We start from the raw sequence: 176,681 nt of genomic DNA, 5'->3' as shown, positions 1-176,681 counted from the left end.
GGTTGTCGCTTTTTCGAGCAGGTTCGGATCATGCGCCATCAAGTCTAACACCTTCGGATTGGCGGGATAATTGACCGCCGCCGCTTCCTGCAAGCCCGGTTCGATGTAGGGCAGGGCATACAGCCGCGCGCCTTGCAAGTACGCGTCGATAATCGCGCTTGAAGTCCGTAATATATCCAGTTCATTCATTTCCAGCCAGATGACAGTGCCGGACAACTCCCGCGCTTTCTTTTTCGCCAGCAGGACAAAATCCTCGCCGGTCGGAAAGTTGATTCGCACGTCAATATACTGTCCCTTTTGCAAATTGGTGGGAAGCTGAATGACATGAAACTCCTGCACCCGCACATCCTTCGGGATCGGCGCGCTCTCATACAGCATGGACGGCATCAGCGGCGTGCCTGGCTGCAATTCGATTTTGGCGCTTTTGCCGATGACCGCATTCTGATCGGTAATCACCCCCGATGGCACCAGACTCGCGGGCATCGGGACAGACTTGAGGTCTTCCGCCGTCACGGTGTCACCGGCCGGAATGGTTCGCGCCACGGTCCAAACGCTTCTGCGCGATTGTTCCTCTATCGTTTTCAGTTCCTCGATTTGCTTTTCATATTGTTCCTTCATTTGCTGCTGTTTCTGCTCTTGCTCTGATTGCTTGATCAGAGAAAAAATAGCCGCAGCCACAAGCAAACACATGCTTACGGCAATCGCGGCGATCATAAGCGTCTTGCGGTGCCGATACGTCCACGACATCGCTCACGTCTCCTTTCTACTCTCTATTGAATTGCATCTTACCGGGCCTCGTCACGGCGCTCAGGCTTTTGCTGGGTTACAGCCTGATGCTGCTCCAGTTTTTCTTGCGCCCATGCTGGCATATGCACCGGTTTTATTAGACCCATAAAATCCTCCCGATTCCAGCGAGCCTCCTCACCGGTATACAGATTGATCACGTAGACAGCGCGACCTCGGGAATAGGCAGAGGTGCCAAAACCGCTTAGCGCCAGCACAAGCTGGTTAACTGCGGTGCGATATTCAGGTCGCAACCGTTCCGGCCGGATGACAACAACCTGGTTGTCAATGCGCATGTCTTCGCGAATCGGCTGGCATTGGGCTTGGGTAAGGGGAGATAGGGGGACCTTGACGCTGGCCCTTTCTGCTTTGAGATCCTCCAGTTCCCATTGCACGCGGGAAATAAAGTCATGCATGGCCTCAAGATAATCCGCGCCGGCCGCATTCGCGTAAAATTGCTCGACACCCAACGAATTGTTTCGGGTGCAGGTACAAACCATGTACGGACGTTCGGCATTGGTTTCGTCTATGCCAAGCAGCACTTCCACCTTCCCGATGGAGATGGCCTGAACGACTTCGTAGTTGTCCACCATTCGCTTCATTTCTTCCATCGTCCGTCCTCACTTCCTGGATAGTTGCGGTCTTCCTTCGTTCTCCGGTTTCGTTTTGATTGACCGGTTTCACGAGATTCCTTTTTTGGCATGTGCGGCTCCACGGTCTCATCCTCCAAAACTTCAACGCGGTTGAAACCCGGCTTTTCTTGCATCAGGCGCTCATACTGACGACGCCTCCCTTTCGTGAAATACACCATGTATCGCCTCCCCAAAAATGGGCATAAAAAAGCTCTCCGTCTTAGGGGAGAGTGCTGCCGAACAGGATCGATATGTTTCAGATACGGGTTAACGTTCCTGTTCCCGTTGCCGTTTTTTATACCAGCTTTCCAGTAGTTGTACGATCAGGTCTTCCTTTTGCTTTTCGGTAAAGTCCCTCGGGAAGAAACGGTCGATCCGCTCGCGCCGAATGGTCATCTTTTCTTTCTGGTTCGGCTTCTCCTCCGTGAGAATCGAGAAGATGACATCCACGTTAAGCCGCCCGTCCTGGCTCAGTCTTTTCATGCGCTGCGCCTGCGCCAGCGAAGGCGTGCAGTCCTCGGACTGCATCGTTTCGTACAGGGCTTTCTGTTCTTCTTCGGCCAAGTAAGAAAGCTCCACGGCCGGATTGAAGGCGATTCGCTTATCGTCCACCATTTCGAGAATGGAGGGGGTCAATTCGGTAAGGCGGATATAGCGCTGGATTTGATTGCGGCTTTCGCCTGTCTGATCTGCCAAAATTTCAACTGAATATTTGCCTCGTAAATCCTGCCCAACTTGGGTAGAATTTTCTTTACTCGGTCTGCCCGCCTGTCTTTTCATCGCCTCCAACTTCATCTTATAGGCGAATGCTTTCTCGCTTGGCGCAATATTTTCCCGTTGCAGGTTGCTGTCCACCATAATGATCGTCGCCTGATCGTCGTCCAGTTCGCGGACGATGCAGGGCATCGTTTCTCTGCCTGCCAATTCGCTCGCTTTTTTACGACGATGTCCGGCTACCATTTCATAGCCGCCGTCCGCCTTCGGACGAACCAGGCCGGGAACAAGAACGCCGTATTGCTTTACGCTGTCCGCCATTTCCAGCATCGCTTCATCCGCCTTCACCTTGAACGGGTGGCCGGGAAAATCGCTGACTTCAGATAAAGGGATGTCCAACACTTTTTCCCGCTTTTCATCGGCGCGGCTCTCCTCGGTGGAGAATAAATCAGCGACTGTGGTCAGTTTGATGCTGGCGCGCATGTCGTCTTTCGCTGCCAATGCTCTGCACCTCCTTCGTAAAGGCGGCATACGCTTTTGCCGTTTGACCATTGGGGTCATGAGCATAAATGCTTTTTCCCTTGGCGCTCGTTTCCGCCGCTCGAACGGATAAGGGAATTTCGGTGTTGAACACGCGCAGCTTGTCGCCGTAGTCGCGCCGAAGAACAAAGGAAATGTCTTTGGCAAATTTCGTCCGGCTGTCTACCATCGTGAGCAGCACGCCGTCCAAAACCAACTTCGGATTAATCTGCCTGCGCACACGGGCAATGGTTTGCAACAGTTGGGTCATTCCCTTGGCCGGCAAATAATGCGCCTGTACGGGAATAATGACGCTGTCCGCTGCCGCCAACGCGTTGATGGTCAACATGCCCAAACTCGGCATGCAATCGATCAGCACGTAATCGTAATCGGTTTTAACGGAGTCGATGTACGAACGTAAAATCGTTTCTCTGCTCATCGTGTTGACGAGCGATACCTCAACAGCGGACAATTCAATATTGCCTGGCATCAGGTCAACGCCTTCATGGTGATGCAAAATACCTTCCCGCGCTTCATAGGATTCTTCCAGCATCGTTTTCGCCAGCAATGTGGCCAAAGATACCGACAGATTATCCGGTTCGTGGAACCCTAACGAATCCGTCAGGTTGCCTTGCGCGTCCGCATCGACCAGTAAAACCTTTTTCCCATCGGCTGCCAATCCGATCCCCAGGTTGACCGCCGTTGTGGTCTTGCCCACGCCGCCTTTCTGATTGGCGAGGGCGATCACCTTGGTCATCTTACACTTCTCCTTTCAAGCAAAAAGCCGATTGTGCTGAACATTCAAGTTCAGACAATCGGCTTTCTCGAAAAATATCTATATGAAAAGAGAACGCCGCTCTCAAGATGGAGGGACGTTCTCTTGAATAATCATATATTTTCAATCTAGGGTTCCTTGTTATATCTTGTATCCTTAGTGTAATTATCCCTAATAATCTTCCTTGGGTAGGAAGAATAGCTGATTGAGATCATCAAGTTTTTCAACTCATCCGACTTTATTACTTTGGCAGTGCTCAACTTACCTATTCTAATGAAGTGGTCTTCTGGCATTTCTATTCCCACAGCTAGCCGGTATTCCCTCTGGTAGTCTAAATATGAGTTCTTGTACAGAAAGCGTTCTTTTGCGCTTTTATTGAAAGCTTGCATTCTATCGATTCTATTTTGATTGCAATATTCAACTTTATCAAAGATATAATCGCATCCAAAGTGATTACAATATGCGGCAATCCTCGCTTCTACTTCTCTGGCTCCAAGTATAACACAATATTCGCCAAAACGTTCTGTCATTGTTTTATATTCGTCATCCGTGAATGGAAATTTGAAATCAGCATGTGTTTCATCGGCATCAATAATCTCCATGTCGCCAAGAGGTATCCCAACAAATGAGACAATCGGTATCAGATCATCTTCCTTAAACTGTGTCTTAAGTACGCCCTTGGGAGCAGTAAAAACCACATTCCCTGTTTCGCTGTCAATAACCGTAATATTTTCAGTTTGTATGGATAACAGCAGCTCGAATTGGTCACCCTGTCCACGTTCGCCAGTTTCAATTTCTCTTCGCCTAAAATACTCTGCTGTGTTTCCATACAAATCCCCGTTACACACATCTTGCGCAAACTTTTCGCAACTACAGAACTTTAGGTAAAAAAGAGGGCGTGGGCTTGTTAGGTTCTCTATTTGCTCAACCAAATACTTTTTTTCTTCTGGTGTAATGCTCATGTCACAACTCCTCCAAGTTACAAATACCCTTGTAAACTTATTGTTTCAACATATCTACGCACCCGACGTCCAAATCCATGTCCAAGACGACGGAAACACCAATTTTGTCTTTCAACACCTTATTTTTGAAGTCACTACCGTCCGCCGTAAAAGTCATAAATCGCGCAAAGTGTTGAAAACAAAGGATTTCTACGTATCGATTCGTTGCATTCCTATTACGCACTCCACATGCACCGTATGCGGAAACATATCCACCGGTTGCACCTCTACTGTCCTGTACCCCCCATCCTCAAGCACCCGCAGATCCCGGGCCAACGTCGAGGGGTTGCATGAGACGTACACCACACGCCGCGGCTTCAGCTCCAGCAGCGTCTCCAGAAGCGATGCGTCGCACCCTTTGCGCGGCGGGTCCACCACGACCACGTCAGGGACTACTCCCGCCTGCTGCCACTCGGGCAGGACGTCCTCGGCCTTGCCAACAGCAAATTCGACATTCACAATCCCGTTCAACTCAGCGTTTAAGCGGGCATCATCAATCGCCTCGGGCACAATCTCCACGCCATACACTTTCCGCGCCCGCTGCGCCAAAAACAGCGAAATTGTCCCGATCCCGCAGTACGCATCGATAACCGTCTCGCGCCCCGTTAGCGCCGCATACTCGAGCGCCTTGCCGTAAAGCGCTCGGTCTGCACCGGATTGACCTGAAAAAACGACCTCGGCGAGATGGCGAAACGGATATCCCCGATATAATCGTAAATGACCTCACGGCCCCACAACACGATCGTCCGATCCCCGAAAATTACGTTCGTCCGCGCCGTGTTCACGTTCTGGCATATGCTTGCCACGCCAGGCACGGCCTCCCGGATGCGTGCGACCCACTCGTCTTCGCGCGGAATCTCCTCGCCGTTGGTCACGAGCACGACCATCACTTCGCCAGTGCGGAAGCCGACCTTGACCACAACGTGGCGCAGTAGCCCGGTGTGCGTGTTCTCTCGGTACGCACTGACGCCCAGTTCCCGGCCGATCCGCTTCACAACCTCAACAACGCGGTCGCCCTCGTTGTGCTGAATCAAACACTCGTCCATATTTACAATCCGATGAGTGCCTTGCGCATAAAAGCCGCCGACGAGGCCGCCCTCCTCCTCGCCGATCGGCACCTGTACCTTGTTTCGGTAACGCCATGGCTCCACCATGCCGATGGTCGGGTGCACAACGACACGGCCAGCATTAACAGTACCAGCTTCACCTTCAGTGGAAGAAGCCAGATCGACAGAAGCAGACTCTATGACCTTCCCGTCCTCATTGGATTCCTCCTCGGCGGCGCTGCCGGCCTTAATTCCCGCAACAGCCTCAACTCTGCTCGCAACGGCATCGCCATCCGCGGCGCCTTCCACCACGACTGCCTCATCCGAAACGCCCCGTACCTCTCCTTCTCCAACAACCCTTCCATCCGCTCCACCCGGCGCAGCATCCGTCCCCTCCCCTGCCACGCGCAGCTTGCCGATGCGCTCCAGATTGTCGAGGACAATCTGGCGTTTCACGCGCAGTTGGGCGGCGTAGTCGAGATGCTGGAGCTGGCAGCCGCCGCAAGCGTCGTAGATGCCGCACGGCGGCAAGACGCGGTCGGGGCTGGGGGCCAGCACTTGCAGCAGCTTGGCGAAGCGTACTGCTTCTTCAGGTGTTCGACGCGGACGAGTGAACGTTCCCCCGGCAGCACCGGGGACGAACAGGGTGAAGCCGTTCACGCGGCCGACCCCTTCCCCATTGTGCCCGATGCCGATAATCTCGGCTTCATAATCATGGCCGACGGCGACGGGGAGCGCAGCGGGAGCCGAAGAAGCCGACTCAGAGCCACGGGCGGCACCATCAAAAGAACGGTGGCCGCGCCGGTCCCGCACGACGAGAGGATTGCGAGTGGCTGCGACTTTAGCCGGGCGGCGGCCGGCATCAGCACGTCGGTTTTGGGATCGTGAGGACTTGCCTTCGCCGGTAGTCCGGACATTTTCATTACGCTGAGACACACTCTCACCTGTCCGTCTGCTTTTGTCCCACGAAGTCACGACGCCGTTGCCAGCACGGTTACTTGCTCCACGCGGAAACTCACCAATGCCCGATGCACGGTTGCTTTCGCCATTCGAAATAACGTTATTGTCGACAGCACGCCCTCTACCACGTCGCAGAGGCGTGCCACCGCCTCCGGAAGCGCCGCCACCACCTGCGGGCGCACCGCCCCTGGCGGAATCGCCTCCGCCGGCGGAAACCGATTGCCCCGTTGCGCGCGGGCGAGCGGCTGCGGGGCGCGGAGCATTTTCGCCATGATGCTTGGAATTGCGTTTGTTGCGTTTGGTCGGTTTTGCCATAAGTTGTTCAATCTCCGTACGTCAAGGTAAGTTCTGTTCCCCATGCTATCGAAACGAAAACCGAAAGTCAATGAACGCCAAAAAAGCCTGCCTCGCCAAGATGGCGAGAACGGGCCTGACACGCCGTACGTTCATTTGCCGCAGCATTTCTTATACTTCAAGCCGCTGCCGCATGGGCATGGATCGTTACGGCCTACTGTTTTTCTCGTTGCGAAATCGATCACGTTCCCCTCGGCAGGAGACGGCGGCGCTGCAGTTCTGTTACGTTCAGCCGAAATCTCGTAAGGAGCGTATCCCTTAAGAATCCATTGTTTAGTGTTGTTATGAAGCGCGACGATATGTTCCATGAAGGCCTCGACCGTCTTTAGATCGTCCATTTCCAATTGTTCTTGCAGCAAAGTCAGCACATCGCCCGGCATGTCTCCGCATTGAATCGCGTACTCGCACTCTTCCACCAGGTCGTCTGCCTCGTTCCGCGAAATATCGTAAGTGCGCGCGATGAAATCGACAAAAGCCCGGTAGCTCGGGTTCCGATCCGCAAAACCCGACTCGCCCGCGCGGAGCAATTGCCCCTTGGTGAACGGATAAAAGGGCAGGCTGGATCTCATCGCCTGCTCCCTCTTCAATCGGGCGATATCGAAAACATCGGCATGCGAGTATCTTTCGTTATCGTGATGGATGAGTTGATAGAACTTTTCGGCTTCTTCCATAACGACCATATAAGCGTATAGATCCGGCTTCTCACCGGTATGCTGTGCGAGCATGCTTTCCAAATGTTCCAGATCGAGCGTGCCATAGTAATACAACATCCCGTGCGTCAGCTTGATCCATTCCGTATTTCTGCGTATCTTTTCGCGCATAGACGCGGGATCGATCCGGCCGAAGCTGGCGAGCACTTCCTGCGACATGACCAAGGTACGTTTACCTTTGAAAGTTCCCGTGAATAATAATCCCCGTTTGCGAAAATAACTCAGCTGATACGGCTCCAACTGCACGAATGCATGTCCGCCGCGATCGGCGATCTGCTTCAAGATTTTGTACCGGGTCTCGTCCATTCGGCTCAGCAAATAAGGGAGCGCCTCCGGGATATGCTTCTCCAACGCGCCGATCAACTCTTGCTTCTTCAGCGTGCTTGCGCCCCGAATACCCAGGTTCGACCTGATCGCCGACAATTCATCCTTTGTCAGCCTCTCCAATCCTGCACCCAAGGCGAGCGACAAGTCGATATCCGCCCACCGTTTCTCCTCTTCCTTCATTTCCATTCGGCGGTGCATCTCTTCGGCTTTGTCCAGTGATTCGATCAGCCTTTTCTCGTCTTTCCCGCTAATCGGCTTGTCCATCGTTTCACTCTTCCTTTCCGGAGACGTAATCGAACGTCAAAAGCCCGCTGGCGCCATCCCAGGCGCGAACGGGCTGCATTTTACAAATCCAGCTTATCCAGCTTAAACGCATTGCTGAGCACTCCCGCCCGCCTGCGGTACTTCGATTGGCCCGACTCGTCGACGATAATGTTCAGGTGCGACTTCAGGCTGCTGAACACGCACGGGAGCGTGCCGCCGAACTCGCCGTCGAGGTTGAGCTGCACGTAGTCGGGCGAGCTGACCTCGAGGCGATTCGTTTGGAAATAGATCACGTTCGAGTCGTTCAGATGCTCGCCGCGCAGGGCGAGGGTAACGAGGCGGATGAACTCCGCCAGATTGCACCGCTTCAGCACGAGGACGTCGAGCAGGCCGTCGTTCAAGCTCGCTTCCGGCGCGAGCCGCTCGAAGCCGCCGACGGAGTTGCTGTTGGTGACGAGGAACATCATCACTTCTTCGTGCAGCTCGATTTCTGGCGATTTCATGAGCAGCTCGATCGGGCGCAGGCGGGGCAGTTTTTCGAGGCCTTTCATATAATATGCGAGCTGGCCGATCATCGTCTTCAGCTTGCTCGGCACCTCGTACGTCAGCTCGGTAAGCGACCCGCCGCCGCCGATATTAATGAAGTAGCGCGAGTTCACTTTGCCAACGTCGATGTCGCGGGTGAAGCCTTTGACGATCAGGTCGCACGCCGCATCCAGGTTGCGGGGAATCGCCAGGGCCCGGGCAAAATCGTTCGTCGTACCAAGCGGCAAAATGCCGAGCGTCGGCCGGTTTTCCTTCTCCGCGAGACCGTTGATGACCTCGTACAGCGTCCCGTCCCCGCCCGCCGCAATGACGACGTCGAAGCCGCGCTCGACGGCTTCCGCCGCTGCCAGCGTAGCATCGCTTTCGCCGATCGTGGCGTGCGTCGACGTCTCCAGGCCGCCCCGTTCGAGGCGGGCCAGGACGTCGTGCAGCCTTTTGCGCATTTCTTCACGGCCCGATGTCGGATTGTAGATGAGTCTCGCTCGTTTGACTTTGGTAGCCACGTGCTGCATTCCTCCTCTCTTCCGGCTTCGGTGCGGCAGCTTGCTCCTGCGCCAGCCGCTGCGTCCGTTCGATCTGACGTTCCATCCAACGCGACACGAGCGGACTTGGCAGGAGCGCCCTGCCGTTATACCGCACATTATGATGTCGGCCTTCCAGCCTTTGCGGAACGACCGTTTGGGTGAAATAGCCTTCGCTTAGAAAAAGCGGTGCCGCGACGATCGCATAGTCCTGTCGCCGCTCCTGCCACCGGCGCAGCTTTCGCGCCGTCTGATCCGGCAGCAGCATCGCCGTGTCGGCCGCAGCGAAGCCGCCGATCAGCCTGACGCGCTCCGCCAGCCGCTTAAGTCCGCGCTGCCAACGCTGGTGGAAGCCGCGCTCGGCGCTGCCGTGGCCGACGAGCAGCAGCACTTCGCGCTGCGGCTCGCGGCTCAGCTCGCGCACTTTGTCGTAGACGAGCTCGGCGACGACCGGGTCGTCGTCGATCGGAGCCGCCATATGGACGCGGGCGGTGCGTTCGAACGGCGTCATTTCGGTTGGCAGCAGCGGTTGCGGGATGACGCCGAGCGCAAAGCCGATCTCGTCCAAATGCGTGCTTCCGGAGGAAACGAAGAGCGGCACGACGAGCAGATCGGTGACGCCTTCGTTTTCGAGCGCGGCGATGCCGTCTTGTATGAGCCGTCCCTCCACGATCTCGAGAAACGACGAAACGATGGGAATGCCACCGGGCGCACGCACCTCGGCCACCGCTTCGTCGACGAGCCGCACCCATTCTTCGCTGCGCGATCCGTGACTGATGACGAGCACGCCGTATTTCCGCTCCGGCACGTGCACTCCCTCCTCTCAATCAAGCTTATGCTAGCGGATGCGCTGCGGAAAGTCAACCGGATCGTCTTGATTCGTTGCCAATTTGCTGCGAAGCGGGAGCGCTTCGGTTGTCAGACGTTCTTTTTGTCCGTGACATCGAACGTATCGTTCCCGCAGCGGCGGCAGCCCCGGTTTTTCAGCTCCTCGATGGTAACGTGATCGCCTTGCTGTCCGACCGATATCGATACGCCGCACCGCTTGCAACGATACGTGCGCAAGGTCCGTTTGACCTCGCCGGTATAAAGCGGATCTTCGAACGTGCCGGTAATGGAGGGAGTAGTTCGTTCCGTCGTTTTCAAAACGATCATCTGGCTGCGGTTGCCGATCGTTTCCGCGCCTTCGTATTCGTTAAATTGAGGGATCACTTCGCCCGCCATAAGTCCCATGCGCACCAACTCGCGCTGCAGGGCTACTGTAAAATCAGGCGATTTATGGGCGAACGACAGAAATATCGGCAGCCCCTTTTTGTTCTTCAAGGCGGTAAGTCCCCGCGATACAAAAAGACTCATCCCCTGCAGCGTATAAGGCGGATCGGTATAGAAAACATCGTACTTGCCGCGCAGCTCGACGGGCATAGGTTCCCGTAAATCGCAGCGGCGGCATGCGATCGGCAGCTTTTCCCGCTCGGCAATGTCGCGAATGCCTGCAAGAAACCGGTCGTCGATATCGACAACGTCGATTTGAGTCCGGCGGATAGCCGCGTTCGGATATAGACGCCGGAGCAGGAGTCCGAGGGAGACGCTGACCAGGTCGTCGTCGCCGACGCACAGGGTGCGCTTGCCGATCAGCGCGTGACGGCGCAAACCTAGAACCGCCCGCTTCAGACTCGTTTCCGCCGTACATTTGGCTTGGTCGATTTGCACATTCGCCTGCGGCCGCGTCCGGAACATTTCGCTCAGCCGCAGCAAAACGTCCGCCAGTTCGGTTCTCCAGCTGTCGCCGTTCGCCAGCAGCTTCAAATACAGTTCCTTGTCCAAGCCTTCGTAACCCCATCCTTGTTCGACGTAGGCGATGCCTTCGGGCGTGCAGCTGACGCCGATGTCTTGCCGCAGTGCGCCTGCCCGGACGAGCTCTTTTTTGATCGCGGCGGCGACGGGAACGGGCAAAATGGTTTTCCGCGCCAGTTCCTTGGTCGAAATACCCGGCTGGAAATAACATGCCAACAGCAGCTGCTCTCTGGCCTCGAGGCCTTCTTCAAGGCGCACATTGGCGCCGACTTGCTCGATATAGTTCATCATTATGGTTGCGTACGCTCCAAACTTCATCAATTTTTTGGGAAACAAAAAAGGGCAGAACATGGACATAACAGTCCATCTTCTGCCCTTTTCGGGGAGATTGACCTCGTGAGCCGAGCCCATTTTGCCCGTGCCGGTTGTTGTCTCGCCGCAGGAAAAGAGCGAGGAGCCCCTTACTTGCGGAGAAAACAACAAAAAGCCGCGCATAAGAGCACGGCTGCACAAAGTCAATGCGATGCGGTTGATGGCCGATGTTCTTAACTAATCGGTCCTTCCGATTGCATGTACAGAAATAAGCCGCATGAAACGCGGGTTATCGCCGTGCAGACGGAACGAACCTTATGAAATTCAATTAGTTAAGAACCAATCCGGACATCAAAACATCCCCCGTTTGATGAAGTTATTTTTGATTATAACGCAGTGCCTGTGGAAAATCAATCCAGATTGAGGTAAGCTTGCTTGTACGCCGCAGCCTGGCAATCGGAACCCGGCCGGGCGTTCAGGCGAGTCTCGCCGTCAGCGGCCGAGTCGGTCCAGCGTCATGACGTAGCCGTCGTTGCCGTAGTTCAGGCAGCGCTTCACTCGCGAGATCGTCGCCGTCGAAGCGCCGGTCTCCGCTTCAATCTGATTGTATGTGTAGCCTTTGCGCAGCATGCGGGCAACTTCCAGCCGCTGCGACAACGATTGAATCTCGTTCACCGTGCACAAGTCGTCGAAAAACACGTAGCACTCTTCCAAATCCTTAAGCGTCAAAATGGCCTCGAACAGCTGATCGATCGCTTTATCGTTCAATTTTTTCAACTGCACTTTGCTTCACTCCTTGCGGACGTTACGTAGGATAGATTTGTGAATCGTACTATGGTTTCGACACCTTTTGCGCAAAATCCTTCCTTTACCTTTGCGTAACGGTAAAATTTTTATGCGTTAGCGAGGTAAACCGCTGGCGGGCAGCAGTAAGTTATGTACAGCGAGGACTCCCGCGCATGCTCGCCTTCGTTACAATGAGGGCGCCGGGTGTCGGTGGAGATACTTTCTAGTACTGTATATTTTCGGTTTGCAGGAAGACATCCCGCTAATTCGGCGAGACGCGGTCTATTTAGACGGAAAACCTTAGGCTGCCCGAGAAAGTAGGGCTGCACTGCGGATTGGGAATGTGAGTCTCCGGCTTCGCCCGCACTCGTGTTCCAGTCGAAAAGCGAGGTTGGAACACGAGTTCAAAGGCTGATGCTTACGAAGCGAGTAAAACTTGTAGCTCCAAAGCCCACATTCCCATCCTCCGCCTTCTCGGGTAGCAGGAAAACCTCCCGTTAATTTTGCCCATCCAGCCATACGCGGTCTATTTAGACGGAAAACCTCCAGCAAATATCAGCATTATACCGGATTTCAGGGAGCAGACGGAACATTAAGGGCAGAGTTTCCAGTTAATTCTCTGCGCGTGCTCATAATCTTCTCATTAACGGTGCCTTTTCCAGTTAGCAGAGGCTGGCATGCTGACGAAAGTGTGCCAATCACTCTGCCAGAGGGCAAGCCTGGCTTGTCGGAGCACCTTCGCTAGGCCAGGCCAGATATACGATTATCGGCTACCCTCTCCCCACCGCCGCCGGCGATGGTGACACTCCACTCCTCTTTTGCCCGCTCCACCGGGCATTCGTCCATACCAACCATTTGCCTACCACATAGGATGTAGGAAAAAAAGGAAATGGGTGAATTCCCTGTGACTGAAAATAGCAACAGCAGTTATCCTTACGACATCCAGCCGCGCAGCTTCGGCGGCGGGCCCGGCGGAGCCCCGCAGGGCGGCTTTTTCGGCGACGAGTACCCCGGGCTCGGCGGCAATCCGTACGGCGAGCTGATCCGGCCGGGCGGCAGCGCCAATTTGCCGGCTGTGTCCGGCGGCGGGGCTGGCGGCGCAGGCGGGGCTGGCGGGGCTGGAGGAGTCGGCAGCTTGCTCGGCAACTTCAACTTGGGCCAGATCAAATCGTTTGTCGACAGAATGGGCGGTATCGACGGCATCATCGGAACGATGGGCAAGTGCAGAAAATGGTGTCCAGCTTCCAGCAAATGGCCCCTATGCTGAAGCTGCTGTTCGGCTCCTTCGCCGGCAAAGCCGCGACGAAAAATGCAGGCAGCGCCCGCGCTCCGGCGGCGTACCCCAGACGCGGCAAAAAGAACGCGGGCCGGAAGCGCTACAACAGCAGCAAGCGGCGCGGCTACGGGCGCCCGCGGCGCTAGGCCGGCGATGACGCCGGGCGCCGCAGGCTCACTGCCGGAACCGCGGCTGCGGTTCATGGCGCGCCGTGGCGGCGGCAAGCCGGCCCCAAGCGCAAAAGGCATCCCCTAACCGATTGCCGGTTAGGGGATGCTCCATGCAAAGTTTCCCTTGCCTTTGCCAATTCAAGTAGAAGATATCCATCATTATGAATTAATTGTGACAAGGAGGGATTTGCCCCGCGCACGTCGAAATCGTAAAATACGAACATGGATTCGAGGTGATCGGAGTGTCCTCCTCCAAAACCTTATCGTCGGACATGGAGCTTTTCGCCGCCGCTCTGCTGCAGCGCAAAGTGTCGGTCTGGGGCCGCACCGCCGACGACAGCTACGTGCTGCTCGATGCAGGCGGCATTATCGAGAAATATTCGCCGGACTCGGTCAAAATCCGCTTCGGTCCGGGCGAGCGGCGGGAATACTACTTGCGCGGAGAGTGCGAGTTCCGCATCGAATAGCCGAAGGGGGCGATCCCCATGACGAACACCGTCAACGAGCAGGATAACGGGCCTGTCCGCGCGCCAGCGGATGGGCCCGTGCCGACTGCGCGGCAGCCGGGGGGCGAAGCGATCGTTTTGTTCGACGGCGTATGCCCGATGTGCAGCTTTATCGTGCGCTTCGTCTATGCGCGCGATCCGCATGCCCGGCTCCTCTTCGCGCCGCTGCAGTCGGCGGCCGGACAAGCGCTGCTGCGCCGGTTCGGGCTGCCGGCAGACAGCATGGACACATTCGTGCTCGTCGAAAGCAGCTGCGCATATACCCGCTCGACTGCTGCGCTCCGCCTCGTGCGCAAGCTGCGCGGGCCGTGGCCGCTGCTGTACGCCGGCATCGCTGTGCCGCGGCCGCTTCGTGACGCCGTCTATTCGTTCGTCGCGAAGCGCCGCTACCGCTGGTTCGGGCGCAGCGACGCGTGCATGGTGCCGGCGCCCGGGCTGAGACAGCGTTTTCTGGAATAGCGGCATCCGGCTCTTCCGGGCTGCCGAGGCCTCCGGAGCTACCGAATCAGCTCCCTTAACTCTTCCGTCATTTGTTCGACTAACTCAGGCCTTCCGTGAAACTGAGCCGGGGTATTCTGAAACAGCTCAATACGCCATGTGCCCTCGTTATTCGTCGCAACAAGAGTGTGATGCGTGTTGACTTGCGGGTTGATGTCCGATTTTCCGGGCGGCACCATTCCTGCAACAGCCCGCAAAACCGCAATCTCGGCGCTTAGAACGCGCACCTGCTTCACTTTGCTGACAAAGGCAGCGGTAGGATGGTGCTCAAAAATGGGATGGAGATGCGAGTAGATTTCATCTGGGCCAAAAGCTTGACTCCCGTCATAGCCGATCATCTCACCCTCCTCTGCGAACAAGTCGGCCATGCCGCGCGCGCTGCGGTTGTTCCACGCCTCCAATAGCTGCCGATAGAGCGCCTGAACTTCATCCGATATTGCCATAATCCCTCTCCTTCCAGATTGAATTGATGCGCGTGGACGCAGCCGCCAATGACATGGAGAACGGCGCCGCCATTTCGCTTGCCGCGAGCTCATACCGGCAAGCCGCCGGACCGTCTCTCGCCGACACCGGTGCGTCCAGAGCACGGAATATGTTGCCGAGCCGTTCGTCTTGTTGTTCAACTATAATTTAGTATAGACAAGCGCATGACCGCTATCAACCTTCCCTGCTGAATAAATGTGGCGGTCCACCCGCAAAACTGCGCCTGTAATTGCTCTTCGCGCAACTGCAAGCACCCCTTTCCGCAAAACACCCGCTGCAAGTGCTCCAACAGCAACTGCAGATGCCGCAGAGGCGCTCCACCCACAAATCTGCATCTGTTATTGCTTTTCACACCCCTGCAAGCGCCCCCCTCCCGCGAAACACTTCCAATAAACGCTCCCTTCTCGCGCCTGCCATTCCAGACAAGCCGCGTTTATCGAAGCGGAGACGTCCCAGCATTGGCAGCACTCACGCAACAAGCAAAACGGCGGCCCAGAACGAAAAATAACGTTCTTGACCGCCACCTTGATTCCTATCTCGCTAACCCAATCATGCCCGCCGGAAACGCTTCACGCGCGGGGCGGCGTTCCGCGAATCGCATCGTTGTAATGAAAGCCGTCGTTGCCATGGACGAGGAACGTTTTGATTCTCTCTTTATCCCCTTCCCATTCGCCGATCTTGAATTTGACTTCCGGCGTCGTGTAGCGAACGGAGAAAGCGACGCGCGGAATATGGGATCTATTGCTCTCAGAACCGTGAAAAATCGCTTCGTTGAAGAAGACGGCCTGCCCCGGCGACATCTCCATCAAACCGCTTTCGACTCATCCACCTGTTCCTCCGACAGCCCTTCAGCAAAAGCGCTTTTGGCATCCCCTACCGAGACGTGCTCCACCTTCTCCCGGTGCGTCCCCGGAATGAGCTTAAGACAGCCGTTCTCCTGGATGGAGAAGCCGAGCGTTACCCAAGCCGTCGCGTTGATCGCCGGTTCCATCGGCCAATAGTTGATATCTTGATGCCACGGTATAAACTTCGAATTGCCCGGCTCCTTGTACCAGAAATGCATCGCCCACAGCACGAGGTCATCGCCCAATATTTGCTTCATCGCTTCGACGATGCTCGGATGAGTGGCAAGATCGTACGCCCAGCGGTGCCGGTGATGCCATGCGGACAAATTGGCGCCGGTCGCCTTCGGCTCGTACTTGGACTGTCCCAATGTCTCGAAAATCGGCCGTAAGCCTCATCCGCCTCGGCCAGGCTTAAGCCCTGCACAGGCCCGCAAAATCCTTGGTCCTCGTACTCCGCCTTCGAGAACGTCCGTCCCACAGTTATCATAGAAGGTCCCTCCCTTCCACAATGCAATCGCTGATCATCCCTGCCCCAAGCCGCGCTTACGACCGGTACGGATTGTCGCCTTCCTGCGCGGAGAGCCGCATCGCCTTCAGCGGCACCATGTCGTCGTCGGGCACGTAATATTTGAAGCGATTCGGGCTAATGTCCCCGAGCAGCTGCCGCCGGACAGGGTCCGCCCCGGCCAACAGCGCCGGCGAAGCCTGATGGTAGTCGATCGGCCGCATCCAAATCGGGCTATACCCGATGAACAGCTGCCGCCTCGTGAACTGCGAGCGGTTCGGCGCCCCGGCGTGCCACAAGTTTTGGCCGAAAATGAACACGTCGCCGGGTTTGCCGCAAATTTGCACTTCTCCCTCCAAGGGGACGTCCACATCGGTCTGAACCGGCTTGAAATCCGGGATCAAATGGCTGCCGGGAATGACTTTGGTGTTGCCCCGGTTCGGCTCGGACATATCGCTCAGGATGTAGCAGATTTTGATGTAGTACGTAGCCGTCAATCCGCCGATCGCGGGGAATTCCGGATGAGGGCCGTCCTGATGCCAATTGATGAAGCTGCTGGTGGCCGTCTTCGCATTGTCCGGATTCGGCTTGCGCACGGTCAAATGCGAGATGTGCAGCTGAATGTTGTGGCCGAGCAAATTGACCATCAGCGGCAGCAGCTCGGGATGATCGATCAGGGACAGGATGGCGGGGTCCCGCTCCACACTGTTGTAAATATTGTATGAGAGCGACTCCGGCTCCTCCTCCAAAATGCGATCGACCGCTTGATTGACTTCCGCTACCTTCTCTGCCGAAAGCATGTTTCTCACGATTAGATAACCTTGCTCATGGAATTGCTGCGTCAGCGAACGAATATCGAGAGCTGCAGAGCTCATGCAGACCGGCTCCTTTCTGCGGCGCTTCCCGCCGCTATTATTTGCCGTAACCCAGCGCCTGGAGCTGCTTAACGGCGGAATCCAAAAATACTTTGTAGTTCATCGACGATTCCAGCCTTTTGAGGAACGCGTCGTATTCGCCGAGCGGCCGCTTGTTATAGACGAATTTGGTCATCTCTTCTTCGATGAAGCGGTTCGCATCCGCGGCGTTGAAGCCTTCCGGATAAGTGAGGAAGCCGTTCAGCGCCTGAATGCGCGGCTGCTTGTTAGCGAACTCGATATATTTGCTTTGCGGCGCGAATTTGACGGACAGATAAGCTTGCTCGGGGCGGCCGGTGAACTGGTACAGCCACGTGTAGCCGGCTTCCTTGCCCATCAGGTCCGTCGGAACGACTTTGTCGCCCTCGAGGTTGTAATGCCGCCCTTTGACGCCGAATTGGACGAGACGGGACCCTTCCGTGGCAGAGACGTAATTCAGCAGATCAAACACTTTTTGCAGCTTCGCTTTATCTTTCTCCAAAGATTTCGGAATGACGAACAGACCGGGCGCGGTGCCGATATCCCACGAACCGTCGTTTTGGGCGACAGGTCCTTTAGGCGGGGCCAATTGCAGCCAATTCGCATTCGGATTCACTTTCTTGATCTGCTCCACGAATTGGTCCTTCGTCAAATTCGGCCAATCGATCCATATAATTCCTGCTTGCCCTTTGATCGCCTTTTCCTGATGCTGCAGCCCGTTGTTGGCCATAAGCTCGGGATCGACCGAACCGCTGGCGATAAACTTGGCGATGTACGCCAAGGCATCCTTCATTCCCGGATCGTAGAGGGAATTGACGATTTTGCCGTCCTTGATGTAAAACTCGCCCGGATTGCCGACGCCGAAGCCGCCGAAGATCGGGGCGAACGCCGCCAGCTTGCCGCCGGTGAGGCCGAACGTATCCTTTTTGCCGTTGCCGTCGGGGTCCTGCTCGGCAAAAGCCTTGGATACGTTCAGCAATTCGTCGAACGTCGTTGGCGGCTGCAGGTTCAGCTTATCGAGCCAGTCTTTGCGCACCCAGTACGTGTTGTAAGGGATTTGCGGCGCCTTGGCGATAGCGTAAATTTTCCCGTTGACCGTCCCCTTCTTCAAGCTGTCGGCCCCTATAAATTCCTTCACCTGCTTTAATTCCTTATCCAAATACGGTGTCAGATCCAGCAGCAAGCCTTGCTCCCCGAACTGCTTCAGCTGCGCCTTGTCGACGCCGAACAGATCGGGGAAATTGCCGGAGGCGACGCGGACGTTCAATTGATTTTTGTAGTCGTCGGCGGCGGCATAGGCGGTCAGATTAATATCGGTATTCAGCGCTTTATCGAGCTCTTGCTTGATGAAGTCTTTGTCCGGCGAAGGCAGGCCGTTGGCGTTCTCGATAATGTCGAGCTTGACCGGCTTGGCGGGTGCGCTCGCTGCGCCCGGCGCCGTTTTGGCGTCAGTGCCTGCTGCGGCGCCAGAGCTCCCGCTGCTGCCGTTGCTGGCGCACCCTGCGGCCGCGAGTATCGTGCCGGCAACAAGAAGCGAGACGGCAGATGCGGACCAGGTGTGGGACTCGCTTCATCGGCTTAACCCCTTCTTTCTTGGCGTAATGTGGTGATGTATTGATACGGACCAAGTCTTCGTCCCTGCAGGTCAACGAAGCTTTGGCCGCTTCAACCTTTGATGGAACCGAGCAGCATGCCCTTCGTAAAATGTTTCTGGATAAACGGATACACGGCAATGATCGGCAAGCTCGCCATGACGACCGACGCCATTTGCAGCGTCTCGGTCGGCGTCAAATTGTCGGCGTTTTCCAAAGGCTGCTGGGACTGAATCAATATTTCCCGGACAATGACCTGAAGCGGGAAGAGCGTCCTGTCCGTCACGTACATGATCGCCTGGAAAAATTCGTTCCAATGCCCGACGGCGTAAAACAGCGAAACGGTCAGCATCACCGGCACCGAGAGCGGCAGCGCGATTTGCCACAGCACCCGGAATTCGCGGGCGCCGTCGATGCGGGCCGATTCGAACAGCTCCTCCGGCAGCTGCTCGAAAAAGCTTTTGACGATGAGGACGTTGAAGCTCCATACCAGGTTCGGAAAAATGAGCGCCCATAGCGAATTCAGCAAGCCGACGGATTTGACGACAAGATAGGTCGGAATGATGCCGCCGCTAAACAGCAGCGTGAACACGACCATCAGCAGGAAAGCGCTGCGGCCGGGCAGCTTTTTGCGGCTTAGCGGGTATGCCATCAACGCCGTAACGGCGATATTCAGCAAAGTCCCGACAATCGTAATATAGACGGTAACGGCGAGCGCCCGCGGGATGCCGGAATCGCCTAGCAGCTTCGCATAAGCGGCAAACGTAATTTCCCTCGGCAGCAAAATGAAGCCGCCGTTCTTCAGCACTTCGCCGATCGGCGTAACGGAGACGGAGACGACGTACAGCAGCGGAAAGACGACAGCCGCGCCGCACAGAGCCAAAATCACGACCGTAACCGCGCCCACAATGCGATCTTCGGCGCTTCTCACCATATTCCGTCCCCCCACCTTTTGGCGATTCGATTGGAGATCAGCACCAGCACCAGGCCGATCGCCGCCTTGAACAGCCCCACCGCCGCAGCCAGGCTGAAATTGAGCTGCTGCAGTCCGGTGCGGAAAACCCAAGTGTCGAGAATATCCGCCACCGGATACACCTGGATGTTGTACATGATGTAGATTTGCTCGAAGCCCGCATCCAAAATGTGCCCGAGCCGCAAAATGAGCAGCATGACGATCACGCTCCGTATGCCGGGCAGCGTAATGTGCCAAATCATGCGCAGCCGCCCCGCTCCATCTACTTTGGCCGCTTCGTACAGCGTCGGGTCGATGCCTGCCATCGCCGCCAAATAAATGATCGCGCCCCAGCCGAGATTTTGCCACACTTCCGAGCCGACGAGCAGCGAGCGGAAGTAGTCGGTCGACGTCAGGAAAGGAATCGCCTTCCCCCCGGCTTCCGTTATCCAATGATTGACGAGACCGGAGCTTTGCGACAAAAGCGCCAGCAAAATGCCGTAAATGATAACCCACGACAGAAAATGCGGCATGTACGTCAGCGTCTGAATGAGCGATTTGAACCAGCGCACGCGGCATTCGTTCAGCACGATGGCGAACAGGATCGGCGGCAGCGCGCCGAATACGAGCTTGTACAAGCTGATCAGGAACGTATTCGTCAGCAGCTGGGCAAAGTACGGCGACTGAAAGAACTGGGCAAAATGTTTGTCCCAAGGCTGCGCCCACGGGCTGCCCATAATGCCGCTGGCCATGTTGAAGTCTTTGAAGGCGATAATGATCCCGTACATGGGAACGTACCTGAACAAAAGATAGAACGCCACGCCCGGCAGGAGCATCATGTACATCGCCCTGAACTGCCATACGTACTTCCAGCCGCGCGGCGGCCTCGCCGTTCGTCGGGACGCGCGGGCGACGGCGGTGTCCGCTATGCCGATCGGTTGCTCCATTATGTGTCACCTCGTTCGCCGGCAGCCGGCGTGTAATGGTTGCGCTTTCATGTGATTGCATTATACCGGTATGGCAAGCGCTGCACTATGCAGCGTTTTTGTCAAAATAGGACCTCAGCTTGCAACTGGGAATGGGTTTGGAGGATACATGCGGAGTGAAGGCTGGAAATGAACCAGGAGATGCAGGCTGTCTGAGAAAGTAGGGCTGCGCTGCGGACCTAAGAATGTGAGTCTCCGGCTTCGCCCACACTCGTGTTCCCTCGAATTGGAAAACATAGTGGGAACACGAGTTCAAAGGCGCACGTTCCGCTCCAAGGCCTACATTCCCATCCTCCGCTCCGCCTGAGAGACGACTTTTAAAGCCGCGTTCCATCCGCTCGGGATGATAGGCCGGTGGTTCATTTTCGGGCCCGCAGCGCAGCCCTTGCCGTCCGGCACATCTCCTAAGCATGAGAATGCATCCGTTCCTCTCCCCGGTCTGCGCCGGAGCGGTCGTGGGCAATGGCCGGCAGCTCGATGACGACGACGGTGCCGGCATTTTTGACGCTCCGCACTTTGACGCCGTACTCCTCTCCGAAGTGCAGCCGAATGCGCTCATGCACGTTATGCAGCCCGATGCCGGTAAAACGCTCCTTCGGCATTGCGGAGGCGCCGCCCTGCAGCACTTGGCTCAGCCGCTCACGGTCCATGCCGACGCCGTTGTCGCGGATGACGAACCGGAGCAAGCCGCGCCGCACTTCACCCCGCAACGTAATGCGCCCGCGCCGGCCGGACGGCGCAATGCCGTGGAAAATCGCGTTTTCCACGATCGGCTGCAGCGTCAGCTTGAGGATCGCGCAGCTATTCACCGCAGGCTCGATGCGCGAGGAGAAGGCGAACGTATCGCCGTAACGCGTTTGCTGGATTTTCAAATATTGCTGCAATCCTTCCAGCTCTTCCTCGGCGCTGACGAATTCCGTCGTTTTGTCAAAGCTGAATTTCAGCACTCCCACCAGCGCTCGTATCGTTTCCTTCACTTCGTCGCTACGGTGCTGCCGGGCCAAGCTTCCGATGCACGCCAGCGTATTGTACAAGAAATGGGGCGCGATCTGGCTTTGTAGCATTTTCAGCTCCAGCTCCTTTTTGCGCGCTTCCATCGTTTTCGTTTCCACCAGCAGATCGCGAATTCGCTCCATCATGGCGTTAAAGCTGCGGGTCAGCCGTCCGATCTCGTCGTCCCGGCGCACCGGCAAGCTCGGCACGACCGCCATATCGCGGACGCGGTCCATGCGCGTCGCCAGCATCCGGATCGGGTGCGTCATCAGCCTCGACATTGCGAACGCCGCAAGCAGCAGCACGGCCAGCATGACGACGGCGACGTTCTGATAATTGCTGTACAAGGTGGCGATATTTTGATAAAAATAGCTTTCTTTAATGAAAAAAATGAGCGACCAGCCGAGCCGGTTTTGCCCCGATTTCATGACGGCCAGCCGCCCCTTCGGTCCGTCCGCCTGGCCTTTGCCGATCGGAAGCTCGCCGAGGTAGCTCACGAACTGCTCCGGGAGCTCCGTCAGATACGAGTGCTTTTTGCTCGGCAGCAGCTCCGTGTTTTTGTCGTACAGCACCAGCTCGTTTTTGTCGGACAGCAGCACGAACGTTTGATTTTGCTGCGTCAGCTCGGCCAGCTTGGCGGTCAGCTTCTCCAAATTCAGCTCCACGACGCGACGCCGACCCGTTGTCTTTGCTTATCAAAAATGGGGCTGGCGATCGCCACCGTATCGCCGGATTGCGGGGACCGGTAAGGCTGGCTCACGATCGAGTACATATTGTTTTGGGCCATGGCGTACAGCTGCGTCAGCATCGGATTGCCCAGCACCTCGTAGAACACCTGCGAATTGCTGAACACTCGGCCGTCGGAGCGCATGATATATACCGTCTTGACCGTCGTGCTGTTATTCTCGGCGACAGACCGCAGAAAGTCCTCCACCGTCTTGTTGTCGCTCGATTTCAGCAAATCGATGTTGGAAGAAAGCAGGAGCAGGATGTTTTGCCCGTTGTCCAGATAAGTGTCCAGGAATTGATTCGTGCGGGCGATAAGCAGCTGCGCGTCGTCGACGATTTGCCGCTTGAACAGGTCTGCGGCGCGGCTGTAGTTGTTGGCGGCCAGAAAGGCGAATAGAGTGAACGTGACGAGAAAGAGGAGCAGGAACTGCTTGGTGGCCATGCTCCAGCGATTGACCCAGCGCAGCATGGCGGTTACCCCCTTTTGTATTCCGTCGGCGACGCACCGGTGTGCTCGCGGAACGTTGCGCTGAAGTACCGGTAGCTCGGCATGCCGACCGCATTTGCCACCTCGTACACGCGCATCGAAGTCGTTCGCAGCAAATGGACGGCGCGCTTGATTCTTGTTTGCGTGACGTAGTCGTGAAAGGAACAGCCAGTCTCCTCCCGGAACAGCCGGCTCAAATAATGCGCGCTCAGTCCAACCTCTTCGGCGACAAGCGACAGGCTGAGCGATTTGTGCAAGTTGGCTTCGATGAACGCTTTGGACTGTACGATTTCCCTTCGTTCCAACACCTTAGGGCCGTTTCCGCTTTCCACTTCGCGGATGACCGCCGCCGTCATTTCGCTCAGCGTCCGCGCCCGGAGGATGGAATGAGCCGTTTCCGCCCGTTTCTCCACCCGACTTCTCGGCACCCGCGCCCGCGCCTGTCCAGAGGCGTCTCCAATCCAAAACAAGGCTTTTCAAAATATCCGGCGGCAGCCGATGCTTGAGCGCCCATCTCGGGAGCTCGCCGCGCAAACAGTCGATCAGCCTGGCCCGGTCCCCCTTGGTCTGCCTCAGCTTCTCGCTCATCTCGGACACCGCTTCTTCGGAGACCGGTTCCGCTGCTGTCCGGCCGCCGATAAATACTTTCCCGCCCAGATCGTAGAAGCGGTGAGGGTGCTCCTCCGTTACGAATCGATACGCGTCGGCCAAATCCGCCGGCTCCCGGACAGGCTCGCTGACGACGGTGTAAACGCGGACGGCGTCAGACCAGGAAGCGCTCCTCTCGAGCTTCCCGCTAACGGCTGCCGCGACCGACTCCAAGCGGGTGCGCAGCGTTGCCGGGTGCTGCCCCTCCGGTCCGAACAGCAGCAGATACACCCCGTCTTTGGAAGGCAGCCACACAAAAGGCTGATGCGGTTGCTCCAGCGAGGTGAGCACGTCTTCGACCATTCGTCTTACAGGGGGGCGGTCCGATTTTCCGGCTTCGACGTGCAGTGCGGTCATTCTGTAAGGAGCCTTCAAGCCAAAACGGGACGCGAAAAAATCGGCGAGCCGGCCTTCTTGTCCCTCCGCCGGCTCCGACTGCAGCAGCTCCTCGAACATCCGCCACCGGCATTCTTCGGCTTCTTTCCGGCGCAGCGATTTGGCGCGATAGTGCGCTTCCTTCGCTTTGGCCAGAGCCGCCTCCAAATCCCGCTCCTCCATCATAACCTTCACCAAATATTCGACGGCGCCGAGCTGGAGCGCTTCCCGCGCATAAGCAAAGTCGGAATGGCAAGTCAATAGCACGACTTGCGTCAGAGGCGATTCTTCTTTAAGTTGGCGATATAAACTGAGCCCGTCCATAACCGGCATCGTTATATCGGTAATGACGATGTCCGGAGGGAAATTGCGGCAAAATGCGAGCGCCTCTTCCCCGTTCGCCGCTTCGCCTACCAGCTCGAATCCTTTCTCCTCCCACGGAAACAGACGCAGCTCCTGCCGGAGCGGGAGCTCGTCGTCGACAACGAGTACGGTCAACGTTTCGCCATTCACTTAAGACCCTCCTCCGCATCATCGCGCTTCGCCCACCGGTAATGTACGCGCTTTCAAAATATTATTGTATCATGTTCTCCGCTGGCGAAATATGCAGTGAATTTGCTTTTTTATCCCTACAATCGTGCTTGCGTTTTATATATAAGTTGTTGCCCGAAACGAGCAGTCCATGGAAGAAGTCCCGATATTAGGTTATCTGGAATGAATTCCTCCCGCTAATCATTCTGTTTCTAGAGTTTCAATTCAATTGCATGGAAAATGTACTGCTAATTCAAACGAGGTCCTCGGAACTCAGGAGAAACGGGCGATTTAACATGAGGTTTTCCAGCTAACGCGCCTCAATTCAAGAATGTAGGCCATATTAAAGGGACGTTTTCCAGCAACAGCAGCCGGTCAGGAGACTAGACCGTATCAGTTAAGCAACGATGGTTTTAAGCTGCACCTCTTGCTTATGCCGCACCAGCGCTGCTTGCCAAGTTTACAGCCTATGCAGGCTGCGGTACTGAGACGGGCTCACGCGCAGCTTTTTCATGAACATGCGGCTCAAGTAGAAGCCGTTCTCGTACCCGCATTCGGCGGCGATGTCGTCGAGCGTCAGGCGCGTTTCCAGCAAAAGCGTCTTCGCCTTCTCCAGCCGCAGCGAAGTGACGTATTCCATCGGCGTTTGCCCCCATGCGCTGCGAAAACGTCTCGTCAGCTGCACCGGGCTTAGCTTCGCCGACGCCGCGTATTCCTTCAGCCGCAGCGCCTCGAAAGCGTGCTTGCGAATCCACCGGGCCGCCTCGGCCATCGCTTCGTCCGGCACGCGCTTTGTTTCCGGCCGGCGCGCCAGCGCCCCTTCGAGGCAAAGCTGGTGCCATAAATCGCAGAACAGCGCCTCAACCGAAGCGATGCGCTGTCCCACTTCGAAATGCTGGGCTTGCTGCAAGTAGGCGTATGTCGATGACAACCGCTCATGGTCGGCGAAAGCGACGCCTCCGCACGGGCGCGGTTCCTGCGCGTCGGTGCCCCGGTGTAGTAGTTCGTCTGCAGCGCGCCACCGAAACGTATAGAAATGAAACGAAACCGGATCGACGACCTGGCGTTCGAACGGAACGTGCGGGGGGCAGAAGACGGCGTCGCCGAACCCTGCCTCCCCTTCTGCTTCGCCGATCTTGTAGCGGAACCGACCCGCTGTCACCGCAAACAGCACCCAATCGGCATACGTGTCGGACGGCAGCTGAAACTCCCGCTTTTGCCGCCAATACACATGCGATACGGCCGCAGGACGGTATTCGAAGCCTCTGCCTTGCATCGCAACGCCCCCAAATTTGTTTGAAATTATGTATATGTCTATGATAATTCCGTGCATTACATATTGCCATAACTTCTTTTAGAATGAAGGTGTTTCGAAATAACGGATATGCCAGGAAGGTGTGATGGCGATGAGGAACGAAACGGTACGGACGGACATCACCGTCGTCGGCGGCGGGCTGGCCGGCGTCTGCGCGGCGATCGCCGCGGCCAGGTTAGGCTGTACCGTCGCGCTCGTCAACAACCGGCCGGTGCTCGGCGGCAACTCAAGCAGCGAGGTGCGGGTGTGGGTATGCGGCGCGACGGCGCACGGCACGAACCGCTACGCGCGGGAAACGGGCATTATGGGCGAGCTGTTCGTGGAAAATCAGTACCGGAACCCGGAGGGGAATCCGTACTTATGGGATTTGACGGTGCTCGAGGCGGTCAAGGCGGAGCCAAACATCCGGCTGTTTCTGAACACCGACGTGCATGAAGTGGAAGCCGGCGGCGACGCCGGGCGGCGCACGATTACCGCCGTCACCGGCTGGATGATGGGCTCGGAGCGGCGCATCCGGTTCGAGAGCGCGGTGTTTCTCGACTGCACCGGAGACGGGCTCGTCGGCTTTCTGGCCGGAGCCAAATACAGGCTGGGCCGTGAAGCGCGCAGCGAATACGGCGAGAGCTGGGCCCCGGAGGTTGCCGACGACATCACTCTCGGCAGCACACTGCTGTTCTACACGAAGGATACCGGACAGCCGGTCAAGTACGTCCCGCCTTGCTTCGCCAAGGACATCGCCAAGACGTCGATCCCGATGAAGCGCGTCATCCGCAGCGGCGACAACGGGTGCCACTACTGGTGGATCGAGTGGGGCGGGGAGCTGGATACGGTGCACGACAACGAGCGCATCCGCGACGAGCTGTGGTCGGTCATATACGGCATCTGGGACTATATTAAAAACTCCGGAGCGTTCCCGGATGCGGCGAACATGACGCTGGAATGGGTCGGCTCGATGCCGGGCAAGCGGGAATACCGCCGCTTTGTCGGCGACTACGTGCTGAATCAGAACGACATTATCGCCCAGCGCGAATTCGAGGACCGCATTGCCTTCGGCGGCTGGTCGATCGATCTCCATCCGCCGCAAGGGATGTACTCGACCGAGAGCGGCTCCAAGCACTTGCACGCCGACGGCATTTACCACATTCCGTTCCGCTCGCTCTATTCGGTCAATGTCGACAACCTGATGTTCGCAGGCCGCGACATTAGCGCTTCTCACGTCGCCTTCGGCACGACTCGGGTCATGGCTACGTGCGCCGTCATTGGCGAAGCTGCGGGTACAGGAGCGGCTCTCGCCGTACAGCATAGCGCCACGCCACGCGAAATTGCCGAGCGCCGGCTGGAGGAGCTGCAGCAGACGCTGCTGCGCCAGGACGCCTCGATCATCGGACTGCGCAACCGGGACTCTTCCGACCTGGCGCGAACGGCGACCGCCTCGGCGTCCGGCACCTTGTGCTGGCTTGCCGTCGAGCAGGCCGCCAATCCGTTCCCGTTGAATGTCGACGTCGGTCTGCTGCTGCCTGCGGTACCGGAGCTGCAAAGACTGGAGCTGCTGGTCGACGCTGCATCCGATACGACGCTGGAAGTCGAAGTGTGGAGCACCGGCCGCGCCGAGAACTATGTGCCTCATCGGCTCGAGGTGCGCGGCAGTGCGCCGGTTGCGGCCGGCGAGCGGCAATGGATCGGCGTGGACGTCCCGTGGCGGCCGGCTGCGGATTCGGCTGCCCGCAACGCCTTCGTCGTCGTCAAAGCGAACGAATCGGTAACGCTGCACGTCTCGGGCCGGCCGCAAACCGGCGTGCTCAGCTTCGTGAAAGGAAAGCGGCCGCTCGTGTCGCAGTCGCTGGAGGACCACGACATCGAGCAGCCGGTCGTGCAATGGAGCATGCGCCAGCTCGTCCGACGGCCATTCTGCTTCCGGGCGCACCCGGAAACGGAGGCGTTCGCGCCCGGCAAAGCCGTGGACGGCTACGCCCGCCCGTACGGCGAGCCGCATCTGTGGGCATCGGAGCCGCTGGCGTCCGGCCAGGAGGCGTACCTCGAACTGTCGTGGGCGGACGGCCCCGTGCTTATTAGGGAAGTTCAGCTGATTTTCAACGACGACGTCAATGAAGATTTGATCAACCTGCATCATCACCGGACGCCGTTCGACATCATCCCCGAGCTCGTTCGCGATTATCGCATCGAGGCGGAAAGCGGCGGCGTCTGGCATACGCTATTGCGCGAGACGGACAACCGCAAGCGCAGGCGGGTGCACCGGCTGGAGCAGCAAGTACATGCCTCGAAGCTGCGTATCGTCGTGGAACGCACCAACGGCGGGGACTGCGCCGAGATCGTGCAAGTGCGGGTATATTGACCGGAAGCGGCGGCGGCCCAGAACGAAAATAACGTCCTGGGCCGCCTTACATTTTCTTCGGCATCGTCAATGAAAACAATATCTTGTCTGTAACGGCAAGTATTAAGGCCATGCTGTTTATATGGCCTCAAGCACTAGACAATACTCCATGATCCAGTTGTTTGATACTGCACATTCCTTACTTCGTCGGCATGTTCTTTGGTTTTTTTTTAAGCAACTCGTATTTCGATTAGTATTAGGGAGTATATTTACAAGGAAATGGGATATTTCGCATAGGGTAACTTCCCACACCTGGTAAGCAGTTTATACCAGAAAGTTCAGCTTAACGGGCCTATCGGCGAAAAATGCGCCTAAGTGTACCGCACGGCGGCCTTGTGGCCTCTCAAAGTATCGTTTAAACAACAAAAACACGGAGTTCGTACGCTAAGGAGAAAAGTCCAGTAAAATCGTTGAAGCCTCTTCCGATTGGGTTTTGGTGGAAGAGGCTTACATTCGCCGTTCATCCTGCGAGAAACTTAAACCAGAGTAGAACCGCCATCCACGATAACGATCTGACCGGTGGAATATTTCTCGCGCATGAAGTAGAGAAACGCCTCGGCACCGTCCTCCGGTTCGCCGACTCGCCCAACCGGCAACGCTTTCCCGGCATTTTCATACATCGCGTTCCGGTGTTCCTCAGGAATACCGTCCCACAGCTCGGTACGCATAAGGCCGAAGCAAACGGCGTTGACGCGAAGCGGACTCAGCTCGACGGCCAACGCCCTGGTGAGCGACTCGACAGCGCCGCATATGCTTGCTGCGACAGTAAACCCCTTCTGCGGACGAACTCCGGCAACGCCGGAAGTCAACGTGATTGAACCACCCGGTCTGATGTTTCGGCTACCGTATTTGGCGGCCATAAACGCTCCCCAGTATCGCACGTTAAACAATCGGCGCGCTGTATAGACGTCGGTGGCGTCGAGACTTTCGACCATCAATGGATCGCCGGCAGTAAAGACCAAGTGATCGAATTCCCCGATTTCGCTGAAAAAAATTGACGAACCTGTTCCTCATTCGTCAGATCAACTGCATACCCCTCGGTACCTTCGGGCAAACGCGAAACGGCACGGTCAGCTCTTTCTTTTTGACTGGACACGACGACCAGGGATGCCCCTTCCAGTTATTTGGGGTTAATTCCCCCTGGATTCAGCAGGCTATCCACATAGGCGCTCAGGATAGGAGAAGGCAGGAATTCCAAAAACATGGAGACAGATTTCCCTTTGCGGATATTTATTGGCCAAGCGTGTATTTTGTTAAAGTGTCGGCACTTCCCCTTAACCGCTCTTCCAAAATCAAGCGCAGCTCATCAGGAATCCGTTCAAACTCGACCCCTTTCCCCAAAAACAAAAGCCAATCCGCATAATACGCTAGCGCCTCAACATCGGTCACATCCAGTTGAACATTGAAAATCCCACTCGACTGGAACATCCCTGTAAAGGACAAAATAATCCCCGGCGGGTGCAAGCGCTTAAAGCGCTGAATCCCAGTCGTATCCAGCTTTACAACCAAATTGGACTCACGTGCACCAAGCCGTTTTTTGCTTAAAATCTCTTGCTCAGACCGCCTCATCTTCTGCTCAGAAATTGCCGAATCCCGCAGCATCTCAACCGGCAAATAACGAAACTCATCGGTATCAAGATCATAAACCTCGACCAGCCAACGAGCGTTTGAGTTTAAAATATGAATCAAAAAAACGTCCATCAACTGCGGCCAGCCAGGACTCGGCTCATACGTCAAGCGCAAGTGCTTATCCCGCGCGGCTAGCGAAATCAACTGGTTCAACTCCGCAGGCGCCGCATCATCGAGTTCCAAAAGATTCGGATTAGCAGGATTTGTATTTTCAAAAAGCAAAATATTATTCAGCTCGATCAGCTCGTCGTGCTGGGTTTGCGACGCGATGCCGATGAGTTTTTCAGTGATGGAGCGGCGATTTTGCAAATATGGCAGCTGCGAATTTTTCGAGGCAATAAAGCTGATAAATATCGCTTTAAGTTCTTCTGGCGTGAAACGGACGGCGGACAGATACTGATTTTGCAGGACATTGTAGCCACCCCCGCGCCCAAGCTCGGTCGTCAGCGGAAAACCCATCGCCTGAATCTCGTTAATGTCGCGGATCGCTGTCGCGCGAGAAATCTTGAACTCCCGCTGAATCTCTGCAATCGTAAAATGCGCGCGGTTATTGATGAAGCGCATGATCAGGTTCACTCGTTCTGTCTTTTTCATGATTTTATTGTATCAGAAATGTAGCATCAGTACTGATTTTGATTCTGTTTTTGCATTACTTTTTGATATCCGGGAAAAGGTATCGTTTTTTGATACATTTAGCGAATAGTATCAATCTTGTAAAAATAAATCCACTAAGGAGAGATCAAAATGTCTAACTACTCCATCCAAACAATCGCAGAAAACTACAAAATGACTGCTTTCGGTGTTTCACTTGAAGACTACAACGACTGGGCAGGTAATGCAGCAAAAACTGCAGCGAAAAAAGCTGAAATCACTGAAAACGGCAAGCTTGCCGAACTTCTCGCGCTCGCTGACGGGCAAGAATATCAAATTAACTACGTCCTCGACGGCAAGGCTTGGCGCGGCTTCGGCGTGATGGGTGCATACGACGTGGAAGGCGCGGTCGTCCTCGACTTCCTCGCTGGGGACTACCTCGTGGTGCCTGGCACAGGCACTGACAAAGACCGCCTTTCTGACGAAATAACAGGCAAAGTTTTCGGGGGCCTGCTACAAGAAATCACAGACTACAAATACGTTGGTCCTGGTAACTCAACCTTCGTCAAAGCAGCTGAAGACGGTACATTCTACGGCGAAATGTGGCTTCGTGCAAAAAAAGTAGCAGGCTAATCTCAGTCAAAGGAGCAACCCATGGCAAATTACACCGTTGAACACAAAAAATCATTTACATTGACCGCTTATGGTTTTTCAATTCAATCCAATTTCCAAGACGCGCCAGCTTTGCAAAAGGAAAAGGCAGAGTTTTGGAGAGGACTCAAAGCTGACGGGCGTTTTGATAAGCTCAAAGCGGCCGCAAAAGATGATCGCGAATGGTCAGTCAACGAGGTTTATCAAGGCAGACCGTGGAATTATTTCGCGGTAGAAGCTAGCAAATCGGTGGCTGACGCAACACGCATCATCGAGTTTCCAGAGAGCGAGTACATAGTGCTCGCAGGAACCGGCGACAAGGAAACTTTGTTTGATCAGTTGACTTACCGTGCTTTTGGCGAAGTCTTGTCACAAATCACGGACTATGCTTACATCGGCGGTCCAAATGCGACTTATCGCAAAGAAAACGGTGACGGCACTTTCTACGGCGAATTTTGGGTTCCTGTGGTTAAAAAATAGTAGGGTAAGACGGGGGATTACTCCCCCGGACTCGCCGTCGAACCTGATGTACGGATTTCCCGTGGATGTCGCCCGCAAACTACTTTTCGCCTTCACTTGTGGTAGGGTTCCCCGCGCTGTAACGGCAAATCTTAAGGCCATCCTTTGCGGGATGGCCTTTCCCTTACTAGCTATAACCGCAACACCCGCGCCTACACTTTCCCTTCCGCTGCCGCAACCTCGTGGGCTTTGCGCACCTCGCCCCAGAAATGATCCAGCTCGTGCTTCGCCACTTCGCGGATGTAGCCCAAATCTTCACCGAACAGCTCCGGCGTCCATGTGCGGCCGAAAGCGGCGTGCGTCACTTCGTCCGCCCAATCGTAATCCTGGAATTGAGCCATGAGCGGATGCTTCGCCTCGTCGCGGCAAAACTCGAACTCGCCGACCTTGCCCGGACGCTTCATCGCTCCTTCTTCGATGCCGATGGACAGCCATGCATACTGGGTGCCGGGCATTTTTTCGATGTTGACGTCGTAATCGGACGTGTATTGCGGCCGCGAATGCCAGTCGTACCCTTCCGCCTCGAGCGCAGCTTGACCGAACAGCGCATGGCGGATTTCGTCCCACAGATGCCGTGCCAAATCGCGGTAAAACGTCCACGGCATCCCTTTCTGCAGCCAGATGACCGCCGCCAGCAGCTCCGCCGCCGTCATCTCCTCCTGCCGCACCCGCATCATGCTTACGAGCCGTTCCCGCACCGGATCGTCAAACTTTATCCCCATGCTGGAGCGGTACAGCGTCGTGCCCCCCATAGCGGGGTCGCGCTGCGACTGTTTGGGCAGTTGGTAAGTCGTGAACGAACGGACGCGCACGGGCAATTTTGCCGTCTTGGCGGCTTCTCCGCCAATGCCGCCGGCCGCATCGATACAGGACCGAAGCAGCGCGCAGAAAGAGGCTGCCCCTGTCTCATCCCATTTCCCCTCGCTGCGCAGCCGCTCGATAGCTTCTTTCCCCCATGCCAGCTGATCCTCAATATCGAGCAGCAGCTGCCGCATGAGCGGACCGTCGGCTGGTCGACGACTTGCTGCGTCCGGCTCATATGGCTCAGGTAAGCTTTGGCCAGCCCCGGTTTGATGACGGTATACACGCCCGCTAGCCATTCCGAATCGGAAGCGGCGTGCAGCAGCTCATCCATCAGCAGCGCGAGCGCGGGGTCGGGCTCCTGCCCGACGCTGGGCAGCGGCGACCGCAGCTGATGAATTCGCGTGCGCAGCTGATCGGCCGCTTCCGCATCTTCGTACAGATGCCGGCCGATCGCGACTTTGACGTCCCAATTGTGGCGGGAAGGAAGCTGGGCCGCGCCGGCGAACAGCAGCCGCTCGTGAATGTACCGGAAGCGCTGCAGCCGCTTGGCGTTCTCCTCCACCCCGAATGCGCCGATCCGGTGCGGATCCGAAATTCCTGCGTACGATATTGCCATCGTCATTCCTCCTAAGCTCGTCGATACTCCTATTTTCACGCAAGCTTAAATCGCTTACAATACAGACAGGAAGGAAAAGGGTGTAATTTTTTGATGTGGGGAGCGACGGTCATGGAGGGTGGGCTGCCTTGCTTGCACTTTTGCGGAGATTTCGTAGTTCGCCGGAACTGGAAGCTGAACGAGCGCATTTTGGAAGAGCATGAGCTCGTTTATTTTCCGATCGGAACGGGTACGGTGTACCGGTGTGAAGATCAAATTTATACATTGAACGAGCCATGCTGGATCGTGACCAGAGCGGGTACGAGGCATAGCTACGTGTTCAGGGTACGGTGTACCGGTGTGAAGATCAAATTTATACATTGAACGAGCCATGCTGGATCGTGACCAGAGCGGGTACGAGGCATAGCTACGTGTTCAGCGACAGCGCCGCCACCCGCCATCAATTTCTCCATTTCAGCGGCGGCGAAGCGTACGCGCCCACTTTGCTGCAGTCGCCCGGGGTGAACCGGATTCCGGTCCGCGACGGTGGATTTCATGCGGCCCTGATCAGGCATTTGCTGGAAACCGCCAATACCGGCAAAAACGACCGCCACTGCAGCGTCCTGCTATCCGCGCTGCTGAGCGAGCTAGAGCACGAGTGCAACCGGGGCCTGGGAGCCGCAGAGTCTTCGGCAAACGGCGGAGAACATACAACGGGCCGCCGGCGGCCCCGTTTACCCACTTATTGTCAGCAAAGCGTTATCGTATATCCGCACCCGTCTGGCCGAACCTCTTACCGTAGCGGAGGTGGCGATGCACTGCAAAATCTCGCACGAGCACTTGACGCGAATGTTCGTGCGCTCCGTCGGCGTCCCGCTGCGCCAAATCATCATTCAGCTGCGGCTGGAACGGGCCGCCTATTTGCTGCGCCACAGCACCCTTACCGTCAAGGAGATCGCCGCCCAATGCGGCTACACGGAAAACCATTATTTTTCCAAAGCGTTCGCCGCCAGCTTCGGCATGACCGCCATCGCCTACCGGAAAAAGTTCGCCGATCCGCTCGTGCAGCACGTCGTATACGACGGCACGGCCAACGAAAACTACCCGATCAACACCTACATCCACCTCAACCCTTTATACCGGTCGTAGAGATGCTATCCTTTAATACCCGTTAGCGTAACGCCTTCGATAATGTATCGCTGGCCGATAATATATACAATCAGTACGGGTACGATGGCGATGCTCGACGCCGCCATCAGCAGCGCCCAATCCGTCGTGTACTGGCCGCGGAACTGGTTCAGCATCATCGGCACCGTAAATTTGTCGATGGAATTCAAGAAAATGAGCGGCTTGAAAAAAGAGTTCCACATACCCAAAAAGGTAAATATCCCGAGCGCGGACAATGCCGGTTTGATGAGCGGCAAAATAATCCGGCTATAGATCGTCCAGCGGTTCGCTCCATCTACAATCGCCGCTTCTTCAAGCTCGTTAGGAATGCTTTTAATGAATTGTCTAAGCAGGAACACGCCAAACGCATTAATTAGCGATGACGGTACGATCAGCGGCAGATGGGTATCGTTCCATCCGAACCACTTCATCATCAAATAGAGCGGAATAATGGTTACTTGTTCCGGGACCATCATCGTCGCCAAAAACATGACGAAAATCGGTTCCCGCAAAGGAAACCTCACTTTTGCGAACGCATAAGCGGCCATGGAACATGTAATAAGCTGCGCTGCCACAACGATCACATTAATGTAAAAACTATTAAAGTACGCTCTGGAGAAAGGGAGAAAATTCCACGAATTTTTGTAGTTTGTCCATACGAACGGATGAGGGATCCATTTAGGCGGTATCAGGAAAATTTGGCTGATGTCCTTCAAGGAGCTTAAGAGCATCCAAATGAACGGCATCGTCATAATTAATGCGCCGCAAACGAGTATAGCGTGAAGCAATAAAGACTGAGGTCCGAACTTCGGCGATTTCTTTGCTGTCGTGCTCTCCATCCCGTTTCCTCCTTCACTCGATAATCATCCTTCGTAATGTACCCAGCGCCGGCCTACCCCCAATTGAATCACGGTCAGCAGTAAAATGATCAGGAACAGGAGTACCGCAGCTGCCGCGCTTCGGCCAAACGTAAAATCGACAAAGGCCCGCTGATAAATATGATAGACGATGGAATAGCTCGCCTTGGCCGGGCCTCCTCCGGTCAACACGAAGGATTGGTCGAACACTTGGAAGGAACCGATAATCGAAACAATCGTGGCAAAGAAAGTGGTCGGCGTCAGCAAAGGCAGCGTTACGTTGCGGAACTGCTGCCACTTGCTCGCTCCGTCAATCTGCGCGCTCGTAGTACGAAGCGGAAATCCCCTGCAAGCCGGCCAGGAACAAAATCATGTTCCCGCCGACTCCCCACCAAATGCTGAGGACCGCAATGGAAGGCATGACGATTCGGGTGTCCGTGAGCCATTTCGGTCCGTCAATCCCGAACCATTGCTTCAGATAAACGTTGATTAAGCCGAAATCGGAGTTAAAGATCCACAAAAACACGACTGAAACGGCGACGGAACTTGTGATGGAAGGCATGTAGTAGAATATCCGGTATATGAGCTTGCCCCGTACTTTATTTAAGCCAACGGCGACCAGGATCCCCAGTATGATCGATCCCGGCACGACAATGAGGTATATAGCGACGTATTTTTCAGAGCCATCAAAAAGTCAGGATCAGTGAACGTATAAGCAAAATTTTGAATACCGATGAACGTTTTCTTTCCGAATCCGTCCCACTTCATCGTAGAAAGCGCGAGCGACATGACGAGCGGAAAGAGCGCAAATACGAGCAAACCGGCCAGTTGGGGAAAAATGAACAAGTAGCCCCAAAACACATCCAACCGTCTTCTGTTCAACGTCATCACCTTCCTTCGCAAACATGAGATTTAAGAGGAAGGAAGGGTACCGTCTCCGGCATCCTTCCCCCTTTTGCAAATCGTTATTTTTGCGACTTGACGTCTTGAATTTTCTTGTTGGCCTGAGTGCCGAGATCCTTCAAGCCGTCCTCAAGCGTCCCGCCCTTCAGCCAGAGAGCTTCCAGCGAATCGGTAATGACTTTGCTCAGTCCCGGTACGCCCGCTTCTTTCGGCGTCAGCGCATAGCCGATGGCGCGAGCGTCAAGGAATGTTTTGGCGTGAGCCGGAAGGTTGCCTTCCAGTACGACCTGGTCTGCGCCTTTCGTTGACGGAACCGCGTTGCCGCCGCCCTGGAGACGGAAGATTTGGCCTTCTTTGCTGACGAACGCCTGGATGAACTCCCAAGCCGCCGCCTTGTTTTTCGTAGCCTTGTTCATCGAGATGTAAGCGGTCGGAATGCCGGCCGGCTCCATCTTCTTACCGGTGTTGGTCGGCCACGGGGCGATATCGAACTCAAGACTGGCGTTGGCTTTGAACACCGGCAAGTACCAGCGGCCCGCGCCTACGAAGCGACCTGGTTCGACATGAACATCGCGTCCGCGCCCTGGCCTTTCGGCAGCGTGCCTGCGAACGTGAAGTTCCCCGCCTTGACGTTGTCGTACACATATTTCCAAGCTTCTTTCGCTTTCGTGTCCGTATCGGCAATGAATTTGCCGGAATCGTCATAAATGTTCCCGGCATTGGAAGTAATCCAGCTATAATAATGGCCCCACCAGTTGTCAAGGACGTACCCGTATTTTTTTGCGCTGCGCAGTTTGGTCGTCATATCCTGGAATTTTTGCCAATTCCATTGGCCGTTCTCGGCCAGCGTCGCCGGATCTTCGGTGATGCCCGCCTCTTTCAGAACCTTCTTGTTATACCAGAGAACCATCGGGTTGCAATCTACGGTAATGCCGTAAATTTTACCGTCTTTCTTCGCTGCCCCCATAACCCCTCGAAGTAATCGTCCGCCGTAATTCCGTTGCCGGCTTTGAAGTAAGGAGTGAGCTCTTCGATGCTGCCGTTCTCGATGAACTTCACGATCGAACCGTCGCCGGCATAGAACACATCCGGCGCCGTTCCGCCGCTCAGTTGGGTGAGAATTTTCTGCTCGTACTCGCCGGGGATCGGAATGAGCTCGGCCTCAATATTCGGATGCTTCTGGTTGAAATCCTTGGTGAATTCCTGGAAGCGGGTGAGCTCGCCGGGATTTCCCCAAGTGGCCCATTTGATCTTCACTTTCTCGCCGCCGCTTTTATTGTTCGAAATATTCGCATTGGCCTGATCCTTCTTGTCGTTCGCAGCGGTACCCGAGGCGCTGGAGCTGTCGCCGCTGCCGCAAGCCGAAAGCAGCGGGACGATCATGAGCGAAGTCGTCAGTATTGCCGAAGCCAACTTCTTAACCTTCATCTTTCGATTCCCCCTAAACGGAGTTTTGGAAACGCTTTTATTTTACAAATAGCGGGGGGAATCTTAGAACCCACTTAATTCCAAAATAGTGGACTATGTTAAGAAACTTTGCTGGTGAAAATAACCGGTCTCAGTTTCGGAAAAATCTATCCATTTTTCCGAAAATACTCCTCCCTGTAGTCTGTGGGAGATATCTGCATGACCTTCTTGAACAGCTTGCTGAAGTATTTGACGTCGCTGAAACCGGACATTTCCGCCACTTCATAAACTTTGAGCGCAGAATCCTGAAGCAAGTCCTTCGAACGGTTGAGCCGCAGTTGTATCAAGTAATCGACAAAGTTTTGTCCCGTTACTTTTTTGAACACTTCGCTGAAATAATTTTTGCTCATGTTCACCGTTTTGGCGACATCGCGCAAAGATATGGCTTCAGCGTAATGCGCCTGGATATACTCAATCGCTTTGGCCACCACGCGCTGGTGGATCCGGTTTTCCCCGAAGCACGCTTCTGCTTGCTGGGCGTTCTTCTTCTCACACCACAATTCGGCGAATATGCCGAAGATCCACTCCTTCACTTCCTCGGCGGTTTCCAGCATATTGAGGGTGCATAACCTGTCTACCGGCTGAAAGGTGTCCGGACTCAGAACATGAAACAGATACAGGAGTTCTTGCGCCTGCCGCATCACCTCGCGGACCGTACTTTGCCCGTACATCCATTGACCCGTGATTTCTTGCAGGCAATCGTACGCCTTATGTCTAAAGCCGTCGCTCACGTATCTTTTGAGCGTGTCCTTCAACGTTTTGAAGTAGACGGCCGATTGCATCGTGCGAAGCTCCAGTACCGGAGAATAGTAGTAGATGGCTCCGAGTTCCTGAAAAAATCCCCGTTCGACAGCTTGAACCGCTTGCGTATAAGCTTCCGGCACATGAACGGGCTGCGACAGCGGCATACTGACCCCCAAAGTAAAGGAAACGCCGAGCTCCTGCAAGCCGTGCTTGAATTTCTCCAACAAAGAAATAAACTTGTTATTCTCGTCCAGCGGCAGCAGCAAAACGATCTGATCGAAAGCTCCGCGTACCGCCACTCCTTGCTTGAACATACGGTAAAAAATGTTCTGGGCTTCTTCCATGATGATTTCCATGTAAATCCCGTCTTTTTTCATCTGCTGTTTCGAATCCAGCGAGCAGACGACCACACGGCATACTTCCGAGAGCGTTACGATATTTTCGTCCGCTGCACTTTCGCCCGCCAGCCATTTCAGCAGCGTTCTTTCTTCGGACAAACGTTTGCTGCGGAACTCGAGTATCCCGTTTTTCTCCCGTTCCTCGATAACCTGGCGCGTAACCTTCTCCAGCGCCTGGCTCAGATTTTCATTTTCCAAAGTAGGCTTGAGCAAGTAATCGGACGCCCCGAGGCGGATTCCTTCCCGCGCGAATTCAAAATCGTTATAGCTGCTCAGCAGTATGATTTTCGTTTGGGGAGAAACTTTTCTGGTCCAGCGGGTAAGCTCAAGACCGTCCATAACCGGCATGGAAATGTCCGTAATCAGGATGTCAACCTCCTGATCCTCAATCCAGCGCAGTGCCTTTTGGCCGTTAGACGCCTCCCCCACGATCTTGAAGCCGCTCGAGTCCCAATCGAAAAAATGGCGGAGTCCCGTACGGGCCATCGCCTCGTCATCAACTAACAACACTTTGAACATGGCTGAATTCCTCCCCATTCTGTTGTTTGCCGAAAACGAGCCTGACGGTCGTTCCTTTCCCGGAAGTACATTGGACCGTGACGCCGGCGTCCTTTCCATAGTACAATTTCAACGTTTGGTCTACGTGGGATAATCCGATTCTCGTCATCCCTCGCGTTCGGGATTCGTTCTCCTTCATCTTCATCAGCTCGGGCAGCTTCTCCTTCGGGATGCCGATGCCGTCGTCATGGATGTAAACGACGATATTGAAGCCATCCTCCATAATGCTGATATCGATATTCCCCGGCTCCTCTTTGGGCGCGATTCCGTGAAAGATGGAATTTTCCACGATGGGCTGCAGAAGCATTCTGGGAATCATAATCTGCTTCAAGTGCTCGGGACAATGGATTTTCATCGACAGCTGGTTGCTGTAACGATATTGCTGAATGACCATGTACTTTTCCAGCAGTTCGATCTCTTCCCCAAGGGGGACGAATAAGCCTTTCCTTTCGATGCTGGATTCGAGCAAATAAACAAGGTTGGTTACCGCGTTGGCGACATCGTGCGTCTTTCCGAGCTTCGCCATCCAGCGTATGGAATTCAGCGTATTGTAAAGAAAATGCGGATTGATTTGATAGCGCAAAGCGCGTATTTCCGCCTTCTTCTTCTCGGCTTCCTTCTCAGCTACACGATTGATCAACGCCTGAATCTTTTCGTTCATCTTGTTGAAGCTTAGTCCCAGCTGACCCAGTTCGTTTTTCCCGGTCATCCGGCTGCGCGCGCTAAGATCGCCGCTTTCGCTGCGTTTCATCAGCTTGCACAAGTGAATCAACGGCAGGCTGATTTTCCTCGAAATAAAAAAACCTACGATAAGCGCCCAAAATATCGATACGATCGCGATGGTGATCGTCATACTTCGAATTTGCTGCGACTCGCCGATGAGTTCCTGAACCGGAACTATGCCGTTCACGCGCCAACCGTTTTCCAGGACGGAAGGGATCTCGAGATAGCTGTTTTCCCGGTAAGTGAATTTATCTATTTGATCGTATAACGGAAAATCGGAAGCAACGCCGTTAAAAATATTATTCGGATGGTACACGTACTTATGGCTCGCGTCTGCGATATATGCAAACCCCTTTTGGGCAAATCTGACCGCATTGACCTCTTTCGCTAATATGCTGCCGCGGATTTCGATAAAGATGACGCCGATCACACGGCCGGTTTCCACATTGCGCAATGTGCGTCCCATAGCGAACACAGGGATCCCCATATCGGTCTCGCTGATATAAGATTTATTGGACACCCCGAACCAAACCGGGCGCCCGTCACCCTCCAGGATGGATTTGTACCAACCGGTTTGCCAATGGTCGATACGATCAATGGTCGAATCGAATACGGAATATTTCTTTTTATCGTCAAAAACGTAAATATGCAGCAGCTCGGGAGAGTTGGTCATCATGGATGAAATGAGCCTGAGCGCTTCGGTTCGCTGCTTCTCCTTGTCATATTCCGTATCGAGGGAGTCGGGCTCGATCGCTTTTTGAATCGCTTGGCTGTACATCAGGATCATGGAAATATCCTCGTACTTTTTGGTAATGAAATGGATCTTATCGCTCAATTGGTTAATCGTCTGCTGTGCGACGGCGCTCACTTGTTTTTCAACGATGGAGGTTGATTTTTTATACGATAAATATCCCCCTACCGCTATAGGGACGAGCATGCTGACGAAAAAAATGAGAAACAGCTGAGTGGAGATCGAATGTAAGCGCTTTAAAAAAAGTTTGGCCACATGCATCTTTTCTCCCTCCCAAGCAATATCAAGTGGAAAGAAGCGTAAACCCTATCGTTCGACCTTCGACCAGGCTTTCATTTGATGCCCGAGGCATAGTTAAATCCCGACCGCAACGGAACTATTACCGTTACGTAGTATGTGATTGAATTTTAAGTGATTTTGGTAACGTTTTCAATGGATATAATTGATACTATTGGTGTACTTTTTTGATATTTGTGATGATCGTCATTTGGACTCAACAGTTCGGAACGAAAACGGCAAAATGCCGACATCTTTCGCGGCGGAAAGACATCGGCATTTTGTTTGTCTTCGGCTGACGCCGCAACGTTAAACCTACTGTTATAGCGCGACCGGCACGTAGATGCCGGTTTCGGAGCCGGAGTCCTCTGCGCCGGTGTAACTTTCGAAATCGCAGCTGGCGAGGGGAGGCATACGATTGCCAGCCTGTTTTCGCCTCCTTGCTGTCCGTGCCTCATCCTGCTGCCGGTTCCATGCCGAGGAACGCATCCAGCCGCGCCTTCTGCAGCAAATGGTGGCGGTAATGCATCTCGACGAGCAGGAACCATTCCACCGCGTTCAGCCCGCCGAGGCGAGGATGCGGCCGCGTGCGTTCCGGCGGAATGTGCGCCAGCGCAGGCTCCAGCTCGCGCATCCGCGCCAGCACCTGCCGCAGTCCTTGTGCCAGCTCGTCCTTGCTCTCCGGCTGCGGCGGCGTATATTGCGGCGATGGCGGGACGCGAACCGGCTCCGGCGGAAAGCTGCCCATAGCGAACAGAGCAGCTCCTTGCTCCGTCTTTCCCGCGGCGGTTGCAGCAGTCGCGCCCGGCGCGCTGCTTGCCGCAACTGCGGCTTCCCGGGTGCCGGGTACGCCGGATACGGGCGCTCCGCTGTCCAGTCCCTCCTTACGGCAAGCGTCCACGTTCGCCAGTTGCATAAACAAGCTCGACCGGATCAAGTGCATGTACATTTGGCCAAGCGACCATTCCTCTTCTCCCGGCTTGCGTGTCAACTGCTCCAGATCGTACCGCTCCAGCTCGCGCTCGTAATGCGCCACCGTTTGCTCAAATTTGCTCAGCACCGTTTTCGTATCCGTCATGTCGGATTCAGCTCCTTTTGGCTCTTCGTTATCGGAATCTGAACCCAGTATAACGAACCGCTCCTGACAGCAGTATGTCAGTAGCTTTTCAGACCTTTCAGCCATTCTTGCCGCACCCGCTCGCGCAGCTCCTCCGGTTCCAGCACGACAGCGCCGGCTCCCCAGCCGAGCACCCAGCCGAGCACCTCGAACGGATGCCGCACCTTGAGCGTCAGCAGCAGCCCTTCGGGCGTCCGCTCCGACGCTTCCGTGTAGTAATAGTTTTTCTCCAGCGCCCGATCGGCGAGCTCCGGCGCTATACGCACGCGCACCGTGACAGTCCGGTCGTTCGCCGGTTTGTATGCGTGCAAGTCAAAATGCTCCGGACGCCGAAACCGCTCGTCCAGCACCTCGACATCGCTCATCCGGCTCAGGCGGAAGTGGCGCATGCCTTGGCGCAAATGGCAGAAGGCGACGAGCATCCAGACGCCTTCTGTGAGCACGAGACCGTACGGGTCAGCCTCGCGCACGCTGCGCCGGTTGCCGTCCGGCTCCGGCACCTTTTTGTCGTAGCGGAAGCGTACCTTCCGTTCGTCAAGTATGGCGCGGCGCAGCGCCACAAGCACCTCCTCCTCGCCGGCGCCGGGCCTACCCGCGGCGAGCAGCTTCACGCCGGAGCGCACCCGCGCCACGTTCAGGCGCACCGGCCCCGGCAAAATCGCCTCCAGCTTCCCACGCGCCCTTTGCGCCTCGGCACGGTAGCCGGCATCGAACTGCCGTTCGATAAAGTCAAGACCGAGCAGCAGCGCCGTCGCCTCCTCCGCCGTGAAGCTGACGGGCGGCAAAAAATAGCCCTCCATCAGCGAATACCCTTGGCCCGGCGCGCCCACCACCGGCACCCCCGCTTCGCTGAGCGCCTGCATATCGCGGTAAATCGTCCGCACGCTCGTCTCGAACGTCGCCGCCAAATCCTCGGCGCGCCGCTCGCCGAAGCGCTGCAGCTCCAATATGATCGCCATCTGGCGGTCGGTTTTGTTCATGGCAGGCTCCCCTCTAAGTGCCGCTATTTATTGTAGATTATACAAGGGCCTTATTGGGGAGCAAAACTGCAACTTGCGGCCCGGCCTTCCCCAAAGCATGTGGATTTGCTCAACCTTCAGCGCCGTCTGAACAAATGCTCTGTTCCCGTACTCCGATTTCCACCTCTGCCTCCTCTCGGCGTTGCTACTTCGGGAACAACGAACAGGAGGTTCTAGGCCGAGGCGTCCATCCATAACGGAACGCTGTTCCGCTATTCGCGAAAAGAAACGGGAATCCGGCATCATAGCGGATTCCCGTTCCGTTATTTTGAAGCAATCGTTGGTTATGACAGGCGTTCCGGTGCTTTTTCTGGAAAATAACGGAACGAAATTCCGTTATTTTGGGGAAATAACGGGAAATACCGGGCATAGCGGAACGGCGTTCCGTTATGTCGATGTTGCGGGTGTAGCGGCGGTGAATGTTGCGCGGTCCCCTGCACCAAACTTCCATTCCACCGCGACGCGGAAGCTCCGATCTGGCCTCACAAGCAGGCCCGCATATCCGCATACCCTTCCGCCATCCGTTACAGAACTCGATGCGGCGCACCGTCCTGTCCCTTGACACCGACGCACCGTTCCGTTACAGCTCCCGACTCCGGTACAACCAACCCCTCTTACCCCTTAATCCCGGTAAAGCTCAGCCCGCGCACAATCTGCTTCTCGAAAACAGAAACACAATAATAACGGGCAGCGACGAAATCGAATTGATCGCCATCGGCCTCACGTAATCTTTTGTATATTGCGACAGCAAGGTCGGTATGCCCATCGGCAGCGTGAACAACTCTTCCGAGGTGATGGAAATGAACGGCCACAGGAAGTTGTTCCACTGCCCGATGAACGTCAGGATCGCAATCGAGGCGATCGCCGGTTTGGCCAGCGGCAGCACGATGCTGTAGTAAATTTTGAACAGCCCGCCGCCGTCCATCTCGGCGCTTTCGATCAGTTCGTTCGGCACTGAATCGAAGAAGCTTTTCAGCACGACGACGGCGAACGGCGACGCGATGGCCGGCAAAATAAGCCCCTGATACGAGTCAAGCATCCCAAGCTCTTTCACGACCTGGTACAGCGGAATAATCATCGCTTCGCCCGGAATCATGAGCCCCGCCAAAATGAACACGAACACGAAGCCCCGCAGCCGGAAGCGGATTTTGGACAGCGCGAACGCGCTCATCGACGTGAACAGAACGACCAGCACCGTAACGGCGCATGCGACGACGAAGCTGTTGAACATCCAGCGCAGCAGCGACGTTTCCCGGAACACGTAAAAATACGTATCCAGCGTGTAAGGAGGTTTATACCAGTCGAGCACGCCTTTAATTTTCATCGCCTCGTCCTTGACGGAAACGACCAGCATCCAGGACAGCGGCAGCAGGAAGAACAACGCCAGCAGCAGCGAAACGACGGTTCGCACGATCCGCATGTTACATCACCGCTCCTTTTCGGGAATTGACGCGCAGCTGCAACAGGGAGATGAGCATCAGGATGACGAACAGCGAATAGGAAAGCGCGGCCGCGTACCCCATATGGTTGTTCTTGATGCCTTCTTCGTAAATATATTGAATGATCGGCCTGGTGTCCGTACCCGGACCGCCACGGGTGATGATGTAAATTTGCAGAAACACTTTGTACGAAGCGATGATTTGCAGCAGCAAAATCGTCTTTGTGATCGGCCCGAGCAGGGGCAGCGTAATCCGGAAAAACATCTGTCCGTCCGTTGCCCCGTCCAGCCGCGCCGCTTCGTAAATGTCCTCGGGAATGTCCTGCATCGCCGACAAGTAGAGAATCATGTTCACGCCGACGGTCCACCAGAGCGTAATGCCGGCAATGGCGATCCAGGCGAGCGGCGCCTCGGTTAGCCAGAACAGTTCCTTGTCGGGATTCAAAAGACCGAGCATCTTCAGAAAATTATTCGTAAACCCGGTATACGGCTGGATCATGTACATCCCGACATAAGCGACGACGGACACGGACAGCACGCTCGGGAGAAAGAAGACGCTGCGGTAAAACCGCTGCAATCTCGACTTCCGGTTGCAGATGACCGCGAGAACGAGGGCCAGAACGAGCATCGTCGGCGTCGTCAAAATGACGAAGTAGGTGGAGTTCCATAACGATTTCCAGAACCCCGGGTCTTGCGCCATATGTTTGTAGTTGTCCAGGCCGACGAACTTCATTTTGCGGATGAGCGTCCAATCGTACAGGCTCATCTGCAGCCCTTTGAACATCGGGAATATCGTAAACACGACATATAAGAGCAAGAACGGCAGCAGGAACAGGAACGCCTTCACATCGAGCCGCAATTGCTTCGCCTTCATCTTGCAAGCACCTCTTCCCTTAAACGTAACAAGCTTGAAGCGGCGATATCTTCAAGCTTGTTAAGCGTTGATAATGAAGCTCAGTTGGCAATCCGGACTAACTACGCTGGCCGGCCAATTATTTGGCGAGCAGCGATTTCACTTCGTTGTCGATTTTCTTCAGCGCGTCTTCGGCAGGCGTTTTGTTCAGCCAAATTTCGTCCAGGTATTTTTTGAGGATATCGTTTTTCGGCCACGTTTTGTCCGACTGCTTCGGGAAGACGACGTCCTTCGCCACGCTTACATAGTCGCTGCGGTATTTCATGTTTTTAAATTCGGCAGAATCGACCACCTTGGTGCTGGCCGGAATATGGCCCGCCTTCGCCCAAATTTGCCCGTTCTCGGTGGCGAATTTGGCGAACGCCAGCGCCGCTTGCCGCTTCTTCGCATCGTTGTCCTTCGTTACCGGCAGGATGATCGTGTGCGAGTCGCCCCACGTTTTCGTATTGCCGAACAGGTTCGGAATCGGCATTGCGCCGAAGTCGAAGTCTTTCGTCGCTTCCCAAGTGCCCGTCGCCCATACGCCGGTCATCATGACGGCAGCCTGGCCGCTTTGGAACGACTTATAGAAATCGGGATCGTTCGGCTTGATCACTTTGCTGTCGTAATACAAGCTTTTCACGAAGTTGGCGGCTTTCACGGCTTTGTCCATGTCCATCGCGGTAGACTTGCCGTCGTCGGAAATGATATCGTTGCCGCCCAGTTGGGAATACGCCGCCCACCACAGCCGGTACGGGTCGTCGCCGTTATTGGACAACGCCATCGGCGAGACGCCTTTCGGCAGCTTATCTTTAATGCCGCTAAGGAACTTCACGAAGCCGTCCGCTCCCGGTTCGATCTTCGGCTTGCCGTCGGCGCCGAGAGCGCCTGCGTCCTGCAGCAGCTTTTTGTTGTAGTACATAATGAACGGGTGCGTATCGAGCGGAACCGCATAGTGCTTGCCGCCGCTAATCGTCGCATTCAAAATGTTTTGGTTATAGTCGCCCCAATTGAGATTGGCCGCTTTCGCCACGTCGTCGATTTCGCTGACGACCCCTTGTTTGATCAGCTCCGGCAGTTTCGACACGTGCGAAATGCCGATATCGGGGCCTTTGCCAGCGGACACGCCGGTTACGAGCTTGGTGTAATATTCGCCCCATTCCAATTTGACGTTCTTGACGGTGATGTCGGACTGCGATTTGTTAAAGGCGTCGATAATCGCGTCCATATTGTCGCCGTCCCCGCCGCTGAACAAAGTCCAATACGTTAATTCGACCTTCTTGCCGCCGGTATTCGCAGCCGGTTTCGCGGCGTCGCCCGAGGACGGAGACGGAGACGGAGAACCGCCGCATCCGGACTTTTGCCGCCGGAACAGCCGGCCAACACCGACAGAAGCAATGAAGCGCTTACAAGTGATACACCCAGTTTTTTCACGACGAACACTCCCTTTTCGATGTGTGCTGTTGCGATAACAAGCAACACTATACTAAGGGCAGCCCGTTTCAGCCATGGCGTATCTTTTGGTCGGCATGGACCATTTTTCAGCTTTTGCGGCTATGCATCGCCCAGGTCGCGGAATTGCTTCGGCGTCAGCCCGGTCGCGGCTTTAAACACCCGGTTGAAGTGGCGAATATTTTCGAAGCCGCACGAATCGGCGATCGAGACGATTTTCTCGTCCGTGTAGATGAGCCGCTTTTTGGCTTCCTCGATGCGTTTCTCGGTAACGTAACCGATGAACGATTTGCCGGTGCGCGCCTTAAACAGCGTGCTTAAATAAGTTGGGGACAAGTACACCTTCTCCGCTGCTTTGCTGAGCGTTATTGGCTCCGCATAGTGCTCGTTAACGTATTGCAGCACGGCTTCGATCGGGCCGGGTGCGGCAGCGGTCTTTTTCAAACCGATCGTCCGGTTAAGAGCTTCGACAAGGTGCTGGAAATATGCAATCAGCTCGTTTCTGGACGTGATGGAGCATACTTCGTTCACCAAATCCTTGATCTCTTTTCCTCGCAGCAATTCGTGCGCAGCGTCCCGCTCCACGGCCAGCTCATAGATGTGCAGCAGCAGCTTGCAAGCCTGCTCCCGAACGTATTCCGGGTCGCGGGCACGATCGCACAAACGCCCCACCATCATGCCGACAACTTGCCGCAATCGTTCCGCTTTGCCTTCGCGCAGCGTATCTTCGAGAAGCCCCCAATCAGCCGAGTCGGACTCTTGGTCGGCGTGCGCTTGCTTGGCGGCGCCCCGGTACAAATACGCTTTGTCTCCGCCGGAAATGAGGCGCGTGAACAAGGCCGTCTCCGCCTCTTTGTACGACTCGGGCACGGATTCGAGACCGGAAGCCTCACCGCCGACGCCGATCGTCACCGTCATGCGGGAAAAAGCCCGTATTCGCGCGCACATCGCCTGGGCGAGCCGCAATATCCGGTCCCGTACATGGTGCTCGTGCTCATGATTGATAAGGGCTACGACTTTCGCATCCGCAACGGCGAAGACGAATCCGTGCATCTCCTCGTCGATCGTTTCCTGCATGAATTGGCACATATGAAGACCGAAGAGCGAAGGATCGGAGCGCGCATAGCGCTCGTCGTCGACGGAATCGCGATCAAGCTGGGCGACGCAGCACGTGAAGCTGGAATGCGGGAACAGCACCCCGACATGATGGAGAAGCTCGAGCTCCTCCGGCTTGACGGTTCCAAGCACGAGCCCGGTCAAAATATGCTGCCGCAGCTGCGCCCGCGTCTGCCGGTCTTCCTCTTTCTCCCGGTTCGCGATAAGCTGTTTTCCTTGGTCGGCAAGCCATTCCTCCTTCAGCTTCCACAGCGTTCGGTACAGCTCTTCGCGTTCCAGCGGCTTCATCAAATAGTCTTTGGCGCCCAATTTGAGCGACTGGCGGGCGTACTCGAAATCGCTGAAGCCGCTCATCACGATGCAGCGGACGAGCGGGTACCTCTCCTTCAGCACATATTGAAACTGGATGCCGTCCATCCGCGGCATGCGAATATCCGTAATGATAAAATCCGGGCGGTGAAATTCCACTTTCTCGATCGCTTCCAGGCCGTCTCTCGCCTCATCCACGACGATCCAGTCGGAATTCATCTCCGCAATCATATGCCTGACCCCTTTGCGGAAAATCGTCTCGTCGTCTACGATCAGAAGCTTCGGCATCGGCAAAACCTCCCAGATAGGGTTATCCTCACATCGAAGTTGCCAAAGGCAGTGTCAGCACGACCTTCGTACCGGCGAACGGCTTGCTGTCAACGGCAACGCCATATTGATGTCCGTACCGCAAAGCGATGCGCCGGTGCACATTGACGAGGCCGTGACCGCCAATGTCGTCCGAGAGCGGAGCCAGCCGAAGATTGCTGCGCAGCTCCTGCAAATCGGCCTCCGGCACTCCCCTCCCGTCGTCCTCAACGGTAATGACAAGCCTGCCCTCTTCCCGGGCTGCCGACAAAATGACGGTACCCCGCCCCCGACCTTTCTCGATGCCGTGAATAATGCTGTTCTCCACAATCGGCTGCAGCATGAGACGAATCACCGGCTGCTCCAGCAAGCTCTCCTCCTGCACGCGAACGTCGAAGCCAAGCCGCTCCTCGAAACGGATTTGCTGGATGACCATATAGCCGCGCACATGCTGCAGCTCCTCCGCGAGAGTCACTTCGCTACGGCTGTTCGTAATACTGTAGCGAAGCAGGCGGCTGAGGTTATTCGTCATGCGCACCACTTCGCGGTTGCCCTGGAGCTCGGCATACATGCTGATCGTCCCTAACGTGTTATACAGAAAATGCGGATTGATCTGGCTTTGCAAAGCGGCCATTTGCGCGTGTTTTTCGCGGATTTCGGTTTCGTACAGCCGGTAGCCGAGGTCGCTCAGCTTGGACACCATTACGTTGAAGGATTGGCTTAATTGCCCCACTTCGTCTCTGCTCGAAATCGGAATCGAAACGTCAAGATCGCCGCGCTCCACCTTCTTCATCATGTTGCGCAGCTGGCTGATCGGACGCGTGATGCGCACGGACAGCAGCGTCATCAGAAGCCCGGCGAGTCCGCAGCTGGCAACGGCGATGGCCACAAAATAATTGCGGACGGCGACCGTATCGCGCGTCAGCACGGACACCGGCACCGTCTCGATCGTCGTCCAGCCGGTCAGCGGCGATGTGTGATAGGTGAGCAGCTCTTTCTGCCCGTTCCGGTCGACGATAACGGTGCCCGTTCCCCGGTACGACGATTCGTCCAGCTCGAACGTATCGTGGTTTTTATATACCAACTGGTTGTCGCTGTCGAATATCGCCACATTCTCGTTGTTGTTCATCGACAGCTGGTTGATTTTATTGCGTATCGCGCGCACTTCGACATCCAGCTGGAAATAGCCGAGGTCTTCGCCGGTGTCGATGCTGCGGATCTTTCTCACGATCGAGAACACCTGATAGCCGGACGCCCGGCTTGACTTCACCTCGTGGGAACCGAGAAATATGCCTTTCCCCGTCGCGGACGCCTTGCCGTACCAAGGCTCCTCCTTATAGCTCGTGCCGGCGGTGTCGGGCACGCCGTCTGGACGATGCACGTAGGAAACTCCGGATATGCCGTACAAATACATGCCGATCACATCGACCCGGCCGTTCGTGAACACCCGCTTCGACAAGTCCTCGAGCGCCACTCTTTCGTCCCAGGTCCAAGGAGTGCCGGGCTTTTTTCCCGAGGCGAGATAGTCCATGATGTCGGGAGACTGATAGGGCAGCAGCGACAGCAAATTCAGCTCGTTCATGAACGTATCGATGTTCGTGGTCAGCTCGCGGACGAAATCCGCCTGATACTTCCCTACGTTGCGCTGTATGGACGACGAATAGCTGGCATACGTTAAATAGCCCGTTATGGCGAGCGGCAAAGCGATCAGGACGAAGCTGACCATCGTAAACTTGAACACCAGCGGCCGATTCCGGAACCATTGCCAAGTGCGGCCTATCCGTTGCGCCATCATTTGCCTACCTTCTCGTTAATCATGTTGTCCGCGCGCTGCAGCAGCTCCTGCGGCGTAATTTGGCCAAGCAGCATCCGTTCGAACTCCTTGACCATCCAATCGTTGATTTCCCCCTGCTTCGGCTGGCTCGGAAAATATTTCACATGCTCCGCAGCGGCGGCATACTCGGAGCGAAAGTTTAAAGCGCGGTACGCCTCGGAAGATAATGCCGTATACGACGCCGGGACGTGGCCGGCCTTCGCCCACATATCCCCGTGCTGTGCGGCCCAATATGCGAATTTTACGGAGGCGACCCGCTTCTTCATGTCGACCTGCTCTTGCTTCGGAAAAGCGAACGTGTGCGAATCGCCCCAGGATGCAGGCCTGTCGTAAATTTGCGGTAGCTCGGTGACGCCGAAATCGAGGCCGGGCGTATGCTCGATGCCCCCGGTCCCCATACCCCCTGGATCAACGTCGCCGCCTGGCCTTCGACGAACAATTTCTGCGCATCGGAAATATTCGGCGGGATCAGCTGGCTGCTATATAGCGAATAGACGAAATTCATCGCCTTCAAAGCGGTGTCATTATTGATCGCCGACGCATGCCCGTCGTCCGTGTACATGACGCCTCCCTTGTCCGCAATCTGGTTGTAGAGCGACCACCATAGCCAATAAGGATCAAGGCGCATGCTTGGCATGGAGAGCGGGGCGATGCCGGATGGTAAGCGCTTACGAATCGTCTCCAGGAAACGAATAAAGCCGTCAGGCCCCGGCTCGATGGCAGGACGGTCGGCCGCGTCCAGCAGCCCTGCTTGACGCAGCAGCGTTTTGTTATAGAAGAATACGATCAAATGGGTGTCGAGCGGAATCGAATAATGCTTGCCGCCCGCCACCGTGCTGCTCAACACGTGCGGGTTCACATCTTCCCAGCGGACCCCTGCGGCCTGCGCCACATCGTCAATCGGGTCGATAAAGCCGTTGCGGACGTATTGGGCATACCTCGAGGCGTGAATGATCGCGACATCCGGCGCCTCCTCGGTGACGATGGCCGTCGGCAGCTTCGTGTAATATTCTTCGGACTTGTTGTTGACGAGATCGACCGTAATGCCGTCCGTGTTCTCCTTGTTGTAAGCGGCAACCAGATCGTGCATGAAAATGCCGTCGCCGCCGCTTAGCGGCGTCCACAGCGTGAGCCTGACCCCGTCGCCATTCCCCTCAGGCTTCGGCAGCTGCAGGCTCGGATTGTAAAAATCGCAGCCGGGGACGATGACGAGAACGGCCCCCAGCAAAATACGGATGCATGCCCGCCTTACGCTTGTCGGCAATGGGATCTCCCTCGCAGTCAGTAAACTCTTTGTTGTCACCAACATATACCACAATGCAGGCGCATGGAACATGACGATTCCTTCGCTGTTATGGACATTTTTTTGGCATGCGGCGCGTCCATGCAGGGCATGGGCTTGGCCCGCTTTCCTATATTGTAGCACACAATTTATGCATGGAAATAAGCGCCATGGCGAATCCTAATCGCAATGCAGCACTCCCCACGCAGAAGGAGCGATGGCCATGAACAGCACGATGCAATTTCTGGCGCAACACTGGCGGTCCGTTATTCTCGTCGTCGGCGCGGTCGGCGCTATTTATATCGTTTATAAGAACCGGAAGAAGTACATTCCCGAGGAAGACCGGCAGCCTTGACCGCGAGCGGCAAAATGGCTCTCCGAGCGCGCACGGCGCCTATCGGAGAGCCATTTTTCCCGTTATTGCAAATCTTTGCTCAGCTTGACGACTTCTTCCCAGCCTTGCTGCGGCGTCATTTTGTCGAACATGATTTGCTGCGTAATGTTGTCGTACTCCTTGTTCGTCGCGAACTTCGCCCAGCCGCCCTTGATGCCCGGACCCGGGTCGAACGCTTTGCCGCCGCCTTGGGCGGTCTGATTGATCAGATCGATCCCGGCTTTGTCGATGGCGCTGAACTTCGGCTGCAAGTAGTCGACGATTTTCTTCGACACCGGAACGCCGCGCGACGTGCCGAGAATGTCGGCCGCTTCCTGGTCGTTGATGAACCAGTCGACGAATTTCATCGCTTCTTCTTTCGCTTTGCTGTCCGGATTGACGCTCCAGTACATCGACGCCTTCAGCCAGCCGCCCGCTTCGACGCCTCTCATCAGCGGCGCCAGCGCGAAGCTGCCGGGCTTGAGCGAGTCGAAGCCGGCGAATTCCGCGGCATGCGACGGCTTGATCATGACCTTCTCCTGGCCGAGCAAATCGAGCTTCGCATCGAACCCTTTGTCCGACATCGTCACGTCCGGCGGGGCCACGAAGCCGCCCTTGCGCAGCTCCTGCATTCTCGTCATGAACTCGATCCACGTATCTTTGTCGTAATTGAACTTGCCGTCCTGCGTGCGCGGGTACCCTTTGCCCTTGCTGAGCTGGTACGACGTATACATGCCGTAGTCCGGCGTCAAGTCCTTGATCAAATATTGATCTTTCGCCAGCTTCGGCTTGATGTCTTTCGCGAGCTGGAACAGTTCGTCCCACGTTTTCGGCGGCTGCACGCCGAGCTTGTCGAACACGACCTTGTTGTAGACGATGCCGAGCGCGTTGTTGCCGAGCGGCACCGCGTATATTTTGCCTTTGTAGGTGCCGGTATCGAGCAGCGCTTTATCGACATCCTTCGTATTCACGGAGGACAGGTCGGCCAGACGGTTCGAGCTGGCCCAGTCGTTGAACCAGGCCGCGTCCATCTGGAAAATGTCCGGCGTATTTTTGGCCGCGGCTTGTGTCGACAGCTTGTCGAGGTAGCCGTCGAAGCCTTGGAATTCCGGTTCGAACGTCACGTTCGGATGTTTTTTCGTATACAGGTCAAGCGCTTTGAGCGTGGCGTCGTGGCGGCTTTGCGGGCCCACCACAAGATGCGCAGCTTGACCGGCGTCTGGCCGCTCGCCGCCGCTGCCGGCGCATCTTTCCCGGCCGGCGCCGCCGGAGCGCTCTGCTCCTCTTTCTTGACGCCGCAAGCGGTCAGTGCCCCCGTCAGCATCATTCCCGCAAGCAGCATCGCGATAGGCTTCTTGTTCATGCTGTTCAAGTCCCCTTTCGTTTCCTGTCGTTTGGCATCTTCATCGTACCCGTTTCGGTTCGGAGCGCCTAGGAGACGGATGTACAAATTGTTTCAATTTTTTACGAATTCGGTCGGACTGCGGCCGGTATGCTTTTTGAACAGCGTCGTGAAGTACGGAACGTTTTTGTAGCCGACTTTTTCGGCGATTTCGTACACCATGAGCTTGCCTTCGGCAAGCATGCTTCTCGCTTTCTCCATGCGCACCTTCGTGACGTAGTCGTTGAACGTCTCGCCCGCCAAGTCGCGGAAAATGTTGCTCAAATAGCTGCGGGAAATGTACACTTGCTCCGCCAGATCGGCGAGTCGCAGGTCCTCGGCGTAATGCTCGTGAACGTAGCGCACCATGTAATCGACGGCCTGCCTGTGCCGCAGATTGTCGCCGCGGCTGAATTTGGCGCAGACGGCTTCGATTTTGGCCAGCGCCCACTCCCGGAACTGCGCGGGCAGCAGCAGCTCCGCCAGCTCCCGTTCGACGCTTTCGGCCGGGAACGCCTCCTCCAGCCCGCGGCCGGTTTCGTGCAGCGTATATTTGCATATCGTCCACACTTCCCGGGCAACCCGCTGCAGCTCGGCCGCGGTCAGCTCCGGCCAGTCGCGAAGCAGCGCCGCGAGCCGCTCTACGGCTTCGGCTGCCAAATGCTGCTGCAGGCCGGCGAGCGCCTGGGCAATTTCGTGATAATGGCGGATCGGGCGCAGCTCGGCGACCTTGTTCCCTGCCGCGTCCTGTTTCCGTTTGTAGATGAAGATCGGAAACGCCTCGTCCGGCACGCACAGCTTCGTATGCAAGGCCTGGAACGCCTCTTCCGTGGAATCGGCGATAACCTTCGTCTCCTCCTTCATGCCGCCGATGCCGACCTGAATCCGGATGTGCAAGTAGGCGTCGGCCGCCTGGATGAGCCTGCGCGCGAACTGCACCGCTTGCCGCCGGCTCTCGTCCACCGTCATGCCGGCGGGGAAGCGGAGCAGCATAACCGTCTGCCGGCCGTACAGCTCTACCGGCTGCACGTCAAGCCGCAGCTCCGCCGCCAGCTCGGCGGCGATGTTGGCGACGGCGAACCGGAACAAGTGCCAGTCCGCCGGCTTCATGCCGTCCAGCCGCCCGCTCTGCGAAATTTCCACCGCCGCAACGCGATATTGCCGCCCGGCACCGTCGCCCTCGCCGTCGTCGTAAGTCCAGCTCGCTCCGCCGAAGCCGGGCGCGCCGGTAACAAGCGCCTTTAGCCGCTCCTGCTTTGCGATCGGCTCGTATAGCGTCAGCTTGCGCTGCCGCTCGCCTTCCTGCAGCGCCTTCTTCCGCTCCTCTTCCAGTTTGCCGATCGCTTTGCCGAGCACGTCTTTCAGCGTCTGCACCGTCACAGGCTTGCTGAGATAGTCGTCGACGTTCAGCCGCATCGCCTGACGGGCGTATTCGAAGTCGGCGTAGCCGCTCAAAATGATGATTTTGCCGTCGTACTGTTCCCTGCGCAGCTCCTCGATCATGTCCAGGCCGTTCTTCACCGGCATGTAAATATCGGTGATCACAATATCGGGCTGCTGCTCAAGGATTAGCTTGAGCCCCTCTTCGCCGTCGGACGCTTCCCCCGCCGGCTTCGCGTTCAGCTCCCGCCACGGGATAATGCGGCGCATCCCTTGCAGCACTTGCCGTTCGTCATCGACGACCGCGATCGTCCACATCGGAATCGCTCCTTTCCTCTGCTCCATGTGCCGCTCCCGCATCGGGCATTTCGGCCAGCAGCGGGATGCGGATTTCCACCTCGGTGCCCGCCCCGTCCGGTAGCGTCCGCAATCTGACACCGTACGGCGCGCCGAAATACGCTTCAATTCGCTCCATGACGTTGCGGATGCCGTAGCCGCCCTTTTTGCGCCGCTTGTGGACGTTCCAGTCCGGGGCCAGCCCTTTGCCGTCGTCGGCGATCCGGATGCACAGCCCCTCTTCCGCCGCCTCCACCTTGATCGCAATGCGCCCCCCGCTGCGCCCGTGAAAGCCGTGCAGCACGGCGTTCTCGACGAACGGCTGAAGCGTCAGCTTCGGAATGTAGCAATCCGCGAACGGCGCGGCGCCCTCGATCGCATATTGCAGGCCGTGGCCCCATTTGAGCTGCTGGATGCGGAGGTAGCATTCGGTATGCAGCAGCTCGTCCTGCAGCGTAATGAAGCTGGCGCCGCCCGACAGGCCGATGCGGAACATGCGGCCCATCAGCTCCAGCACCTCGCTGATTCGCTCCTGCCCGGCTTCGATCGCCATCCAGTTGAGCTGGTCGAGCGTATTGTACAAAAAATGGGGGTTGATCATCGCCTGCAGCGCGCGGATTTCCGCTTCTCGCTGCGCCTTATACTGCCGTTCGAGCGAGACGTAAAGCTCCTCCACGCGTTCGATCAGCCGCCGGTAGCCGATGAACAGGCTGCCGAACTCGTTGCGGTAGCGCGACGGAAATTCGCGCATCGTGCGATTGAGCGAATAAGCGTTCATGAGCGCCAGCAGCTCCCGCACCGGCGCCGTGAAGAGGCGCGACAAGTAGAGCGTGACGAACGAGGCGACGACGAGCGCGGCTGCGCCGACGGCCGCCAGCGTACCGGCGAGCTTGACGCTGCTGCGCATAATGTCGCGGTACGGTGTCAGCTCGACGAGCAGCCAGCCTTCGCGAAAATCGCGCGTCCACACCATCAGCATGTCGCTGCCTCCGGGCGCATCTTCTTTGCCGAGCCGCACCCGGCGGTACCCGGAATCGGCATCGATTTGCTCCAGCAGCCCGCTGATCGCGGGCAGGCGCGGGGCGCTCGCGGTGCTGAACAGGAGGCGCCCGCCCGAATCGACCAGCAGCCGGCTGGCGCCTTGCTGGTCCTCGTTCAGCGTAGCCTGCAGCGCTTTCAGCTTCACGTTCAGCACGAGCATGCCGAGCTGCTGGGCGCCGCCCTGCGTCGTCAGCCGCCGCACGAAGCTGACGACCGGCACCGTGCCTTGGCCCGAGCCGACGCTATGCTCGCCGACCCAGAGCGCATCGCTCTTCTCGGCTGCAGCATACCAAGGCTCCTTGCTCAGCATGCTGCGCGGCAAAAACTGCACGTCCGCGTTGACGTCCGTCAGCGTCGGATCGTTCATGTACACTTGAATGGACTGCAGCAGCGTCGAGCTGTTCACGACCGGCGTCAAATAGTTTTGGTTCACTTCGATTCGCGTCCAGTTGCGCGTATAGTAGTCGCCGGTCAGCGCCAAATAATTGAGGAACGGCTGGTTCAAAGACAGCGCCAGCGACGCCTGCTCGACCGATCTCAGCTGGGCGTTCAGCTCTTTGCTGACCTTGTTCAGCATGCCTTGCTGGTAATGGAACGTGCTGCTTGTCTGCGACCCGGCGGACAGCGTGTAGCTGATAACCATGACGAGGGTAATCAGCACCGTGACGAAGCCGGCGAACACGAAGAAAAGCACGTAATCGATCCGAAACCGGTGAAACGGGTTGAACATTCGGTTCATCATTCGCTTCGCCTGCCATGTCTTAGATGTGCATAAAGGCCGAGCGACAGCCTCGGCCTTTTTCCTTTAGTTTAGCCCTTCAATCCCGTAGTCGCAATGCCTTCCACAAAATGCTTCTGGGCGAGGAAGAAAATCGCCACCGGCGGCAGCACCGACACGAGCGACATCGCCAGCAGCTGCCCCCACGCTACCGCCGACTGCGTATCAATGAACATGCGCAGCGCGAGCGGGACCGTATACTTGTCCACGGAATTGAGGTAGATGAGCGGCCCGAAGTAGTCGTCCCAGCCCCAGATGAACGAGAAAATCGTCACCGTAACAAGCGCCGGCCTCGTCAAGGGCAGCACGATGCGCCAGTAAATGCCCAGCCACGAGCAGCCGTCGATTTTGGCCGATTCGTCGAGCTCGCGCGGGATGCCGCGAATGAACTGGACGAGCAGGAAAATGAAGAACGCCCCGCCCATCGCCGCCGGCACGATGAACGGCAAGTACGTATTGATCCAGTTCAGCGAGTGAAACATGGCGTACTGCGGAATGAGCGTCACTTGCGACGGCAGCATGATCGTCAGCAGCAGCAGCGAGAACAGCGCATTCTTAAGCGGGAACGTCAGCCGGGCGAAGCCGAACGCCACGAGGCTGGCGGATAAGACGTGCAATACGGTCGTGGCGATGTTCAGCTTGAAGCTGTTCAGGTAAAAGAACGTGAACGTATATTTCGGCAGCGCGTTCCAGCCGTCGGGATAGTTGCGCCACAGCCACTCTTTCGGCCACAGCGTCGGCAGCGCCAGCTCGGGCGTCGATTTGAAGGAGGCGAAAATCCACCACAGCACCGGGTAAAACATGAGCAGGCTGAACGCGATGAGCACGGCGTGAGTCACGATCGGCGAGGCGCCGAAGCGGAGACGGCTTCTTTTCGTCATTTCGCGGCCCCTCCTTCCGATTCGTAGAACACCCAGTACTTGGAGACGATGAAATTGATCGACGTGGCGATCGCCACAATGACGAGCAAAATCCAAGCCAGCGCCGAGGCGTAGCCCATCTCGAACGTGCCGAACGCTTTTTTGTACAGGAACAGGGCGTATACTTCCGTCGAATTGACCGGTCCGCCGTTCGTGATGATGAACGCCGAGGTGAACGTCTGGAACGCGTTGATGACGCCCATAACGACGTTGAACAAAATAACCGGCGACAGCATCGGCAACGTGATCGTGACAAACTGCCGCAGCTTGGACGCCCCGTCAACCGAGGACGCCTCGTACAGCTCGGCCGGAATTTGCTTCAGCCCCGCCAGGAAAATGATCATCGCCGAGCCGAACTGCCACGCCGTCAAAATGACGAGCGTAGCGAGCGCCGTCGTCGGCGTGCCGATCCAGTTTTTGGGCGCGATGCCCAGCAGCGGCACGATTTTGTTGATGAACCCGTCCAGCCCGAAAATGTTGCGCCACAGCACGGCTACCGCGATGCTGCCCCCGATCAGCGACGGGAGATAAATGAGCGTGCGATATATGGAGATGCCGCGCACCGCCCGGTTCAGCAGCATCGCTACGAGCAGCGCCACGGCCAGCTTGAGCGGCACGGACGTGAGCACATAGGTGAACGTCACCTTGAGCGAGTTGAAGAACAGCCGGTCGTGGGCGATTTGGCGGAAGTTTTTCGTGCCGATCCAATGTGCCTGGTCGAGCAGGTTGTAATCGGTGAACGACAAGTAGAACGATTGGATAATGGGCCACAGCTGCAGCAGCAAGAACCCGATCAGCCACGGGGATATGAACAGGAAGCCGGCGAATGGCGCATTGTAGCGGGACAGCGCCCGACGAAAGGCCGTTTGCGGCTTCGGGCGGGGCCCCGGGCGGAGCTGCTGCCCGGCTGGCGCGCGGCCGGTCACCTCGGCAGCTTCGGACGGCGCGAGCGGGACGGCTTGTTGCTGTGAATGATTCGTCGTTGTCACAAGAACACCTCGCGTTCGGAAATACGGTATACCGTTAAGTATAAAAGTCCGAACGGGGCGCTTGTAGCAGAGAGATTTCCGATTTCTTTCACTATTTTACGAAAGGTGGCGGGACGGGGCGCGAAGGCGCCCGGCAGGAGAGGGGAATGCGGCAAGGCGGCTACCGCAGGCGAGGGTGACGATGGGCAGTCGGTCGACTGCCCGATCGCCTGCATTTACCGGGCTATCGTGCGAATTTGGTCCTTCACATTTCCAGTGGATAATCCACCGTGGTAACAAATGACGGATTCGATGTCGAGAGCCGTATACTTGTGCAAAGAACGTCTCGCTTCCTCCATATCCGGTGTCGTCGGTTCGTGAATGCCTCCGAGTCTCCCGTTTACGCTGTACATCGAATCGCCGGCAACGAGAGTTTTGCTTCGTTTCACATACAGGCTAATATGGCCGGGAGTGTGCCCGGGAGTATGGATGACGCGAATTCCGTCGCAATACGGCAGCTCCTGGCCGTCTGCCAACGTAACGTCCACTCTGCCTTTGGGCGGATTCTCGATGTGACTGTCTTTCAATAGCGGCAGTTCTCCTTGGATATATGGCCTATCCAGCTCGTGCGCGTATACTTGAATGTTAGCCCCGCACTCCCGCAAAATTTCGGGCAAATTGCCGATATGATCCAGATCCTGGTGCGTCAAAATGACTGCTTTCAGTTTGCCGAACGGCACACCGGCCCTTTGCATAGCTGCACGCAAGTCGTCCATTTGCCCCGGAAACCCGGTGTCGATCAGCACTGCCGCTTCCTGATCCCATATAAGGGTAGGGTGAACGATATTCCCGTAAAAATCCAGCTCAAGCATATGAACTCCATTCCATATCTCCATGCGAACGGGCTCCTTTGCAATAGTAATGTTAATCGTCTCGGTAATGACTTCATGATATTTATTTTATACGTAAAAATATATTATTATGTTGATGTTGTGTTGTCAACTTTGCGGGAGTTATTTATACAAAGCTCTAAACCGGGCCGGCGAAACGTCGTTCCATGACCGGAACATTTTACTGAAATGAAATTCATCGGCAAAGCCGCAGGCGGCCGCGATCGCTTTCATCGGCTCTTCCGTCAGCAGCAGCAATGATTTGGCCTTCTCGCTCGCGAATCCGGTTGGTCCTTGTTTTGTTTGGGTTTGGGAGTTTCGTCCGAACGTCGAATTGCTCGAATCGGTGTGTAAGGCATCCGTTGCGGGGTACTTTTTAAGAGGAATTATTAGATATATATCTAATTTAATGATTATAAAATTTATTTTTGCTAAGGAGCGCTAATCATGACGACTTTTTATTTGGTCAGGCACGGTGTGAAAGAAAAAGTGGCCGGAGACGCGCCGCTTTCCCCCGCAGGCGTGCTGCAGGCGCAAGCAACGGCATCGTATTTCCGGAGGATGCCGATTCGGGCGATCTATACGAGCCCGCTTCGGAGAGCCCGGGAGACCGCAGAGCGGATCGCGCTGGAATGCGGTCTGACCCTTGCTGTAGAGCGGCGCTTGCGGGAACGCGCCAATTGGGGCGACTTGCCCGGACAAAGCTTCGACGAATTCGTGGCGATGTGGGACCGGTGTACGCGCGAGCGGGATTATGTGCCGCCGGTCGGCGATTCGGCAAGGCAAGCCGGCAAGCGGCTCTGTTCGCTCATGAAACAACTATCGGCGGCACACCCGGGCAGCGAAGCCGTACTCGTGACGCATGGCGGGCTCATTACCGACTTTTTGCTGAATGAAATCCCGGAGGAGCGGCTGGAGGCGTGGCATCCGCATTTTGCCGCCGCACAGAGCGAGCTCGTGCCCGAATGCTCGATCACCAAGCTGCTCTATGTTGGGGAGCAATTTCAATTGGACCGGTTTGCTTCGACATGCCACTTAACTCATGAATCGCCATAACTTCGGCGTAATAGGCAGGGGCGGCCCCTCCGTGCCGGACTAAGACCGTGCCCTTCTACTTCCGGCATGACGAAGCGGTTTGGCGGCATTCAGCGCAGCTTTCGTGTTCCGCTTCCGCGCTGCGGCCGGTGCCGGCGGAGTCGCGCCTCCATAAGCGACGTTGAAGCCGTCTCCCCGGCTATTCGGCGCGGACGGGGTCGATTTCCGCACGCTGCCCCGGTTCATGACGCCTCCGTTTGACCGCTGCAAGTCCGGGCTTTTGCCGTTCACTCTGCACTGGCGAAAGGCGATTCGCCCGTAATTCGCCAGTACCGCGGTGCGCCCGTTAATGCTGGGAGCCTCGACGATCCATTCGGCCGACGTCCGCGGACCGGCATACGATCGAATCGTCCGGAACGTCCATTTGCGCGTTTCGTTCGTCAAACGGATCGACCATTTGCCGCTCCCCAGACTGCGGATCGCGGCGCTCATCCGATCGCCGGGCGATACCGGCAGACGAATGCGCGTTTCCGCCGCCGGAAGTATTTCCCACCATGCATAGTAACGGGCGGTGCCGTTAACGAAATCATGCTCGGTGCCGGTTTGAACGAGCGAATGGTTGGTAAAGCCGTCGATCCCGATCCATGCCGAGGAATAGCTCGTTCTCCCCGCCGCCCCGACTCGCGGCACGATCCAACGCCCGGCGACGCTGCTGATGGCCCCTTTCCTTTTCGTTATCGCATATCCCGACCAGTTGCTCGAGGACCAGCCGAAACCGGCGCTGTGCGCTTTTTTCAAATTGAACTTATCCGCAATGCGAGGAGCTCTTCGGATTCGTCCGGCGCTCTGCGATCGTGCTTGAGCCATATGTTTTCCCCCTCAGGAGATTTTTGTTCTATATACAATGACGTGATGCGATGAAAGGCCATACCGTTAGCGAAAATGGGCCGTTCCGCCGGCACAGTCCGGGCACGGCCCCATTTTGTTGCAGGAAACGGCGATCCGGCTGTCGAAGTACATGGAGTCTTCAGACCAACTTATATAACGGAGTGACATATGGAACCGAGAGAAGCGAACGAAATCCCGCAATGCCCGATATGCGGCTTCCGCATGAAATGGTGGTTCGCCAAATGGAAATGCTTTAACTGCGGGCAGTGGAACGGCTGCTGCGGGGACAGCACCAGCGATCCCGGAGGACTATGGTGCGAACCGCGGGATACGGAGAAATGAACACGTTTTAGATCAAAAACGCCATGTGCAAAGCTCAATCGGTCTGCTCCGGTTGAGCTTTTTTGCTACGCTACGCGCATTGACAAACGGAACCATAGTTCCGTATAATATTAAACGGAACCATTGTTCCGATTATCGGAGGTTACCATCCATTGCGAGGAGAGATCCGATCCATGTCAGAACAGACAGCCCCCCAAATGTTAAATCCGCGTCAGGTCGTCGAACGATTTTTGAGCATGTCGGTAAACAGCCCGCTGGTAGAGCTCGCCGATCTTTACGCGCCGGATGCCGTCATCGAGATGCCTTTTGCACCGCCCGGCGTGCCGCGCCGATTCGCGGGAAGGGACAATCACCGGCCGGTCGAAGCTTGCCGGGGAATTGATACAGCTGTACAAAACGGATTCGGTCGCGATTCACGAGACAGCAGATCCGGAGGTGATCATTGTCGAATACGAGCTGCACGGAAAAGTGCTTGCGACGGAGCGCCATTTCACGCACTCGTATATTATGGTGATGAGGATCACAGACGGGCTTATCGCATTGTCCCGCGATTACAGCAATCCGCTCGCCGTTGCCGAGTCTTTAGGCAACGCGCCGGAGCTTCTTGAACGGATCCGTGCCGACTAATTTTCCGTAAGCGGCAGCTCCGCTTGTCAATGCGCAGCCTTTTCCCGTACAATCATGGGAAAAGGGGCGTGTTGCATCATGACCAAGCTGCGGGCGGATGCCCGGCGGAACAGGGAACGGCTGCTCGAAGTCGCGCAAGCGGCGTTCGCGAGCGAAGGGCTTTCGGTTCAGATCGACGAGATCGCCAGCCGTGCCGGGGTCGGTGTCGGTACGGTATATCGCCATTTTCCGACGAAAGAAGCGCTGTTTGAGGCTGTCGTCTCCAGCCACAAGCAGCGCCTTATCGAGAAATCCGCTTCGCTGCTGGATCATGAGAACCCGGGCGAAGCGTTATTCGGCTTCATTCATCATATGGTCGAGGCCTCCGTCATGAACAAGGCGCTGGCGGACGATTTGGCAAGCAGCGGCGTCAAGTTCGATTGCACCGACCCGGATGCCAAGCAGGAGCTTTACGATGCGATTAACAAGCTTCTTTCCCGCGCCCAGCAAGCCGGTGCGGTGCGCAGCGACATCGGCGTCGCCGAGCTTCTGGCGCTTTTGTCCGGCATCCTGCTGGCGAAAACTCAGTATGCCGGGGAAAGCGGCGTGTTGCGCCGAATGACGGAGATCGTCTGCGACGGCTTGCGCGGCGGCGGTTCGCGAAAGTAAGATAAGCTTTTATGCAGAGCTTCATTCCTCACCATCCGAAACTCGGAGCTAGCCGGGATCGGCGCGCTTGCAGCATTTGCGGCAGCGATTCGACGGCCGGCTCTTTATCGTGCGGTTCGTCGTCGTTTTGAATCCGGCTATTGCATGCGCATTGTGCGTTTACGCGAAAGGCTGGCAATTCCACCGGCATGCCGTCAACGGAATTCACTTGAAAATCATAGGTCGGCATCGATTCGCCCCTCCTTCGATCCTCACACAGTTCCACCTCCTCAAAAGCAAGACGAACATATGAATTTATTGCTATCAGCTATTTTTTACCGAATCGGTTAAATAGCCCTGGATTATAATGCAATTATCGAGCCGTTTGGCAGTTTTGGCCGCCAAGGTGCTCAACTTCTAAATGTCGAAGGAGAGATGGCGTGTATTTTTCCAAGAAGGATGTGTTGCTCGATCAGCTTGCCGCTTGCCACAACGATCCGAGCTGGTTTCCCCCGTTTGCCGAAGCGGTCCAGGGGTTGACGGCGGAGCAGGCGGCCTGGCGCAAAGACGATTCCAGCCATTCGATCTGGCAGCTAGTCGTTCATTTGACTTACTGGAACAAAAAATGGCTGAATTACTTTGTCGGCAAAGAAACGTTCGTAACCGTCGGCGATAATAACGACAGCACGTTCCAATTTGAAGCAGCTGTCAATAAAGAGAACTGGATATCGACCGTGCATGCTCTCGATGCCGCGTACCTGGCTTGCCGCGAAGTAATCGCCGGCTACCCGGAGTCAAAGCTCGATGAAATGGTGCAGGGCTATCCGGGCGAGTGCCCATGGTGGGGCGCGGTCTCGAATCTTTGTACTCATAACGCGTATCATATCGGCCAAATCGTATATATACGCAAACAGCAAGGCTGGGTCTAAGCCGGCAGACAGAGATTTTCCGCGGCTGCGGCGTATTTCCGCTAACAGGTGGCGGATGTGTCGGGCGGTTCGATGGAATGCCGGAACAACGAATTCCGACGAATCCCGTCCCCGGCCCCTGATCTCAAACAGCTAGCTCTGACAGGTGAAATAAAGCCCATGTTCGCTGAATAGCGACTTCGCGGACGCTGATCTTGCGCCAAAATGGAGAAATCGTCCTGTAACGCCTCGCGGGTCGCTCCGTCGGAATTTTCGTCGCTAAATAAGGAACAATCGGTCCTTGCACCTTCATTCCGTCAAATCGGCGCTTAACAGCGTCCCGAAAGACGCTGCATAGCGAATCGGTTCGTTAATCAAATGTTTCCCTGCCCGAACGATGCCGGCCTGTCTCCTCCAGCTCCAGACATGCAACCGCTGCAGCTCTGCCACGACAAAAAAAGTCCAACCGGCCTATGCGCCGGTTGGACTTTTTTCGCAACACTTTACGCGGGCTGCTGCTCCGCCGCTCTTTTTTGCGATGGCAAGAGCGTCAAAATGATCAGGTTGAGCACCGCGATGCCGAACACGACGAGGAAAACGAGATGGATGCCGTGCGCCAGCATGTTCGGCGACTTGTCGGTCACCGCGCTGTTGAACAGCGTGCCGAACACGGCGACGCCGACCGTCTGGCCGAACGCGTTCATGAACGAACCGGCCGCCGTTGCAACGCCGCGCTGCTCCCAGCCGACGGACGTCTGAATGAGCACCATCGTCGCGTCGTCATGCAGCCCATGCCGAAGCCGATGATGATCAGGATGAACACAAAGTACCAATACGGCGAGCCGAGCTGCATCGCAGCCAGCCACACGGTTCCCAACGTGACGATGACGGCGCCGGTGAGAATGAATGCTTTCGCTCCCAGGCGGAACATGAACCGACCCGCCAAGTTGGCGGCGACCGGCCAGGCGATCGACATCGGCATCAAGGTCAGCCCCGACCCTGTAGCGCTATGGCCGAGCAGCGTTTGAATCCACATCGGGCTGTAGATGGACACCCCTGCCGTTACGCAAAAGCCAAGGAAGCTCATCGCATAGAGCAAGGCCATCGTCCGGTTGCGGAACAGCGACAGCGGCAGCATCGGCTCCTTCACCCGGCTCTCCACCCACAGGAACACGCCGAGGAAAACGATCGCGACCGCAAACAAAAGGACGATAATCCCCGAGCTCCAAGCGAACGTTACCCCGCCGTTAAGCAGCGCATAGAGCAGCGACGAGACTGCGATCGTGAACGAGAGCGCGCCGAAATAATCGATGCTTTTCGCCTTTTTCTCGAACGTTTCATGCAGGAAGCCGAACACGAGCGCGAAAGCGATAATGCCGACCGGCACGTTCATGTAGAAAATGCCCCGCCACGACAGCGCATCGACGAAATAGCCGCCGACGAGCGGGCCGAGGAGGCCGGCCACCGACCAGACGGAGGCGAAAATCCCTTGCACCTTGGCCCGCTGCTCGCCAGGGTACAGATCGCCGATGATGGTGAACGTCACCGGAGTGAGCGCCCCCGCCCCGATGCCTTGCAAAGCTCTGAACCAGATGAGCTGCGGCATCGTGGCCGCCGCCCCGCAGCATATCGAACCGAGCACAAACAAGGTAAGGCCCGTAACGAAAATCGTCCTTCTGCCGAACAAGTCGGCCAGCTTGCCGAAAATCGGTGTCGTTACGCAAGTCGTAAGCGTGTAAATCGAAAAAATCCAGCTGATCAGCTTCAGCCCGTTCAAATCCGTAATGATGCGCGGCATCGCCGTGCTAACGACCGTGGCGTCCAGCGCCCCGACGAAAAGGGCTGCGAGCAGCCCGATGGTGACTACTTTTCGGTTGGTTTTCTTTGTCATATTCCAGCTCCTCCCTCCATGGTATTATCCTTTGAATTACCGGGATAGTCAATTCGCGCCGATGCGGTTTTGCGGTACGCCGCCATACAGACGGCGCTGACCGCGAACGCTGCGGCGATAAGCAGGAACGGGATGCGCGGGTCGAGCTGGTACGCCCAGCCCCCGATGACGCCGCTCGGCGAAATGAACGCCAGAATGAGGACGGAGAGGATGGCGAACATTTTGGCCCGATGCTCGTCATCGATGATGTTCGCTACGGCCGTTTCCAGAATCGGCATAATGACCACCGTGCCTGCAGCCGAAAGGACGGTGCTGACGGCGAGTCCGGCCACTTGCCCGGGCGGCACGAAAATCAGCAGCACGTTAGCCGCGGCCGAGACGACGAGCCCGCCTATCAGCGCTGCGGTCGTTTGGCGCTCCCGGATGCGCGGCAGCACGAACCACATGAACAGCAGCATAACGACTGCCGACACAGCCAGGAAGACGGAGACGATCCAGTCGCCGATCTGCAAATAATTGACCATGTAGAGCGACAAATAGGTCGTTTTCAACGTCATTTGGAAATTGTACAAAATGTATACGCCGAACATGAGCAGCAGCGCCGGATTGCGCACGATGGCCTGCGCGACGGCTTTGTACTCGCGCGCGCTCTCGGCGAGGCCGATGCGCTTCGCTTCCTGGCGCTTGCGCAGCCCGATTTCCGTCTCCCGCGTGGCGTAATTGCGGCCGATAAACTGCGTCGTCATGCAGACAAAAGCGATGATATACATGATCCGGACCGCCGGAATAAGCGTAAAATGGCTGACGAGCAGTCCGCCGAGCGGAGCGAACATGCCGCCGATTACGCCGATGAATTGCAGCGCCGTAAACACGTACGTCCGCTGCTGCGGCGTCGAATCTTCCACCAGCAAGCAGTACCACGCCGTATTCGGGATTTTCTGAAACCCGTTGACGATAGCGGCGATGACGAAAAACCAGACGTTCTGGGCGGCGGCCCACAGCAGCGTCGCTGCGGTCCAGCTGACCAGGTCGAACGTGAGCAGCGCTGCCTTACGGCCCATCCGGTCGGTGAGATAGCCGCTCAGCAGCGAAGAGAAAAACTGCATGACGAGGCCGAGCGAAGCGATCCAGCCGATAGCCGTGGCGCCGACGCCAAGCTCGTACATATACACCGTTGCGTAAGTGCCGTACATGCTGTACGGAATGAGAAACAGCGGCTCAAATACGAGACATCCTTTGCTGTTGCCGCGGATATGCTGCACAAACGAGCCGAACACAAGAACGCCTCCCCTATCCGAAAGATCGCTTTCCCCATTGTACCTCCCTCCGTCCGTTCTGTGAACTACCCTATTTATCAGCTCTAGCAAGAAGCCCCCTGCCTCTCAAGGCAGGAGATGAATCGCTTGTTTTGTGGATGCAGCAGAACATACGTGCTATAATTGGGTATAGTTTCCTTTGGATAACGTTCAATTCCGGCAATATTGGAGATACTGTTAATAGAAACTAGCAAAAGGACTATTTTCCTGCAGATGGGAGGCTGTCCCGCGAATGTCTCTATCCTTCATTCCTATCAAAGACTGCTTTGCTAATGAAGAAGAGGGAAGGCGCGTCGTTCCCGCGTTTCATTTTCTCGATATCGAAAGCGACTCTTTCATTCGCCTTATGCGCCTGCAGTGCAAAGAGGCGCTCGTGGCGAGCCCGGAAACCGCGTCCGGCACACCTCCCCGTCTCATCTCGATAAATGCCGGGAAGCGCTGCGTCTGGCGCGGGCCGAAAGAGCCCACCTGCTCGTCACGCCGGAATATTCGATTCCGCTCGCTCTTATCGGCGAAATGCTGGACCGGCCGGAGCTGCAGCCGCGCCCGCACACGCTATGGTGCCTCGGCTGCGAGGGCGTGTCATGGGACGATTTCCAGAACCATATAATGCAATGGGGAGACAAGGCAATCGTCGGCAAAAAAACGCTCGAAGGCGTTATCGAAAACCGCTTCGCCGGCTTTTTGCTGTACGTGTTCGTCTCCGCCCCAGGAGACAAGCTGTGCCTCGTTCCGCAGCTGAAGCTGCAGCGCATGCGAGAGCCTGTCCTCGTTTGCGAGAGCAGCGGCCTCAGTCTCGGCAAAGCCGTCGTCCGCTTCGGCGAGGGCGGCGGTAACGAGCTGCTCGCGATTTTGTGCGCCGACGCCTTCCACCCGGACATTCGCAGCGGCAGTCTGCTGTTCCCGGACCGGGAGCAAAAACATTACATCGTCCTGCACCCGCAGCTGAACCCTGCCCCCCGCTCTGACGATATCGCCGCTTTGCGCCAGGCGATTTTCAGCGGCAAGCCCGGCGTCAGCACCGTCTACGTTACGGCCAACTGGGCCGCCGGCACGACCGTGCGCCTGGAACACGACCCGGCCCCGGCCCTTTCAATCCGCAGCCCGTGGTCGTGCATATACCGCCGATTTACGAGTCTGGACGGGGCGCAGCCATGGTTCGAACGCCTGCGTGAAGTGCGCAGCCGCAACTTGAGGCACGGTCTTGGGCTCGCCTTCCACCCTGAGAAAAAATATAAAGTGTGGTTCGCCGACAAGTCCGAGCACATCCAGCAAATCCAGCTTGCCAAGCCGTACGACGGCGGCCCCGAAATCGCCCGGCCGGTCGGCACGGTGCAGGCGGAACGGGCGTATCGGCCAAGCGAAACTGGTGGCGGCTGGCAAGCGGCGGAGCTGGCGTTCGCGGCCGATTTGCCGCAGCCGCTAGCCGCTGAAGCCGCCGGCGATTACGCGTACCCGCTCACGGCCGGAATCGGCGACCGGGACAAGTTTTTCGGCTATTGTCTCGGCCACTTGGAGGAAGGCGAGCTGCACGTGTCCGACAAGGAGCGGAACGCCAGAATCAGCGTTCATATCGACGATCAATGCGAGCCCGAGCGGGTGCGCAGCGCCGAAATGGTCGTCCGGCTCATCCGCTGCCTGAAACGGGACGGGCCGGTTCCGTCGCAACTCAGAAGGCTGCACGGGGGTTACCGGTTTCAGCTAGCCGCCGAAGCCCCCTTAAACTTGCTGCCCCGCTCCGGCAGCGAAGACAGCGGCGCGCTCGTCGCCTACGTAGAGCGGGCAAGCGCCATGAAGGGGACGGTGGACGCCATCTATAACAGAATGCCGCACGCCAAATGGGCGCTGAAAGAGCGCATTTGCGTGTTTTCCCATAACGCTGCAGGCGAAGTTGTCTACTATCCTCAGCTGCAGGAGCATTTTACCGCTGCCGAGCGGTCCGCCCATTCTACCGACTTTACCGACGGAGGTGCTACTATCGATGCCGAACTGGATTGAAGCGATTCGCCGCTGCGGGCTCACTTATATCCGCACGCATCTGTTCGATGACCGGCTGGAAATTTACGAATCGCTGCATAAGCGAGGCGATATGACGCTCGGCAAATATTTGGTCGTTCCGATCGGGCTTGACCTGTTCATGGACATTTCGGCCAGCGGCGACAGCTTTCGCCGGTTTGAAGACGAGGTTGTGGCCCCGTTTTATTTCAAGCTCAAAGGCGACTGGGGCTGGAACTTGTACGTCGCCTTTGTTCTGGAGGCGCCCGACTATGCGCGCATCCCGGGCGAACGGTTGTCCCGCGTGGAACGGGGCAAACGGTACGGCAAAAAAACGGTCATCTGCGCGGACGAGCTGCCGGAAAAGCTTCCTCTTGCCAAAATTCCCGGCCGCCTCGGCGGCTCCGCAGCGGCCGACCCGCTGCACGACTGGCGGCAAACGCTGGCGCCGGAAGGGCTTTTGTTCTGCTTGAACAATTTCAGCAAGCAGCCGCTTCAGTCCTTTGTGGAAAACGGTGCCGCTCCGGAACCGGAGCTCCCCGCACCGGCAGCGGGAACGGGGGAGCGTCTTCCCGCCCGGCCGATCGGGCCGATCGCCGCTCTCCATTTCGGCGACCGGTTTCGCCGCCATTTTTTGGCGGGCGCCCCCGCTTTGGAGTTTGCCCAAGTCAATTTGCTCGCGGGACCGAACGGCATGGGGAAGACGTCGGTGCTGGAATGCATCGAGCTGGCGTTTACCGGGGCGATCCAGCGCAACTTGCTCGTCGACCGGACGTTGTCCGAGGAATGGAACGGACGCATCGTATTTGCAGGAGACGGGGAAAGTTTCGACGGCATTCCGGAGGAGCCCGAGAAAAAGCAGCGGGAGACCGTTTACTACAAGCATAAAGTCGCGCCAAGAGGGCAAAGCCAATTAAACCGCGCCTTCCACCAATACAACTATTTTTCTTCCGAAGCCGTATACCAATTTTGTTTTGGCGGCGGGGACGAAATCGATTACCGCGCCGCCTTCGCCCGCGTCATTTACGGCGAGCAGCTGGAGCGTTTCGAGCAGTGCTGGACGCAGCATTTGGAGGAGTTTTCCAAATGGCGCAAACGCCTCTCCGACGAGCGGGACGAATGCTTGGAAGCTTTGTATGAAGCGGAACGGGAAGGCTCGCAGCAGACCGGGCTCATGCTCGACAGAGCGAGGGCGGATTTGCGCCAAATCGCCAGATGGATGAGCCGGTGCCGCATCGCCTATCCGACTCCGGACGAATCCGACGGACTGGAACAAATCGAACAGTGGCTGCATCAAGTCAAGCCCCTGCTCCACGAGTGGGATGTCATAAGCAAGCCGTTCGCCCTGCTCCAGCCGCAGGACCCGCAAAACGGGGCGCAGCTGAAAGAGCAAGAAGCGGCCAACCGGAACGCCATAACCGAGATGCGGAAGCAGATTGGGCAGCTGCAGGAGCGGCTGGAGGCTCTCCCCCCTGCGTCCGGGTTGGAAGAGGCGTTGAGCCAAGACCAAGCCGAATTTGACAGGCGCAGGAGCGAACTGGACCGCCTCGAGCGCATCGTCAAGCAGCTGGACAACGCTGGAGCTCTATTCGACCAGCGGGATTCCCGGCAGCGGCGAACGCAGGTTGCCCGCCAGCTCGTTCAGGCAGAGGCGGCAATCCGCTCGCTGACCGACATTGTCAACTTGTACGGCCATTTGGCGGACGCCCCGTTACCGGATATCGGTACGTCGGAGCTGCAAGAGCGCATCCAGGCTCTTGCAGCGCAGCGGCTCGAAGCCGGGCGTTTGTCCGAGCAGACGGCGCAACGAATAGGCGAGCAGCGGGAACGGGCGGGCAAGCTGCAGCGCATCGTGGCGGAGCTAAAATCTTACGGCCGCCGGTACACTCACCTCCATCCTCACGATTCCCGCTGCCCGCTCTGCGGACACGATCATGAGACGGCGCAATATTTGGCCAAAGCCATCGACTCCAGCCTGGAAGCGGACGAAAACGCGCTGGGCGAGTTAATGGCGGAAGCCGACAGTCTGGGCACAGAGCTGCAGTCGCTGGACGGCGAGTTAGCGCAGCTTCGCGAGCAGCTGCGAACGGCGGAAGGGCTGGCGGAAGCGCGGACGTATTTGCGGGGCCGCGAAGATGTCGCGGAAGCGAGCTCGCTTGGCGATAACTCCGGTCCGGATGCCGTCCAGGCCGTGTTAGCGGAAGTGCGGCGGCAGCTGGATAGCCTGAAGCTTCAGCTGCACGAGCTGCAGCAGGAAGCCGCAGCCTGGGATCGGCGAGGGTTTACGCCGGAAGCGATGCGGCAGCTCGATTCGCTGCTGCGGGAGCCGGTCGTCGCCGCCTGCATGGAGCGGCCAGGGACGGCGATTTCGCACGCCAATCTGATGGAACGGTTGAGAGAACGCTTGGCCGGGTTAAGCGATACGGTAGAGACGGCACGGTTCCGCCTCGCTGTCTCGCAGGAAAAGCTCAGCCAAGCGAATCAGGCTCGTTCGGATATCGTACAGCAGATTGCCGGGCTTACCGCCAAAGAGCAGCAGCTGGTCCTTCAGGCTGGCCGATTACACGAGCTTCGCCAAGCTTGGCAGCGGCTGTCGGAGCATAACGTCAGGCTGCAGGAGCAGCAAGCCTGGAGCGAGTGGCGGCAGTATTTACAGAAGCTGATGCTCGCTGCCGAGCAGCTAGGCGAGGCGCTAAAGCCGCGGCTGCTTACGGAGCAGCAAGCAAGGGAAGCGGAAAGGCTCGCGGCCAGACTGGATCAGCTGGCCGGCATGCTCGCCCGCTGCAGCCGCGCTGTCGACGTCTTGTCCGGGCTCCGAAGCTTGGCCGAATACGGCGACGACTTCGTCCGCAGCAATTTTGCCGCGATCAGCAGCCTGTTCGCTCAGCTGCATGCGCCGAACGAATTCGAGCGCCTGGAATGGTCGGCAGAGGGCAAAATCGTCGCCGTCCGCAAAGCCGGCCGCGAGCCGTGCGCCATTCACCGGATGAGCACGGGACAGCGGACGTCGGTGATTTTGGCGATATTTTTCATCATGCACCTGGTTATGGAGTCGGCGCCGCAACTTTTGCTGCTTGATGAGCCTGTGGCCAATATGGATGAGCTGAACGTGCTCGGCTTGCTCGACTTCTTGCGGCAGCTGACGGTCACGCGGGGCACGCAGCTGTTTTTCACGACGGCCAACCCGCAAATTGCGACGCTGTTCCGGCGCAAATTCAGCTTTCTGGGGCAAAGCTTCCGCGCGTTCAACTTGCGGCGCGACGCGGACGGGCCGATTCGCGTCTCCGTGCAGCAATTTGCGCCGCATCAGGAAAAACCGGTTCCGCTGTCCACAGCGTGACCAAGGAGGGAGAGCCGACGTGAACGAGCGAATGAAAGCTTTTTTCGCCGCCCATTCGTGGCGCTATTCTTGCACGGTGCGGCGCTTTTTGCGATACTGGCTGACGGCCTTTTCCATACTGTGGACGTTTACGGGGTTCGCCGGCTACTTTTTCACGAGAAACAACCAGCCCTTCAAGCCGAACGTATGGCTCGTGCTGGCGATAGGCGTCCTTGCCGCCGTGTGGATGGCTCGCCCCCGTTTGACGCGAAGCGTCCGTATCGGTGACAAAGATATCGTGCTGCGAATCGACGTGAACGATATGTTCGATGCCAAAGACAGCTCGTTCATCGTTCCGGCGAACTGCTGTTTCGCTCACGAGCATATCGACGGGGATTCGGTTATCGTCCAGCTTCGCAACCGCTTTTTCCCGGGCCCCGGCCGCTTTGACCGTGCGCTCGCCGATGCGCTGCGGGATGAACCTTACGAGGAAACAACCGTCGGCGGAAAGCCTGCAAAAAAATACGCGATCGGCACGGTGGCCCAGCTCCCGCTGCCGGGCGAAAGCGCACGGATGGCGTATATAGTGGCGACTACGGAGTTGAACGAGCACGGCCGAGGAACGCCGGACTTCGTCCATTTGCAGACCGCGCTGGAGAAGCTGTGGGCGCAGATCGCCCAGAAAGGCAACACGAAGCCGCTGGTCATCCCTGTTATGGGCAGCGGCCGGCAGCGCTTGGCGCAAAACCGCTTCGAGCTGATCGGCCATATCGCCAAGACGTTCATCGCGAGCATCCGGCACCGCAAATTTACGGAGCGGCTCACGATCGTCATCCACCCCAGATCGTACCGGGCACACCGTTACAATTTGGACGATATCGAGACGTATGTCGCCTGTGCGGGCAAGTATGGGCTGTAAGGCGCCTCGTCCCGCATTCAGGAAATTCGCTTCTTCGGAAATTTGATCGAAAATACGTCTCCTTCTTCGGAGTTAAAAGCTTCAATGGTTCCGTCATGCTTCTGCACTGTTAAAAAGCAGTAGGTGAGCCCCAGTCCGAAGTTGCCCTCCGTTTGCTTTGTCGTGTAGAACGGCGAAAAAACTTTCTCCAGATCGTCCTTGCTAAGCCCTTTGCCGGTATCTGCGAATTCGATGCGTACGCCTCCACGAAACCGATACATTCCGATGCGAAGGATTTTGGGCCGCGCTTCCCCGTTCATCGCTTCGACGGCGTTGCGGATCAGGTTGACAAACACTTCTCGCAGATGGACCGGATCGCAGATCAGCTGCACATCGGTGCCGTAATCTTCCTTGATCTCGACCTGTTTTTTTCGCAGCAGGCTTTCTTGCGAGCGCAGCGCTTCGTCAAGGATGCGGCGCAGCGAAACCGCGCTTTCGATCAGGTGGAAATCTTCTACGTGCGATTGCACGCGGCGCACCATTTGCAGCAGCTGCTGCGATTCGGACTGGATCAGCTCCAGCTCCGCTTCGGCATCGCCGGCTGCGGATATTGCGGTGCGCGCTTTGCCCGCCAACATATCGATATTGACGGCGCGGTTTTTGATATAGTGGCTCAGCATCGCCGTTCCCGACGCATGATGCGAATGGTGCGGTCGAGCCTCCTCGTCTCGATGACGATTTTCATGCCGAGCGCCCCGATGCGCAGCGCATTGCCGATAAATGTGAGAATCGCGACGATCGAAACCAGAAACATGATCGGCTCGAAACGTTCCGGATTGGGCAGCAACGCTTTGGCACCGTAACCGAATATCGCGCCAGCAACGAGAGGCGGCGCGAAAATAAAGAACGTAATCCACCGGTCTTTGCGCTGCAGCGGATCCCGCTCGTGGGTGGCCGCCAGCAAAAGCAGGACGCAAGTGAACAAAAAATACGGTATGGCCCACAAGGCGATCCACAAAAAATTAAGACGATAATGGCTGCCAAGCGGAGTAAGCAAAAACGTTGCGGCCGCAGGAAGAGCGAGCAGCACCGCCGTTTGCAGCTTGCGGCGCGGGTGCAGCCAGCCGTAGTAATCAAGCGCGAACATGATCAAAAGATACGGCGGCGCGATTTGCAAGTTTTCTGCGAGAAACTGTGCGAGTACGTCGAGAAACAGGCGCACCTGCGGGCCCAAAACGACCTCCGGGTCCGATAACACATTCGACTTGATGATGGCCTCAATGTCTCCCCCACAAACAGTGAGCACCAGCAACACAGTCCACCGCATCGGGCTGCCTCTCGGCATTCTCAAATAGATCAGAGCGGCAGTCACGGAGAAGCAAAGGAGTTGGATCCAGACCATAGGAATAAGTGCCCCTTCAAAAAGAGTATGGAGCGTGCGGCAGTCATTGGATAATATTTAATTTCCGCGCCAGCTCGACGACTTCCGCCGTGTTGTGCCGCTTCAGCCGCAGCCATTCGAGATACGGAAACTTCCCCTTGAGCAGCTTCGTCAGCTTGAAAATTTCGTTGTTCACCGACTGCTCCGTGTAGAACAGCTGCGCGGCAATTTGCTTGCGGTCCAGGCCTTGGCTTAACAAGGTCAGAATGCGCAGCTGCTGGCTCGTGATTTTGCTGCGGATATCCCCGTTGTTCCACTCCGTAAGCGCGGCGAGCACTTTCGGGGCGGCGGAATGGTGAATGGAAGTTTCATTGCGGAATGCTTGCCGTATCGCTTCGGGAATATCCCGGTAATACTCTTTCATAATGTAATTGACCGCTTTGCCGATGGTGAAAGCATGCAGCACGAGCTGCTCGTCATCCAACGACGTGAGCACGATGATTTTCATATGTGTCGGTTCATTGCGCAAATCGATAGCCGCTTCCAGCCCTTCCGCGCTCCCCCCGCCCGACAAATTCAAATCGAGCAGCAGCACGTCGAACGTTTGGCGGCGCAAGAGGCTCGCCAGCTCCTCCCGGCTTGACGCCGTGCCCGTGACCTTCATGTCCGGCTCGCTATCGATTGTTTCCCCCAGCAGCTCCCGAAACAACAGATCATCTTCGCATAATCCGACCCGTATCGTCATACGACAACCTCTCACCGCATTTTATCAATTCTGGAATCATTATCGACCAGAAATAGGAAGAAATAAAGCGTGCATTTTACCATATTCGAATCCGCGCGAAAATACTCAATTATTCGAGGATATCGGGGCAGCCGAATGGAGCCGTAAAATAAATCAGGTCGTTAATTAAGGTGAGAGGAAGGTAGTTATGAGGTTTGCGCGCTTTTTCCTGCTCTTTGCGCTCGTCTTCAGCTTGACCGCAGCGACTGTCATTGTCCCGGTCAGCGCCGACAGCACGTCTACAACCATTTCGGAGGTGACCATCATCCCCAAATCGGTCACGCTCACCGTCGGGACCCCTGTCCAGCTGAAAATTTCGCTTAGCCCTTCTACGGCAACCTACACTACGGCAGTCTGGTCTTCAGACAATCCGGCGATAGTATCCGTAGACGCTGCTACAGGCTTAGCCAAGGCGCTTTCCCCAGGCACGGCCGTCATCACCTGTACAGTCGACGGTGTCGCCAAGGGCAGCCGAATCATTACGGTGACGGGTGGTACGACCTCATCCGGAGGTTCTACTTCAACCGGAGGCTCGACTTCGTCCGGAGGCAGCACCACTACGACTACTTCGTCGGGCATTACTTGGGTGAGCGTATCCCCGAGCGCGAGCACCGTTTTTGCCGGGTCCGTGGTGTCGCTTACCTACTCGGTGACGCCCTCGACGGCAACGAATTATACGGTGTCGTGGACGAGCAATAACCCGGCCGTGGCAACAGTTAACACCTCAGGCGTAGTGAAGGGCGTATCCCCGGGTACAGCCGTCATCACCGCCTCGGCCGGAGGCAAGAACGGGTCCAGCACGATCACGGTTACGGCTTCCACTTACGGAACCCAGGGAGCCGGATCCGTGGTGGCGTCCCACCCCCGCCTGTGGGTCACTTCCAACGATTTAGCGCGCTTGCGCGGTTGGGCCACCCCCAGCAATCTAATGTATAAAAATGCAACCTTGCCAGCTTTACAGCAAGCGATCAGCACCTACAATACGAAGTTTTTCCCTAACGGAGCGCCGAATCCGGTTTGGCCGGACCCGGGCAACCCGTTCGTGAACGGCTATGTGACCGAGGCTTACGCCGAATTTTTCGCTTATATGTCCTTGGTCGATCCCGACCCGACGCCCGCGCCACTTACGCCGGCTACGCCCGCAACTTGCTTATGCATGCGATCCACGCCGTCCAGGCAGGCATGAACGATCCGAACGATCAGAATTGGGGTTCTTACAATTTTGCCGTACGGGATCGGGCGCGGTGGCACGGCGAAGGCTTCGCCCTGACGGTAGACTGGATCTATTCTTACCTGACCGCCCAAGACAAGGCCGACATTCAGAAAGTATTCTTGTACTGGGCGAATGCGATCAACACGCAGTATCAGTCGCCCATCGACCACGGGTTGAACGGGGTGCCGGACACCGGCCCGAAAGCCCGCAACGCGACCAACAACTATTATACCGGACTGTTCCGAAACCTGGTGATGATGGTGTTAAGCCTCGATCCCGCGGACGATCCGCCGGTAGATCCGACGAAAGACGCGCTGGCCTGGGGCAATTCGCTCAGAAGCTACATGCCGTATATCCAAAACCGCTGGATGAAGCAATTGTACGCGCAGTACGGGCCGGGAGGCGCGGCTGAGGGCGGAGCCCATCCCGAAGGATCGTACTACGGGCTGGAGAACATGGGCTTTTTCCGGCAAGCGATACTTGCACTCGAGACGGCCGGCTACAACGATCCGTCTGTTTCCGGCCCGTACATCGACATCACCGACATGCCGTTCTGGGACGGTCTGATCGACGCTACGATCAAATCGACGCCCAACAATCCGGTGATCGTGCCGCCAAGCTCCTATATGGGCAAAGTGTTCCAGATCGACAATTACGGGGACAATCAGCACTTCTGGCTGCCGGACGCTTCTCTCACTCAAAGCTTTGCACCGATGGGAATTTACGACGGCCTCAAAGGCAATACGGCCCGCCTCAATACGGATAAGTGGCTGGTTCGGGACTTCGCTCCGGGCGGGGCTCCGTATTTGTATGCCCACGCGGCGAACATTTGGCCGAATAACTATGCTTCGCTGGCGATTTTCTACTTCATGCTGTTCGATCCGAACGCTCCGGCGCCGGCCGATCCGCGTCCCGGCATGAGCACAAGCTTCTTCGCCAAAGGAATGGGCCGAATGGCCGACCGGACGTCGTGGTCTGCGGGCGCTTCTCTGTTTACATTTTTGAGCAGCCACCAGAGCGTAGGCCATCAGCACGGCTATAGCGGCATGTTCGGCTTCAACCGCAAAAACGAATGGCTCACGAAGGAGCTGACCCAGTATGCATCCGACAACAAGGGGCTCGCTTCGGAATTCCATAACACGCTCTCGCTCAAAAACGACGATCTCCCCGCTTCCGCGCTGAGCAGCGAATGGTGGGCGGCGGAGATCAACAAGCGCGGCGGGCAATGGGTCTATGCGGGCTATAACAACGGCGACCCAACTTTGACTACAAGCATGCAGAACGACTACGATTATGCCCAGACCGATCTGACGAATTTGTACAACAACCCTTACGGGGCGAAGGACATTCTCCACGCCAGCCGCTCGATCGTTTGGCTCAAGCCCGATATGATCGTGATCTATGACCGGGCCGCCTCCGGTACGGACGGACGCTTCAAACGGTTCAACCTGTGGCTGCCGTCGCAGCCAACGATCACCGGCAATACGGCGAGCGCGCTTTCGCTGAGCGGAACGCAGAAGCTGAATGTGACTTCGCTGCAGCCGGCCGGCGGAGCCTTGACGGTCACCTCGTCCACTTATGAGCCGATTAATGCGATCGCCTCGGATGAGCCGATGCATGCCAAGCTGGTGATCGAGGACCCGACTAATCCGAAGAACGTGCGCTTCCTGACCGTGCTGGAAGGCCTCGATGCGGGCGCCAGTCCGTCGCAAGCCGTCGGCATTCAGAGCAGCGGCGGTACGGCCTTCGCGGGAGCTGCGGTCAATCAGACAGCCGTCCTGTTCCCGGTCGACATCGCCAAGCCGTTCAGCGGCGTAACGTACACGGTACAGTCCGGCGTATCGAAACAGCTCGTCACAGGCCTGACGCCGAACGCCAAATACGACGTTGCCGTTCAAAACGCGGCGGACGGCGTACAAATTACCGTAACGCAAGGCTCCACCTATCAGCCGATAGCGGCGGCGTGCTGGAGTTCGGCAATTAATCGCGATTGAAAAAAATCCGTGCACGCGGCTGAATCTAGCCGAAGTGCACGGACTTTTACTTGATCGGGGTCGTGTTGCCCCCTCGGTCCCCGGCAGCGAAACGCTGATGCATTACCGCGGCGCTAAGCGGGGAATAAGCAGCACGGTCCTTGAAAACGAAGAAGGAAAGCTTTCTTCATTTTGCAAGGCGGTGTCAGCTCTCGAGGGAAATATCCTTCTCCTCTTGCTGCCGATAAAGGTCCGCCGGAATGATGCGAAATACTTGCACGTATAGGATGGAGCTGAGAACGGTAACCAGAAAAATGAACCCGAACACTACGAGCGGCGAGAACCATGACGAAAGAAAAATCGTGACCGGAGCGATAAACCTGCCGACAAAAAACTGAAGATTGGCTGCGCCCATATACTGGCCTCTGGCATGGACAGGCGCGTATTTGCTAACGAAGCTGTCGGTAACAGGGCTGCGAGAAAGCTCGCCGATCGTAAATATAACCGTGAAAACAAACAGCAGCCATACATGCGTCGTGAGACCGATCATCAACATCCCCGCTCCGAACAGCAGCGAAGACATGATGAGAACGTTGCGCTCGGGCCACTTTTCGAACAGTTTCGTCACCGGCATAACGCACAGCACGAACAATAAGCCGTTGAGCCCAAGCATCCATCCGAACACCTGCTCGCTGCTGAGGTTGAACGTCCAGCCGCGGAAAGCGAGCAGCGTCTGGGCAGGGACATACTCTTTGACATAAAACGCCAGATACATATCCAGCTGCATAAAGGCGATGGTGACCAGAATCCCTGCACAAATATAAAGTGCAAACACCTTGTCCCTAAAGATAACGCCGTAGCTTTGCACTTGTTCCTTCAGAATAGCGGGCAGCTTGCTGCCCGACCGGTTCATCTTGGCCGATGGCGGAAGCGTCTCCCGAATCCATGCCAGGATGGCTACGAAATATAACAAAGTTACGATCGTGCAGGTCCACAGAAGCTCATTCCGGTATTGGAAGAAGAAGACGGAACCAAGCGCCGGTCCAAACACCGCCCCGATGTTCCTGCCTGTTACAAAAGTGGCAAACACCATCCGCCTGTCCTTTTCGGGAGTCACGTCCGCCACCATGGCCGAGCTTCCCGGCGTATAAATCGCTCCCCCCAAGCCAAGGCCGATATAGGCAATATATTCCAGCCAGTGCGAAGAGGAGAGCGCAAATGCCGCGAACATGAAAGTTTGCAAAAAAGCGCCCAGCAGCATGGCCGGCCTCCGCCCCCACCGGTCGGACAAATACCCGCCAAACAAGCTTCCCAGCAAACTGATCAGAGGAGGCACAGCCATCAGCATGCTCGCTATGGATTTGCCGAAGGCGTCGCTAAAAAACAGCGTAATAAAGGGGAAATACATCCAGAACAGCATGTTGAAGAGCGAATCGCCGATTAATCTGATTTTTAAATTAAGGTCCCATTTGAACCAGTTCATGCAAGGGGGTCCCTCTCTTTTGCAAAAAGTGGTGGAAAAAGGAAGAGCTTCAAAGGTATCATAATCAATGCGGATTGACAAGGTCTTTTTCGGGTTGTTCGAGAAAGTATGCTGCGCTGCGGCTTGGGAATGGGTCCCCAGCTTTGCCCGCGCTCGTGTTGCCTCGAAATTGAACATATCGTGGAACCACGAGTTCAAAAGTTGATGCTTGCGATGCCAGTTTTGCTGCGCAACACTTGCAGCTCACCTACCCACTTTTCTATCATCCGCTCCGCGTTTTCGGGCAGCCTGTATTTTTCGGGAAATGGGCGATATTTGAAGCATTTCCTTGCCGATACGGTAATTTATTGGTTCAAGTTTCACTCCGATTCCTGGCCGTGTACCCGAACAGGCGTTGCAGATGGCGCAATAAAGCCCATTTTTCGTTAAACAAAGACTGTACGGACGCTGATCTGGTGCCAAAAAGGGAAAGGCAAGTCCTGGCTCTGATTCGGAACAGTCGTTGCTGATAACATATAAAGTCCATAGTCGCTAATCAAAGACTGTACGGACACTGATTTGGTGCCAAAATGGAAAAATCCGACTCCAGCGACTCGAAGGTCGCTCCATGCGAATTTTTGTCGCTAATTATGGAATAAGTGGTCCTTGCGCGTTCATTCCGTCAAATCGGCGCCTAATAGCGCCCCGCGGGACGCTGCATAGCGAACCGGTTCTTTAACAGAACAGCCCTTAATAGAACAGCCTCCCTGGCTTCCGAAACAAAGTCGCCCGGCTTGTCTGCTTCAATGCCAACCACTCAACAAGTGGTCCTTGCACCTTCATTCCGTCAAATCAGCGCCTAGTAGCGCCCCGCAATACACTGCATAGCGAAGCGATTCTTTAGCCTTCCTGCCTAGCGAAACAAAGTCGTCCGGCTTGTCTGCTTCAATGCCAGCCTGCAACGCCTTATTATCGATGAGCCAGACCCACCCGGGAGCATTTTTAAGGATGAGCGGGCGTCCAAGCTTTACATGGCCAAGCCCGCTTCGTAAGCCACGCCACGATATTTACGCCAATCGAACAAACTTGCCGGCGAAAATAAAAATCTCCTGAAAGGAGTTATCTTCAGGAGAGCGATTGTACGTTAGATTCAAGCTGTTGTCCACTACACGCGCGAAAAGGTCCTGTTATATGCGGCTCACCACCGCATTGTAACAGGACCTTTTTCCTTACCGCAGCGCCTTCATCGCGATGTCGGTGCGATAGTGCTTGCCTTCGAAGCGGATTTTGTCCGCTTCGGCGTAAGCCTGCTGCCGCGCCTCCGCGATATCGCGGCCGAGACCGGTGACGCCGAGCACGCGGCCGCCGTTGGTGACGAGCGTGCCGTCTTCGCCCACGGCCGTTCCGGCGTGGAACACGAGCGCGTCCTGCACGTCGGCGAGACCTTCGATAGGCAGGCCTTTCTTATACGAGCCCGGATAGCCGCCGGAGGCGAGGATGACGCATACGGCTGCCTGCTCGCTCCAGCGGATGTCGAGCTCGGCCAGCGTCCCGTCCAGCGTGGCGATCACGATGTCGAGCAGCGGCGTCTCCAGCCGCGGCAGCAGCACTTGCGTCTCCGGATCGCCGAAGCGGGCGTGAACTCGATCGTCTTCGGCCCCTGCTCCGTTATCATGAGCCCGGCGTACAGCACGCCGCGGAACGGCCGGCCTTCGGCGACCATCGCCCGCGCCGCCGGCTTCACGATCGTCTCGATCGCTTCGTCGACGATTGCCTGCGGGATATGAGGCACCGGCGAGTACGTGCCCATCCCGCCCGTGTTCGGCCCTTTGTCGCCGTCGAACACCGGCTTATGGTCTTGCGAAGGAACCATCGGCCGCACCGTTTCGCCGTCCACGAAGGCGAGCAGCGACATTTCCTGCCCCTCAAGAAACTCTTCGATGACAACGGCGTTGCCGGACTCGCCGAACACTTTGTCGACCATAATGTCGCGCAAAGCTTTCTCCGCCTCTTCGTAGGAACGGGCGACGATAACGCCCTTGCCTGCGGCGAGGCCGTCCGCTTTTATGACGATCGGGATGCGCTGCCGCTTGAGGTAAGCGAGCGCCGGCTCGAACGCTTCGAACGACTCGTACTCTGCCGTCGGGATGCGGTACTTGCGCAGCAGCTCCTTCGTGAATACTTTGCTGCCTTCGATGATAGCCGCGTTTTTGCGCGGTCCGTAAGCGCGGATGCCGCGTTCCTCGAGGTAGTCGACAAGCCCCGCGGACAGCGGATCGTCCGGTGCCACGAACACGAGGTCGATGCCGGTTTGCTTGGCGAAAGAAGCGATGGCGCCGAACTCCAGCTCGCCGATCGGCACGCACTCCGCCAGCGCAGCGATGCCGCCGTTGCCGGGGGCGCAGTAAAGCTTCGTAATCTGCGGGCTTTTGCGCAGTGCCCATACGATTGCGTGCTCGCGGCCTCCGCGGCCGATAACCATTACTTGCACGGGCCTCCCCCTCCTGGCTTACTTGTTGATGACCGTCAGCGCGGCTTGGCCGTTATCGCGGCGGATCGTTTTGACGAGCAGCGAGATTTTGTTATCGTCGTTGAGCAGTTCCCAGTAAAAGCGCGCCGTCTTGTCCGCGTCGTCAAACAGCGGCGCCAGCTTCGGCTCGCCCGCAAACGACGGCAGCGGATTGCCGTCCCCTTCGTACGTGGAGATGAAATGGCCGTAGCCGGGAATCGCATTCTCGTAGTGAAAATATTGCCGCTTCGTCTGCGTCTCGTCGTTCTCGTTCGATTTGAGGATCGACAGCTTGTAGGCGTTCTGCTTGTCGTTCAAATCGACGATCCCGGAAATGCGCGGCGTGAAATTCGGGCCGTCCGGCTCGTACGTACGCGTCGCGAGCGCCTGCTCGAACGTGCCGCCCGCTTGCAGCGCGTCAAAAATCGTATCGGTCTGGTCGCCGTTCGTCACGATATGCGCGCCGTTCGTATGGCGAACCGGGTAGTAAATGATGAGCGACGGATCGGACAGCTTCGCCGGGTCGCGCGCTTCCGTCCGCAGGAAGCCGTTGTCTTCGGCGACGAAAATCCGGTTGCGGCTGTTTTCGCTGCGCCCCATGATCCAGTACACTTGCACGTATTTCGAGCCGTCCGGCGTGAGGCCGATAATGATGCCCCGCCCCGGGTACGGATTATGCTTCAAATCGCTGATCGTGCGTTCCGCCAACGCTTGCCATGCTGCCGCCATAACGCCAAGCTCCCTTCTCTTTCGCATAGGCTCGTAAGCCGGATTAGTGGTGGAACAGCCGGACGCCGGAGTACACCATGACCATGCCGTATTCGTTGGCCGCCTGCACCACTTCCTCGTCGCGCATCGAGCTGCCGGCCTGCACGACGTACTTGACGCCGCTGCGGCTGGCGCGGTCGATGTTGTCGCGGAACGGCAGGAATGCATCCGAGCCGTAGGCGACGCCGGTCAGGCCGCTGAGCCATTCGCGCTTTTCCTCGCGCGTCAGGCGGCGCGGCACTTCCTCGAAGCATTGTTCCCAGCTTTTCTGCTCGATCGGCGTCAGCTCTTCTTCGAGCCACAGGTCGATCGCGTTGTTTTGCTCGGCGCGCGGCAGTCCAGGTTTGAACTTCATGCTCAGCGCGATCGGATGCTGGCGGAGATACCAGCGGTCGGCCTTGTCGCCGGCGAGCCGGGTGCAGTGGATGCGCGACTGCTGGCCCGCGCCGATGCCGATCGTTTGCCCGTCCAGCGCGTAGCAGATCGAGTTCGATTGCGTATATTTGAGCGTGATGAGAGCTACGAGCAGATCGCGCTTGGCGCTGTCCGGCAGCTCCTTGTTTTCGGTTACGATGCGCTCGAACGACGATTCGTCCAGCTCCGCGTTGTTGCGCTGCTGCTGCAGTGTAAGACCGAACAACGTGCGCGTTTCGATCGGGTCCGGAACGTAGTCGGGATCGATTTGCAAAATGAGGTACTTGCCGGACTTCTTTTGCTTCAAAATGTCCAGCGCTTCCGGCGTATAGCCCGGCGCCACGACCAGGTCGGACACTTCGCGCTTCAGCAGCTGCGCCGCCTGCGCGTCAACGGTGTCGCTAAGCGCTGCGGCGTCGCCGAACGACGACATGCGATCGGCGCCGCGCGCCCGGGCGTAGGCGGTCGCCAGCGGCGACAGCTCCGCGCCTTCGACGAAGTACGCTTTGGCCAGCGCAGGCGAGAGCGGCGCATAGACTGCCGCCCCGGCCGGGCTGACGTGTTTGAAAGAAGCGGCGGCAGGCAGCCCTGTCGCTTTGCGCAGCTCGCGCACGAGCTGGAACGCGTTGAGCGCGTCGAGCAAATTGATGAAGCCAGGATCGCCATTCAGCACATGAATCGGCAGCGGCTTGCCGCCTGCGGTCAGCTTTGCGTCTTTCTGGTGGGGGTTCATGCCGTATCGCAAGGAAAGCTCTCTCACTTCAGACATTCGTTTTCTCCCGTCCTTATCTCGTTTATTGAATGCGTACCGTACGTCCGTCTTCCAGCAGCGTTGCGCGGTTTTGTTTGATGAGGCCTATGACAAGCGGATACAGCTCGTGTTCGATGGCATGGATGCGCGCGGCAAGCGTATCGGCGGTATCGTCCTCGCGAATTTCGATCGCGCGCTGGGCGATAATCGGGCCCGTGTCCATGCCGCCGTCGACAAAATGAACGGTGACACCCGTCACTTTGACGCCGTGCGTCAAAGCTTGCCCGATCGCATCGACGCCGGGGAACGACGGCAGCAGCGACGGGTGAATGTTGACGATGCGTCCGTCAAAAGGCTCGAGAAGCGTTGCCGATATGATTCGCATGTAGCCGGCCAGCACGATCAGATCGATGCCGCGCCGCTGCAGCTCGCCTACGATCATTCGCTCGTATTCCTCGCGGGAGCCGTAGTCTTTCGGCCGAAACGCCAGCACGTCGATGCCGGCGTGTTGCGCCCGCTCTACGGCTTTGGCCTTTGGCCGGTCGCAGACGAGCAGCTCGACGCTGACGTCAAGCCGTCCGGCGCGTACCGCATCGACGATCGCCTGAAAGTTCGATCCGCTGCCGGAGGCGAACACCGCGATCCGGTAAGGGGATGCGGGTGCCTTGGGAGCGCTCCCTTGCAGTTTCATCAGACCGTCGCCCCTCGGAACGTCACCGTTCGATCTCCGGCGATGACGCGGCCGATCCGGTATACGTCTTCCCCCTGCTCGCGCAGCAGCCGGACCGCCGCCTCCGCATCGTCCTCCGCAACGACGACGATCATGCCGCAGCCCATGTTGAACGTGCGGAACATATCGTTGTTGGAAACGTCGCCGGCTTGTTGCAGCAGTTGGAATATCGGCTGGATCGGCCATGAGCCGTAATCGATCTCGACACCGGTGCCGTCCGGCAGGACGCGCGGAATATTTTCCAGAAAGCCGCCGCCGGTAATGTGCGCCATCCCTTTGACCCGTACCGTCTCCATGAGACGGAGCAGCGGCTTCACGTAAATGCGCGTAGGCTCGAGCAGCACATCGCCCAAAACGGCTCCGCCAAGCTGATCGAGCCGGTCGGTCAGTTTATAGCCCTTGCGCTCCAGCAGCAGCCGGCGCACGAGCGAGAAACCGTTGCTGTGCACGCCGCTCGAAGCGAGGCCGAGGACGGTATCGCCGGGCCGGATCGCACGGCCGTCGACGATGTTTTTCTTGTCGGCGATGCCGACGGTGAAGCCTGCGATGTCGTACTCGCCTTCCGCGTACATGCCGGGCATCTCCGCCGTCTCGCCGCCGATCAGAGCACAGCCTGCCTGGCGGCAGCCGTCCGCGATACCGCTGACGATCGCCTCGATCTTCTCCGGAATCACTTTGTCGCACGCCAAATAGTCAAGGAAAAAAAGCGGCTCCGCGCCTTGCACAACGACGTCGTTGACGCACATCGCCACCGCGTCGATGCCGATCGTATCGTGCTTATCCATCGCGAACGCCAGCTTCAGCTTCGTGCCGACGCCATCCGTACCGGAGACGAGCACCGGCTCATCATATTTGTCTTTGTTCAGCCCGAAGAGCGCGCCGAAGCCGCCAAGCTCCGTCAGCACCTCCGGCCGGAACGTCGTCTTGACGTGCTTTTTCATCCGTTCGACCGCCTCGTTGCCTGCGGCGATGTCCACTCCGGCTTGTTTGTACGCGTCCGACACGTGCTACCACTCCTTGAATTTATGAAATATCCTAACTCGGCATGGCGTTGTCCGAAGCCAATAAAGGAACTCGGTTCCGTTAATCAGGGCAAAATGCGGCTTCCCCGCAAAATAACGGCAGCTAGTTCCGCTATCGCCTGCAAAATCGAGCCAACAGCATGTGTAGAGCGGATATAACGGAACACAATTCCGCTATATCCGGGAAATAAGCGGGAAATGAAGGGATAACGGAACATGGTTCCGCTATGGCCGAACGTAAAGCCGCCGTACCAAGAGTGCAGTGGCCTTTCGCCAAATGCAAGTCCGGTCCTGCAGCACGGTCCGCCGAGCTACGCATGCCAACCGCAGATCCGTTCCGCCGCGCGGGCCGCGCAACGGCGATACTCGCCGCAGCGCAGCTTCTGCAAGCAAAGCAACCGCAAGCACAGCGACCGCCGCACAGTCCGCCGTCAATCGCAGCCGCAGCCGCAACCGAGCTTGGCGTCCTCCGCCAGCTCAGTCGGGTAGCGGTTGTCGAAGCACGCCGTGCAGTGGCCGCGGTTTTCCTCCGCCGCCGTCCGCCCGATCGCCTCCAGCAGCCCTTCCTGACTGAGAAAATGAAGCGAATCCGCGTTAATGGCCTTCCGTATTTCCTCCACCGATTTCTGCGCCGCGATCAGCTCCTTGCGATCCGGCGTATCGATGCCGTAAAAGCACGGGTTTTTGAACGGCGGCGACGAAATTCGCACATGCACCTCGGTCGCTCCCGCCTCACGCAGCAAGTTCACGATGCGCAGCGACGTCGTGCCGCGCACGATGGAGTCGTCGATCATGACGACGCGTTTGCCTTCTACCACTTTGCGCACGGCGCTCAGCTTCATTTTGACGCCTTGCTCGCGCAGCTCCTGGCTCGGCTGAATGAACGTGCGGCCGGTGTAGCGATTCTTGATCAGCCCAAGCTCGTACGGGATGCCGGTCTGCTCGGCGTACCCGATCGCCGCCGAGATGGAGCTGTCCGGCACGCCGGTGACGACATCGGCGTCGACGAACGACTCGATGGCCAGCCTTTTGCCCATCCGTTTGCGCGCCGAGTGAATGTTAATGGCGTCAATATCGCTGTCCGGCCGCGCAAAATAAATGTACTCCATAGCGCAAATGGCCCGCTTCTGCCCCTCGGCAAACCGGCCCTCGTGCAAGCCGTCTTGATCCAGCACAAGCAGCTCGCCGGGCTGCACATCGCGCACGACCTGGCCGCCGACCGCATCGAACGCGCACGTCTCGGAGGCGAACAAATACGCGTCGCCGAGACGGCCCATGACGAACGGCCGCAGACCGTTCGGGTCGAGCGCGGCAATCAGCTTATTCTTCGTCAATACGAGGAACGCGTAAGCCCCGACGATTTGGCCGAGCGCATCTTTAACGGCATCAACAATATCGTCGTACTGAGAGCGCGCGATAAGGTGTGCCAAAACCTCGGTATCGCTCGTCGTCTGAAAAATCGAGCCTTGCCGCTCCAGCTTCCGGCGCAGCTCGCCAGCGTTGACGAGGTTCCCGTTCGTGGCGATAGCCAGGTCCCCTTCGCGGTATTTGAACACTAGCGGCTGGGCGTTTTGCAGCTTGCTCTCGCCCGCCGTCGAATAGCGGACGTGAGCGATAGCGCCCGTCCCCTTAAGGCCCGACATGATATCGTTGCTGAATACTTCCTTGACCAGGCCCATGCCTCGGTGATATTCAAAATGATCTTTGTCCGCCGTACAGATGCCGGCGCTTTCCTGGCCGCGGTGCTGCAGCGCATGCAGCCCGTAATAGCACAGCTGGGCGGCATCCGGGTGGCCGAACACGCCGAACACGCCGCACTCCTCGCGCAGCTTGTCGGTCCAGCCGTCGCGCGGCGACGCGCCTTCGTTGTAATACGCGCCGCTCCAGAGCGCAGCACCGTCGGACGCGGCGCCCTCGTTTGCCGCACCCCCGAACGCTGTGCCACCGAACGTCGTTCCGCTTGCCACCGTAGCTGCGGACGCTGGGCTACCTTCTGCTGTTCTGCCCGCCATTGCACCCGCGGACGCGGCGCCAGCGGATACATCACCGGCCGCATCACCGGCCGCAACGCCAGCCGCATTGCCTCGCGCGGGCATAGCGGCGCTGCCGCCTTTACTGCCCTCTTCATCCGCTGCTTTTACTTCATATAGCATGGGATCGCTTCCTTCCAAGCTTTTTCCAACTGAGCGACGTCCGAGCGAACCCCTTCCTTGCCGTTAACCGTAATGCGCAGCTCGCTGCCGCCGACCGTGCCGATCGCCCGGCACGGTACGCCGCGCGCCGCGAGCAGCTCCTGCAGCGCGTCCGCCTTGTCCGGGCGGGCGCTGAGCAGAATGCGCGACTGGCTCTCGCTGAACAGCGCCACGTCCGGGCGCAGCTCCGTCTCGAGCGCTACCGACGCGCCGATGCCCCCGCCGCTGATGCACGATTCCGCAAGCGCGACCGCGAGGCCGCCCTCCGACAAATCGTGCGCCGAAGCGACGAGACCGCCGCGAATCGCTTCCAGCACCGCCTGCTGCAAAGCCCTCTCAACCGCCAAATCCAGCTCCGGCGGGCGGCCTTCCGTCACGCCGTGCAGCACGTACTGCAGCTCGCTGCCGCCAAGCTCCGCTTTCGTATCGCCGAGCAGCAGCACGATATCTCCTTCGGCTTTGAAGCCTTGTGTCGTAATGTGATCGACGTCTTCGACGAGGCCGACCATGCCGACGACCGGCGTCGGATAAATCGCGCCTTTGGCGTTCTCGTTGTAGAGCGATACGTTGCCGCCGATGACCGGCGTCTCGAGCGCGCGGCACGCCTCAGCCATCCCTTCGGTCGCTTGCTCCAGCTGCCAGAAAATATCCGGCTTCTCCGGAGAGCCGAAGTTCAGATTGTCCGTCACCGCGAGCGGCAATGCGCCCGAGCAGACGATGTTGCGCGCCGCTTCGCTTACGGCGATGCGGCCGCCGACCGCCGGGTCGAGGTACACATAGCGGCCGTTGCAGTCCGTCGTCATCGCCAAGGCTTTGCGCGTGCCGGGCACGCCGACGACCGCCGCGTCCGAGCCCGGACGGACGAACGTCTCAGTGCGCACCATCGAATCGTACTGGTTGTATACCCACTCCTTGCTCGCTACCGTCGGCGACGCCAGAATGCGGCGCAGCGTCTCGGTCAAATTTGCCGCCTCGGGATAGCGCAGCGTGTCGATGGCGGCATTTTCGCGGTAGTAGGCCGGCTCCTGCGACGCAGGGTTGTATACCGGGCACTCGTCGACGAGCGCGCCGACAGGCATGTCGCCAACAAGCTCGCCGTGGTGGAACAGCTTCAGGCGGCCGTCGTCGGTCACTTTGCCGACCTTCGCGCAGATGACGCCCCATCTGTCGAAAATCGCCCGCGCCTGCGCTTCATGCTCCGGCCGGATGACGTACAGCATGCGCTCCTGCGATTCGGACAGCATCATTTCGTAAGGGGTCATGCCTTCCTCGCGCTGCGGCACCCGATCGAGATATAGCTCGATGCCGTTACCTGCCTTGGATGCCATCTCGGCGCTGGAGCAGGTGAGTCCTGCCGCGCCCATATCTTGAATGCCGAGGACGATGCCGGAGTCGATCAGTTCCAGGCACGCCTCCATGACGAGCTTCTCCATGAACGGGTCGCCGACTTGCACCGCCGGGCGCTTCGCCTCGGATTCGGCGGTCAGCTCCTCGGACGCGAACGTCGCGCCGTGAATGCCGTCGCGGCCCGTCGCCGGACCGACGTAAAACACCGGGTTGCCGACGCCTTTGGCGACGCCCTTCTGAATTTTATCGTGATCGATGAGGCCGACGCACATCGCGTTGACGAGCGGGTTGCCTTCGTAGCTTTCGTCGAACATCACTTCGCCGGCGACCGTCGGGATGCCGATGCAGTTGCCGTAGCCGGCGATGCCGGACACGACATGCTCGAACAAATACCGCACGCGGTCGTTCTCCAGCCGTCCGAAACGAAGCGAGTTCAGCAGCGCAACCGGCCGCGCCCCCATCGAGAAAATGTCGCGGATAATGCCGCCCACGCCCGTCGCGGCGCCTTGGTACGGCTCGATCGCGGACGGGTGGTTGTGCGACTCGATTTTGAATACGACTGCCTGGTTGTCGCCGATGTCAACGACGCCTGCGCCTTCGCCCGGTCCCATCAGGACGCGCGGACCGGTCGTCGGGAAACGGCGCAGCACCGGCTTGGAATTTTTGTACGAGCAATGCTCCGACCACATGACGCTGAACACGCCGATCTCGACATAGTTTGGCTTCCGCCCGAGGAAGCCGCAAATGCGCGCATACTCGTCGTCGGTGACGCCCATCTGCTTGTAAAGCTTCTGCTCCGCGATTTGCTCCGCGTTCGGCTCTTTAGCCGCCGATAACTGCTGCGCCACTGCGTTCCCTCCATGCGTTCAGTATCGATGTAAACATGCGCTTGCCGTCCGCCGAGCCGAGCAGCTCGTGCACCGCCCGCTCCGGGTGCGGCATCATGCCGACGACATTGCCCGCGCGGTTGCAGATGCCGGCGATATCGTCGACGGAACCGTTCGGGTTGTTGCCCGCCTCGTAGCGGAACACGATTTGGCGATTCGCCTGCAATTCCTTCAGCGTCGCCTCGTCGCAATAATAGTTGCCTTCGCCGTGCGCGATCGGAATGTCGATCAGCTCGTTCTCGGCGTAATCGCGCGTAAACGGCGTTTCGTTGTTCACGACGCGCAGCTTGGCGCTGTGGCAGCGGAATTTCAAAGCTTTGTTGCGCAGCAGCGCACCCGGCAGCAGCCGCGCTTCGGTCAGGATCTGGAACCCGTTGCAAATGCCGAGAATATATTTGCCGTCCTCGGCCGCTTGCTTCAGCGCCCCCATCACCGGAGCGAATTGGGCGATCGCCCCGCATCTGAGATAATCCCCGTAAGAGAAGCCGCCCGGCACCAAAATGGCGTCGTAAGCGGATAGATCCGTCGATGTTTGCCAGACGTAGTCGACCGGTTGACCGATTGTCGATTCAACAGCCTTGTAGCAGTCGATATCGCAGTTCGATCCCGGAAATACCAGCACCGCAAATTTCATGACTCGGTCCCCTTTCAAGTTGGCGATCGCCTGCTACTCCAGCTCGTAGCGATAGTCTTCGATGACAGTATTGGCGAGCAGTTTCTCGCACATCGCTTTCACGCGCGCTTCCGCCTCGCCCCGGTCTGCGGTTTGCAGTTCCAGCTCGACGAACTTGCCGACGCGCACCTTGCCGACTTCCTCGAAGCCGAGCGAGTGCAGCGCGCCCTCAACGGCGCTCCCCTGCGGGTCGAGCACGTTTTGCTTGATGGTGACGTACACCTTCGCTTTCATATGGATCTCCTTCTCCTCTATACGGGTATATGGTCTGATGAAGCGGCGATTCGTTACTTCGTTTGCGTCAGACGGCGGTAAATTTCTTTATAGCGGCGGGCCGTTTCTGCCACGACTTCCGCCGGCAGCGGCGCAGGCTCGCTGTTTTTGTCCCAGCCGGAGTTCGCCAAATACGTGCGCACCGGCTCTTTGTCCATGCTGTCGATCTCGACGCCGAGTTCATACTTGTCGGCCGACCAGTAACGTGACGAATCCGGCGTCAGCATCTCGTCGATAATGAGCAGCTGATCGCCGATGAAGCCGAATTCGAATTTCGTATCGGCCAAAATGATGCCCTTCGACTCGCTGAAATCGCGGCCGATCGCATACATTTGCAAGCTGCGGTCGCGCAGGCGGCGGGCCATTCGCTCGCCGAAACGCTCTTCCAGCTGCTCGAACGTAATGTCTTCGTCGTGGCCGACGTCTGTTTTGAGCGGCGGGTGAAATCGGGCTTTCCAGCTTCGCGTTTTTTTGCAGCCCGGACGGCAGCTCGATGCCGCCCACCTTACCGGTTTCCTGATACTGGCGCCAGCCGTTGCCGGTCAAGTAGCCGCGGACGACGCACTCCACCGGGATGCGGATCGCCTTCTCTACTACCATGAACCGGTGGGCGATATTGGCCGCGTGCTCGACAGGCACGATGCCGTCGTTCAGCAGTACGTTCAGATCCGTGTGCACGACATGGTTCGGGAACAGGATGCGGGTGCGATCGAACCAAAATTCGCTCAGCTTGTTGAGCATGATCCCTTTTTCCGGCACGCCCGGCTTCAGCACGTAGTCGAAAGCGGAGATGCGGTCCGTGACGACGATCAAATAATGTTCGCCGAGATCGTACAGCTCGCGGACCTTTCCTTTGTAAGCCAGCGGTGCGTTAACCAGGCCTTCGGCCGTGATGAGCGCACCGCCTGCGTCAAGATTTGCGCCCGCGTTTACGGGGTTCGTATTCGTATCGGTCATGGGCTGTCGTCTACTCCAATCCTAATCGAGTGAAAATCGTATCGACATGCTTCAGGTGCCAGCTCGGATCGAAACAATCGGCGATCTCCGCAGGGCCGAGCACTTCCGTTATGGCCGGCGTGCTCTCGATAATGTCGCGGAACGAGCGCTGCTCTTCCCAAGCTTGCATCGCCCGCGGCTGCACGGTATCGTACGCCTGCTCGCGGGAGAAGCCTTTGTCGATCAGCTTCGTCATAACCCGTCCGGAGAACGGTACGCCGTACGTGGACTGCATGTTGCGCAGCATGTTTTGCGGGAACACGGTCAAGTTTTTGACGATGTTGCCGAACCGGTTCAGCATGTAGTCCAGAAGCGTAGTGGCATCGGGCAAAATGATCCGCTCCACCGACGAGTGGCTGATATCGCGCTCATGCCAGAGCGGCACGTTCTCGTAGGCGGACAGCATATGGCCGCGGATGACGCGCGACAGGCCGCTGATGTTCTCGCAGCCGATCGGGTTGCGCTTGTGCGGCATCGCCGACGAGCCTTTTTGGCCTTTGGCGAACGGCTCTTCGACTTCGCGGAACTCGCTCTTCTGGAGCGCCCGGATCTCGGTTGCGAACTTGTCGAGCGACGTCGCGATGAGCGCCAGCGTGGCCATATACTCGGCGTGCCGGTCGCGCTGCAGCGTCTGCGTCGAGATCGGCGCCGGCTTCGTGCCGAGCTTCTCGCACACGTACTGCTCGAGGAACGGATCGGCGTTGGCGTACGTGCCGACGGCACCGGAAATTTTGCCGTACTGGACGCGGTCGGCGGCTGCGCGGAAGCGCTCCAGATTGCGCTTCATCTCTTCGTGCCAGAGCGCCATCTTCAGGCCGAACGTCGTCGGCTCGGCGTGGACGCCGTGCGTGCGGCCCATCATCGGCGTATGCTTATATTCGATAGCTTTATCGCGCAAAATGGCGATGAAGCGTATAATGTCCTGTTCGAGAATGTCGTTGGCTTGCTTGAGCAAATAGCCGAGCGCCGTATCCACAACGTCCGTGGAAGTGAGCCCGTAGTGCACCCACTTGCGCTCCGGCCCGACCGTCTCCGACACGGCGCGGGTGAAGGCGATGACATCGTGCCGCGTCTCTTGCTCGATCTCGTAAATGCGCTCGATGTTAAAGGAGGCGCTCCGGCGAAGCGCCGCCGCGTCCTCCTTGGGGATGACGCCGAGCTCAGCCCAAGCTTCGCACGAGAGCAGCTCCACCTCGAGCCAAGCTTTGAACTTGTTCTCTTCCGTCCATATGCGCGCCATCTCCGGTCTGCTGTACCGTTCTAACATGGTTGGTCCTCCACTCCGTTAAGTCCGATAATAGTCTCTATTTATTTATTGATTTGTCCGTACTGCTTGACGGAACGCGACTACCGTTCCCTCCGCTTGCTCTCCTGCTCGCGCCATACTCCTGTCCGCTCTACCCAATTCAGCGCTTTCTCTACATCGTCCGAAAGCAAGTTCAGGTGCCCCATTTTGCGCTTCGGCTTCGCTTCGTGCTTGCCATATAGATGAAGCTTTACGACAACTTCTTCTTCGCCGCCCCAGCCGAAGCGCCGCACGCGATGGCGGGCGCTCGCGCCGCATCGCCGTAGCTGGCGGTGCTCTGCGCCGCAGCCGGCGCCTCGCCGGCCTGAGCCGCATTAGACGTGGCACCCGCCTGCCCGGCGCCGGCCGGCGTGCCAGCCTCAACGCTTCCGCCGGGCGGGTGCGCCGCCAGCCACGCGCGCAGCGGCTCAACGTGCTCGCCGAGCACGTTCACCATCACGACGGGCGTGCGCAGCGCCGTCGGGCCGAGCGGCAAGTCGCAAATAGCGCGCACATGCTGCTCGAACTGCGACGTCATGCACGCCTCCATCGTGTAGTGGCCGGAATTGTGCGGCCGCGGCGCGAGCTCGTTGACGAACAGCTCGCCCTCCGCCGTCACGAACATCTCGACGGCGAGCAGGCCTACGACGCCGAGGGAGGCGGCGATGCTCCGCGCCAGCTCTTCGGCGCGGAGCAGCACATCGCTCGGGACGCGGGCCGGCACGACCGAGAGGTGCAGGATGTTGTCGACATGCACGTTTTCCGCCGCCGGAAACGTGCGCACTTCGCCGCTCGGCGAGCGGGCGGCGATGACGCTGAGCTCGCGCTCGAACCGGATGAACCGTTCGAGCACGAGCTCGGTTCCGGCGCGGCTCAGCTCCGCATAAGCCGCGTCCGCCTCCTCGGCCGAGCGGATGACCCGCTGGCCTTTGCCGTCGTAGCCGCCGGTCGCCGTCTTCAGCACGCACGGCGTGCCGAGCCGGCTTACGGCTTCCCGCAGCTGCGCTCTGCTGGCGATCTCTTCGTACGGCGCCACCTTGGCGCCGGCGGCTTCGATCGCCCGCTTCTCGCGCAGCCGATGCTGCGTGACGTACAGCAAGTCGCTCCCTTGCGGCACGTAGCACTCCCGTTCCAGCAGCTCCGTTACGCGCGCGTCCACATTTTCGAACTCGTACGTGATGACGTCGGATAGCTCCGCGAGCCGGCACGCCGCTTCCACATCGTTGTAAGCGGCGGTCACCTGATGCGCTGCGACTTGGCCGCAAGGCGAATCGGGCGTCGGGTCGAGCGTTACGAACCGGTAGCCGAGGTGCGAGCCGGCGAGCGCCATCATGCGCCCGAGCTGGCCGCCGCCGAGAATGCCGATCGTAGCTCCGGGGAGAATGCGGCGCGCGGCTTCCGGGAGCTTTTGCCGGCCGCCTTTCGCCTGATCTGTCATCGCCAAGCCGCCCCCGTTTCGTTCGCTCGCGCCGCTCATTCCAAATCCCCTGCTTCCAGCACCGCCTGCTTCGTCCGCTCGCGCCGCGCCCGGATGCGCTCCCGCACCTCGGGCTCGAACGCGCCGACGATTTGCGCCGCCAGCAGACCGGCGTTCGCCGCCCCCGCCTGGCCGATCGCCACCGTCGCCACCGGTATGCCGGCCGGCATCTGCACGATCGACAGCAGCGAGTCGAGCCCGTTCAATGCCGCCGACTTGACCGGCACGCCGATGACCGGCAGCTCCGTTTTGGCTGCGACCATGCCCGGCAAATGCGCCGCGCCGCCAGCTCCGGCGATAATGACTCTGAGGCCCCGCGCCGCCGCCGTCTCCGCGTACTCGAACATGAGATCCGGCGTGCGGTGCGCCGAGACGACCTTTTTCTCGTATGCCAGGCCGAGCTCCTCCAGCACGTCGCAGGCGTGCTTCATCGTTTCCCAATCCGATTTGCTGCCCATAATGACTCCGATTGTTGCCGTCACGCTGAGTCCTCCCATTTATGCCGCTGTGATAAAAACTCCTGTCGGAGTAATCTCGAAGATGATCGGGCCGCGTTAAGCGGAAGTTGTTATCGCCGTTCAGAACGATTTTCATTCTGCAGCGGTAAAAAACAAAAGTCCGGAGATAGAAGCCTCCTATCACCGGACTGCAAAGAACCGAATGCTGCCCCGCCCCACCGCTCAAAATGGGAATAAAAGGCCGACAACTAGCGTCATCACTAGTTGTACCCACATCCGCTTCCTCGTAGTCCAGAAATTTACGGTTTCCGGGTAGAGACTTTCGGGCCATATTCCCGACATTATACGAAGCCGCGTTATCATTCGTATTTTGCTATGTTCTGATTTTGCTCGTTGTCGATTTTAGTTTATCAGCTATTCTCTGGCGATGTCAACCGCAAATCCGAACATTCGGCAACGACTGCATTGATTTAGTTCGCGTTTAATGAAAGCTTGTCTACTTTTTATTGTACATGATTTCGCTGCTTATAGCAAAAAGCCGCCGTCCCCGCATAGGGGGACGACGGCTCCATTTTCCCGGTTCGAAATGCGCGAACGACGCGCCGCTTCGTCCATATGTTTTTTGCTGCTGGGGGATATTTTTTTCGTAATTCAGTTGAATTATGCGGTAATTTTTTTTATGATAAAGTTGTGAAAATAATTTTCCTTATGCGTGTAAAATATTATCAATCATGCATGCGAGGCAGGTGAACGGCGATGCCGGGCATTCTCGTTGCCCTTCAAGACGCAATGGCCGATTTGCATCAGAAAGAACAGCAGCTCGCGGAGTACATTATTGCCCATCCGCTGGAGACGACGCATCTGAGCATCGTCGAGCTCGCCGAACAGTCGGGAACGAGCACCGCTACGGTGTCGCGCTTCTGCAAATCGTTTCATTTCGTGGGCTTCGGCGATTTCAAGCTGAAGCTGGCCGCCGAGCTGGCGACCCGGCGCTCCGCTGCGCCAACCTACCAAGATATTGTCGCGGACACGCGCATTGCCGATCTGATCGCAGGCGTTCAGCAAAACCATCTGCGCTCCATCACCGAGACCGGGCAGCTGCTCGATCCGGCGATGCTGGAGCGGACGGTCGCGGCGCTGCACCAGGCGCGGCAGATTGACATTTACGGCGTGGCGACGTCGGGCGTCGTGGCGTCCGATTTTTATCAGAAGCTGGTGCGGCTCGGCAGGCGGACGTCGATGTTCACCGACACGCACATGCAGGTGACGTCGGCGGCGACGCTGTGCGAGGACGACGTCGTGCTGGCCATCTCTTACTCCGGCGAGACGCCGGAAATCGTCGACGCCGTATCGTGCGCCAAAGAGCGCGGCGCCACGACGATCTCGCTGACGAAAAACGGCCCGAACACGCTGGCGTCGCTCACCGACTTGCAGCTGTTCACTTCGTCGCTGGAAGAAGGCATCCGCCGCGGCGACATGGCGTCCCGCATCGCGCAGCTGTTCGTGCTCGACGTCGTGTTCACAGGCTTGCTGAGCTCCGCTTTCGACACCTATATCCCGAAGCTGGAGGAATCGTTCCAATATGTGCGCCGCTATCGCAAACCGTCCAAGGAAAGGTAAGGGAATCACCATGAAAATCCGCAAATTCGAGACGCAAGAAGCGCTCAATGAAGCGGCGGCCGACCTGATCAGCGGGCTCGTGCTGCGCAACCCGGCCGCTGTGCTCGGGCTGGCGACGGGCAGCACGCCGGTCGGCATTTACGCTTCGCTCGTACGCCGCTATGAAGCCGGTCTTGTCCGCTTCAAGCAGACGACGACATTCAATTTGGACGAATATGTAGGGCTGCCGGCCGGTCATCCGGAGAGCTACCGCAGCTATATGCAGAACCACCTGTTCAAGCACGTGGACCTCGTGCCGGAGCAAACCTTCCTGCCGGACGGCAACGCCGCCGATCTGGAAGCCGAATGCCGCCGCTACGACGAGCTGCTGGCCGGCGCCGGGCGCATCAACCTGCAGCTGCTGGGCATCGGCCACAACGGGCATATCGGCTTCAACGAGCCTGACCATGCGCTGCTAAGCGGCACCCATATCGTGGAGCTGAAGCCGTCGACGCGCGAAGCCAACGCGCGCTTCTTCCAGTCCCTGGACGAGGTGCCGACGCACGCGCTGACGATGGGGATCGGCTCGATTTTGAAGGCGGAATCGATTTTGCTCGTCGTGCGCGGCGCCGATAAGGCGGAAATCGTGCACCGCGCCTTGACCGGTCCGATCACGACAGATTGCCCGGCTTCGCTGCTGCAAACGCACGCCGATTTGCACGTGTACGTCGATTCCGAGGCGGGGAGGCTGTTGGACGCATGAAGAGCGCGGCAGGCAAAACGAGCGGCGGCGTGCGCCACGCCGCCGTCGTAACGGAAACAGGAACGCTGAACGATGCCGTCCTGCTGTGGCGGGACGGAACTATCGCCTACGTCGGCTCCGAAGCGGACGTGCCGGCGGAGCTGAAGCCGCTGCTAGACGCTTCGGCGGACGCCGGCGGTGACTGGCTGCTGCCGGGCTTTATCGACATTCACGTGCACGGCGGGTACGGCGGCGATTTTATGGAGGCGACGGCGGAAGCGTACGACGCGATCACTTCGTTTCACGCCAGAAACGGTACGACCGGGATGCTGGCGACGACGGTAACCGCTTCGCGGGAAGCGATCGACCGCGTGCTTGAGGCGGTTGAGTCGTACCGCAGCAGCCGTGCGGGCGGCACGGGCGCCGAGCTGTACGGCGTGCATCTCGAGGGCCCATTCATCTCGCCTAAGTGGCCCGGCGCGCAAAACCCGAACTTTATTGTAGATGCCAACAAAGAGTGGCTGGAAGCGTGGACTGCGAGGTATCCAGGCCTTATCCGGATGGTGACGCTGGCGCCGGAGCGGCCAGGGGCGCTGGATGTCGTGAGCTGGCTCGCTTCGCACGGCATTATTGCCGCTTGCGGCCATACGGACGCGACGTACGCCGACATTCAAGCTGCAGCCGCGCACGGACTGAGCCATGCCGTGCACACGTTTAACGCGATGCGCGGCCTGCACCACCGCGAGCCGGGCACTGTCGGCGCCGTGCTCACCGATCCGCGCCTGCATGCGGAAGTGATCGCCGACGGCTTGCACGTGCATCCGGCGGGCATCAAGCTGCTCACGCAAGTGAAAACGCAGCGCAACCTGATCCTGATCACCGATGCGATATCGGCAGCCGGCCTCGGCGACGGCGACTATTCGCTCGGCGGGCTGGACGTCGTCGTCAAGGACGGCGCGGCGCGGCTTAAAGAAGGAGGCGCGCTGGCCGGAAGCACGCTGACGATGATCGGCGCGTTCCGCTACATGGTGCTTGAAATCGGCCTTTCGGTGCCGAAGGCGAGCGAGCTCGGCAGCGGCAATCCGGCGAGACGGCTCGGCCTGTACGGCGAAACCGGCTCGATCGCGGCCGGCAAGCGGGCCGACCTGCTGCAGGTGGGCGCAAGCAATCTGGAGCTGCGGCAAGTGTGGAAGCGCGGCGCGAAGCTGGAATAGAAGGCGGCCGCCCGGGATGTGGATGTACACCCGGGCGGCCGTTTTTTTGCTTGCGGGGCCTGCGCCTTTTTCATTTAACACATAGTATTTTTAACTTATATTTTTGTTGTTGCTGCTCTTGATAAAAAAAAAATGACCTGCGGCAACGGGCCGCAGGTCCAAGTGATTCTATATTGAAAAGGGGGTCGATGTTTAGTATAAGCGCCCAACCTTAAAGGGAGATGAATGGCGTATTTCAACTTTGTTACAATTCCGCTACCGGACGATGACGGCATCAGGGGGTAAGACTGAGCGGACCGGAACCGTTGCATAACAGCATGACGGCGCCGCCGAGCAAAGCTGCATTTTTGAGAAAATGAACTTTTTGCATATTCGCTTCCTGCGGATTGTCTAGCCCCCAAAAGCGGTGCGTCAATAAGGTTGTAGGCACTAGAAAAACGATCAGCAGCACCGCCCCGATCTGGGCCATAAAACCGAACGCCACGCTGAGTCCCCCGAGCAATGCCAGCAGACTCGCGAGCCAAGCGGACAGCTTCGGGAACGGTGCGCCTGAAGCCGCAGCGATTTGTGCGGTATGGCCCATATTTCGAAGATGGCCAAAGCCAGCCCCGATAAAAATGAATGCAAACAGTATGCGTCCTGCCAAAACGAGAAGCTGAGAAAGCAAATCCATCGTGCTCATCCCTTTCCAACGGTTATTTGAACGCAATCCCCAGTCGGATTGCAACGCCGGCTGCCGGCCGAAAGCCTTCGACGCCATTATGAATCAAAAGAGTCATATGCGGAAGTAAGCACTTAAAAGTGCTATACTTACATAAAGGATACTATTGGGAGGATTCGGCATGGAGAAGAAGCAGCCTTGGCAATGCAGGAACGGTGTGGAGGCGGCGCTTGAGATCGTTGTGGGCAAATGGAAGCCGATTATTTTGCTCCATCTGTTTCATGAAGGGACCAAAAGGTTTGGCGAGCTGAAAAGCCTGCTGCCGAACATTACGCAAAAAATGCTCACCGCACAGCTGCGCGAGCTGGAACAGCAAGATATCGTTCGGCGCGTCGTCTATCCGGAAGTGCCGCCGCGAGTCGAATATTCCATTACGGAGTATGGCCGGAGTCTGGAGCCCATTTTGCAGCAAATGCACGATTGGGGCGCCGCCCATCTGGAGCATATGAAAGCGAGGCGCGGCGTGAACGGAAGCTAGGCGCAAAAAGAGCTCTCTCCCGCCAAAGGTACCGGATCGTGACGCGCTCGCCGTCGATAACGTCGTGAAGCACGCGCCGCTCGCCTCTTTGTCTTGGAGGGAGCGGCGTTTTTGGGAGGAGGGGCAAGGAAGGAGGTTTCATACGCATAATTATCAGGCCAGGTGCCTTACGCTACTTTGCGATCATTGCCGTTGTGGCCGTCATCTTCTGCATAAAGGCTGTCCCGGAAACGAATGGAAAAACGCTCGAACAAATCGAGCGGCTTTGGGAAAGCGGGCGTTAAGCCGGTTGCCTGCTTGCTGCGCCGCGGCCCGGAGAACGTGCTATCACGGCAAAAGGGCCCCCCGCCCGCAAGCCGGCGGAGAGCCCTGCACGAATAACCTTACATTGGCTGTACCGCTTGCACGAGATGCTGCTCCAGCTCCTCTTCGTACTCGCGGCGCTGCTCCTCGCTGCAGCCGAGCAGATCGGCCATAGCCGCAATAACACCGGATTTCCAGCGGTGCACCGAAGCGATGTCGAAGAACAATGCTCCGGTGCGGCGGATCAAGAAATCGACCGGCTTCGCGGCCATTTCCTGCCGGATCGCATACAGCAGCTCGGCGTAAATCTCAACCGGCAAACCGTAGCCGGACGCAGCGTTTCCATGCTCGGCCGCCAGCTCGAAAATGCGCGGGGCGTTGCTGCCGTAGCGGCGCGCCAGACGCTGCGCCGCCTCGCGCGGCAGCCCTTGGCGGACACCGTCCTCCGTCGCCCGCGCGACGAACGTCTCGTAGCCTTCCGGCCCGCCGACGTCGCCTCCGGAGATCGGCATCGTCCGCGTTCTCGATGCCGGGAACGCCGCGCCTCCCTGCTCGCTCAGCTTGCGCGCCAGCAGATCGACGATCTGCTCGCCCATCTTGCGGTAGCCCGTCAGCTTGCCGCCGGCAATCGTCACAAGCCCGGACGGAGAGACGAAAATCTCGTCGCGACGCGACACTTCGGACGGCGACTTGCCTTCCTGGTAAATCAGCGGCCTCAGACCGGCCCAGCTCGATTCCACGTCGGCTTCGGTCAGCTTCAGCTGCGGGAACATGAAGTTGGCGGCGTCGATCAGATACCGGCGATCCTCGTCCGTCATCGTCGGCCGCGCCGTATCGCCATTGTAGTCGGTATCCGTCGTGCCGACGTAAGCTTTGCCGTCGCGCGGGATGGCGAATACCATCCGCCCGTCCGGCGTATCGAAGTACACCGCCTGACGGAGCGGAAAGCGCGACTGGTCGAACACGAGATGGACGCCTTTGGTGAGACGAAGCGTTTTGCCCTGCTTCGAGCGATCCATCTCGCGCAGCGTATCGACCCAAGGGCCGGTAGCGTTGACGATGACACGGGCGCGTACCGTATACGTGCCGCCGCCGATGCGGTTGGCCACTTTCACGCCGACGAGCCGGCCGTTCTTCTCATAGAGGAGCTCCTCCGCTTTGGCGTAGTTGACGGCATAGGCGCCGTGACTGGCCGCCTTTTTCAGCACTTCCATCGTGAGCCGCGCGTCGTCGGTCCGGTATTCGACGTAGAAGCCGCCGCCCCTCAGCCCCTCCTTCTTCAAGAGCGGCTCACGGCGAAGCGTCTCTTCGCGGCTCAGCATCGAACGGCGCTCGCTCTTGATGACGCCGGCTAAAAAATCGTACAGCTTGAGGCCGATCGAAGTCGTAAACATCCCGAACGTCCCGCCCTCGTAAATCGGCAGCAGCATCCATTCCGGCGTAGTCACGTGCGGCCCGTTCCCGTAGACGATGGCGCGCTCTTTGCCGACTTCGGCCACCATTTTGACTTCAAATTGCTTCAAATATCGCAGTCCGCCGTGCACGAGCTTGGTCGAGCGGCTGGACGTTCCCGCCGCAAAATCCTGCATCTCGATGAGCGCGGTCTTCATGCCGCGCGTTTGCGCATCGAGGGCGATGCCCGCTCCCGTAATGCCGCCGCCGATAACCAGTACGTCGAACGTTTCCGTCTCCATTTGCGCAAGCATTTGTTGTCTGTTTGCAGCGCTGAACGGGGTAATTGTCGTCATGTCTGCACTCCTCCCGGGTTCAAATGCAAAAAAACCACGGACATCCTTGCCCGCAGCGTATGCGAGGCAAGGGTCGTGGTTTCTCCTGATCTCCAACCAAATATTAACTTGATACGATTATAGCATGAGTGCCGTCATTTGAAAAGCATTGCGGCTTGAACCGCCTTTTTCCACCCGCCGTACAGCTCGCCGCGCCGCACTTCGTCCATCGCCGGCTCGAAGCGCTTGCCGACTTGCCACTGCGCCGCGATCTCGCCCTTATCGTGCCAGTAGCCAACGGCGAGACCGGCCAGGTAAGCTGCTCCAAGCGCGGTCGTCTCGTTGACGACCGGGCGCTCTACGGTGACGTTAAGCAAATCGCTTTGGAACTGCATGAGCAGCTCGTTGCGAACGGCGCCGCCGTCGACGCGAAGCGTTTTCAAAGTGAGGCCGGAGTCTTCCTCCATCACCTTCAGCACGTCCTTGCTCTGGTAAGCGAGCGATTCGAGCGTAGCGCGGATGAAATGCTCCTTGCTCGTGCCGCGCGTCAGCCCGAATACGCCGCCGCGCACGTCGCTGTCCCAGTAAGGCGTACCGAGCCCGACGAAAGCGGGTACGACGTATACGCCGTCTGTCGAAGGCACGCGCGCCGCATATGTTTCGCTGTCCTGGGCCGTCTCGATCATGCGCAGACCGTCGCGCAGCCACTGGATGGCCGAACCGGCGACGAACACGCTGCCTTCAAGCGCGTATTCGATGCGGCCGCCGATTCCCCAGGCGATCGTCGTGAGCAGCCCGTGTTTGGAACGGATCGGCTCCGTGCCGGTGTTCATCAGCATGAAGCAGCCGGTGCCGTACGTATTTTTGGCCATTCCCTGCTCGAAGCACGCCTGCCCGAACAAGGCCGCCTGCTGGTCGCCCGCCGCTCCGGCGATCGGGACGGAGTGCCCGTCAAACAGCACCGGATCGGTCAGCCCGTACACCTCTGACGACGACTTCACTTCCGGCAGCATCGAGCGCGGCACGCCGAGAATTCGCAGCAGCTCGTCGTCCCAATCGCGCGTGTAAATGTTGTACATCAGCGTCCGCGAGGCGTTGGAGTAGTCCGTCGCATGCACCCGTCCGCCTGTCAGCTTCCAGATGAGCCAAGTATCGATCGTGCCGAACAGCAAGTCGCCGCGCTCGGCTTTGGCCCGGGCGCCCTCGACGTGGTCGAGAATCCATTTCACCTTCGTCCCGGAAAAATAAGCGTCGATGAGAAGCCCCGTCCGTTCCCGGAACATATCGTTATAGCCTTGCCGCTTCAGCTCGTCGCAAATGTCCGCCGTCTGCCGCGATTGCCAGACGATGGCGTTGTACACCGGGCGCCCCGTGTGACGGTCCCATATGACCGCCGTCTCGCGCTGGTTCGTGATGCCGATCGCAGCCAGCTGCTGCGGCCGGATGTTCCCCTCGCTCAGCGCGGCGCTGATGACGTTCCGAATCGACAGCCATATTTCGTCCGCGTCGTGCTCGACCCAGCCCGGCTTCGGGAACAGCTGGCGAAACTCTTGCTGCTGAAAGGCCACAATGTCGCTGCCATGGCCAAACACAATCGCCCTCGAGCTCGTCGTGCCTTGGTCGAGAGCCATAACGTAGGAAGCTTGATCGGTCATGGGAACCACCCTTTCCTGAAATGATTCACTGCGAGGCGGCCTTATTTCCGCTTGGCAAAATGCCGCCACAAACTGGCCTGCGACGTCGTCACCGCCGACGCCCCCGCCTCGAGCGCCCGCTCCACGTCCTCGACGGTACGGATCAACCCGCCGGCAAAGACGGGAATGCCGGTTCTGCCGTGCACCTCCGCGATCATGTGCGGCAATACGCCCGGCATAACTTCGATGTAGTCGGGCTGCGTCCGTTCGATGAGCGAGTAGCTTTTCTCCACCGCGTTCGTATCGAGCAAAAACAACCGCTGAATAGCCAACAGCCCGTTCTGTTTCGTCTTCGTAATGACGCCTGCCCGCGTCGAAAGCAGGCCCGCGGGGCGAATTTGCTGGCACAAATATTCCGCCGCGTATTCGTCGTTTTTGAGCCCTTCGATCAAGTCGGCGTGCAGGAGCAGCTTTTTGCGGTTCGCCGCCGCCATATCGGCGACCGGCTTAATTTGTCCGAGATGCGTATCGAGCAAAATGATGTACTCGTAATCGAGAGCCATCAGCTGCTCCAAATCTTTCATGCGGCGCACCGCCGGCAAAATGGGTTGATTATGAAACGCCATACGGCGCGGCCTCCTTTTGTAAACAAGCTCGGGAACGGAACGCTTGCGTTCGTTGTAGCTATCATACAACAGCGCCTTGATGGAATGAAAGCGGTTTTGTAGTTCGGCAGCCCGGTTGTTGGCAATTGCCGAACAGAGAAATTCATGTTGCGGCCGCACCTTACTTCTGCGCAAACGTATCGTAATGCAGCACGCCGAACTATGTCAATCGATGGTGCCGGTCCACGAACCTCTTTCGCTTCTCCGTCGCATCGTCTAAACTGGGAGAAAACGATCATAAAGGACGGATCTCGAAGCATGGTTGCAAGCATAGCGGATTCGGGGCTGCTGGAACGCTTCCCTTATTTGAGCGCCATTCGCCCCGAGGAATGGGCGGAGGCACAGCCGTTCGCGCGCACGTTCCCGGCCAAGGCGCGCATTTTCCAAAGGGAGGATGCCGACTCGTACGGCGTGTTTTTGATCGAAGGTACCGCGCGCATCAGCCGGATCGGGGAAGACGGCAGCGAACACGTCCTGAGCGTGCTGGCGCCTGGGGAAGTATGCGCCTTGCTCGTGCTAAGCGGCCTGAGCGAACGCGATTACCCCGGTATAATGACAGCCGAAACGGACGTGACCGCCTTGTTCGTGTCCAAACGCAGCTTTTTGCGCTGGGTGCAGGAGTACTCTCCTGTGCGCAGCGCCGTATTCGGCAGCTTGCTCGAAAACATACTGCGTATGGACGAGCAGCTGCAGGCGATGCTGTCGGAGCCGCTCGACACGCGCCTGGCAAAAGCGCTGCTGCGCGCTACTTCCGAGCGCCGGCCGCTGCTGTATACGACGCATCACGGCCTCGCTGCCGAGATCGGCTCCGCCCGCGAAGTCGTGAGCCGCGCGCTGCAGCGTTTTCGGCGGCAGGGCTGGGTGGAAACGGGACGCGGCTGGGTGCGCGTCGTCCGCCGCAGCGAGCTGGAAGCTCAGCTTGACTGGAGCGGCAAGCCGGGCGAATCCAAAAAGTTGCCTAAAACAACTAGAGGAAAAGCTTAGTGCGCTGGTTATTCCGTCGTAGAAAAAAAAGGAACCCCCTTCGACAGTCGTGTTGTCGCCAGCGAGTTTTTTGGAGAATTCAGCAGCGCGGGTAGAAACTGCCCTACTTGCATCCGAATTAACGGGTCAGCAGCCTGCTTTTCTGTTTGCTTCGACAAACAAGCAGATATTCGGATTTATCATTCACTATATTCCCATACCTGAAGCCCTGCTCCGATCATACCGCTCAAAGTTCTTTGCAGCGCCGATTCGATTCGAACGTCTTCAAACAAGGATGGCATCGCTCTTCTTTTCACTTCCAATCTCAAACGGGAGATCAGCGGCTCCCCTACCTCTGCTACGCCGCCGCCAAGGACAATCCGCTCCGGGTTGAAGATATGCAGCAAGCTGGCGATTGCCGACCCCAGCGATGCGATCACCTCGTCCATTACCTCGGCAGCCAATACATCCCCATTAAGCCATAGGTCAACGACTTCTTTGGCATTCACGGGAACATGTTCAACGCCAGGCAAGTCGGCCAGTCGATCATTCATCAGTTTGGCGATGCCGGTTCCGGAAGCATATTGTTCCAGGCAGCCAATGTTTCCGCATATGCAAGGAAGTCCTTTGTAATTAACGGACATGTGGCCGATTTCTCCGGCTCCTCCCCAGGCGCCGTGGACGATCTTGCCGTTAGTGACGACAACTCCGCCCACACCGGTTCCAAGCGCAAGGCACAGAAAATGGTCAGCTCCCTGACCCGATCCGAGAACCTTCTCGGTGAGCGCCAATACATTGACATCGTTATCCACATAAATCGGCAGCCGGAACCGCTCCTGCAGGATCTCTCGAAGAGGGGTTCCGGTATAGCCGGGAAGCAAATCGTTAGCGAAGCGAATGCTTCCCGTTTTCCAGTCTACCTGTCCCGCCGTACCTACTCCTATCCCTTTCAACGTTGGATGTTTCGGTAACTTGTCCAAGACAGCATCGATCGCTTCCACGACCCGATCGACAACATTGACTTTCCCGGCCAAAGTTGGCAGGCTGTATGAATATAGCACTTCCCCTTGACAAGTAATGATCCCCGAATTGATCTTCGTACCGCCGATATCTACGCCGACGGCTACAGAAGATTGCGGGTCGCATAAGGAATCTTCCATTTTCAACGCCCCTCACTAGGAAATCTGCATTTGAAGCGCTTCTACATAACGCCTTATAATCAGCTGTGGGCGAGTGATCGCACTTCCGACAACCACATAGGCTGCTCCCGCTTCCAAGGCTTTAACAGCTTCCTCAGGCGTCCAGATTCGTCCTTCAGCAACCACAGGGACATGTACAACTTTGCTAAGCTGACGCACGAGATCAAAGTCTGGTTCTTTCAATTGCCTACTGTAAGGCGTATATCCGGACAACGTCGTTCCTATGAAATCAGCGCCTAATTGCTCTGCTGCGACTCCCTCTTCAAAGGTTGAAACGTCTGCCATCACGCGAACCCCGGCGTGGTGTGCGTAAGTGATCAGCTCAATGACCCGCTCCAAACGCCCTTCCCGGTCCGTGACATCGAGCGCCACGATGTCGGCTCCCGCTTCCACGATGGCCTTCACTTCATCCATTGTCGGTGTAATGAAAATGTCCGATCCCGAAATATTCCTTTTGATTAATCCAATTACCGGTAAATCTATAGCTTCTTTGATGAATCGGATATCAGTCACGCCGTTGGTACGGATCCCTATCGCACCTGACATTTGGGCTGCAATCGCCATTTTCCGCATCGTATCCCCACCGTGAAGCGGCTCGTCTTCCAACGCTTGGCAGGAAACGATTAGTCCTCTTTTGGAGAAGGTAGAGTAGTTTGTTTGCATGATTACCCGTTCCTTTACTATGTCTTTTATCCGTGCTATTTTAAAATTTTCCGGTTTAATACATTCTCCAGCAGCTTCCAACCCTCAACACATTGCGGCTCCTTGATAAACGGTTCAAAGCCGTAATTCAAATACATATTAATGGCCTGATAACTCGTCGTTTGTGTGGTTAGATATGCTTTCTCGTGACTTCTGGACAAAATATTCAGCGCGGCGCTCAACAACGGTTTTGCCAGCTTTTTTCCTTGGTGCTCCGGTTTAATGGCTACCCAATGGATTCTTCCCCAAGTTTCATTCTCTTGAAATTCGCCGTACCATGCGGTTGTCGTTCCGATGACTTCACCCTGTTCGTTCTCTGCAAATAGGCAGCGCAACGACATCTCGTCCAAATGAGGGCCAAATTCTTTGGCAAAATGATTCAGCGCAGCTGTCTTGTCTTTAAACTCATCCACGCTGACTTCAGTCTCTGCCCAAATGCCCTCTTCCCCGGCCTTAAACGTTCTGATGCTGTAATGCTCAGGGAAGGAGTATTGCGGAATGTCGGCAAGATTCGTTCGTATCATTGTCAATGGAATTCTTTTCATCTCTCTCATCTCCAAAACATAAGATTATTTCACTGCCCCGAGCGTCATCCCTTTAACCAGGTGTTTTTGCACCAATAATCCGAATATCAGCATAGGAATCATGATAAAGGTTCCTGCCGCTGTTAGCGGGCCCCATTCGGTTCCCTGGAACGTAATGAAGGAAGTAATGGTAACCGGCAAGGTTTGCGTGCTTTTCCCGCTTAAGATCAATCCGATTAAAAACTCGTTCCAGATCCCCAATATGGAGAGAATAAACGTGGCGGCGATTCCTCCGCGGGTAATAGGGAGAACGATTCGGAAAAATGCGGAGAATTCCGAGCAGCCTTCTACTAAAGCGGATTCACGAATCTCTTTCGGGACTCTTCGAAAAAAGTGAGCAGCATTAAAATAGAGAAAGGCAAATTAAGCAATAAGTAGACTCCGATGAGCAATCCGTACGTGTTAATGAGATGCAACTGCGACCCCAGGTAATAGAACGGCAGCAACAGCATGATCGGCGGAGCCACGCTAACGCTTAAAATAAACGTAATGATTTTGACCCTGCTCTTCACATTGAGAAAAGCCAGTCCGTAAGCTAACGACGCCCCTAGCAAAATGGAGAGAGCCGAAGCCGAAAACGATATAAAGATGCTGTTCCACAGCGCCAACAAGAAGTTGGAGCGTGAGAGAACATTGATATAATTATCGAAAGTCGGTTTGAAGAAGAACACCGGAGGCATGGAAAATGCGTCAATATAGTTTTTAACGGAGGTCAGCACCAGCCAAATAACCGGACTAACAAAGAATAAGATAATGAGGCATAGAACGGCATAAAATAATGTTGTATGCAAACGTACGGAAAGACGCAAGTCAGCACCTCCTTAGCATTAATTTTTTTGAGCAATCACGTTCTTGTAAAAATAAACGAATAATATCGTCAGCACGATGGTGATGGAGATACTAAGAGCGCTCGCGTAGCTGATATTGAAATTGTTCATCCCTTGAACATACGTGTACATATTTAACGTTTCCGTTTTCAGGGCTGGGCCGCCTCGAGTCATGACATAAATCAGATCGAACGTTTTGATGCTGTCGATGACCCTCAGCATCACCGCAATCAAGATAACCGGTTTTAACAGCGGCAGGGTGATATGCCAAAAGGTATTGAAACGCGAGGCGCCATCTACTTTCGCGGCTTCATAAGGTTCTGCGGGCAGAGAATCGAGTCCTGAAGCCAAGATGAGAAAAACAAACGGCGTCCATTGCCAAATATCCGTTATGATTAATGAGTAAAGAGCCATATCGGGATTGCCAAGCCAGTCGTGCTTGCCGCCTAAACCGATGATTCCGAGCAAATAATTGATGATCCCGGAATAAGGGTCGTAAAAAATACGCCAAATCAGTGCGGAAACGACCGGAGTCATAATCATGGGAATCAACAGCAAACTTCTTGTTATTTTTCTTAATTTAAAGTCTTTGTGAAGATATAAAGCCAGAGCCAAGCCCAAAATGGCTTCTAACAAAGTTCCAATGAAGACAAATTTTACTGTTTTCCATACCGAAGACCACGCCCGAGCGTCATGCCATATTTTTACGAAATTACCGAAGCCGGTATAGGAAAAATTCTTTTTTAACAAATTGACGTCATGAACTCCCAAATAAACAGCGTAGCTCAAAACAACGAGCGTAAGAAGGGAAACCATGATAAGGGGGGGGCCAATCCATATCCATTGTTTTACTCTAAGATTTTTATCCATAGAATTCCTCCATAAGAAGAGGGCCAAATGAATTTCATCCGGCCCTTATAGAAATTCACTTCAATAAATCATTATTTTTGTCGTTCGCTTCTTTGAGCGCCAGTTCCGGTGTGCTTGCTCCCAGCAAGCTTTTGGAAATGGCGATACCGGTGTTGTTTATAACTTCATTGATATTAGGCACTAACGGCAAGTAATCGGGGTTGCCGTTATTAATCGCTTCCAACATAACATCCTTGAATGTGCCGAACTTTTGACTAAATTCGGGGCTATTAATCGCTGTGATCGAAGTAATCCCGCAGTTGGGCTCCAGCTTCAAGGACTTTAATTGCTGCTCTTTGTTTGTTGCCCAAGACATAAATAGCCATGCAGCTTCTTTGTGTTTGCTTTCTTTGGATAGATAGAATCCGTGAGAATCAAGAGAAGAGCTTTTGCCTTTTAAAGACTGGGATTGAACGGGAACCGGGGCATACCCTACTTTTCCTACAATAGAGGACTCCTTCGGATCTTCGTTAAACGCGCCGTTCACAGTCGCATCAATGGTCATAGCCGCTTTTCCTTGCTGGAAAAGGAGCCTGTTCTCTTGCCAGCCAAAATTCGCTACGCCTGTCGGACCATATTTTCTCAGCAGATCGCTGTAAAACTTTGTTGCGGCAATGGATTCAGGGGAAGCGATTGCCGACTTACCTTTATCGTCAAGCCATTTTGCGCCGAAACCGCCAAGTATACCCGCCCATATATAAACAGCTTCGATCCCTTGTTGACCTCTGAGCGTGATTCCGGCAATGTCCCCATTTGTTTTATCGTGGATCGTTTTTGCCGCGTTCATTAAATCGTCGAAGGTTTTAGGTACTTGAATACCGTATTTTTCGAAGAGGTCTTTTCGGTACATGAAAAACGTGCTTTCGCCATAAACCGGAAGACCGTAATACTTGCCATCTTTCTTCATCATCTCGCGGTAGCTTTTCAGGAAATCGTCGCCGTTATAATTTTTGTTTAAAGAAGGGTTATCGATGTAATGGTTTAGCGGTTCAATATAATCGCCGTTCTGGAAGCCTTGTCCAAAAATCCAGTCGGCCATTACGATATCGTATCTTCCCGTTTTGGAGCTAAAATCCAATAATGCTTTCGGTGGAATGTCGCCTTCCGGGATGATTTCCAAATTCACTTTGATCCCTGTTTCCTTTTCAAACTCCGGCAACATTTTTTGCAGGGCGTTGCTGGTTGGATGCTGCTCCAGAAGGGCTGTTATCTCCTGGCCCTTGTATTTTGCGTTTTCCTGGCCGCTTTTGGCATTGTCCGACTGGCTGTTGTTGGAACATGCGGATACCAAGAGCATTGAAGCAACAAAGGTATATACACTCGCTTTTTTAAAGGTTCTGACCATTATTAACAACCCCCCTTTAATTAAACTGTTTGAACGGGACGACCGAGTTTAATCGATTCTTCGATGCAATTCGCGATGTGAACGGCGCGGTAAGCTTCTTCAACGGAGATCGGAAATGAAGCGTTTTCCTGAACGGCCGAAACGAAGGTGCTAAGCTCTTCCTTCATAATTCCCGTGTTCTTTCCGTATAAATCTACGCCGTATGCGGTATCCGGATAGGTGAAATGCTTATCGGTATGAACGACAACGTTTTGACTAAAAATATTGATGTTCACGACGCCTTGAGTACCTATCAAATCCAGTTTGGCATCGATTTCGGAGTAATGGTCGGGGAGTACCCAGCTCGTCTCGTAGGTTCCGACGGCGCCCGATGCAAATTTGAAGGTGCAGACAACGGCATCTGCCACATTAAATTGCTGTAAACGCTCTCTGACTTCTATTGCATATACTTCCACGATTTTATCGTTCAGAATCCATTCCAACACATCAATATCGTGAACCGCCAAGAACATGATGACTGAGGTTCTGCCCTTCAATCTCAAGCCATTTTGATAGGAATTGTTTCTACGCGCATGGAAGTGAAGCGGTTTGCCGATTTTCCCTTCTTGAACTGCTCTCCATGCTTGATAATAGCGGGGATCCCAGCGAAGGGTATGTCCTACCATCATCTTGATTCCCGATTCATTGACCGCATTCATGATGTCTTCTGCTTCGGCCAGGTCATCGGCAAGCGGCTTTTCGATCAGAACATGTTTCCCGTATTTGCAGGCAAGAAGGGCAAGCGTCTTGTGTTGATCGTCTGACGTGCAGATGCTGACTGCATCAAGCCCCGGCACGGCAAATAGCTCTTCCAGACTTTCCGCTGCCGTAACATTGTAACTTTCCGCAATCCTGGACGCATGCTCTTGAGCAATGTCATACACCGCTACCAATTCGGCGTTTGGCATTTCCTTATAAATCCGTGCGTGGGTTTGCCCCATGACTCCTAATCCGAGAACTGCGACTTTCAACGTATCCAAGCCCCTCAACCTCTCTCTTCTCCAAATGTAAGTGTTTGAAAATTGGTTACATTTGAATTGTACCCGGTTAAGGAATTTCGTCGGAATGAACATATCTAACGGAATGTTTCACAAATTGTATGAATGAATCCGCTTACATTCACTTTTTTCAGTATTCCCTTCACGAATTTTAGAATTTCCCTCGCACGTTCAATCTTTACGAGGCAATCTTGCAGCGTGATGAGCTCTATACTCTTTAGGATTCAATCCGGTTATTTTTTTAAAAATTCTGCCGAAATAGTTGACATTCTCATATCCTACTCGCTCAGCTATGGCATAACCGGGTAAATTGGACTGACGCAGCAGCACTTCGGCTTTATCAATTCGAATACGATTGACGTATTCAATAAAACCCGTTCCGGTAACTTTTTTGAATAAGTAACTTAAATACCCCTCACTGATATTCAACATCTTGGCTGCCTGCTTTAGCGACAAATTGGATTGGTAATTTTCCTTTATGTAGTCGATAAGATAACTGATATCCTCCCGCCCGCTGCCTTTAGTTGCCTCGCGCACCGCGGAGCAATAACCTTCAATCAGTTGCAGGAACCATTCCCGCGACTCTTCCCATGTTTCAAAGCGGATAACCTGATAGTAAAGAGGGGAGGCGTCCCCCATTTTCTGCAAAAGAGCATCGTTGTCCAGAAAATGGGCTGCCGTGAGGAAACAGTGCAGCATTTGAAGACAAACCTGAATGTAATGCTCAATCGGAAACACAATTAGTTTCATGCGCTCAAAACGGCCATGACGGCTTCCTGTATTGCAGCTTCATCCACTCGCTCAAGCTCGCGCATCAGCTTTTTCTCCTCTTCGCCGGAAAGCAGGGTGAACCCATGATCTTGCCGTGTGACGTTCTGCGGCAATGACAGATAAGTCTGCTCCGTACCATGGATAAAATATTGCTGCAACGCAGTTCTTGTCTGCCGATAAATCGTTCTTAGTTCAGAAATCGCTGTAAAATTGAGACTGACCCCAATGCTTATCGATGCATCTATGACCCGTTTGGCAGCAGTGATTAAGTCTTGACCGATCGACAACAGTATTTCGCTGTTTTTCGGTACGTCAAAGGGCAGGAGCAGCAGCCATTCACGTTCATGCATAGTTACGTACAGACCGTTCGTCCATTTTTGCAAATGCATGTCAAGGAGATGCAACAGCGTGACATCCCCCGATGCTGGCTTATGATGCTGCCCATAAGCATGCAGACGCACGGTCATCAAGTAGTTGTATGCATGCAAAATTTCTTTCGCCATATTCTCCTCATCGCGAGAGAGGCCGGCGTCCGTTCCCGTTTCGTTACCAAGTAGCTTCCGAACGATACGGGCAAAGCTTTGTCCTGCAGAATCGCCGGCTGCAACCTGTGGGCCGGAATCTCCACTCTTACGCTCTTCCGCAATGCGAAATGCGATTTCCGATAAAATTTGAAGCAACTGCTGCGGTTCGAGGGAAGCTTTCAGCATATAATCATCCGCACCGAGCTTCATGGCCCTGCGAACATAATCATATTCGTCATGGCTGCTTAAGACGATGATATGAATATTAGGAAATTTGCATTTGACGGCTTCGATTAATTCTAGCCCATCCATATTGGGCATGATGATATCTGTCAACACGATATCGGGGTTCTCACGTTCGATTACCGCCAAAGCTTCCCGTCCATCCGATGCATCTCCAACATATTGGAAGCCGTGCTGTTCCCACGGTATTACAGACCTTATTCCCAACCGCACAATAATTTCATCCTCGACAAGCATAACTTTAAGCATCGCTTATCCTCCTACTGCAACCATTTTTCTCGGCAAAATGTATTCCACCGTTGCTCCTTGCCCTGGGACACTGTCCAATGTGATTCCATATTGCTTGCCATATTGAAACCGGATACGATCATGCACATTCTTGACTCCGATACTTTCCGCCTTTTCCTGGTCGGATTCTTCAGACAGCCAGCGGCGAATTTGATCCAGCTTAACCTCCTGAATGCCCATCCCGTTATCCGTAACGATGATGCGTAATTCGCCTTGAACGCACTTGGCCTGAATCCGGATATATCCTTTGCCTTGTAAAGGCTCGATGCCATGGCGAATACTATTTTCGATAATAGGCTGAAGCATGAATTTGATGACCTCAGCATCCATGAGGTCGTCCGGGATGTCATACTCTATCGTTACTTTTTCGTTATATTTCATCTTCATCAATGCTACGTAATCTTCCACGTAAGCGATTTCCTGTCGAAGTGTAACGAAGCTTCCTTTTTTTCCAATGCTGCCTTCGATAATGCCCGCCAAACGCGAAAGCATTTGGCCTACTTCGTGATCGTTTCGGATATATGCCATCCATTTGATATTGTTCAATACGTTTAGAATAAAATGAGGCTTGATTTGCGCTTGCAGCGCTCGAAATCGCATGTTTTCCTTTTGCCGATACTCTTCCTTAACACGCTTCAACAACTCTTTGATTTGACCGAGCATCTGGTTATAACTGGCAATCAAAACAGAGATTTCTCTAGGTCCGGTCATGGAAAGCTCGTTGTTGAACTGCTTATTTTCCGCTTCCCGCATTTTTTTTCCTAACAGGACCAACGGTTTGGATATACTGTAGGAAATGAACAGAGAGATGACGATAAAAATGGCGAATATGACTGCCGCGGTAATGATATTGCCTTTGCGGATGTCGAGAATTTCCTTGAAAACCTTATTGTAGGGATTGAACTGAAGAATGACCCATCCCGTCTGACTTAATGTATAGTAGTTGATGATATACGATTTGCCCGCTTGATTGACCACGAGCTGGCCGCTTGGCTTTTGCGCCGCGCGAACCGCCTCCAATTCTTCTGACTTTATTTGGCCTAATTTCGATTTATCCGGGCTGGAAATCACGGTACCTGTCGAATCGACCAGGTATACGTCACCTTCCAGCTTGGACAAATTTTTCCCGAAATCTTCTTCTGCCGCACTGAAGAGGATGAGACCGAGGTGCCGGCCGGTTTGCACGTCCATAATGGTTTTAGCCAATGAAATAATGGGCTGTTTATAGGCAAACGTATAATTGGTTTTGTCGAACACCCATATGCTTTTGTTGGGATGAATCATCAATTCTTTGTACCAATCGGAAGCCTGAATCTCCTTGACCATATCGTTTTCCGTATAACGAGAAGTAAACAGAAATCCGTGAAAATCCATAATCGCCTCAAAGGCGGTATAGTTATAGCGCGTTCCCATTAATCGAGCCTTTACTTGCTGGCTCTCGTATTCGCTAAAAGTACCCGGATTTTTCAGCAGTCGTGCAATATCGGGATTGGCGGAGATGTCGATGGTCGATTTGAACATATCCTCAAGAATCGTTTCCATATTCATTCCTGCCAAAACCAAAGCTTCTTGGGTCGAACTGCCGATTCTTCTTTCAATGGCGTGTTCTAAAGGCTTGTCGAATATATAGAAACTCAAGAGAAACGGGATGATGAGAAACACGAGAATCGAAAAGAAGATTTTGTTTTTGATGGAGGCTCGCTTGGAAGCGAGTTCAACCGAATGTGAGTTCATGATACGCGCCTTACCTCCTTCACTTTTAGCCATATTAAAGCATAAATATTCATGCATTCAAAGCTACCAGTCTTGATCGGGGTAGCAGTTACCACATTCTTAACAATGTGCTGCCCGAAGTGGTCATCCCCAATTCCTTCCGGATCGTAAGTGCCCTAGAAGAGGACTCGCTCTCATGCGAGCCCAAAATCTGGGATATGGTCTCTCCCGAAGGGATCAGTTTTTGAAGAGCTTCTCTCCTATTTTCACTTTTAACCTGTCAACGCACCAGCGGTACATACTCGTTGGCGGGGAATATCCGCGACCGAATTCACACGTAAAGTATGTGTCCTCTGCTGCCGGCTCTGAGATGATAGAAGGTAGAGTTTTTTTCGATCACTTGAGTCCCATAATAGCTTTTCATACACGGGCATCTCTTCTAAATGGACCGACCATTGATGGGCTGACTAACGCCATAGGGCGCCATCGGGTTTTCAAAGAATTTCTTGAAAAGAAACCCCCGGCCGTCCAAAATGTCCCAGATACGCATCTTCTAATCGGTAGGCTAATCATGACAAGATCGGCGAGACAGACGGATTGGCATCAGCTTAGCGTGACAAGATCGACGAGATCGTCTTGTTGAGAACTTAGCCGCCTCGCCGAGCGAACTGCCCCAGCGCGGTTGGTGACTTGGTCACGGAACGTCGGCTCACCTCCTGGTAAGGTAGAGAAGCAAGACATTTATCTCAAACAGGAGGACCGCTATGACTCGCCTGCTTCAACCGGGGATGACCGCCCCCGCATTCCGCACATTGGATCTGTACGGCAATGCCGTATCGCTTGATGATTTTCGCGGCCGCAAAGTGCTGCTCGCTTTTTTCCGCAATTCCGCCTGCGCGTTATGCAATTTGCGGGTGCATCATTTTATCGGCCGTAATCCGGACTGGCAGCGTCTTGGAATGGACGTCGTTGCCGTCTTCGAATCGCCTGAAGCCAGCATGCGATCCTATGTTGGCAGCCAAAACGCCCCGTTCCCGCTTATCGCCGATCCGAGGGCGGTTTTGTACGATCTGTACGGCGTAGAGACGTCCGAAGAGAAGTCGCAAGCGACGATCTCAGATCCGGCTACCCATACGTTAGCCGCACAGGCCGCTGCCGCCGGCTTCGCGCTGACGCCCGAGGAAGGCTCGAACTTCCACCGCATTCCCGCCGAATTTTTGATTGATGGGCAGGGGATCGTGCGAATCGCGCATTATGGCCGCCTTATCACCGACCATCTGCCGCTTGAGACGATCGACCGTTTCGCAGCGGGCGAATGACGCCACGCGGCAGCGGCAGCCGCTTGCGATTTGCCGAAAACGCGTTGCCGCATCGGAGCAATGCATGCCGTCCATTTGGACGCGCGCGTTTACCGGCGTTAAGCCAGCTATGCAACGCCCTGCATATTGTTCGCCGTTACTCCTCCTGTTTAACGCCTCGGCGTTAGGCTGGCTATGCGACACCCTGCATCCTGCTCGCCGTTACCCCTCCAGCGCCCAGTAGGGGAATCAGCCTAAGTATAGGCGCAGCTCATATTGCAGCAAAAAAGGTAAGAGATCTGCCGCGGTTTCGCGGGTCTCTTGCCTTTTTTCACGGGGATATGTTGCGGTTCATTTCGGACGTGCTACACTGGAGGAAGAATTGCCCAAGCAATGTTCAAGCATTCCAAGCTTCTATTTTACCAAATCGAGGTGTCGTTCGTTATGCCGCAATCGTCAGCGCTCTCCATTCGCAAGCTCGGCCAAGTGTCCGTCCCCGTCAAAGACGTCGCCCGCGCCGTCGTCTTTTACCGCGACGTACTGGAGCTGAAGCTGCTGTTCCAAACCGGAAACATGGCGATTTTCGAGCTGGATGGCCTGCGTCTCCTGTTCTCCGTCGCCGAAAGTCCGGAATTCGATCATCCGGGCTCGGTTTTGTATTACGATGTGCCGGATATTCACGCAGCCTATGAGCTGCTGCGCAGCCGGAACGTCGAGTTTCTCGGCGCGCCGCACGCTGTCGGCAAGCTTGGCGCGACCGAAGTGTGGATGGCTTTTTGCCGCGATACGGAAGGCAACGTGCTGGCGATCATGAGCGAGGTTGCGGTGTAGCTGCGGCGCGCGGGGCCGCCGGGGCGTTTTGCCGCGCTTTATGAACTTCACATCAGGAAAGAGAGGAATGGGATCGATGCCGGTCTATATCGCGCTGTTACGTGGTATTAACGTAGGCGGCAAAAATATGATCAAGATGGCCGAATTGAAGCGCTCGTTTGAAGGTATGGGTTTGAGGAGTGTGCAAACGTACATACAGAGCGGCAATGTTTTGTTCGTATCGGAGGAAGAGGAAGCTGCGCTGCGCACGCGGATCGAGCAAGGAATCGAAGCGGCTTTCGGATTGAAAGTCACTGTCGTTTTGAGAACGGCTAATGAGCTCGAAACCGTTGCCGCGAACTGCCCGTTCTCGGCAGAGGAAATCGCCGCGGCGGAAGCAACGTGCGTTGGAGAGTGCTTGCATGTCGCCTTTTTGCCTGAGCAGCCTGCGCCGGAAGGAGTTGAGCGGCTGACTGCCTATCAAAGTGACAACGATGAATTTCGGATTGCCGGCCGCGACGTGTTCCTTTTATTCCGTAGCAGCATACGCAATTCCAAGCTTGCCGCCAACATTCACAAGCTGGGCGTCCCGGCGACGGTGCGCAACTGGAATACGGTAAACAAGCTCGTCGCTTTGGCGAATACGATCGAGGCCGGTGTGTAGGCAGTGTGCCGCGAGGCAGCCTTTTACAAGGTAAACGGGGGCGCAACGTCGGGTTCTAACGGGCCGATTGGGGAGGACACATGATCGCATATAACATTTGCTTCATTCGACAAGGGAACAGCTTCCTGCTGCTCAACCGTGAGTTTCCAAGCTGGATGGGATGCTGGAACGGCGTCGGCGGCAAACTCGAAAAGCACGAGTCGCCAAGGCCATCCATGATCCGCGAAATCGGCGAGGAGACTGGCCTGTCGGAATCCGAGTATCGTTTGGAGTATAAAGGGCTCGTGTCATGGACGGTGGACCGCCACCGTTTCGGGGGAATGTATCTGTATGTAGCCGGCGTTTCGGAAGATGCCGAGTATCGCACTCCCGTGAAAACGGCCGAAGGCATTTTGGACTGGAAGGCGATGGAATGGATTTTGCATCCGGACAATCGCGGGATTGCTGCGAGCATTCCCGCCATCATGAAATACTTGTTTGAACCGTCGCCCTATCATCATCACTGTACATACCTCGATGGAAAATTGGCCGCTGTCTCGTCGGAAGCAATCGATGCGGCGACTGAAGATAGCGTGAAAATGGAGGAGTACGTGAAAAGTTTCGAGTTCAGCCATGCGGTAAAATAAGGGCTGGACTGGACGGGTGAGGTTCCGGCTGTGCCATCGTCCACGGGCAATGGTCCTTGGTCTTGATGCGGTACAGGTGAGGGGGACTGATTCTTTAGGAACCGATCATGCCAAGGGTAACCGCCATTTGGAGGCGGTTTTTCTTTTTGTCTGGGCAATGATGGACGACCGAGACAAAATATGGAATCTGACGCAATCTGGCTGATAGCTGCCAGGTTCTCTAATCAAGGAATCTGCTGACGCTGTTGTGGAGCGTTTTGCGAAAATTTGGTCCATTAGCGCCCCCCGTGACTGCTTAGAACAGAGCAACGCGATAGGTAATCGCAATTTCAACATTACCCTGCCATTCGGTCACAATTCTAACTCCGATTTTCCATGAATAGTATGGTATGTAAGTTGCCCGATACTTCTTCAACAAAAAAAGGAGCAGCAATGGCGCCGACTCCTCAAATAATCGTTCTCCTTACTTATACTGATCGTGGCGGCGAACCACTTACGTTCCGGAGCCTGCAACCGCCCATCGGGTGAATCTTCCCAGTCCGCCTGCTGCCGAATCGCACCTATCGACTGATTCCGATATTGCGGTCAATCACTGAATAATCCTGAATTGCCGTGTCGTCGGCAAAACCTGACAGTTTGCGGTTTTTGATCCTTGGCGTTCCGCCAACGATCCAAACATACAAGGCCGCTAAAACTATGAATGCTGCCGATAAATAAAGCCCGGTTGCCGGTATGTTCTTCAACAGCAAAACCCCTTGAAAAATCTGTAATACCACACTTATGCCTACTAAAAAGTAGAGATTGCGCGGCTTCATGCGGAGCATAGATTTTTCATAAAGCTCAGGGTATTTTTTCGGCAATTGTGTTGCTGCCAGGACAGGCAGGACACTGTTTATCAGGTACAATCCAAGTCCCATTTCCGTCACGGATTCAAGCGATACGCCAGTGACCAAGGGAATTAATCCGACAAGATAGAAGATAGAAAGAAGCCAGTGAGGGGTACCGAATTTTTTATTTACAGCTCCAAGACCTTTTGGCAGCCAGCCATCGTCGCAAGCAATCAGAAAGCCCTTCGTAACCCAAGATAAGGTAGAATTTAGCGTCGAAGTAATGGCAAACATGGAACCGCCGATAATAAAGAACAGAAATAACGGGTATGGAAGTATTTCTTTCGCAACATCGGTCAGATGCTTCCCCGCAACCTGCGCTATCGGCAGTACGCCGGACGCAACGGCGGCCATAAAAGCATATATTACGGCGACTCCGGCTGTAGTGATAATGATAGTTAACGGAATATCCCTCTTGGGGTTTTTCATCTCGCCCCCCAACTCGGCAACGATACTCGCCCCTCCGGTTGCAAAGGAGACAAGTCCCGTAGCCGTTAAAAAGCCCCCCAGTCCGCTTGGAAACATTTGCGACACAGCGAGAGCATCCCAGTGAATCTTAGGTACACCCCATACGATGAAGACAGCAACGGCAATAAGCTTCACAACGACGAGCACACCTTCCGCGGAAGCCGCAAAACGAACACCGAACAAATTTACAACGTAGCAAAGGGTAAGTATCAGAATTGCAATTAATGTGAAATTAACTGCAGGGACTAGGGCTTGGAAGTACTTGGCGAAAGAAATGGCGTAAGTCGCAAGAGTCAAATTAGCAATTAAAAATATAAGCAAAAAGAAAAATCCTAGCCTCGGAGACAGCAGCCTGCTGGTGTATTTATAGGCCCCTCCCGTTGACGGGATGGCAGCACCCATAATGGCCGTCGGCAAAGTGGTGATCAGCGTTAAGATTGCAGAGAGGACGAATGCAGGGGTGACGCCGGTTCCCGTCAGCGCAATGGCGATACCTGTAAGGGACATCACTCCCGCACCGATAATTTGTCCGATAGCCATGAAAACAACGTGCCTTAAACTAAGTTCTTTCTTCAACTGAAATTCCGCATTCATTTTCTTTCCTCCCCAAAAAGAGTAGTCGATATTGTAAGCGTTTTCAATTTGATTTGTATTTCCGGTAGATGATGTGTACCTACTGTCAGATTTGCCGCGTCAGAGCAATCAATTGTTCAACACTCGGAACATCGCCCGCATCGGTGCCGTAATGGACATATTGGATCACGCCCCCTTCGTTTATAATAAAGGCAGCCGGGAGCTGCATCTCATTTCCTTCGTATTTCCCATGCTGGATGCCTCTGATCCGAATCTCTTCGAGCTTCTCCATAAGCGCCGGCGAGCCCAATTCCTCCTTGGATCCGGCAGCGCCTACATCATATAACCTATATAGGCTTTGAAGGGGATCGCAAATGATCGTAAAGGGGATATCCTCCTGGTTGACCTGCTCCCGAATCGTTTCCGGGGGACTTTGCAATACGACGAACACCTTGACGTTATTCTCGATGAATTGGCCATAGCCTTCAATCAGCTTGGCGATTTGCAGTTGACAAACGGTGCATCCATAATATCTGAGGAAAAGTAAAATATTTTGACGCCCTTCCAATTGATCATAAAATCGTAGACCAGAACTCCAAGCAGTTGAATAATCAAAATCGTGCGCCTTGGCTCCTACGGATAATTTCATTGCTCGCACCTTCCCTTTTATAAAATTGGACTAGCTTTAAACACGCTTTTAAGTGAGACTTCCGCCTTTCCGCTATATTGGGAGGCTTGTCGGTCTAGTGCAATCCGGCCAAAAGGATTAAGAAACCTATTGGCGAATGGCTCAAGCTGTATAATAGCCTTCCAATTCCCGCCAATCGCTGACAACCTCGATTTTTTCTTCCTGCGTCATGCGCTCCGGTGTAATTTCTATTCTGTCAAAAATGGGCTTGAGCAGGTTGACGAACGAAGCTCGCCAATGTTTATTTAGGATAGGACATGGGCAATTCGTTCTAAGGCCGTCTTCAATACGGCTCTTGGCGTAGCAAAGTTAATGCGCATGAACCCTTTTCCCTCATCCCCGAACCAGGTGCCCTCGTCAAGCACGACGTTCGCTTCCTTCATCTTCTGAACCAGCTCTTCTTGGCTGGCCGCAGCTTCTCTAAAATCCAACCAGGCCAAATAAGTCGCTTCGGGTTTGATCAGCTTAACGTTCGGCATTCTCTCGCGTACAAACGACTCCATGAAGGAGAGATTCCCTTTTAAATACGAGAGCAATTGGTCAAGCCATTCGGCTCCTCCTTCGGAATAAGCAGCCGTCAAGGCTACGATCCCGAACACGTTGGCCATGCCGATGGCCGATTTCTGGAGCTCTTCATCCAACTTTTTCTTGATTTCCGGATTCGGCATTATGATATTGGATGTGGATAATCCTGCTAAATTGAACGTTTTGCTAGGCGCCGTACAGATGACGGCGTTATTGGCGAACGCTTCGCCTAACCTTGCATACGTGAAATGGCTGCTGTCATTCAGCATGAAATCCTGGTGAATTTCGTCCGATATGACGATAACGCCGTGACGATTACATATTTCGCCAAGCGCACGAAGCTCATCCTCACGCCATACACGTCCAATGGGATTGTGGGGATTGCACAAAATAAACAGCTTGGTTTTTGGGTCCTTCGCCTTTTGTTCGAAATCATCCAGATCGAACCGGTATTCCCCGTCCTCAAATCGCAATCCGTTATTGATTACGACACGGTTATTCTTTTCCGTTACGTTTTTGAACGGATAATATACCGGCTGCTGAATGATGACATGGTCGCCTTCCTCAGACAACGCGCGAACCAGAAAGCCAAGTGCAGGAACGATGCCAGGCGTCAGCGTGACCCATCCTGCCGGATTTCCCATTGATGCCTTGTTTTCATCCACCACTTTAAGGCGTCAAAATAAGGGTCAAGCGGCATGCTGTAGCCGAAAATGCCATGCTCCGCCCGGTTGAGCAAAGCATCCACAACCGGCCGCGGGCTTCTGAAGTCCATGTCCGCCACCCACATCGGAATAAAGTCTGCTTCGGGTTCCGCGCCGATCAGTTTCTTTAATACTTCCGGCTCCCATTTTGCGGCGTTTGTGCCGGTTCGATCAACGATTTCGTCAAAGTTGTACTGCATCGGCTATCTCATCCTCCGTTTCTTATAATCCATACTTTATTTGTGGGCAATAGCCTCAATTTCTACAAGCGCATCCATCGGAAGTCTCGCCACTTCCACGCAAGCCCGAGCCGGGTAATTGTTTATGAAATACTGCTCATATACGGCATTAACGGCTTGAAAATCATTCATATCCTTGATGTAAATGACGGTCTTGACGATATCGCTCATCTGCATGTTGTTTTCTTGAAGAATCGACTGGATATTATCGAGCGATTGTCTCGTCTGTTCGCTGATGCCGGCCTGCAGCTTACCGCTTCCCGGATCGATAGGCAATTGACCGGAAATAAACAGGAAACCTCCTGCACCGACCGCTTGGGAATAAGGCCCTATCACTTTAGGTGCCTTGTCTGTCAGCACGATTTGTTTCATACCTTTAGCTCCTCTGCAATTAATTTAGGATTTCCAGTTGAATCCGTAATAACTTTTTAACATGTTGCGACATAATCTGCGTTATGATAATTTATTATTACCATGATTTTAATTTATTCTATTCTTTTTGTAAACGCTTTATTTCTTCAAAGTAGAAAAAAATTTATTATTGTGATAGTTTGTTCTTATGTCATCAATGCTTATGGAATTTACGGAAAATTGGTTTAAAGGAGGTTTTCTTCTTGAAAGGGTTTTTCGATCGACACAAGTTATTCGTTGATTTTCTAGCCATGGTTCTTGGGCCGAGTCATGAAATCGTCTTGCACGACCTTGAAAATCTCGATCACTCCATCGTAGCCATAAAGAATAACCATATAAGCGGCAGGAAAGTCGGCGATCCCGCAACAGATCTGGTGCTGAAAATCTTGAATGACAAGGAAATGCAAAAGAAAGAATTCGTTTACAATTACAGCGGCTACTCCAAAAACGGCAAGCGGCTGCGCTCGTCCACGTACTTCATCCGTAATGAAGACGGGCAAATCGTCGGGATGCTATGCATCAATTCCGATATGACGAATGTGTTGAAGTTCATGGACTCTTTGGCCGAATTCATGAACATCCAGGACTTCGAAGCGTCCGATCAAACCATCTCTGAAAATTTAAGCTCGTCTATCGAGGATTTAACGCTGACATCCATCCAATCCATTCTGAACAGCAAGTCCGTTGAACCTGAACGCATGACACAGGAGGAGAAAATCGAAGTGGTTTCCGAACTGAACCAGAAGGGAACTTTCTTGTTGAAAGGTGCCGTAAGCGAGGTCGCCAAGCATTTGAAAACGTCGGAAGCAACCATCTATCGCTATTTGCAAAAATTGAAATAATGTTAAAACGCCGCGCACCCGATCTTTCGGTGCGCGGCGTTTTCGTTTTTTTATGTTCCTTTAAACTAGAAGCCCCCCGCTCAAAGCCTCGTGACGACAATCGGCCGCCCCTTCGTGATGATGATCGTATGCTCATGCTGCGCGGCGAAGCTGCGGTCGGGCAGCCGCATCGTCCACCCGTCCGGCTGCTGCACCGCGTAGCTTGCGCCCGTCGAGAGAAAGGGCTCGACCGTAATGACGAGACCTTCGTGCAGCACGCGTTTATCGTCTTTGCTGTAAAACGGCAAAATTTCCTTCGGCTCCTCATGCAGCGCTTTGCCGACGCCGTGGCTGCACAAGTTGCGGATAACCCGATAGCCGCCCCGCTGCGCCTCTGCCTGAATCAGCCGGCCGATTTCATTTACTCGCACATCGGCCCGCAGCTGCGAGATAACCTTCATCATTGTCGTGTACGTATACCGGCACAACCTGGTCAAAGCCGGGGTATGCGGCGGCAGCTGGAACGAGTGCCCGGTGTCGGCGTAATAGCCGTCCATTTCGGCGGAGACGTCGATGTTGATCAAGTCTCCCGGCCGGATTTTGACGCTGCCCGGTATGCCGTGCGCAATATCCCGGTTCAGGCTGATGCACGTATGCCCGGGAAAGCCGTACGCCGCCTTCGGCGCCGATACCGCCCCGCAGCTCTTCAAATAACGCCCGCCGATCTCGTCCAGCTCCTTCGTCGTCATGCCGGCGCGCGCCTTCTTTTTCATTTCCTGCACGGTACGCGCCACAACGGCGCCGATCCGGCGAAGCCCTTCAACGTCTTGCTGCGAATTAGCGGTCATCGCCAATATTCCCCCTTTTTGCGAATAAGTATTCGTTAACGCCCTGTATCAAGCATCTGCCCGTAACTCTGCATCTATCCATATCATATGCAAGGAGAACCAAATCGAACAAATGGCAGCGCTCCCTCTCGCCGGGCAGCCATCGGACATCCGTAAGGCGCATACGCTGGGAAGGATGATGTACTAAACTGCTAAAAAGCCCGGGGAGGCGCACTGCCATGCGCTCCCCGGGCTTTCGCTGCCGCTCAGCCGCTTATTGCTTAAGGTCGAGACGAACGTCGCGTCCGTCGTCCTGGACGGAGATCGTTTTGCCTGCCGCCTTTTGGTCGTTCACGTATTTCACCCATGCGTCAAGCATGATCATGCCGTCTTTCCAATCTTTTACTTCGCCGAACACGGTGAAGCCGTCGCCTTGGCCGGTGGCCATAAAGTCGTTCGTCGTCACCGAGAACGTGCGGCTCGTGTTGAACTTGCCGTCAACGTACACCGGCGTGCCGTCGGTCAGCGTAATCGATACATATCTGTCGCCTGCCGGCCGAGTCGCGTCCCACTTCACCTTCAAGCCGGAGAACTGCAGCGCCGGCAGCTTGGAGTATTGATCCGAAACCTCGAGCGCGGCTTTGATTTGCTGCGCCGTCATCGTGCCGGTCCGGTCGTAGTTGCCGAACGGCAGCACCTCGAACATGTTGCTGTACGTCATGTTGCCCGCGTCGATATCCGAACGAAGCCCGCCTTGATTTGTAAAGGCGATATCGGACTTCTCGGCTGCACGCATGGCGTCGGTTACCGTGGCGCCCATCGGCGTCATGCCGTCGCGGTCCACGTTGCCGTTGACAGCGAAACGGAACGATTTGGTGCTGATTTTCTCGGCGGCGACGCCTTCCACTTCGTTCGCTTTGGCCGAAATTTTGGCTTTGTAATCGGCGACAATGTTATGTACGTCCTGATCCGCCGTCGTCAAATTCGTATAGGTCTCCAGCAATCCGGCGTTCGACGACACGACCTTTTTGCTGTCGCGGTCTACGTACAGCTGAATGTGGCCAACGGCATACAGCCAGCTTTGCGCTTCGATCACCGGGATTCCGTTAATGATGCCCGACACGCGGCGGTGAGAATGGCCGCCGACGATGGCGTCCAGCGTTCCTTTGCCGGTGCCGTTTGCCAGCTCGACCATCTCGCCCATAATTTCGTTCGTCTTGGCGTTCTGATCGCCAGGCAAATGGGACGTTACCATGACGATATCGCAGCCCTGCTTGCGCAGCTCGGCCGACAGCTCCTTCGCCAGCGGCACCGGATCGCGGAAGTCGAGACCTTCGATGTTCGTCGATTTCGTCGTCGTTTTCGTCACCGGGGTAGCGAAGCCGATAATGCCGATTTTCAGGCCGTCGCGCTCGATGATCGTATAAGGCTGCGTCCATTCTACGCGCTTGTTCGTCTTCTCGTCGTAAATGTTGGCGCCGAGTATCGGAAACTTGGCGTTCTTGATGTTATTGATGAGCACGTCCCGGCCGAAGTCGAATTCATGGTTGCCGATCGCCGCCGCATCGTAACGAATTTGCGCCATCGAATCCATGACGGACTGGCCGTTCGTCGTATTCGAAATGAGCGTTCCTTGCCAAGCGTCGCCGCCGTCAACGACGACGGTCGCCGTCGGGTTGACCGCGCGGAAGTCGTCGACGATGCCGCCCAGCGTCTCGATGCCGCCCTGCTCCTGCTGGCGCTTCTTATCGTAGCCGACTTCGATATGGCCGTGAATGTCGTTGGTAGTGAGAATGTCGATGCGCTCGAACAAAACCGCCTTCAGCGCCTTGGCCGCTTCGTCGCGCGATACGGCTCCGTTCGGGTCGAACGTTCCGTCCAGCTTCGGATTAAACAAGCCGGCGAGCACCGCATAAGCGACATACGGGCGAGCCCACTCGGCGATGTCTGAAGCGTCCTTGAAGTAGCCCAGCACCTTTTCGTTCACTTTCGGCTTCGCGCCCTTATTCAAGGCGGAGGCGACCATGACCGCCATCTCTTGGCGGGTAACGGCTCGTTCAGGCTCGAACAGCCCTTTTTCGTTCCCCTGTACGATGCCTGCCGAATAGGCGCTTGCTACCGCCGCCTTCTGCCAGCCGGCCAGATCGGAGAACGGCGCTGCCTGCCCTGCAGGCTTCAGCTTCGCGGCGCGGGAGATCATCGTCACGAGTTCGGCTCTCGTGGCCGGTTGCGAGCCGTGGTAGTCGGTATCGTTCGGGTAGCCGTCGATAGCGCCTTTGGCCACGGCAAGCTGCATGTCGGTCAGCTGCGCGGCGGCCGGCTCGTTGTACGTCGTGTAATCTTCGGCGGCCATAGCGGCCGGCGCGAGCAGCGACACGGACAACGCGGCGGTGGCGGCAAGGACAGAGAGCTGTTTCTTGAATCCTTTACTTTTCATGGTACGCCTCCCTATAATTCTATGAATTGGTAATTGAACCATAGTCAATTATACTAGGATCATAGAGAGGCGTACATACCATCATGAGGTTCCGCTGAAAAAAATTTTGTCAAGCCCCGATTTAAAACGGCGCAGGCGGCAAGGACGAACCCTGCCGCCTGCGCCGTTTTTGCGCATGCGCTTGTCTGCCGTTCAGTGATGAGGGTCACTAACCGCGTATATATTTTTTTACCAACTGTTCTGCCTTCGCTTTCCCCTCGTCGGTAAAATAAACCGATTTTGCCCGCGTGCTTCCGGAAATAAGGCCTTCCTCCCCAAGTTCATTTAAAACATCAAAGGGGTACCCTTTCCAACTCCGAAGGTGCTTGCCGGAAGCTTCATCCTCCGTCCATGAAGTCAAGTATAAGAGCAGCAGCGTTAGTTCTTTAATGTTCTGCTCCAGCTGATCGTCGTCCGTGCTCATGAGACTTCGTCAACCCTTTTCGTGTATGGTGGCCAGCAAATTTTATGCTGAACGAGAGGTAAGGAGCCGTTGCATTTTATCCAATACATTTTCCAATTTGTGAAATACCGCTATTCCAGCAGTGGATTCTATACAATGAAAATTCCCTATGCGCCGTCAAAGCGATGACTAACCTGCCTAAAGAGTGGAGTTTTTCCAATGAAGATACTTTGATCGGGATGCCATACTCAATCCGTTGTACAAAATCCAGTCTTCTTCGCAGCCCCAAGACCACCCGCCTCCAAAATGCGATTAACTTGAACGCGTTTGGCGGAGGCGACGCTCTCTCATTAAAAGTATCCTGCTATGTGCCTACTACCTCCTGCTTGCATTACTGCCCCTGCACCGCTTTAGCGGCCTGGGCAGCGTGCGCCGCCTGCCGATTGCGCCGTTCGACGTGCGCGGCGTAATCGAAGCGGGCGCTGCCCATGAGCATGGCGATGACAACGCCGATCGCGGCCGTCACCGTCAAAAACCAAAATCCCGTATGAATGGCGTCGACAAGCGAGCTTTTCAGCATCGTCATGACAGGCGCCGGCACCTGGCCCTCGGCATGAAGCAGCACTTGCGGATTGGTGAATGCGGCCAGCTTCTCTTGCGGCAAGCCGAGCTTCCCGGCTCCGGCAGCAATGCCGTCCGTCATATGGCGATTGACGATCGCCGCCATGATGGCCGAGCCGAGCACTCCGCCGACGCTGCGGAAAAACGCTACGGTCGAGTTCGCCACCCCTTGGTAGCGCTCTTCGACTGCGGTCGTGACCGCCGTCTGGGCGATCGGCATGAGCACGCCGATGCCGACGCCGAGCAGTATCATATCGAAGCGCACCGTCCAGCGGCCGACGTCGAGCGGCAGCGTCGTCATGACGTAAACGCCTGCTCCGGCCAGCACCATTGACAACAGACTGCAAGCGCGCCACGACAGGAAGCGCATCAAATTGCTGCTGATTGCGGCGCCTGCCATGACAGACAGCATCATCGGAGTCAGCGCATTGCCGGCGTCGCTCACGTCGCCGCCCATGCCGCCTTGCACGAACAGCGGGATATAGAGCAGCGCGCCGAACATGAGAATGCCCTGCACGAACGTTACGGCCTGAGAGCCGGCAACGGTGCGGCTGCGGAACATGCCGAGCGGCAAAATAGGCTCCGCTGCGCGATGCTCGACGAGCAGGAAGGCGATCAGGGCGATGCCGCCGGCGGCAAACAAACCGACGATGGGCCAGGCGGACCACGCGTAGTTGACGTTGCCCATTTTTAGCGCCAATAAAATCGACACGGTAGCAACAACGAGCAGCAGCGCGCCTGCATAGTCGATCTTGGGCTTGGCGGCACCCGGTGCGCGCCCCGCTTCAACGAGCGACCAGCTGATGACCGCCAATGCGACCAAACCGAGCGGAGCGTTGATGTAGAAATTCCATCTCCAATCAAAATGGCTCGTGATGAACGCCCCGATCGTCGGACCGAGCACGGAGGAAAGCGCGAGCACGCTCATGAACATCGCCTGGAAGCGGCCGGCCTTCTCCATCGGAATGAGCGTGAACAGCATCGTGAACGTGTTCGCCATCAGCATGCCGGCTCCGATCCCTTGAATGCCGCGGAAAACGATGAGCTGCTCCATCGACTGCGACGCTCCGCACAGCGCCGAACCGACCAGGAAAATGAGCAGTCCCGCAAGGTAAAACCGTTTGCGGCCATACAGGTCGGACAGCTTGCCGACAACCGGCATAACCGATGTCGAAGTGAGCATATACACCGTAAACACCCAGGAGATATGCTCAAGGCCGCCTAGCTTTTGGACGATCGTCGGCAGCGCCGTCGACACGATCGTCTGGTCCAGCGACGAGAGAAACAGGCTGAGCAGCAGCGCTCCCAGCGTCCAATACAATTTGCGCTGATCCATACGGTTCACTCCGTTTCATAAAGTAAAGTGATGAACAATCAAGCACGTTAACGTTTGATCCCGCGAAGCAAAATCGCCATGACGTCGTCGATCAAAGCGAGAGCATCCGCTTCCGTGAGCCGGCGCCGGGCGAGCTCGAACATCGCCCCGGTAATGCCGCCCCAGAACGTCTGCGCAAGCAGCACCGGATCGGTGGCCATTAGCGCTCCGCCGGCAATGCCCTCCTCCATCGTGCGATGCAGCGGCTTCTGAATGTTCACGATGAAATCATCCATGACCGCCTTCGCCTCGGCGCCGAACACATGCGGCACATCCATCTGCAAGTTCATGTAAAGGCGCACGAAATCAGGCTTCACTATAGCGGAGTGCATATAAACCGGGCATACCGGTCAAGCCGCTGCAGCGGAGGCTCGCCTGTCAGAAGCGTCTGGCCGACGAATTGTTTGGCCTCGTCGAAGTAGTAGTGAAACATCGTCTGAAACAGCTCGATTTTATCTTTGTAGTAGTAATAGACGAGCCCGCGCGCCATGCCTGCTCGCTTGGCGATGTCGCCTACCTCGGTCGCTTGAAACCCTTTCTCCAAATAAACCTCGACAGCTGCTCTGCGTATTTGGGTGAGACGCTCTTCGCGGATTTTTTCGTTTTGCTCCTTCGTACGGGGGGACATGTCGGGAAAAGCTCCTGGTTTCGTTTTGACTTATACGTATGTCAACTAAAAATAGTATATGTTTTGACTGACACGAATGTCAATAAACATTTTAGGAAGACTCGCCCATTTTTATACGTAAGGTTGCCGAAAAAAACAGCCCCAATCCTTTTACGGATTGAGGCTGATCTTTAAGCCGGACTGAATAATCTGGCGTGCTTGCCGTTCGGCGGCAAGGCATGTAGCGACGGCTAGCAGCGATCATGATGTCTCTTCGCAGCGGCCGCTAAATCGTCGTAGATGATGGCTGGCAATGCTTAACGGATTACGCCGCCTTTAAGGCGGGGCAGTCCGCTAGAATTCCCGTCCGGCGCTTTTGTCAGTCCGGTTCCGCGGCGAGGCATGCAGCGACGGCTGACAGCGATCACGATGTCCCTTCGCAGCGGCCGCTAAATCGTCGTAGATGATGGCTGGCAATGCTTAACCGGATTACAGGAGTTGATTTACGCTGGCCTTAGGACGGATGCAAGCTGCTAGGATGCCCGTCCGGAGCTTTTGTCCGGTCCCTCAGTTCTCTTCTGCACGGCTGTCCAACAGACGCTCGAGCGTGCCGAGCTTATTGGGATTGCGTACCATGTAAATGTGCGTGCAGCGGCCGCCCTCCTGAACGGCGAATAGCATGACGGTCGGTCCGTCCGGCGTCTCTACAACGAGGCCATGTTCTCCGCCTACAATTGCCGGACGTACAACCGCAGCCGCCCCGAATTTGACTGCGAGCCCGGCCAAAAATGCAAAGACGCGCTCGCGCCCGACGATCGGCTGCAGCGCAGAGAGGCGTTTGCCGCCGCCGTCGCTGACAAGCGTCGCTTCCTCGCTCAGCAAGCCGATCAGCGCTGCCATATCGCCGGTCGCAGCCGCATGAAGAAACTGCTTGACGATCGTGCGGTTCATCTCCGCATCGGCCTGCACGGCCGCCGGCTCCGCCTGCACTTTGCGGCGGACGCGGCTGTGCGTCTTGCGGCACGCCAGCTCGGTTTTGCCGACGATGCCGGCGATGTCCCGGTAAGAATAGCCGAACGCCTCGCGCAGTACGAAAACGGCCCGTTCCAGCGGCGAGAGCTTTTCCAGCATAACGAGAAACGCGTAGGAGACGGTTTCCTCCAATAGCGTTGCCTCGAGCGGGTCGCCGCCCGGCTGGGCCACTTGCTGCACGAGCGGCTCCGGAAGCCACGGGCCGACGTAAAGCTCCCGCTTCTTGCGCGCCGACTTCAGCAAATCCATGCAGCGGTTTGTCACCACTCGGCACAAGTAAGCTTTCCAATTGTGCACGAGGTTGTCGCCCGGACCTGTAGCGCCAGTGGCCGCATCCGATGCTGGCCGCGCATCCGATCCCGCTGTTGCCCGCAGCGGGCCGTTGCCGTACGCACCGGCATCCCCGGCGGCTTCATCCGACGCCGTCGCTTTCCGTAGCGCCGCATCGCCGGCCGCCGCCGCATGAACGGCGGCAAACGTCTCCTGCACCATGTCCTCCGCGTCGGTTGCCGATCCGAGCAAGCGATACGCTATAGAGAACAGCAGCGGCTATATTCCCGATAAAGAAGCTCCCATTCCATCCTGAATCACTCTCGCATTCCGTTGTGCGCTTTACTGCTCTCTATCATACATTGCGCGGCACGGCGCGCGCTATATAGAGATGCGTTAAGCAGCATGCCCTCCTCCCCTACCCAGTCCCCTGCGGCATAAACGCCGGGCACTCCGGCTACAGCCGGTGCCGGCCGGCCCGCCAGCCCCCCGTCCTGCGCCGTCACGACGGCGTTCGCAACCAGCATGTGCGGCATAAAGCGCCGGGCTACAATGCGTTTGCGCCAGCCCGGCTGGAGGAAGTCGAGCAGTCGCTCCAGCTCTTGCTCCCACGCTTCCGTTTCGCCTTGCAGCTGCGTCCCGGCCGGCAAATACTGCATCGCGTGTATTACCGCATGGTTCGGATTAGGCGATAGCCGCGCGACGCTGCTGTGGTTGGAATAATAAAGCGGCCGGTCGACACCGAGCGCAAAAATCGTCTTCGGCACCGGCAACCCATCCAGCACGACATCCAGGCACGCTGCGTACAACGGCGTCATGGCGCGGAGCTTCGCTGCATACGCCGGCTCAGGAGCCGTATCCAGCAGCTCAAGCAGTTGCTTCGGACCTGCCGTGCATAGCACATGCCGCGCCCGAATCCGTTCCCCGCCTTTAAGCTCGACCGCAAGCTCCGGAGTGCTGCCTGAAATGCGCTGCGCGCCCGCGTGCATCAGCAGCGCCACTCCGTTGTTCTCCGCCTGTGCACGCAGACCGTCGACGATCGTTTGCCATCCCCCGTCGGGATAAATGACGCTCGCTTTCCGCAGCTGTTCCAGCACGGCCCCAGCACTGACGGTCTCGGGCGCATGGCAATAAGTCGAAACGCGTACGAACGTCTGGATCACGTTCCTTACCCGCTGATGGCGAACGCGCTGCCGCAAAAATTGCTCGAGCGCCACGCACTGAAGCGGCTCCGTCTCAATGCGCCTGAGCGAGGCGGCGAAGCTCAGCAGCTCCATTTTCTCACTCCAGGCCAGAGTGCGTCCGAGCATCAGTCCGAGCAAAGGCAGAGCGTGAAACGACGCCGGAACGGAGCCGAAAACAAAAGAGCCGCTCAGCTTCGGAACGCCGCCGGACGGGTTCACCCCAACTTCCCTGAGCAGCTGTGCCGCGTCTCGGTAGAGCGCGTGCGCCCCCAGGTTGACCGCAGCTCCTTCCAGCTTTGCCGTTACCGCCCGGCCGCCGGGCGCAGCCGCCTTCTCCAACACGAGCACACTCCAGCCGGCCTTCGCCAAATGGATCGACGCCAACAAGCCGGCAGCTCCCGCCCCTATAATCACTGCGTCCCATATCCGTTCCTCTTGCTGCAACATGTTCATCCCGCCTTTTCGTTGTGATGCCCTTAAGACGATTTGCGACTCGCGGACGTGACAGCATTGGGAATGGTTTTTCGCTGTGTGAGGGTGGTTGCTTCTACGAGAGAATTGGCGGTAGCATGGAACTATGCTTGGCTGCGCTGCGGCGATCCCCGACTGCCTGGAGTCACAAATCTTGCAGATGCGGTTGCTCGAAACAAGTACCGGCGCGAGGACGCACAAGGGGCGATGGTGAAGCCCAGTGGTCCTTCTCTGCCGAGGGACGAGACGGCGTGTGGCGGAACCGGCGTGCGGTGTGGCGACGTGTGGCGGAACCGGCGTTCGGCAGAGAGCGTGGACCAAGCGCGGGGCATAGCGGAACCCAGTTCCGTTAACTGGCTATTTCCCGGGTATTTCCCAAAATTAACGGAACAGCCTTCCGTTATCGGGCGGAATTACGCTCGTTTTAGTCACGTTTCGCCGTTTTAACGGAACGTTGTTCCGTTAACATTGGACTATACCCCGCATGTCCCTCGAATAGCGGAACGCCGTTCCGTTATGATTCGAAGGGGACATGTGGGCTGAGGCGACGTGTGGCGGAACCGGCGTTCGGCAGAGAGCGTGGAAAAGGGCGGCGTGCGGCGGAGAGCGTGGGGCGAGTCGGCGTGCAGCTGGGCCGCGCGGGACGAGACGGCGTTCGACATGCCAGCCATTCACTATAGCTGTCGTTCAGCACGCCCGGCACTCGGCGAAGCAGCGTGGAGCGAAGCGGCGTGCAAACAAGACAAGCCCACCATCTCGAGGGAACACGAGTTCAAGGAAGCCGGAGACCCGCATTCTTAGGTCCGCAGCGCAGCCACTCTATCTCGGGCAGCCCGAAGCCCCGCAGTCTCACAGGCGGCGCAAGCCGTTTCCGTCCGCTTGCTGCCGGACGTATCCCGTGCCGGCGCCTGCAGCCCGCAGCATCGCATGGCTGAGCGCCGCCGCCCCGCAGCCGAGCAGGCCGACGATTAGGAAGCCCTGCTTCAAAGTCAGCGAATCCCCGAGCAAGCCCATCAAATAAGGACCCGCAAACATGCCGAGGCCGTAAATCGCCTGATAAAAGCCCATCGCCGTCGCGCGCCGCCCCGTGTCCATATGCTTGATGCTGAGCGCCATCAGCACCGGCGTCGTGAAGCCGCGCCCGAAGCCGGCCAGCGCCTGCGTCACGACAAGCAGCCAGAACGTATTCGTGACGGGAATGAGCACCGTAAAAATGCCGCTCAGCACGAAGCCGAGCACGATAACGTTACGTTCGCCGATGCGCTGCGCGAGATGCCCGCCGCCGATCCACGAGGCGATAGCGGTAGGCAGCGTCGAGCAAAACGTAAGCACGCCCATGCCCAGCTTGCTCGCCCCGAGCGCCTGCGCGTACACCGGCGTAAAGCCGAATACGGTGGCGAATGTGAGCAGCTGGAACAAAATCGCGAGCACTGACACCGTCAGCAAAATGCGGTCGGAAGCAACTTCGGCCACGGCCTGCACCGTAATCGGTTTCTCGTTCGGGTCGAACTTTTCGACGATGAACAAGGCGATGACCGCCCCGACGATGCCGACGCCCGCGCCGAGCAGAAAAGCGGCCTCCCAGCCGAACACGTCGGCCAGCGCGCCGCCGCCGAGAATGCCGATCATTTGGCCAAGCGAGTTGTACAGCGAGATCGTGCCCATCGCCTGGGTCGTCTGTTCTTTTTTGTAATAGCTGGCGAACAGGATCGTAAAATCGACCCATGTCGCCGCTGCCGCTCCGGCCAGCGCCCGCAGCACCAATATCCACGTCAGCTCGTGCGAGACGAGGATGCCGACTCCGGACAGCACGGAGAACGCCAGGCCGAAGACGATGAACAGCTTTCGCTTGTGCAGCCGGTCCGATACGACGCCTACCGGGATACGCAGCAGCATCTGGCTCAGCCCGTACATGCCGACGATGAGCCCGGCCATTTGGTGCGAGGCGCCGAGGTGCTCGACATAAGGAGTCAGGATCGGCACGCACGTGTACATCGACAGCCAGAACAGCAGCGTAACGACGCAAAACAGCGGAATGCGGTAGTTGGATGGGGACAAGGCCGGCCCTCCTCTGCGGGTATTCCGTCTCCGAATAAGTGTCTCTCAAATTATCGGTCCGGCCGGGGAAAATTGCAACGTCGAAATAGGCTCCCAACAAGCGGAAAACGCCGCTCCCGCTCTATCCTTGCAGCGGGGCGGCGTTTTCCTGCGGTTTCATGGGCGAATCGGTGCGGCCGGCCAATACCGCACCAAGCAGCGCGATGCCGGCGAAGCCGGTAATGAGCAGCACGAAGGCCATCGCGCCGGACGGCAGGAAGCCGCCGATCACGACGTTAAGCCCGCTTACCATTTGTGCGGCGCGGTTCGTCATGCCGTACACGGCCATATACGAGCTGCGGGCGTGGTCGGGAACGAACCGGACGAGCAGCGCCTGCTTCAGCGGCACGTAAGTCAGCTCGCCGATCGTCGCCAGCAGCATGACGAGCACGAGCAGCAGCGGCTGATTGCCGTAGGCGATGTAGGCGTAGCCCGCCACGTTGAGCGCCATGGCGGCCAGCATCGTCCGCGTATCGGATTTGCCTTTGAGCAGCTTGCCGACGAATAAAGACAAGAGCACGACCGCCAGCGTATTTTCCGTCCGCAGGAAGCCGAGCATCGACAATCCGTCGGTGGTCAGCCCCGTGCCGGGAAACCAGGCCGCCTGATGCATCTGATCGGCGAGCCGAATGCCGATGTAGCCGGTCATGTTCATCTCCACCGATACGCATAGCACACCGGCGAGCACATAGAGGACGAACGTCCGGTCGCGCAGCACCTCGGCGTACCGGCTCAGCAGCGACACGCGGGAACCGCCTTCCGCCGCTGCGGCTGTGCGGGTACGGCCAGCTGGCGCAAAGGGCCGGCTGCGGCGAGGAGCGACGGGTGTTGTTATACCGTCGGCGGCTGCTGCAACGGTGCCAGCCGTGGCGGCCGCTCCATTCCCGCCCGAGGCCATGCTTTCCGGTTCGGCACCGGGCATCGTTTCCGTAATAGCGAATGCGGTGACCAGCGTGGACACCAGCGAAAAGGCGGCCACTACGGCCAGCAGCTCAAACAAATACGAGCTGAAAAAATAAGCCCCGATCATACCGGCGATAGAAATCGCCAAATTGTTCGACCAGTACGTAATGCGGTATATCGCCTTGCGCGTTTCGGGCGTCGACACGTCGATCAGCATCGCATCGAAAGCCGGCTTGCCGAAGCCCCAGGCGGCGTTGACCAGAACCGTCATGAGCAGCGTTACGACTGCGGAATATAGCCATGGCGAGTTGAACGCCGCCATCGCCGCATAGGCGATAAGGCTGAGCGTCTCGGAGATAAGCATCATGCTCTTGCGGCCGTAACGGTCGGCGTAATGCCCGCCGAGCGTTGCGCACGCCAGGCCGACGCCGATGCCGAGTATCGCCGTCACGCCGGCGACCGTCGTGCCGAGCGTTTTGGCCAAATAGACGGCCATGAACGGGGTGACCATGTTGCCCAGCGTATTGTTAAGGAAAGCCAGCGTAATGCGCAGCTTCACATTGGGATGAAAATCGCGAAACGTCATGTTAGTCCACCCGCTCCCGCAAACATTATCTTTGCTGATTGTACCCTCCCATCATAATCACAACAGCTCTAAGGAAAAAGTGTACGCTTCTGGCGGCGCTTTTCACCTTTTTTTCATGAAGCCGCATATTTTGACGGGGTTGCGGGGGGACGCCTATAATGAACGCTAAACGAGGTATTGCGGGGGGACGGAAGCATGCAGCTCACAGTGCAATATGCGGCTTTGAAACATGCGCTGCTGCGCGGGCAACCCGGCGGTCGGGAAGACGGGCCGGTGCCGGTGACGGTGGAGGAAATAGCGGGTCACCTGATCTGCACCGAACGCAACGCCAAAATCATTATCCGCAAAATGGCCGACCACGGCTGGATCGTCTGGACGCCGGGCCGGGGGCGGGGCAACCGCTCGCAGATCCGGTTCGCCGCTTCGGCGGAAGAGCTGCTGCTGCAAGAAGCCAAAGCGTGCGTGCAGCAAGGCAATTTGCACGGGGCGATGGAGCTGCTGCGGGGGGAAGGTCTCGAGGCAGGGCTGACGGAGAAGTTTTTGGCTTGGCTCGGCGATTTTTTCGGCTATAAAGAGAAGGACGCTGCCGGGGCGGAGGCGGATACGCTGCGGCTGCCGCTTCGCACGGCCGTCCTGACGCTCGATCCGGCCGAGCTGCTGTATGCGCGGGATTTGCATTTTGCCAAGCAGGTGTACGATACGCTTGCCCGGTTCGACCCGGAGAGGGGAGTCGTCGTGCCGCATCTCGCGCACAGCTGGGAGAGCGATGCGGACGGCCTCGTGTGGACGTTCTATTTGCGCAAGGGCGTCAAGTTCCATCACGGGCGCGAGCTGACGGCCGCCGACGCGGCTTTCTCGCTGTCGCGCCTGCAGCAGTACGCGCCCACCTCGCCGAACGGCTGGCTGGCGGAGGAGATTCGCGCCGTCCGCCCTGCCGGGCGGCTCACGCTGCAAGTGGAGCTGCGCGCGCCGAACTTCATGTTTCCGCATTATGTCAGCGCATACGGGACGGCGATCTTGCCCGAAGACGTGTACAAGGACGCCGTACCCGGCTCGGGCGGCGCAGGGCGTCCGCTCCCCGACGTGTGGCGCATGCCTGTCGGTACAGGACCGTTCCGGGTGGCGCGGCACGATGAGGGCGCGCTTGTGCTGGAGGCGTTCCCCGACTATTTCCGCGAGCGGGCTCAGCTCGACCGGGTAGAGCTGCTGTACGTGCCGAGCGAGCTGCAGGGCCGAGATGCAAGCACATGGACGTTCCATATGAGCAAAGCGCACCATTTTGTACAGCCCGTTCCGGAGCATTGGCAAACGCTGCGCGTCATGCCGCTCGGCTCCAGCCTGCTGGCGTTCAATTTGCGCAAGGCCGGCCCGCAGCAGGACGAGCGGCTGCGCCGGGCGATTCATCTCGCTCTCGACCGGGAGCGCATGATTCGCGAGCTCGGCATGGACAACGCCATCCCGGCGCGCGGCTTCCTGCCGCCGGAACCGGGAACTCCGCTTCTGCCGCTAGGCGACAACCGGCTCGAGGAAGCTCGCCGGCTCGTGTCCGCTTCCATCTACCGGGGCGAAACGCTGCGCCTGCTGTCAATAATCGGCCACCGGCCCCAGAGCGAATGGGTGCAGGCAAGGTGCGAGGAGATCGGCGTTCGGATAGCGATTGAGGAGTTGTCGCATACAGAAGCGGCGGATCCTGAACTGCTTGCGGAAGGGGACGCCAAGTTGGGCGGAGTCGTCGCCGACGATGACGTGGCGCGCTTCCTTGTCGAAACGTACAAGGTGGGCATTTTATCGATTCGCACCTATACTCCGGACGATCTTCTTCGCACGTTCGACGAGACAGTCGCGGACATTGTTGCCGAGCCCGACGCCGGCGTGCGGCTGCGGCGCATTCGCGGGATGGAGAAGCTGCTGACCGGCGACTGCCGCGTCCTGTTTCTTGCCCATACGACGCAGCAAACGATATTCAGTCCGGACGTCCGCGGCATCTCCGTCAACACGATCGGTTGGTTCGACTTCAAGGACATATGGTTCAAGCCTAAGGAAATAAAGCCTGCTTCGCCCGAGTAAGGGCGGCCTTAGGTTGAAAAGGGGGAAATACCAATGATAACTATTCAAAATGTTGAATATGAGCATAAATCGACTTTAAGAAATCTTCTAGAGCTCTATAAATATGATTTTAGTGAGTTTGATCCTGAAGATGTAAATGAAAACGGTTTATATGATTATAAGTATCTGGATCATTATTGGACAGAAGAAGGCAGACATCCTTTTTTTATACGTGTTGATGGAAAACTGGCTGGTTTTGTGCTAGTAAGGATGATTGGGACAAATGAACATAACCAACCAATTTATTCAGTGGCTGAGTTCTTCGTAATGAAAAAATATCGAAAACTTGGAGTCGGTATAACCGCTTCTGCTGAAGTTTTCAATCGACTCAGGGGCATTTGGAAAGTTGCTCAATTTGAGAATAATAAACCAGCCCAAATATTTTGGAAAAAGGCAATTGAGAGATGTACGAATAACAATTTCCAAGAGGTTAGAGAAAACGAGTGGATGGACCTATTCAAACGTTTTCAAACGAAACTCAACCGAACGGGTACCGGTAGCACAGAAAATACATCAGGTGGCCGCCGCGGGTAAGATTCGGGCAGCCCCATCTATATAAGTGCTGGCAGCTCTTTATATTGTTGTTAAAATAAATCGACGACTCTATAGATTTACTACTGTTTTTTTAAACCTAATTTAAACTTCGCTTGTTATCTTCGTTGTAAATGAGTGGCGATGTCTGGAAAAGCAGGGCGGAGCATGCTTCAAAAACGTCCATTACGAGGATGCAGAGTGTATTGTTGGTTCTGAAGCTCCCGTACTAGCAAGGTTTACACGTCATTTTGCCTGAGGTGGTGGACGAAAATGCAGAGTTACTTTGACATGTATATGGAACCAATGTTTTGGTTTTTCCCGGTCGCAACCGCAATGATCAGTATGGTTGCATTCTCGACATTCTCCATTCCGCTTACTTGGATTGCGTACAAACGACCGAGTTGGGCCGAAAAATACCGAATTCAAGACAAAGTCGGGAAGAGCGATAGAATCGTTATCCCATCCATTCGTTACTATTTGTTAAATGGATCTATTTTTGCTGCTCTATTGGTGTTGTTCTGGCCGATCCTACGGCTATCTTCAGTGCATATGGGAGCAATTCCGCCATGGTACACGATACTGCTGCAGGTATTGTTTTTCATTTATTTCGAGGATTTTTTGTTTTACGTAGTTCATAGAACCCTGCATACCAAATTTCTATATCAATATATCCACTCAGTTCATCATCGAGTGACGGTCCCTTGGGCCATAGCCGGCAATTATATGCATCCTGTTGAATTCATTTTGATCGCATCTTGTGTTATCATTGGACCAGTTTTGTTGGGATCCCATGTTGTGACGGTCTGGATTTGGATTGTTTTCCGTCAATGGTTGGCAGCGAACGAACATTGCGGTTACGAATTTCCGTGGAATCCCAACCACCTGTTCCCTTTTTATGACGGAGCATCGTTTCACGATTATCACCATTCGAAATTCAAAGGGAATTATGCGGCATTTACCGGATTGTGGGACCGGATCTTCGGAACGTTATCGCCGGGTTTCCGTGAACATTTACAGAGGAAACGTATCAAGTCTGGAAGAGATACTCCCATTTAATCAGAATAGAAGTAATGTCGCTCTCTCAGAGACGATAATGCAGGAGCCGCTTCCACGTTGGCTCCTTTTGATTTATTGAACAACCGGGCAGTTTTCTTCAATGGTTTACGTTAAAATATGGATGATATAAAGCTAAATAGAAAAAAGAGAATTATTTATAAGGAGTTCATTAATGGGCAAACAAAAGAGGTGTGCACTTTTTATCTGATTCCCAGCAACCTTTTCCAGCGGGCCTCCGTCTTATTGATCAATACAACAGTGGTTCATATAGTAAAACGTTCCAGTCACCTTGTTCACGCCGTCAAGGGAGGAATTGTAAGATGCAACTTCATCGCGGTCTGATTGTCGGAATTCTCGCTATGCTAGCCTTATCCGCAGTGCTTGCCGGATGTGACAAAGCCGGGAACAACTCGGCTCCGTCGCCTACCGCTTCAGCCGATAGCCCCAGCCCTTCGCCGACGGCATCGCAGCCGAGCCCGTCGCCAACCGCCAAGCCCGATGACAATGGACAGATGGTGTTGGAGGAGTTCCGCGGAATCGTCCTAGCGGACGCACCGGCGGACGAGCTGAACGTCAAGCTCGACAAGGCGATGGCTGGGGTGGCGCCGGAAACCGCCGACGAGCTTGTACGGGAATTGGAGTCGTACTACGAGAAAAACTTGCCCGAGGTTGAAAAGAAATTCAACGCGGACAACGTCCAGAAAACGCTCCTCAAGCTCAAATGGCCGTTCACCGCGGATCAGACGGCCGACATTAAGGACGAAAAAACGCGCAGCCTCGTCGAGAAGACGCTGGCCGGAGGCTACAAGCTGGAGACGGCCGAAGGCTACGTGTTCCCGATCTTGGATTACGGCGCGCTGAAACGGTTTGACGACCGGGTGACTCCGGGAATGGTGGCTTTCATTGCGTTGATGGCCTTGGAGTCGGACAGTAAATCAGCGGAGGATGGAGGCCTCATCATCACGTGGGAGGAACTGGCTTCCCGCACGCTGGCGGCAGAGAATTACGTTCGCACATACCCGCAATCGAAGGAACGTGTCCAAGCGGAACAGCGGTTTATTCAGTACCTTTACTCCTTCTTGGTCGGGATGGATAACACGCCCATTTTCCAATTCGAGACGTTTAAGATCGACCAGAAGGTGAAAAGCACGTACGAACAAACGATTCAAGCTAATCCGGATACAGCGACGGCGAAGATGACGCAGAAATTGCTTGATATATTGAAGAAGACGGAAGGCGCGGTTTTTCTCAAAGGGAAAAACGGTGAAAAGCTGGACATTCCGGAAGTGAAGCAATTCAGGGAATCCATCAAGAAGGAAGCCCGTTCCATGCTGGATCAGGCAAGCCCGGCCAGTTAGCTGCTGATGTGAGCATTTACAGGTTTGGAGTATATTATGGATCTGCTTCATATAAATATCCTCTTTGACCTTAACTATGTGATTAAACAAACGGGCACGCTAGTTCAATACATCATGCAGATTAAAACCTCTTCTTAGAAGCAAACTAGATTTAATAGCTTCTAAAGGGAGGTTTTGTTTATGAACTTAAGTGAGTTATGGAGGTTGTATGAGGCTGACAAACGTATTCAAGGATTCAGTCCAAAAACATTAAAAGCATACTCGCTTCAACACAAAATGTTGATGTTGGAGCTAGGCGACCTGGCTATAACGGAAGTAACGTTAACAATGCTGAAGGAATACTTAGCAAAACAAGCAAAGAGGTTGAAGCCAAGCAGCTTAGGCCATCGTATTCGGTTTGTTCGTTCTCTTTTTCGTTAAATACCCACATCACTTTCGGCATACCTATGCGTGTCAACTGCTTGATAACGGTGCCCCTCCGGATTTCATCCAAGGTATGCTCGGTCATGAGAAGGCATCATCCACGCAAATCTACGCACAGCTCCGCGGCGAGCGCCGGAGAGAACATTATCGACGATTTTTTTAGTGCTTATTGGCGGCGGATACTCGTTAACAATCCGCCGCTGTTCAACTAAAGGGCAGAATAGTGGAGCAATATTGAAAGAATTTTTTTGTTGTCGATTGTTAGTTTATTGTAATTACCTATTAATGTTATTTTTATTATATATTAGACCAATAGAAGCCAGTTGTAATATTGTTATCATAACGGAATTGGAGGAGGAATGATCTAATGTCTATCTATGATCTTAAAGTGAATACAATTAACGGTAAGCTCATTGAATTGTCAAATTATCTTGGAAAAGTTCTCCTTATTGTCAACACTGCCAGTAGGTGCAGCTATTCTCGCCAATTCGCTGGACTTCAAAAGCTTTACGAAAGTCACAATGAGCGAGGCTTTGAAATACTTGGTTTTCCTTGTAACCAATTCAACGAGAAAGAGCCAGGGAACAACTCAGAAGTGCGGGAATATTGTGAGAGCAACTTTGGAGTGACGTTTCCGTTATTTGAGAAAATGGAGGTTAGAGGTCAGACTGCTCATCCATTATTTCAATTTTTAACAGAGCAAGCTCCATTTCAAGGTTTCGATACCCAGAGTTCAGACGGTCAATGGATGCAGAACTTTTTGCAAGAAAAGTATCCTAACATATACGCTGGTGATGGGATCAAGTGGAATTTCACAAAGTTTTTGATCGATCGGAACGGTCATGTATACGGAAGATACGAAACAACGACGGAACCATTTGAAATTGAACCAGTAATTAAATCACTGCTTTAAAAGTAAATGAATATTTTTGGTCATTAAACTAAAGGATACGATAGCGTGGCGATGGAACCGATCCATCGCTTATTTATTTTGAGCGATCCGCTCAACAAACGGGTAATTATCTTCCAACACAGACTCTGCTCACGAAGTTAAGATGGTATAATAATCCATAACGAATCTGCATAAACGATAAAGAAGTTGGGGTGATGCAAAATGAATATTTTATTTGTTTGTACCGACAACTACACTCGCAGCGTGATAGCTGAAACAGAGTAACAATACAGCGGTAACCGTTGCATCTGCTGGCATAAGGGCAAACAGCGACATTAGTAAATATTCTGACATTCATTTTAGCATCATGAATGAAATGGGTATTGATATTGGTGGTTTTACAAGAACACAATTGGACGAATCATCCTTTAAACGCTATGACGTTGTCATCGGCATGAGTGATCTTCATAAACAATTTATCAAACTAAACTACAATCGCGATATTCCCTTATTTAATGAATTATATAACGGTAAAGAAATTCCAGTTAATATCGGTCTTCCGGATAGTCCCGATTTCGCCGAACAGATGAAACAATTGGTTTTATTTTTTCGTGAAGCGATACCAATTGTTCTGCGAAATTTAAATGATCAAACGAAACTTCGTTAAACTAACGGGAAACAGTAGTTGAATGACAGAAAAAAGCAGACCAAGACTGTATTGTTCCAGTTATAGCCTGCTTACACGAGCCCGTTTAGATAAAAGCGATTTGTTTGTTGGCGGGACCCCTATATCGCAGATGGCCTGTCCAACGCCGAAATTGCCGCCAAGCTATACGTCAGCGTCATTACCGTCAAAAAACATCTGACCGCCATTTACCGAAAATACGGTGCAGCCAACCGGGCCCAATTCACCAAAGCTTATATGGCCGCTTGGCACACGAACAAGCTCGTGCCGCCCGGTTAACGCAATATCACTGCGGAACTGCCTAAAGGAAAGGCCTCCAACGTCGCGATTGGAGGCCTTGCGTGCGGTTGGCGTCATTTTTCGAATGCCTATGCCGCTTCTTGTATTTGTTTCATGTGATGCAACAAGTGATCGATATAGTCGTTGAATAACCACCCTAGCGTAACCGCTGTCCCATCGGGCAAAATACATGATTTGTCGTAGTCCTCTTTGCTTGCGTTTCGCATAATATAGCATATTTGCCGGTTGAGCTGTTTCCATAACGCCGCCAATTCGGTTTTGGTATAGTTGTTCTGATAATCGTGCATGCTCACCAATTTGTCTTGCTTATAGCCTTCAATGTGGACGGGCTCCTCAGCCAGAACGATTTTCATAAATCGCACGTGGTTATTGGCGGCAGAATCGCACAAATGCCCCAAAATTTCTTTTTTGGACCATTTCTCCGGCTTCGCTTTTTTATTAAACTCTTCTTCGTTAATCCCGTTAATTATATCGGGAATGGTTTCAACAAGCTGTTCCAATTTGGCCAATGCACTCATCCCTGTTCCCTCCCCGTCGATCATCTGTTTTTCACATCCACTACGATAGATCCTTTCAGCTTGCCGCCCAGATAGGCGTCGATCCGCCATAATCCGCCGGAGGGGATTTTCAGACTGGAAGGGATGTGCGCGTCGGCTCCGTTGTTGGGCCCTGCCGGCGGCATATCGTACTCCCAGACCATCTCTTCCTGCGGGGTGCCTGCATGGGCTACGAGAGCTTTCGTTTTCTCGGTTGTCTCCAGATTGATGGCTTCGACCCGGAACGGGCTCTTGTCAAGCTCTTCTTTTGCTCCCCAAAAATGCCACATATATTTATTGCCTTTGCCCGCTACAAAATCCGGCCCCAAAATGCCGATATTTCCTTGGCTGCCGACCATTGTGGAGGAGCCGCTTGGAAACGATGCGCTTGGAGTTTTCGCTTGCGAAACAGCGGCGGATTCGCAGCCGGCCAGCAGCAACAATGCGGTGATGATTGCGGACGATAGCCTCATTTTGTATCGCTCCATTCCGGTCGCTTTGATGTGCAGGTTTGCCGCCGGCAGCGGCGAGATAAGCGAGTCGGGAAATAAACGTTATTCAACGATAGCTTCGGCTTCGATTTCTACCAACAGGCGCGGATCGATCAGTGCCTTGACCTCAACCATAGTCGCAGCAGGCTGAATATCCCGAAAAAATTCGCCGTGCGCCCTTCCGATTTGTTCCCATTTCGTTATATCCGTGACAAACATTCTCGTTCTTACTACGTGAGATAAATCGGCGCCTAATTCAAAAAGAGCTTCTCAATCGTCTGCAGGATGAACCTGGTTTGCTCGTAGGGATTTCCCTCTCCGATCACTTCCCCGTCTTTCATTGCCGTTGTCCCTGCGACTTCAATTCGGTTTCCGACGCGAACGGCTCGGCAATACCCTACAATCGGCTCCCAAGGCGAACCTGTAAACACCCTTTTTCTGTCCAAAATCTCCACCCCATTCCGATTGCTGTCGGCTTTCCGCCCAATCCGATCATTATATGAAATTATATCAAAAGGGGATTACAAAGTTGCAAAAGGCGCCTTGTAATCCCCTCGATGTTTTAGGGCGGCAATCGCCCCCTGTTTTAGTTGCTACTGATGCAAAGCGTGGTCGGCGGGAAGCGAGATGCCGGACCAGAGCTTTTTGGCGGTCCAGGGCGCTTCCCCTTGCCAGAACGGGTGATGTCCGGGCAAGCCGAGCGGCAAAAATACGGTTGTACACAAGTACAAGCTGCCGGTCGAGATATACGTCTCCCCGATGTCCGGCTGGCTCCCGAACAGGCCGATCCGCAGCCATCCGCCTGCATCGAACGTGCTCTCCGCCTCCATCGTGCGCCGGATGACGGCGGTCAGCGCGCAGCGCACTTGGGCCGGGCTGGTGCCATCCGGGAGCTCTCCCCGCAGCGCCATCTGCGCCAGGTGCTGGAATGCACCGAAGCGGTAAGCAAGCGACCTGCCGAGCGGCGGGTATGTCCCTTCCGGGGAAATGAGGCGTTCCTGCACTTCCGCGTAACGGACGGCGCGCCGCTGCACGGCCGGCTTCATGCGCTCCCACGCCGGAAAGGCGCTGCCGACCGTATCCAGCACATCAAGCAGCATCGGCTGAATAACGAAGCTGTTATAGTAATCCCAGTGAAAATCCGGCCCGTCGCCGTAGGCGCCGTCGCCTTTGTACCACTGTTCGTGCTGCCGCAAGGCGTAATCGACGCGCATCGGATCCCAGCGCTCGCCCATGACGGCGAGTCCCGCCTCGACCATGGCGGCGAACAGCAGCCAGTTGTTGAAGCCGGGCAGAATGACCCGCGTGCGCAGCAAAGCTTGCACCAAATTGCGCTGGGTATCGGCCCCGAGCTTGCGCCACAGCTCGTTCGGCGCGCGCACGACGGCATGGGCCAGAAAAGCGGCGTCGACAAGGGGCTGCGAGCCTTCGTCGAAGTTCATCGCGTCGGGCGAAGCCGGGTCGGTGGCGGCATCGATAGCGGCGCGGGCCAGCTCGGCGGCGGCGGCGCGTTTGGCCCCCTCCTCGCCCTCCGTCGGCCCCGTCTCCAGCCACGGCGCAATTCCGGCGAGCGTCCGCCCCAGCGCTTCGAGGTAGGTGAAGCGGTCGCGATCGTCAGTCCGCGCTTCCATCGGCATCGTGCGCTTCAACTCGCGCGCCGCCAGCGCTTTAAGCACTGGCCCAGCAATGTGCAGCATCGTGTCCAGCCAATATTTCCGGTCGTCTGTCATCGTGATCGCCCTCCGTTTATAAGCGTCGTTTTGCCGTATGGACATGTTAGTCATTCCTAGTCTAAGGCAGAAGGCGCTTTGCGGCAACAGCAAATTGGCATTATTTGTCGCTTACGGTCGCATAACCAATAAGGAGTCACCGTCTTGACCTACGCAAACGATCGGATAGAGACTGCGATGACGCTATTGGGGACAACGGTTGCTTGTAACGTCGTGGGCTTACTTGGTCACTTTTTGCTTATGCGCTCGCGGACCAAGCGGACGCGGACATGGACGTTGGCGGTTACGGGCGCTGAACGATAACGGACAGCATAGCCAGACAGATCACCTGGCCTTTTCACGCCGGGATAAGCGCAGCTCGAACGGATCGTCTTGCTTCTTGACCTCGCGGCTGATCGAGCCTTCCTGCCACATTTGGTACAAATACAGCAGAACCGCCACGCCGATCATGATCAAAAAGGTTTGCCAATGGGTGATATTCTCGAATCGGTAAAACCCGGCTCGCGCGAACAGAGGGTCCAATCCAAATTGAAACACCCCGTCGATCACCAAATTCGTCAGCATATAGAGCCAAAACCTACGGTAGGTGAATTTGAATATCCAAAGCGTTCCGATCAAAAAGAACCCGTAAGTATATGCGGTGTTGGTAATGTACCCCCACGGAACGATTATCGCCTTATCCAAGATGGTCCACCACCGGAAAGCATGCGCTATTTCGAACACGATGGTCACGATGAGCGCCGCAAAAATCGAAACAGGCATGAATCTGCGGATGGATGCCGGTTTTAAGACAAACAGCGAAATCCAAGGGACAACTAACATTCCCCACATCAAAGCTTTGGCATACATAATATCCCTCCTGCCAGACGTTTGCTTTCAGAATTCGCCTTCCGCAGGAAGATTATGCAAGCGTCCGGCTTACGGGCATTGTGCTGCTCTGCAAAAAGTAATTGCTTGGGACGGTCTTGAACAGTATGCTTGCATTGTGAGGTTGTCATTGCCAAGCTATTTTACTTCCGTACTATGCTGCCTTAAGTATTGACACCGCTTGCGATGGCTTACTGCAGCAGCCGCTCGTCGCCCGAGGACGCGCAAAACAGAACGGAAGCTCGAGGTAGGAGGTCCATGCAAGTGCACGAGAAAGCGAAACGTATTCAACAGATGAAAATCGATACTGCGGCGGTTGCCGATCCCGCCCTGGCCGATCGGCTTCCGCCGGGGCAGGTGTGGACCGGGCGGTTCCCGATTTTACATGAAGGGGAAGTGCCTGCGTACGATATGTCGTCATGGAGTCTGCGCTTGTTCGGAGAGGTGGAAAACGAGCGCAGCCTGAGCTTCGATGAAATCCTCCATCTCCCTCAGACTGAGGTTCGCTGCGACATTCACTGCGTGACCCGGTGGTCGAAGGCAGACACGGTATGGCAGGGTGTCCGTTTCCGAGATTTGGTTGCCGGGCTGAAGGTTAAGCCGGGGGCCAAATACGTGATGATCCATGCCGATCCGGATTATGACACGAATGTGCCGCTGGCCGACCTGTTGGGCGATCAAGTGTTGCTCGCCCATTCGTACAACGGCGCGCCGCTGACGCCGAAGCACGGCTACCCGCTGCGGTTGCTTGTGCCTCACTTGTATTTTTGGAAGAGCGCCAAATGGATTCGCGGCATCGAGTTCATGAAGGAGGATCGCTTAGGCTTCTGGGAGCGCAACGGGTTTCACGCCTACGGCGATCCGTTCGGCGAAGAGCGTTTCTCCGGCGAGGCGCTGCCGATTCCGGAGGACGAGTGGGTAAGAAAAGAGTACGACTGAATGGCAAGGCCGATTCTGCATGAAATAATACGGCGCTGGAACCGATCCATCGCTTTTTTCATTATTGCGCTCATCGATCATCAAACGGGTAGGGGAGAGATTATTGGAGAAAATCGTTGCTATCATCGCATTGATCTTGCTGCCAATCATTATTGGAACGGTCTTCTATTATTTGATAAAGCAGAAAAATGAATTGTTAGAAATAGAACAATCAGCGGAGTTAGTGAAGAGTTTTACAGGTGGAGGAAAATTTCGAGACGGTTTCGTTACAACTAAGTTGTCCTATCCTTTTGTGCAAATCAGGTTGTATGAAGATTTTTTCGTTATAAGCTATTCAAAAAAGCTCATATTTCGTTACTCTGAGATCTTGTCCATTAGACTTACCATAAGCGGATTGAAAATCAACCACGGGAAAGAGGGATTTCCAAAGGCGATATACGTTAGCTCGGAAAAGCATTTAATTGAATTTTTAATCAGTAAAGGAATCCGGCAAGAAGACAACAAAATGGGGATGAGTATTCTTTAATGCTTAACCGGGAAGCTGCGTGTTATATTGTGTCTCGTGGAAGTGTTCGTTGAATATACACTTCTAGACTGATCGTGAGTGCAATACGACGGGTTCGACAGTTGAATGGCGGGCTGCAACTTTATTATTCGAATTTAACTTATGTAGCAATCCAATACGGCATCGAGTTTAGCACATGGAGCCGATGCGACGGATAAGCCGTGCCGATTGAAACCGCTTGTTGCGGAAGCTCATGCGGTGAGGAGAGGCTCGACCGGCGGAAGCGGTTGGCATTGGAACGATGCTCATTTGCGTGCTTGGCGTAAATGTCGGAGGCTGGATGGATGCCGAAAGAAAGCGAACCGAATCCGACACCCTCGTACCAAACAAGCGGTTATGAATGATGGAATAAAGCACAAGTTCTCTAAATAGCGACTTCACAGACGCCGATTTTCAGCCAAAATGGCAAAATCGGCCTTTAGCGCCTCGAAGGCCGCTCCATACGAACTTTTGTCGCTATTTATGGAATGTTCGGTCCTTGCACACTCATTCCGTCAAATTGGCGCCTAATAGCGCCCTACAAGACGCAGCATAGCGAAGCAGTTCTTTAAACGGCCCGCTCGCGAAAATTGCGGCGGCTTGTTCTCTAGTCATGGCACAGTTTAAGAACATTGTAGCATAGCGGATGCAGCCTTTGCTGCCAGAACGTTCGCTGTTGCGGGAAATGCTCCCGTTAATATTGATCAGAACTTCGATATAAGGCAAGTAGCGGGAAAACATCCTATAAAATCGGCTGTATGTCCTTACATGAGAGGAAATCGTTGAAATTAGCGGTAGGATTTCCTTGCAATGGAATAAAACCGTTTTAAACAGCAACATTTACAGGAGGAATTCCAGTTAAGCCTCAATGGCATCGCTTCCATATACTGCATGCTCTAAACCGCAAGTAATGTAAGCATTCCGCATCGGTCATATGAAGCCGGCCGTGACGTCCTCTCCAGGCGGTAACCGTTTCCCTCATCGGGATCGGCCAAGGATGGAGCAAGGGGAACTGGCCTAAGCCATCTTTCAGACGAACACGTTTCCCGGAACGGAATCCTCCAAGCCAAAAAGGCCCCGCCCCTCACACAGCAATCCAAAGGGGCAGGGCCTTTTGCCAACGTTGAACCGGCGCGGCGTTCCGCCAACACCACGGGCTCCTGCCGCTGCCGCGGTCCTCTCGGCACGGCAGGCAGCTGCCGATGCCGCGCTCGTCCGGCGCGGCGTTCCGCCAACGCCACGGCCGTGCCGGTGCCGCCGAAGCTGTCAGCCCATCACGAGACCGCCGTCGACGCGCAGGCATTGGCCGGTAATGAAGCCGGCGAGGTCGGACGCGAGCAGCACGGCTGCGCCGGCGATGTCCTGCGGCACCGCCAGGCGCTGCAGCGGCGTCAGCCGGATAATGTCGCGGCGCACGTCTTCTTTCGTGTCGCGGGACGAATCGGTGCCCTGCGTCAGACCGGGAGCGAGCGCGTTGACGGTAATGCCGAAACGGCCGAGCTCTGCGGCCAGATTGCGGGTGTAGCCGAGCAGGGCGCTTTTGGCGGTCGTGTAGTCGTGATAAGGTACAACCGGAAAGTCGATCAAGTTCGTCACAATGTTGATGATTCGTCCCGAGCTCTGCTTCTGCATATGGGGCATGGCCGCCTTGCAGACGTTGTAGGCGCCGTGCACGCTGCCCTCCAGCTGCTCGCGGTAGTCGTCCCACTCTTGCTCCCACGCGGTGCGGCGGGCGGAAGGGCTGAAGCTGTACGGGCTGAGCGCGTTGTTCACGACGATGTCGATGGAGCCGTAATGCTCCACGGCGTCTTCGACCATTGCCGCCGCCTCGGACGCGGAGCGGACGTCGGCGCGGTGCGCACGGGCCCGTCCGCCGGAGGCGCGGATGCGCTCCACCGTTCGCTCGGCGGCGTCCTGCCTGCTGTAATAGCCGACGATGACGACGGCGCCGTGCGAGGCGAGGGCAGCGGCGATCTCTGCGCCGATGCCGCGGCTTGCTCCGGTGACGAGCGCCGTTTTCCCTTGCAGCAGCATATGGCTTCCCTCCTATTCGAAATCCGGATCGTACTGCTCCGCATCGTCTTCCGTGCCGCGCTCGATGTCGGCAAAACGGAGCAGGTCGATCAGGTTGAAACGGCCGTCGTGGTGCCAACCCGCCTTGGCTTGCAGCATCGTGCCGAGCGGGCACAACCGGTTCGCGCCGATGCGGCCGAGCCGCTCGGCCATGCCGAACAGCCGCTGCGGATGGACCGCCACGCCGCACGTTTGCAGCAGCCCCTCCCGCCCGCAGGAAGCAAGCGCCGGCACGGCATCGTCCTCCAGGCTGCGGCAGCGGTACACGACGAGCGTCCTGTTCAGCGGCGAAACGTCGAACCCGGGTACGTCGCGGTAAATGACCGTCCAATCCGTACCGCCCGGGCTCGCGTATACGGCCGCCCCGCCCCCCTCCGCTTCTTCCAGCCAGTACCGGTTGCGCACGTCGTGGATCGCATAAGCTTCGCTATCGGTGAGAGCCGAGCGCGGCCAGCGCAGCTGCAGCCGGCCGAGCTCGGCCGCGGCGTAAGCGGCGAAGCTCCTGGCATCCACACTGCCGCCTTCTTCCACATATACGCAGTGCGGCGACATGCAGCTTTGTTGATCGTAATGGGCGATATCCGCGGCGAGCCGGGCGACGGTGCCGTTCAGCCTGTCGGGAGTAAGCGCCTCGCGCCCGATCAAGGCGACGCTCGCCTTCGGACCGTAGGCGACGAACCTTTTGCCCGCCGGGACGATAGCCCGCACGCTTTCGACGGTGCCTCCTCCGCCGTACACGACGACGGCGTCCGCGCTGGCGATGGCCGCGCTTTCCAGCTCCCGGCTGCCGCCCTTCCACGGCACGATGGCGATCGCTTCCGCCAGCCGCGGATCGATCTCGGCGAGCGAGCGCGCGAACAGCACTGCCATCAGCGGCTCGGCGAGAGACGTTTTGCCCAGCTGCGCGGAGCGCGCAACGAGTCCCATCGCCAGGCTCCACAGCGAAACCCCAGGGACGTTGCCGGAGAACACGTGAAAAATGAGCTCAGGCCCATAGGCGCGGCTGAAGCCGCCGCTTTTGCGCGGGCGGAATTCGTCCAGCATAAGCGGATCGTCCAATTCCTCACCGATAAAACGAAGCAGCTCCTTCTTCCGGAACGTCCGCATATAGCGCTTCAGCTGCAGCCGGATCGAATCGGCCGCATACCCGGTCAAGCCGGGCAGCAGCCGCTCCGCCAGCTGTCTGTGCGGATAGGCCGGATCGAGCCAGCGCTCGGCTGCGGCGGCAATCCGCTCGACGACGTCCGCAGTAGTTAACGACGCTAAATACTCCTCACGCCGCCGTTTCAGTTCATCCGCAATCGACCGCAGCTTGTCTTCGTTTAGCGCCGGTACGAGCAGCTCCGCCGGGCCATCCGGAGTGTCGAAGCGGGCGGCAACCGTTACGTCCGCTTCGATCCCCGGTGGCAGAAAATATGCTTGAACCTGCAGCGGCTCCTGCTTTATCGCCTTGTTCATATCGCCCTCTCCCCTGCCGGGCGCCGTCACGCGTTACCCTCGTTCGAGCGGATGAACTGCTCCACCGCAAGCGAGCAGCCTCTCGCTTCCGCGCCGCCGATGCGGCCGAGCAGCTCAAACCCGCCGTCCCGCATAACGCCCAAATCCTCAGTCAAAATCGCCACGCACGAGTTCCAATTCGCGAGATCGATATGCGCCAGTACGCCAACTTGGCCGTCCGGCGCCGGCAGCAGCGTGTGCGGATCGAGCACGAGCGGGCGGAGCCACGCCGGCCCCCGCTTAAGCGTCGTCGGCTTGCCCGAGGCCAGCGTATCGTCGTAATATTGCGAGCATAGCTCGGTCATGCCGTACATGTTGACGCAGCCGCTGCGGGGCACGCCGAACCGCTCTTCGAATTGGCCGTACAGCCAATCCATCGGCACTTCCCGCGACTGTCCCTTGAAGCCGCCCGTATCGAGAATGCGGCTGCCCGGCGCGAGACGGAATCGCACGTCCAGCTCCTGCAGCCGGTCCAGCAGCGGCACGTAGGCGAAAGTCGCGCCGAGCAGCAGGACGGGCTCGCCGCTCCGCTCGCAATCTTGCAGCCCAGCGATCAATTCGTCCGCGGCAAGGCCGTCGTGGCGGAAGTATGTGCCGCTGCCGTCGGTACCGAAGAAGCGGATCGCCTGCGACAAATACCGGGACAGGGACGAGTTCGCGTTCAAATCCTCCGCGGGAGAGATGACCAGCGTGCGCAGCCGGGGGACGCTTCCCATAACGAAGCGGCGGAATCCGGTACGCATCGACGCGTCCCATACGTCGAACGTCGGGTGGTACTGCCGTCCGCGCAGCTCCGGGTTCGTCGTGCCGCTCGTCGTAAACACCGCCAAAGCCTCCTCGGGCGGCTCGCACGACAGCGCGGAGCGCTTGAAGCCTTGAATCGGCATCGGTGGGATTTCCCGCCACGAATGCAGCTGCCCGGGCAGTTTGCGCTTGATTTTCGCATAGTTTCGGTACGCTGCGTTGTGCTCGCACTGGAAGGCGAACAGCTGCAAGGCCAATGCGCCGAAGTCCCGCTCCGCTGCGGGGCTGTCCGCGGCCGAGTTGCCATAGCGCTCGATATATTGCAGCACGTCTCTGATTATCGCTGCGGATTCCGGCCTCATAGCGGCGCCTCCTCTCCTGGCAGTTCGTTATTCAAATTTTGCTCGCTTCGACAAGACCTCAGCGGTTTGCTCATTCAGCGGCATATTTTCAGGTTGTCGCCCCAGTTTACGGAAATTTGTTCCGCTATCGGCTTATTTCCCACTCATTTCCCAAGAATAGCGGAACGCGAGTCCGTTATATCCCGCATTTTAGGTGAGAATCGTCGTTGTACCGGGTCAATAACGGAACTCCGTTCCGTTAACATTGGTAAGGTACCCCTCTATTCATTCAATAACGGAACTATGTTCCTCTAAGGCCGCGCAAGGGCTGTTGAACCTTCGTACCGCCGTTTTCAAGCACGGTGCCGGCTATAGCAGAAACGGCAATGCCGCTTCATCGTTAGGCTAGCCTCTGCGCCGCAGCCATGCCGGCACCCGGATGAGCAGCAACTGCAGCAGCAAAACGCTGCAAGCCCCAACCAGCACTTGATTGGACAAAATGGTGCCCCACACGCCCGGCATATCGGCGAAATTCCCCGGCAGCGCAATCGCCAGCAGCAGCGACAGGCCGACGACCGTGTAGTTCGCTTCCGTCTTTTCCATTCGCAAGAGCAGCGAAATGCCGGACATGAACAGCCCGGCTGCAGCCGGGAGGAACAAGCCGCCGACTACGGCGTCGGGCGTAAGCGCCAGCAAGGCGCCGGCCTTCGGCACAAAGCCGAGCACCAGAAACATGATGCCCGCGGCGATGACGGGGTAGCGTGAGCCGCTGCCGGTTAAGCGGAGCAGGCCGACGTTTTGCGCATAAGCCGTCGTCGGGAATCCGCCGAGGAACGCGGACAGGACGGAACCCGCCGACTCGCCGGCAAAGCCCATCCGGATGCGCCGTCCGTCAAGCGGGATGCGGGCCGTCTCGGCGGCCGCCTGATAGACTCCCATCGCCTCGATGATGGCGACGATATAAGCGATGAAGAAAGTCGCCATGACCGCTCCGTCGAATTTGAGCGCGCCGTAAGGCAGCAGCTGGGGCAAGCCGAGCCAGCCTTTGCCGGACAGTCCGCCGAAATCGATTTTGCCTAGCGCGAGTGCAATCGCGTCGCCTGCGACAAGGCCGATCAGGAACGCGTACCGCCGCCACCAGCCGCGCCCGAAATTCGACAGCAGCAGCACGACGAGCGCCGTCGGGATCGACAAAGTCAGCGTCGCGGACGATAGAAAGCCCGGCGTTCCAGGACTGCCGCCGAGAAACTCGTACATCGTGAAATGGGACAAGGCGATGCCGACGACGCAGATGACCGTGCCCGACACGACCGGCGTAAACCAGCGCTGCAGCTTGCCGATCAGGCCGGTGACGGACATGATGAACACGAGCACGGCGCTGACGAGAATGCCGCCGGAAGCGGCCGCAAGGCTGTTCGCCTTGCCCGCCGTAATCATGAGCGAATCGAAAGCCGCTGACGGCCCCTGCACGATCGGCAGCCGGGCCAGCTTCGTCGCTTGCGTCAGCGTCACGAGGCCGGCCGCGATGAAAATCGCATTGACCAGATTCGAAGCGGCCGCCAGCGGCAGTCCGACCATTGCCGCGATGAACAGCGGATCGAGCCATACGTTGGAGACGAATACGTGCTGCAGCCCCAGCAGGGCGTTTTGCAGCGGCCGGGGCGACTCGTCAGGCGCGCTAATATCCGGCCCCACCGCCCGCCGATCGCCAATTTCCGCCAAAGATTCCATGTAACTATCCCCTTTCCTGACGCTGAAAAATCGCTTTGCGAACCGCGTCCAGCAGTTCCGACGCGGCTGCCGCCGGATTCGCCGCCAGACTGATTGCCGAGATGACGGATACGCCGTCCGCGCCTGCGCGCACGACTTCAGCCGCATTGCCGGCGGTAATGCCGCCAATGCCGACGATCGGCACGCGGATGCCGGCTTCCCGGATGCGGGTTATTACTTCGGGCCCGGCCGGCGCTTTGGCGTCTTCTTTCGACCCTGTCGCGTAGATCGGACCGACGCCCAAATAATCCGCCCCTTCCCGGACCGCCCGCTCCGCTTCCTCCGCATCGTGGGCCGACACGCCCAGCAGCATGCCCGGACCGATGCGCCTGCGCACGTTCGAGGCCGGCTCGTCCTCTTGTCCGACATGGACGCCGTCCGCGTCTACGGCGAGCGCCAGCTCAATATCGTCGTTGACGATAAACGGCACGCTGCTCGCCCGACATAGCCGGCGCAGTTTCCGGGCCAGCTCGAGCCGGGCGTCCCCTTGCAGCGCCCCTTTCCCTTTCTCCCGGTACTGGAACAAGGTGATGCCGCCGGCGATCGCCTGCCGCAGCACCTCCGCCGGTTGTCCCGGACAGTTGACGCTGCCCATAATAAAATAGGCGCGGAGCATCTCTCTGATTTGTTCTGCGTTAAAGCTTCCGGCCATCGTCGCTTACCTGCCTTCCTTCGGCATTGCGGCTGCGGCGAGCCGTTCCCGGTACGCCCAATGGTTCGTCGGCCCGTGCCCTTGCCCGAGCTCAAGCGAATCTTCGATAGCCGCGCCGATAAACTGCTTCGCCGTAGCGACCGCCTCGGCGACGCCTTGCCCTTTGGCGAGCCCGGCGGCGACGGCGGCCGCAAACGTGCAGCCCGTGCCGTGCGTATGCCGGGTATACACCCGGGGGCTCGCAAACTCGGTGAACCCCGACCCGTCGTAGAGCAAGTCGACGACGACGTCCGAGCCTTCCTCATGCCCGCCTTTCATGACGACGTGTTTCACCCCGTACGCGGCGAGCCGCCGCGCCGCTTCCTTGCGCTCCTCGAGCGTCCGCACCGGAACGCCGGCCAGCGCTTCCGCCTCCGGCATGTTCGGCGTCAAGACGAGCGCCTGCGGCAGCAGCTTCTCCTTCATGGCGCGCACCGCGTCGTCCTGCAGCAGCTTCGCCCCGCCCTTGGCAATCATGACCGGGTCGACGACGACCCGGCTCCAGCCGTACCGCCGCAGCCGCTCCGCCACGCCGGCAATAATGTCCGCGCTGAACAGCATCCCCGTCTTCACCGCGTCGGTTCCCAAATCGGCGCCGATGGCGTCGATCTGCTGCAGCACGGCGTCTACGGGGAGCGGATATATCCCCAGTACGCCCAACGTATTTTGCGCCGTTATGGCCGTAATGGCCGACATCCCGAACACGCGCAGCTCCTGAAACGTCTTCAGATCGGCCTGAATGCCCGCGCCTCCGCCGCTGTCGGAGCCGGCGATCGTTAACGCTCTCGCTATCGTCATTGCTCTATCCCCTTCGTGATGGTGTTGCCCTACAGCCGCTCGACGCGCCCCAGCTTCTCGATGTCCGCGCCGGACACTTGCGCCAGCTTGTTCAGCAGCGCGATCTGGAAGCTGCCCGGCCCTTGCGCCGCCGCTTCGGCAGCCGCCAGCTCGGCGGCGACGCCGTACGTGACGAGCGCAGCGACCGCGGCTTCCGCCGGGTTGTTGACGACGGAGGCGAAAGCGCCGATCACCGACGTAAGCAGGCAGCCGGTTCCCGTTACCCGGGTCAGGATGGCGTTGCCGTTGCGGCACACGTACGTCGCCTTGCCGTCAGACACAATATCGTCCTTGCCGGTGACGGCTACGACGGTGCCAAGCTGGCGTGCCGCCGCAATCGCCAGGTCCGCGGCGCTGCCGCCCCCTTCGCCGGCGTCGACGCCTTTAATTTGCCAGTCCTGCCCGATGACCTGCGCCACCTCCGCCGCGTTGCCGCGCAGCACCGCCACCTTCACTTCGTTCATGATGCCGCGCGCCGTTGCCGTCCGATAGGCGGTAGCCCCCGCCCCCACCGGGTCGAAAATGACCGGTACGCCGTGTTCGTTCGCAGATTGGCCCGCCAGCTTCATCGCCCTGATCTCGGTTTCGTTCAGCGTGCCGATGTTGAGCACGAGCGCGCCCGCAATGCGCGCCATATCGGCGACTTCCTGCTCGGCATAAGCCATGACCGGAGATGCGCCGAGAGCGAGCAGCCCGTTGGCGGTAAAATTCGTAACGACGACATTGGTGATGTTGTGAACGAGCGGTTTCGCTTGCCGCACTTGCTCCAAAGCTGCTGCGATCGAAGAGTTGTTCATAAATGAAGATGCCTCCTTAAACTTAATGAGCATGCCAAAAAGCACTTTGCCTGCGCATAACGACAAGCAAAGTGCTTTTTCAAACAAAGTACGCACTTTGGGTGTGGGTTCCTACGCTGGCATTATCCAACAGGTTCTACGGTCTACGGCGGTTTAGCCGTACTCTCAGCCTGCTTCCGCAAGCTCCCGTTCACGTATTCGATTGCTTTCAGTGTAGTCCCGCCGCAGCAAAAATGCAAGAGCAACGTTGCGGGCCGCCGGCCGCCAAAATCCCCCAGCCGTGCGAAGCGGCGGGAGGCGCCGTCACCCTTCGTTTGCCGGCAGCCGCACCGTGAATGAGGCCCCTTCGCCTTCGCGGCTGTCCGCCTCGAGACTGCCGCCGTGCTCTTCGACGAGCGACTTCGCGATCGACAGGCCAAGCCCGGCGCCGCCGGATTTGCGCGTGCGCGACGAATCTTTGCGGTAAAAGCGGTCAAAAATGTGCGGCAAATGGTCCGCCGCAATGCCAGGGCCGTTGTCGCGCACGGTCAGGCGCACCTCTTCCGTCTCCGGCCCGGACTCCACTTCGATCTCAATGCGGCCTTGCTGCGGGTCCGTATGCTGCACCGCGTTGGCGAACAAATTCAGCAGCACCTGCTTCATTTTGTCGGCGTCGATGCGGCAGCGCGTTTGCGGCGAGAGCCGCAGCACCACGTCGCGCTGCCCGGCAAGCATGCGCAGGTGCGGCTCCATTTCGTGCACGAGCGCATCCAACTCCGCTGCGGCCAGTTCCAGCTCCGGTGCGCGGTCCAGCTTGGCAAGCAGCAGCAAATCCTGCACGAGCTTGTTGATGCGCGCCGATTCGCCTTGCATGCTGACGAGCGCTTTGCGCAGCTGCTCCGGCTGGTACATGGCGCCGCGCAGCAGCACCTCGAGGAAGCCGTGAATGGACGTGAGCGGCGTGCGCAGCTCGTGCGAGGCGTCCGCGACGAAGCGGCGCATGCTTTCCTTCGCTTCCTTTTCGGCCGCGAACGACGCTTCCAGCCGCTCCAGCATCCCGTTGAACGAAATCGCCAGCCGGTCCACCTCGACTTGCCCTTGATGCGCCGGAAACCGTTCGTCCAAATTTCCGGCGTCGATTTGCTTCACGGTGCTGACCATTCTCGACAGCGGGACAAGCGTCCGTTTCAGCACCGGCAAGAACGCCAGCATCCCTACCAGCATCGCCAATCCCGACAACGCAAGAAAAATGAGCAGCTGGCGAAACAGCACATCTTTCAGCGGCTTCGTATCGACGCTCATCTGCACCATTCCGACAAGGCGGCCCCGGATTTCTATCGATTGCAGCACGACCAGCTGGTCGGGGCCTCCCTCTTGGCCCTGCACGACTCGGTAATTCAGACGGCGCCTTTCTGCCATCGCTTCCTTGTAGACGTCTTCGGACAGCCGCGGCGGCGTAAGATTGCCGTGGAAATTCGTCATAAGGACGATCATTTGCCCGTTCGGATCGATAAAAGCGGCTGAGGAATCCGGGGTGAACAGGAATTGAAGGCGTCCTCCGCCCCCGGGACCGGGCCCGCCGTCCCCCGGCGCCGACCCGCCTCTGTTGCCCACTGCGAGCCACTGATCGCGCGGCACCGCCAAAATTTGGCTTTGCATGCTCTGGGCTCTGTTCTTATAAATGAATTCGCTCATGAACAAGTATTGGAAAAGCCCTATAAACAGGAGCAAAATCGCCATAACGAGGAGCGAGCGGGACAGCAGCTGGTAACGCAGCGACTGCGGCAGCACAAACCTGCGGAGCGCCGATGCGAGACGCCTCATGTCAAATCCACCCGGTAGCCGGCGCCACGCAGCGTTCGGATGAGGCGATGTTCCTTGTCTCCGAGCTTATCGCGCAGCGAGCGGATGTATACCTCCACGATGTTCTCCTCCCCGCCGAAGTCATAGCCCCACACCTTATCCAAAATCATCGCCTTGCTGAGCACGATCCCCTGATTGATGACAAGGAATTTGAGCAGCTCGTACTCTGTCGGAGACAGCTCCAGAACGCGTCCGTCGTAGCTGATTTCCTTGCGCCGGTCGTCGATGCGGAACGGCCCGATCGACTGCTCGGCGAGGAGGTTCGGAAATTGGTTGCGGATGCGGGCATGGATGCGGGCGAGCAGCTCTTCGAAGCTGAACGGCTTCGCCATATAATCGTCGGCGCCGAGCGTGAGCCCGCGCACCCGGTCGTCGACTTCGTCGCGTGCGGTCAGCATAATGACGGCGATCGGGCCGAGCTTTTTGAGCAGCTTGCACACCTCGAAGCCGTCCATCCCGGGCATCATGACGTCGAGCACGGCGACGTGCGGCTGAAACTGCTGGGCGACGGTAAACGCCGTGATGCCGTCCTGCGCCGTCTGCACGTCGAATCCTTCGTTAAGCAAGCCGAGCTCGAGAAACTGCAAAATCGTCGGCTCATCGTCGACGAGCAAAATTTTGACTCCTTTCAACTGTTGCTGCTGCATAAAGCCTCCCTATTAGCAGGATTCCTCTTCATTATGCACATTATCGGGCCGTTAGCTGAATGCCGGCTGAAAGGCGGCTGAAGCTTCGCTGAAACGAGCGGGTTTTCAGCGAATTCTCAGCTTATTATCATGTTCGATTCAGCATCGGGCTTCATAATGAGACCATACCACGACATGCTGCAGCCTGCAAAGGAGCTGCTTGTATAGGGAGGCTGACCATGTGAAAAAAGACAAATGGCTCAAATGGAAGATCGGCGCCGTCGCTTCGCTAGGCCTCGGCCTATTGTTCCAGGAAGTAAGATCGAGCGACGCCTTTGCCGCCAAAATACAGGCGGAGACGAGCGGGGACGGTGCGAAGTCTTCCGCTGCGACGGACGGAAATTCAGGCGACCTGTTCGCCTATGAAGGAAATAGCGGGCAGACGGCCGACCCCGGCACTGGCCGCCGCAAGGGGCACCACAGGACGGGCGCCGCTTTTGGCTCGGAGGGCGGCAATCCATTCGGAGGGAGCTCCGGGGCGAATCCCGGCTCCGGCTCGAATTCCGGTTCGGACTCCGGTTCCTATACAGGGCCGTCGTCGCCCGGCTCTTCCTCCACACCGAGCGCAAAGACGCATACGCGAACGGGACGGTCTTAACTGCCGCCATCCCGCCTTGAAAGGAGACTTGCGATATGACGCTTCGCGATTCCGCTCCGTTACCGGAACGTGCGCTTCATAGCCGTTCCTTCCGGGCGATGAATACGAGCATCGAAGTTATATTTGAAGCCGGCGAAGACGAGGCGGCGGGCACGGCCAATTGGGCCGCAGACTGGTTCCGCCGCACCGAGGAGCGGTTCAGCCGCTTCCTGCCGGAGAGCGAGCTGAGCCGGCTGAACCGGCTCGCCGGGGAGCGCTGCCTCGTCTCCGACGCCATGCTGGAGGTGCTGCTGCTCGCGGACGCTTACCGCACTGCGACGGGCGGCATATTCTCCCCGTTCCTGCTCGCTCGGCTGGAGCAGCTCGGCTACGGCGAGTCGTTCGACCGCATTCGCGGCAGGGAGACGTTCCAATGCGAACAGCTGACGCCGGCTGCTGAAGGTCAACTCGAACTGGACATTCAGCCGTTCATGAAATCAGTGGTGCTCCCGGCGGGGGCCAAGCTCGATTTGGGCGGCATCGTCAAAAGCTGGTCCGTGCGCCGGCTGGCCGGCTATATGCGGACGCGGCTCGGCATCAGCCGCGGGCTCATTAACGCGGGCGGCGACCTCACCGTCTGGGGCGGCGCCGATACCCGCCGGCGGCCATGGCTGATCGGCATCGAGCATCCGCTCGAGCCGCAGCAAGACTGCGGAGCGCTTGCTCTCGCCGATGGGGCCGCCGCCACTTCCAGCACGCTCGGCCGCGCTTGGCCGACCGACCGCGGCCCGATGCACCATTTGCTCGATCCGCGCACCGGCATGCCGAGCCGCAGCGGCATCGTCCAATGCACCGTATCAGGACCGGACGCAGTCGCCTGTGAAATATGGGCGAAAACGCTGTGCATCTCCGGCGCGCAGGAAGGGCTGGCGCTGATGAAGCAGCAGACCGGGCCCGGCAATCCGTATGAGGCGCTTCTCTTCGCAGGCGACGGGCGCATCATTTTCGCGGGGAAGCCGTCTTCCCTGGAGAGCCGGTGGCTCGGCGTTCCCGTAACATCTATAGAAAGTTGGTGACTACGTTATGATGAATATGATCGTTTCTTTGCCTAGCTGGCAAATCATTCGCACGCTCGGCATCGCGTCCTTCGTCCTGCTGACGGTCGGCATATGCCTCGGTATCGCCCACGGTTTCCCGCAGCTGACCGGCAAAGCGAAGAAACGCGTCTACAAGCTCCATACGCTGCTGACGAACGGCGGCACGGTGCTCGGCTTGCTGCACGGCGCCATTCTCGTGATCGACGCGTACATGCCGTTTGCGTGGAGCGAAGTGCTGATCCCGTTCACAGCCAAGCAGCACCCGATTCTGAACGGACTTGGCACTCTGGCCGCATACGCCATGCTGCTGCTTATTTTCACCTCGGACATTCGCCACAAGCTCGGCCGCAAAATATGGCTGGCCATCCATCTGCTCTCGTATCCGATATTCGCCGCGGCACTCATTCACGGCTTTTTCATCGGTACGGACACGCAGCAGTTGCCCGTGCGCATGATGTATTTGGCTTCGTTTGCCGCCGTTGCGATTATGACCGGCGCCCGGGCGGCCGTCCGCCGCTATCCCGACCGACCGCAAACGCGCAGCGCGGCATAAACGGCCGCCCGGCGGCGCATAGTGAAACGAAGCGCTCGGTTAGCCGCAGCAGTGAGCCGGCCGCTTGCTTATAGCGACAAGACGGGAACCCGAAACCGGGGTTCCCGTCTTTTTTGCCTTTTCGGATGGCACAGTTGCCAAACGTCGTTGCCTTGCGGACTAATGTCGGGTCATGGAAAAGCAGCCTGTTATGCTGAAAGGGAAAACCTCCCATTAATTCCAACAAAATCCAGGATTTGGCGAAGTTAGCTGGAAAACCTCCAGTTACATCGGCCGCATCCTTTGGAAATCAAGGAAAAAGACTGAATTAGCTCCAGCTTTTCCGGCTATCGATGAAGCACGCGTGCAAAAGCGAAAAAAAAACGGGAGGAATTCCCGCTAACTTGAACAGGGACTTTCACGACACGGTAAGCAAAGCGCCCATGTGCGTGAATCAGAGACGAGGATTACGCAAGCAAATACACCAATTCAGCGCCGGGAAGCGTCACGAAAATCGACAACCACCGAATAAGCGGAGACGGCTTGGGGGCAGGTTGACCGCATCTCGGAGCGCAAACGGATAATGGCTCCAGTCCCCCGAAGCGGGACCGAAGCCATTGTGCCAAAACCGCTTATTCGTCGTCCGGCGTGTTGACGAAAAAATGCGCCGGCCCGCTCAGCCGCTCCAAAATCACCTCGCGCATCTCCTGCGACGGAATTACTTCCTCCAGCGCTCTGCGCATGCAACCGAGCCACGCTTCTGCCCGTTTCGGCGTTACCGGAAACGGCATATGCCGGGCCCGCATCATCGGGTGGCCGTACTTCTCCGTATAGAGCGGCGGCCCGCCGAAAAACTGCGTCAAAAACAAATACTGCTTATCCGCAACGGGGGTCAAATCGTCCGGGAAAATCGGCTTCAGGTCGGGGTGCTCCGCCACCTTCGGATAAAAGGCGTCGACGATTTTGCGGATCGTAGGTCCCCGCCGATGTACGTGTACAAGTCCATGCTGTCGAACCTCCTCCACCCCATTGTAGCAAAAACGCGCGCGGAAGGGGAAATCCAAACCGGACCGGTTGTGATATAATGCGAAGCAGATAGGCGAGCCGGGCTATCCGTCCGGCCGAATCCAACCGGAAAGGATTGATCTTCTTATGATTCACAAGCTCGAGCATATCGGCATTATGGTAAAAGACATGGACCGCTCCGTCCGCTTCTACACGGAAACGCTTGGCCTGCAGCTGCGCGGCCGCGAGAAGCTTGGCGATGGCGTCGAGCTCGGCTTCCTCGCCTACCCCGGCACAGACAATATCGTGCTGGAGCTCATCGCCCGCTGGCGCGACGATTTGCCCGCAAAAGGCAACGTCGACCACGTCGCCTTCACCGTTACGGACATCGAGGCTGAAGTGGAGCGGCTGAAAGGACTCGGCGTGGAGATGATCGACAGCGCGCCGAAAGAGCTCCCGATCTGCGGCGGCGTCAAAATCGCCTTCTTCTACGGGCCGGACGGCGAGCGATTGGAGCTGTTCCAGTACAACCGGTAAAGGCACAAACGTGAAAATGCCGCTGCAAGTGCGCAAATGCGCTTGCAGCGGCATTTTGTTTCCATACGCTTACGGCGTGTCGTCCAAAGGAGCGAACCGGTTTCGCCGAACGAGCATCCAATTCGCCAGCATATAGATGGCCACGTAGATCGGCAGCGAATAGACGGGGCGCCAATGAACGAGCCGGTACACTCCGATCCATTGGAAGAACGGCTCGCCTACGAACGCGGAGACCGAGGCGAATATGGCGCCTTTCAGCCACGGATTCGCCCGGGGCTTGATCTGAAGCGCGGTAATGACCGCTACCGGCAACACGGTAAAATCCCACGGAAAATAAGTCGGCATAATGGGAACCAGATTGTACCGGTAATGCCATAGCCCGAACTGGTCTCCGACGACGTTGAGGATGACCGAGACCATCATCACGGTCAAGGCGACATACAGCAGCCGGTCCGCGCTGTTTTTCTTGCGATAGATCAGCCACAGCAGCCACGGCATGAATGTAAGCATAAAGGCAAGCCACCAGCGCCACGTAAACACGATATCATTCAGCCACATAACGGTTGCCTGATGGATGAGCGCGGTTATCCGGTCAGCGTTGTCGTCGATTTTCCCGATCGTGTCGTCCGGTTTCCCGATCGCGGCATAGAGCCATATCATGTACAGCGGCTGCCTCCCGATACATACGATGATGCTTGTTAGTATGCAGCCTTGCTTGTAAAAATATGTAACGCCGCGCTTAACCGCGCTTAGAGGAAAACCGGCGAACGGGCGTTGTCGTTAAAAGGCAGCAAATCGACGCGGAACCGGAAATCGTGCGGCCGCAGCTCATACTGGGGAAGCTGGGCCGGGCCGCAGCTGGCGCTGCCGAGACCGTTTTGCATGTAGTCCAGATGAACCGTGATCGCGTCCCGTTTGCGCAAATCCGTCGCATGCTTCGCCCGCTCCAAATCTTGCGCCGAATAGCGGTGCGCGCTGAAATGGAGCTGCGGCTGCCCGGCGACGACGAACCCCGCCCCCATCAGGTCCGTAAAAGACACCCAGCGGCAATCCGACCGGTTCCCGTTCTCCTGCGGATAAACGTACGGGGTGTATAACGCGTCGACCGTAGCTTGGTATACACCGAAGCGGCCGGACTCTTTGCTGTCGGGATAAGTTTCCCCAGGTCCCCTGCCGCTCCACTTCACCCGATCGAAGCTGCTCGCTATCTCCATCTGCAGTCCGAGCCGCGGCAGCGCTTTAGGCACGCTGCCCTGCGGGCCGCCGCACAGCTCCAAGGAAAGCTTGCCGCTGCCGTCGATCGTATAGCGGTATTCGCAATCGAAGCCCCAGTCGTAGACGGGCGGTGCAAACCTGAAGCGGCTGCTGATCACGAGCTTCCCCTCATCTGACAGGGACCAGGAACATTGCTGCACGTCATGCGTCATGCGATCCAGGTAATTTTTTCTCATATCCTGAACGGCGTACATATCGTTATCGATCGGCGCGCGCCAGACGGTCATTTCCGGCCCGCTCCGCACAAGCTGCATGCCGGCGTAGTGCCATTCCAGCAGCATGCCGCGGCGCTTGTCGAAGACGGCCAACGAATCGAGGCTTTCCACGTATAGCCGCGCTCCTTCGGTCCAATGGCGCACCGGACTGCAGACCCGTGCGGTACGCGGCGCAACGGCCGCTTGCGGCAGCGCGAACTGCGCCCAGGCGACCTCATGCCCATGGCCGGCCCACAGCGTATCGCTTTTCGTCACAAATGACAGGTTGCACCATGCCTCCCCGGCATTCCGCACAGGGCGCACCGGAATTTGCACGTCGGCGGTTTCGCCGGGTGCTACCGGCGGCAGCTCAAGCTGCCCGCTTTGCGCGACTTCCCCCGCGACCGTCACATTCCAGACGAGCCGCAAATGATCGAGCGTCAAAACATCATAGCGGTTCCGGATGCGGACTTTGCCCGCAGACGGGTCGAGCGCTTCCGCCTCCACCGGCTCCATGATTTTTTTTAACTCGTACAGCCCCGGAGAAGGCGTTCGGTCGGGAAACACGAGGCCGTCGATGACGAAATTGCCGTTGTTGGGCTCATCCCCGAAGTCTCCGCCATACGCGTAATATTCCCGGCCATCGGGGGTGAATTGACGGAGGCCGTGATCGATCCATTCCCATACGAATCCGCCCGGCATGCGCTCGTACTTGTTGAAAATGTCCCAATACTCCTTTAACCCGCCGGGCCCGTTCCCCATCGCATGGGCGTATTCGCATACAATGTGCGGCTTGCCGGACTCCGTCTCGCCGAAGGCGATGCATTTTTCATGCGACGAGTACATCGTGCTGTACACATCGCACGCTTTCGCTTCTTTGTCCCCTTCGTAATGGACCGGCCGCGTCTTGTCATAGCCGCGGCACCATGCCGCCATCGCCTCGTGATTGCAGCCGAAGCCGGACTCGTTGCCGAGCGACCACATGATGACGGACGGATGGTTTTTGTCGCGCATGACCATTCTTTCGATCCGGTCCACGTACGCTTCCTGCCAGGCGGGATCGTCGCTTAGCCGGTTGGCGTCGCCGATCAGCTCGAAGCCATGGGTTTCCAGATCGGCTTCCTCCATCACATACAAGCCGTATTTATCGCACAGCTCGTAAAAGCGGGGATCGTTCGGGTAATGAGCCGTCCGCACCGCATTGATATTGAACCGTTTCATCATGACGACGTCTTCGCGCATCGTATCCAACGTAACGGCGCGCCCCGTATCCGGATGATGGTCATGCCGGTTGACGCCCCGCAGCGTTACCGGAGCTCCGTTCACCAGCAGCCGGCCCTCTTTGATCTCCACTTGCCGGAATCCGACCCGCCAAGGCACAACTTCGAGCGGACTTCCCTCGCTGTCCGCAAGGGTAAGGAGCAGGTCGTACAAGTTCGGCGTTTCCGCGCTCCATCGCTTCGGACTTTCGACGGCCAACGTTTCCCGCACCGTATACGTCTCGCCGGGGGCAAGCGTCGGAACGGAAAAGCTGCCGGCGGCCGCTTCCCGCCCCGACGCATCCAGCAATTGGACGCGCACGGCCGCTTGCCGCGAGGGAGCCTCACCGCTTTTCACAGCAATGGCAATGTGAAGCCGGGCATCCCGGTAATCGGCATCGAACTCCGTCGTGCAAAAGAAGTCGGCAATGTGCAGTTGAGGCTGCCTAAGCAAATACACGTCGCGAAAAATGCCGCTCAGCCACCACATGTCCTGGTCTTCCAAATAAGAACCGTCGGACCATTGATACACCCGCACCGCCAGCAAATTGTAGCCTTCCTTCACGTATGGCGTGATGTCGAATTCGGAAGTCATTCTGCTGCCTTGGCTGTACCCGACCGGGCTCCCATTCACCCATACGTGAAAAGCGCTGTCCACTCCTTGAAAATTGAGCGTAATGCGATCCCCGATCCAATCCGCCGGAACGTAAAACCGCCTGCGGTACGAACCGGTCGGGTTTTCCGCGGGCACGTACGGGGGTTGAACCGGGAACGGATAATACAGGTCCGTATAATGGGGACGGCCATATCCGCACAGCTGCCAATGGCCCGGCACCGGGATCCGGCTCCAGCCCTCGGCTTCCGTGACGTTTTCCTCCGCGTAAAAGCGCTCCGGAGCGGCAGCCGGCGACGGCGCATAATGGAAATCCCAGTGGCCGTTCAGCAGCATGAACCGGTCCGATCCGCCGCGTTCATGCGTAAGTGCGGAATCGGCATCCGCATAAGGAATAAAGCAGGACCGCGCCTCCATCCGGTTCCGGTGAAGCAGCTTATGATTTTCCCAATCGTTGTTGCGATTGTTTGTCATGTTCATCTTGAAACCTAGCCTCCAAGCCGATTATTTGATCCCCGTATTGGCGATTCCTTGCACGATATGCCGCTGCGCCAGGAAAAACACAACGAGCGGCGGAATGCAGATGATCGTCGTCACCGCCATAATGGACGTCATATCTACGCCGAACATGCCGCGGAACTGGGCCAGCCCCAGCGTCAGCGTATACTTGCTGGCGTCGTTCAGGAAAACGAGCGGCCCCAAATAATCGTTCCACGTATCCATCATGTTGAAGACGCTGACCAGGATGAGGGACGGGACCATAAGCGGCACGAAAATCGTCAAATACGTCGTAAACGCGCTGGCGCCGTCAATGTTGGCCGACTCCTCGAGTTCCCTGGGCACGGTCAATAAAAACTGCCGCAGCAGGAATATGAAAAACGGAGAGCCGAACCAGGCCGGAACGATCAGCGGCTTGAGCGTATTGATCCACCCCAGCATGTTGAATTCCATATAGAGCGGAATCATGGTCACGTCCCACGGGATCATCATCGTCGCCAGCAAAATCATGAAGAGCGCGTTCCTGCCCCGGAAGCGGAAGCGCGCGAACCCGTACGCGACGAGCGACGACGAGATGAGCTGCCCGATATTGCACAAAATCGTGACGATCAGGGAATTTTTCAGAAACGTATTGAACGACTGGATCGTCCAGGCGTGGACGAAATTTTCCCAATGAATGGCCGACGGAATCCACTTTGGCGGGAACATGTATATTTCCTGGGGCGACTTCACCGCCGTGGAGACCAAGCCAGTAGAACGGCATCAGGAACAGCAGCGAGAAAAAAACGAGCAATCCGTAAACGAGCGCCTTGCGCATCGCTGGCGCCTCCTTTTAACGCTTATTGTCGGCTCCTTGTTTGACTTCGCTCTCGTAAAACACCCATAGGCTCGACGATTTGAAAACAAGGAACGTCAGAAACAGCACGATGAGAAACATGACCCAGGCATTAGCGGCGGAATAACCCATATGAAAATATTTAAATGCGTTCTCGTACACGTACATCGCGTAAAAATACGTCGCCTTCAGCGGCCCTCCGCCCGTCAGCGTCAAAGCCAGCGTCAGCTGCTGAAAGGCGGCGATGATCGACGTGATCGTATTGAACAAAATGGTCGGACTCAGCATCGGCAGCGTAATGGAAAAAAACCTTCGGACGCTGCCGGCGCCGTCCATCGAAGCGGATTCGTACAAATCCGCCGGGATGTTTTTCAGTCCCGCCAAATAGATGAGCACCATCGAGCCTTGCGCCCACAAACTCGCCATGACCATCGCGGCCAAGGCCCAGTTCGGATTCCGCAGCCAGTCCGGACCTGTAATGCCGACCAGCGACAGCACGTAGTTGAGCAAGCCGTACTCCCCGCTGTACACCCAAGCCCAGATCATGGACAGGGCCACCCCGGATATGACCGACGGCAAATAGAAAATGGTGCGGAACAGCCCGTTGCCCCTTACTTTCTGGTTGAGCAATACGGCCAGCATCAGCGACACGACCAAGTTGAGCGGCACGAGCAGCAGCGCGAATTTGACGGTCACCCCGAGCGCGTGCCAAAAGAGCGGATCGTCGGTAAACATCGAAATGTAATTTTGCAGGCCGACAAACTTTTTGCTGCCGACGATCGGCCAATCGTAAAAACTGATGACCAGCGAAAAGACGAGGGGTCCGAGAGTGAAACAGCAGAAACCGGCGATCCAGGGAACAATAAAGAGGTAGGGCGTGAGCCTACCCCTTCTGTACCTGACCCGATGGAGCCGGCCCCTGCTTGCAGGCAGTGCATTCATCCTCATTCTCCGTTCGGGAAGCTATTTTAAAAACTTTTGCGAATCCTTCACAGCCATAGAGAGCGTATCCGCCGCGTTTTGCCCGGAGATGACGGCGTCGATGGCCGAGTTCAGGTTGCGGTTAACCTCGTTCCACTTCGGATTCAGCAGGAAAGCGGGCGTGTTGTCGCACGTATCGAGCATTTTGTAGAACGGCTGGTACAGCGGGTCTTGATTCAGCTTCATTTGGTCGGCGACGCTTTTGCGCACCGGCAGGTCGGCCGTTCTCATTTTGATCGCCGCGTCCGAAGCGTAAAACTTCACGAATTCCCATGCTTCTTTTTTGTTTTTGGAGTTTTTGGAGATGGACATGGCCGACTCCGACACGACGCCCTTCAGCGGCTTGCCGCTAAATATCGGCATGACGACGGTTCCGACGTCGATGCCCGACTTTTTGAAATCGTCCAAAGGCCATATGCCGCTTTCCCACATCGCAATTTTCCCGGCTTTGAAAACGTCGTCTCCGGACTGCTGATTTTTGCCGCCGACGACGACCGCGACTTTCTCCTTGATCAGACTTCCCAGCAGCTGAATCGCATCGACGGTTCCCTTGCCGTTCATGAAGCCCTCGATGCTCTTGCCGTCGGGACTGATGAAGCTGCCGCCGTTGCTCCAGATCATCCCTTGCAGGTCGTACGGGTCGTTCTCGGCCCGGATGCCGATACCGTACTGCTTCTTGGACGGGTCCGTCAGCTTCTTCGCCATGTCCCGCAAGTCGTCCCAGCTCCAGCCTTCCTTCGGATACGCCACCCCCGCCGCATCAAACAGCTTTTTGTTGTAATACATGACGCGGGTCGTGAATCCGGCCGGAAGCCCGTACGACTTGCCATCGATTTTCACGTAATTGAACAGCCCCGGGTAAAAGTCGTCTTTTTTCAAATCGGGATCGCTGTTAATATAGTCGTCCAGCGTTTCCAGATTGGAGTGATACGTCGGGAAGTCCCACATATACATCACGTCCGGAGCGTCGTTGGCGCCGATGGCGGCGGCCAGCTTCTGGTCGAAGCCGTCGCCGTACGCCTCCACTTGAATTTTCGTATTCGGATGCGACTCCTCGAACTTTTTGGCGATGTCTTGCTCGATTTTCAAAGCGTCGCCGGTATCCCAGGTGGCAAAGCGCAGCGTGACCGGCTTGCCGTCCGGACTTGCTTTCGGCGCCGGGCTGTCTGCGGGCTTGTTCGCGGCATTGCTTCCGTTATCCGCAGGTTTGGCCGCCTGCCCCCCTTGCCCGCTGCATCCCGCAAGCAGCAGCGACAAGGCCAGCACCGATGCGGACGTGATCGATACGGAACGTTTCATATGAATCCCCCTCGTCAGTAATTTAACCGCTTTCATTATAAATCCGCTGTGTCCGGGCTTGAACCGAGGATTGAACGGATTGTGGGAGAACGGTGTCTTTTTTTGCCGCGCTCTTCCGCCGCCGGTGCCATTTTGTTGGATCGTTGTCGTTCTTTTGGCGTCAGCCCTTCACCGCTCCGTCAATCAAGCCGGCCGTAAGCTGCTTCTGGAAAAAGAGAATGAACAGCAGCATCGGCACGATACTGATCACCGAGCCCGACATGATGAGCTGGTACGGGGTTCGCACCCCCGCTTCCAGAGACCGGATCGCCACCGCAATGGTCAGATTGTCCGGCGATCTCAGGATGACGGTAGGCCACAGAAAGTTGTTCCATTCCTCGATAAAGAATATAATGCCGAGGCTGGCCAGCGCAGGCCGCAGCACCGGGAGCACGACCGAAACAAACAGCCGGTATTCCGTGCATCCGTCGATTCTCGCTGCGTCCAGCAGCTGGTTTTGGATGGAGCTGCAATATTGCCGCATGAAAAAAATGCCGAAGCCGCTGGCCAGCCGCGGCAAAACGACGCCGATCAGACGGTCGATCAAGCCGAGCTTCTTGTAGATCAAAAACAGCGGAACCATGCCCGTCTCCATCGGAATCATCAGCGTCGCCAGCACGATCGCAAACAACACGCCGCCGAACCTGAACCGGTATTTCGCGAAAGCGAAGCCGGCCATCGCGCTGAACAGCAGCCCCCCGGCGGTAACGGCGAAGGCTGTGCCCACGCTGTTGAGCAGCACGCTTCCGAAGCGGTATTGCGTAAACAGCTGCACGTAATTTTCCGCATGCGGCGTCTTCGGAAACCAGACCGGCGGCATGGCGAAAATGTCGGATCTAAGCTTGAGCGAAGAGCTGATCATCCAGAAAAAAGGAAACAGCATGCAAACCGCGGCCGCCGCCAGCAGGAGAAAGACAATGCTGCGCCGCATCAGCCGCATCGTTCGGTACATAGGTTGCATAGTCGGTCCTCCGCCATATTCCGTCATTCGCCTCTACCTGAAAATAGCTTTAATTGCAATAAAGTCAGCAGCGCCATCAGCAGCAAAAAGGCGACGGAAATGGCCGAGGCGTAGCCGAAATGGAAATTTTCGAAGCTCTCCCGAAACAATAACAGAATCGGCGTCGTCGTGGCGTTCATCGGTCCTCCCTTGGCGACGATGTACGGTTCGACAAAGAGCGAGAACGTGCCGATGGTCGAGAGTACGGTGCAAAACAGCAGCACCTTGTTCAGCATAGGCACCGTGATTTTGAAAAAAATCGCCGCCGGGCGTGCGCCGTCCACCTTCGCCGCTTCGTAAAGCTCCCGCGGCACCGTCTGCAGTCCCGCCAGCAAGAGCAGCATATTGTAGCCGACCCAGCGAAACAGCACGATGAAGGCGACGGAAATTCGGGCCCAAAAGGGAGTATCCAGGAAGCGGATCGGCTGCTTGACGACATGCAAACCGAGCAGCAGATGGTTGACGATGCCGTCGTTCGTATTCAGCAGCAGCACGAAAACGAATGATACGGCGATGACGGACGTAATGTTCGGAACGACGAAGGCGGTCCGAAGCATTCCTTTCCCGGGAAGCCACGGCTGGTTCAGCGCCACGGCCAGCAGCAGCGCGAGCAGCAGCATCGCCGGAACGTAGAGCAAGAAAATGATCAGGCTGTTCTGAACCGATTCCCAAAATATGCGGCTGTAGAACAGCTTGCCGTAATTGTTCAGGCCTACCCAGCGGGCGTCCGCGGATCCTTGCCAATCGGTAAAGCTGATGTAAACCGAAAACAGAAACGGAATCATCGTAAACAGCGCAAGCAGGATGAAAAACGGAGCAATGAATACGTACGGAGCCAGTTTATATTGAAGCCTCCACCCCACTCCCAGCCCTCCTTCTTTGCTCGTGGCAAGCCCGGGTCAGTTCAATTTGCTGCGAAGCTCCTGGGCGGCTTTCTTGAACACGGATTCCACGCTTTTATTGTCGAGGACGATCTCGGCGAACGCATTGCGCATAATCTGGTTCGCGACCGGATAGTTTTTCGTGTACACAATCGGCGTTACCTGCTTCACGGCAGTCACGTACAGCTTTCTGACCGGCTGGTTGTTGAAATAGGCAACGGGCAGATTGTAGGCGCTGTCGTCGTAGGTCGTTTCCAGCGACGGGAACAGGCCCGCTTCTTTCAGCATTTTCACCTGGCTGTCGTTGCGCCCCAGCATAAACTCGATAAATTTCCACGCTTCCTCGGGGTGCTTCGAGTTTTTGTTGATGGCCAAATTCGAGCCGCCGTCGTTGGCGCTGGAGTACGGGTCGGACACGGACCATTTCGGCATCGGCACGACGGACCATTTGCCTTGCGCGTCGGGATCGATGATCGTGGAAAGCAAGCCGTCGTACCACGAAGCGCCGACGATGGTAGCCACTTTGTTTTGCTTGAACACGTTGTACCACGAATCGCTCCACGGCTCGACGTCGAGCACGTAGCCTTTTTTCACGAGGTTCACGAAGTATTGCCCGGCTTCGATTATTTCCGGCTTATCCAGCTGGACCTTCCCGTCTTTGTCAAAATACCACTGGTTGCGCTGCCAAATGATCTGTTCAAAAAACTTCGCATCCGTCTTCGTGCCGGAATCGGCCATCATGAACGTGCCCGTCTTCTCTTTCAGCGTTTGCGCAAACCTGGCGTAGTCTTCCCACGTTTTCAGCTTCTCCGCCACATCCTTCGGATCGGAAGGCAGTCCGGCATTTTTGAACAGGTCGTTGCGGTAAAACATGACGACCGGACCGCTGTCCCAAGGCATCGCGTAAATTTTGCCGTCCTTCGTCGCATCCGTCCATTTGAACGAATTCATTTTGTCTTTATACGGCGCCGTTTTCGACGAAATGTCCAGTAGAGCGCCGGCATTGATCATTTGCCCTAGCGCAGCGTCTCCAGCGTGACGACGTCGGGCAGCTCGTCGCCGCTGCTGGCCGAGATCAGGAAATTTTTATACACGTCATCTTGGCCGAGCACGTGCAAATCGACATCGATATCCGGGTACGCTTGACGGAACGCGTCCATGTTCAGGTCCAGAATCTTTTTGGCGTCTTCCCAAATCCAGACGACGATTTTTGTCTTTTTCCCGTCCGCCTTCGCCCCTTCCTGCACCGTCTTTTTGGACGTCTCCGTGCTGCAGCCTGCCAGCATGGAGAGCAGCAACGCCGATAAAACGCTTACAATAACCGCTCTTTTCACCGATCGAATCATAGCTTCGTCAGCCCCTTCTTTTCGCCATATGGCGGAAACTGACCTCATTATAGACAAAGAAAAAACACATAAGAACTTCAAATCGTCGCGGATTTTTCGTTCTTATGTGCGGTTTCGCCGGCGTTACGGCGATTCGGGTGTCACTTTGTCGGATCGGGGTTGCCTTTTTTGTTGCCGGTATTCGCTTGGCGTTTGGCCCGTGCACCTTTTAAACCACTTGCTGAAATACTTGGAATCGACCATGCCCAGCGTGTCCGCGATGTCCTGCACCGCCGTATCCGTCGTCGCAAGCAGCTCCTGGGCTGCCTTCAGCTTCGTCCGGTACGTGTAGGCAACGAACCCTTCGCCCAGCGTTTTCTTGAACAGGCTGCTGAGATGGCTCCGGCTAAGCCCGACTTCGCGGGCTACGTCGCTGACCGAAAGCTTGTCGTGCACCCTTTCCACGATCATTTTGACCGCCTGGGCGATCGGCTCCGGCCAGCGCTCCGGATTGACGCCGAACGTATGCTCCATTTCGGCCTGTTTGTAGGCGCGCTTTACCGCGTCGAGCCACGGCTGAAGCCCTTGCACCGGTCCTTCTTTGATCCAGCGCAGTGCGGGAATTTCCCCTTCATATCGGTCAGTTTTTTCTCCAGGCTGCCGGCATCCTCTGCCGGAACGAAGACGAAATAGCGGTCCCCGCCCACTTTAATGACTTCGCTCGCGGGCTGTCCGTACAGCTCCTCCAGGCGGCATCCGGCTTCCGGCGCTGCGCCCGCGGCCAGAAACACGGCGCTGGCGCCGCGAACCCACCGCCACTCGCCGGCAAAGACGGAGCTTCCGGCCAGCCAATCGTCGATGCCGAACAGCCATTCCAGAAACCGCTTGCGGATTTCGGCCCTCGCTTGCAGCCGGTACTCCCGGATTTCCGCCTGGAACTGCCGCAAAAACTGTTCGAGCTCGTCGTCGTTGTAAGACGTCTTCAGCACGTAGCCGGAGGCGCCTAGCTTGATGCCTTGCTGCACATACTCAAAATCGCTGTGGCAGCTAAGCAGCAATATTTTCGTCATTGGGGCGTGCTCTTTAATTTTTTTCGCCAATTCGATACCCCCGAC

At 56.5% G+C, this 176,681-nt stretch carries 171 protein-coding genes, 8 pseudogenes and 1 riboswitch (1 of these 180 cut by a window edge); of the genes and pseudogenes, 48 read left to right on the top strand and 131 right to left on the bottom strand.

Features of this window, described 5'->3' with window-relative positions; translation table 11 throughout:
- From SD70_RS02295 to SD70_RS02230, 13 genes and pseudogenes are all read right to left on the bottom strand, one after another.
- The coding region (locus SD70_RS02295; protein WP_041045159.1) for an SAF domain-containing protein at window positions 1-747 on the bottom strand (747 nt) is incomplete at its 3' end.
- 38 nt (window positions 748-785) lie between these two features.
- Complete coding sequence (locus SD70_RS02290; protein WP_041045157.1) at window positions 786-1,394, bottom strand: hypothetical protein; 609 nt, start codon at window positions 1,392-1,394, stop codon at window positions 786-788.
- Window positions 1,382-1,594: a hypothetical protein gene (locus tag SD70_RS02285; RefSeq protein ID WP_041045155.1), complete on the bottom strand. Its 213-nt coding sequence runs from the start codon at window positions 1,592-1,594 to the stop codon at window positions 1,382-1,384. The genes SD70_RS02290 and SD70_RS02285 overlap by 13 nt, the downstream gene beginning before the upstream one ends.
- 88 nt (window positions 1,595-1,682) lie before the next feature.
- Window positions 1,683-2,630, bottom strand: a complete 948-nt coding sequence (locus SD70_RS02280; protein ID WP_449267209.1) for a ParB/RepB/Spo0J family partition protein — start codon at window positions 2,628-2,630, stop codon at window positions 1,683-1,685.
- Window positions 2,578-3,405: a ParA family protein gene (locus SD70_RS02275; protein ID WP_041045153.1), complete on the bottom strand. Its 828-nt coding sequence runs from the start codon at window positions 3,403-3,405 to the stop codon at window positions 2,578-2,580. The genes SD70_RS02280 and SD70_RS02275 overlap by 53 nt, the downstream gene beginning before the upstream one ends.
- Before the next feature lie 146 nt (window positions 3,406-3,551).
- On the bottom strand, window positions 3,552-4,385 hold the full coding sequence (locus tag SD70_RS02270) for a hypothetical protein (protein WP_041045152.1): 834 nt from the start codon (window positions 4,383-4,385) through the stop codon (window positions 3,552-3,554).
- Between the two features lie 189 nt (window positions 4,386-4,574).
- Window positions 4,575-6,283: pseudogene (gene rlmD, locus SD70_RS32730) on the bottom strand (23S rRNA (uracil(1939)-C(5))-methyltransferase RlmD).
- Between the two features lie 158 nt (window positions 6,284-6,441).
- Window positions 6,442-6,756: a hypothetical protein gene (locus tag SD70_RS37460; protein WP_041045148.1), complete on the bottom strand. Its 315-nt coding sequence runs from the start codon at window positions 6,754-6,756 to the stop codon at window positions 6,442-6,444.
- A 120-nt stretch (window positions 6,757-6,876) separates the two neighbouring features.
- Window positions 6,877-8,085, bottom strand: a complete 1,209-nt coding sequence (locus tag SD70_RS02250; RefSeq protein ID WP_052486973.1) for an SEC-C metal-binding domain-containing protein — start codon at window positions 8,083-8,085, stop codon at window positions 6,877-6,879.
- Between the two features lie 80 nt (window positions 8,086-8,165).
- Window positions 8,166-9,074, bottom strand: a complete 909-nt coding sequence (locus tag SD70_RS02245) for a diacylglycerol kinase (protein ID WP_231570997.1) — start codon at window positions 9,072-9,074, stop codon at window positions 8,166-8,168.
- A gap of 4 nt (window positions 9,075-9,078) precedes the next feature.
- Window positions 9,079-9,960 (bottom strand): sirohydrochlorin chelatase, encoded by an 882-nt coding sequence (locus tag SD70_RS02240; RefSeq protein WP_082053062.1) that lies wholly within the window; start codon window positions 9,958-9,960, stop codon window positions 9,079-9,081.
- Window positions 9,961-10,070: 110 nt separating this feature from the next.
- Entirely contained in the window at window positions 10,071-11,237 is a 1,167-nt protein-coding gene (locus tag SD70_RS02235) for a bis-aminopropyl spermidine synthase family protein (RefSeq protein ID WP_041045273.1), read from the bottom strand.
- 513 nt (window positions 11,238-11,750) lie between these two features.
- Window positions 11,751-12,041 carry a YerC/YecD family TrpR-related protein gene (locus SD70_RS02230; RefSeq protein WP_041045146.1) on the bottom strand — a complete coding sequence of 97 codons (291 nt, stop codon included), beginning with the start codon at window positions 12,039-12,041 and terminating at the stop codon, window positions 11,751-11,753.
- A gap of 907 nt (window positions 12,042-12,948) precedes the next feature.
- On the opposite strand from SD70_RS02230, the gene SD70_RS39090 reads away from it, so the two are divergent.
- From SD70_RS39090 to SD70_RS02215, 4 genes are all read left to right on the top strand, one after another.
- Entirely contained in the window at window positions 12,949-13,311 is a 363-nt protein-coding gene (locus tag SD70_RS39090; RefSeq protein ID WP_269432398.1) for a hypothetical protein, read from the top strand.
- The gene (locus tag SD70_RS37450; protein WP_269432397.1) at window positions 13,305-13,466 is read left to right on the top strand and encodes a hypothetical protein; all 162 of its coding nucleotides are present in this window, start codon (window positions 13,305-13,307) and stop codon (window positions 13,464-13,466) included. The genes SD70_RS39090 and SD70_RS37450 overlap by 7 nt, the downstream gene beginning before the upstream one ends.
- Window positions 13,467-13,732: 266 nt before the next feature.
- Window positions 13,733-13,957, top strand: a complete 225-nt coding sequence (locus SD70_RS02220; protein ID WP_231570993.1) for a hypothetical protein — start codon at window positions 13,733-13,735, stop codon at window positions 13,955-13,957.
- 18 nt (window positions 13,958-13,975) lie between these two features.
- Window positions 13,976-14,455 carry a thiol-disulfide oxidoreductase DCC family protein gene (locus SD70_RS02215; RefSeq protein ID WP_082053059.1) on the top strand — a complete coding sequence of 160 codons (480 nt, stop codon included), beginning with the start codon at window positions 13,976-13,978 and terminating at the stop codon, window positions 14,453-14,455.
- Between the two features lie 38 nt (window positions 14,456-14,493).
- Here the strand turns inward: SD70_RS02215 and SD70_RS02210 are convergent, their stop codons facing one another.
- From SD70_RS02210 to SD70_RS02155, 12 genes are all read right to left on the bottom strand, one after another.
- Window positions 14,494-14,937 (bottom strand): SgcJ/EcaC family oxidoreductase, encoded by a 444-nt coding sequence (locus SD70_RS02210; RefSeq protein WP_041045144.1) that lies wholly within the window; start codon window positions 14,935-14,937, stop codon window positions 14,494-14,496.
- Window positions 14,938-15,546: 609 nt separating this feature from the next.
- Complete coding sequence (locus tag SD70_RS39085; protein WP_041045142.1) at window positions 15,547-15,783, bottom strand: phytanoyl-CoA dioxygenase family protein; 237 nt, start codon at window positions 15,781-15,783, stop codon at window positions 15,547-15,549.
- On the bottom strand, window positions 15,783-16,190 hold the full coding sequence (locus SD70_RS39080) for a phytanoyl-CoA dioxygenase family protein (RefSeq protein ID WP_041045140.1): 408 nt from the start codon (window positions 16,188-16,190) through the stop codon (window positions 15,783-15,785). The genes SD70_RS39085 and SD70_RS39080 overlap by 1 nt, the downstream gene beginning before the upstream one ends.
- Window positions 16,191-16,365: 175 nt before the next feature.
- Complete coding sequence (locus SD70_RS02195) at window positions 16,366-17,202, bottom strand: phytanoyl-CoA dioxygenase family protein (RefSeq protein ID WP_041045138.1); 837 nt, start codon at window positions 17,200-17,202, stop codon at window positions 16,366-16,368.
- Between the two features lie 37 nt (window positions 17,203-17,239).
- Complete coding sequence (locus tag SD70_RS02190) at window positions 17,240-18,736, bottom strand: extracellular solute-binding protein (protein ID WP_052486969.1); 1,497 nt, start codon at window positions 18,734-18,736, stop codon at window positions 17,240-17,242.
- 149 nt (window positions 18,737-18,885) lie between these two features.
- Window positions 18,886-19,746 (bottom strand): carbohydrate ABC transporter permease, encoded by an 861-nt coding sequence (locus SD70_RS02180; RefSeq protein ID WP_041045134.1) that lies wholly within the window; start codon window positions 19,744-19,746, stop codon window positions 18,886-18,888.
- Window positions 19,740-20,711, bottom strand: a complete 972-nt coding sequence (locus tag SD70_RS02175) for an ABC transporter permease (protein WP_041045132.1) — start codon at window positions 20,709-20,711, stop codon at window positions 19,740-19,742. Before SD70_RS02175 ends, SD70_RS02180 begins: the two co-directional genes overlap by 7 nt.
- Before the next feature lie 443 nt (window positions 20,712-21,154).
- A complete protein-coding gene (locus tag SD70_RS02170; RefSeq protein ID WP_231570992.1) occupies window positions 21,155-22,408 on the bottom strand; it encodes a sensor histidine kinase in 1,254 nt (417 codons plus the stop codon).
- On the bottom strand, window positions 22,399-22,941 hold the full coding sequence (locus SD70_RS37440) for a cache domain-containing protein (protein WP_231570991.1): 543 nt from the start codon (window positions 22,939-22,941) through the stop codon (window positions 22,399-22,401). Before SD70_RS37440 ends, SD70_RS02170 begins: the two co-directional genes overlap by 10 nt.
- A 5-nt stretch (window positions 22,942-22,946) precedes the next feature.
- On the bottom strand, window positions 22,947-23,315 hold the full coding sequence (locus SD70_RS02165) for a helix-turn-helix domain-containing protein (RefSeq protein WP_052486968.1): 369 nt from the start codon (window positions 23,313-23,315) through the stop codon (window positions 22,947-22,949).
- Window positions 23,269-24,495 (bottom strand): response regulator, encoded by a 1,227-nt coding sequence (locus tag SD70_RS32720; RefSeq protein ID WP_052486967.1) that lies wholly within the window; start codon window positions 24,493-24,495, stop codon window positions 23,269-23,271. Before SD70_RS32720 ends, SD70_RS02165 begins: the two co-directional genes overlap by 47 nt.
- 478 nt (window positions 24,496-24,973) lie before the next feature.
- Entirely contained in the window at window positions 24,974-25,789 is an 816-nt protein-coding gene (locus tag SD70_RS02155; protein WP_052486966.1) for an AraC family transcriptional regulator, read from the bottom strand.
- Between the two features lie 130 nt (window positions 25,790-25,919).
- On the opposite strand from SD70_RS02155, the gene SD70_RS02150 reads away from it, so the two are divergent.
- A complete protein-coding gene (locus tag SD70_RS02150; RefSeq protein WP_041045259.1) occupies window positions 25,920-28,181 on the top strand; it encodes an FAD-dependent oxidoreductase in 2,262 nt (753 codons plus the stop codon).
- A 515-nt stretch (window positions 28,182-28,696) separates the two neighbouring features.
- On the opposite strand, the gene SD70_RS02145 is transcribed toward SD70_RS02150, so the two are convergent.
- Window positions 28,697-29,155: an SDR family oxidoreductase gene (locus SD70_RS02145; RefSeq protein ID WP_231570990.1), complete on the bottom strand. Its 459-nt coding sequence runs from the start codon at window positions 29,153-29,155 to the stop codon at window positions 28,697-28,699.
- A 295-nt stretch (window positions 29,156-29,450) separates the two neighbouring features.
- Window positions 29,451-30,425: a helix-turn-helix transcriptional regulator gene (locus SD70_RS02140; RefSeq protein WP_231570989.1), complete on the bottom strand. Its 975-nt coding sequence runs from the start codon at window positions 30,423-30,425 to the stop codon at window positions 29,451-29,453.
- A 168-nt stretch (window positions 30,426-30,593) separates the two neighbouring features.
- Between SD70_RS02140 and SD70_RS02135 the strand changes: the two genes are divergently transcribed.
- Together SD70_RS02135 and SD70_RS02130 are read left to right on the top strand one after the other, a co-directional pair.
- Window positions 30,594-31,073 carry a hypothetical protein gene (locus SD70_RS02135; protein WP_041045130.1) on the top strand — a complete coding sequence of 160 codons (480 nt, stop codon included), beginning with the start codon at window positions 30,594-30,596 and terminating at the stop codon, window positions 31,071-31,073.
- Window positions 31,074-31,094: 21 nt separating this feature from the next.
- Entirely contained in the window at window positions 31,095-31,571 is a 477-nt protein-coding gene (locus SD70_RS02130; RefSeq protein WP_041045126.1) for a GyrI-like domain-containing protein, read from the top strand.
- 191 nt (window positions 31,572-31,762) lie between these two features.
- Here SD70_RS02130 and SD70_RS02125 read toward each other — a convergent pair whose 3' ends face one another.
- Both SD70_RS02125 and SD70_RS02120 read right to left on the bottom strand, forming a co-directional pair.
- Window positions 31,763-32,362, bottom strand: a complete 600-nt coding sequence (locus SD70_RS02125) for a hypothetical protein (protein WP_156157846.1) — start codon at window positions 32,360-32,362, stop codon at window positions 31,763-31,765.
- A complete protein-coding gene (locus SD70_RS02120; RefSeq protein ID WP_041045122.1) occupies window positions 32,323-33,030 on the bottom strand; it encodes a hypothetical protein in 708 nt (235 codons plus the stop codon). The genes SD70_RS02125 and SD70_RS02120 overlap by 40 nt, the downstream gene beginning before the upstream one ends.
- 111 nt (window positions 33,031-33,141) lie before the next feature.
- On the opposite strand from SD70_RS02120, the gene SD70_RS35680 reads away from it, so the two are divergent.
- The 3 genes and pseudogenes from SD70_RS35680 (at window position 33,142) to SD70_RS02110 (ending at window position 34,158) form a co-directional block, all read left to right on the top strand.
- Window positions 33,142-33,393 (top strand): hypothetical protein, encoded by a 252-nt coding sequence (locus tag SD70_RS35680; protein WP_156157845.1) that lies wholly within the window; start codon window positions 33,142-33,144, stop codon window positions 33,391-33,393.
- Window positions 33,360-33,599 (top strand): annotated as a pseudogene (locus SD70_RS40140) (hypothetical protein); the annotation flags it as partial. The gene SD70_RS35680 and the pseudogene SD70_RS40140, both read left to right, overlap by 34 nt.
- Window positions 33,600-33,822: 223 nt before the next feature.
- Window positions 33,823-34,158 carry a helix-turn-helix transcriptional regulator gene (locus SD70_RS02110; RefSeq protein WP_041045118.1) on the top strand — a complete coding sequence of 112 codons (336 nt, stop codon included), beginning with the start codon at window positions 33,823-33,825 and terminating at the stop codon, window positions 34,156-34,158.
- 5 nt (window positions 34,159-34,163) lie between these two features.
- Here SD70_RS02110 and SD70_RS02105 read toward each other — a convergent pair whose 3' ends face one another.
- The 15 genes and pseudogenes from SD70_RS02105 to SD70_RS02045 all read right to left on the bottom strand — a co-directional run bounded on the left by SD70_RS02105 (window position 34,164) and on the right by SD70_RS02045 (window position 51,600).
- Window positions 34,164-35,015 carry a carbohydrate ABC transporter permease gene (locus SD70_RS02105; protein WP_052486964.1) on the bottom strand — a complete coding sequence of 284 codons (852 nt, stop codon included), beginning with the start codon at window positions 35,013-35,015 and terminating at the stop codon, window positions 34,164-34,166.
- Window positions 35,016-35,039: 24 nt separating this feature from the next.
- A pseudogene (locus SD70_RS02100) lies at window positions 35,040-35,921 on the bottom strand (carbohydrate ABC transporter permease).
- Between the two features lie 77 nt (window positions 35,922-35,998).
- Window positions 35,999-36,454 carry an extracellular solute-binding protein gene (locus SD70_RS39640; RefSeq protein WP_331436709.1) on the bottom strand — a complete coding sequence of 152 codons (456 nt, stop codon included), beginning with the start codon at window positions 36,452-36,454 and terminating at the stop codon, window positions 35,999-36,001.
- Window positions 36,455-36,477: 23 nt separating this feature from the next.
- A pseudogene (locus SD70_RS39635) lies at window positions 36,478-37,319 on the bottom strand (extracellular solute-binding protein).
- A gap of 191 nt (window positions 37,320-37,510) precedes the next feature.
- Entirely contained in the window at window positions 37,511-39,064 is a 1,554-nt protein-coding gene (locus tag SD70_RS02090) for a response regulator (protein ID WP_041045253.1), read from the bottom strand.
- Entirely contained in the window at window positions 39,042-40,838 is a 1,797-nt protein-coding gene (locus SD70_RS02085) for a sensor histidine kinase (protein WP_041045116.1), read from the bottom strand. Before SD70_RS02085 ends, SD70_RS02090 begins: the two co-directional genes overlap by 23 nt.
- 469 nt (window positions 40,839-41,307) lie before the next feature.
- Window positions 41,308-41,931, bottom strand: coding sequence for a DinB family protein (locus SD70_RS02080; protein ID WP_041045114.1), 624 nt, complete (start codon window positions 41,929-41,931; stop codon window positions 41,308-41,310).
- 77 nt (window positions 41,932-42,008) lie between these two features.
- Window positions 42,009-42,950 (bottom strand): helix-turn-helix transcriptional regulator, encoded by a 942-nt coding sequence (locus SD70_RS02075; RefSeq protein WP_041045112.1) that lies wholly within the window; start codon window positions 42,948-42,950, stop codon window positions 42,009-42,011.
- A 676-nt stretch (window positions 42,951-43,626) separates the two neighbouring features.
- Complete coding sequence (locus SD70_RS02070) at window positions 43,627-44,409, bottom strand: carbohydrate ABC transporter permease (protein ID WP_231570988.1); 783 nt, start codon at window positions 44,407-44,409, stop codon at window positions 43,627-43,629.
- Between the two features lies 1 nt (window position 44,410).
- Entirely contained in the window at window positions 44,411-45,301 is an 891-nt protein-coding gene (locus SD70_RS02065; RefSeq protein WP_041045110.1) for a carbohydrate ABC transporter permease, read from the bottom strand.
- A gap of 118 nt (window positions 45,302-45,419) precedes the next feature.
- On the bottom strand, window positions 45,420-46,547 hold the full coding sequence (locus tag SD70_RS02060) for an extracellular solute-binding protein (RefSeq protein ID WP_082053075.1): 1,128 nt from the start codon (window positions 46,545-46,547) through the stop codon (window positions 45,420-45,422).
- Between the two features lie 326 nt (window positions 46,548-46,873).
- Window positions 46,874-48,484 (bottom strand): response regulator, encoded by a 1,611-nt coding sequence (locus tag SD70_RS02055; protein ID WP_041045108.1) that lies wholly within the window; start codon window positions 48,482-48,484, stop codon window positions 46,874-46,876.
- A gap of 28 nt (window positions 48,485-48,512) precedes the next feature.
- Window positions 48,513-50,297 carry a cache domain-containing sensor histidine kinase gene (locus SD70_RS02050; RefSeq protein WP_052486961.1) on the bottom strand — a complete coding sequence of 595 codons (1,785 nt, stop codon included), beginning with the start codon at window positions 50,295-50,297 and terminating at the stop codon, window positions 48,513-48,515.
- A complete protein-coding gene (locus tag SD70_RS35675) occupies window positions 50,294-50,602 on the bottom strand; it encodes a hypothetical protein (RefSeq protein WP_156157844.1) in 309 nt (102 codons plus the stop codon). The genes SD70_RS02050 and SD70_RS35675 overlap by 4 nt, the downstream gene beginning before the upstream one ends.
- A complete protein-coding gene (locus tag SD70_RS02045) occupies window positions 50,599-51,600 on the bottom strand; it encodes an ABC transporter substrate-binding protein (protein WP_197080908.1) in 1,002 nt (333 codons plus the stop codon). Before SD70_RS02045 ends, SD70_RS35675 begins: the two co-directional genes overlap by 4 nt.
- Before the next feature lie 241 nt (window positions 51,601-51,841).
- Here SD70_RS02045 and SD70_RS39075 point away from each other — a divergent pair, with 241 nt between their 5' ends.
- On the top strand, window positions 51,842-51,973 hold the full coding sequence (locus SD70_RS39075) for a hypothetical protein (RefSeq protein ID WP_269432395.1): 132 nt from the start codon (window positions 51,842-51,844) through the stop codon (window positions 51,971-51,973).
- A 62-nt stretch (window positions 51,974-52,035) separates the two neighbouring features.
- Here SD70_RS39075 and SD70_RS02040 read toward each other — a convergent pair whose 3' ends face one another.
- The 8 genes from SD70_RS02040 to SD70_RS34435 form a co-directional block, all read right to left on the bottom strand.
- A complete protein-coding gene (locus SD70_RS02040) occupies window positions 52,036-53,187 on the bottom strand; it encodes an ABC transporter substrate-binding protein (RefSeq protein WP_231570987.1) in 1,152 nt (383 codons plus the stop codon).
- Window positions 53,112-53,354: a hypothetical protein gene (locus tag SD70_RS37435; RefSeq protein ID WP_231570986.1), complete on the bottom strand. Its 243-nt coding sequence runs from the start codon at window positions 53,352-53,354 to the stop codon at window positions 53,112-53,114. Before SD70_RS37435 ends, SD70_RS02040 begins: the two co-directional genes overlap by 76 nt.
- Window positions 53,355-53,447: 93 nt before the next feature.
- A complete protein-coding gene (locus SD70_RS02035) occupies window positions 53,448-55,097 on the bottom strand; it encodes a response regulator transcription factor (protein ID WP_197080907.1) in 1,650 nt (549 codons plus the stop codon).
- The gene (locus SD70_RS02030; protein WP_156157842.1) at window positions 55,045-56,871 is read right to left on the bottom strand and encodes a cache domain-containing sensor histidine kinase; all 1,827 of its coding nucleotides are present in this window, start codon (window positions 56,869-56,871) and stop codon (window positions 55,045-55,047) included. Before SD70_RS02030 ends, SD70_RS02035 begins: the two co-directional genes overlap by 53 nt.
- A 68-nt stretch (window positions 56,872-56,939) precedes the next feature.
- Window positions 56,940-57,788, bottom strand: a complete 849-nt coding sequence (locus SD70_RS02025) for a carbohydrate ABC transporter permease (protein WP_052486960.1) — start codon at window positions 57,786-57,788, stop codon at window positions 56,940-56,942.
- Window positions 57,785-58,675, bottom strand: a complete 891-nt coding sequence (locus SD70_RS02020) for a carbohydrate ABC transporter permease (RefSeq protein ID WP_041045243.1) — start codon at window positions 58,673-58,675, stop codon at window positions 57,785-57,787. Before SD70_RS02020 ends, SD70_RS02025 begins: the two co-directional genes overlap by 4 nt.
- A 356-nt stretch (window positions 58,676-59,031) precedes the next feature.
- Complete coding sequence (locus SD70_RS02015) at window positions 59,032-59,691, bottom strand: MBL fold metallo-hydrolase (RefSeq protein ID WP_041045104.1); 660 nt, start codon at window positions 59,689-59,691, stop codon at window positions 59,032-59,034.
- A gap of 117 nt (window positions 59,692-59,808) precedes the next feature.
- The gene (locus SD70_RS34435) at window positions 59,809-60,072 is read right to left on the bottom strand and encodes a helix-turn-helix domain-containing protein (protein WP_231570995.1); all 264 of its coding nucleotides are present in this window, start codon (window positions 60,070-60,072) and stop codon (window positions 59,809-59,811) included.
- Between the two features lie 60 nt (window positions 60,073-60,132).
- Between SD70_RS34435 and SD70_RS02010 the strand changes: the two genes are divergently transcribed.
- Window positions 60,133-60,741, top strand: coding sequence for a histidine phosphatase family protein (locus SD70_RS02010; protein ID WP_041045102.1), 609 nt, complete (start codon window positions 60,133-60,135; stop codon window positions 60,739-60,741).
- Window positions 60,742-60,780: 39 nt separating this feature from the next.
- Here the strand turns inward: SD70_RS02010 and SD70_RS02005 are convergent, their stop codons facing one another.
- Window positions 60,781-61,587, bottom strand: a complete 807-nt coding sequence (locus tag SD70_RS02005) for a G1 family glutamic endopeptidase (RefSeq protein WP_082053054.1) — start codon at window positions 61,585-61,587, stop codon at window positions 60,781-60,783.
- Window positions 61,588-61,776: 189 nt separating this feature from the next.
- Here SD70_RS02005 and SD70_RS35670 point away from each other — a divergent pair, with 189 nt between their 5' ends.
- The 3 genes from SD70_RS35670 to SD70_RS01995 all read left to right on the top strand — a co-directional run bounded on the left by SD70_RS35670 (window position 61,777) and on the right by SD70_RS01995 (window position 63,225).
- On the top strand, window positions 61,777-61,950 hold the full coding sequence (locus SD70_RS35670) for a hypothetical protein (RefSeq protein WP_156157841.1): 174 nt from the start codon (window positions 61,777-61,779) through the stop codon (window positions 61,948-61,950).
- Window positions 61,951-62,256: 306 nt separating this feature from the next.
- Complete coding sequence (locus SD70_RS02000; protein WP_052486959.1) at window positions 62,257-62,577, top strand: nuclear transport factor 2 family protein; 321 nt, start codon at window positions 62,257-62,259, stop codon at window positions 62,575-62,577.
- Between the two features lie 78 nt (window positions 62,578-62,655).
- The gene (locus SD70_RS01995; protein ID WP_041045101.1) at window positions 62,656-63,225 is read left to right on the top strand and encodes a TetR/AcrR family transcriptional regulator; all 570 of its coding nucleotides are present in this window, start codon (window positions 62,656-62,658) and stop codon (window positions 63,223-63,225) included.
- A gap of 28 nt (window positions 63,226-63,253) precedes the next feature.
- Here the strand turns inward: SD70_RS01995 and SD70_RS01990 are convergent, their stop codons facing one another.
- Entirely contained in the window at window positions 63,254-63,454 is a 201-nt protein-coding gene (locus SD70_RS01990) for a hypothetical protein (RefSeq protein WP_041045099.1), read from the bottom strand.
- Between the two features lie 190 nt (window positions 63,455-63,644).
- Between SD70_RS01990 and SD70_RS01985 the strand changes: the two genes are divergently transcribed.
- Window positions 63,645-64,133 carry a DinB family protein gene (locus SD70_RS01985; RefSeq protein WP_041045097.1) on the top strand — a complete coding sequence of 163 codons (489 nt, stop codon included), beginning with the start codon at window positions 63,645-63,647 and terminating at the stop codon, window positions 64,131-64,133.
- Window positions 64,134-64,615: 482 nt separating this feature from the next.
- On the opposite strand, the gene SD70_RS37430 is transcribed toward SD70_RS01985, so the two are convergent.
- From SD70_RS37430 to SD70_RS01975, 3 genes are read right to left on the bottom strand one after another with little or no spacing between them, the layout of a single operon-like run.
- Complete coding sequence (locus tag SD70_RS37430) at window positions 64,616-64,882, bottom strand: hypothetical protein (protein WP_231570985.1); 267 nt, start codon at window positions 64,880-64,882, stop codon at window positions 64,616-64,618.
- Complete coding sequence (locus SD70_RS01980) at window positions 64,813-66,003, bottom strand: DHA2 family efflux MFS transporter permease subunit (protein WP_231570984.1); 1,191 nt, start codon at window positions 66,001-66,003, stop codon at window positions 64,813-64,815. Before SD70_RS01980 ends, SD70_RS37430 begins: the two co-directional genes overlap by 70 nt.
- Window positions 66,000-67,280, bottom strand: a complete 1,281-nt coding sequence (locus SD70_RS01975; protein WP_231570983.1) for an MFS transporter — start codon at window positions 67,278-67,280, stop codon at window positions 66,000-66,002. The genes SD70_RS01980 and SD70_RS01975 overlap by 4 nt, the downstream gene beginning before the upstream one ends.
- Before the next feature lie 396 nt (window positions 67,281-67,676).
- Between SD70_RS01975 and SD70_RS01970 the strand changes: the two genes are divergently transcribed.
- From SD70_RS01970 to SD70_RS01960, 3 genes are read left to right on the top strand one after another with little or no spacing between them, the layout of a single operon-like run.
- Window positions 67,677-69,317 (top strand): hypothetical protein, encoded by a 1,641-nt coding sequence (locus SD70_RS01970; RefSeq protein ID WP_041045096.1) that lies wholly within the window; start codon window positions 67,677-67,679, stop codon window positions 69,315-69,317.
- Complete coding sequence (locus tag SD70_RS01965) at window positions 69,301-72,654, top strand: AAA family ATPase (RefSeq protein WP_041045094.1); 3,354 nt, start codon at window positions 69,301-69,303, stop codon at window positions 72,652-72,654. The genes SD70_RS01970 and SD70_RS01965 overlap by 17 nt, the downstream gene beginning before the upstream one ends.
- Window positions 72,655-72,673: 19 nt before the next feature.
- Entirely contained in the window at window positions 72,674-73,552 is an 879-nt protein-coding gene (locus SD70_RS01960; protein ID WP_041045092.1) for a macro domain-containing protein, read from the top strand.
- 17 nt (window positions 73,553-73,569) lie between these two features.
- Here the strand turns inward: SD70_RS01960 and SD70_RS01955 are convergent, their stop codons facing one another.
- The 3 genes from SD70_RS01955 to SD70_RS01945 form a co-directional block, all read right to left on the bottom strand.
- The gene (locus tag SD70_RS01955) at window positions 73,570-74,211 is read right to left on the bottom strand and encodes a sensor histidine kinase (protein WP_041045090.1); all 642 of its coding nucleotides are present in this window, start codon (window positions 74,209-74,211) and stop codon (window positions 73,570-73,572) included.
- On the bottom strand, window positions 74,205-74,858 hold the full coding sequence (locus SD70_RS01950; RefSeq protein WP_156157839.1) for a hypothetical protein: 654 nt from the start codon (window positions 74,856-74,858) through the stop codon (window positions 74,205-74,207). The genes SD70_RS01955 and SD70_RS01950 overlap by 7 nt, the downstream gene beginning before the upstream one ends.
- Before the next feature lie 118 nt (window positions 74,859-74,976).
- Window positions 74,977-75,657: a response regulator transcription factor gene (locus SD70_RS01945; RefSeq protein ID WP_041045234.1), complete on the bottom strand. Its 681-nt coding sequence runs from the start codon at window positions 75,655-75,657 to the stop codon at window positions 74,977-74,979.
- A gap of 187 nt (window positions 75,658-75,844) precedes the next feature.
- On the opposite strand from SD70_RS01945, the gene SD70_RS34430 reads away from it, so the two are divergent.
- Window positions 75,845-76,882: an Ig-like domain-containing protein gene (locus tag SD70_RS34430; protein ID WP_082053053.1), complete on the top strand. Its 1,038-nt coding sequence runs from the start codon at window positions 75,845-75,847 to the stop codon at window positions 76,880-76,882.
- Window positions 76,849-78,903: a hypothetical protein gene (locus tag SD70_RS01930; protein ID WP_156157838.1), complete on the top strand. Its 2,055-nt coding sequence runs from the start codon at window positions 76,849-76,851 to the stop codon at window positions 78,901-78,903. The genes SD70_RS34430 and SD70_RS01930 overlap by 34 nt, the downstream gene beginning before the upstream one ends.
- A gap of 184 nt (window positions 78,904-79,087) precedes the next feature.
- Here SD70_RS01930 and SD70_RS01925 read toward each other — a convergent pair whose 3' ends face one another.
- The 15 genes and pseudogenes from SD70_RS01925 to purE form a co-directional block, all read right to left on the bottom strand.
- Window positions 79,088-80,365 carry an MDR family MFS transporter gene (locus SD70_RS01925; RefSeq protein ID WP_041045082.1) on the bottom strand — a complete coding sequence of 426 codons (1,278 nt, stop codon included), beginning with the start codon at window positions 80,363-80,365 and terminating at the stop codon, window positions 79,088-79,090.
- A gap of 1,208 nt (window positions 80,366-81,573) precedes the next feature.
- Window positions 81,574-82,835, bottom strand: a pseudogene (gene purD, locus SD70_RS01920) (phosphoribosylamine--glycine ligase).
- Between the two features lie 18 nt (window positions 82,836-82,853).
- Window positions 82,854-83,582 (bottom strand): IMP cyclohydrolase, encoded by a 729-nt coding sequence (locus SD70_RS01915; RefSeq protein ID WP_052486957.1) that lies wholly within the window; start codon window positions 83,580-83,582, stop codon window positions 82,854-82,856.
- A gap of 43 nt (window positions 83,583-83,625) precedes the next feature.
- Window positions 83,626-84,804, bottom strand: coding sequence for a phosphoribosylaminoimidazolecarboxamide formyltransferase (locus SD70_RS01910; RefSeq protein ID WP_041045080.1), 1,179 nt, complete (start codon window positions 84,802-84,804; stop codon window positions 83,626-83,628).
- A 25-nt stretch (window positions 84,805-84,829) separates the two neighbouring features.
- Window positions 84,830-85,477: a phosphoribosylglycinamide formyltransferase gene (gene purN / locus SD70_RS01905; protein WP_052486956.1), complete on the bottom strand. Its 648-nt coding sequence runs from the start codon at window positions 85,475-85,477 to the stop codon at window positions 84,830-84,832.
- Entirely contained in the window at window positions 85,477-86,520 is a 1,044-nt protein-coding gene (gene purM, locus SD70_RS01900; RefSeq protein ID WP_041045078.1) for a phosphoribosylformylglycinamidine cyclo-ligase, read from the bottom strand. Before purM ends, purN begins: the two co-directional genes overlap by 1 nt.
- Before the next feature lie 449 nt (window positions 86,521-86,969).
- The gene (gene purF / locus SD70_RS01890; protein WP_231570982.1) at window positions 86,970-88,691 is read right to left on the bottom strand and encodes an amidophosphoribosyltransferase; all 1,722 of its coding nucleotides are present in this window, start codon (window positions 88,689-88,691) and stop codon (window positions 86,970-86,972) included.
- Window positions 88,676-90,925, bottom strand: coding sequence for a phosphoribosylformylglycinamidine synthase subunit PurL (gene purL / locus SD70_RS01885; RefSeq protein WP_041045074.1), 2,250 nt, complete (start codon window positions 90,923-90,925; stop codon window positions 88,676-88,678). Before purL ends, purF begins: the two co-directional genes overlap by 16 nt.
- On the bottom strand, window positions 90,900-91,598 hold the full coding sequence (gene purQ / locus SD70_RS01880) for a phosphoribosylformylglycinamidine synthase subunit PurQ (RefSeq protein ID WP_041045072.1): 699 nt from the start codon (window positions 91,596-91,598) through the stop codon (window positions 90,900-90,902). The genes purL and purQ overlap by 26 nt, the downstream gene beginning before the upstream one ends.
- Window positions 91,599-91,631: 33 nt before the next feature.
- Window positions 91,632-91,871 carry a phosphoribosylformylglycinamidine synthase subunit PurS gene (purS, locus tag SD70_RS01875; protein WP_041045070.1) on the bottom strand — a complete coding sequence of 80 codons (240 nt, stop codon included), beginning with the start codon at window positions 91,869-91,871 and terminating at the stop codon, window positions 91,632-91,634.
- A 53-nt stretch (window positions 91,872-91,924) separates the two neighbouring features.
- A pseudogene (locus tag SD70_RS01870) lies at window positions 91,925-92,867 on the bottom strand (phosphoribosylaminoimidazolesuccinocarboxamide synthase).
- A gap of 10 nt (window positions 92,868-92,877) precedes the next feature.
- Window positions 92,878-94,173 carry an adenylosuccinate lyase gene (purB, locus tag SD70_RS01865; RefSeq protein ID WP_041045068.1) on the bottom strand — a complete coding sequence of 432 codons (1,296 nt, stop codon included), beginning with the start codon at window positions 94,171-94,173 and terminating at the stop codon, window positions 92,878-92,880.
- 80 nt (window positions 94,174-94,253) lie between these two features.
- Complete coding sequence (locus SD70_RS01860; RefSeq protein ID WP_041045066.1) at window positions 94,254-94,445, bottom strand: hypothetical protein; 192 nt, start codon at window positions 94,443-94,445, stop codon at window positions 94,254-94,256.
- Window positions 94,403-95,629 (bottom strand): 5-(carboxyamino)imidazole ribonucleotide synthase, encoded by a 1,227-nt coding sequence (purK, locus tag SD70_RS01855; protein ID WP_082053069.1) that lies wholly within the window; start codon window positions 95,627-95,629, stop codon window positions 94,403-94,405. The genes SD70_RS01860 and purK overlap by 43 nt, the downstream gene beginning before the upstream one ends.
- A 35-nt stretch (window positions 95,630-95,664) precedes the next feature.
- The gene (gene purE / locus SD70_RS01850; RefSeq protein ID WP_041045064.1) at window positions 95,665-96,150 is read right to left on the bottom strand and encodes a 5-(carboxyamino)imidazole ribonucleotide mutase; all 486 of its coding nucleotides are present in this window, start codon (window positions 96,148-96,150) and stop codon (window positions 95,665-95,667) included.
- 243 nt (window positions 96,151-96,393) lie between these two features.
- Window positions 96,394-96,495: riboswitch (purine riboswitch) on the bottom strand.
- A gap of 387 nt (window positions 96,496-96,882) precedes the next feature.
- Between purE and SD70_RS01845 the strand changes: the two genes are divergently transcribed.
- The 3 genes from SD70_RS01845 to nagA are packed head-to-tail and all read left to right on the top strand — an operon-like array spanning window position 96,883 to window position 99,681.
- A complete protein-coding gene (locus tag SD70_RS01845; RefSeq protein ID WP_041045062.1) occupies window positions 96,883-97,746 on the top strand; it encodes a MurR/RpiR family transcriptional regulator in 864 nt (287 codons plus the stop codon).
- A 10-nt stretch (window positions 97,747-97,756) separates the two neighbouring features.
- Window positions 97,757-98,488: a glucosamine-6-phosphate deaminase gene (gene nagB / locus SD70_RS01840; protein ID WP_041045060.1), complete on the top strand. Its 732-nt coding sequence runs from the start codon at window positions 97,757-97,759 to the stop codon at window positions 98,486-98,488.
- Window positions 98,485-99,681 carry an N-acetylglucosamine-6-phosphate deacetylase gene (gene nagA / locus SD70_RS01835; protein WP_041045058.1) on the top strand — a complete coding sequence of 399 codons (1,197 nt, stop codon included), beginning with the start codon at window positions 98,485-98,487 and terminating at the stop codon, window positions 99,679-99,681. Before nagB ends, nagA begins: the two co-directional genes overlap by 4 nt.
- Window positions 99,682-99,955: 274 nt before the next feature.
- On the opposite strand, the gene SD70_RS01830 is transcribed toward nagA, so the two are convergent.
- Window positions 99,956-100,354 carry a DoxX family protein gene (locus SD70_RS01830; protein WP_041045222.1) on the bottom strand — a complete coding sequence of 133 codons (399 nt, stop codon included), beginning with the start codon at window positions 100,352-100,354 and terminating at the stop codon, window positions 99,956-99,958.
- A gap of 169 nt (window positions 100,355-100,523) precedes the next feature.
- Here SD70_RS01830 and SD70_RS01825 point away from each other — a divergent pair, with 169 nt between their 5' ends.
- Together SD70_RS01825 and SD70_RS40135 are read left to right on the top strand one after the other, a co-directional pair.
- The gene (locus SD70_RS01825) at window positions 100,524-100,880 is read left to right on the top strand and encodes a winged helix-turn-helix transcriptional regulator (RefSeq protein WP_041045056.1); all 357 of its coding nucleotides are present in this window, start codon (window positions 100,524-100,526) and stop codon (window positions 100,878-100,880) included.
- A 140-nt stretch (window positions 100,881-101,020) separates the two neighbouring features.
- On the top strand, window positions 101,021-101,164 hold the full coding sequence (locus SD70_RS40135; RefSeq protein WP_156157849.1) for an MFS transporter: 144 nt from the start codon (window positions 101,021-101,023) through the stop codon (window positions 101,162-101,164).
- A 99-nt stretch (window positions 101,165-101,263) separates the two neighbouring features.
- On the opposite strand, the gene SD70_RS01820 is transcribed toward SD70_RS40135, so the two are convergent.
- From SD70_RS01820 to SD70_RS01810, 3 genes are all read right to left on the bottom strand, one after another.
- Entirely contained in the window at window positions 101,264-102,931 is a 1,668-nt protein-coding gene (locus tag SD70_RS01820; protein ID WP_041045054.1) for a glycerol-3-phosphate dehydrogenase/oxidase, read from the bottom strand.
- 134 nt (window positions 102,932-103,065) lie between these two features.
- On the bottom strand, window positions 103,066-104,565 hold the full coding sequence (gene glpK / locus SD70_RS01815) for a glycerol kinase GlpK (protein ID WP_041045052.1): 1,500 nt from the start codon (window positions 104,563-104,565) through the stop codon (window positions 103,066-103,068).
- Window positions 104,566-104,606: 41 nt separating this feature from the next.
- A complete protein-coding gene (locus SD70_RS01810; protein ID WP_041045050.1) occupies window positions 104,607-105,170 on the bottom strand; it encodes a glycerol-3-phosphate responsive antiterminator in 564 nt (187 codons plus the stop codon).
- A 297-nt stretch (window positions 105,171-105,467) separates the two neighbouring features.
- On the opposite strand from SD70_RS01810, the gene SD70_RS01805 reads away from it, so the two are divergent.
- A complete protein-coding gene (locus SD70_RS01805) occupies window positions 105,468-106,193 on the top strand; it encodes a Crp/Fnr family transcriptional regulator (protein ID WP_041045048.1) in 726 nt (241 codons plus the stop codon).
- Between the two features lie 179 nt (window positions 106,194-106,372).
- Here SD70_RS01805 and SD70_RS01800 read toward each other — a convergent pair whose 3' ends face one another.
- The 11 genes from SD70_RS01800 to SD70_RS01755 all read right to left on the bottom strand — a co-directional run bounded on the left by SD70_RS01800 (window position 106,373) and on the right by SD70_RS01755 (window position 116,335).
- Complete coding sequence (locus tag SD70_RS01800) at window positions 106,373-107,332, bottom strand: ROK family protein (RefSeq protein ID WP_052486954.1); 960 nt, start codon at window positions 107,330-107,332, stop codon at window positions 106,373-106,375.
- A gap of 15 nt (window positions 107,333-107,347) precedes the next feature.
- The gene (locus SD70_RS01795) at window positions 107,348-108,034 is read right to left on the bottom strand and encodes an N-acetylmannosamine-6-phosphate 2-epimerase (RefSeq protein WP_041045046.1); all 687 of its coding nucleotides are present in this window, start codon (window positions 108,032-108,034) and stop codon (window positions 107,348-107,350) included.
- Window positions 108,035-108,069: 35 nt separating this feature from the next.
- Window positions 108,070-108,618, bottom strand: coding sequence for a GNAT family N-acetyltransferase (locus SD70_RS01790; protein WP_041045044.1), 549 nt, complete (start codon window positions 108,616-108,618; stop codon window positions 108,070-108,072).
- 24 nt (window positions 108,619-108,642) lie between these two features.
- Complete coding sequence (locus SD70_RS40130) at window positions 108,643-108,966, bottom strand: carbohydrate ABC transporter permease (protein ID WP_197080909.1); 324 nt, start codon at window positions 108,964-108,966, stop codon at window positions 108,643-108,645.
- Complete coding sequence (locus tag SD70_RS36695; protein ID WP_197080905.1) at window positions 108,948-109,466, bottom strand: carbohydrate ABC transporter permease; 519 nt, start codon at window positions 109,464-109,466, stop codon at window positions 108,948-108,950. The genes SD70_RS40130 and SD70_RS36695 overlap by 19 nt, the downstream gene beginning before the upstream one ends.
- Before the next feature lie 18 nt (window positions 109,467-109,484).
- On the bottom strand, window positions 109,485-110,354 hold the full coding sequence (locus SD70_RS01780) for a carbohydrate ABC transporter permease (RefSeq protein WP_041045042.1): 870 nt from the start codon (window positions 110,352-110,354) through the stop codon (window positions 109,485-109,487).
- A 55-nt stretch (window positions 110,355-110,409) separates the two neighbouring features.
- Complete coding sequence (locus SD70_RS01775; RefSeq protein WP_197080904.1) at window positions 110,410-111,738, bottom strand: ABC transporter substrate-binding protein; 1,329 nt, start codon at window positions 111,736-111,738, stop codon at window positions 110,410-110,412.
- A gap of 20 nt (window positions 111,739-111,758) precedes the next feature.
- Window positions 111,759-112,757 (bottom strand): Gfo/Idh/MocA family protein, encoded by a 999-nt coding sequence (locus SD70_RS01770; protein ID WP_197080903.1) that lies wholly within the window; start codon window positions 112,755-112,757, stop codon window positions 111,759-111,761.
- Window positions 112,758-112,946: 189 nt separating this feature from the next.
- Entirely contained in the window at window positions 112,947-113,525 is a 579-nt protein-coding gene (locus tag SD70_RS01765) for a helix-turn-helix domain-containing protein (protein ID WP_041045041.1), read from the bottom strand.
- Window positions 113,522-114,562, bottom strand: a complete 1,041-nt coding sequence (locus tag SD70_RS01760; protein WP_041045039.1) for a response regulator — start codon at window positions 114,560-114,562, stop codon at window positions 113,522-113,524. The genes SD70_RS01765 and SD70_RS01760 overlap by 4 nt, the downstream gene beginning before the upstream one ends.
- A 3-nt stretch (window positions 114,563-114,565) precedes the next feature.
- Window positions 114,566-116,335, bottom strand: coding sequence for a sensor histidine kinase (locus tag SD70_RS01755; RefSeq protein ID WP_052486952.1), 1,770 nt, complete (start codon window positions 116,333-116,335; stop codon window positions 114,566-114,568).
- 743 nt (window positions 116,336-117,078) lie between these two features.
- Between SD70_RS01755 and SD70_RS01750 the strand changes: the two genes are divergently transcribed.
- The 4 genes from SD70_RS01750 to SD70_RS01735 all read left to right on the top strand — a co-directional run bounded on the left by SD70_RS01750 (window position 117,079) and on the right by SD70_RS01735 (window position 119,712).
- Window positions 117,079-117,633 (top strand): peroxiredoxin family protein, encoded by a 555-nt coding sequence (locus SD70_RS01750; RefSeq protein WP_052486951.1) that lies wholly within the window; start codon window positions 117,079-117,081, stop codon window positions 117,631-117,633.
- 372 nt (window positions 117,634-118,005) lie between these two features.
- Window positions 118,006-118,443 carry a VOC family protein gene (locus SD70_RS01745; RefSeq protein WP_331436708.1) on the top strand — a complete coding sequence of 146 codons (438 nt, stop codon included), beginning with the start codon at window positions 118,006-118,008 and terminating at the stop codon, window positions 118,441-118,443.
- Between the two features lie 67 nt (window positions 118,444-118,510).
- Window positions 118,511-119,086 (top strand): DUF1697 domain-containing protein, encoded by a 576-nt coding sequence (locus SD70_RS01740; RefSeq protein ID WP_331436707.1) that lies wholly within the window; start codon window positions 118,511-118,513, stop codon window positions 119,084-119,086.
- A gap of 80 nt (window positions 119,087-119,166) precedes the next feature.
- Window positions 119,167-119,712, top strand: a complete 546-nt coding sequence (locus SD70_RS01735; protein ID WP_041045037.1) for an NUDIX hydrolase — start codon at window positions 119,167-119,169, stop codon at window positions 119,710-119,712.
- A gap of 560 nt (window positions 119,713-120,272) precedes the next feature.
- On the opposite strand, the gene SD70_RS01730 is transcribed toward SD70_RS01735, so the two are convergent.
- The 5 genes from SD70_RS01730 to SD70_RS01715 form a co-directional block, all read right to left on the bottom strand.
- On the bottom strand, window positions 120,273-121,661 hold the full coding sequence (locus SD70_RS01730) for an APC family permease (protein WP_041045035.1): 1,389 nt from the start codon (window positions 121,659-121,661) through the stop codon (window positions 120,273-120,275).
- 85 nt (window positions 121,662-121,746) lie between these two features.
- Window positions 121,747-122,289 carry a redoxin domain-containing protein gene (locus tag SD70_RS01725; protein WP_041045033.1) on the bottom strand — a complete coding sequence of 181 codons (543 nt, stop codon included), beginning with the start codon at window positions 122,287-122,289 and terminating at the stop codon, window positions 121,747-121,749.
- Window positions 122,290-122,573: 284 nt separating this feature from the next.
- Window positions 122,574-123,497, bottom strand: a complete 924-nt coding sequence (locus SD70_RS01720) for a MalY/PatB family protein (protein WP_197080902.1) — start codon at window positions 123,495-123,497, stop codon at window positions 122,574-122,576.
- A complete protein-coding gene (locus SD70_RS36690) occupies window positions 123,467-123,757 on the bottom strand; it encodes a hypothetical protein (RefSeq protein WP_197080901.1) in 291 nt (96 codons plus the stop codon). The genes SD70_RS01720 and SD70_RS36690 overlap by 31 nt, the downstream gene beginning before the upstream one ends.
- 36 nt (window positions 123,758-123,793) lie before the next feature.
- A complete protein-coding gene (locus SD70_RS01715) occupies window positions 123,794-124,168 on the bottom strand; it encodes a RidA family protein (protein WP_041045031.1) in 375 nt (124 codons plus the stop codon).
- Between the two features lie 242 nt (window positions 124,169-124,410).
- Here SD70_RS01715 and SD70_RS01710 point away from each other — a divergent pair, with 242 nt between their 5' ends.
- Window positions 124,411-125,049, top strand: coding sequence for a helix-turn-helix transcriptional regulator (locus SD70_RS01710; protein ID WP_231570981.1), 639 nt, complete (start codon window positions 124,411-124,413; stop codon window positions 125,047-125,049).
- Between the two features lie 80 nt (window positions 125,050-125,129).
- On the opposite strand, the gene map is transcribed toward SD70_RS01710, so the two are convergent.
- The 8 genes from map to SD70_RS01670 all read right to left on the bottom strand — a co-directional run bounded on the left by map (window position 125,130) and on the right by SD70_RS01670 (window position 134,270).
- On the bottom strand, window positions 125,130-125,876 hold the full coding sequence (map, locus tag SD70_RS01705) for a type I methionyl aminopeptidase (protein WP_041045029.1): 747 nt from the start codon (window positions 125,874-125,876) through the stop codon (window positions 125,130-125,132).
- Window positions 125,877-126,129: 253 nt separating this feature from the next.
- A complete protein-coding gene (locus SD70_RS01700; protein WP_041045027.1) occupies window positions 126,130-128,292 on the bottom strand; it encodes a 5'-nucleotidase C-terminal domain-containing protein in 2,163 nt (720 codons plus the stop codon).
- 208 nt (window positions 128,293-128,500) lie between these two features.
- Entirely contained in the window at window positions 128,501-128,755 is a 255-nt protein-coding gene (locus SD70_RS37425; protein WP_041045025.1) for a DUF6429 family protein, read from the bottom strand.
- A gap of 370 nt (window positions 128,756-129,125) precedes the next feature.
- Window positions 129,126-130,691, bottom strand: coding sequence for an MDR family MFS transporter (locus SD70_RS01690; protein WP_052486950.1), 1,566 nt, complete (start codon window positions 130,689-130,691; stop codon window positions 129,126-129,128).
- Window positions 130,692-130,738: 47 nt separating this feature from the next.
- Window positions 130,739-131,020 carry a hypothetical protein gene (locus tag SD70_RS01685; protein WP_156157837.1) on the bottom strand — a complete coding sequence of 94 codons (282 nt, stop codon included), beginning with the start codon at window positions 131,018-131,020 and terminating at the stop codon, window positions 130,739-130,741.
- A 26-nt stretch (window positions 131,021-131,046) separates the two neighbouring features.
- Window positions 131,047-131,358, bottom strand: a complete 312-nt coding sequence (locus tag SD70_RS32710) for a TetR/AcrR family transcriptional regulator (protein WP_052486949.1) — start codon at window positions 131,356-131,358, stop codon at window positions 131,047-131,049.
- A gap of 546 nt (window positions 131,359-131,904) precedes the next feature.
- Window positions 131,905-132,903: a sigma factor-like helix-turn-helix DNA-binding protein gene (locus tag SD70_RS37420; RefSeq protein WP_269432400.1), complete on the bottom strand. Its 999-nt coding sequence runs from the start codon at window positions 132,901-132,903 to the stop codon at window positions 131,905-131,907.
- 53 nt (window positions 132,904-132,956) lie between these two features.
- Window positions 132,957-134,270 carry a phytoene desaturase family protein gene (locus SD70_RS01670; RefSeq protein ID WP_041045021.1) on the bottom strand — a complete coding sequence of 438 codons (1,314 nt, stop codon included), beginning with the start codon at window positions 134,268-134,270 and terminating at the stop codon, window positions 132,957-132,959.
- A 573-nt stretch (window positions 134,271-134,843) separates the two neighbouring features.
- Between SD70_RS01670 and SD70_RS35655 the strand changes: the two genes are divergently transcribed.
- Window positions 134,844-135,095, top strand: a complete 252-nt coding sequence (locus tag SD70_RS35655) for a hypothetical protein (protein ID WP_156157836.1) — start codon at window positions 134,844-134,846, stop codon at window positions 135,093-135,095.
- 48 nt (window positions 135,096-135,143) lie between these two features.
- On the opposite strand, the gene SD70_RS01665 is transcribed toward SD70_RS35655, so the two are convergent.
- Together SD70_RS01665 and SD70_RS01660 are read right to left on the bottom strand one after the other, a co-directional pair.
- Complete coding sequence (locus SD70_RS01665) at window positions 135,144-136,352, bottom strand: MFS transporter (protein ID WP_041045020.1); 1,209 nt, start codon at window positions 136,350-136,352, stop codon at window positions 135,144-135,146.
- A gap of 121 nt (window positions 136,353-136,473) precedes the next feature.
- Window positions 136,474-137,880, bottom strand: a complete 1,407-nt coding sequence (locus SD70_RS01660; protein ID WP_041045018.1) for an MFS transporter — start codon at window positions 137,878-137,880, stop codon at window positions 136,474-136,476.
- Between the two features lie 195 nt (window positions 137,881-138,075).
- Between SD70_RS01660 and SD70_RS01655 the strand changes: the two genes are divergently transcribed.
- The 9 genes from SD70_RS01655 to SD70_RS40120 all read left to right on the top strand — a co-directional run bounded on the left by SD70_RS01655 (window position 138,076) and on the right by SD70_RS40120 (window position 145,213).
- Entirely contained in the window at window positions 138,076-139,947 is a 1,872-nt protein-coding gene (locus SD70_RS01655; protein WP_041045016.1) for an ABC transporter substrate-binding protein, read from the top strand.
- A 33-nt stretch (window positions 139,948-139,980) separates the two neighbouring features.
- Window positions 139,981-140,520: a GNAT family N-acetyltransferase gene (locus SD70_RS01650; RefSeq protein ID WP_052486947.1), complete on the top strand. Its 540-nt coding sequence runs from the start codon at window positions 139,981-139,983 to the stop codon at window positions 140,518-140,520.
- Between the two features lie 270 nt (window positions 140,521-140,790).
- Window positions 140,791-141,576 carry a sterol desaturase family protein gene (locus SD70_RS01645; RefSeq protein ID WP_052486946.1) on the top strand — a complete coding sequence of 262 codons (786 nt, stop codon included), beginning with the start codon at window positions 140,791-140,793 and terminating at the stop codon, window positions 141,574-141,576.
- A 320-nt stretch (window positions 141,577-141,896) separates the two neighbouring features.
- Window positions 141,897-142,934, top strand: a complete 1,038-nt coding sequence (locus SD70_RS32705) for a hypothetical protein (RefSeq protein ID WP_052486945.1) — start codon at window positions 141,897-141,899, stop codon at window positions 142,932-142,934.
- A gap of 180 nt (window positions 142,935-143,114) precedes the next feature.
- Window positions 143,115-143,354, top strand: a complete 240-nt coding sequence (locus SD70_RS39630; RefSeq protein WP_041045011.1) for a site-specific integrase — start codon at window positions 143,115-143,117, stop codon at window positions 143,352-143,354.
- The gene (locus tag SD70_RS40125; RefSeq protein ID WP_394297930.1) at window positions 143,332-143,520 is read left to right on the top strand and encodes a tyrosine-type recombinase/integrase; all 189 of its coding nucleotides are present in this window, start codon (window positions 143,332-143,334) and stop codon (window positions 143,518-143,520) included. Before SD70_RS39630 ends, SD70_RS40125 begins: the two co-directional genes overlap by 23 nt.
- Before the next feature lie 204 nt (window positions 143,521-143,724).
- Window positions 143,725-144,270, top strand: coding sequence for a glutathione peroxidase (locus tag SD70_RS01625; protein ID WP_041045009.1), 546 nt, complete (start codon window positions 143,725-143,727; stop codon window positions 144,268-144,270).
- Between the two features lie 250 nt (window positions 144,271-144,520).
- The gene (locus tag SD70_RS34420) at window positions 144,521-144,916 is read left to right on the top strand and encodes an arsenate reductase/protein-tyrosine-phosphatase family protein (RefSeq protein WP_082053047.1); all 396 of its coding nucleotides are present in this window, start codon (window positions 144,521-144,523) and stop codon (window positions 144,914-144,916) included.
- 123 nt (window positions 144,917-145,039) lie between these two features.
- A complete protein-coding gene (locus SD70_RS40120; RefSeq protein ID WP_082053067.1) occupies window positions 145,040-145,213 on the top strand; it encodes a response regulator transcription factor in 174 nt (57 codons plus the stop codon).
- 89 nt (window positions 145,214-145,302) lie between these two features.
- Here SD70_RS40120 and SD70_RS01620 read toward each other — a convergent pair whose 3' ends face one another.
- The 5 genes and pseudogenes from SD70_RS01620 to SD70_RS01600 form a co-directional block, all read right to left on the bottom strand.
- Window positions 145,303-145,752 carry a DinB family protein gene (locus SD70_RS01620; protein WP_041045007.1) on the bottom strand — a complete coding sequence of 150 codons (450 nt, stop codon included), beginning with the start codon at window positions 145,750-145,752 and terminating at the stop codon, window positions 145,303-145,305.
- Window positions 145,753-145,772: 20 nt separating this feature from the next.
- The gene (locus SD70_RS01615; protein ID WP_041045005.1) at window positions 145,773-146,243 is read right to left on the bottom strand and encodes a hypothetical protein; all 471 of its coding nucleotides are present in this window, start codon (window positions 146,241-146,243) and stop codon (window positions 145,773-145,775) included.
- Window positions 146,244-146,324: 81 nt separating this feature from the next.
- Window positions 146,325-146,707, bottom strand: a pseudogene (locus SD70_RS01610) (RidA family protein).
- Between the two features lie 147 nt (window positions 146,708-146,854).
- Entirely contained in the window at window positions 146,855-147,991 is a 1,137-nt protein-coding gene (locus tag SD70_RS01605; protein WP_041045003.1) for a DUF2264 domain-containing protein, read from the bottom strand.
- Between the two features lie 324 nt (window positions 147,992-148,315).
- Entirely contained in the window at window positions 148,316-148,840 is a 525-nt protein-coding gene (locus SD70_RS01600) for a hypothetical protein (RefSeq protein WP_052486944.1), read from the bottom strand.
- Between the two features lie 282 nt (window positions 148,841-149,122).
- Here SD70_RS01600 and SD70_RS01595 point away from each other — a divergent pair, with 282 nt between their 5' ends.
- Together SD70_RS01595 and SD70_RS01590 are read left to right on the top strand one after the other, a co-directional pair.
- Window positions 149,123-149,797, top strand: a complete 675-nt coding sequence (locus SD70_RS01595) for a sulfite oxidase-like oxidoreductase (protein WP_041045194.1) — start codon at window positions 149,123-149,125, stop codon at window positions 149,795-149,797.
- Between the two features lie 103 nt (window positions 149,798-149,900).
- Entirely contained in the window at window positions 149,901-150,323 is a 423-nt protein-coding gene (locus SD70_RS01590) for a hypothetical protein (protein WP_041045001.1), read from the top strand.
- Between the two features lie 1,284 nt (window positions 150,324-151,607).
- Here the strand turns inward: SD70_RS01590 and SD70_RS01585 are convergent.
- From SD70_RS01585 to SD70_RS01545, 9 genes are all read right to left on the bottom strand, one after another.
- Entirely contained in the window at window positions 151,608-152,375 is a 768-nt protein-coding gene (locus tag SD70_RS01585) for an SDR family oxidoreductase (protein WP_041044999.1), read from the bottom strand.
- A gap of 12 nt (window positions 152,376-152,387) precedes the next feature.
- Window positions 152,388-153,872, bottom strand: coding sequence for an acyl-CoA reductase (locus SD70_RS01580; protein ID WP_082053066.1), 1,485 nt, complete (start codon window positions 153,870-153,872; stop codon window positions 152,388-152,390).
- A 26-nt stretch (window positions 153,873-153,898) separates the two neighbouring features.
- Window positions 153,899-155,017: a LuxE/PaaK family acyltransferase gene (locus SD70_RS01575; RefSeq protein ID WP_041044997.1), complete on the bottom strand. Its 1,119-nt coding sequence runs from the start codon at window positions 155,015-155,017 to the stop codon at window positions 153,899-153,901.
- Window positions 155,018-155,401: 384 nt separating this feature from the next.
- Window positions 155,402-156,727, bottom strand: a complete 1,326-nt coding sequence (locus SD70_RS01570) for a solute carrier family 23 protein (RefSeq protein ID WP_082053046.1) — start codon at window positions 156,725-156,727, stop codon at window positions 155,402-155,404.
- A gap of 4 nt (window positions 156,728-156,731) precedes the next feature.
- Window positions 156,732-157,418: a thiamine phosphate synthase gene (gene thiE, locus SD70_RS01565; protein ID WP_041044995.1), complete on the bottom strand. Its 687-nt coding sequence runs from the start codon at window positions 157,416-157,418 to the stop codon at window positions 156,732-156,734.
- A gap of 6 nt (window positions 157,419-157,424) precedes the next feature.
- Window positions 157,425-158,255 (bottom strand): bifunctional hydroxymethylpyrimidine kinase/phosphomethylpyrimidine kinase, encoded by an 831-nt coding sequence (gene thiD, locus SD70_RS01560; RefSeq protein ID WP_041044993.1) that lies wholly within the window; start codon window positions 158,253-158,255, stop codon window positions 157,425-157,427.
- Window positions 158,256-158,284: 29 nt separating this feature from the next.
- On the bottom strand, window positions 158,285-159,091 hold the full coding sequence (thiM, locus tag SD70_RS01555) for a hydroxyethylthiazole kinase (protein ID WP_041044991.1): 807 nt from the start codon (window positions 159,089-159,091) through the stop codon (window positions 158,285-158,287).
- A gap of 303 nt (window positions 159,092-159,394) precedes the next feature.
- The gene (locus SD70_RS01550) at window positions 159,395-160,894 is read right to left on the bottom strand and encodes a sensor histidine kinase (protein WP_041044989.1); all 1,500 of its coding nucleotides are present in this window, start codon (window positions 160,892-160,894) and stop codon (window positions 159,395-159,397) included.
- On the bottom strand, window positions 160,891-161,580 hold the full coding sequence (locus tag SD70_RS01545) for a response regulator transcription factor (RefSeq protein ID WP_041044987.1): 690 nt from the start codon (window positions 161,578-161,580) through the stop codon (window positions 160,891-160,893). Before SD70_RS01545 ends, SD70_RS01550 begins: the two co-directional genes overlap by 4 nt.
- 220 nt (window positions 161,581-161,800) lie before the next feature.
- Here SD70_RS01545 and SD70_RS01540 point away from each other — a divergent pair, with 220 nt between their 5' ends.
- Genes SD70_RS01540 through SD70_RS01530 form a run of 3 tightly spaced genes read left to right on the top strand, consistent with a single transcriptional unit; the run spans window position 161,801 to window position 163,846 of the window.
- Entirely contained in the window at window positions 161,801-162,217 is a 417-nt protein-coding gene (locus SD70_RS01540) for a hypothetical protein (protein WP_041044985.1), read from the top strand.
- A gap of 35 nt (window positions 162,218-162,252) precedes the next feature.
- Window positions 162,253-163,272, top strand: a complete 1,020-nt coding sequence (locus SD70_RS01535) for an FAD:protein FMN transferase (RefSeq protein ID WP_041044983.1) — start codon at window positions 162,253-162,255, stop codon at window positions 163,270-163,272.
- Between the two features lie 7 nt (window positions 163,273-163,279).
- Window positions 163,280-163,846, top strand: coding sequence for a ferric reductase-like transmembrane domain-containing protein (locus SD70_RS01530; RefSeq protein ID WP_052486942.1), 567 nt, complete (start codon window positions 163,280-163,282; stop codon window positions 163,844-163,846).
- 611 nt (window positions 163,847-164,457) lie between these two features.
- On the opposite strand, the gene SD70_RS01525 is transcribed toward SD70_RS01530, so the two are convergent.
- Window positions 164,458-164,850 (bottom strand): globin domain-containing protein, encoded by a 393-nt coding sequence (locus SD70_RS01525; protein ID WP_041044981.1) that lies wholly within the window; start codon window positions 164,848-164,850, stop codon window positions 164,458-164,460.
- Window positions 164,851-164,977: 127 nt separating this feature from the next.
- On the opposite strand from SD70_RS01525, the gene SD70_RS01520 reads away from it, so the two are divergent.
- Window positions 164,978-165,367 (top strand): VOC family protein, encoded by a 390-nt coding sequence (locus SD70_RS01520; protein ID WP_041044979.1) that lies wholly within the window; start codon window positions 164,978-164,980, stop codon window positions 165,365-165,367.
- 69 nt (window positions 165,368-165,436) lie between these two features.
- Here SD70_RS01520 and SD70_RS01515 read toward each other — a convergent pair whose 3' ends face one another.
- The 11 genes and pseudogenes from SD70_RS01515 to SD70_RS32695 all read right to left on the bottom strand — a co-directional run.
- Window positions 165,437-166,027 (bottom strand): CBO0543 family protein, encoded by a 591-nt coding sequence (locus SD70_RS01515; protein ID WP_052486941.1) that lies wholly within the window; start codon window positions 166,025-166,027, stop codon window positions 165,437-165,439.
- Window positions 166,028-166,116: 89 nt separating this feature from the next.
- Window positions 166,117-169,188 (bottom strand): glycoside hydrolase family 2 TIM barrel-domain containing protein, encoded by a 3,072-nt coding sequence (locus SD70_RS01510; protein WP_331436706.1) that lies wholly within the window; start codon window positions 169,186-169,188, stop codon window positions 166,117-166,119.
- Between the two features lie 24 nt (window positions 169,189-169,212).
- A pseudogene (locus tag SD70_RS01505) lies at window positions 169,213-170,023 on the bottom strand (carbohydrate ABC transporter permease).
- 15 nt (window positions 170,024-170,038) lie between these two features.
- Window positions 170,039-170,983, bottom strand: coding sequence for a carbohydrate ABC transporter permease (locus SD70_RS01500; protein ID WP_231570980.1), 945 nt, complete (start codon window positions 170,981-170,983; stop codon window positions 170,039-170,041).
- Window positions 170,984-171,004: 21 nt separating this feature from the next.
- Window positions 171,005-172,321: an ABC transporter substrate-binding protein gene (locus tag SD70_RS01495; protein WP_041044975.1), complete on the bottom strand. Its 1,317-nt coding sequence runs from the start codon at window positions 172,319-172,321 to the stop codon at window positions 171,005-171,007.
- A gap of 160 nt (window positions 172,322-172,481) precedes the next feature.
- Window positions 172,482-173,321 (bottom strand): carbohydrate ABC transporter permease, encoded by an 840-nt coding sequence (locus tag SD70_RS01490; protein ID WP_231570979.1) that lies wholly within the window; start codon window positions 173,319-173,321, stop codon window positions 172,482-172,484.
- 23 nt (window positions 173,322-173,344) lie between these two features.
- Complete coding sequence (locus tag SD70_RS01485; RefSeq protein WP_041044973.1) at window positions 173,345-174,223, bottom strand: carbohydrate ABC transporter permease; 879 nt, start codon at window positions 174,221-174,223, stop codon at window positions 173,345-173,347.
- Between the two features lie 36 nt (window positions 174,224-174,259).
- Window positions 174,260-175,252 (bottom strand): ABC transporter substrate-binding protein, encoded by a 993-nt coding sequence (locus tag SD70_RS01480; protein ID WP_052486939.1) that lies wholly within the window; start codon window positions 175,250-175,252, stop codon window positions 174,260-174,262.
- A gap of 5 nt (window positions 175,253-175,257) precedes the next feature.
- Window positions 175,258-175,587, bottom strand: coding sequence for a hypothetical protein (locus tag SD70_RS37415; RefSeq protein WP_052486938.1), 330 nt, complete (start codon window positions 175,585-175,587; stop codon window positions 175,258-175,260).
- A gap of 123 nt (window positions 175,588-175,710) precedes the next feature.
- Complete coding sequence (locus SD70_RS01475) at window positions 175,711-176,157, bottom strand: helix-turn-helix domain-containing protein (protein ID WP_041044971.1); 447 nt, start codon at window positions 176,155-176,157, stop codon at window positions 175,711-175,713.
- Window positions 176,124-176,681, bottom strand: partial view of a response regulator gene (locus SD70_RS32695; protein ID WP_052486937.1) — the 3' portion only. Its footprint extends 195 nt past the window's final position; the window shows 558 of its 753 coding nt (coding positions 196-753); its start codon lies beyond the right edge, outside the window; it ends in the stop codon at window positions 176,124-176,126. The genes SD70_RS01475 and SD70_RS32695 overlap by 34 nt, the downstream gene beginning before the upstream one ends.

The sequence above is a fragment of the Gordoniibacillus kamchatkensis genome, assembly GCF_000829455.1.
GTDB classification, from domain to species: domain Bacteria; phylum Bacillota; class Bacilli; order Paenibacillales; family NBRC-103111; genus Gordoniibacillus; species Gordoniibacillus kamchatkensis.
Note: the sequence above shows the minus strand (reverse complement) of the source record. Positions and strands in the feature narration are given on the sequence as shown.

Excerpts from the sequence above, each read along its gene's own strand:
- SD70_RS02290 (WP_041045157.1), bottom strand. The coding sequence starts at position 1,394 with ATGGAAGAAATGAAGCGAATGGTGGACAACTACGAAGTCGTTCAGGCC.
- SD70_RS02285 (WP_041045155.1), bottom strand. The coding sequence starts at position 1,594 with ATGGTGTATTTCACGAAAGGGAGGCGTCGTCAGTATGAGCGCCTGATG.
- SD70_RS02275 (WP_041045153.1), bottom strand. The coding sequence starts at position 3,405 with ATGACCAAGGTGATCGCCCTCGCCAATCAGAAAGGCGGCGTGGGCAAG.
- SD70_RS02270 (WP_041045152.1), bottom strand. The coding sequence starts at position 4,385 with ATGAGCATTACACCAGAAGAAAAAAAGTATTTGGTTGAGCAAATAGAG.
- SD70_RS02250 (WP_052486973.1), bottom strand. The coding sequence starts at position 8,085 with ATGGACAAGCCGATTAGCGGGAAAGACGAGAAAAGGCTGATCGAATCA.
- SD70_RS02245 (WP_231570997.1), bottom strand. The coding sequence starts at position 9,074 with ATGCGCAAAAGGCTGCACGACGTCCTGGCCCGCCTCGAACGGGGCGGC.
- SD70_RS02235 (WP_041045273.1), bottom strand. The coding sequence starts at position 11,237 with ATGATGAACTATATCGAGCAAGTCGGCGCCAATGTGCGCCTTGAAGAA.
- SD70_RS37450 (WP_269432397.1), top strand. The coding sequence starts at position 13,305 with ATGCTGAAGCTGCTGTTCGGCTCCTTCGCCGGCAAAGCCGCGACGAAA.
- SD70_RS02215 (WP_082053059.1), top strand. The coding sequence starts at position 13,976 with ATGACGAACACCGTCAACGAGCAGGATAACGGGCCTGTCCGCGCGCCA.
- SD70_RS02210 (WP_041045144.1), bottom strand. The coding sequence starts at position 14,937 with ATGGCAATATCGGATGAAGTTCAGGCGCTCTATCGGCAGCTATTGGAG.
- SD70_RS39085 (WP_041045142.1), bottom strand. The coding sequence starts at position 15,783 with ATGGAGATGTCGCCGGGGCAGGCCGTCTTCTTCAACGAAGCGATTTTT.
- SD70_RS02195 (WP_041045138.1), bottom strand. The coding sequence starts at position 17,202 with ATGAGCTCTGCAGCTCTCGATATTCGTTCGCTGACGCAGCAATTCCAT.
- SD70_RS02180 (WP_041045134.1), bottom strand. The coding sequence starts at position 19,746 with ATGGTGAGAAGCGCCGAAGATCGCATTGTGGGCGCGGTTACGGTCGTG.
- SD70_RS02175 (WP_041045132.1), bottom strand. The coding sequence starts at position 20,711 with ATGGAGCAACCGATCGGCATAGCGGACACCGCCGTCGCCCGCGCGTCC.
- SD70_RS37440 (WP_231570991.1), bottom strand. The coding sequence starts at position 22,941 with ATGCTGCGCTGGGTCAATCGCTGGAGCATGGCCACCAAGCAGTTCCTG.
- SD70_RS02165 (WP_052486968.1), bottom strand. The coding sequence starts at position 23,315 with ATGACGGCGGCGGTCATCCGCGAAGTGGAAAGCGGAAACGGCCCTAAG.
- SD70_RS02155 (WP_052486966.1), bottom strand. The coding sequence starts at position 25,789 with ATGCAAGGCAGAGGCTTCGAATACCGTCCTGCGGCCGTATCGCATGTG.
- SD70_RS02150 (WP_041045259.1), top strand. The coding sequence starts at position 25,920 with ATGAGGAACGAAACGGTACGGACGGACATCACCGTCGTCGGCGGCGGG.
- SD70_RS02145 (WP_231570990.1), bottom strand. The coding sequence starts at position 29,155 with ATGGTCGAAAGTCTCGACGCCACCGACGTCTATACAGCGCGCCGATTG.
- SD70_RS02135 (WP_041045130.1), top strand. The coding sequence starts at position 30,594 with ATGTCTAACTACTCCATCCAAACAATCGCAGAAAACTACAAAATGACT.
- SD70_RS02130 (WP_041045126.1), top strand. The coding sequence starts at position 31,095 with ATGGCAAATTACACCGTTGAACACAAAAAATCATTTACATTGACCGCT.
- SD70_RS02125 (WP_156157846.1), bottom strand. The coding sequence starts at position 32,362 with ATGGGGGGCACGACGCTGTACCGCTCCAGCATGGGGATAAAGTTTGAC.
- SD70_RS02120 (WP_041045122.1), bottom strand. The coding sequence starts at position 33,030 with ATGGCAATATCGTACGCAGGAATTTCGGATCCGCACCGGATCGGCGCA.
- SD70_RS35680 (WP_156157845.1), top strand. The coding sequence starts at position 33,142 with ATGGAGGGTGGGCTGCCTTGCTTGCACTTTTGCGGAGATTTCGTAGTT.
- SD70_RS02110 (WP_041045118.1), top strand. The coding sequence starts at position 33,823 with ATGCACTGCAAAATCTCGCACGAGCACTTGACGCGAATGTTCGTGCGC.
- SD70_RS02105 (WP_052486964.1), bottom strand. The coding sequence starts at position 35,015 with ATGGAGAGCACGACAGCAAAGAAATCGCCGAAGTTCGGACCTCAGTCT.
- SD70_RS02090 (WP_041045253.1), bottom strand. The coding sequence starts at position 39,064 with ATGTTCAAAGTGTTGTTAGTTGATGACGAGGCGATGGCCCGTACGGGA.
- SD70_RS02085 (WP_041045116.1), bottom strand. The coding sequence starts at position 40,838 with ATGCATGTGGCCAAACTTTTTTTAAAGCGCTTACATTCGATCTCCACT.
- SD70_RS02080 (WP_041045114.1), bottom strand. The coding sequence starts at position 41,931 with ATGACGGATACGAAAACGGTGCTGAGCAAATTTGAGCAAACGGTGGCG.
- SD70_RS02075 (WP_041045112.1), bottom strand. The coding sequence starts at position 42,950 with ATGAACAAAACCGACCGCCAGATGGCGATCATATTGGAGCTGCAGCGC.
- SD70_RS02070 (WP_231570988.1), bottom strand. The coding sequence starts at position 44,409 with ATGCGGATCGTGCGAACCGTCGTTTCGCTGCTGCTGGCGTTGTTCTTC.
- SD70_RS02065 (WP_041045110.1), bottom strand. The coding sequence starts at position 45,301 with ATGAAGGCGAAGCAATTGCGGCTCGATGTGAAGGCGTTCCTGTTCCTG.
- SD70_RS02060 (WP_082053075.1), bottom strand. The coding sequence starts at position 46,547 with ATGGACGCGATTATCGACGCCTTTAACAAATCGCAGTCCGACATCACC.
- SD70_RS02055 (WP_041045108.1), bottom strand. The coding sequence starts at position 48,484 with ATGCCGAAGCTTCTGATCGTAGACGACGAGACGATTTTCCGCAAAGGG.
- SD70_RS02050 (WP_052486961.1), bottom strand. The coding sequence starts at position 50,297 with ATGATGGCGCAACGGATAGGCCGCACTTGGCAATGGTTCCGGAATCGG.
- SD70_RS35675 (WP_156157844.1), bottom strand. The coding sequence starts at position 50,602 with ATGAAGAAGCGGGTCGCCTCCGTAAAATTCGCATATTGGGCCGCACAG.
- SD70_RS39075 (WP_269432395.1), top strand. The coding sequence starts at position 51,842 with ATGAACAGCACGATGCAATTTCTGGCGCAACACTGGCGGTCCGTTATT.
- SD70_RS37435 (WP_231570986.1), bottom strand. The coding sequence starts at position 53,354 with ATGAACAAGAAGCCTATCGCGATGCTGCTTGCGGGAATGATGCTGACG.
- SD70_RS02035 (WP_197080907.1), bottom strand. The coding sequence starts at position 55,097 with ATGGAGCAGAGGAAAGGAGCGATTCCGATGTGGACGATCGCGGTCGTC.
- SD70_RS02030 (WP_156157842.1), bottom strand. The coding sequence starts at position 56,871 with ATGATGAACCGAATGTTCAACCCGTTTCACCGGTTTCGGATCGATTAC.
- SD70_RS02025 (WP_052486960.1), bottom strand. The coding sequence starts at position 57,788 with ATGACGAAAAGAAGCCGTCTCCGCTTCGGCGCCTCGCCGATCGTGACT.
- SD70_RS02015 (WP_041045104.1), bottom strand. The coding sequence starts at position 59,691 with ATGGAGATATGGAATGGAGTTCATATGCTTGAGCTGGATTTTTACGGG.
- SD70_RS02010 (WP_041045102.1), top strand. The coding sequence starts at position 60,133 with ATGACGACTTTTTATTTGGTCAGGCACGGTGTGAAAGAAAAAGTGGCC.
- SD70_RS02005 (WP_082053054.1), bottom strand. The coding sequence starts at position 61,587 with ATGGCTCAAGCACGATCGCAGAGCGCCGGACGAATCCGAAGAGCTCCT.
- SD70_RS35670 (WP_156157841.1), top strand. The coding sequence starts at position 61,777 with ATGGAACCGAGAGAAGCGAACGAAATCCCGCAATGCCCGATATGCGGC.
- SD70_RS01995 (WP_041045101.1), top strand. The coding sequence starts at position 62,656 with ATGACCAAGCTGCGGGCGGATGCCCGGCGGAACAGGGAACGGCTGCTC.
- SD70_RS01990 (WP_041045099.1), bottom strand. The coding sequence starts at position 63,454 with ATGCCGACCTATGATTTTCAAGTGAATTCCGTTGACGGCATGCCGGTG.
- SD70_RS37430 (WP_231570985.1), bottom strand. The coding sequence starts at position 64,882 with ATGGTGCTCATTCAGACGTCCGTCGGCTGGGAGCAGCGCGGCGTTGCA.
- SD70_RS01980 (WP_231570984.1), bottom strand. The coding sequence starts at position 66,003 with ATGACAAAGAAAACCAACCGAAAAGTAGTCACCATCGGGCTGCTCGCA.
- SD70_RS01965 (WP_041045094.1), top strand. The coding sequence starts at position 69,301 with ATGCCGAACTGGATTGAAGCGATTCGCCGCTGCGGGCTCACTTATATC.
- SD70_RS01955 (WP_041045090.1), bottom strand. The coding sequence starts at position 74,211 with ATGCTGAGCCACTATATCAAAAACCGCGCCGTCAATATCGATATGTTG.
- SD70_RS01950 (WP_156157839.1), bottom strand. The coding sequence starts at position 74,858 with ATGCGGTGGACTGTGTTGCTGGTGCTCACTGTTTGTGGGGGAGACATT.
- SD70_RS01945 (WP_041045234.1), bottom strand. The coding sequence starts at position 75,657 with ATGACGATACGGGTCGGATTATGCGAAGATGATCTGTTGTTTCGGGAG.
- SD70_RS34430 (WP_082053053.1), top strand. The coding sequence starts at position 75,845 with ATGAGGTTTGCGCGCTTTTTCCTGCTCTTTGCGCTCGTCTTCAGCTTG.
- SD70_RS01930 (WP_156157838.1), top strand. The coding sequence starts at position 76,849 with ATGCATGCGATCCACGCCGTCCAGGCAGGCATGAACGATCCGAACGAT.
- SD70_RS01925 (WP_041045082.1), bottom strand. The coding sequence starts at position 80,365 with ATGAACTGGTTCAAATGGGACCTTAATTTAAAAATCAGATTAATCGGC.
- SD70_RS01915 (WP_052486957.1), bottom strand. The coding sequence starts at position 83,582 with ATGGCGGCAGCATGGCAAGCGTTGGCGGAACGCACGATCAGCGATTTG.
- SD70_RS01910 (WP_041045080.1), bottom strand. The coding sequence starts at position 84,804 with ATGTCTGAAGTGAGAGAGCTTTCCTTGCGATACGGCATGAACCCCCAC.
- purN (WP_052486956.1), bottom strand. The coding sequence starts at position 85,477 with ATGAAACTGCAAGGGAGCGCTCCCAAGGCACCCGCATCCCCTTACCGG.
- purF (WP_231570982.1), bottom strand. The coding sequence starts at position 88,691 with ATGCTATATGAAGTAAAAGCAGCGGATGAAGAGGGCAGTAAAGGCGGC.
- purQ (WP_041045072.1), bottom strand. The coding sequence starts at position 91,598 with ATGAAATTTGCGGTGCTGGTATTTCCGGGATCGAACTGCGATATCGAC.
- purS (WP_041045070.1), bottom strand. The coding sequence starts at position 91,871 with ATGAAAGCGAAGGTGTACGTCACCATCAAGCAAAACGTGCTCGACCCG.
- purB (WP_041045068.1), bottom strand. The coding sequence starts at position 94,173 with ATGTTAGAACGGTACAGCAGACCGGAGATGGCGCGCATATGGACGGAA.
- purK (WP_082053069.1), bottom strand. The coding sequence starts at position 95,629 with ATGACAGATCAGGCGAAAGGCGGCCGGCAAAAGCTCCCGGAAGCCGCG.
- SD70_RS01845 (WP_041045062.1), top strand. The coding sequence starts at position 96,883 with ATGCCGGGCATTCTCGTTGCCCTTCAAGACGCAATGGCCGATTTGCAT.
- nagB (WP_041045060.1), top strand. The coding sequence starts at position 97,757 with ATGAAAATCCGCAAATTCGAGACGCAAGAAGCGCTCAATGAAGCGGCG.
- nagA (WP_041045058.1), top strand. The coding sequence starts at position 98,485 with ATGAAGAGCGCGGCAGGCAAAACGAGCGGCGGCGTGCGCCACGCCGCC.
- SD70_RS01830 (WP_041045222.1), bottom strand. The coding sequence starts at position 100,354 with ATGGATTTGCTTTCTCAGCTTCTCGTTTTGGCAGGACGCATACTGTTT.
- SD70_RS01825 (WP_041045056.1), top strand. The coding sequence starts at position 100,524 with ATGGAGAAGAAGCAGCCTTGGCAATGCAGGAACGGTGTGGAGGCGGCG.
- SD70_RS01820 (WP_041045054.1), bottom strand. The coding sequence starts at position 102,931 with ATGACGACAATTACCCCGTTCAGCGCTGCAAACAGACAACAAATGCTT.
- glpK (WP_041045052.1), bottom strand. The coding sequence starts at position 104,565 with ATGACCGATCAAGCTTCCTACGTTATGGCTCTCGACCAAGGCACGACG.
- SD70_RS01810 (WP_041045050.1), bottom strand. The coding sequence starts at position 105,170 with ATGGCGTTTCATAATCAACCCATTTTGCCGGCGGTGCGCCGCATGAAA.
- SD70_RS01805 (WP_041045048.1), top strand. The coding sequence starts at position 105,468 with ATGGTTGCAAGCATAGCGGATTCGGGGCTGCTGGAACGCTTCCCTTAT.
- SD70_RS01800 (WP_052486954.1), bottom strand. The coding sequence starts at position 107,332 with ATGGAAGATTCCTTATGCGACCCGCAATCTTCTGTAGCCGTCGGCGTA.
- SD70_RS01795 (WP_041045046.1), bottom strand. The coding sequence starts at position 108,034 with ATGCAAACAAACTACTCTACCTTCTCCAAAAGAGGACTAATCGTTTCC.
- SD70_RS01790 (WP_041045044.1), bottom strand. The coding sequence starts at position 108,618 with ATGAAAAGAATTCCATTGACAATGATACGAACGAATCTTGCCGACATT.
- SD70_RS01780 (WP_041045042.1), bottom strand. The coding sequence starts at position 110,354 with ATGGATAAAAATCTTAGAGTAAAACAATGGATATGGATTGGCCCCCCC.
- SD70_RS01775 (WP_197080904.1), bottom strand. The coding sequence starts at position 111,738 with ATGGTCAGAACCTTTAAAAAAGCGAGTGTATATACCTTTGTTGCTTCA.
- SD70_RS01765 (WP_041045041.1), bottom strand. The coding sequence starts at position 113,525 with ATGAAACTAATTGTGTTTCCGATTGAGCATTACATTCAGGTTTGTCTT.
- SD70_RS01760 (WP_041045039.1), bottom strand. The coding sequence starts at position 114,562 with ATGCTTAAAGTTATGCTTGTCGAGGATGAAATTATTGTGCGGTTGGGA.
- SD70_RS01755 (WP_052486952.1), bottom strand. The coding sequence starts at position 116,335 with ATGAACTCACATTCGGTTGAACTCGCTTCCAAGCGAGCCTCCATCAAA.
- SD70_RS01750 (WP_052486951.1), top strand. The coding sequence starts at position 117,079 with ATGACTCGCCTGCTTCAACCGGGGATGACCGCCCCCGCATTCCGCACA.
- SD70_RS01745 (WP_331436708.1), top strand. The coding sequence starts at position 118,006 with ATGTTCAAGCATTCCAAGCTTCTATTTTACCAAATCGAGGTGTCGTTC.
- SD70_RS01740 (WP_331436707.1), top strand. The coding sequence starts at position 118,511 with ATGGGATCGATGCCGGTCTATATCGCGCTGTTACGTGGTATTAACGTA.
- SD70_RS01735 (WP_041045037.1), top strand. The coding sequence starts at position 119,167 with ATGATCGCATATAACATTTGCTTCATTCGACAAGGGAACAGCTTCCTG.
- SD70_RS01730 (WP_041045035.1), bottom strand. The coding sequence starts at position 121,661 with ATGAATGCGGAATTTCAGTTGAAGAAAGAACTTAGTTTAAGGCACGTT.
- SD70_RS01725 (WP_041045033.1), bottom strand. The coding sequence starts at position 122,289 with ATGAAATTATCCGTAGGAGCCAAGGCGCACGATTTTGATTATTCAACT.
- SD70_RS01720 (WP_197080902.1), bottom strand. The coding sequence starts at position 123,497 with ATGGGAAATCCGGCAGGATGGGTCACGCTGACGCCTGGCATCGTTCCT.
- SD70_RS36690 (WP_197080901.1), bottom strand. The coding sequence starts at position 123,757 with ATGCAGTACAACTTTGACGAAATCGTTGATCGAACCGGCACAAACGCC.
- SD70_RS01715 (WP_041045031.1), bottom strand. The coding sequence starts at position 124,168 with ATGAAACAAATCGTGCTGACAGACAAGGCACCTAAAGTGATAGGGCCT.
- map (WP_041045029.1), bottom strand. The coding sequence starts at position 125,876 with ATGACCGCTAATTCGCAGCAAGACGTTGAAGGGCTTCGCCGGATCGGC.
- SD70_RS01700 (WP_041045027.1), bottom strand. The coding sequence starts at position 128,292 with ATGAAAAGTAAAGGATTCAAGAAACAGCTCTCTGTCCTTGCCGCCACC.
- SD70_RS37425 (WP_041045025.1), bottom strand. The coding sequence starts at position 128,755 with ATGAGCACGGACGACGATCAGCTGGAGCAGAACATTAAAGAACTAACG.
- SD70_RS01690 (WP_052486950.1), bottom strand. The coding sequence starts at position 130,691 with ATGGATCAGCGCAAATTGTATTGGACGCTGGGAGCGCTGCTGCTCAGC.
- SD70_RS01685 (WP_156157837.1), bottom strand. The coding sequence starts at position 131,020 with ATGAACTTGCAGATGGATGTGCCGCATGTGTTCGGCGCCGAGGCGAAG.
- SD70_RS32710 (WP_052486949.1), bottom strand. The coding sequence starts at position 131,358 with ATGTCCCCCCGTACGAAGGAGCAAAACGAAAAAATCCGCGAAGAGCGT.
- SD70_RS01670 (WP_041045021.1), bottom strand. The coding sequence starts at position 134,270 with ATGTTGCAGCAAGAGGAACGGATATGGGACGCAGTGATTATAGGGGCG.
- SD70_RS01660 (WP_041045018.1), bottom strand. The coding sequence starts at position 137,880 with ATGACGTTTCGCGATTTTCATCCCAATGTGAAGCTGCGCATTACGCTG.
- SD70_RS01655 (WP_041045016.1), top strand. The coding sequence starts at position 138,076 with ATGCAGCTCACAGTGCAATATGCGGCTTTGAAACATGCGCTGCTGCGC.
- SD70_RS01650 (WP_052486947.1), top strand. The coding sequence starts at position 139,981 with ATGATAACTATTCAAAATGTTGAATATGAGCATAAATCGACTTTAAGA.
- SD70_RS01645 (WP_052486946.1), top strand. The coding sequence starts at position 140,791 with ATGCAGAGTTACTTTGACATGTATATGGAACCAATGTTTTGGTTTTTC.
- SD70_RS32705 (WP_052486945.1), top strand. The coding sequence starts at position 141,897 with ATGCAACTTCATCGCGGTCTGATTGTCGGAATTCTCGCTATGCTAGCC.
- SD70_RS39630 (WP_041045011.1), top strand. The coding sequence starts at position 143,115 with ATGAACTTAAGTGAGTTATGGAGGTTGTATGAGGCTGACAAACGTATT.
- SD70_RS01625 (WP_041045009.1), top strand. The coding sequence starts at position 143,725 with ATGTCTATCTATGATCTTAAAGTGAATACAATTAACGGTAAGCTCATT.
- SD70_RS01620 (WP_041045007.1), bottom strand. The coding sequence starts at position 145,752 with ATGAGTGCATTGGCCAAATTGGAACAGCTTGTTGAAACCATTCCCGAT.
- SD70_RS01615 (WP_041045005.1), bottom strand. The coding sequence starts at position 146,243 with ATGAGGCTATCGTCCGCAATCATCACCGCATTGTTGCTGCTGGCCGGC.
- SD70_RS01605 (WP_041045003.1), bottom strand. The coding sequence starts at position 147,991 with ATGACAGACGACCGGAAATATTGGCTGGACACGATGCTGCACATTGCT.
- SD70_RS01600 (WP_052486944.1), bottom strand. The coding sequence starts at position 148,840 with ATGTATGCCAAAGCTTTGATGTGGGGAATGTTAGTTGTCCCTTGGATT.
- SD70_RS01585 (WP_041044999.1), bottom strand. The coding sequence starts at position 152,375 with ATGCTGCTGCAAGGGAAAACGGCGCTCGTCACCGGAGCAAGCCGCGGC.
- SD70_RS01580 (WP_082053066.1), bottom strand. The coding sequence starts at position 153,872 with ATGAACAAGGCGATAAAGCAGGAGCCGCTGCAGGTTCAAGCATATTTT.
- SD70_RS01575 (WP_041044997.1), bottom strand. The coding sequence starts at position 155,017 with ATGAGGCCGGAATCCGCAGCGATAATCAGAGACGTGCTGCAATATATC.
- SD70_RS01570 (WP_082053046.1), bottom strand. The coding sequence starts at position 156,727 with ATGGAATCTTTGGCGGAAATTGGCGATCGGCGGGCGGTGGGGCCGGAT.
- thiE (WP_041044995.1), bottom strand. The coding sequence starts at position 157,418 with ATGGCCGGAAGCTTTAACGCAGAACAAATCAGAGAGATGCTCCGCGCC.
- thiD (WP_041044993.1), bottom strand. The coding sequence starts at position 158,255 with ATGACGATAGCGAGAGCGTTAACGATCGCCGGCTCCGACAGCGGCGGA.
- thiM (WP_041044991.1), bottom strand. The coding sequence starts at position 159,091 with ATGAACAACTCTTCGATCGCAGCAGCTTTGGAGCAAGTGCGGCAAGCG.
- SD70_RS01550 (WP_041044989.1), bottom strand. The coding sequence starts at position 160,894 with ATGAGGCGTCTCGCATCGGCGCTCCGCAGGTTTGTGCTGCCGCAGTCG.
- SD70_RS01545 (WP_041044987.1), bottom strand. The coding sequence starts at position 161,580 with ATGCAGCAGCAACAGTTGAAAGGAGTCAAAATTTTGCTCGTCGACGAT.
- SD70_RS01535 (WP_041044983.1), top strand. The coding sequence starts at position 162,253 with ATGACGCTTCGCGATTCCGCTCCGTTACCGGAACGTGCGCTTCATAGC.
- SD70_RS01530 (WP_052486942.1), top strand. The coding sequence starts at position 163,280 with ATGATGAATATGATCGTTTCTTTGCCTAGCTGGCAAATCATTCGCACG.
- SD70_RS01520 (WP_041044979.1), top strand. The coding sequence starts at position 164,978 with ATGATTCACAAGCTCGAGCATATCGGCATTATGGTAAAAGACATGGAC.
- SD70_RS01515 (WP_052486941.1), bottom strand. The coding sequence starts at position 166,027 with ATGATATGGCTCTATGCCGCGATCGGGAAACCGGACGACACGATCGGG.
- SD70_RS01510 (WP_331436706.1), bottom strand. The coding sequence starts at position 169,188 with ATGAACATGACAAACAATCGCAACAACGATTGGGAAAATCATAAGCTG.
- SD70_RS01500 (WP_231570980.1), bottom strand. The coding sequence starts at position 170,983 with ATGAATGCACTGCCTGCAAGCAGGGGCCGGCTCCATCGGGTCAGGTAC.
- SD70_RS01495 (WP_041044975.1), bottom strand. The coding sequence starts at position 172,321 with ATGAAACGTTCCGTATCGATCACGTCCGCATCGGTGCTGGCCTTGTCG.
- SD70_RS01490 (WP_231570979.1), bottom strand. The coding sequence starts at position 173,321 with ATGCAACCTATGTACCGAACGATGCGGCTGATGCGGCGCAGCATTGTC.
- SD70_RS01480 (WP_052486939.1), bottom strand. The coding sequence starts at position 175,252 with ATGATCAATGCCGGCGCTCTACTGGACATTTCGTCGAAAACGGCGCCG.
- SD70_RS37415 (WP_052486938.1), bottom strand. The coding sequence starts at position 175,587 with ATGATTCGATCGGTGAAAAGAGCGGTTATTGTAAGCGTTTTATCGGCG.